The 226,173-nt window shown below is 55.8% G+C and carries 222 protein-coding genes, 5 tRNA genes, 1 other RNA gene and 1 pseudogene (2 of these 229 cut by a window edge); 138 read left to right on the plus strand and 91 right to left on the minus strand.

The window, feature by feature from the left end:
* The 3 genes from ACSPHG_RS02090 to ACSPHG_RS02100 form a co-directional block, all read left to right on the plus strand.
* A protein-coding gene (locus ACSPHG_RS02090) for a co-chaperone GroES (protein ID WP_043081801.1) crosses the window boundary here: on the plus strand, positions 1-272 show its 3' portion. The gene continues 22 nt to the left of window position 1, outside the view; only the last 272 of its 294 coding nucleotides appear in the window; the start codon falls outside the window, past its left edge; the stop codon is at positions 270-272.
* 46 nt (positions 273-318) lie between these two features.
* Positions 319-1,965, plus strand: a complete 1,647-nt coding sequence (gene groL, locus ACSPHG_RS02095) for a chaperonin GroEL (RefSeq protein WP_435951823.1) — start codon at positions 319-321, stop codon at positions 1,963-1,965.
* A 140-nt stretch (positions 1,966-2,105) separates the two neighbouring features.
* Positions 2,106-2,459 carry a DUF4156 domain-containing protein gene (locus ACSPHG_RS02100; protein ID WP_435951824.1) on the plus strand — a complete coding sequence of 118 codons (354 nt, stop codon included), beginning with the start codon at positions 2,106-2,108 and terminating at the stop codon, positions 2,457-2,459.
* Positions 2,460-2,523: 64 nt separating this feature from the next.
* On the opposite strand, the gene epmB is transcribed toward ACSPHG_RS02100, so the two are convergent.
* Complete coding sequence (gene epmB / locus ACSPHG_RS02105) at positions 2,524-3,552, minus strand: EF-P beta-lysylation protein EpmB (protein WP_435951825.1); 1,029 nt, start codon at positions 3,550-3,552, stop codon at positions 2,524-2,526.
* A 41-nt stretch (positions 3,553-3,593) separates the two neighbouring features.
* On the opposite strand from epmB, the gene efp reads away from it, so the two are divergent.
* From efp to ecnB, 3 genes are all read left to right on the plus strand, one after another.
* Complete coding sequence (efp, locus tag ACSPHG_RS02110) at positions 3,594-4,160, plus strand: elongation factor P (RefSeq protein WP_435951826.1); 567 nt, start codon at positions 3,594-3,596, stop codon at positions 4,158-4,160.
* A 59-nt stretch (positions 4,161-4,219) separates the two neighbouring features.
* Complete coding sequence (locus ACSPHG_RS02115; RefSeq protein ID WP_435951827.1) at positions 4,220-4,354, plus strand: entericidin A/B family lipoprotein; 135 nt, start codon at positions 4,220-4,222, stop codon at positions 4,352-4,354.
* 103 nt (positions 4,355-4,457) lie between these two features.
* Complete coding sequence (gene ecnB / locus ACSPHG_RS02120; protein WP_435951828.1) at positions 4,458-4,604, plus strand: lipoprotein toxin entericidin B; 147 nt, start codon at positions 4,458-4,460, stop codon at positions 4,602-4,604.
* Positions 4,605-4,641: 37 nt separating this feature from the next.
* Here ecnB and ACSPHG_RS02125 read toward each other — a convergent pair whose 3' ends face one another.
* Positions 4,642-5,238 (minus strand): LuxR C-terminal-related transcriptional regulator, encoded by a 597-nt coding sequence (locus ACSPHG_RS02125; protein ID WP_494516567.1) that lies wholly within the window; start codon positions 5,236-5,238, stop codon positions 4,642-4,644.
* Positions 5,239-5,529: 291 nt separating this feature from the next.
* Between ACSPHG_RS02125 and sugE the strand changes: the two genes are divergently transcribed.
* Positions 5,530-5,847, plus strand: coding sequence for a quaternary ammonium compound efflux SMR transporter SugE (gene sugE, locus ACSPHG_RS02130; RefSeq protein ID WP_435951830.1), 318 nt, complete (start codon positions 5,530-5,532; stop codon positions 5,845-5,847).
* Here sugE and ACSPHG_RS02135 read toward each other — a convergent pair.
* Together ACSPHG_RS02135 and ampC are read right to left on the minus strand one after the other, a co-directional pair.
* Positions 5,844-6,374, minus strand: coding sequence for a lipocalin family protein (locus tag ACSPHG_RS02135; protein WP_435951832.1), 531 nt, complete (start codon positions 6,372-6,374; stop codon positions 5,844-5,846). The two genes, sugE and ACSPHG_RS02135, sit on opposite strands and share 4 nt — an antisense overlap.
* A gap of 100 nt (positions 6,375-6,474) precedes the next feature.
* Positions 6,475-7,626 (minus strand): CMY2/MIR/ACT/EC family class C beta-lactamase, encoded by a 1,152-nt coding sequence (ampC, locus tag ACSPHG_RS02140; protein WP_435951833.1) that lies wholly within the window; start codon positions 7,624-7,626, stop codon positions 6,475-6,477.
* A gap of 131 nt (positions 7,627-7,757) precedes the next feature.
* On the opposite strand from ampC, the gene ampR reads away from it, so the two are divergent.
* Complete coding sequence (ampR, locus tag ACSPHG_RS02145) at positions 7,758-8,633, plus strand: LysR family transcriptional regulator AmpR (RefSeq protein ID WP_435951835.1); 876 nt, start codon at positions 7,758-7,760, stop codon at positions 8,631-8,633.
* Between the two features lie 129 nt (positions 8,634-8,762).
* Here ampR and frdD read toward each other — a convergent pair whose 3' ends face one another.
* From frdD to frdA, 4 genes are read right to left on the minus strand one after another with little or no spacing between them, the layout of a single operon-like run.
* Positions 8,763-9,122, minus strand: coding sequence for a fumarate reductase subunit FrdD (gene frdD, locus ACSPHG_RS02150; RefSeq protein WP_435951836.1), 360 nt, complete (start codon positions 9,120-9,122; stop codon positions 8,763-8,765).
* A gap of 10 nt (positions 9,123-9,132) precedes the next feature.
* Positions 9,133-9,528 carry a fumarate reductase subunit FrdC gene (gene frdC / locus ACSPHG_RS02155; protein ID WP_435951837.1) on the minus strand — a complete coding sequence of 132 codons (396 nt, stop codon included), beginning with the start codon at positions 9,526-9,528 and terminating at the stop codon, positions 9,133-9,135.
* A gap of 10 nt (positions 9,529-9,538) precedes the next feature.
* Positions 9,539-10,276, minus strand: a complete 738-nt coding sequence (locus ACSPHG_RS02160; protein ID WP_435951838.1) for a succinate dehydrogenase/fumarate reductase iron-sulfur subunit — start codon at positions 10,274-10,276, stop codon at positions 9,539-9,541.
* Entirely contained in the window at positions 10,269-12,059 is a 1,791-nt protein-coding gene (gene frdA, locus ACSPHG_RS02165; protein ID WP_435951839.1) for a fumarate reductase (quinol) flavoprotein subunit, read from the minus strand. The genes ACSPHG_RS02160 and frdA overlap by 8 nt, the downstream gene beginning before the upstream one ends.
* A 329-nt stretch (positions 12,060-12,388) precedes the next feature.
* Here frdA and epmA point away from each other — a divergent pair, with 329 nt between their 5' ends.
* From epmA to ACSPHG_RS02180, 3 genes are all read left to right on the plus strand, one after another.
* Positions 12,389-13,366 (plus strand): elongation factor P--(R)-beta-lysine ligase, encoded by a 978-nt coding sequence (gene epmA, locus ACSPHG_RS02170; RefSeq protein ID WP_435951840.1) that lies wholly within the window; start codon positions 12,389-12,391, stop codon positions 13,364-13,366.
* 407 nt (positions 13,367-13,773) lie between these two features.
* Positions 13,774-14,370, plus strand: a complete 597-nt coding sequence (locus ACSPHG_RS02175) for a hypothetical protein (RefSeq protein ID WP_435951841.1) — start codon at positions 13,774-13,776, stop codon at positions 14,368-14,370.
* Positions 14,371-14,688 carry a YjeO family protein gene (locus tag ACSPHG_RS02180; RefSeq protein WP_435951842.1) on the plus strand — a complete coding sequence of 106 codons (318 nt, stop codon included), beginning with the start codon at positions 14,371-14,373 and terminating at the stop codon, positions 14,686-14,688.
* 53 nt (positions 14,689-14,741) lie between these two features.
* On the opposite strand, the gene mscM is transcribed toward ACSPHG_RS02180, so the two are convergent.
* The 3 genes from mscM to rsgA form a co-directional block, all read right to left on the minus strand.
* Positions 14,742-18,077, minus strand: a complete 3,336-nt coding sequence (mscM, locus tag ACSPHG_RS02185; RefSeq protein ID WP_435951843.1) for a miniconductance mechanosensitive channel MscM — start codon at positions 18,075-18,077, stop codon at positions 14,742-14,744.
* 148 nt (positions 18,078-18,225) lie between these two features.
* Positions 18,226-19,179 carry an archaetidylserine decarboxylase gene (asd, locus tag ACSPHG_RS02190; protein ID WP_435951844.1) on the minus strand — a complete coding sequence of 318 codons (954 nt, stop codon included), beginning with the start codon at positions 19,177-19,179 and terminating at the stop codon, positions 18,226-18,228.
* Positions 19,180-19,384: 205 nt separating this feature from the next.
* Positions 19,385-20,440, minus strand: coding sequence for a small ribosomal subunit biogenesis GTPase RsgA (gene rsgA, locus ACSPHG_RS02195; RefSeq protein ID WP_435951845.1), 1,056 nt, complete (start codon positions 20,438-20,440; stop codon positions 19,385-19,387).
* Positions 20,441-20,554: 114 nt separating this feature from the next.
* On the opposite strand from rsgA, the gene orn reads away from it, so the two are divergent.
* The 4 genes from orn (at position 20,555) to ACSPHG_RS02215 (ending at position 21,610) form a co-directional block, all read left to right on the plus strand.
* Positions 20,555-21,100, plus strand: a complete 546-nt coding sequence (gene orn / locus ACSPHG_RS02200) for an oligoribonuclease (protein WP_435951846.1) — start codon at positions 20,555-20,557, stop codon at positions 21,098-21,100.
* A 209-nt stretch (positions 21,101-21,309) separates the two neighbouring features.
* Positions 21,310-21,385 (plus strand) — tRNA-Gly (locus tag ACSPHG_RS02205).
* A gap of 37 nt (positions 21,386-21,422) precedes the next feature.
* Positions 21,423-21,498: transfer RNA gene (locus ACSPHG_RS02210), tRNA-Gly, on the plus strand.
* 36 nt (positions 21,499-21,534) lie between these two features.
* Positions 21,535-21,610 (plus strand) — tRNA-Gly (locus ACSPHG_RS02215).
* Positions 21,611-21,881: 271 nt separating this feature from the next.
* Here the strand turns inward: ACSPHG_RS02215 and queG are convergent.
* A complete protein-coding gene (queG, locus tag ACSPHG_RS02220) occupies positions 21,882-23,021 on the minus strand; it encodes a tRNA epoxyqueuosine(34) reductase QueG (RefSeq protein ID WP_435951848.1) in 1,140 nt (379 codons plus the stop codon).
* On the opposite strand from queG, the gene nnr reads away from it, so the two are divergent.
* From nnr to ACSPHG_RS02330, 22 genes are all read left to right on the plus strand, one after another.
* Complete coding sequence (nnr, locus tag ACSPHG_RS02225; protein WP_435951850.1) at positions 23,020-24,534, plus strand: bifunctional ADP-dependent NAD(P)H-hydrate dehydratase/NAD(P)H-hydrate epimerase; 1,515 nt, start codon at positions 23,020-23,022, stop codon at positions 24,532-24,534. The two genes, queG and nnr, sit on opposite strands and share 2 nt — an antisense overlap.
* A 4-nt stretch (positions 24,535-24,538) precedes the next feature.
* Positions 24,539-25,000, plus strand: coding sequence for a tRNA (adenosine(37)-N6)-threonylcarbamoyltransferase complex ATPase subunit type 1 TsaE (tsaE, locus tag ACSPHG_RS02230; RefSeq protein ID WP_435951852.1), 462 nt, complete (start codon positions 24,539-24,541; stop codon positions 24,998-25,000).
* A gap of 13 nt (positions 25,001-25,013) precedes the next feature.
* Positions 25,014-26,345: an N-acetylmuramoyl-L-alanine amidase AmiB gene (gene amiB / locus ACSPHG_RS02235; protein ID WP_435951853.1), complete on the plus strand. Its 1,332-nt coding sequence runs from the start codon at positions 25,014-25,016 to the stop codon at positions 26,343-26,345.
* Between the two features lie 9 nt (positions 26,346-26,354).
* Entirely contained in the window at positions 26,355-28,214 is a 1,860-nt protein-coding gene (mutL, locus tag ACSPHG_RS02240) for a DNA mismatch repair endonuclease MutL (RefSeq protein WP_435951854.1), read from the plus strand.
* Positions 28,207-29,154 carry a tRNA (adenosine(37)-N6)-dimethylallyltransferase MiaA gene (miaA, locus tag ACSPHG_RS02245; RefSeq protein WP_435951856.1) on the plus strand — a complete coding sequence of 316 codons (948 nt, stop codon included), beginning with the start codon at positions 28,207-28,209 and terminating at the stop codon, positions 29,152-29,154. Before mutL ends, miaA begins: the two co-directional genes overlap by 8 nt.
* Before the next feature lie 102 nt (positions 29,155-29,256).
* Positions 29,257-29,565, plus strand: a complete 309-nt coding sequence (gene hfq / locus ACSPHG_RS02250) for an RNA chaperone Hfq (RefSeq protein WP_271123781.1) — start codon at positions 29,257-29,259, stop codon at positions 29,563-29,565.
* A gap of 76 nt (positions 29,566-29,641) precedes the next feature.
* On the plus strand, positions 29,642-30,922 hold the full coding sequence (gene hflX / locus ACSPHG_RS02255) for a ribosome rescue GTPase HflX (RefSeq protein WP_435951858.1): 1,281 nt from the start codon (positions 29,642-29,644) through the stop codon (positions 30,920-30,922).
* A gap of 73 nt (positions 30,923-30,995) precedes the next feature.
* Positions 30,996-32,252, plus strand: coding sequence for an FtsH protease activity modulator HflK (gene hflK / locus ACSPHG_RS02260; RefSeq protein WP_435951859.1), 1,257 nt, complete (start codon positions 30,996-30,998; stop codon positions 32,250-32,252).
* Positions 32,253-32,254: 2 nt separating this feature from the next.
* Positions 32,255-33,259, plus strand: coding sequence for a protease modulator HflC (hflC, locus tag ACSPHG_RS02265; protein ID WP_435951860.1), 1,005 nt, complete (start codon positions 32,255-32,257; stop codon positions 33,257-33,259).
* Between the two features lie 65 nt (positions 33,260-33,324).
* Complete coding sequence (locus ACSPHG_RS02270; protein ID WP_435951861.1) at positions 33,325-33,522, plus strand: DUF2065 domain-containing protein; 198 nt, start codon at positions 33,325-33,327, stop codon at positions 33,520-33,522.
* Between the two features lie 102 nt (positions 33,523-33,624).
* Positions 33,625-34,923 (plus strand): adenylosuccinate synthase, encoded by a 1,299-nt coding sequence (locus ACSPHG_RS02275; RefSeq protein ID WP_435951863.1) that lies wholly within the window; start codon positions 33,625-33,627, stop codon positions 34,921-34,923.
* A 201-nt stretch (positions 34,924-35,124) separates the two neighbouring features.
* Entirely contained in the window at positions 35,125-35,550 is a 426-nt protein-coding gene (nsrR, locus tag ACSPHG_RS02280) for a nitric oxide-sensing transcriptional repressor NsrR (protein WP_435951864.1), read from the plus strand.
* 38 nt (positions 35,551-35,588) lie between these two features.
* Positions 35,589-38,054: a ribonuclease R gene (rnr, locus tag ACSPHG_RS02285; protein WP_435951865.1), complete on the plus strand. Its 2,466-nt coding sequence runs from the start codon at positions 35,589-35,591 to the stop codon at positions 38,052-38,054.
* 132 nt (positions 38,055-38,186) lie between these two features.
* The gene (rlmB, locus tag ACSPHG_RS02290) at positions 38,187-38,918 is read left to right on the plus strand and encodes a 23S rRNA (guanosine(2251)-2'-O)-methyltransferase RlmB (RefSeq protein ID WP_435951866.1); all 732 of its coding nucleotides are present in this window, start codon (positions 38,187-38,189) and stop codon (positions 38,916-38,918) included.
* A gap of 152 nt (positions 38,919-39,070) precedes the next feature.
* Positions 39,071-39,463 (plus strand): DUF2170 family protein, encoded by a 393-nt coding sequence (locus ACSPHG_RS02295; RefSeq protein WP_435951867.1) that lies wholly within the window; start codon positions 39,071-39,073, stop codon positions 39,461-39,463.
* Between the two features lie 31 nt (positions 39,464-39,494).
* Positions 39,495-40,193, plus strand: a complete 699-nt coding sequence (locus ACSPHG_RS02300; RefSeq protein WP_435951868.1) for a PspA/IM30 family protein — start codon at positions 39,495-39,497, stop codon at positions 40,191-40,193.
* The gene (locus ACSPHG_RS02305; RefSeq protein WP_435951869.1) at positions 40,193-41,266 is read left to right on the plus strand and encodes a potassium channel family protein; all 1,074 of its coding nucleotides are present in this window, start codon (positions 40,193-40,195) and stop codon (positions 41,264-41,266) included. The genes ACSPHG_RS02300 and ACSPHG_RS02305 overlap by 1 nt, the downstream gene beginning before the upstream one ends.
* The gene (locus ACSPHG_RS02310) at positions 41,263-41,928 is read left to right on the plus strand and encodes a DUF2491 family protein (RefSeq protein WP_435951870.1); all 666 of its coding nucleotides are present in this window, start codon (positions 41,263-41,265) and stop codon (positions 41,926-41,928) included. The genes ACSPHG_RS02305 and ACSPHG_RS02310 overlap by 4 nt, the downstream gene beginning before the upstream one ends.
* 23 nt (positions 41,929-41,951) lie before the next feature.
* A complete protein-coding gene (locus tag ACSPHG_RS02315) occupies positions 41,952-42,350 on the plus strand; it encodes a DUF350 domain-containing protein (RefSeq protein ID WP_435951872.1) in 399 nt (132 codons plus the stop codon).
* Between the two features lie 8 nt (positions 42,351-42,358).
* Positions 42,359-42,976 (plus strand): DUF1190 domain-containing protein, encoded by a 618-nt coding sequence (locus ACSPHG_RS02320; protein ID WP_435951873.1) that lies wholly within the window; start codon positions 42,359-42,361, stop codon positions 42,974-42,976.
* A gap of 2 nt (positions 42,977-42,978) precedes the next feature.
* Positions 42,979-44,166: a glutathionylspermidine synthase family protein gene (locus ACSPHG_RS02325; protein WP_435951874.1), complete on the plus strand. Its 1,188-nt coding sequence runs from the start codon at positions 42,979-42,981 to the stop codon at positions 44,164-44,166.
* Positions 44,167-44,263: 97 nt separating this feature from the next.
* Positions 44,264-45,895: an isovaleryl-CoA dehydrogenase gene (locus ACSPHG_RS02330; protein ID WP_435951875.1), complete on the plus strand. Its 1,632-nt coding sequence runs from the start codon at positions 44,264-44,266 to the stop codon at positions 45,893-45,895.
* Positions 45,896-45,968: 73 nt separating this feature from the next.
* On the opposite strand, the gene ACSPHG_RS02335 is transcribed toward ACSPHG_RS02330, so the two are convergent.
* Together ACSPHG_RS02335 and bsmA are read right to left on the minus strand one after the other, a co-directional pair.
* Positions 45,969-46,244, minus strand: coding sequence for a YdgH/BhsA/McbA family protein (locus ACSPHG_RS02335; RefSeq protein ID WP_435951877.1), 276 nt, complete (start codon positions 46,242-46,244; stop codon positions 45,969-45,971).
* Between the two features lie 159 nt (positions 46,245-46,403).
* Entirely contained in the window at positions 46,404-46,733 is a 330-nt protein-coding gene (bsmA, locus tag ACSPHG_RS02340) for a biofilm peroxide resistance protein BsmA (protein WP_435951879.1), read from the minus strand.
* 193 nt (positions 46,734-46,926) lie between these two features.
* Between bsmA and yjfP the strand changes: the two genes are divergently transcribed.
* A complete protein-coding gene (gene yjfP / locus ACSPHG_RS02345; protein WP_435951881.1) occupies positions 46,927-47,670 on the plus strand; it encodes an esterase in 744 nt (247 codons plus the stop codon).
* On the opposite strand, the gene ulaR is transcribed toward yjfP, so the two are convergent.
* Positions 47,667-48,422 carry an HTH-type transcriptional regulator UlaR gene (ulaR, locus tag ACSPHG_RS02350; protein ID WP_435951882.1) on the minus strand — a complete coding sequence of 252 codons (756 nt, stop codon included), beginning with the start codon at positions 48,420-48,422 and terminating at the stop codon, positions 47,667-47,669. The two genes, yjfP and ulaR, sit on opposite strands and share 4 nt — an antisense overlap.
* A gap of 100 nt (positions 48,423-48,522) precedes the next feature.
* Positions 48,523-49,587, minus strand: a complete 1,065-nt coding sequence (gene ulaG, locus ACSPHG_RS02355) for an L-ascorbate 6-phosphate lactonase (protein WP_435951883.1) — start codon at positions 49,585-49,587, stop codon at positions 48,523-48,525.
* A 376-nt stretch (positions 49,588-49,963) separates the two neighbouring features.
* On the opposite strand from ulaG, the gene ulaA reads away from it, so the two are divergent.
* The 6 genes from ulaA to ACSPHG_RS02385 are packed head-to-tail and all read left to right on the plus strand — an operon-like array spanning position 49,964 to position 54,372.
* Positions 49,964-51,361, plus strand: coding sequence for a PTS ascorbate transporter subunit IIC (gene ulaA / locus ACSPHG_RS02360; RefSeq protein WP_435951884.1), 1,398 nt, complete (start codon positions 49,964-49,966; stop codon positions 51,359-51,361).
* A 12-nt stretch (positions 51,362-51,373) separates the two neighbouring features.
* The gene (gene ulaB, locus ACSPHG_RS02365) at positions 51,374-51,682 is read left to right on the plus strand and encodes a PTS ascorbate transporter subunit IIB (protein WP_435951886.1); all 309 of its coding nucleotides are present in this window, start codon (positions 51,374-51,376) and stop codon (positions 51,680-51,682) included.
* 10 nt (positions 51,683-51,692) lie between these two features.
* Positions 51,693-52,157, plus strand: coding sequence for a PTS ascorbate transporter subunit IIA (gene ulaC, locus ACSPHG_RS02370; RefSeq protein ID WP_435951888.1), 465 nt, complete (start codon positions 51,693-51,695; stop codon positions 52,155-52,157).
* A gap of 9 nt (positions 52,158-52,166) precedes the next feature.
* Complete coding sequence (locus ACSPHG_RS02375) at positions 52,167-52,823, plus strand: 3-keto-L-gulonate-6-phosphate decarboxylase UlaD (RefSeq protein ID WP_435951890.1); 657 nt, start codon at positions 52,167-52,169, stop codon at positions 52,821-52,823.
* Positions 52,824-52,832: 9 nt separating this feature from the next.
* Entirely contained in the window at positions 52,833-53,699 is an 867-nt protein-coding gene (locus tag ACSPHG_RS02380; RefSeq protein ID WP_435951891.1) for an L-ribulose-5-phosphate 3-epimerase, read from the plus strand.
* Complete coding sequence (locus ACSPHG_RS02385; RefSeq protein ID WP_435951893.1) at positions 53,686-54,372, plus strand: L-ribulose-5-phosphate 4-epimerase; 687 nt, start codon at positions 53,686-53,688, stop codon at positions 54,370-54,372. The genes ACSPHG_RS02380 and ACSPHG_RS02385 overlap by 14 nt, the downstream gene beginning before the upstream one ends.
* Positions 54,373-54,492: 120 nt before the next feature.
* Here the strand turns inward: ACSPHG_RS02385 and yjfY are convergent, their stop codons facing one another.
* On the minus strand, positions 54,493-54,768 hold the full coding sequence (yjfY, locus tag ACSPHG_RS02390) for a DUF1471 family protein YjfY (protein WP_435951894.1): 276 nt from the start codon (positions 54,766-54,768) through the stop codon (positions 54,493-54,495).
* 353 nt (positions 54,769-55,121) lie between these two features.
* Here yjfY and rpsF point away from each other — a divergent pair, with 353 nt between their 5' ends.
* Genes rpsF through rplI form a run of 4 tightly spaced genes read left to right on the plus strand, consistent with a single transcriptional unit; the run spans position 55,122 to position 56,567 of the window.
* Positions 55,122-55,517 (plus strand): 30S ribosomal protein S6, encoded by a 396-nt coding sequence (rpsF, locus tag ACSPHG_RS02395; RefSeq protein ID WP_121266840.1) that lies wholly within the window; start codon positions 55,122-55,124, stop codon positions 55,515-55,517.
* 6 nt (positions 55,518-55,523) lie between these two features.
* Positions 55,524-55,841 carry a primosomal replication protein N gene (priB, locus tag ACSPHG_RS02400; RefSeq protein ID WP_435951895.1) on the plus strand — a complete coding sequence of 106 codons (318 nt, stop codon included), beginning with the start codon at positions 55,524-55,526 and terminating at the stop codon, positions 55,839-55,841.
* A 4-nt stretch (positions 55,842-55,845) separates the two neighbouring features.
* Positions 55,846-56,073 (plus strand): 30S ribosomal protein S18, encoded by a 228-nt coding sequence (gene rpsR, locus ACSPHG_RS02405; RefSeq protein WP_000135199.1) that lies wholly within the window; start codon positions 55,846-55,848, stop codon positions 56,071-56,073.
* A gap of 41 nt (positions 56,074-56,114) precedes the next feature.
* Positions 56,115-56,567, plus strand: coding sequence for a 50S ribosomal protein L9 (rplI, locus tag ACSPHG_RS02410; protein ID WP_435951896.1), 453 nt, complete (start codon positions 56,115-56,117; stop codon positions 56,565-56,567).
* A gap of 84 nt (positions 56,568-56,651) precedes the next feature.
* On the opposite strand, the gene ACSPHG_RS02415 is transcribed toward rplI, so the two are convergent.
* The gene (locus tag ACSPHG_RS02415) at positions 56,652-57,251 is read right to left on the minus strand and encodes an OapA family protein (protein ID WP_435951897.1); all 600 of its coding nucleotides are present in this window, start codon (positions 57,249-57,251) and stop codon (positions 56,652-56,654) included.
* Positions 57,252-57,489: 238 nt separating this feature from the next.
* On the opposite strand from ACSPHG_RS02415, the gene bamJ reads away from it, so the two are divergent.
* The gene (bamJ, locus tag ACSPHG_RS02420) at positions 57,490-58,110 is read left to right on the plus strand and encodes a BamJ family beta-barrel-assembly machinery protein (RefSeq protein WP_435951898.1); all 621 of its coding nucleotides are present in this window, start codon (positions 57,490-57,492) and stop codon (positions 58,108-58,110) included.
* A 290-nt stretch (positions 58,111-58,400) separates the two neighbouring features.
* Positions 58,401-59,813 carry a D-serine/D-alanine/glycine transporter gene (gene cycA / locus ACSPHG_RS02425; RefSeq protein ID WP_435951899.1) on the plus strand — a complete coding sequence of 471 codons (1,413 nt, stop codon included), beginning with the start codon at positions 58,401-58,403 and terminating at the stop codon, positions 59,811-59,813.
* Positions 59,814-59,884: 71 nt separating this feature from the next.
* Here cycA and ytfE read toward each other — a convergent pair whose 3' ends face one another.
* The 4 genes from ytfE to ACSPHG_RS02445 form a co-directional block, all read right to left on the minus strand.
* Positions 59,885-60,547, minus strand: coding sequence for an iron-sulfur cluster repair protein YtfE (gene ytfE, locus ACSPHG_RS02430; protein WP_435951900.1), 663 nt, complete (start codon positions 60,545-60,547; stop codon positions 59,885-59,887).
* Between the two features lie 84 nt (positions 60,548-60,631).
* Positions 60,632-61,606 (minus strand): DMT family transporter, encoded by a 975-nt coding sequence (locus ACSPHG_RS02435; RefSeq protein ID WP_435955925.1) that lies wholly within the window; start codon positions 61,604-61,606, stop codon positions 60,632-60,634.
* Positions 61,607-61,683: 77 nt separating this feature from the next.
* Positions 61,684-62,508: an AraC family transcriptional regulator gene (locus ACSPHG_RS02440; protein WP_435951901.1), complete on the minus strand. Its 825-nt coding sequence runs from the start codon at positions 62,506-62,508 to the stop codon at positions 61,684-61,686.
* 65 nt (positions 62,509-62,573) lie between these two features.
* On the minus strand, positions 62,574-63,422 hold the full coding sequence (locus ACSPHG_RS02445) for an SDR family oxidoreductase (protein WP_435951902.1): 849 nt from the start codon (positions 63,420-63,422) through the stop codon (positions 62,574-62,576).
* A gap of 88 nt (positions 63,423-63,510) precedes the next feature.
* Here ACSPHG_RS02445 and ACSPHG_RS02450 point away from each other — a divergent pair, with 88 nt between their 5' ends.
* The gene (locus tag ACSPHG_RS02450) at positions 63,511-63,903 is read left to right on the plus strand and encodes a winged helix-turn-helix transcriptional regulator (protein ID WP_435951903.1); all 393 of its coding nucleotides are present in this window, start codon (positions 63,511-63,513) and stop codon (positions 63,901-63,903) included.
* A gap of 206 nt (positions 63,904-64,109) precedes the next feature.
* On the opposite strand, the gene ACSPHG_RS02455 is transcribed toward ACSPHG_RS02450, so the two are convergent.
* The 4 genes from ACSPHG_RS02455 to ACSPHG_RS02470 all read right to left on the minus strand — a co-directional run bounded on the left by ACSPHG_RS02455 (position 64,110) and on the right by ACSPHG_RS02470 (position 68,079).
* Complete coding sequence (locus tag ACSPHG_RS02455; protein WP_435951904.1) at positions 64,110-64,724, minus strand: FKBP-type peptidyl-prolyl cis-trans isomerase N-terminal domain-containing protein; 615 nt, start codon at positions 64,722-64,724, stop codon at positions 64,110-64,112.
* A gap of 142 nt (positions 64,725-64,866) precedes the next feature.
* Positions 64,867-65,235, minus strand: a complete 369-nt coding sequence (locus ACSPHG_RS02460; protein WP_435951905.1) for a hypothetical protein — start codon at positions 65,233-65,235, stop codon at positions 64,867-64,869.
* Positions 65,232-65,597, minus strand: a complete 366-nt coding sequence (locus ACSPHG_RS02465) for a YuaE family lipoprotein (protein ID WP_435951907.1) — start codon at positions 65,595-65,597, stop codon at positions 65,232-65,234. Before ACSPHG_RS02465 ends, ACSPHG_RS02460 begins: the two co-directional genes overlap by 4 nt.
* A gap of 550 nt (positions 65,598-66,147) precedes the next feature.
* A complete protein-coding gene (locus ACSPHG_RS02470; RefSeq protein ID WP_435951908.1) occupies positions 66,148-68,079 on the minus strand; it encodes a bifunctional 2',3'-cyclic-nucleotide 2'-phosphodiesterase/3'-nucleotidase in 1,932 nt (643 codons plus the stop codon).
* A 203-nt stretch (positions 68,080-68,282) separates the two neighbouring features.
* On the opposite strand from ACSPHG_RS02470, the gene cysQ reads away from it, so the two are divergent.
* Positions 68,283-69,029, plus strand: coding sequence for a 3'(2'),5'-bisphosphate nucleotidase CysQ (cysQ, locus tag ACSPHG_RS02475; RefSeq protein ID WP_435951909.1), 747 nt, complete (start codon positions 68,283-68,285; stop codon positions 69,027-69,029).
* Here cysQ and ACSPHG_RS02480 read toward each other — a convergent pair.
* The gene (locus ACSPHG_RS02480) at positions 69,019-69,576 is read right to left on the minus strand and encodes a YtfJ family protein (protein WP_435951910.1); all 558 of its coding nucleotides are present in this window, start codon (positions 69,574-69,576) and stop codon (positions 69,019-69,021) included. The two genes, cysQ and ACSPHG_RS02480, sit on opposite strands and share 11 nt — an antisense overlap.
* Positions 69,577-69,918: 342 nt before the next feature.
* On the opposite strand from ACSPHG_RS02480, the gene ACSPHG_RS02485 reads away from it, so the two are divergent.
* Entirely contained in the window at positions 69,919-70,125 is a 207-nt protein-coding gene (locus ACSPHG_RS02485; RefSeq protein WP_034461209.1) for a DUF1107 domain-containing protein, read from the plus strand.
* A 64-nt stretch (positions 70,126-70,189) separates the two neighbouring features.
* Here the strand turns inward: ACSPHG_RS02485 and paeA are convergent, their stop codons facing one another.
* Together paeA and msrA are read right to left on the minus strand one after the other, a co-directional pair.
* The gene (paeA, locus tag ACSPHG_RS02490; RefSeq protein ID WP_435951913.1) at positions 70,190-71,527 is read right to left on the minus strand and encodes a polyamine export protein PaeA; all 1,338 of its coding nucleotides are present in this window, start codon (positions 71,525-71,527) and stop codon (positions 70,190-70,192) included.
* 214 nt (positions 71,528-71,741) lie between these two features.
* Positions 71,742-72,380 carry a peptide-methionine (S)-S-oxide reductase MsrA gene (gene msrA, locus ACSPHG_RS02495; protein ID WP_435951914.1) on the minus strand — a complete coding sequence of 213 codons (639 nt, stop codon included), beginning with the start codon at positions 72,378-72,380 and terminating at the stop codon, positions 71,742-71,744.
* Positions 72,381-72,606: 226 nt separating this feature from the next.
* On the opposite strand from msrA, the gene tamA reads away from it, so the two are divergent.
* Genes tamA through ACSPHG_RS02510 form a run of 3 tightly spaced genes read left to right on the plus strand, consistent with a single transcriptional unit; the run spans position 72,607 to position 78,460 of the window.
* Positions 72,607-74,340 (plus strand): autotransporter assembly complex protein TamA, encoded by a 1,734-nt coding sequence (tamA, locus tag ACSPHG_RS02500; protein WP_435951916.1) that lies wholly within the window; start codon positions 72,607-72,609, stop codon positions 74,338-74,340.
* Complete coding sequence (gene tamB, locus ACSPHG_RS02505) at positions 74,337-78,113, plus strand: autotransporter assembly complex protein TamB (RefSeq protein WP_435951918.1); 3,777 nt, start codon at positions 74,337-74,339, stop codon at positions 78,111-78,113. Before tamA ends, tamB begins: the two co-directional genes overlap by 4 nt.
* A 2-nt stretch (positions 78,114-78,115) precedes the next feature.
* A complete protein-coding gene (locus tag ACSPHG_RS02510) occupies positions 78,116-78,460 on the plus strand; it encodes a gamma-glutamylcyclotransferase family protein (RefSeq protein WP_435951920.1) in 345 nt (114 codons plus the stop codon).
* 163 nt (positions 78,461-78,623) lie between these two features.
* Here ACSPHG_RS02510 and ppa read toward each other — a convergent pair whose 3' ends face one another.
* A complete protein-coding gene (ppa, locus tag ACSPHG_RS02515) occupies positions 78,624-79,154 on the minus strand; it encodes an inorganic diphosphatase (RefSeq protein ID WP_202306494.1) in 531 nt (176 codons plus the stop codon).
* Positions 79,155-79,449: 295 nt separating this feature from the next.
* Here ppa and ytfQ point away from each other — a divergent pair, with 295 nt between their 5' ends.
* The 5 genes from ytfQ to ACSPHG_RS02540 all read left to right on the plus strand — a co-directional run bounded on the left by ytfQ (position 79,450) and on the right by ACSPHG_RS02540 (position 85,706).
* Entirely contained in the window at positions 79,450-80,406 is a 957-nt protein-coding gene (gene ytfQ, locus ACSPHG_RS02520; RefSeq protein ID WP_435951921.1) for a galactofuranose ABC transporter, galactofuranose-binding protein YtfQ, read from the plus strand.
* A 119-nt stretch (positions 80,407-80,525) separates the two neighbouring features.
* Positions 80,526-82,025 carry a galactofuranose ABC transporter, ATP-binding protein YtfR gene (gene ytfR, locus ACSPHG_RS02525; RefSeq protein ID WP_435951923.1) on the plus strand — a complete coding sequence of 500 codons (1,500 nt, stop codon included), beginning with the start codon at positions 80,526-80,528 and terminating at the stop codon, positions 82,023-82,025.
* Positions 82,026-82,038: 13 nt separating this feature from the next.
* Positions 82,039-83,061 carry a galactofuranose ABC transporter, ATP-binding protein YtfT gene (gene ytfT, locus ACSPHG_RS02530; protein ID WP_435951924.1) on the plus strand — a complete coding sequence of 341 codons (1,023 nt, stop codon included), beginning with the start codon at positions 82,039-82,041 and terminating at the stop codon, positions 83,059-83,061.
* Positions 83,054-84,055 carry a galactofuranose ABC transporter, permease protein YjfF gene (gene yjfF / locus ACSPHG_RS02535; protein ID WP_435951925.1) on the plus strand — a complete coding sequence of 334 codons (1,002 nt, stop codon included), beginning with the start codon at positions 83,054-83,056 and terminating at the stop codon, positions 84,053-84,055. Before ytfT ends, yjfF begins: the two co-directional genes overlap by 8 nt.
* Positions 84,056-84,152: 97 nt before the next feature.
* Positions 84,153-85,706 carry a methyl-accepting chemotaxis protein gene (locus tag ACSPHG_RS02540; protein WP_435951926.1) on the plus strand — a complete coding sequence of 518 codons (1,554 nt, stop codon included), beginning with the start codon at positions 84,153-84,155 and terminating at the stop codon, positions 85,704-85,706.
* Between the two features lie 89 nt (positions 85,707-85,795).
* Here ACSPHG_RS02540 and fbp read toward each other — a convergent pair whose 3' ends face one another.
* Positions 85,796-86,794, minus strand: coding sequence for a class 1 fructose-bisphosphatase (gene fbp, locus ACSPHG_RS02545; RefSeq protein ID WP_435951927.1), 999 nt, complete (start codon positions 86,792-86,794; stop codon positions 85,796-85,798).
* 177 nt (positions 86,795-86,971) lie between these two features.
* On the opposite strand from fbp, the gene mpl reads away from it, so the two are divergent.
* From mpl to ACSPHG_RS02570, 5 genes are all read left to right on the plus strand, one after another.
* The gene (gene mpl, locus ACSPHG_RS02550) at positions 86,972-88,339 is read left to right on the plus strand and encodes a UDP-N-acetylmuramate:L-alanyl-gamma-D-glutamyl-meso-diaminopimelate ligase (protein ID WP_435951928.1); all 1,368 of its coding nucleotides are present in this window, start codon (positions 86,972-86,974) and stop codon (positions 88,337-88,339) included.
* A gap of 80 nt (positions 88,340-88,419) precedes the next feature.
* Positions 88,420-90,147 carry an amidohydrolase gene (locus ACSPHG_RS02555; protein WP_435951929.1) on the plus strand — a complete coding sequence of 576 codons (1,728 nt, stop codon included), beginning with the start codon at positions 88,420-88,422 and terminating at the stop codon, positions 90,145-90,147.
* 186 nt (positions 90,148-90,333) lie between these two features.
* Entirely contained in the window at positions 90,334-91,677 is a 1,344-nt protein-coding gene (locus tag ACSPHG_RS02560) for an APC family permease (protein WP_435951931.1), read from the plus strand.
* A 1-nt stretch (position 91,678) separates the two neighbouring features.
* Positions 91,679-92,209: a GNAT family N-acetyltransferase gene (locus ACSPHG_RS02565; RefSeq protein ID WP_435951933.1), complete on the plus strand. Its 531-nt coding sequence runs from the start codon at positions 91,679-91,681 to the stop codon at positions 92,207-92,209.
* Positions 92,210-92,236: 27 nt separating this feature from the next.
* Positions 92,237-93,283, plus strand: a complete 1,047-nt coding sequence (locus ACSPHG_RS02570; protein WP_435951935.1) for a hypothetical protein — start codon at positions 92,237-92,239, stop codon at positions 93,281-93,283.
* 50 nt (positions 93,284-93,333) lie between these two features.
* On the opposite strand, the gene yjgA is transcribed toward ACSPHG_RS02570, so the two are convergent.
* A complete protein-coding gene (gene yjgA / locus ACSPHG_RS02575; protein WP_435951936.1) occupies positions 93,334-93,885 on the minus strand; it encodes a ribosome biogenesis factor YjgA in 552 nt (183 codons plus the stop codon).
* Positions 93,886-93,983: 98 nt separating this feature from the next.
* Between yjgA and pmbA the strand changes: the two genes are divergently transcribed.
* Complete coding sequence (gene pmbA / locus ACSPHG_RS02580) at positions 93,984-95,336, plus strand: metalloprotease PmbA (RefSeq protein WP_435951937.1); 1,353 nt, start codon at positions 93,984-93,986, stop codon at positions 95,334-95,336.
* Between the two features lie 182 nt (positions 95,337-95,518).
* The gene (cybC, locus tag ACSPHG_RS02585) at positions 95,519-95,905 is read left to right on the plus strand and encodes a cytochrome b562 (protein WP_435951939.1); all 387 of its coding nucleotides are present in this window, start codon (positions 95,519-95,521) and stop codon (positions 95,903-95,905) included.
* A gap of 42 nt (positions 95,906-95,947) precedes the next feature.
* Here cybC and ACSPHG_RS02590 read toward each other — a convergent pair whose 3' ends face one another.
* Both ACSPHG_RS02590 and ACSPHG_RS02595 read right to left on the minus strand, forming a co-directional pair.
* Complete coding sequence (locus ACSPHG_RS02590) at positions 95,948-96,235, minus strand: type II toxin-antitoxin system RelE family toxin (protein ID WP_435951941.1); 288 nt, start codon at positions 96,233-96,235, stop codon at positions 95,948-95,950.
* A 53-nt stretch (positions 96,236-96,288) separates the two neighbouring features.
* Entirely contained in the window at positions 96,289-96,528 is a 240-nt protein-coding gene (locus ACSPHG_RS02595) for a type II toxin-antitoxin system RelB/DinJ family antitoxin (protein WP_435951943.1), read from the minus strand.
* 250 nt (positions 96,529-96,778) lie between these two features.
* On the opposite strand from ACSPHG_RS02595, the gene mdcA reads away from it, so the two are divergent.
* The 8 genes from mdcA to mdcH all read left to right on the plus strand — a co-directional run bounded on the left by mdcA (position 96,779) and on the right by mdcH (position 104,076).
* Entirely contained in the window at positions 96,779-98,434 is a 1,656-nt protein-coding gene (gene mdcA / locus ACSPHG_RS02600) for a malonate decarboxylase subunit alpha (RefSeq protein ID WP_435951944.1), read from the plus strand.
* A complete protein-coding gene (locus ACSPHG_RS02605; protein WP_435951945.1) occupies positions 98,434-99,318 on the plus strand; it encodes a triphosphoribosyl-dephospho-CoA synthase in 885 nt (294 codons plus the stop codon). Before mdcA ends, ACSPHG_RS02605 begins: the two co-directional genes overlap by 1 nt.
* 9 nt (positions 99,319-99,327) lie before the next feature.
* Complete coding sequence (gene mdcC, locus ACSPHG_RS02610) at positions 99,328-99,627, plus strand: malonate decarboxylase acyl carrier protein (protein WP_435951946.1); 300 nt, start codon at positions 99,328-99,330, stop codon at positions 99,625-99,627.
* Positions 99,620-100,453: a biotin-independent malonate decarboxylase subunit beta gene (locus tag ACSPHG_RS02615; RefSeq protein WP_435951948.1), complete on the plus strand. Its 834-nt coding sequence runs from the start codon at positions 99,620-99,622 to the stop codon at positions 100,451-100,453. Before mdcC ends, ACSPHG_RS02615 begins: the two co-directional genes overlap by 8 nt.
* Positions 100,450-101,250 carry a biotin-independent malonate decarboxylase subunit gamma gene (gene mdcE / locus ACSPHG_RS02620; protein ID WP_435951949.1) on the plus strand — a complete coding sequence of 267 codons (801 nt, stop codon included), beginning with the start codon at positions 100,450-100,452 and terminating at the stop codon, positions 101,248-101,250. The genes ACSPHG_RS02615 and mdcE overlap by 4 nt, the downstream gene beginning before the upstream one ends.
* A 215-nt stretch (positions 101,251-101,465) precedes the next feature.
* Positions 101,466-102,425: an AEC family transporter gene (locus tag ACSPHG_RS02625; RefSeq protein ID WP_435951950.1), complete on the plus strand. Its 960-nt coding sequence runs from the start codon at positions 101,466-101,468 to the stop codon at positions 102,423-102,425.
* 3 nt (positions 102,426-102,428) lie between these two features.
* The gene (locus ACSPHG_RS02630; RefSeq protein ID WP_435951951.1) at positions 102,429-103,046 is read left to right on the plus strand and encodes a malonate decarboxylase holo-ACP synthase; all 618 of its coding nucleotides are present in this window, start codon (positions 102,429-102,431) and stop codon (positions 103,044-103,046) included.
* A gap of 121 nt (positions 103,047-103,167) precedes the next feature.
* Complete coding sequence (gene mdcH, locus ACSPHG_RS02635; protein WP_435951952.1) at positions 103,168-104,076, plus strand: malonate decarboxylase subunit epsilon; 909 nt, start codon at positions 103,168-103,170, stop codon at positions 104,074-104,076.
* Here the strand turns inward: mdcH and ACSPHG_RS02640 are convergent.
* From ACSPHG_RS02640 to ACSPHG_RS02650, 3 genes are read right to left on the minus strand one after another with little or no spacing between them, the layout of a single operon-like run.
* Positions 104,060-104,998 (minus strand): LysR family transcriptional regulator, encoded by a 939-nt coding sequence (locus ACSPHG_RS02640; protein WP_435951953.1) that lies wholly within the window; start codon positions 104,996-104,998, stop codon positions 104,060-104,062. The two genes, mdcH and ACSPHG_RS02640, sit on opposite strands and share 17 nt — an antisense overlap.
* On the minus strand, positions 104,995-105,273 hold the full coding sequence (locus ACSPHG_RS02645) for a helix-turn-helix domain-containing protein (protein WP_435951954.1): 279 nt from the start codon (positions 105,271-105,273) through the stop codon (positions 104,995-104,997). The genes ACSPHG_RS02640 and ACSPHG_RS02645 overlap by 4 nt, the downstream gene beginning before the upstream one ends.
* Positions 105,263-105,583 carry a type II toxin-antitoxin system RelE/ParE family toxin gene (locus ACSPHG_RS02650; RefSeq protein WP_435951956.1) on the minus strand — a complete coding sequence of 107 codons (321 nt, stop codon included), beginning with the start codon at positions 105,581-105,583 and terminating at the stop codon, positions 105,263-105,265. Before ACSPHG_RS02650 ends, ACSPHG_RS02645 begins: the two co-directional genes overlap by 11 nt.
* A gap of 676 nt (positions 105,584-106,259) precedes the next feature.
* On the opposite strand from ACSPHG_RS02650, the gene ACSPHG_RS02655 reads away from it, so the two are divergent.
* The 10 genes and pseudogenes from ACSPHG_RS02655 to ACSPHG_RS02700 all read left to right on the plus strand — a co-directional run bounded on the left by ACSPHG_RS02655 (position 106,260) and on the right by ACSPHG_RS02700 (position 114,868).
* A complete protein-coding gene (locus ACSPHG_RS02655) occupies positions 106,260-106,595 on the plus strand; it encodes a glycine dehydrogenase (RefSeq protein WP_435951957.1) in 336 nt (111 codons plus the stop codon).
* Positions 106,596-106,612: 17 nt separating this feature from the next.
* On the plus strand, positions 106,613-106,975 hold the full coding sequence (locus ACSPHG_RS02660; protein ID WP_121267746.1) for an SFCGS family glycine-rich protein: 363 nt from the start codon (positions 106,613-106,615) through the stop codon (positions 106,973-106,975).
* A gap of 2 nt (positions 106,976-106,977) precedes the next feature.
* Positions 106,978-107,273 (plus strand): annotated as a pseudogene (locus ACSPHG_RS02665) (DUF4312 family protein).
* Between the two features lie 24 nt (positions 107,274-107,297).
* Positions 107,298-108,074, plus strand: coding sequence for a DUF4311 domain-containing protein (locus tag ACSPHG_RS02670; protein WP_435951959.1), 777 nt, complete (start codon positions 107,298-107,300; stop codon positions 108,072-108,074).
* Between the two features lie 11 nt (positions 108,075-108,085).
* Positions 108,086-108,727 (plus strand): DUF4310 family protein, encoded by a 642-nt coding sequence (locus ACSPHG_RS02675; protein WP_435951961.1) that lies wholly within the window; start codon positions 108,086-108,088, stop codon positions 108,725-108,727.
* Between the two features lie 57 nt (positions 108,728-108,784).
* Complete coding sequence (locus ACSPHG_RS02680; protein ID WP_435951963.1) at positions 108,785-109,918, plus strand: amidohydrolase/deacetylase family metallohydrolase; 1,134 nt, start codon at positions 108,785-108,787, stop codon at positions 109,916-109,918.
* On the plus strand, positions 109,902-111,020 hold the full coding sequence (locus ACSPHG_RS02685; protein WP_435951965.1) for a DgaE family pyridoxal phosphate-dependent ammonia lyase: 1,119 nt from the start codon (positions 109,902-109,904) through the stop codon (positions 111,018-111,020). Before ACSPHG_RS02680 ends, ACSPHG_RS02685 begins: the two co-directional genes overlap by 17 nt.
* Complete coding sequence (gene dagF / locus ACSPHG_RS02690) at positions 111,017-111,757, plus strand: 2-dehydro-3-deoxy-phosphogluconate aldolase (protein WP_435951967.1); 741 nt, start codon at positions 111,017-111,019, stop codon at positions 111,755-111,757. The genes ACSPHG_RS02685 and dagF overlap by 4 nt, the downstream gene beginning before the upstream one ends.
* Before the next feature lie 78 nt (positions 111,758-111,835).
* Positions 111,836-112,933 (plus strand): lactonase family protein, encoded by a 1,098-nt coding sequence (locus ACSPHG_RS02695; protein WP_435951969.1) that lies wholly within the window; start codon positions 111,836-111,838, stop codon positions 112,931-112,933.
* Positions 112,934-112,957: 24 nt separating this feature from the next.
* Entirely contained in the window at positions 112,958-114,868 is a 1,911-nt protein-coding gene (locus tag ACSPHG_RS02700) for a BglG family transcription antiterminator (RefSeq protein WP_435951970.1), read from the plus strand.
* A 46-nt stretch (positions 114,869-114,914) separates the two neighbouring features.
* On the opposite strand, the gene dolP is transcribed toward ACSPHG_RS02700, so the two are convergent.
* From dolP to ACSPHG_RS02720, 4 genes are read right to left on the minus strand one after another with little or no spacing between them, the layout of a single operon-like run.
* Positions 114,915-115,490: a division/outer membrane stress-associated lipid-binding lipoprotein gene (gene dolP, locus ACSPHG_RS02705; RefSeq protein WP_435951971.1), complete on the minus strand. Its 576-nt coding sequence runs from the start codon at positions 115,488-115,490 to the stop codon at positions 114,915-114,917.
* Between the two features lie 9 nt (positions 115,491-115,499).
* Positions 115,500-116,090 carry a DnaA initiator-associating protein DiaA gene (diaA, locus tag ACSPHG_RS02710; RefSeq protein WP_034492968.1) on the minus strand — a complete coding sequence of 197 codons (591 nt, stop codon included), beginning with the start codon at positions 116,088-116,090 and terminating at the stop codon, positions 115,500-115,502.
* 19 nt (positions 116,091-116,109) lie between these two features.
* On the minus strand, positions 116,110-116,505 hold the full coding sequence (locus ACSPHG_RS02715; RefSeq protein WP_435951973.1) for a YraN family protein: 396 nt from the start codon (positions 116,503-116,505) through the stop codon (positions 116,110-116,112).
* The gene (locus ACSPHG_RS02720) at positions 116,463-118,520 is read right to left on the minus strand and encodes a penicillin-binding protein activator (protein WP_435951975.1); all 2,058 of its coding nucleotides are present in this window, start codon (positions 118,518-118,520) and stop codon (positions 116,463-116,465) included. The genes ACSPHG_RS02715 and ACSPHG_RS02720 overlap by 43 nt, the downstream gene beginning before the upstream one ends.
* Positions 118,521-118,582: 62 nt before the next feature.
* Here ACSPHG_RS02720 and rsmI point away from each other — a divergent pair, with 62 nt between their 5' ends.
* Both rsmI and ACSPHG_RS02730 read left to right on the plus strand, forming a co-directional pair.
* Positions 118,583-119,449 carry a 16S rRNA (cytidine(1402)-2'-O)-methyltransferase gene (gene rsmI / locus ACSPHG_RS02725; RefSeq protein ID WP_435951977.1) on the plus strand — a complete coding sequence of 289 codons (867 nt, stop codon included), beginning with the start codon at positions 118,583-118,585 and terminating at the stop codon, positions 119,447-119,449.
* 100 nt (positions 119,450-119,549) lie between these two features.
* Positions 119,550-120,197: a hypothetical protein gene (locus ACSPHG_RS02730; RefSeq protein WP_435951978.1), complete on the plus strand. Its 648-nt coding sequence runs from the start codon at positions 119,550-119,552 to the stop codon at positions 120,195-120,197.
* A gap of 40 nt (positions 120,198-120,237) precedes the next feature.
* On the opposite strand, the gene ACSPHG_RS02735 is transcribed toward ACSPHG_RS02730, so the two are convergent.
* The 9 genes from ACSPHG_RS02735 to kbaZ all read right to left on the minus strand — a co-directional run bounded on the left by ACSPHG_RS02735 (position 120,238) and on the right by kbaZ (position 129,627).
* On the minus strand, positions 120,238-122,136 hold the full coding sequence (locus tag ACSPHG_RS02735; protein ID WP_435951979.1) for an alpha-amylase family protein: 1,899 nt from the start codon (positions 122,134-122,136) through the stop codon (positions 120,238-120,240).
* 102 nt (positions 122,137-122,238) lie between these two features.
* Positions 122,239-123,117, minus strand: a complete 879-nt coding sequence (gene kbaY / locus ACSPHG_RS02740; protein ID WP_435951980.1) for a tagatose-bisphosphate aldolase subunit KbaY — start codon at positions 123,115-123,117, stop codon at positions 122,239-122,241.
* A gap of 11 nt (positions 123,118-123,128) precedes the next feature.
* Positions 123,129-124,283 carry an SIS domain-containing protein gene (locus ACSPHG_RS02745; protein ID WP_435951981.1) on the minus strand — a complete coding sequence of 385 codons (1,155 nt, stop codon included), beginning with the start codon at positions 124,281-124,283 and terminating at the stop codon, positions 123,129-123,131.
* A gap of 315 nt (positions 124,284-124,598) precedes the next feature.
* Entirely contained in the window at positions 124,599-125,732 is a 1,134-nt protein-coding gene (nagA, locus tag ACSPHG_RS02750; protein WP_435951983.1) for an N-acetylglucosamine-6-phosphate deacetylase, read from the minus strand.
* A complete protein-coding gene (gene agaF / locus ACSPHG_RS02755; protein ID WP_435951985.1) occupies positions 125,729-126,163 on the minus strand; it encodes a PTS galactosamine/N-acetylgalactosamine transporter subunit IIA in 435 nt (144 codons plus the stop codon). The genes nagA and agaF overlap by 4 nt, the downstream gene beginning before the upstream one ends.
* Positions 126,164-126,178: 15 nt before the next feature.
* Positions 126,179-127,054: a PTS N-acetylgalactosamine transporter subunit IID gene (gene agaE, locus ACSPHG_RS02760; RefSeq protein ID WP_435951987.1), complete on the minus strand. Its 876-nt coding sequence runs from the start codon at positions 127,052-127,054 to the stop codon at positions 126,179-126,181.
* Positions 127,044-127,826, minus strand: coding sequence for a PTS N-acetylgalactosamine transporter subunit IIC (gene agaW, locus ACSPHG_RS02765; protein WP_435951988.1), 783 nt, complete (start codon positions 127,824-127,826; stop codon positions 127,044-127,046). Before agaW ends, agaE begins: the two co-directional genes overlap by 11 nt.
* A 10-nt stretch (positions 127,827-127,836) precedes the next feature.
* Entirely contained in the window at positions 127,837-128,310 is a 474-nt protein-coding gene (gene agaV, locus ACSPHG_RS02770; RefSeq protein ID WP_435951990.1) for a PTS N-acetylgalactosamine transporter subunit IIB, read from the minus strand.
* Positions 128,311-128,349: 39 nt separating this feature from the next.
* Positions 128,350-129,627, minus strand: a complete 1,278-nt coding sequence (gene kbaZ / locus ACSPHG_RS02775) for a tagatose-bisphosphate aldolase subunit KbaZ (RefSeq protein ID WP_435951991.1) — start codon at positions 129,625-129,627, stop codon at positions 128,350-128,352.
* A 251-nt stretch (positions 129,628-129,878) separates the two neighbouring features.
* Between kbaZ and ACSPHG_RS02780 the strand changes: the two genes are divergently transcribed.
* Entirely contained in the window at positions 129,879-130,688 is an 810-nt protein-coding gene (locus tag ACSPHG_RS02780; RefSeq protein WP_435951992.1) for a DeoR family transcriptional regulator, read from the plus strand.
* Positions 130,689-130,742: 54 nt separating this feature from the next.
* On the opposite strand, the gene ACSPHG_RS02785 is transcribed toward ACSPHG_RS02780, so the two are convergent.
* The 4 genes from ACSPHG_RS02785 to ACSPHG_RS02800 are packed head-to-tail and all read right to left on the minus strand — an operon-like array spanning position 130,743 to position 134,778.
* Positions 130,743-131,552 carry an HPr family phosphocarrier protein gene (locus tag ACSPHG_RS02785; RefSeq protein WP_435951994.1) on the minus strand — a complete coding sequence of 270 codons (810 nt, stop codon included), beginning with the start codon at positions 131,550-131,552 and terminating at the stop codon, positions 130,743-130,745.
* Positions 131,539-132,969, minus strand: a complete 1,431-nt coding sequence (locus tag ACSPHG_RS02790) for a PTS fructose transporter subunit IIC (protein WP_435951996.1) — start codon at positions 132,967-132,969, stop codon at positions 131,539-131,541. The genes ACSPHG_RS02785 and ACSPHG_RS02790 overlap by 14 nt, the downstream gene beginning before the upstream one ends.
* 29 nt (positions 132,970-132,998) lie before the next feature.
* Positions 132,999-133,913 carry a 1-phosphofructokinase gene (pfkB, locus tag ACSPHG_RS02795; RefSeq protein ID WP_435951997.1) on the minus strand — a complete coding sequence of 305 codons (915 nt, stop codon included), beginning with the start codon at positions 133,911-133,913 and terminating at the stop codon, positions 132,999-133,001.
* A gap of 10 nt (positions 133,914-133,923) precedes the next feature.
* Positions 133,924-134,778, minus strand: coding sequence for a tagatose bisphosphate family class II aldolase (locus tag ACSPHG_RS02800; RefSeq protein ID WP_435951998.1), 855 nt, complete (start codon positions 134,776-134,778; stop codon positions 133,924-133,926).
* Between the two features lie 338 nt (positions 134,779-135,116).
* Here ACSPHG_RS02800 and ACSPHG_RS02805 point away from each other — a divergent pair, with 338 nt between their 5' ends.
* The gene (locus tag ACSPHG_RS02805) at positions 135,117-135,950 is read left to right on the plus strand and encodes a DeoR/GlpR family DNA-binding transcription regulator (protein WP_435951999.1); all 834 of its coding nucleotides are present in this window, start codon (positions 135,117-135,119) and stop codon (positions 135,948-135,950) included.
* Between the two features lie 11 nt (positions 135,951-135,961).
* Positions 135,962-136,915 (plus strand): sugar kinase, encoded by a 954-nt coding sequence (locus ACSPHG_RS02810; protein ID WP_435952000.1) that lies wholly within the window; start codon positions 135,962-135,964, stop codon positions 136,913-136,915.
* 159 nt (positions 136,916-137,074) lie between these two features.
* On the opposite strand, the gene ACSPHG_RS02815 is transcribed toward ACSPHG_RS02810, so the two are convergent.
* Positions 137,075-138,487 (minus strand): MFS transporter, encoded by a 1,413-nt coding sequence (locus ACSPHG_RS02815; RefSeq protein WP_435952001.1) that lies wholly within the window; start codon positions 138,485-138,487, stop codon positions 137,075-137,077.
* Positions 138,488-138,620: 133 nt separating this feature from the next.
* On the opposite strand from ACSPHG_RS02815, the gene ACSPHG_RS02820 reads away from it, so the two are divergent.
* Positions 138,621-139,550: a LysR family transcriptional regulator gene (locus ACSPHG_RS02820; RefSeq protein ID WP_435952003.1), complete on the plus strand. Its 930-nt coding sequence runs from the start codon at positions 138,621-138,623 to the stop codon at positions 139,548-139,550.
* Positions 139,551-139,583: 33 nt separating this feature from the next.
* Here ACSPHG_RS02820 and iraM read toward each other — a convergent pair whose 3' ends face one another.
* Both iraM and garD read right to left on the minus strand, forming a co-directional pair.
* Positions 139,584-139,940 carry an anti-adapter protein IraM gene (gene iraM / locus ACSPHG_RS02825; RefSeq protein ID WP_435952005.1) on the minus strand — a complete coding sequence of 119 codons (357 nt, stop codon included), beginning with the start codon at positions 139,938-139,940 and terminating at the stop codon, positions 139,584-139,586.
* Positions 139,941-140,556: 616 nt separating this feature from the next.
* Positions 140,557-142,128, minus strand: a complete 1,572-nt coding sequence (gene garD / locus ACSPHG_RS02830) for a galactarate dehydratase (RefSeq protein WP_435952007.1) — start codon at positions 142,126-142,128, stop codon at positions 140,557-140,559.
* Positions 142,129-142,547: 419 nt separating this feature from the next.
* On the opposite strand from garD, the gene ACSPHG_RS02835 reads away from it, so the two are divergent.
* The 5 genes from ACSPHG_RS02835 (at position 142,548) to rnpB (ending at position 147,295) form a co-directional block, all read left to right on the plus strand.
* Positions 142,548-143,897: an MFS transporter gene (locus ACSPHG_RS02835; RefSeq protein WP_435952008.1), complete on the plus strand. Its 1,350-nt coding sequence runs from the start codon at positions 142,548-142,550 to the stop codon at positions 143,895-143,897.
* A 26-nt stretch (positions 143,898-143,923) separates the two neighbouring features.
* Positions 143,924-144,694: a 2-dehydro-3-deoxyglucarate aldolase gene (gene garL / locus ACSPHG_RS02840; protein ID WP_435952009.1), complete on the plus strand. Its 771-nt coding sequence runs from the start codon at positions 143,924-143,926 to the stop codon at positions 144,692-144,694.
* Positions 144,695-144,726: 32 nt separating this feature from the next.
* Positions 144,727-145,617: a 2-hydroxy-3-oxopropionate reductase gene (gene garR, locus ACSPHG_RS02845; protein ID WP_435952010.1), complete on the plus strand. Its 891-nt coding sequence runs from the start codon at positions 144,727-144,729 to the stop codon at positions 145,615-145,617.
* A gap of 109 nt (positions 145,618-145,726) precedes the next feature.
* Entirely contained in the window at positions 145,727-146,872 is a 1,146-nt protein-coding gene (gene garK / locus ACSPHG_RS02850) for a glycerate 2-kinase (RefSeq protein ID WP_435952011.1), read from the plus strand.
* A 42-nt stretch (positions 146,873-146,914) separates the two neighbouring features.
* Positions 146,915-147,295, plus strand: an RNA gene (gene rnpB / locus ACSPHG_RS02855) — RNase P RNA component class A.
* Positions 147,296-147,511: 216 nt separating this feature from the next.
* Here the strand turns inward: rnpB and sfsB are convergent.
* A complete protein-coding gene (gene sfsB / locus ACSPHG_RS02860; RefSeq protein ID WP_435952012.1) occupies positions 147,512-147,799 on the minus strand; it encodes a DNA-binding transcriptional regulator SfsB in 288 nt (95 codons plus the stop codon).
* A gap of 204 nt (positions 147,800-148,003) precedes the next feature.
* On the minus strand, positions 148,004-148,975 hold the full coding sequence (ispB, locus tag ACSPHG_RS02865) for an octaprenyl diphosphate synthase (protein WP_435952014.1): 972 nt from the start codon (positions 148,973-148,975) through the stop codon (positions 148,004-148,006).
* Between the two features lie 260 nt (positions 148,976-149,235).
* Between ispB and rplU the strand changes: the two genes are divergently transcribed.
* The 4 genes from rplU (at position 149,236) to cgtA (ending at position 152,081) form a co-directional block, all read left to right on the plus strand.
* Positions 149,236-149,547 (plus strand): 50S ribosomal protein L21, encoded by a 312-nt coding sequence (rplU, locus tag ACSPHG_RS02870; RefSeq protein ID WP_202304112.1) that lies wholly within the window; start codon positions 149,236-149,238, stop codon positions 149,545-149,547.
* Between the two features lie 18 nt (positions 149,548-149,565).
* The gene (gene rpmA / locus ACSPHG_RS02875; protein ID WP_121267728.1) at positions 149,566-149,823 is read left to right on the plus strand and encodes a 50S ribosomal protein L27; all 258 of its coding nucleotides are present in this window, start codon (positions 149,566-149,568) and stop codon (positions 149,821-149,823) included.
* 100 nt (positions 149,824-149,923) lie between these two features.
* On the plus strand, positions 149,924-150,889 hold the full coding sequence (locus ACSPHG_RS02880; RefSeq protein WP_435952015.1) for a DMT family transporter: 966 nt from the start codon (positions 149,924-149,926) through the stop codon (positions 150,887-150,889).
* A gap of 16 nt (positions 150,890-150,905) precedes the next feature.
* Positions 150,906-152,081, plus strand: coding sequence for an Obg family GTPase CgtA (gene cgtA, locus ACSPHG_RS02885; protein ID WP_435952016.1), 1,176 nt, complete (start codon positions 150,906-150,908; stop codon positions 152,079-152,081).
* Positions 152,082-152,196: 115 nt separating this feature from the next.
* Here the strand turns inward: cgtA and pmrB are convergent, their stop codons facing one another.
* Genes pmrB through dacB form a run of 3 tightly spaced genes read right to left on the minus strand, consistent with a single transcriptional unit; the run spans position 152,197 to position 155,351 of the window.
* On the minus strand, positions 152,197-153,255 hold the full coding sequence (gene pmrB / locus ACSPHG_RS02890) for a two-component system sensor histidine kinase PmrB (RefSeq protein ID WP_435952018.1): 1,059 nt from the start codon (positions 153,253-153,255) through the stop codon (positions 152,197-152,199).
* Entirely contained in the window at positions 153,252-153,914 is a 663-nt protein-coding gene (pmrA, locus tag ACSPHG_RS02895) for a two-component system response regulator PmrA (protein WP_435952019.1), read from the minus strand. Before pmrA ends, pmrB begins: the two co-directional genes overlap by 4 nt.
* Before the next feature lie 3 nt (positions 153,915-153,917).
* The gene (dacB, locus tag ACSPHG_RS02900) at positions 153,918-155,351 is read right to left on the minus strand and encodes a serine-type D-Ala-D-Ala carboxypeptidase (RefSeq protein WP_435952020.1); all 1,434 of its coding nucleotides are present in this window, start codon (positions 155,349-155,351) and stop codon (positions 153,918-153,920) included.
* Between the two features lie 254 nt (positions 155,352-155,605).
* Here dacB and greA point away from each other — a divergent pair, with 254 nt between their 5' ends.
* Positions 155,606-156,082, plus strand: a complete 477-nt coding sequence (gene greA, locus ACSPHG_RS02905) for a transcription elongation factor GreA (protein WP_435952021.1) — start codon at positions 155,606-155,608, stop codon at positions 156,080-156,082.
* 106 nt (positions 156,083-156,188) lie between these two features.
* On the opposite strand, the gene yhbY is transcribed toward greA, so the two are convergent.
* Entirely contained in the window at positions 156,189-156,482 is a 294-nt protein-coding gene (gene yhbY / locus ACSPHG_RS02910; RefSeq protein ID WP_202304119.1) for a ribosome assembly RNA-binding protein YhbY, read from the minus strand.
* Between the two features lie 125 nt (positions 156,483-156,607).
* Here yhbY and rlmE point away from each other — a divergent pair, with 125 nt between their 5' ends.
* The 18 genes from rlmE (at position 156,608) to mtr (ending at position 175,994) form a co-directional block, all read left to right on the plus strand.
* The gene (rlmE, locus tag ACSPHG_RS02915; protein WP_271123860.1) at positions 156,608-157,237 is read left to right on the plus strand and encodes a 23S rRNA (uridine(2552)-2'-O)-methyltransferase RlmE; all 630 of its coding nucleotides are present in this window, start codon (positions 156,608-156,610) and stop codon (positions 157,235-157,237) included.
* A 56-nt stretch (positions 157,238-157,293) separates the two neighbouring features.
* A complete protein-coding gene (ftsH, locus tag ACSPHG_RS02920) occupies positions 157,294-159,234 on the plus strand; it encodes an ATP-dependent zinc metalloprotease FtsH (RefSeq protein ID WP_435952022.1) in 1,941 nt (646 codons plus the stop codon).
* A gap of 100 nt (positions 159,235-159,334) precedes the next feature.
* Positions 159,335-160,183 carry a dihydropteroate synthase gene (gene folP / locus ACSPHG_RS02925; protein WP_435952023.1) on the plus strand — a complete coding sequence of 283 codons (849 nt, stop codon included), beginning with the start codon at positions 159,335-159,337 and terminating at the stop codon, positions 160,181-160,183.
* The gene (glmM, locus tag ACSPHG_RS02930) at positions 160,176-161,513 is read left to right on the plus strand and encodes a phosphoglucosamine mutase (protein ID WP_435952024.1); all 1,338 of its coding nucleotides are present in this window, start codon (positions 160,176-160,178) and stop codon (positions 161,511-161,513) included. Before folP ends, glmM begins: the two co-directional genes overlap by 8 nt.
* A gap of 232 nt (positions 161,514-161,745) precedes the next feature.
* On the plus strand, positions 161,746-162,078 hold the full coding sequence (gene secG, locus ACSPHG_RS02935) for a preprotein translocase subunit SecG (protein ID WP_435952025.1): 333 nt from the start codon (positions 161,746-161,748) through the stop codon (positions 162,076-162,078).
* Positions 162,079-162,126: 48 nt separating this feature from the next.
* Positions 162,127-162,213: transfer RNA gene (locus tag ACSPHG_RS02940), tRNA-Leu, on the plus strand.
* A 59-nt stretch (positions 162,214-162,272) separates the two neighbouring features.
* A tRNA-Met gene (locus ACSPHG_RS02945) sits at positions 162,273-162,349 on the plus strand.
* A 208-nt stretch (positions 162,350-162,557) separates the two neighbouring features.
* Positions 162,558-163,010 (plus strand): ribosome maturation factor RimP, encoded by a 453-nt coding sequence (gene rimP, locus ACSPHG_RS02950; protein WP_435952026.1) that lies wholly within the window; start codon positions 162,558-162,560, stop codon positions 163,008-163,010.
* Between the two features lie 27 nt (positions 163,011-163,037).
* Entirely contained in the window at positions 163,038-164,525 is a 1,488-nt protein-coding gene (gene nusA, locus ACSPHG_RS02955; protein WP_435952028.1) for a transcription termination factor NusA, read from the plus strand.
* Positions 164,526-164,549: 24 nt separating this feature from the next.
* Positions 164,550-167,234, plus strand: a complete 2,685-nt coding sequence (gene infB / locus ACSPHG_RS02960; RefSeq protein WP_435952029.1) for a translation initiation factor IF-2 — start codon at positions 164,550-164,552, stop codon at positions 167,232-167,234.
* A gap of 69 nt (positions 167,235-167,303) precedes the next feature.
* Positions 167,304-167,708, plus strand: a complete 405-nt coding sequence (rbfA, locus tag ACSPHG_RS02965) for a 30S ribosome-binding factor RbfA (RefSeq protein ID WP_435952031.1) — start codon at positions 167,304-167,306, stop codon at positions 167,706-167,708.
* A complete protein-coding gene (gene truB, locus ACSPHG_RS02970; protein WP_435952033.1) occupies positions 167,708-168,652 on the plus strand; it encodes a tRNA pseudouridine(55) synthase TruB in 945 nt (314 codons plus the stop codon). Before rbfA ends, truB begins: the two co-directional genes overlap by 1 nt.
* A 154-nt stretch (positions 168,653-168,806) precedes the next feature.
* Complete coding sequence (gene rpsO, locus ACSPHG_RS02975) at positions 168,807-169,076, plus strand: 30S ribosomal protein S15 (RefSeq protein ID WP_002434239.1); 270 nt, start codon at positions 168,807-168,809, stop codon at positions 169,074-169,076.
* A 247-nt stretch (positions 169,077-169,323) separates the two neighbouring features.
* Entirely contained in the window at positions 169,324-171,456 is a 2,133-nt protein-coding gene (gene pnp, locus ACSPHG_RS02980; RefSeq protein ID WP_435952035.1) for a polyribonucleotide nucleotidyltransferase, read from the plus strand.
* A gap of 119 nt (positions 171,457-171,575) precedes the next feature.
* The gene (nlpI, locus tag ACSPHG_RS02985; RefSeq protein WP_435952036.1) at positions 171,576-172,460 is read left to right on the plus strand and encodes a lipoprotein NlpI; all 885 of its coding nucleotides are present in this window, start codon (positions 171,576-171,578) and stop codon (positions 172,458-172,460) included.
* Between the two features lie 110 nt (positions 172,461-172,570).
* Entirely contained in the window at positions 172,571-172,648 is a 78-nt protein-coding gene (gene yrbN, locus ACSPHG_RS02990; RefSeq protein WP_183270882.1) for a protein YrbN, read from the plus strand.
* Positions 172,641-174,590: a DEAD/DEAH family ATP-dependent RNA helicase gene (locus ACSPHG_RS02995; RefSeq protein ID WP_435955926.1), complete on the plus strand. Its 1,950-nt coding sequence runs from the start codon at positions 172,641-172,643 to the stop codon at positions 174,588-174,590. The genes yrbN and ACSPHG_RS02995 overlap by 8 nt, the downstream gene beginning before the upstream one ends.
* A 159-nt stretch (positions 174,591-174,749) precedes the next feature.
* Entirely contained in the window at positions 174,750-175,994 is a 1,245-nt protein-coding gene (mtr, locus tag ACSPHG_RS03000) for a tryptophan permease (protein ID WP_435952037.1), read from the plus strand.
* Positions 175,995-176,024: 30 nt separating this feature from the next.
* Here the strand turns inward: mtr and ACSPHG_RS03005 are convergent, their stop codons facing one another.
* The 3 genes from ACSPHG_RS03005 to ubiU all read right to left on the minus strand — a co-directional run bounded on the left by ACSPHG_RS03005 (position 176,025) and on the right by ubiU (position 179,027).
* A complete protein-coding gene (locus tag ACSPHG_RS03005) occupies positions 176,025-177,035 on the minus strand; it encodes a luciferase-like monooxygenase (RefSeq protein WP_435952038.1) in 1,011 nt (336 codons plus the stop codon).
* A 103-nt stretch (positions 177,036-177,138) separates the two neighbouring features.
* Complete coding sequence (locus tag ACSPHG_RS03010) at positions 177,139-178,023, minus strand: U32 family peptidase (protein ID WP_435952039.1); 885 nt, start codon at positions 178,021-178,023, stop codon at positions 177,139-177,141.
* 8 nt (positions 178,024-178,031) lie between these two features.
* Positions 178,032-179,027, minus strand: coding sequence for a ubiquinone anaerobic biosynthesis protein UbiU (ubiU, locus tag ACSPHG_RS03015; protein WP_435952041.1), 996 nt, complete (start codon positions 179,025-179,027; stop codon positions 178,032-178,034).
* Positions 179,028-179,271: 244 nt separating this feature from the next.
* On the opposite strand from ubiU, the gene ubiT reads away from it, so the two are divergent.
* Positions 179,272-179,796 carry a ubiquinone anaerobic biosynthesis accessory factor UbiT gene (gene ubiT, locus ACSPHG_RS03020; RefSeq protein ID WP_435952042.1) on the plus strand — a complete coding sequence of 175 codons (525 nt, stop codon included), beginning with the start codon at positions 179,272-179,274 and terminating at the stop codon, positions 179,794-179,796.
* Positions 179,790-180,296, plus strand: coding sequence for a GNAT family N-acetyltransferase (locus ACSPHG_RS03025; protein ID WP_435952043.1), 507 nt, complete (start codon positions 179,790-179,792; stop codon positions 180,294-180,296). Before ubiT ends, ACSPHG_RS03025 begins: the two co-directional genes overlap by 7 nt.
* A 2-nt stretch (positions 180,297-180,298) precedes the next feature.
* Here ACSPHG_RS03025 and ACSPHG_RS03030 read toward each other — a convergent pair whose 3' ends face one another.
* A complete protein-coding gene (locus tag ACSPHG_RS03030) occupies positions 180,299-180,586 on the minus strand; it encodes a GIY-YIG nuclease family protein (protein ID WP_435952044.1) in 288 nt (95 codons plus the stop codon).
* 53 nt (positions 180,587-180,639) lie between these two features.
* Here ACSPHG_RS03030 and ACSPHG_RS03035 point away from each other — a divergent pair, with 53 nt between their 5' ends.
* Complete coding sequence (locus ACSPHG_RS03035; protein ID WP_435952045.1) at positions 180,640-181,098, plus strand: YhbP family protein; 459 nt, start codon at positions 180,640-180,642, stop codon at positions 181,096-181,098.
* Here the strand turns inward: ACSPHG_RS03035 and ACSPHG_RS03040 are convergent.
* A complete protein-coding gene (locus ACSPHG_RS03040) occupies positions 181,064-181,582 on the minus strand; it encodes a type 1 glutamine amidotransferase domain-containing protein (protein ID WP_435952046.1) in 519 nt (172 codons plus the stop codon). The genes ACSPHG_RS03035 and ACSPHG_RS03040 overlap by 35 nt on opposite strands.
* 102 nt (positions 181,583-181,684) lie before the next feature.
* On the opposite strand from ACSPHG_RS03040, the gene ACSPHG_RS03045 reads away from it, so the two are divergent.
* Together ACSPHG_RS03045 and ACSPHG_RS03050 are read left to right on the plus strand one after the other, a co-directional pair.
* Positions 181,685-182,335: an NAD(P)H-binding protein gene (locus tag ACSPHG_RS03045; RefSeq protein ID WP_435952047.1), complete on the plus strand. Its 651-nt coding sequence runs from the start codon at positions 181,685-181,687 to the stop codon at positions 182,333-182,335.
* A gap of 88 nt (positions 182,336-182,423) precedes the next feature.
* Positions 182,424-183,467 (plus strand): permease, encoded by a 1,044-nt coding sequence (locus ACSPHG_RS03050; RefSeq protein ID WP_435952048.1) that lies wholly within the window; start codon positions 182,424-182,426, stop codon positions 183,465-183,467.
* Positions 183,468-183,570: 103 nt separating this feature from the next.
* On the opposite strand, the gene nrdG is transcribed toward ACSPHG_RS03050, so the two are convergent.
* The 5 genes from nrdG to treR all read right to left on the minus strand — a co-directional run bounded on the left by nrdG (position 183,571) and on the right by treR (position 190,856).
* Positions 183,571-184,035 carry an anaerobic ribonucleoside-triphosphate reductase-activating protein gene (gene nrdG, locus ACSPHG_RS03055; protein ID WP_435952049.1) on the minus strand — a complete coding sequence of 155 codons (465 nt, stop codon included), beginning with the start codon at positions 184,033-184,035 and terminating at the stop codon, positions 183,571-183,573.
* Between the two features lie 107 nt (positions 184,036-184,142).
* A complete protein-coding gene (gene nrdD, locus ACSPHG_RS03060) occupies positions 184,143-186,296 on the minus strand; it encodes an anaerobic ribonucleoside-triphosphate reductase (RefSeq protein ID WP_435952050.1) in 2,154 nt (717 codons plus the stop codon).
* Positions 186,297-186,666: 370 nt separating this feature from the next.
* On the minus strand, positions 186,667-188,325 hold the full coding sequence (gene treC, locus ACSPHG_RS03065) for an alpha,alpha-phosphotrehalase (protein ID WP_435952051.1): 1,659 nt from the start codon (positions 188,323-188,325) through the stop codon (positions 186,667-186,669).
* Positions 188,326-188,370: 45 nt separating this feature from the next.
* A complete protein-coding gene (gene treB / locus ACSPHG_RS03070; protein ID WP_435952052.1) occupies positions 188,371-189,789 on the minus strand; it encodes a PTS trehalose transporter subunit IIBC in 1,419 nt (472 codons plus the stop codon).
* A 119-nt stretch (positions 189,790-189,908) separates the two neighbouring features.
* Positions 189,909-190,856 carry a trehalose operon repressor TreR gene (treR, locus tag ACSPHG_RS03075; protein ID WP_435952053.1) on the minus strand — a complete coding sequence of 316 codons (948 nt, stop codon included), beginning with the start codon at positions 190,854-190,856 and terminating at the stop codon, positions 189,909-189,911.
* Positions 190,857-191,247: 391 nt separating this feature from the next.
* Between treR and mgtA the strand changes: the two genes are divergently transcribed.
* Together mgtA and ACSPHG_RS03085 are read left to right on the plus strand one after the other, a co-directional pair.
* The gene (gene mgtA, locus ACSPHG_RS03080) at positions 191,248-193,965 is read left to right on the plus strand and encodes a magnesium-translocating P-type ATPase (RefSeq protein WP_435952055.1); all 2,718 of its coding nucleotides are present in this window, start codon (positions 191,248-191,250) and stop codon (positions 193,963-193,965) included.
* A gap of 136 nt (positions 193,966-194,101) precedes the next feature.
* Positions 194,102-196,492, plus strand: coding sequence for a beta-N-acetylhexosaminidase (locus ACSPHG_RS03085; protein ID WP_435952056.1), 2,391 nt, complete (start codon positions 194,102-194,104; stop codon positions 196,490-196,492).
* 100 nt (positions 196,493-196,592) lie between these two features.
* Here the strand turns inward: ACSPHG_RS03085 and ACSPHG_RS03090 are convergent, their stop codons facing one another.
* The 10 genes from ACSPHG_RS03090 to arcA form a co-directional block, all read right to left on the minus strand.
* The gene (locus ACSPHG_RS03090; protein WP_435955927.1) at positions 196,593-196,781 is read right to left on the minus strand and encodes a Hok/Gef family protein; all 189 of its coding nucleotides are present in this window, start codon (positions 196,779-196,781) and stop codon (positions 196,593-196,595) included.
* Between the two features lie 384 nt (positions 196,782-197,165).
* Positions 197,166-197,552, minus strand: coding sequence for a 2-iminobutanoate/2-iminopropanoate deaminase (gene ridA / locus ACSPHG_RS03095; RefSeq protein WP_435952058.1), 387 nt, complete (start codon positions 197,550-197,552; stop codon positions 197,166-197,168).
* Between the two features lie 165 nt (positions 197,553-197,717).
* On the minus strand, positions 197,718-198,179 hold the full coding sequence (gene pyrI, locus ACSPHG_RS03100) for an aspartate carbamoyltransferase regulatory subunit (RefSeq protein ID WP_435952059.1): 462 nt from the start codon (positions 198,177-198,179) through the stop codon (positions 197,718-197,720).
* 16 nt (positions 198,180-198,195) lie between these two features.
* The gene (gene pyrB / locus ACSPHG_RS03105) at positions 198,196-199,128 is read right to left on the minus strand and encodes an aspartate carbamoyltransferase (protein WP_435952061.1); all 933 of its coding nucleotides are present in this window, start codon (positions 199,126-199,128) and stop codon (positions 198,196-198,198) included.
* A gap of 42 nt (positions 199,129-199,170) precedes the next feature.
* The gene (locus tag ACSPHG_RS03110; RefSeq protein WP_435952062.1) at positions 199,171-199,302 is read right to left on the minus strand and encodes a pyrBI operon leader peptide; all 132 of its coding nucleotides are present in this window, start codon (positions 199,300-199,302) and stop codon (positions 199,171-199,173) included.
* 86 nt (positions 199,303-199,388) lie between these two features.
* Positions 199,389-199,868, minus strand: coding sequence for an arginine repressor (locus ACSPHG_RS03115; protein WP_435952063.1), 480 nt, complete (start codon positions 199,866-199,868; stop codon positions 199,389-199,391).
* A gap of 157 nt (positions 199,869-200,025) precedes the next feature.
* The gene (gene arcD / locus ACSPHG_RS03120; RefSeq protein ID WP_435952064.1) at positions 200,026-201,495 is read right to left on the minus strand and encodes an arginine-ornithine antiporter; all 1,470 of its coding nucleotides are present in this window, start codon (positions 201,493-201,495) and stop codon (positions 200,026-200,028) included.
* 72 nt (positions 201,496-201,567) lie between these two features.
* Positions 201,568-202,572 (minus strand): ornithine carbamoyltransferase, encoded by a 1,005-nt coding sequence (argF, locus tag ACSPHG_RS03125; protein ID WP_435952065.1) that lies wholly within the window; start codon positions 202,570-202,572, stop codon positions 201,568-201,570.
* A gap of 96 nt (positions 202,573-202,668) precedes the next feature.
* Complete coding sequence (locus tag ACSPHG_RS03130) at positions 202,669-203,580, minus strand: carbamate kinase (protein WP_435952066.1); 912 nt, start codon at positions 203,578-203,580, stop codon at positions 202,669-202,671.
* Between the two features lie 15 nt (positions 203,581-203,595).
* A complete protein-coding gene (gene arcA / locus ACSPHG_RS03135) occupies positions 203,596-204,816 on the minus strand; it encodes an arginine deiminase (RefSeq protein ID WP_435952067.1) in 1,221 nt (406 codons plus the stop codon).
* Between the two features lie 676 nt (positions 204,817-205,492).
* On the opposite strand from arcA, the gene ACSPHG_RS03140 reads away from it, so the two are divergent.
* On the plus strand, positions 205,493-205,945 hold the full coding sequence (locus ACSPHG_RS03140; RefSeq protein ID WP_435952068.1) for a NanQ anomerase/TabA/YiaL family protein: 453 nt from the start codon (positions 205,493-205,495) through the stop codon (positions 205,943-205,945).
* Positions 205,946-206,029: 84 nt separating this feature from the next.
* Here ACSPHG_RS03140 and argF (ACSPHG_RS03145) read toward each other — a convergent pair whose 3' ends face one another.
* Entirely contained in the window at positions 206,030-207,037 is a 1,008-nt protein-coding gene (argF, locus tag ACSPHG_RS03145) for an ornithine carbamoyltransferase (RefSeq protein ID WP_435952070.1), read from the minus strand.
* A gap of 165 nt (positions 207,038-207,202) precedes the next feature.
* Here argF (ACSPHG_RS03145) and rraB point away from each other — a divergent pair, with 165 nt between their 5' ends.
* Positions 207,203-207,628, plus strand: coding sequence for a ribonuclease E inhibitor RraB (gene rraB / locus ACSPHG_RS03150; protein ID WP_435952072.1), 426 nt, complete (start codon positions 207,203-207,205; stop codon positions 207,626-207,628).
* A 56-nt stretch (positions 207,629-207,684) separates the two neighbouring features.
* Positions 207,685-208,458: a tRNA isopentenyl-2-thiomethyl-A-37 hydroxylase MiaE gene (miaE, locus tag ACSPHG_RS03155; RefSeq protein WP_435952073.1), complete on the plus strand. Its 774-nt coding sequence runs from the start codon at positions 207,685-207,687 to the stop codon at positions 208,456-208,458.
* Here miaE and ACSPHG_RS03160 read toward each other — a convergent pair.
* The 4 genes from ACSPHG_RS03160 to pepA form a co-directional block, all read right to left on the minus strand.
* A complete protein-coding gene (locus ACSPHG_RS03160; RefSeq protein WP_435952075.1) occupies positions 208,455-208,958 on the minus strand; it encodes a GNAT family N-acetyltransferase in 504 nt (167 codons plus the stop codon). The two genes, miaE and ACSPHG_RS03160, sit on opposite strands and share 4 nt — an antisense overlap.
* Before the next feature lie 240 nt (positions 208,959-209,198).
* Positions 209,199-212,054: a valine--tRNA ligase gene (locus ACSPHG_RS03165; RefSeq protein WP_435952077.1), complete on the minus strand. Its 2,856-nt coding sequence runs from the start codon at positions 212,052-212,054 to the stop codon at positions 209,199-209,201.
* A gap of 6 nt (positions 212,055-212,060) precedes the next feature.
* Positions 212,061-212,519, minus strand: coding sequence for a DNA polymerase III subunit chi (locus ACSPHG_RS03170; protein WP_435952078.1), 459 nt, complete (start codon positions 212,517-212,519; stop codon positions 212,061-212,063).
* 134 nt (positions 212,520-212,653) lie between these two features.
* Complete coding sequence (pepA, locus tag ACSPHG_RS03175; RefSeq protein WP_435952079.1) at positions 212,654-214,165, minus strand: leucyl aminopeptidase; 1,512 nt, start codon at positions 214,163-214,165, stop codon at positions 212,654-212,656.
* Between the two features lie 277 nt (positions 214,166-214,442).
* On the opposite strand from pepA, the gene lptF reads away from it, so the two are divergent.
* Together lptF and lptG are read left to right on the plus strand one after the other, a co-directional pair.
* Positions 214,443-215,543 (plus strand): LPS export ABC transporter permease LptF, encoded by a 1,101-nt coding sequence (gene lptF / locus ACSPHG_RS03180; protein WP_435952080.1) that lies wholly within the window; start codon positions 214,443-214,445, stop codon positions 215,541-215,543.
* Complete coding sequence (gene lptG, locus ACSPHG_RS03185) at positions 215,544-216,623, plus strand: LPS export ABC transporter permease LptG (protein WP_435952081.1); 1,080 nt, start codon at positions 215,544-215,546, stop codon at positions 216,621-216,623.
* A gap of 232 nt (positions 216,624-216,855) precedes the next feature.
* On the opposite strand, the gene lsrK is transcribed toward lptG, so the two are convergent.
* Entirely contained in the window at positions 216,856-218,448 is a 1,593-nt protein-coding gene (lsrK, locus tag ACSPHG_RS03190; RefSeq protein ID WP_435952082.1) for an autoinducer-2 kinase, read from the minus strand.
* Between the two features lie 26 nt (positions 218,449-218,474).
* Entirely contained in the window at positions 218,475-219,443 is a 969-nt protein-coding gene (lsrR, locus tag ACSPHG_RS03195; protein WP_435952084.1) for a transcriptional regulator LsrR, read from the minus strand.
* Positions 219,444-219,656: 213 nt separating this feature from the next.
* On the opposite strand from lsrR, the gene lsrA reads away from it, so the two are divergent.
* The 6 genes from lsrA to lsrG are packed head-to-tail and all read left to right on the plus strand — an operon-like array spanning position 219,657 to position 225,403.
* Positions 219,657-221,156, plus strand: coding sequence for an autoinducer 2 ABC transporter ATP-binding protein LsrA (gene lsrA / locus ACSPHG_RS03200; RefSeq protein WP_435952086.1), 1,500 nt, complete (start codon positions 219,657-219,659; stop codon positions 221,154-221,156).
* Positions 221,153-222,184, plus strand: a complete 1,032-nt coding sequence (gene lsrC / locus ACSPHG_RS03205; RefSeq protein WP_435952087.1) for an autoinducer 2 ABC transporter permease LsrC — start codon at positions 221,153-221,155, stop codon at positions 222,182-222,184. Before lsrA ends, lsrC begins: the two co-directional genes overlap by 4 nt.
* The gene (lsrD, locus tag ACSPHG_RS03210) at positions 222,185-223,189 is read left to right on the plus strand and encodes an autoinducer 2 ABC transporter permease LsrD (protein WP_435952089.1); all 1,005 of its coding nucleotides are present in this window, start codon (positions 222,185-222,187) and stop codon (positions 223,187-223,189) included.
* Positions 223,190-223,191: 2 nt separating this feature from the next.
* Positions 223,192-224,211, plus strand: coding sequence for an autoinducer 2 ABC transporter substrate-binding protein LsrB (gene lsrB, locus ACSPHG_RS03215; protein ID WP_435952091.1), 1,020 nt, complete (start codon positions 223,192-223,194; stop codon positions 224,209-224,211).
* An 11-nt stretch (positions 224,212-224,222) separates the two neighbouring features.
* Entirely contained in the window at positions 224,223-225,113 is an 891-nt protein-coding gene (gene lsrF / locus ACSPHG_RS03220; protein ID WP_435952093.1) for a 3-hydroxy-5-phosphonooxypentane-2,4-dione thiolase, read from the plus strand.
* Positions 225,110-225,403 (plus strand): (4S)-4-hydroxy-5-phosphonooxypentane-2,3-dione isomerase, encoded by a 294-nt coding sequence (gene lsrG, locus ACSPHG_RS03225; protein ID WP_435952095.1) that lies wholly within the window; start codon positions 225,110-225,112, stop codon positions 225,401-225,403. The genes lsrF and lsrG overlap by 4 nt, the downstream gene beginning before the upstream one ends.
* A gap of 213 nt (positions 225,404-225,616) precedes the next feature.
* On the opposite strand, the gene ACSPHG_RS03230 is transcribed toward lsrG, so the two are convergent.
* Positions 225,617-226,173, minus strand: partial view of a WaaS/CpsH family glycosyltransferase gene (locus ACSPHG_RS03230; RefSeq protein WP_435952096.1) — the 3' portion only. 412 nt of this gene lie beyond the right edge of the window; only the last 557 of its 969 coding nucleotides appear in the window; its start codon lies beyond the right edge, outside the window; it ends in the stop codon at positions 225,617-225,619.

Genomic DNA, 226,173 nt, shown 5'->3' on the forward strand with positions numbered 1-226,173 from the left:
ACCGTGTCATCGTCAAGCGTAAAGAAGTTGAGTCCAAATCTGCAGGCGGCATCGTGCTGACCGGTAGTGCAGCAGGTAAATCAACTCGTGGCGAAATCATCGCTGTCGGTAAAGGCCGCATCCTGGAAAACGGTAACGTGCAACCGCTGGACGTGAAAGTCGGCGACATCGTAATTTTCAACGATGGCTACGGTGTGAAGTCCGAGAAGATCGACAATGAAGAAGTGTTGATCATGTCCGAAAGCGACATCCTGGCAATTGTTGAAGCGTAAGTTACGCATACCTCACTGAACGAAACGAATTTAAGGGAAAAGAAGAATGGCAGCTAAAGACGTAAAATTCGGTAATGACGCTCGTGTGAAAATGCTGCGTGGCGTTAACGTACTGGCAGATGCAGTGAAAGTTACCCTCGGTCCTAAAGGCCGTAACGTGGTTCTGGATAAATCTTTCGGTGCACCGACCATCACTAAAGATGGTGTTTCCGTAGCGCGTGAAATCGAACTGGAAGACAAATTCGAAAACATGGGTGCGCAGATGGTGAAAGAAGTTGCCTCTAAAGCGAACGACGCTGCAGGCGACGGCACCACCACCGCAACCGTGCTGGCTCAGGCTATCATCACCGAAGGCCTGAAAGCCGTTGCTGCGGGCATGAACCCAATGGACCTGAAACGCGGTATCGATAAAGCTGTTATCGCCGCTGTTGAAGAGCTGAAAGCGCTGTCCGTACCATGCTCCGACTCTAAAGCCATCGCTCAGGTTGGTACCATCTCTGCTAACTCCGACGAAACCGTGGGTACTCTGATCGCTGAAGCGATGGAGAAAGTGGGCAAAGAAGGCGTTATCACCGTTGAAGAAGGCACCGGCCTGCAGGACGAGCTGGATGTAGTAGAAGGTATGCAGTTCGACCGTGGCTACCTGTCCCCGTACTTCATCAACAAACCAGAAACTGGCTCTATCGAGCTGGACAGCCCGTTCATTCTGCTGGCTGACAAAAAAATCTCCAACATCCGCGAAATGCTGCCAGTGCTGGAAGCCGTTGCGAAAGCCGGTAAACCACTGCTGATCATCGCTGAAGATGTTGAAGGCGAAGCGCTGGCAACTCTGGTTGTGAACACCATGCGCGGTATCGTGAAAGTGGCTGCTGTTAAAGCACCTGGCTTCGGCGACCGTCGTAAAGCAATGCTGCAGGATATCGCTATCCTGACCGGCGGTACCGTTATCTCTGAAGAGATCGGTATGGAGCTGGAAAAAGCGACCCTGGAAGACCTGGGTACCGCTAAGCGTATCGTTATCAACAAAGACACCACTACCATCATCGACGGTACCGGTGAAGAAGCTGCAATCCAGGGCCGCGTGTCCCAGATTCGTCAGCAGATCGAAGAAGCAACTTCCGATTACGACCGTGAAAAACTGCAGGAGCGCGTAGCGAAACTGGCTGGCGGCGTTGCGGTAATCAAAGTCGGTGCGGCTACCGAAGTTGAAATGAAAGAGAAGAAAGCTCGCGTTGAAGATGCCCTGCACGCTACCCGTGCTGCGGTAGAGGAAGGCGTGGTTGCCGGTGGTGGCGTTGCGCTGATTCGCGTAGCTTCTAAACTGGGCGAACTGCGCGGCGTGAACGAAGATCAGAACGTGGGTATCAAAGTTGCACTGCGTGCAATGGAAGCACCACTGCGTCAGATCGTTCTGAACTGCGGCGAAGAGCCATCCGTTGTTGCTAACACCGTGAAAGCGGGCGACGGTAACTACGGTTACAACGCGGCAACCGAAGAATACGGCAACATGATCGACATGGGTATCCTGGACCCAACCAAAGTAACCCGTTCTGCTCTGCAGTACGCGGCATCCGTAGCGGGTCTGATGATCACTACCGAATGCATGGTTACTGACCTGCCAAAAGGCGACGCTCCTGATTTAGGCGCTGCTGGTGGTATGGGCGGCATGGGTGGCATGGGCGGCATGATGTAATTGCCTTAGCACCCTGTGTTAAAGAAACCCTCAGACAGAAATGTCTGAGGGTTTTTTCTTTTGGGCCGCAGTCTGGTATAAGGTCTTACCGGGTGATAGAGGCCCGCTCACTCACTACAGCATTGATTACGGGGAACAACATGCGCATTAAAGTTTCAGCAGGAATGGCTGTGGCAGCGTTGCTGCTGGCGGGTTGCAGTACCAGCAATGAGCTAAGCGCCGGCGGCCAGAGCGTTCGTTTCGTTCAGGATAAGCCTGCGAGCAACTGCCAGCTGTTAGGTACTGCCACCGGTGAACAAAGCAACTGGCTGTCCGGGCAGCATGGTGATGAGGGCGGTTCAATGCGCGGCGCAGCAAACGCCCTGCGTAATAACGCGGCGGCCATGGGCGGCAACGTGATTTACGGCGTCAGCAGCCCAAGCCAGAACCTGCTGTCGAGCTTTGCACCAACGGCCAGCAAAATGACCGGCCAGGTTTATAAGTGCCCGAATTGATTTAGCGGTTGTGGCGGGTGGCGCTCACGCTTACCCGCCCTACGCTTGATGAATGTAATCTTGTTTATGACTGGCGCAGCTGCAAATCCAGCGGCGTTTTGCTCGGCTCACCGCCAATCTCACGGGCGAGTTTCGGCACCATATAGCCCGAAACCAGCGTCAACAGCTCGCGCATAATCTTCCTCGCTTCGTCGTCGCTGACCATGAAATGGGCCGCGCCCTGCACTTTATCCAGCACGTGCAGGTAATACGGCATCACGCCCGCATCAAATAACGCATTGCTGAGGTCAGCAAGAGTTTGCGCACTGTCATTGATATCGCGCAGCAGCACGCTTTGATTTAGCAGCGTGACGCCCGCCTGACGCAGGCCTGCCATCGCCGTTCTGAACTCGTCGCCAATTTCCTGCGCGTGGTTGATATGGTTAACCAGCAGCACCTGTAGGCGCGAGCGGGCAAGGCGTGCGGCCAGCGTGTCGGTAATGCGTGCGGGGATAACAATCGGCAGGCGGCTGTGAATGCGCAGGCGCTTAATATGCGGGATAGCTTCCAGTTCGCCCAGCAGCCAGTCCAGCTCGTGATCTTTTGCCATCAGCGGGTCGCCACCGGAGAAAATTATCTCGTCCAGCTCCGGGTGTTCGCTAATATAGGCGAGCGCGGCCTGCCAGTTACGCTTGTTACCCTGATTGTCGGCATACGGGAAGTGGCGGCGGAAGCAGTAGCGGCAGTTGACGGCGCAGCCGCCCTTGACCAGCAGCAGCGCACGGTTGCGGTATTTATGTAACAGGCCCGGAACGACGCTGTGCTGTTCTTCGAGCGGGTCGGTGCTAAACCCAGGTGCCGCGATAAACTCTTGCCGAGCGGTAAGTACCTGGCGTAAAAGCGGGTCGTGCGGGTTGCCTTTTTCCATGCGGGCGACAAACGCACGCGGCACGCGTAATGCAAAAAGTCGACGTGCATCACGACCCGCCAACAACTCTTCGTCAGCGTCTACATTTAAAATATGCAACAGTTCGTCAGGATCGGTTATAACATCGGCAAGTTGCGTTAACCAATCTTCTCTGCGGGGGGGATTTAGGGTTACAATGTGTGCCATTTTTTTGGCTAAGCTACCAATTAACAATTTCAGAGGGCCTTATGGCGACTTATTCTAGCAACGATTTTCGTTCCGGTCTTAAAATCATGTTCGAAGGCGAGCCTTACGCAGTCGAATCCAGCGAGTTCGTGAAACCAGGTAAAGGCCAGGCCTTTGCTCGCGTTAAAATGCGCCGCCTGCTGACCGGCACCCGCGTTGAGAAAACCTTTAAATCTACCGACTCCGCTGAAGGCGCAGACGTTGTAGATATGAACCTGACTTACCTGTACAACGACGGTGAGTTCTACCACTTCATGAATAACGAAACCTTCGAGCAGCTGGCAGCCGACGAAAAAGCGATTGGCGACAACGCTAAATGGATGCTGGATCAGGCTGAATGTATCGTTACCCTGTGGAACGGTCGTCCAATCGCCGTTCAGCCACCGAACTTCGTGGAACTGGAAATCGTTGAAACCGATCCAGGCCTGAAAGGCGATACCGCAGGTACCGGCGGTAAACCAGCAACGCTTTCTACCGGCGCTGTGGTTAAAGTTCCATTGTTCGTACAGATTGGCGAAGTGATCAAAGTTGACACCCGCTCTGGCGAATACGTTTCTCGCGTTAAGTAAGACGTGATGGCGAGCGGCGTGGGCCTACACCGCGCCGCAGCTTGTTGAAGGCAGGGAAGATGAATCGACTGGCTAAGCTATTCCTCGTTATCGCACTGCTAACGACGTTCCTGAGCGGTTGCAACACGACGCGTGGCTTCGGCGAAGATCTGCAGCATCTCGGCGGCGCAATCGAGCGCGCGACCAACAAGTAACTTCCACAACTCCTAAAAAACGCGCTATCTGTCTCACGTTTCCATTTTTTGGCTATGCTTAAGTGGCTATACACAAACACATGGGCAAAAAAGGAAAAATGTCATGATTAAGAAAACTATTGCAGCGTTCTTTTCACTCGTGGTGCTTTCGTCATTGCTGACGGCTTGTAATACTACGCGTGGTGTTGGTGAAGATATTTCTACCGGCGGTAGCGCGATTTCTGGTGCGGCAACAAAAGCGCAGAACTAGCCTTAGGCACGACGGTACGGTCATCGTTGCCGTACCGTTATTCTGCCATCTCCACAGGATGGGTCAGAAACAGTGAAAATCGATTGTCAGCGCCTAATTTCATGCGAATATTCCGCTTATAGGTATAAACCGTTTTCGTCGTAATCCCCATTATTTTAGCAATCGTCTCGTTACTGGCGGCATCCGTCCAAAGCTTCAGCACGCGTTCTTCCCGTAGGGTTAGCAGCGAGGGAATGTGATGTCTTTTATAACGGAACGGTGGGCGAGCGTTTAGCGTTTGTTCTATAAGAGAATGTAATTCTTCCAGCGGCAGAGATTTATTAAAAATTTCATGCGTACCCTGCTCACGGCAGTACTCTTCAATAAGTGGATAATCACCGCTCTGTAATACCATCAGGCGTGTTGATTTACCGCAGGCCGAATATATTGCCGACAGCTGTTGAATATTATGAAGAATGCTCGAAAAACCAGAAAAATCGACAATTACCATATTAGGTTGCCATTGTATTATTTTTTCTCGGGCAATGAGTAAATTGTCAGTATCAGAAATACAGAATGTATTATTTTTATTGATAAGTTTTCTAAGGCCTTGAAGGCTATAGAAACATCGGTCGACCAATAATATTTTATACATTTTTTGCGTTCACGACATTCATCAGGTACAGCCTTTCCAGGTGCGAAAAACAACGTTTTAATCATATGAATGTTTTAAGTAAATTGAACTGGTGAACTACACCACAATACTGAGCTATTTCCGGCCTTAGGCTTTTCATGCTTACTCTGCACATACCCACGGATATACGCCCTGGCGGTTGGATTGCGCTACGTGCTTTTTAAACGCTAAACTATGCCTCTCAAATCAGCCTCACGGGACGACCCGTAAGCGCTTCTTTTTCAACGGGGACGGCCCCAGCCTGGAGCGACTATGGCGTGGTTTATTCTTGTTATTGCTGGTCTTCTCGAAGTTGTGTGGGCCGTTGGGCTGAAATACACCCACGGTTTTAGCCGCCTGTGGCCAAGCGTCATTACTATCGTGGCGATGGTGGTGAGCATGGCGCTGCTGTCCTGGGCGATGAAAACCCTGCCGACCGGCACCGCTTACGCGGTGTGGACCGGTATTGGTGCCGTTGGCGCGGCGATTACCGGCATTCTGATGCTGGGCGAATCAGCAAACCCGGCCCGCATTGCGAGCCTGGCTTTAATCGTCATCGGCATTATTGGCCTGAAGATCAGCACTCACTAACCTTTCTGTTTCACCCACAGGAGCTTCTCAACCGGGAAGCCCTGTCGGGTCGCGGTTTCCAGCATTTGCTCCTTCACCTCTTTGCTGATGGTCGGCGTGCGCGACAAAATCCACAGGTAGTCACGGTTTGGCCCGCAGACCAGGGCGTGGCGGTAATCTTTATCCAACGCAATTACGTTATAGCCGCCATAGAACGGGCCGAAGAACGATACCTTCAGCGCCGCGCGGTCCGGCGAGCCGGTAAAGTAGGCCTTGCCTATGCTCTGCTGCCACATCTGACGGTCGGGATTAAACCCGCGGTTAATGACCCGCAGCCCGCCGTCGTCCATCAGGCTGTAAGTTGCCGTGACCTGTTCAAGACCTTTTTCAAAGCTATGGTCGAGGCGAGCAATTTCATACCACTGCCCGAGATAACGCTTGGCATCGAAATGCTCGACCACCGTCACGTTGGAAGGCGGGGTGGGGGAACTACAGGCGACGACGAGCAGCGCCACGGATACTGCGGAAACTATTGGCCAGATACGCATAGCAAATTCCTTGTCAGCTTTTTGCTAAGTGTAGATTGCGGAGGGGAAAACGTTGGTTTTGGGCAAAATAAAAAGCCTGCCGCAGGCAGGCTTCTGGAGGCTATTGTAGATCTTCGAGGATGCTAAAGGCCGCTTTTACCCGCTCCGGATTGGGGTAGTTTTTGTTCGCAATAATCACAATGCCGAGCTGCTGCTGCGGAATAAACGCCGCGTAGCTGCCAAACCCACCGGTTGAGCCGGTCTTATGCACCCACGAGTCATTGACCGGCGGGGCAGGCGGCCGTATCGCCACCGCAGGCGTTGCCGCGAGCGCAACCTTGCTTTCGCTGCCGTCGACTACAACCTTAGCTTTTACCGGCCAGTTCAGCATTTCCCAGCCCAGGCCCTGATACATGCTGCCAATGCGCCAGTAGCGCGACTGGGCAAGCTCCATCCCCTGCCGCAGCGTTTTGTCTTTTACCTGCTGCGGGTTCATGTTCGCCTTAATCCAGCTTGCCATATCTGCGATAGACGACTTCACGCCGTAGGATTCAGCATCAAGCATTCCCGGCGAAACGCGCACCGGTCTGCCGCTGCTGTAGCCCCACGCGTAGTGGCTCTCTTCGGAGGCTGGCACTTTTATCCAGGTGTGCGAGAGGCGCAGCGGTGCCAGCACGCGTTGGGTCATCGCCTGTTCAAAGCTTAAGCCTGAAGGTTTGACCGCCAGCGAGCCAAACAGCCCGATGCTGCTGTTAGCGTAGAGGCGTTTTTCGCCGGGCGCCCACTGCGGCTGCCAGGTCTGGTAAAAGTTGAGCAGAGCGGCCTTGTCCGTTACCTCATCAGGCACCTGCAGCGGCAAACCGCCTGCGGTATAGGTCGCCAAATCCAGCATGCTGATATTCTGCCACTGCCTGCCGTTAAGCTCTGGCCAGTATTTGTTGGCCGGGTCGCTCAGCCTGATTTCGCCGCGTGCTACGGCATCGCCGCCCAGCACGCCGGCGAAGGTCTTGCTCAGCGAGCCAAGTTCAAACAGCGTCTGCGTGGTGACCGGCTGATTGTTAGCAATATCCGCCTTGCCGTAGGTGAAGTAGTAAGGTTTGCCCTGGTAAATGACCGCCACGGCCATGCCTGGGATGGCCTGCTCTTTGAGCAGCGGGGCAATGGTTTTATCGACGACATGGCCGATCTGCTTTTCGGTCAGCGTTCCCGGAGCGGCAAACGTTGAGCATGAGGCGGTCAGCAGCAGCGCGCTGCAAAGCGTTTTCTTCATCATTGGTTATCTTCCATAGGGTGAAACGACAGGGTGTCCGGGCCCATCAGACGCGCTCAGTCTGTTGTAATTGACTGGTGATGACAAACGATTAAATTTAGCATCAGCCTTTAGATTTTCTTACAGGTAACCTTATGACTCGCAGCTATATCCCGCTTAACTCACTGCGTGCTTTTGAAGCCGCCGCCCGGCATCTAAGTTTTACTAATGCTGCCGTGGAGCTAAACGTCAGCCATTCGGCGATCAGCCAGCAGGTAAAAGCGCTGGAACAGCATCTCAACTGCCAGCTTTTTGTACGCGTGTCGCGCGGGCTAACGCTGACCACGGAAGGCGAGAATCTGCTACCCGTGCTTAACGATTCCTTCGACCGCATCGCAGGTATGCTCGATCGTTTTTCGAAAACGCTGGCGCGTGAAAAGCTCAAGATTGGCGTGGTCGGCACTTTTGCGACGGGCTTTCTTCTACCGCGTCTGGAGGCGTTTCAGCGGGAATATCCGCATATCGATTTGCACCTCTCAACGCATAACAACCGGGTCGATCCGGCAGCCGAAGGGCTGGACTACACGATTCGCTTCGGCGGCGGCGCGTGGCACGGCACGGACGCAACGTTTCTGTGCGATTCACCGCTGTCCGCTTTGTGCTCGCCCACGCTTGCCCACGAGCTGCACAAGCCCGCCGACGTGCTCAAGTTCACTTTGCTGCGTTCCTATCGGCGCGATGAATGGACGGCGTGGCTGAAAGCGGCGGGTGAAGCTGCACCTTCTCCTACCCACCGGGTCATGGTTTTTGATTCCTCCGTCACCATGCTTGAGGCGGCGCAGGCGGGCGTCGGGATTGCTATAGCACCGGTCGGGATGTTTACCCATCTGATAAATGGTGAACGTATCGTGCAGCCCTTCGGCACGCAGATTAGCCTCGGTGGCTACTGGCTGACGCGGCTACAGTCTCGCCCGGAAACCCCGGCGATGGCGGATTTTGCACGCTGGATTGTGGCGCAGGCTAGCCAATAAAAAGGCCTGCGCGAGGCAGGCCTGATAACTTTATTATGGCGTCAACGCCATCCGACATTTTCGGTAGATGGCACCGCGTTTATCCACCCTACGAGCCTGGTCGTGTAGGTCGGATAAGCGGTAGCGCAATCATACAGTCAACACGCCAATCAGCGTGACGACCGTCAGGATCGCTGCCAGCCCGTAAAATACCCATTTGCCGGACGGCACGTGGATCTTCAGATCGTGCATGGCGTGGTGGATACGGTGCAGGCCGCACCATAGCGGCAGCACGATCATCAGGAAGATGAACAGGCGGCCAATCAGGCTGTGGGCAAAGGCATACACGCGGTCATAGCCCAGCGCATCGCCGGGGAACAGGCCGAGCGGCAGCATAATGCCCACCAGCAGCACGATAACCGGGGCAATAATCGCGCCCCACATGCCGCCTGCGCCGAACAGGCCCCAGAATACCGGCTCGTCGGAGCGCTTCGGATTCGGATCGATCATAACGTCCTCCTTACCAGAATAGTGCAACAAACAAAATAACGACCGTTGCAACCACGGTCACCGCCCAAAGCCCCTTGATAACCGGCTCTGGCCCCATTTTCTCGTCTTTGACGATGATATTGGCGGCCTTTGGTGCCAGCTCAAACCATGTTTTGGTGTGCAGCAGGGCGGCGGCCAGGGTGATGATATTGAGGATCACCACAATCGGGTTTTGCAGGAAGCTTATGAACCCCATCCAGCTTTCCGGGCCGTTTTTCAGCGCGAACAGGCCGTAAATCAGTACGATACTGAACCAGACCGTCGGCACCGAGGTGCCTTCGCGCAGCATATAAAAGCGATAGAAGCCCAGCTTTTGCCACCATGTGGGTGCCATTGTCCGGACGTATGGCTTACGTTTCGTGGTCATTGTGCACTCCTTAGCGTGGTTTCAGGGTGGCAATCAAAAAGTCTTTCGAGCTTTCGACTTTGCCCTGCTGGATGGCGGCGGCCGGATCGACGTGCTTCGGGCAAACTTCCGAGCAGAAGCCGACGAAAGTACAGCTCCATACGCCGTTTTTGCCGTTAAGCTGCGCCATACGCTGCTTCTTGCCGTGGTCGCGGTTGTCCAGGTTGTAGCGGTGGGCGAGCGTGATGGCCGCCGGGCCGATGAACTCTGGGTTAAGCCCAAACTGCGGGCATGCCGCGTAGCACAGGCCGCAGTTGATGCAGCCGGAGAACTGATGGTATTTCGCCATCTGCGCTGGCGTCTGGGTGTTTGGCCCCTGGTCAGGCGTGCGCGTGTTGCCGATGATGTACGGCTTAATCGCCTCAAGGCTTTCGATAAAGTGGGTCATATCGACCACCAGATCGCGCTCGATTGGGAAGTTCGCCAGCGCTTCAACCTTCATGCCCTGGGTGTATTCGCGCAGGAAGGTTTTACAGGCCAGCTTCGGCACGCGGTTGACCATCATGCCGCAGGAGCCGCAAATCGCCATGCGGCACGACCAGCGGTAGCTCAGGTCAGGGGCGAGATTGTCCTTGATGTAACCCAGCGCATCCAGCAGCGAGGTTTGCTCATCGTAAGGGACATCGTAGATTGCGCTGTGCGGCTCGCTGTCCGTTTCCGGGTTGTAGCGCACCACTTCAATCTTCAGGGTTTTCATCACATCAGCCATTCGTCGTCTCCTTCTTGTCGGCTGCTTCTGCTTCCGCACCGTAGACGCGTTTTGCCGGTGGCAACGTGGTGATTTTCACGTCGCTGTAGTCCAGACGCGTGGTGCCATCAGCATCTCGGAAGGCGAGGGTATGTTTCAGGAAGTTGACGTCGTCGCGTTCGGTGCAGCCTTCGTCCAGACGCTGGTGCGCCCCGCGAGACTCTTTACGCGCCATCGCAGAATGCGCCATACATTCCGCAACGTTCAGGCCGTGACCCAGCTCGATGGTGTACAGCAAATCGGTATTGAAGACGCTGGAGGTATCGGTTACGCGCACGCGCTTGAAGCGTTCCTGCAGCTCCGCCAGCTTGTCGATGGTTTTTTGCATCAGCTCCGGCGTGCGGTAAATCCCGCAGCCTTCTTCCATCGACAGGCCCATTTCGTCGCGGATCTTCGACCAGTTTTCGTTGCCTTCCTGGTTGACGAGTTTTTTCAGGCGGCCTTCAACATCGGCGGCCTGTGCGTTAAGCGCCGCGTCGTTTGCAGGCTGCGCGCCGTTAGCGCGAAGCATCGCCTGCTCGCCCGCCAGACGGCCAAATACCACCAGTTCAGCAAGCGAGTTAGAGCCAAGACGGTTCGCGCCGTGCAGGCCCACGGAAGAACATTCGCCGACGGCGAACAGCCCTTTGATACGGGTTTCACACTGGGTATCGGTTTCAATGCCGCCCATGGTGTAGTGCGCGGTTGGGCGCACCGGAATCGGCTCTTTCACCGGGTCGACGCCAACGTAGGCTTTCGCCAGCTCGCAGATAAACGGCAGGCGTTCGAGGAGTTTTTTCTCGCCCAAATGGCGCAGGTCGAGGTAAACCACATCGCCACGCGGAGTAGGTACGGTGCGGCCCGCGCGCCATTCGTGCCAGAAGGCCTGGGACACTTTGTCGCGCGGCCCCAGCTCCATATATTTGTTCTTCGGCTCGCCAAGCGGGGTTTCTGGCCCCATGCCGTAATCCTGCAGATAGCGGTAGCCGTCTTTGTTAACGAGGATACCGCCTTCACCGCGGCAGCCTTCCGTCATCAGAATGCCGGAGCCCGGCAGGCCGGTTGGGTGATACTGCACAAATTCCATATCGCGCAGCGGCACGCCGTGGCTTAACGCCATGCCCATACCATCGCCGGTCACGATGCCGCCGTTGGTGTTGTAGCGATAAACGCGGCCCGCGCCGCCGGTGGCCATTACCACCGCGTTGGCGCGGATTTGCACCAGCGTGCCTTCCATCATGTTCATCGCGACCAGGCCACGCGCCTGGCCGTCATCTACCAGCATGTCGAGGACAAAGTGTTCGTCAAAGCGCTGAATTTGAGGGAATTGCAATGAGGTTTGGAAGAGGGTGTGGAGCATATGGAAGCCGGTTTTATCGGCGGCAAACCAGGTTCGCTCGATTTTCATGCCCCCAAAGCGGCGCACGTTAACCGACCCGTCCGGGCGACGGCTCCACGGGCAGCCCCACTGTTCGAGCTGCGTCATTTCGGTTGGGCAATGATGCACGAAGTAGTCAACCACATCCTGTTCGCACAGCCAGTCGCCACCGGCAACGGTGTCGTGGAAATGGTACTCAAAACTGTCGTGATCCTGCGCGACGGCGGCGGAACCCCCTTCGGCGGCAACCGTATGGCTGCGCATTGGATAGACTTTGGAAATCAGAGCGATTTTAGCCTGTGGATTGGCCTGAGCTGCTGCAATGGCCGCTCGTAAGCCCGCTCCGCCAGCGCCAATTATGGCGAGATCGGCTTGAAAGGTTTGCACGACATTCCTCCAGTTTTTAGTTATTTCGCAATGCTAATGTCACCAAAGGTAGTCCACCAAAACGGTAGGGGCTATTGCGAAAGGGTTTTTCCCTGCTCCTTTGTAGGTAGACGATTATAACCGGAGGGATTTTAAGGAAATTTGATGTGTTCGATTTTTTTGCAGTTATCTTCCGCAATTAATTACCTGTAGTAATGAGTCACGTCACAGATTTAACACCGTTTATCGTGTGGGTATCGGCGTGATTTGCCCTTTCTCCGCGCAAAATTTGTCTCCCTCCGGGGATACGAGTAGACTTCCTCGCCTTGTTAGATTTTGGAGAATTAACCATGAGCGAAACGGCCACCTGGCAGCCGAGCGCGTCCATCCCCAACCTGTTGAAACGCGCCGCCATAATGGCGGAGATTCGGCGTTTTTTTGCCGACCGCGGCGTACTGGAGGTGGAAACCCCCTGCATGAGCCAGGCGACGGTAACGGATATTCATCTGTTCCCGTTTGAAACCCGTTTTGTTGGCCCCGGTCATTCTGAAGGCATGAATCTGTATCTGATGACCAGCCCGGAATATCACATGAAGCGCCTGCTGGCGGCGGGCGTTGGCCCGGTATTCCAGCTGTGCCGCAGTTTCCGCAACGAAGAGATGGGCCGCCACCATAATCCAGAGTTCACCATGCTGGAATGGTATCGCCCGCACTACGATATGTACCGCCTGATGAACGAGGTGGACGATCTGCTCCAGCAGGTTCTGGAATGCGAGGCCGCTGAGTCGCTTTCTTACCAGCAGGCTTTCCAGCGCCATCTGGAAATCGATCCGCTGTCGGCAGACAAAACGCTGCTGCGCGAAGCGGCCGCAAAACTCGATCTGAGCAATATTGCCGACGAAGAAGAAGACCGCGATACCCTGCTGCAGCTGCTGTTCACCATGGGCGTGGAGCCGCACATCGGGAAAGATAAGCCGACCTTTATTTATCACTTCCCGGCAAGCCAGGCGGCGCTCGCGCAGATCAGCACCGAAGACCATCGCGTAGCGGAACGTTTTGAGGTTTACTTCAAAGGTATTGAGCTGGCGAATGGATTCCATGAGTTGACCGACGCTCGCGAACAGCAGCAGCGTTTCGATCAGGACAACCGCAAGCGTGCCGCTCGCGGGTTAATCCAGCAGCCAATCGATGTGAACCTGCTCGAAGCTTTAAAAGCCGGGCTGCCGGACTGCTCCGGCGTAGCGCTGGGCGTGGATCGTTTGATCATGCTGGCGCTGGGCGCGGAAAGCCTGGCCGACGTGCTGGCTTTCCCTGTAGATCGCGCTTAAAAGTGAAGGTTTGATAAGCGCCAGCGCCAACAAACGACCGTGGCGGGTGGCGCTTACGCTTACCCGCCCTACAAAATCAGGTAGTAGGTTTGATAAGCGTTAACGCCATCAAACGACTGTGGCGATTTCGTTTACCGGCCCTACAAATTATCGCCTGACAGACTGGTTATTACCGGAATATTTAATAACTCCAATATATCTTTTATGTAAACAAATAGACTTGAATCACGTTCCTCTGCTTAGTGATGTAATTATGCTTAAAGGCTATTATCACTCGCTGAATATATAAAAAATGAATGAATCCTTACTGTTTTGTAAGATTGATGAATATGGTTTTCCACATTGGAACGGGCTTGATGTTTTTCGTTGGTATACGCTGCCGTCAAATTGGCGATATATGACCGGTGATGCATACTTATGGATTTATAAAACATCATGGCTTACTTTTCACCGTTCCAGTATTAAGCAGTTTGCAAGGGAGGCTCAGATACCTGAGCTTTTATTGGCAGGCGTTGCTGTGGCAGAGGTGGGTGGTACGCCGGAAAAAAATAAAAAGTGTTGGTGTATTACAGGTAAGGCAAGTCATTAAAGAGTTATTGGGGGAAAATAATCGGCGTTCAAATGCAACCTCTGTTGGGTCGATAGCCATTCAGCTCGGCGTCGCTGCTCAAACATTGGGTATGAATCCTCATGCATTAACCCCTTTCCAGCAGTTTCGTCTGTCCCGATGCTTGCTGGATAGTCGGTTCAATATTCGTGTGGTAGCTTTCCACCTGCGCGATCTGATTCTCTTTGATAACCCGGGCATCAACACTCGTATCCTCACTGAGGAACAAATCATTCTTGCAGGCTCCCGGTATAATCGAGGCACTCAACGAAATGCTAGCGACATACTTAAGTCTATCACGGCTCCCAAAGGCACGCTTTCACGTCAATATAGCGAATATGGGAGGCGTATTATGGAAAAGAAACAAACCATCTTACAAATACTGGAAGGTAGGTAGATGAACTGGAAGATTTTTTCGTTAGGAGTGGTTTGGCTCTTTGCCTCTCTTGCGTTAATTATTATTTTTTCCACTCAGAGTAAAGAATGGTGGATAGGTGAGGGCGGAATAAATAATATTTGCGATCTTATGCGTTATATCGAAAATGATGACGTGCGTGACTTCGGAATAATTATAACGCTGCCTGTTTTTTTTCCGGCAATGTATGCATTTTTCAGAAAAGGGAAACGTTACTGGTTTATTTATCTAGTGACGGCGATTATTGCCGGTTTTTGGTTATGGAAATTTCTGGTTCGCTACCAGTTATGCCTCTGGTAAGCAAACGCGCGAAAAAATACCGGCAGCCAGTTACGGCTGCCGGCACTATCAAATTACAAACTTCCCGGCGTTCTCGCCGCTTTCCCTGCTGACTTAATCGTTCTGTTCCGCGTGCCGCCCATATTTTCCAGACGCATCTGGAAAGGTGGGAACGGCAGATCGATATTGTGCTCACGGAAGCCTTGCAGAATCAGCTGGTGAATCTCATGGCGCAGCGGCATGCGGTGCCCCATCTCTGCGGCGTAGATGCGCAGCTCAAAGATCTGAATCCCTGCCTGTAGGTCTACGAGGAACGCTTCCGGCTGCGGGTTATCGATAACCAACGAGCAACGCTCTGCGGCCTGTAGCAGCACCCGGGTAACCTCTTCGCTATCCGCGTCCGACGGGGCAGGCACGGTGAGCACCACGCGCGTTACCGAGTCCGACAGTGACCAGTTGATAAACTGCTCGGTGATGAACGCCTTGTTCGGCACGATAATCTCTTTTCGGTCCCAGTCGCTGATGGTGGTGGCGCGCGTATTAATCTTCGTCACGCTACCGGTCAGGTCGCGGATGGTCACGGTATCGCCGATGCGGATGGGTTTTTCGAACAGGATAATCAGGCCGGAGATAAAGTTGGCGAAAATCTCCTGTAGCCCGAAACCAAGCCCGACGCCCAGCGCCGCCACCAGCCATTGCAGCTTCGACCACTCAATCCCAATCATCGAGAAGCCGACCAGGCCGCCAATCAGCAGCAGCAGGTATTTGGTGATGGTCGTGATCGCATAACCGGTACCCGGCGTTAAATCCAGGTGCTGAAGCAGCGCCAGCTCCAGCAGCGCGGGCAGGTTGCGAACCAACTGCATGGTGATGATCAGCACCAGTATCGCAATCAGAACCGCACCGAGCGTAATCGGCTCCAGGCTTTCGACGCCCTTGACGGTTGATGTCACGTCCCAAAGCGTGATGTTTTCCAGGAAACCAAACGCGGAATGGATCTCTGACCACAGCACGATTACCGACAGCAGTGCGATCAGCATCAGAATCGACCGCACCAGGCGCAGGGATTGGGCGCTGATGGCATCAAGATCGATTTCCGCCTCTTCCACTATTTCAGCCGAGCCTTCGGTGCTGTGGGTGTGGGCCGGTTCTTCTTCACCACGCGCGCGCTGGGCGAGTATTTCCGCACGGCGCTGCTTGGCGCGGTCAAAGGCCAGGCGGCGGCGCTGAATCAGCATCCAGCGGCGGAATACGTGGTAAATCACCAGCAGCAGGAACCAGATGGCGACCGACGTTTCAAGACGCGCAAGCAGCGCCTGTGCGGTCGCCAGATAGCCAACCGCTGCGGCCAGCATGGCCGACAACGGCGCGGCCAGCAGCAGGTTCCAGAGCATCTTGTTGGCGATATTATCGGCGCTGTTTTGCTTATCCAGATACAGCGGGATGCCGCCGCGCTTGAAGCTCAGCGTGACCAGCGCCAGCGCGCCGCAGATCAGCATAAAGCAAAGCCGCCCCAGCGAGCCGGAGAACTCGCGGTCGTTGAGGTTATCGAAAGTGATGAGCGCCATAATCAGCGGCACGATCAGGCCGATGCTCATCAGGTAATAGCGCATGGCCCGGGCGACGCGTTCGCGCGGCCAGCCGAAATGCACGACGAACAGGCCGGTTGGGCGAGCAAAGGTCGCACATATCATTACCGCCCACAGCAGCGGCACCGTAGCCGTAACCCCATCCCCCACGGCGACGGCTATCGGATAAGGCCATGCCTCCTGTAACCCGTAGCCGAGCGTCGCCCACAGTACGGGAAGTGGGGAGGCGACCAGAATCGACCAGAATAGGGTGCGCAGCGTCAGCGTGAAGTGGTCCTGCGTTACCTTGCCGACCTTGGCGCTGGAGCGCTCAAGGAAGGCGGTGAAGTGGCGGCGCGAGCTGATGCTAAAGCCGACAAGAATGAGCGCGGCGAACAGCGGCAACAGCGTGCTACGGCTGGTTAGCATCATGATTGTCGCGCTGCCGAGCTGGCTTACGGTATCCAGCGAAACCAGGCGGCGCAGGTCCTGAACAATTTCCACAGGCCAGGTGATGCCCATCGGGCTGACGTCCGAGGTCCAGAACAGATAGCGGTGGGTTGCTTCGTTCACCTCTTTGAGCGCGTCCTCCAGCTGACTGTTGGCGACCTTGAGCTTGGTCAACTCAAGGATGAGCGTATCGCCGCCCTGCAGCAGGGAATTAAGCAGTTCGCGCTGGGTGCGCAGCTGGGCTTCCAGAATACGATTTTGTTCGGCGGTGAGCTCGTTGCCGTCGGCCTGACGCAGCTGGCGCAGCTGCTGCTGTTTGTTTAGCAAATCCTCGTAGTGCAGGCGCTGCACGCGCAGCTGGGCTAGTTCGGTATCAAGCTGCTGTGGTTTTGGCATTTCGGGCAGGCGAGCGACCTGGGCGCGCAGCGCTTCCCCCAGCACGTTAGAAACGCCGAGCCACTGCGACTGCTCGCGCAGCGTGTTCAGCGCCTGGCGCACCTGCAGTGTCTGGCTGGTGGCCTGACGCTGCTGCGAGGCGACCAAATCCATACGCTGGGCCTGCTGATTAAGCGCCTGCGAAAGTTCACGGTTATTTTTAAACTGCGCGACCAGCGCTGGCGGCAGGTCCGGGCTGTTTTCCGCCAGTAATTCGGTGCTTTCGAGCGCACGTTCTGCTTCACGCTGGCGCTGGTTATTAAGCTGATTACGCAGCCCCTGGAGATAGGCATCCAGCTGGGCGCTTTGCTTCTGCGCCAGTTCGGCACGCAGGCGCGATAGCTCCTGGCGGTTGCTGGCCGAAAGCTGCGCCAGCTCCAGCTCATCTACCAGCGCTTTCAGCCGTGCTGATTCTGCCTGCAAAGAAAGATTCTGTGCCTGTGCCAGCGGCGTGCCGGAGGCCGGATGCGTGCCTACGCGGCGCTCCATTTCGTTGAGCTGACGGCGGGCATCGGTTTGCTGCTGCGGGAGCTGGCTGAGCGAGTCGGCAATTTCCCGCGTGCGCTCCTGCTCCTGCTGGGCCTGGCGGCTTTTATCCAGCAGCTGGCTGCTGACCTGGAGGATTTCCTGGTTTAGCGCATCGGTCGTCATGCCTTCCGGCACTTTCTGCGGCTCTTCACGCAGGTTGTTGAGCTGTTGACGCAGGGTTTGCGACAGCTTCGGGAAATTATCTATGACCTGTTGGTACTGCTTCGCGCGTTCGAGAGAGCCTTTGTGCTCTTCAAGCGCGTTGAGGGCGGCGGTGAGCGTTTCCACGGTTTCAGCCTGATTTGGCTGGTCCTTCGCGGCTTTGGCTTGCTCAAGTTCCTGGGTGATTTGTTTTGCGTCGGGGATCGTTGCTGCATACGCCCCAAGGCTGAGGCACCAGGCCATCAGAAAAGTGATTATCAGGCGCACGTCAGTCTACCTTCATGTCAACCTGCCGCCCTGCGAGAGGCGAAAGCGGCATGGAATTTGTCGGGGGGATGAGCTTAAGCGCCATCCCCCGCTTATGCCGTAGAGTAGGGATACTGGCGGGTGTCGCTACGCTTGCCCGCCCTACGTATTATTGCTCGGAAGTGTTGATATCGCTCTCTTTCGGCGCGATTTCCACTTCAGGAATTTCACTAACCGGCACCTCTGGTTCAACCATCGGTTCAGTGGAGACAGCCAGCGGCTCGCCAATTTTGGTCACCGACAGGCTTTGCAGATGATCGGCCAGGTTAACTTTGCCCGGTGCGAAGAGGTTGATAACGGTTGAGCCCAGCTTGAAGCGGCCCATTTCCTGACCTTTCAGCAGTGCAACGGAACCTTCGCTTTCACCCGCCGGCCACGTCCAGCGTTTGATCACGCCTTCCCGCGGAGGCGTAATGGTGCCCGCCCAGACGGTTTCAATGCTGCCAACGATAGTCGCGCCGACCAGAATTTGCGCCATCGGGCCAAATTCGGTGTCGAACAGGCAAATTACGCGTTCGTTACGCGCAAACAGGTTAGGGACGTTTTGCGCCGTCAGGTGGTTTACGGAGAACAGATCGCCCGGCACGTAGATCATTTCACGCAGGATGCCGTTGCACGGCATGTGTACGCGGTGATAGTCACGCGGGGACAGATAGGTGGTGGCGAAGCTGCCGTTCCGGAACAGGTCGGCCATCAGGTAGTTACCCGCCAGCAGCGCTTCCAGGCTGTAGTTATGCCCTTTGGCCTGCAGGATTTTATCTTCTTCGATGCGGCCAAGCTGGCTGATAACGCCGTCGGCAGGCATTACCAGAATGCTCGGGTCGGTGTTCACCGGGCGAACTTCATCACGCAGCGGGCGCACGAAGAAATCATTGAAGGTGCGGTAGCTGGCGGTGTCCGGCTTCTGCGCTTCCGCCATGTTGACCTTGTAGTATTTTACGAACAGGTCAATGACCAGCTTGGTCAGCCAGCCGCCACGTTTACTTGCGCCCCAGCCCGCGAGGCGGGTCAGCCAGAGTTTCGGCAGAATGTATTGCAGCGAAAGTTTGATATTGTCTAACAAAATAGCCTCCTGGCTAAATGTTCCCAATAAAGGGCTGATACAAAAAAAGGGGGCGATTCTATACCCTTCTTACTTGAATCTGTAGCGGCGTTGGCTGCTCTCACTTGCCTGAATCACTTACCTAAGTAAGCTCATCATGCTGAGTTCCTTTGCCGCCTAGCTACAAATCCAACTAATTTGGCTAATACGACGCCCAGCCTAATTGTCAGTTATCCGTTTCGGAAAAGTTTTTACGCGTTTTTACCTGCGCCATGCTTTCCAAAATGCGGTGATAGTTTTCAAAGCGTGTTTCCGCTATTTCCCCACGTTCGACCGCTTCGCGCAGCGCGCAGCCAGGATCGTTGTCGTGGCGGCAGTCGCGGTATTTACAGCGGCCTAAATAGTCATGGAATTCGACAAACCCGTGGGTGATTTGTTCCGGCTCTAAGTGCCACAGGCCAAATTCACGCACGCCCGGGGAGTCGATAACGTCGCCGCCGCCCGGGAAGTGGTAGAGGCGAGAGGCCGTGGTGGTGTGCTGGCCCAGACCGGAGTTGTCGGAGACATCATTCACCAGAATTTGCTCGTCTTTGAAACCAAGCAGGTTGTTGAGCAGGCTGGATTTACCCACGCCGGACTGCCCTGCGAAGATGCTGACGCGGCCTACAAGCGCGGCTTCCAGCTCTTTTAAGCCTTCGGCTTTATGGCTCGACACCATCAGCACGCGATAGCCAATCTTGCGGTAGATATCCATCTGCTCGTTAACAAAAGCCATGCCTTCTTTGTCCAGCAGGTCGGTTTTGTTAAGCACCAGCAGAGGTTCAACGTCGAGCGTTTCGCACGCGACTAAATAACGGTCAATAATGTTAAGCGAGAGTTCTGGCAAGATCGCCGAAACGACGATGATTTGGTCGATGTTGGCGGCGATGGGCTTCACGCCGTCGTAGAAGTCCGGGCGCGTCAGAACGGAAGTGCGTTCATGCACCGCATCGACAATGCCCTTGATGGTGACGCCTGCCGCGGCCTCTTTGGCCGGGCGCCAGACGACGCGGTCGCCGGTAACCAGCGAGCGAATGGTGCGGCGAATGTTGCAGCGGTGCACTTCGCCTTCAAGGGATTCTATGTCCGCATGCTGGCCAAAACGGCTGATAACGCGGCCATCGCGGGGTTCGCCAAACTGAGAGTCGTCGGGATCGGCTTTCTCCACGGTCTGTTTAAGCCGACGCTGGTGGTTTGCTTTAACCCGGCGTTGCTGTCCTTTGGAGAGTTTATTTTTGCTCAATCGTACTGGCTCCTGGTCGCCCCTGGTGGGCAAAACCTCTATGATACACACTATTTTATACGAGTTAACCCATCGTCACGGGTGGGTGACGAGCGCAGAAGGGTGGAAAATAGCATGAGTGGAAACGAAAACAATCTGATTTGGATTGATTTAGAAATGACCGGTCTGGATCCCGAGCGGGATCGCATAATTGAAATTGCCACTCTGGTGACCGATGCCAATCTGAATATCCTCGCGGAAGGGCCGACCATTGCGGTGCACCAGTCTGACGAGCAGCTCGCGCTGATGGACGACTGGAATGTGCGCACCCATACCGGCAGCGGCCTGGTTGAACGCGTTAAGGCAAGCAACTTTGACGACCGTGCGGCGGAGCTGGCTACCATTGAGTTTCTCAAGCAGTGGGTTCCGGCGGGCATTTCGCCAATCTGCGGTAATAGCATAGGCCAGGATCGCCGCTTCCTGTTTAAGTATATGCCGGAGCTGGAAGCCTACTTCCATTATCGCTATCTCGACGTCAGCACCTTAAAAGAGCTGGCGAAGCGCTGGAAACCTGAAATCCTGGCGAACTTCAAAAAGCAGGGCACCCATCAGGCGATGGACGATATTCGCGAGTCGGTTGCCGAGCTTGCTTTCTATCGTGAGAATTTCATTAAGCTTTAAGTTCTGAGCGAAAGCGGTGGATAACGAGCCTGTTTATCCACCCTGCAAATCGCACGAGGCGTGATTTGATCGCAAAATAAACATATTGCCGTTAAAATCGCCATTCGAACTTAATTTGTGAAAAAAACGGTTTGAGGGGCTTGCGGCAAAAACGATTTCTCGTATAATGCGCCTCCCGTACCGATGCAGAATTTGCAGCGTTACACAGAGCGGGAATAGCTCAGTTGGTAGAGCACGACCTTGCCAAGGTCGGGGTCGCGAGTTCGAGTCTCGTTTCCCGCTCCAAAATTTGATTTGGCTTTTACAGCCACGCACCACCCAAGCGGGAATAGCTCAGTTGGTAGAGCACGACCTTGCCAAGGTCGGGGTCGCGAGTTCGAGTCTCGTTTCCCGCTCCAAAATTTGATTGGCTTTTACAGCCACGCACCACCCAAGCGGGAATAGCTCAGTTGGTAGAGCACGACCTTGCCAAGGTCGGGGTCGCGAGTTCGAGTCTCGTTTCCCGCTCCAAATTCTTCTCTCCAGTATAAATTATCCACAACGCTATACGGCGGCTATGGTGGTTTTTCACGTCCCTGACATACTCTTGTCAACAGAGTTATCCACAGGTAGTTTGCATTTCCCTTTCCTGCTAAAAAAATAATAACTATTACAGCCTCTTTTTAATCGATTGATTAATAAAGAAAATATTTTATCTCAAAATGTCGATTTAACCGCTTGAAGGATTTCTTACGGTTGAATGACAAAGGGTTTTTATTTTTATTCACATCCTGTGGACATTTCAGGCGTCACGCTTTAGCCCCTTTTCTATCACGCGAACCAGCCTTTGTTTTTGCGGCAGCTGTACCTCTACCTGCTCCGCGCTTCGTCTGGCTAATTGTTGCGCAATCGCCCAGTCAATGTGCTCATCCAGAAGTGGGTGCTCACCTTTGCGCTGTTGCAAGGCATTTAGATGAGCTTCATCCCAGGGGGCATTTCCTAGCGCTACGGCGATATTACGCAGCCAGCGCAGATGCCCGATGCGGCGAATGGCCGAGCCTTCCGTTACCTTCAAAAAATGCGCCTCGTTCCAGGCAAACAGTTCGACCAGCGGCGGGGCGTGTAGCGCGTGGCGTGGGCTGAAATCGTCTTCTTCAGTGAGCTGTGAAAAGCGATTCCACGGGCAAATGAGCTGGCAGTCGTCGCATCCGTAGATCCGATTGCCTATCAGCGGGCGGAACTCTTCAGGGATCGCGCCTTCGAGTTCGATGGTCAAATAGGATATGCAGCGGCGCGCATCGACCGTATACGGCTCTACGATTGCACCCGTGGGGCAGATGGTCATGCAGGCCACGCAGCGCCCGCAGTTTTCCTCTACCGGCTTGTCGATGGGCAAAGGGATATCGACCAGCAGTTCGCCGAGGAAAAAGAACGAGCCCGCGTCGCGGCTGAGAATAAGTGAGTGCTTACCTGTCCAGCCAAGCCCGGCCTTTTCCGCCAGCGGGCGTTCGAGAAGCGGCGCGGAATCGACAAAGGGTCTAAAATTCAGCGTGGAGCAGTGGGTCTGAATCATCTCGCCCAGTTTTTTCAGGCGGTTACGCAGCAGCTTGTGGTAGTCGCGCCCGAGGGCGTAGCGGCTGACGTAGCCCAGGCTGGGATTTTTTAGCGTTGAGGCAAAGGCGGCGTTCGCCGGAAGGTAGTTCATCCTCACGCTAATCACGCGCAGCGTGCCGGGGAGCAGTTCGTGAGGCCGCGCGCGCATCATGCCGTGGCGGGCCATCCACTCCATCTCGCCGTGGTATTGTTTATCCAGCCAGGCCTGCAGCTTTGGCTCAGAGGCGCTGAGATCGGTATCGGTAATACCTACCTGCTGGAAGCCGAGTTCATTGCCCCACCGTTTGATATTTTGCGCTAATTGATTGAGATCGAGGGGCTGTGACATGACGGACCATAACGAGACATTAACCGCTAAAAGTATACCACATTCCGTCTGGTCAGCGGGCTGGCTGCGCAATGCCGAGAGACAGGCGGCGGATTGCCTGGGCCTTACGCTCTTTGAGCTGATGCTGCGCGCGGGCGAAGCGGCGTTTAATCTGGCCCGCGAATGCTATCCCGCAAGCCAGCGCTGGCTCGTCTTGTGCGGCCACGGCAACAACGGTGGCGATGGCTACGTTGTTGCACGTCTGGCGCAGGCCGCCGGGATCTCCGTTACGCTGCTCGCCTATGAAAGCGATAAGCCGCTTCCTGAGGAGGCGGCGCAGGCTCGCGATGCGTGGCTTAATGCCGCCGGGGAGATTCATGCGGCGGACATCCCCTGGCCGGAAGACATCGACCTGATTATCGACGGGCTGCTCGGCACGGGGCTTAGCAGCGCTCCCCGCTCGCGTATCGCGCAGCTTATTGAAAAAACAAACCAGCATCCTGCTCCCGTTATTGCGCTGGATATTCCTTCCGGGCTGCTTGCCGAGACGGGGGCAACGCCGGGTGCGGTAGTCAATGCCAGCCATACGCTGACGTTTATCGCTCTCAAGCCGGGACTGCTTACCGGGAAAGCGCGCGATGTGGTGGGCAAGCTGCATTACCACGCTTTGGGGCTGGAAACTTGGCTACAGGGCGAAACTGCGCCAATTTCACGTTTTGACAGCGCCGATTTGCCGCGCTGGCTCAAGCCCCGCAGGCCGACATCGCACAAAGGCAGCAATGGTCGGCTGGTAATTATTGGCGGCGATCGCGGTACGGCTGGAGCGATACGCATGACGGGCGAGGCCGCGCTGCGGGCAGGGGCAGGCCTGGTACGCGTGCTGACGCGTGCTGAAAACATTGCCCCGCTGATTACCGCCCGCCCCGAATTAATGGTTCATGAACTGACGCCAGACTCCCTTGAAGAAAGCCTGGAATGGGCCGATGTCATTGTTATCGGGCCAGGATTGGGGCAACAGGAGTGGGGCAAAAAAGCCCTACAAAAAGTAGAGAACAGCCGTAAACCGATGCTCTGGGACGCAGATGCGCTCAACCTTCTGGCAATCAACCCCGATAAACGTCAGAATCGCGTGATTACGCCGCATCCCGGCGAGGCCGCGCGCCTGTTAAATTGCGCCGTGTCACAAATTGAGAGTGACCGCTTACTTGCAGCCGATCGCCTGGTAAAACGTTATGGCGGTTGTGTGGTCTTAAAAGGTGCGGGTACGGTTGTAGCAAGCCAGGAGCGTGAATGCGCCTTGATTGACGTCGGCAACGCGGGAATGGGCGGCGGCGGTATGGGCGATGTGCTGTCGGGCATCATTGGGGCATTGCTGGCACAGAAGCTAAACCCGTATGATGCAGCCTGCGCAGGCAGCGTTGCGCACGGTGCAGCAGCCGATGTTCTGGCCGCAAAATACGGCACGCGCGGCATGCTGGCTACCGATCTCTTTTCGACGCTGTACCTTTTTGTTAACCCGGATTTGAATACCTGAAACCATGATGAATCGTGTTATCGCATTACCTGATGAAGCCGCAACTCTGGAATTAGGCGCGCGCGTGGCTGCCGCCTGCGAAGGGGCAACAGTTATTTATCTCTATGGCGATCTCGGCGCGGGGAAAACCACGTTTAGCCGTGGATTCATGCAGGCCCTGGGCCACAAGGGCAACGTAAAAAGCCCAACCTATACGCTGGTTGAGCCGTACAATCTCGATAATTTGATGGTGTACCATTTCGATCTTTATCGGCTTGCGGACCCGGAAGAGCTAGAGTTCATGGGGATCCGCGACTATTTTGCCAATGATGCAATCTGCCTTGTAGAGTGGCCGCAGCAGGGGAAAGGCGTGCTGCCTGAACCGGACGTGGAGCTGCATTTAAGCTACGAGGCGCAAGGGCGTGAGGCACGCATAACAGCCGTTTCCTCATCTGGTGATTCGTTACTGGCGCGCTTAGCCAAATAACAAGGATGACGGGATGATTTATCGCGTTAAGGGTTGGTTGATGGCGGCCTGGCTGCTGGTGCTCTGTGCCCAGGCCGGGGCGGCAAGTCTTGCGGATATTCAGGTGTCGAACGGTGATAATCAGGCGCGTATCACCTTTAGCTTTATGGGCGACCCGGAATATGCGTTTTCCCAGGACGGCAAGAAAAGCGTTGCGCTGGATATCAAACAAACCGGCGTGATTCAGGGGCTACCGCTGATGTTTAGCGGCAATAACCTCGTCAAAAGCATTCGTTCCGGCCAGCCGAAAGATGCCGATTCTCTGCGTCTGGTGGTCGATCTTACCCAGCCGGGTAAAACCCGCGCGGTAAAACAGCAAAACGGCGCGAATTACACCGTGGTCTTCACGATCAATGCGGACGTTCCGCCGCCGCCTCCACCGCCTCCGGTTGTGGCGAAGCGTGTGGAACCGGCCCCGGTATCTCGCCCGTCAGAACCTGCCAAAAACCCGTTTAAACCGCAACAGGTGACCGGCGTCATTGGCTCTAATACCGTGACTCGCCCGGCGCGTGCGCAAAAAGCTAACGTGGATTCCGAGACTATCGTGGTCGCTATTGATGCCGGTCACGGCGGGCAGGATCCCGGCGCTATCGGGCCTGGCGGCACCAAAGAGAAAAACGTCACAATTTCCATTGCCCGCAAACTGCGTGCGCTGCTTAACGATGACCCGATGTTTAAGGGCGTGTTGACCCGTGACGGCGACTACTTCATTTCGGTGATGGGCCGCTCCGACGTGGCGCGTAAGCAAAACGCCAATATTCTGGTGTCGATTCATGCGGATGCCGCGCCGAATCGCGATGCGACCGGCGCTTCGGTTTGGGTGTTGTCAAACCGTCGCGCCAACAGTGAAATGGCGGGCTGGCTCGAGCAGCACGAGAAGCAGTCAGAACTGCTCGGCGGGGCGGGCGACGTGCTGGCGAACAGCCAGGCCGATCCGTATCTCAGCCAGGCCGTGCTGGATTTGCAGTTCGGTCATTCCCAGCGCGTCGGGTATGATGTTGCCACTAAGATGCTTGCGCAGCTTGGTCAGATAGGTTCGCTGCACAAGCGCCGCCCGGAACACGCAAGCCTCGGCGTGCTGCGCTCCCCGGATATCCCTTCCGTACTGGTTGAAACCGGGTTTATCAGCAACAACGGCGAAGAGCGCCTGCTGGGCAGCGATGATTATCAACAGCAGATCGCCAAAGCTATTTACGAAGGGCTGCGCAACTACTTCCTGTCGCATCCTTTGCAGTCCGCGCCGGGGGCGGGGCAAACCGCCAAATCCCAAAACGCTGACATAGACAAAGTCGCTATTACTCAATAAGGAAATTTCATGCCGATTCAGGTTCTGCCTCCCCAGCTTGCGAACCAGATTGCCGCGGGCGAAGTGGTTGAACGCCCTGCGTCGGTGGTGAAGGAGCTTATCGAAAACAGCCTTGATGCCGGTGCCACGCGCATCGATATCGATATTGAACGCGGCGGTGCGAAGATGATCCGCATTCGCGACAACGGCTGCGGCATCAACAAGGATGAGCTGGCGCTGGCGCTGGCTCGTCACGCGACGAGCAAAATTACCTCGCTTGACGATCTTGAGGCGATTATCAGCCTCGGGTTTCGCGGCGAGGCGCTGGCGAGTATTAGCTCGGTAGCTCGTCTTACGCTAACTTCACGCACTGCTGACCAAGCCGAAGCGTGGCAGGCCTACGCGGAAGGGCGCGACCAGCAGGTCACGGTGAAACCCGCCGCTCATCCGGTCGGCACCACGCTCGAAGTGCTGGATTTGTTTTACAACACGCCAGCCCGCCGCAAGTTTATGCGCACCGAGAAAACCGAATTTAACCATATCGACGAGATTGTTCGCCGCATCGCGCTGGCGCGTTTTGACGTGACGATCAACCTCAACCACAACGGTAAAATGGTGCGCCAGTACCGCGCCGTGCAGGAAGGGGCACCTCGCGAAAGGCGTCTTGGCTCTATTTGCGGCACGCCGTTTCTGGAGCAGGCGCTGGAAATCGAGTGGCAGCATGGCGACCTGGCCCTGCGCGGCTGGGTTGCTGAACCTTCCGCCACCACGTCGGCGCTAGCGGAAATCCAGTACTGCTACGTGAATGGCCGCATGATGCGCGACCGTCTTATTACCCACGCTATCCGCCAGGCCTGCGAAGACAAGCTGGGGGCCGATCAGCAGCCTGCCTTCGTGCTGTATCTGGAAATCGATCCGCATCAGGTGGACGTTAACGTGCATCCTGCCAAGCATGAGGTTCGCTTCCATCAGTCGCGCCTGGTGCATGATTTTATCTATCAGGGCGTGTTGAGCGTTTTACAGCAGCAAAGCGAAAACCGCCTGCTGCATGAGGAAACCCCGGTCGACGTGGTGCAGGAGCGCTGGCAGCCTGAAAACCGCGTGGCTTCGGGGCGCAACCAGTTTGCTACTCCCGCAGCGGCACCTGCTGCGCCGCGTGAACCAACGCCTCGCTCATCGGGCGGAAGCTCTGGCGCACCGCATCAGCCAACATGGCCGAACGCGACGCCGGGCTACCAGAAGCAGCAGGGCGCGCTTTATCGCCAGCTGCTGGATACGCCAAACGTTCCCGCCGTTGCTAACCGGGCGGAAGAACCCAGCGCGCTGGAAGGCCACACCCAAAGCTTTGGACGCGTGCTGACGATTCTCCCGCCGGACTGCGCGCTACTGGAGCGTGAAGGCAGCATCATGCTGCTTTCCCTTACCGTAGCGGATCGCTGGCTAAAACAGGCCCAGCTTATTCCCGGCAGCGAAGGCGTTTGCGCCCAGCCGCTGCTGATTCCCGTGCGCATGAAGGTGTCGAAAGAGGAGCTGGACGTGCTGCTTCGCAATCAGCCTTTGCTGCTGAGTATGGGGATTGAATTTGCAGCCGATGCCAGGCAGATCACAATTCGCACGGTACCTTTACCTTTGCGTAAACAAAATTTACAAATCTTGATTCATGAACTGCCAGGATACCTGGCGCAACAGGCAGAGGTGAGCGCAACGCAAATTGCCCACTGGTTCGCCCGTCATTTGACGGCCGAACACGAACAGTGGAATCAGGCACAGGCTATAGCTTTGCTTGCAGACGTTGAGCGCCTTTGCCCGCAGCTGGTGAAAAATCCACCTGGCGGTTTGATACAACCTGTTGATTTAACGATGGCGATGAACGCCCTGAAACATGACTGAAGTGAGCAAAAGCCTGCCAAAGGCGATTTTTTTGATGGGGCCGACGGCCTCGGGCAAAACGGCGTTAGCCATTAATTTGCGTCAAACGTTGCCGGTAGAGTTGATAAGCGTTGATTCGGCCCTTATCTATCAAGGGATGGATATCGGAACGGCGAAGCCGACGGCGGAAGAACTCGCTCAGGCTCCGCACCGACTGCTCGATATCCTCGACCCGGCAAAGGCGTATTCAGCTGCGGATTTCCGTCGCGATGCGCTGGCAGAAATGGCGGAGATTACCGCCGCTGGCCGTATCCCCTTGTTAGTTGGGGGAACGATGCTCTACTTCAAGGCATTGTTAGAAGGTCTTTCACCGTTGCCACCGGCCGATCCAGACGTTCGCGCGCGGATTGAACAACAGGCTGCAGAGCAGGGATGGGATGCGCTGCATCGTCAATTGGTCGAAGTCGATCCGGTTGCCGGCGCACGGATTCATCCAAATGATCCTCAAAGGCTTTCCCGGGCACTGGAAGTTTTTTTCATTTCGGGTAAAACTTTAACGGAACTGACGCAAACGTCAGGAGAAGCTCTGCCTTACCAGGTGCATCAGTTCGCCATCGCCCCGGCGAGCCGTGAACTGCTCCATCAGCGCATTGAGCAGCGTTTTCATCAGATGTTAGCTTCAGGTTTTGAAGCAGAAGTGCGGGCACTTTTTGCTCGCGGAGATTTGCATACGGAGATGCCTTCCATTCGTTGTGTGGGTTACCGGCAGATGTGGTCTTATCTGGCGGGAGAAATAACACATGAGGAAATGGTTTATCGAGGTATTTGCGCGACGAGACAATTGGCTAAACGCCAGATGACCTGGTTGCGAGGATGGGATGGGGTTCACTGGTTAGACAGCGAAAACCCAGATCAGGCCCGCAATGAAGTATTACAGGTTGTTGGTGCGAAGCATCAATGAATGTGTACAATTGAATCGACATCGTGCGCAAATTTTTACGCAGTTTTTCAGAGCCTCAGGGTTCTTGAGTTACAAACAACAAACATATAAGGAAAAGATAGAATGGCTAAGGGGCAATCATTACAAGATCCGTTCCTGAACGCATTGCGTCGGGAACGTGTTCCAGTTTCTATTTATTTGGTGAATGGTATTAAGCTGCAAGGTCAGATTGAGTCTTTCGATCAGTTTGTGATCCTGTTGAAAAACACGGTCAGCCAGATGGTCTATAAGCACGCGATTTCAACTGTTGTTCCGTCTCGTCCGGTTTCTCATCATAGCAATAACACCGGTACTAGCGGATCTGGCAGCTACCACCATGGTGGAAGCGCGCAGGGTGCTGCGCCGCAACAAGACAGCGAAGACGCCGAATAAGGCATTTTGTTGTTTTTCCAAGTCGGGGGACCAGGAAAGCTGTGTTCCCCGCTGGTCTTTTTGAGAGGTTATACGCTTGTTTGACCGTTATGACGCTGGTGAGCAGGCGGTGCTGGTACACATCTATTTTTCGCAAGACAAAGATATGGAAGACCTCGCGGAGTTTGAATCGCTGGTCTCTTCAGCTGGTGTCGAAGCGCTGCAGGTGGTTACCGGTAGCCGTAAAGCGCCGCATCCAAAGTATTTTGTTGGTGAAGGCAAAGCCGTAGAAATTGCGGAAGCAGTAAAAGCCACTGGGGCCTCGGTCGTGCTATTTGATCATGCGTTGTCCCCGGCGCAAGAACGTAACCTTGAAGCCCTGTGTGAATGTCGCGTTATCGACAGAACGGGCCTGATTTTAGATATCTTTGCCCAGCGTGCGCGTACCCATGAAGGTAAGCTGCAGGTTGAGCTGGCACAGTTGCGCCATCTGGCAACCCGTCTGGTACGTGGCTGGACTCACCTTGAGCGTCAAAAAGGCGGGATTGGTTTACGTGGCCCGGGTGAAACACAGCTTGAAACGGACCGCCGACTGCTGCGTAACCGCATCATGCAGATCCTCTCACGCTTACAACGAGTTGAAAAACAACGTGAGCAGGGGCGCCGGTCGCGAGCCAAAGCCGATGTGCCAACGGTCTCCCTGGTGGGCTACACCAACGCCGGTAAATCCACCCTCTTTAACCAAATTACCGCAGCTGATGTGTATGCAGCAGATCAGCTGTTCGCCACGCTCGATCCTACCCTGCGTCGTATCGACATCGCAGACGTTGGGGAAACCGTGCTGGCCGATACGGTAGGCTTTATTCGACATCTGCCCCATGACCTTGTGGCAGCGTTTAAAGCAACCCTGCAGGAAACGCGTCAGGCTACACTGCTGCTGCACGTGATTGATGCGTCAGACTTGAGGATTCAGGAAAACATCGCCGCGGTGGATACCGTTCTGGAAGAGATCGAGGCCGATGAAATTCCCGTCCTGCTAGTAATGAACAAAATCGATGCGCTGGATGAGTTTGAGCCGCGTATCGACAGAAACGATGAAAACATGCCGATTCGCGTCTGGCTTTCTGCCCAGACGGGTGCCGGTGTGCCACTGCTTTTCCAGGCTTTGACTGAACGTTTATCTGGTGAAATTGCGCAGCATACGTTGCGCTTACCCCCCCAGGCAGGGCGACTTCGGAGCCGGTTTTATCAGCTTCAGGCAATAGAAAAAGAGTGGATGGAGGATGACGGCAGCGTGGGCTTAGAGATACGTATGCCTATCGTCGACTGGCGTCGCCTCTGTAAACAAGAACCGGCACTCGTGGACTACATTGTTTGACCGGCACGCGTTTGTCCTGAAGACTTTTTCCCCTACGGGGGATATCACCGCACAACAAATATGGAGCATAAACATGGCGTGGAATCAGCCCGGTAATAACGGACAGGACCGCGACCCGTGGGGAAGCAGCAAACCTGGCGGCGACTCTGGGGGTAACAAGGGAGGGCGCGATCAGGGGCCACCCGATCTGGATGATATCTTCCGAAAGTTAAGTAAAAAACTCGGCGGCCTGGGCGGCGGTAAAAGCGGCGGCACCGGCGGCGGTTCTTCCCCAACTCCTCGTCCACAGCTTGGTGGCCGCGTGATTGGCATTGTGGCCGTTGCGGCAGTGATTATCTGGGCTGCAACCGGCTTCTATACCATTAAAGAAGCGGAACGTGGCGTGGTGACTCGCTTCGGTAAATTCAGCCATCTGGTTGAGCCGGGCCTGAACTGGAAACCGACCTTTATCGATAGCGTGCGGGCGGTTAACGTTGAATCCGTGCGTGAGCTCGCGGCATCAGGCGTCATGCTGACTTCTGACGAAAACGTCGTGCGCGTTGAAATGAACGTGCAGTATCGCGTCACCGATCCAGAGCGTTATCTGTTCAGTGTGACCAGCGCGGATGACAGCCTGCGTCAGGCAACTGACAGCGCGCTGCGTGGTGTAATCGGTAAATACACCATGGATAAGATCCTCACCGAGGGTCGTACCATCATTCGTAACGATACCCAGCGCGAACTGGAAGAAACCATTCGCCCGTACAACATGGGTATCACCCTGCTGGACGTCAACTTCCAGGCTGCTCGTCCGCCGGAAGAAGTGAAGGCCGCGTTTGACGATGCGATCTCCGCACGTGAAAACGAACAACAGTACATTCGTGAAGCAGAAGCCTACACCAACGAAGTCCAGCCGCGTGCTAACGGTCAGGCACAGCGTATCCTTGAAGAGGCTCGCGCTTATAAGACTCAGACCGTGTTAGAAGCGCAGGGTGAAGTTGCTCGCTTTGCAAAACTGCTGCCGGAATATAAAGCCGCGCCGGAAATTACCCGCGAGCGTCTGTATATCGAAACGATGGAAAAAGTGCTTAGCCATACCCGTAAAGTGCTGGTTAACGATAAAGGTGGCAACCTGATGGTTCTGCCGCTCGACCAGATGCTCAAAGGTGGGGCACAGCCTGCGGATAAAGGCGACACCAGCGGCGCGAACAATCTGCTGCGTCTGCCACCGGCTTCCAGCTCAAGCAGCGGTAGCGCTAGCACCCCGTCCTCTGCCAGCAGAGGCGATATCATGGATCAGCGTCGTGCCAACGCACAGCGCACTGATAACCAGCGCGTAGGGAGTGAATAACGATGCGTAAGTCAGTCATTGCTTTAATTATCATCGTGCTGGTGGTGCTGTTCACCTCTGTCTTCGTGGTACACGAAGGCGAGCGTGGGATCACCTTACGCTTCGGTAAAGTTCTGCGTGATGATGAGAACAAACCGGTAGTTTACGAGCCGGGCCTGCACTTCAAGGTGCCGTTTATCGAGTCGGTTAAAACGCTTGATGCTCGTATTCAGACCATGGACAACCAGGCCGATCGCTTTGTGACCAAAGAGAAAAAAGACCTGATCGTTGACTCCTATATCAAATGGCGTATCAGCGACTTCAGCCGCTACTACCTGGCAACCGGCGGTGGCGATGTGTCTCAGGCTGAAGTGCTGTTGAAACGTAAGTTCAGCGACCGTCTGCGTTCTGAAATTGGTCGTCTGGATGTGAAAGACATCGTGACCGATTCCCGTGGTCGCCTGACGCTGGACGTGCGTGACGCGCTGAACTCCGGTTCTGCGGGTACCGACGACGAAGTGGCAACCCCGGCAGCGGATGATGCAATCGCTTCTGCGGCAGCGCGCGTAACCAAGGAAACCAATGGTAAAGTGCCGGTGGTTAACCCGAACAGTATGGCGGCGCTGGGTATCGAAGTTGTGGATGTGCGCATCAAGCAGATCAACCTGCCTGCTGAAGTGTCTGAAGCTATCTACAACCGTATGCGCGCCGAGCGTGAAGCGGTAGCCCGTCGTCACCGTTCACAGGGCCAGGAAGAGGCTGAGAAGCTGCGTGCAACCGCCGACTACGAGGTGACTCGTACTCTGGCAGAAGCCGAGCGTCAGGGCCGAATCAGCCGCGGTGAAGGTGATGCCGAAGCGGCCAAACTGTTTGCTGACGCATTCAGCCAGGATCCGGACTTCTATGCCTTTATCCGTAGCCTGCGCGCCTACGAGGCAAGCTTCAAGTCCGGTCAGGACGTGATGGTGCTTAGCCCGGACAGCGATTTCTTCCGCTATATGAAAACGCCTGCGAACAGCGCACGCTAAGTTCGTAAGTGAGCAATCAAGAGCCGGTCTGACCGGCTCTTTTTTTATTCGCAGTAGGGAATGTTATGAATTCAACAATCTGGATAGCACTGGCGCTCGTTTTGGTTCTTGAAGGCCTGGGCCCGATGCTTTATCCGCGCATGTGGCGTCGAATGATCTCCGCGATGACCCAGCTTCCCGACAATACGCTGCGCCGTTTTGGCGGTGGACTAGTGGTTGCCGGGGTCGTTATCTACTACATGTTGAGTCGGTCGGCAGGCTAATAGCACTTCTGGCAGTTGATTGCCATTTTGTATACTAAAAGGGCTGATCATCGGGGAAACCGATGGTAGAATCCTTTTTTAAGCAAACGGTGATTTTGAAAAATGGGTAACAACGTCGTCGTACTGGGCACCCAATGGGGTGACGAAGGTAAAGGAAAGATCGTCGATCTTCTGACTGAACGGGCTAAATATGTTGTACGCTACCAGGGCGGTCACAACGCAGGCCATACTCTCGTAATCAACGGTGAAAAAACCGTCCTCCATCTTATTCCATCAGGCATTCTTCGCGAAAACGTCACCAGCATCATCGGTAACGGCGTTGTGCTGTCTCCTGCGGCTCTGATGAAAGAAATGAAGGGTCTGGAAGACCGCGGTATTCCAGTACGTGAACGCCTGCTGCTGTCTGAAGCATGCCCGCTGATCCTCGATTACCATGTGGCTCTGGATGTTGCTCGCGAAAAAGCGCGTGGCGCCAAAGCAATCGGTACTACCGGTCGTGGTATCGGTCCTGCGTATGAAGACAAAGTGGCCCGTCGCGGCCTGCGCGTTGGCGACCTGTTCGACAAAGCCACCTTTGCAGACAAGCTGAAAGAAGTGATGGAATACCATAACTTCCAGCTGGTTAACTTCTATAAAGTTGAAGCGGTTGACTACCAGAAAGTGCTGGATGATGTGATGGCTATCGCCGACATCCTGACCGGCATGGTAGTGGACGTGTCCGATCTGCTGGATCAGGCGCGCAAACGCGGCGACTTCGTCATGTTCGAAGGTGCACAGGGCACCCTGCTGGACATCGACCACGGTACCTATCCGTACGTGACCTCTTCCAACACTACCGCAGGTGGCGTTGCAACAGGTTCTGGCCTCGGCCCGCGCTACGTTGATTACGTGCTGGGTATCATCAAAGCTTACTCCACCCGCGTAGGCGCAGGTCCATTCCCAACCGAACTGTTTGATGACGTTGGCGAATTCCTTTGCAAACAGGGTAACGAGTTCGGTGCTACCACTGGCCGTCGTCGTCGTACCGGCTGGCTGGACATCGTTGCCGTGCGTCGCGCCGTGCAGATCAACTCCCTCTCAGGCTTCTGCCTGACCAAGCTGGACGTGCTGGACGGCTTGAAAGAGGTGAAACTCTGCGTTGGTTACCGCATGCCGGATGGCCGTGAAGTGACCACCACCCCAATGGCTGCGGACGACTGGGAGGGCATCGAGCCTATCTACGAAACCATGCCGGGCTGGTCTGAAACGACCTTTGGCGTGAAAGAACGTAGCGGTTTACCGCAGGCTGCGCTGGATTACATCAAACGCATTGAAGAACTGACTGAAGTGCCTGTTGATATCATTTCAACCGGTCCAGATCGTTCTGAAACCATGATTCTGCGCGATCCGTTCGACGCATAATTATGATACGGGGTGTGGCCATCACACCCCGTTATAACCAACACCCCTGCAACTCGAATGCTAATGGGTATAAATAAATCTCTCGCCGCTATTTTACCTTCCCTAGTCAAATAAATTAGCCGCCCAACATATGGCTGGTTTATCATCAAACTATCGCCACCGCGGCGATGAGCGTTTTCCCCTCCCACCTAAGAGGCTGATGTGCAGTTAACGAGTTTTACTGATTACGGTTTACGTGCTTTGATTTATATGGCGTCACTGCCAGAAGGCAGAATGACGAGCATTTCTGAGGTGACAGAAGTGTATGGCGTGTCCCGTAATCATATGGTGAAAATCATCAATCAACTCAGTCGCGCGGGCTATGTCACAGCGGTGCGCGGCAAAAACGGCGGCATTCGCCTCGGCAAACCTGCGCACACAATTCGCGTGGGTGATGTGGTACGTGAGCTGGAACCGCTATCTTTGGTGAACTGTAGCAGTGAGTTTTGTCATATTACCCCCGCATGTCGCCTGAAACAGGCACTGGCCCAGGCGGTGCAAAGCTTTCTAACAGAGCTGGATAAGCACACGCTGGCCGATTTGGTGGACCAAAACCAACCGCTCTACAAATTACTGCTGGTGGAATAATTACACTTCCCCCTGCGGATGACTTCGGAGGAACCGCAATGTCAAAAGATCCTTTTCAGGAACGAGAAGCCGAAAAATACGAAAACCCGATCCCAAGCCGGGAGTTTATTCTCGCCCACCTCGCTAAACGTGAAAAACCTGCCAATCGTGACGAACTGGCAGAAGAACTGAATATTACCGGTGAAGAACAGCTTGAGGCGCTCCGCCGCCGCCTGCGCGCCATGGAGCGTGACGGTCAGTTAGTCTTCACTCGCCGCCAGTGCTATGCCTTGCCTGAACGCCTCGATTTGCTCAAAGGTAAAGTTATCGGCCATCGCGATGGCTTCGGCTTCCTGCGCGTAGAAGGCCGCAAAGACGATCTCTATCTTTCATCCGAACAGATGAAAATGTGCATGCATGGCGATATCGTGCTGGCGCAGCCGCTGGGCGCGGACCGTAAAGGCCGTCGCGAAGCGCGCATCGTGCGCGTGCTTGAGCCAAGAACCGGGCAAATCGTCGGCCGCTACTTTACCGATGCCGGCATTGGCTTCGTGGTGCCGGACGACAGCCGTCTGAGCTTCGATATCCTCGTCCCGCCGGAAGAGCTGATGGGCGCTCGCATGGGCTCCGTGGTCGTGGTTGAACTGACCCAGCGTCCAACCCGCCGTACCAAAGCCGTCGGCAAAATCGTTGAAGTGCTTGGCGAAAACATGGGCACCGGCATGGCAGTCGACATGGCGCTGCGTACCCACGAAATCCCATACGTCTGGCCGCCGGAAGTTGAAGCCCAGGTGGCAAAACTGAAAGAAGAAGTGCCGGAAGAGGCCAAAGTGGGCCGCGTTGATTTACGCGATCTGCCGCTGGTCACCATCGATGGCGAAGACGCCCGCGACTTTGATGACGCCGTATTCTGCGAGAAAAAACGCGGCGGCGGCTGGCGCCTGTGGGTAGCCATCGCCGACGTAAGCTACTACGTCCGCCCGCCAACGCCGCTGGACAAAGAGGCGCGCAACCGTGGCACGTCCGTTTACTTCCCGTCGCAGGTTGTTCCGATGCTGCCGGAAGTGCTTTCCAACGGCCTGTGCTCGCTGAACCCGCAGGTAGACCGCCTGTGCATGGTTTGTGAAATGACCATTTCCGCCTCGGGCCGCCTGACCGGTTCGAAGTTCTACGAAGCGGTAATGAGCTCCCATGCGCGCCTGACCTACACCAAAGTGTGGCACATGCTGCAGGGTGACCAGGAGCTGCGCGAGCAGTACGCGCCGCTGGTTAAGCACATTGAAGAGCTGCACAACCTCTACAAGGTGCTGGAAGTTTCCCGTGCACAGCGCGGCGGCATCTCGTTTGAAAGCGAAGAAGCGAAGTTCATCTTCAACGCCGAACGCCGTATCGAACGCGTTGAGCAAACCGTTCGCAACGACGCGCACAAGCTTATCGAAGAGTGCATGATCCTGGCGAACATCTCGGCCGCGCGCTTCGTTGAGAAAAGCAACGAACCGTCGCTGTTCCGCGACCACGACAGACCAACAAATGACGCCATCACCGCCTTCCGTACGGTGCTTGCGGAGCTTGGCCTGGAACTGCCGGGCGGGCAGAAGCCGGAGCCGCGCGACTACGCGCAGCTGTTGAGCTCAATCGCCGATCGTCCCGATCATGAAATGCTGCAAACCATGCTGCTGCGCTCCATGAAGCAGGCGGTTTACGATCCGGAAAACCGTGGGCACTTCGGCCTTGCGCTACAGTCCTACGCGCACTTCACTTCGCCAATTCGCCGTTATCCCGATCTGCTGCTGCACCGCGCCATCAAATATCTGCTGGCGAAAGAGCAGGGGCACAAGGGCAACAGCACCGAATCCGGCGGCTGGCACTACGACATGGAAGAGATGCTGCAGCTTGGCCAGCACTGTTCTATGGCGGAACGCCGCGCCGACGAAGCGACCCGCGACGTTGCCGACTGGCTGAAATGCGACTTTATGCAGGATCAGGTCGGCCAAGTCTTCAAAGGCATCATCGCAAGCGTCACCGGCTTTGGCTTCTTCGTACGACTTGACGATCTGTTTATCGACGGCCTGGTACACGTGTCGTCGCTCGACAATGACTACTACCGCTTCGACCAGGTTGGTCAGCGCCTGATTGGCGAATCCGGTGGCCAGACCTATCGCCTGGGCGACCGCGTGGAAGTTCGCGTTGAGGCTGTTCACATGGACGAACGTAAAATCGATTTCGCCTTAATTTCCAGCACCCGCGCGCCGCGTGGCGAAGGTAAGACGGCGAAAGACAGAGCCAAAAAAGGCGGCAACGGTAACGGGCCAAAACGTCGTCAGGGCGGTAAACGCGTGAACTTCGAGCCGGACAGCGCCTTCCGTAAAGAGAAGGGGTCAGCCAAACCGAAGAAAGCGAAAGCCGACAAGGCGGAAAATACGGAGAAGAAAAAGGAGAAGAAAGCAAAAACTCCTTCTGACAAAACCCGTAAAATAGCGGCGGCTACGAAGGCCAAACGCGCGGCGAAGAAACAGCCGAGCTAGTTTTAAAATGGTGGATGGCACTTCGTTATCCACCCTACAACTGCTTTTCGTAGGTCGGATTAGCGTAAGCGACATCCGACATTGACGAGCAAATCAACACGGGCGCATCAGCGTCTGAAACGAGTAACAGCAATGAGTGAAATGATTTACGGCATTCACGCCGTCCAGGCCCTGCTGGATAACGCCCCGCAGCGTTTTCAGGAAGTCTTTATTCTTAAAGGCCGCGAAGACAAGCGCCTGATGCCTTTGATTCACGCGCTTGAAGCCCAGGGCGTGCCCGTGCAAATGGCAAACCGTCAGTGGCTGGATGAGAAATCCGAAGGCGCTGTGCACCAGGGGATTATCGCGCGCGTGAAGCCGGGCCGTCAGTATCAGGAAAACGACCTGCCGGAACTGATTGCCAGCGTCGAGCAGCCTTTCCTGCTGATTCTTGATGGCGTTACCGATCCGCACAACCTGGGCGCCTGCCTGCGTAGCGCGGATGCGGCTGGCGTGCATGCCGTTATCGTCCCGAAAGACCGTTCAGCGATGTTGAACGCAACGGCTAAAAAAGTTGCCTGTGGTGCCGCAGAAAACGTGCCGCTTATCCGCGTCACCAACCTGGCTCGCACCATGCGTATGCTCCAGGAAGAGAACGTCTGGATTGTCGGCACCGCCGGTGAAGCAGACCATACTCTTTATCAAAGCAAAATGACCGGCCCGATGGCGCTGGTTATGGGCGCGGAAGGCGAAGGCATGCGTCGTCTGACCCGTGAACACTGCGACGAGCTGATCAGCATCCCCATGGCGGGTTCGGTATCCTCGTTAAACGTCTCCGTAGCAACGGGTATTTGCCTGTTCGAAGCGGTGCGTCAGCGCAGCTAAACAGCTTTGTTTATTCTGAAAAATAACCATTCATAATTGAATGGTTATTTTTTTTATGGGTGTTAATATATTTCTTTGCAAGTAATAATATATTCAAAATGTGAATAATTATTTTATGGTTATTTGTTTTATGAATGCAAAGAGGTGTCGTTATGCCATGGAATCTCGATCTGCTTTATGATGTTTTAGTCGGTAAACCTAATTATCATGTCACCAAAATGGAGGGCGCTTTATTAATCAATCTTGAAGATTATGGCGACCTGCAATTGACATTAACACTGACGCAAAAGCAAATGCTAATTGAAACTTGCATTTGTGCTGTCGATATCGTCGCGCGGCCTGCTGAATTTAATTTATTCCTCCTACAACATCAAAAAATATTACCTCTTTCTACCGTAGGCATTACCAGTATCGAACAGCAGGAGTTTTACATTGCTTTCGGTGCCCTGGCGGTGAGCTCTTCTTTAGAAAATATTATGCTCGAAATTGAAACTCTCGCTGAAAATGCGCTTGAATTGGCTGAACTCATTGAAGAGTTCATTTGACCTCACGTTGTGCTGTTAGAAGGTATTTGTTATGGGAATCCTGAAAAAGTTATTTACCTTTGGGAAGTCTGTTGTGGCCGATGCGGAACAAGCTCTGGAAGAAAGCCAAGGTATTCGTTTGCTTGAACAGCATATTCGCGATGCGCGCAGCGAACTGGATAAAGCGGGAAAATCGCGCGTTGATTTGCTTGCACGCGTTCGAATGAGCAAAGACAAATTGGCGGGTCTGCGGGAACGCCAGACTACGCTGGAAGCCAGCGCGATACTGGCCATGGAAAAGGAGGTTAATGAGGCACTTCTTCAAGAGATCGCACAAGAAATCGCGCGCCTTGATGACGCAATCAACACAGAAGAACTGATGCTGGCGAATCTGGAATCATCGCAGCAGGCGGTAGAAAAAGCGGTAACGGCAACGGGGTCTCGGATTGCACAATTCGAGCAACAGTTGGAGATGATCAAGGCTACTGAAGCGACTCAAAAAGCGCAGCAGGCTGTGACGGCTTCTTCCTTAGGTGCAACAACGAATGTTGCTACCGCGGCGGAGTCGCTAAAACGCATCAAAGCACGCCAGGCGGAACGTCAGGCCAAGCTGGATGCAATAGAAGAATTAGAAAAAGTCAGCTCCGGTACAAGCCTGGATGAGAAACTAGCAGAGGCAGGCATTGGTAGTTCGACACGAGTCTCGGCGGATGACGTACTTGCTCGGTTAAGGCAAAAAAGCGGGGCGTAATGCTTTTTACCCATATTGTGAAGCTGTGCCAGCTTCATTTAGTTCGCCTATCGTGGTTTGGTTTACTGGTGATGTTTGTTGCTCATTACATTAGCTGCTATTGGCTACTGTGGTGCTTGGGAGAGCAGCAACTCACCGACCAGCTGGTTAATTTTATTTATTACAGTTCGGTACTCGGCTCCACTATTGGTTTTGGAGATCTCAGTCCGTCGACTCCTGCAGGGCGTCTTTTCACCGCGCTTTGGCAAATCCCCATTGGTGTAGGACTTTTCGGGGCGCTGATGGGTAAAGTTATTGGCATGGTGCAGTTGGTTATAAAAAAGGGACTTAACGGTATGGCTGACTTCAGCAACTTGCGAAAGCATGTGATCGTGGTGGGTTGGCGCGGGCATCAAACGCAGAAGATGATTTCGCTTTTGCTGGTGGATGAACGTCGGCAGTTCAATCGGGTTTTGCTTTGCGATCCAGGTGACCTGCAAACTCATCCATTGCCGGATAATCCTCTGGTCGATTTTGCTAGCGTCTCTAATTTTAACGACTCCGATGAACAACGGCGCATCGCGCTCTCTCGTTGTCACAGCGTCATTATTTTTGCTCAAAGCGATGAGCAAACCTTCACTATCGCGTTGTCTATTGCGAGAGAAATACCGACGAGCAGCCACGTTGTCGTGTATCTCGAAGATGAGCGTTACGCGACTTTGCTTGAAATACACTGCCCCAATATTGAGATCAACCGCAACCTCTCCGCCGAGCAGCTCGCCCGTTCCATGCAGGATCCGGGGTCTTCGCAATCCGTTGCTTCTATGGTTAATCCGTTACTTGGAGATACCGGCTGTGTTTTGGCGATTCCTGAAGAGGTAAAGGCTTTCCCCTATGGCGAGCTGATGCGTTATATGAAGCTACACCATGATGCGACGGTAATAGGTATCAGCCGCCTTAAAAATGGCCGTGATATAGAGCTTAATCCCGTTGTGTCCACCGTTATTCACGGCGGCATGTGGCTGCATATGATTGGTAATGCTCGCATTCTTGCACAGGATATTAGCTGGTCAGAAATAGGACAAAAACAATGACGTTGCTTACCCGTTTGAAAAATCTTTTTGGCGCTGCCAAATCCAGTGAAAAACAACCAGGGCCTCTTGGATTGCATCTGCATGCTGCATTTACTCTGAATATATTGGAGTATCGACTCTATGAAGATCAGCTTTTGATTGAGCTTCCAGGGGAACAGTTCTTGGTGGCGGCTAAAAGCACGATCGATCTCGGTGCCGGATGCGATATATATCGCTACTACACCTCAGGAGATGAATTTATTCAAGTTAACACTTCAGGTGGATACGGACACGATAATATTATCGATATCAAATTTTTTATTTACGACGAGAGCACGGGTATTTCTGGAGTAACAGCATGGGAAAACGCAATTAGCCCTGAAAAAATAGGTCTGCCAAAATTAAACTGGCGCGGAAAATCATGGCAGCGCGTTTTTAATGATACGGAGTCAGGTGCAGTTCCACCCATTTATATGCTGGAGAACGTCAGTAACCAGCAGGGAGAAGAGTGGCAGACTCACAACTTTACGATGCTTTATCAAAGGCCAGTAGATAATTCGCAATATGAATACTTAATGATTAGCGGGGAGGAAACCTTCGATCAGAATAATCAGCCAGAATGGCTAATCTCTTATGCATTAGGCGTCGATTTGACCTTCCTTCAGATCAATGTCATAGGTTAATTCACTTTACAGGATGTTTCAAAATGCACTTTTTAGCCTCACTATTTGCTTTTGCGAACTATTTTTTTATTGGTCTTGCGATGATCTGTTGCTTCATGTTCATTTATACCCGTATCACTCCTCATAATGAATGGCAGCTCATTAAATCAAACAATGTTGCCGCAGCGCTTGCTTTTAGCGGCACATTGATTGGTTACGTCATCCCCTTATCCAGCGCAGCGGTAAACTCAGTCAGCATTCCTGACTACCTGGCTTGGGGGGGAATTGCCCTGATCGTGCAAATGCTGATCTATTTTGCTGTCCGAATCTATATGCCTAAGCTGAGTGAGAAAATTATCAGCCATAACATTGCTGCCGGTATGTTCACGGGCACCGCTTCACTAGCGGGTGGGATCTTCAACGCCGCGTGCATGACCTGGTAGGGCAGAAAATGAGCCGTAAAAAATCAAGCAGAAATAAATCTGTGTCCCCTTTTTTAAGCAAAACTCCGCATGAGCGCAAAGGCCCAAGAGTCCTGACATTAATGATTATGGGCGGCGCGGCACTGTTCATCCTGAAAGGGTGTGATGATGATGAGGCGAGTGAGACAAGTGAGACAATTTACTCCACGCCTTACGAATGTTCAGCGGATAGCCATTTATTTGAAACCTGTAATGCAGCTTTTGAAGAAGCTAAAAAAGACTTTTATAGCAAGGCACCTAAAAATCTAAATCGTACCGATTGTGAGCTTCAGTTCGGGGATGGAAGCTGTCACTACGAAACGGATTATAACGGTTATATTCCTGCATTTGCTGGCTTTATATTAGGACAAGCCTTGGCAAATAGTCAGCGAAGTGACTGTCGACACAATTCCGATTACTGTAGCAACTATACTTCCAGACCCGTCTGGGCTGGTTCATCGGGGCACTATTCGTACTCATCAAGTACCGCAAGTTCCGGTCAGAGCTACAGCAGTAACCGACATTCCACGCGCGTAACAAAAGCGACAACAGTATCACGTGGTGGTTACGGTAAATCATCCAGCGCTCGCGGTAGTTGGGGAGGATAATCATGCTCAGACGTAAACTTCCCGTACGCCCTAATCTGGATGCAATTGCAAAGCTGCATGGCTTTGATTTTCATATTATTGATGACGAAATTTACTGGGATGAAAGTCGTGCCTACTGCTTTACCCTGCGTCAGATAGAAGAACAAATCGAAAAACCTACGGCTGAATTACATCAGATGTGTTTGGATATAGTCGATCGCGCAGTAAGAAGCGAAGCGATGATGGAGCGTTTAGCCATTCCACCACTTTACTGGGATGTGATAGCCGAAAGCTGGCGGCAAAAAGATCCCTCTCTTTATGGCCGGATGGATTTTGTCTGGACCGGCCCTGGCCCTGTAAAACTGCTGGAATATAATGCTGACACCCCGACTTCACTCTACGAGTCAGCTTATTTTCAATGGACTTGGCTGCAGGACGCCAGGCGTTTAGGGATCATTCCGGGTGATGCAGATCAATACAATTCAATCCAGGAAAAACTCATCGCCCGTTTTGGTGAGATAGCGAGCGAAAATCCTTTCTATTTCTGTTGTTGCCAGGAATCAGAAGAAGATCGTGGAACCGTACTTTATCTGGAAGACTGCGCCCGCCAGGCGGGATTGGATACCCGTTTCCTGTACATGGAAGACATTGGGCTAGGCGTCGGTGGAGTGTTAACCGATCTGGAAGATAATGTGGTTCGCCATGCATTCAAGCTCTATCCACTTGAATGGATGATGCGAGATGAAAATGGCCCTTTGCTGCGTCGGCGCCATGAACAATGGGTTGAGCCTTTGTGGAAAAGCATACTGAGTAACAAAGGATTGCTGCCGTTGCTTTGGCAACATTTCCCTAATCATCCTAATTTATTGCCTTCATGGTTTGACCAGGATTTCTCCCGGCATAATAAGGCCATCGTCAGTGACCTAAAAGCCAGCCGTGGTTATGTGAAAAAACCTTTATTTTCAAGGGAGGGTGGTAACGTAACTATCTATGATATGCGCGATGAAATCATGGTTGCAGAAGATGGTGACTATGTAGATGAGCCGGTGATTTACCAGGCGTTTCAGGCACTGCCTCGTTTCGGTAACAGTTATACGTTAGTGGGAAGTTGGTTAGTGGACGATGAGCCTGCGGGAATCGGCATCCGAGAAGATATTTCACTTATTACCAAAGATACCTCGCGTTTTATTCCCCACTATATTTCTGGCTAACGGGTAGCTGGACTGATATTTCTGTGATAACCCTCCAGGGCGGATTGACTACCACCGTCCATACTTAATGGCATTATCCATTGATGGAGGGAACAGGATGCGCTGGCAAACCCATACCGTTTTTAATCAACCGACGCCCCTCAATAACAGTAATCTCTTTCTTTCCGATATCTCGCTGTGTGAAGCGGTCGCCCGCGAAGGCGCGGCTTGGGATACAGAACTTTTAGCGAGTATCGGCCAGCAGCTAGGGTCCGTTGAGTCGCTGGAGCTTGGACGGCTGGCCAATACCAATCCACCAGAACTGCTGCGCTACGATCCTAGCGGGGAGCGTCTTGACGACGTGCGCTTTCATCCGGCCTGGCACCTGCTGATGCAGGGGCTTTGCGCCAATCGCGTTCATAATTTTCCGTGGCAGGAAGATGCACGCCAGGGTTCGTTTGTTGCTCGCGCCGCGCGCTTTGTGCAGCATGCGCAGGTTGAAGCCGGCACGCTATGCCCGGTAACCATGACGTTTGGCGCTATCCCACTGCTGCAAAAATCCCTGCCGAAGGAATTTCACGCCTGGCTAAAACCGCTGCTTAGCGACCGCTACGACGCCCATCTCCTGCCCGGCGGCCAGAAGCGCGGCCTGCTAATCGGGATGGGCATGACGGAAAAACAGGGCGGATCGGACGTGCTGAGCAATACCACGCGAGCCGAAGCCATCAATAAAACAGGGCCGGGCGAAATGTACCGCCTGGTCGGCCACAAATGGTTCTTCTCGGTGCCGCAAAGCGACGCGCATCTGGTGCTGGCCCAGGCGAAAGGCGGGTTGTCCTGCTTCTTTCTGCCGCGTTTCTTACCGGATGGGCAGCGCAACCACGTCAGGCTTGAGCGCCTCAAAGACAAGCTCGGCAATCGCTCCAACGCCAGCAGCGAAGTCGAGTTTTGCGACGCACTCGGCTGGCTGATCGGCGAGGAGGGTGAGGGAGTGCGTTCCATCCTGAAAATGGGCGGCTATACCCGCTTTGACTGCGCCCTTGGCAGCCACGGGCTAATGCGCCGGGCGCTGTCCGTCGCGCTCTATCACGCTCACCAGCGGCAGGCTTTTGGCAAAAATCTCATCGATCAGCCCATCATGCGGCAGGTTCTGGGGCGCATGGCGTTGCAGCTTGAAGGGCAAACCGCATTTCTATTCCGGCTTGCTCGTGCCTGGGAATCGCCTGGAAATCCGCATGAGCTGGCCTACAGCAGGCTGTTCACTCCCGCCGCGAAGTTTAGCGTCTGTAAAGCAGGCATGCCGTTTGTGGCAGAAGCGATGGAAGTGCTTGGCGGCATCGGGTACTGCGAAGAGAGCGAACTGCCGCGCATCTATCGTGAAATACCGGTTAACAGCATCTGGGAAGGGTCGGGCAATATCATGAGCCTGGACGTGCTGCGGGTTATCGCCCGGCAGCCCGGCGTGCTGGAAATGCTGCATGCGGAATTTGACGAAGTGAAAGGGCAGAATCGTCATTTCGACCGCAGCTGGCGGCAGCTTCAGCAGCGCATCCGCAAGCCACAGGAGGAGTGGGGGCGGAATATCACGCGCCAACTGGCAAATCTTGCCGCCGGAGCGCAGCTTCTACCGCATCTTTCTCCACCGCTGGCAGAGGCGTGGTGCCGCATGGTGCTCGACGAGCGTGGCGAGTCGGTGCTACCTGAGCAGGTGGTAGCCGACGTGCTGATGCGTGCTACCGGGCGTAGCTAGGCACAAAAAAGCCACCTTCGCGGTGGCTTTTAAACGTAGGTAGAACAAGCACTAACGCCATCCGACACACAAATCACGCGTACAAAATAGCCTGCGCACGCCAGCTGTCAGCCTGAGGATTTTCCTGCATTTGGATGATGCGGTAATAGGACGCACCTTGTTCATCCGCCTTGAGGGCAATCATTTTTTCAACGTCCTGTACGCTACCGGCAATGCCATTGACGGAAATCAAGCCAATTTCATTCAACCCGGTAACGCGGTCTGCAGCGACATCTTCCGCCGATTGCGCGGCGGTGGTAATCAGCCCCACGGACAACAGTAATGAGGTTAAGGCAAGAGATCGTTTCATTGTCAGCTCCTTTTAAAACCAACCCCGGTCAACAGCAGGGCATTCCTTCGCTTAACTGAACCTCATCCATGCTCCTGAGGCGTGAGGTCCATTGTGCATAAGAAACAATAAAACGCCGAAAAGCTGTGTAAATATCAATAAATAAGCAGCATCAGGATCTCATTTTCGGTACAAAATCGCTTGGGCATACCATTGACCAGCAATCACCGTTTCGTCGTTAAGAACGATGAGATAATAGTCAGCCTTCGCTGCGGCAGCTTTTGCTTTAATCGTGGCCTCCGAATCCATCGGAGAACCGCGTTCCATCGCGCTTACCGTGCCAATCTTTGTCAGCCCCTGCGTTTGCGAGCGCTGAATTTCCTGCGGATGGTCGGCAACCGGCGGTGCAGGTTGCGGCGTTCCGTGCAGGACGCTACAGGCGCTGAGCACCATCGTCAGTAGCAGGGCAGAGAGCAAGCGCATGATGTTTTCTCGTTTCTTAATAGCCATAGTGTAGTTCCGGGTTAATTCTGTGAAGAGGGAAGGTTCCCGTTCTGTTACCTTCGCCGCGCTTTTGAATGACTTTCGAATGAAAATCGTCGGTTAGATCTCACCGTTACAATAATCCATTCGCGTGATTTTCTTGCTCCCTGCGACACCTTGCCTTACAACAGTGAATGACAGCGAATCGGGGGAAAGGGCAATGATCGAAATTTATACCGAACAACTTGCAGGAATCGACGTTTTACATGCTATTCCTGCCGGGCAGAAACACACCGCCTTGCCTACCGTTTTCTTTTACCACGGCTTTACCTCTTCAAAACTGGTTTACAGCTATTTTGCCGTTGCCCTGGCGCAGGCTGGAATGCGGGTTGTGATGCCGGACGCCCTGGGTCACGGCGCTCGTTTCGATGGCGATGAAGAATCACGACTGCGCCAGTTCTGGCCCATCCTAAAAACAAGTATTGATGAATTTCCGCTGCTGCAACAGGCGCTCAGGGATCGTGGTTTAGTCGATGATGGAAAACTTGCCGTGGGCGGGGCGTCAATGGGGGGCATGACGGCGTTGGGCATTATGGCGCGGCACCCGGAAGTGCGCTGCGTTGCCTGTCTGATGGGGTCTGGCTATTTCGCGACGCTTGCCAGGACGCTCTTCCCGCCGGATGAAACGCAGCTTGCAGCTACGCTCGCCATGCTTGCTGAATATGATGTCAGCAATCGGCTTGCACGCCTTGCGGACCGCCCGCTACTGCTGTGGCACGGTGAAGAAGATGATGTGGTTCCCGCCATTGAAACCTGGCGCTTGCAGCAGGCGCTTATCCAGCAGGGGCTGGACAAGCAGCTTACCTGCCTGTGGGAGCACGGTGTAAAGCACCGTATAACCCCGACCGCGCTGGACGCCACCGCGCAGTTCTTCGCGCAGCATCTCCACGTACAAAAGAACTAAACCAAAATGACCTGCACGCCCTGATCCTGAAGTTTTTTCACTACTTCAGGGTCTGCCTGATTACCGGTAATCACCAAATCAATTTGTTCGGCACGGCTGAAAAGCATGCCCGCGCGCTGGCCGACTTTACTGCTATCCACCAGCACGGCCAGCTTGCCGACCACGCCCAGCATCTTCTGCTCCGCCATCGCCGTTAGCATATCCGTTTTGTACAGCCCTTCCGCCGTCAGGCCCTTGCCGCTGGTAAACATCCAGTGGCCCGCGTACAGCGAGGTTTCGTTATCCTGTGGGCCTAAGGTGATGGCGTGGCTCTTGTTGTACTGCCCGCCCATGATCACCACGCTCTCATGTTCCTGATCGATAAGATAATTTGCCAGCGGCAGGTAGTTGGTAATGATCTGCACGGGCTTGCCGCAAATTTGCTGCCCCAACAAAAAGGCGGTTGAGCCGCAGTTAATGACTACGCTTTCCCCCGCGCCAACCAGTTGAGATGCGGCGCTCGCGATGCGGCTTTTCTCATCGTGATTCTGCGCCAGGTGAATATTCATCGGCGTCCAGCGTGGACGCTGCTGGCTGATGGCTTCAGCGCCGTTACGGACCTTCTTCAGCCTGCCGCTTTCATCCAGCTTATTAATGTCGCGCCGTGCGGTGGCAGGTGAGATCGCGAGGCGTTCCATCACCTGCTCGACCGTAACAAACCCCGTTTGCTGCAGCAGTTCGAGCAGGATCTGGTGACGTTGTGCTTCAGTCATGCGTATTCCCGATGAGAGATGATTTTTAAAGATGATATTTGAAAAAGTTTGAAATACCTATGCATAAACGAAAAAAGCCGGGCGTTTGCCCGGCTTAGTATTAAAGGAATGACTTGAACGGCAAATCGGGTTCGATTGTAAAGCAGTCATCGAAACCACGCGGATAATGGTATTCAAACTGGTCTTTATCGAGCGGCCAGGTGAATTTGCCGCCTACCTGCCAGATGAAAGGTTTGAAGCCATATTTCAGACGATCTTTTTTCATCTCCCACAGCACGCGGATCTCCTGCGGATCGGCCTGGAAGTTTGACCAGATATCGTGGTGGAACGGGATCACTACTTTAGTATTCAGGGATTCAGCCATGCGCAGGATATCCGCGCTGGTCATTTTGTCCGTGATACCACGCGGGTTCTCGCCGTAGGAGCCTAGCGCTACATCAATCTGATGCTCGTTGCCGTGTTTAGCGTAGTAGTTGGAGTAATGGGAATCGCCGCTGTGGTAAAGGTTACCGCCAGGCGTTTTAAAGAGGTAGTTCACCGCACGTTCGTCCATGCCGTCTGGCAGCACGCCCGCGGCTTTTTCTTCGGCAGGTAAGGTGATTAAGGCTGTGCGGTCGAATGCGTCAAGCGCATGAATTTCTATGTCTTTTACCTTCACGACGTCACCCGGTTTTACCACGATGCAACGCTCGCGCGGAACGCCCCAACCAACCCAAATATCAACACAGGTTTGTGGCCCGATAAACGGAACGTCAGAAGCGCAGTTTTGCATTACTGCCGCAGCCACATTCACGTCAATGTGATCGTTGTGATCGTGCGTGGCAAGAATCGCATCAACGTTACGAATCGCGAAAGGATCGAGAACAAACGGCGTGGTGCGCAGATTCGGCTGGAGTTTCTTCACGCCCGCCATGCGCTGCATTTGGTGGCCTGCCTTCATGAAGGGGTTGCCATGGCTTTGCTTGCCGGTTCCGCACCAGAAATCGACGCAGATGTTTGCTTCACCTTGAGATTTCAACCAGATACCCGTGCAACCCAGCCACCACATGGCAAAAGTGCCGGGTGCAACAACTTCCTGCTCAATCTCCTCATTCAGCCAACTGCCCCATTCCGGGAAGGTGCTCAGTATCCAGGATTCACGGGTAATGGTTTCTACTTTGCTCATCTGCTATCTCCTCGATATACGTTTTAAATCAAAATAAATCATAATGTGATTTCTTGTGATTGATATTGGCATCAAAAATCAGCGTTGAGAAGCAGTTTTTGTGTGTGCCAAGTCGTCTTTTGAGGATGTAGAGGGAAGTATAACGGAAGGTTTTCATGAGGAATAACTTAATATATGTATGAAATATATCAATTAAATTTCGTTTATTGACCTTTATCTAATTCCACAATGTATACATGGAAAATATTTTGCGGGACATCTCACAAATAATCACATGCAATCTTGTTGTGATTACTTTTGATTAATAGAGTGGGGGCGAACATTACTTCCGCCTGTTCTGACTAGAGCAGGGAGCGACTACCCTACGGAGAGCTTTATGGAGATCCTCTACAACGTCTTTACCATCTTTTTTAATCAGGTAATGACTAACGCCCCGCTGCTGTTGGGGATAGTCACCTGTCTTGGCTACATTTTATTGCGTAAAAGTGTCAGCGTGATTATCAAAGGCACCATTAAAACCATCATTGGCTTTATGTTGCTGCAGGCAGGTTCGGGGATATTAACCAGCACGTTTAAACCCGTTGTGGCGAAAATGTCCGAGGTTTACGGCATTAACGGCGCGATCTCAGATACCTACGCTTCGATGATGGCCACTATCGAAAGAATGGGGGATGCCTATAGCTGGGTGGGGTACGCCGTTCTACTGGCTCTGGCGCTGAATATTACCTATGTGCTGCTAAGAAGAATTACCGGTATTCGCACCATCATGCTAACCGGGCATATCATGTTCCAGCAGGCGGGGCTTATCGCCGTCTTCTTCTACATTCTTGGCTACCCAATGTGGACCACCATTATCTGCACCGCCGTGCTGGTCTCACTGTATTGGGGCATCACCTCGAACATGATGTTCAAGCCGACCCAGGAAGTGACGGAAAATAGCGGTTTCTCCATCGGCCACCAGCAGCAGTTTGCCTCCTGGATTGCCTATAAAGTCGCGCCATACCTCGGTAAAAAAGAAGAGAGCGTCGAAGACCTCAATCTGCCGGGCTGGCTCAATATCTTCCACGACAACATCGTTTCTACCGCCATTGTGATGACCCTGTTCTTTGGCGTCATTCTCTGTTCGTTCGGCATCGACATCATGCAGGCGATGGCTGGGAAAACACACTGGACAATCTACATCCTGCAAACCGGCTTCCAGTTTGCGGTAGCGATTTTCATCATCGTGCAGGGCGTGAGGATGTTCGTCGCGGAACTCTCCGAAGCGTTTAACGGTATTTCGCAGCGTTTGATCCCTGGCGCGGTACTCGCCATCGACTGTGCGGCTATCTATAGCTTTGCACCAAACGCCGTGGTGTGGGGCTTTATCTGGGGCACCATCGGGCAGCTTATCGCGGTGGGCGTTCTTATCGCCATGGGCTCATCCATCATGATCATCCCAGGCTTCATTCCTATGTTCTTCTCTAACGCCACAATCGGCGTGTTTGCCAACCACTTTGGCGGCTGGCGCGCGGCGCTCAAGATCTGCCTGGCGATGGGCATGATTGAAATCTTCGGCTGCGTATGGGCGGTGAAACTCACCGGGCTGAGCGCCTGGATGGGCATGGCCGACTGGTCGATTCTGGCACCGCCGTTAATGCAGGGCCTGACCTTCGGGCTGTGGTTTATGGGCGTCGTTATCGTTATCGCACTGATTTACATGTTCTTCGCCGGGCGTACGTTGCGCCAGGAAGAGGACGCCGAAAAACATCTGACAGAAACCTCCGTCAACTAAAGGAATTGAATTATGACCGTACGCATTCTTGCTGTCTGTGGTTGTGGCCAGGGCAGCTCCATGATTATGAAGATGAAAGTGGATCAATTTCTCACCCAGCAGGGCGTTAAGCACAGCGTTAACAGCTGCGCCGTAGGGGAATACAAAAGCGAGTTGGGCGGTGCCGACATCATTATCGCCTCCATCCACGTCGCCAGCGAAATCACGGTTTCTGGAAACAAATATGTGGTGGGCGTGCGCAACATGCTTTCCGCCGCGGATTTCGGCCCCAAGCTGATGGAAGTTATCCAAGCGCATTTCCCTCAGGACCTGCAGCAGTAAGGAGGAGTAGATGAAATTACGTGACTCGCTGGCGCAAAATCACTCGATTCGCCTGCAGGCTGAAGCGGCGACATGGCAAGAAGCCGTGAAGATTGGCGTCGATCTGCTGGTGGATGCCGATGTTGTCGAGCCTCGCTACTACCAGGCCATTCTTGATGGTGTAGCACAGTTCGGACCCTATTTTGTTATCGCGCCAAGCCTCGCCATGCCTCATGGCCGCCCGGAAGAAGGGGTGAAAAGCACCGGTTTTGCGCTGGTCACACTTAAAACCCCGCTGGTCTTTAACCATGAGGATAACGACCCGGTAGATATCCTCATCACGCTTGCCGCAGTCGATGCCAACACCCATCAGGAAGTGGGCATCATGCAGATCGTCAATCTGTTTGAAGACGAAGCTAATTTCGATCGCTTACGCGCCTGCCGTTCCGAGCAGGAAGTGCTGGATTTAATCGACCGCGCCACGGCTGCGGCTTAAGGAGTATTTATGTCTCATTCATTACCTATGCTTCAAGTTGCCCTGGATAACCAGACGCTTTCCGATGCTTACCACACCACGCGCCTGATCGCGGAAGAGGTCGATATTATCGAAGTTGGCACTATTCTTTGCGTTGGCGAAGGCGTGCGGGCGGTACGCGATCTCAAGGCGCTGTACCCACATAAGATCGTTCTGGCAGATGCCAAAATTGCCGATGCCGGGAAAATCCTTTCACGTATGTGTTTTGAAGCCAACGCTGACTGGGTAACCGTTATCTGCTGCGCTGATATCAACACCGCTAAAGGCGCGCTGGAAGTTGCTCACGAATTCAACGGCGATGTGCAAATCGAACTTACCGGCTTCTGGACATGGGAGCAGGCTGAAGAGTGGCGCGCGGCAGGCATTCAGCAGGTGGTTTATCACCGCAGCCGTGATGCACAGGCGGCGGGCGTTGCCTGGAGCGAAGCGGATATCACCGCCATTAAACGTCTTTCCGACATGGGCTTCAAAGTCACCGTAACCGGTGGCCTGGCCCTGGAAGACCTGCCGCTGTTTAAAGGCATTCCAATTCACGTGTTTATCGCCGGACGCAGCATTCGTGATGCCGCAGACCCCGTCGAGGCGGCTCGCCAGTTTAAACGTTCCATCGCCCAGCTTTGGGGATAAGGAGCGCACATGTTGCATAAACAGGTTCCGCTTGGCATCTATGAAAAGGCGCTCCCTACCGGCGAGTGCTGGCAGGAAAAACTGTCCCTTGCCGCAAAGCTTGAGTTCGATTTCGTCGAAATGTCGGTAGATGAAACGGACACCCGTCTGGCTCGCCTCGACTGGAGCCGCGAACAGCGTCTGACGCTGGTTCAGGCCGTCGCGGAAACAGGCGTACGCGTGCAATCCATGTGTCTGAGCGCGCACCGTCGCTACCCGTTAGGCAGTGAAGACGATGCTGTGCGTAATCAGGGGCTGGAGATTATGCGCAAAGCCATTGAGTTCGCGCAGGATGTGGGCATCCGCGTCATTCAGCTGGCTGGTTATGACGTCTATTACCAGCAGGCCAATGACGAAACACGTCGGCGCTTTCGCGAAGGGTTAACCGAAGCGGTGGAAATGGCAAGCCGTGCGCAGGTTACGCTGGCTATGGAAATCATGGACTATCCGCTGATGAATTCAATCAGCAAGGCGATGGGCTACGCTCACTACCTAAATAACCCATGGTTCCAGCTCTATCCCGATATCGGTAACCTCTCGGCATGGGATAACGACGTGCAGATGGAGCTACAGGCGGGCAGCGGGCATATCGTCGCCGTGCATGTGAAAGATACCCGCCCGGGGGTGTTTAAAAATGTGCCGTTTGGCTCAGGCATCGTCGAATTTGAACGCTGCTTTGCCACGCTGAAGCAAAGCGGCTACCGCGGGCCTTATCTCATTGAGATGTGGAGCGAAACGGCGGAAGACCCGGTTGCTGAAGTGACCAAAGCCCGTGACTGGGTTTTGGCCCGCATGGCAACGGCTGGGCTGCTGGAGGAAAGTTATGCAGAAGCTTAAGCAGCAGGTATTTGAAGCTAATATGGCGCTGCCGCGCCATGGGCTTGTGACCTTCACCTGGGGCAACGTGAGCGCCATTGACAGGGAGCGTGGGTGCGTCGTGATTAAACCAAGCGGCGTGGCTTACGAAGAGATGTCCGCCGAGGATATGGTCGTAGTAAATCTGGAGGGCGAGGTGATTGCGGGGCAATACCGCCCCTCTTCAGACACCGCGACGCATTTAGCGCTGTATAAACGCTATCCGGCGCTCGGCGGCGTTGTTCATACCCACTCCACTCACGCAACGGCTTGGGCGCAGGCAGGGTTAGGCATTCCAGCGCTCGGCACGACGCATGCGGACTATTTTTTTGGCGATATTCCCTGCACGCGCGCGCTGACCAGCGAAGAGGTGCAGGGGGAATATGAGCTAAACACCGGTAAAGTCATTATCGAAACGCTGGGTGAAACCAATCCGCTTCACACGCCGGGTATCGTGGTCTATCAACACGGGCCGTTTGCATGGGGAAAGGACGCTCAGGATGCGGTGCATAATGCGGTCGTCATGGAAGAAGTTGCGCGAATGGCATGGATAGCTCGTGGCATTAACCCACAGCTTAAGCCAATCGACGGCTATTTGATGAATAAGCACTTCCAGCGTAAGCACGGCCCCGACGCGTACTACGGCCAGCGGTGATTAAGAGATGTGACGGGTAAAAAAAGCCCCCTTTCGGGGGCAAGTATAACGTTGGCTTTCTATGTCGTATGACATTGTCGTTGTGGCATTCCTGGTGTTAACGCTTGGACTGTGATGCTACTATCTGTAAATATCTGCACTGACGCGCATGTTGCCGTTACTACCGGGTTCTCTCATTAATATAGTGTGGTAGTACTTTGCTCCATGCTGATCCGCATCTTCGTTTATTGCCAGCTCGGCCTCATGCTCGGTGGCGAAATTATGGTTGATGTAAATAACCCCAAGGCTTTGTACATCATCCATATTTCTGGCGATTTTGCTGTCGATCTTGATCGCTGCCGTCGCATTTGCGCAGAGCAATAATGCAGCGACAAAGACATAAGCGATGGTTTTCATAATGCGCTCCACTACAACGGTGAATCAGTGGTCGTCGCTCCTGTTAATGATTAGTGGCGGCCTATGACATTAAGTGTAAACCGATAGCTTTGAATAAAAAGTGACCATTTCTGATGGTCTTCTTCAAAAATTTTAAGTAACTCACAGTAACTTTATAGATTTCACTGCCTTAGCAGGTTGTATATTTCTCATCCACCCCACAAAAGAATTAATTTGCGCCCAGCCTTGAGTTTATGGGGCCCCGCTTGTATTATGGCGCGTCAAATTTTCGGCCGCACACAAACACGTTCCTTGCCTCCATGGGCCGCGGCTGACCCTATCAGGAGGCTGAATAATCCGTAAGGAGCAATTCGATGCGTCATTACGAAATCGTTTTTATGGTCCATCCTGACCAGAGCGAACAGGTTCCGGGTATGATCGAACGTTACACTGGTGCAATCACTGCAGCAGAAGGTACGATCCACCGTCTGGAAGACTGGGGCCGCCGTCAGCTGGCTTACCCAATCAACAAACTGCACAAAGCTCACTACGTTCTGCTGAACGTTGAAGCTCCGCAGGAAGTGATTGATGAGCTGGAAACTAACTTCCGCTTCAACGACGCCGTTATCCGCAGCATGGTTATGCGCGTTAAGCACGCGGTTACCGAAGCATCTCCAATGGTTAAAGCGAAAGACGAACGCCGTGAGCGTCGTGATGATTTCGCTAGCGAAACCGCTGACGATGCAGATGCTGGGGATTCTGAAGAGTAATTTCTGATGTCGGCAAACCGCCTGGTGTTATTTGGCACAGTGTGCAAGATGCCCCTTCGCAAGGTCAGCCCGTCAGGAATTCCTCACTGCCAGTTCGTGCTTGAGCATCGTTCTGTGCAGGAGGAGGCCGGTTTTAACCGGCAGGCATGGTGCAGAATGCCAGTTATTATTAGCGGGCATGCACATCAGGCCATTACTCACAGTATAACGGTCGGCACGGTACTTACGGTTCAAGGTTTCATCTCTTGCCATCAGGCAAAAAATGGGCTGAACAAAGTGGTATTGCATGCCGAGCAGATTGAATTGATAGATTCTGGAGACTAGCCATATGGCACGTTATTTCCGTCGTCGCAAGTTCTGCCGTTTCACCGCGGAAGGCGTTCAAGAGATTGACTATAAAGACATCGCTACGCTGAAAAACTACATCACCGAAAGCGGTAAGATTGTCCCAAGCCGTATCACCGGTACCCGTGCAAAATACCAGCGTCAGCTGGCTCGCGCTATCAAACGCGCTCGCTACCTGTCCCTGCTGCCGTACACTGATCGTCATCAGTAATCGGGCACGGTCCATTAATACGACTTTGAGAGGATAAGGTAATGCAAGTTATTCTGCTTGATAAAGTAGCAAACCTGGGTAGCCTGGGTGATCAGGTTAACGTTAAAGCGGGTTATGCTCGTAACTTCCTGGTACCACAGGGTAAAGCTGTTCCTGCTACCAAGAAAAACGTTGAATACTTCGAAGCACGCCGTGCAGAACTGGAAGCTAAACTGTCCGACGTTCTGGCTGCTGCTGAAGCTCGCGCTGCGAAGATCAACGCACTGGAAACCGTTACTATCGCGTCTAAAGCAGGCGACGAAGGTAAACTGTTCGGTTCCATCGGTACTCGCGACATCGCTGATGCTGTAACTGCAGCTGGCGTTGACGTGGCTAAGAGCGAAGTTCGTTTACCGAACGGCGTTCTGCGTACCACTGGTGAGCACGAAGTGGACTTCCAGGTTCACAGCGAAGTGTTCGCTAAACTGATTGTAAACGTTGTTGCTGAAGCGTAATTCACGCTAACGTAACCGTTACAGCAGATGTTAAAACGCCGGCCATGTGCCGGCGTTTTGCTTTTCCAACTATCCCATCTTTTTTTAACGAGCGCGCAGGAAGCTGCCATCCGGTTGACGGGTGAAGAGGATCTGCTGGTCGTTGCCGATATCAATCGTAAGTCCCGTCACCACACCATTCGCGTTCTGGCGAATTTGCACCATTTGCCCGGTCTGTAAGTTACTCAGCGGCTTGTTGTCGCCTTCAACCTGCGCCATGGAATAGACGTCGGCGGGCGGAAGATTATTATCGCGGAAGAGTTGCGCCATGGTTTGGCCTGACGCCACGCGGTAAGAGCGCCATTGCCCCTCAATATCGTTATTTTCATGAGGTACCGGAGCCTGGCTTTGCGGCTGCTCTTCAACCTGTGCCGGTTCGACGGGCGCGGTCTGCGCGGTGTTTGTCGGCGGGTTTACCAGTTCGGCATGCATCGGTGACTGTGATTCAATAGAAAGCTGGGCATCGCGCGTGACGGGGCGAGTCGTCGCGTCTTCGGTTGGCCACAGAAACCCCACCACCATGATCAGAGCGGCGATAATAATGCCGCGACGGTGCATCACAGGCAGCGGATCCATCAGCCGGAAATGTTCAGGTGCGTGCCATATCCGCGCAAGCATAGGTTTAACAGCGAATCGCATCGGCAACCCTCCTCATATTCACATAATGTGCAATGTACATTTCCCAACTCCATTATAGAACGCTAACTGTTTGATGCTCTAAGCAATCCCACTTTACGTGATGCCCAGCCGTAATTTAGCGCGCAGTCGTTCCATTGTTCCCGTTTCATTCGCATTTGTCATCATCATGGCTTTTGCATTTTACCCGGCCAGGCGACGCTGATATGCTTCCGGCTGGCTTTTAAACACCTCATAGGAAATATTCATGACAACCCCTTCTTTAGACAGCGTCGAAGCGCAAGCAAGTTACGGTATTGGTTTACAGGTTGGTCAACAGCTGAGTGAATCTGGTTTGCAGGGTCTGCTGCCAGAAGCGCTGGTTGCGGGTCTGCGTGATGCGCTGGAAGGGAATGCTCCGGCAGTTCCGGTTGATGTTGTTCATCGTGCGCTGCGCGAAGTTCATGAACGTGCCGATGCGGTGCGTCAGGCTCGTCAGGCTGAAATGGTGGTAGAAGGCCAGAAATATCTGGAAGAAAACATCAAGAAAGAAGGCGTGAAGAGCACCGAAACCGGCCTGCAGTTCCGCGTTCTGACCCAGGGCACCGGCCCAATTCCTTCCCGTAAGGATCATGTTCGCGTGCACTACACCGGCAAGCTTATCGACGGCAGCGTTTTCGACAGCTCCGTAAAGCGCGGCGAACCGGCCGAGTTCCCGGTCAACGGCGTAATTGCTGGCTGGATTGAAGCACTGACTCTGATGCCGGTAGGCTCTAAGTGGGAACTGACTATCCCTCACAACCTGGCCTACGGCGAGCGCGGCGCTGGCGCGTCCATCCCGCCGCTGAGCACGCTGGTCTTCGAAGTGGAATTGCTGGAAATTCTGTAAGCAGTCAGAAAATCCCCGCTTCGGCGGGGTTTTCGTTTGGTCATTAACAAAAATGCGTGATTTAATCTTGCATATACCCACGTTCCGGGTATTTTTGTGAGGCATGTCGCGTTGATAGAGTGATATCGCACTCAAATTAAACAAAATATTAACAATAACGTTTCTTGCAGGTATTCATCCCACCGATTCTTACCTACTATCGATGTGCTTTGTTCAAGCAGCATCACATCAAACATAACGTTTAAAGGCCAGCAGAGCCTAAACACAACAGACAGTTACAGGAATAAAACATGGTAGATCAGGTCAAAGTCACAGACGAAGCCGAGGCGCCGTCTGAGCAGTCGCTACGGCGTAATTTAACAAACCGGCATATTCAGCTTATTGCCATCGGGGGCGCTATCGGAACCGGCCTGTTTATGGGATCGGGTAAAACGATAAGCCTTGCCGGGCCGTCGATCATCTTCGTGTATATGATCATCGGCTTTATGCTTTTCTTCGTGATGCGCGCCATGGGCGAGCTGCTGCTTTCCAACCTCGAATATAAGTCGTTCAGCGATTTTGCCGCAGACCTCTTAGGCCCGTGGGCGGGATATTTCACCGGCTGGACCTATTGGTTCTGCTGGGTGGTGACCGGCATGGCGGACGTGGTGGCAATAACCGCCTACGCGCAGTTCTGGTTCCCCGGCCTGTCTGACTGGGTCGCATCGCTTGCCGTGATAGTGCTTTTACTGAGTCTGAACCTGGCAACCGTGAAGATGTTCGGCGAAATGGAGTTCTGGTTTGCGATGATCAAAATCGTCGCCATCGTCGGGCTTATCGTCATCGGTCTGGTCATGATACTGACCCACTTCCATTCGCCGACGGGGGTTGAGGCCTCTTTCACCAACCTGTGGAATGACGGCGGCTGGTTCCCGAAAGGGCTGAGCGGTTTCTTTGCGGGCTTCCAGATTGCCGTGTTCGCCTTTGTGGGCGTTGAGCTGGTGGGCACTACCGCCGCAGAAACTAAAGATCCGGAAAAATCGCTGCCGCGTGCGATTAACTCCATTCCTGTGCGCATCATCATGTTCTACGTGTTCGCGCTGATCGTGATTATGTCGGTCACCCCGTGGCGTTCCGTCGTGCCGGACAAGAGCCCGTTCGTTGAGCTGTTCGTGCTGGTCGGCCTGCCTGCCGCAGCGAGCATCATCAACTTCGTGGTGCTGACCTCCGCAGCCTCGTCCGCCAACAGCGGCGTGTTCTCCACCAGCCGCATGCTATTCGGGCTGGCGCAGGACGGCGTTGCGCCAAAAGCCTTTGCCAAACTCTCTAAGCGCGCCGTACCGGCCAAAGGGCTGACGTTCTCCTGCATGTGCCTGCTGGGCGGCGTGGTAATGCTTTACGTCAATCCAAACGTGATTGCGGCCTTCACCATGATCACCACGGTATCGGCGATTCTGTTTATGTTCGTCTGGACGATTATTCTTTGCTCGTACCTGGTGTACCGCAAACAGCGCCCGCAGCTGCATCAGAAGTCGATCTACAAGATGCCGCTTGGCAAGTTCATGTGCTGGGTCTGCATGGCGTTCTTCGTATTTGTGCTGGTATTGCTGACGCTGGAACAAGATACCCGCCAGGCGCTGATCGTCACGCCGCTGTGGTTTATCGTACTGGGTCTGGGCTGGATGTTTATCGGCAAGAAACGCCTGGCTAATACAGGTAAGTAGGGCGGGTAAGCATCGCGCCATCCGCCAGTTTTCTAAGTGGGAAGCCCAGGGCTTCCCACTTTATTGAAGCGTTACTCCCCGGCCAAAGCCCGTGGGAACAGCACGTTGTTTTCCAGGCTAATGTGATTCATCAGATCGTCAATCAGCTCGTTAATCCCGTTATACATCGCCTTCCAGGTGGTGCAGGCTTCCGGCGGCGGCGTCACGTTGTTGGTCGTGTGCTTGATGACCTCCAGCAGTTCCCCCGCATCGTCATGCTCGCTTTCCATCACGCTAATCGGCCCCATCGCCTGTGAGCCCATGCCCTGTTTGATCATCGGGAAGAGGATTTGTTCTTCCTTCATCATGTGGCTGCTCAGCTCCTGATTGAGCATGGTCAGATACTTCGCCAGACCCTTCGGCACGTTCGGTTTGTCCGCGTGCACGCGCTCGACCTTGGTGGCCTGCAGGATAAGCTCCGGCAGTTGCTCCCGGTGGCGGTCGTGGTAGCGCACGATAATATGGTCGATGATTTCGGCAAGCGCCGCCGTGCGCCATTCCTTCTCTACCGGCTCTTCGGCCAACGCCGCCAGCTCGGCCTCAATCGCGTCGAGGTCTAACGCTTTGCGAGTTGCAGCGCGCTCAAGCGTCTGTTTACCCCCGCAGCAGAAATCCAGATCCAGTTTACGGAACAGCGCGGAAGCGCGTGGAATGGTTAAAGCCAGTTCACCTAAAGGTTGGTCGCGGAAGGCCATGGGCTACTACCTCATCGTTAATAATATAAGATGCATATTAAATGCATCTTTAAGGTAAGGCTATGACTCTTTTTAGGTAGCCTGTTATTTATCCAGCGCGACGGCAACCTCGCTAACTTTCGTTTTTTGCGGTTTGGTCAGCACCGCGAGCACCACGCCGATAATCAGACAGAGGATGCCCAGCAGCGTCAAAACCGGCGGCAGGCTTTTGCGCAGCACAAAGGTATAGGCTAGACCCGCCAGGGTTTCGAAGACGATAAGCGGGCCTACGATCACCGTCGGCAGGCGCTGGCAGGCGATGTTCCAGCACAGGTTGCCGAGCCAGGAACAGAACAGGGCGATGGCCAGCATCAGCGTGACGAACACCTCCGGGCGCGGCCCAAACGGCAGGGCGAAATCAGCGCGGCTTTGAGCCATATACAGACACACGGCGATATAGCCGATAAGGGAAAACGGCAGCGTGGAAAGCCCCTGCGCAGTGGCCCACATCATCGGGTTTTTATCAGGATTCTCGCGCAGCCAGCGGGCGTTGCGCAGCGCGTACCAGGCCCAACAGGCAACCGACACAAAGGCCAGAGCGATGCCGCTCCCGTACCGCCACCAGCTGAAATCAGCCTGCCCGCCGCGCAGTTCTGCGGTGTTCACCATCGCCAGCCCGACGCCGATGATAACGAGCGCAGGCGCCAGGCGCCGCCACGGCAGTTTACCGTCGCGCCTGCTGTAAAGCAGGTTGGCGAGCACGGGGATAACTACCGGCAGCGTGCCGATAATCATCGTTGAGATGGGCGCGCCGGTGCGCTGAATGGCGCTGGCGAGGCAAACGTAATAAATGAGGTTGCCGACGGTCGAGAGCTTCAGCGCCGTCAGCCAGTCCCTGCCGCTAAGCTGGCGCATGCGCTGCCGCCCAAGCCACGCCAGGGGAATAGCAATCAGCCCCAGCGCCAGATAGCGCCCGGTGGACTGTAGCGCCGCAGGGTAGTCGGGAACGATAATTGGGCCTACGAAAATCAGCCCCCACATCAGCCCCGCAAGCAGGGCATACATCACGCCAGATAGCATCTTCATCTTCCAGATTAGGTCTTTGCGGGGAGTGTAGGGACAGGCGTGACGGGCGTATTGTACGAGCTTGCGGTTTGCTAGCGGTTAACCTGTTTCTGATAGCGAACGGGCGTAATGCCGTAGCGCTGGGCGAAGGCGCGCGTGAGGTGGGCCTGATCGGTCAGCCCGCTCATGGCCGCGACCTGGGCTGCGGGCACGCCGTTGGTCAGAAACCGTTTGGCGTACCAAAGCCGGATTGCCATCAGCATCTGATGGGGCGTGACGTGGAAATGCGCTTTGAACTGCCGCTGGAAATGCCAGGGGCTGAGCGACGCCACGGCGGCCAGGTCGTCAAGCGTCAGCGGGTGCATATAGTTATCGTGCAGATACTCGCGGATGTGGTCGAAGCGGTGCGCGGCCTCCTGCGGGGTGGAAGGCCGGTGGCGCGCGTAGGGCCGGAAGGTATCGATGAGGTTAAGCAGCAGGCCCTGCTGGGTAAGCGAATCCCCGGCGCTCCACAGGCCGTTGATCAGTTGGGAAATCTGGCGCGACCGCAGCGGGTCGTGGGTCACCGCCTCGTTAAACCACCAGCTGCGTTCGCCGGTGATGGCTTCGAGCATATCCGGTTCGAGATAAATCATACGGTACTGCCAGCCGTCTTCCGTTGCCGCTTCACCGGTATGCAACTCGTCCGGGTTCATCAACACCAGCGAATCCTGGGCGGCGACGTGCTGCACGCCACGATAGCGGAAACGCTCCGCGCCCCAGGTGACGGTGCCGATGCCGAAGGCTTCGTGTGTATGGGGTTCGAAGGCGTAACGTGAAATGTGAGCGTGATAAAGCTCAACGCCGGGAAGCTGCGGCAGGTGCCGAAACTGGGCGTTGTCTTTCTCATCGTTGAACTGTTCAGGGACGCCTTGCACGCTATCTTCTCCGTCAGGACATCCCTTAAGTATAGGGATGTCCAACTTTAACGGATAGATAACAATTACAGCGCGGCGCGAACGCTCTCTTCAAGCGTGGTGGTTGGGCGGCCAATCAGCTTGCTGAGCTGCTTGCCGTCGTCAAACAGGCCGCCCCTGGAGGCGCCGATGTCAGAATTTGCCAGCATGGCAGCCAGGCCTTCCGGCAAACCCGCTCCCAGCAGCGCGGCTTTGAAATCCGCTTCCGACAGGTTCTGATACACCACGGTCTTGCCGCTCTGCCTGCTGACTTCCGCCGCCAGCTCGCCGAGCGTCCAGCCGCGGTCGCCCGCCAGCTCGTAAACTTTGCCGCCCTGGTTATCAAGCGTAAGCACTTTTGCCGCCGCCGCAGCGTAGTCTGCACGTGCCGCTGAGGCGATTTTCCCTTCGGCTGCGCTACCGATAAACACGCCGTGTTGCAGAGCAGGCGGCACGCTGGCGATATAGTTTTCGGTATACCAGCCGTTGCGCAGCAGCACGAACGGAAGGCCGGATTCTTTCAGCATTTTTTCAGTTTCGATGTGCTCGCTAGCAAGGCCTAGCGGGGAAGTGTCGGCGTGCAGCACGCTGGTGTAGGCAATCAGTTTTACGCCCGCGGCTTTCGCCGCTTCAATCACGTTACGGTGCTGCGCGGCGCGCTGTCCGACTTCGCTTGAGGAGATCAGCAGCAGCTTCTCAACGCCCGCCAGCGCCTTTTCAAATGCCGCTTTGTCATTGTAATCGGCGGCGCGAACCTGCACGCCGCGCTCGGCGAGGTCGCTGATTTTGGCCGGGTTACGAACGATGGCGACCACATCTTTAGGCGCAACCTCTTTCAGTAAATCTTCCACAACGTGACGACCCAGCTGGCCGGAAGCAGCGGTAATAGCAATCATGATAAACCCCTTATTGTTTTGGATGACTTATGGCAAAATAGCACCATAACTAACTTTTAGTAAGTACGTACAAAAAGGTAAGTATAAAATGAGTGAATTCCTTCAAGGCGCGCCGTCGCTGACCGAACAGATGCGTAACGGAAACCTCTTCGCTGAAAAATGCCCGTCGCGGGACGTGCTCAAGCACGTCACCAGCCGCTGGGGCGTGCTGATTCTGGTGGCGCTCCAGGGAGGAACGCATCGCTTTAGCGACCTGCGCCGCAAAATGGGCGGCGTGAGCGAAAAAATGCTCGCCCAAACGCTGCAATGGCTGGAAGCAGACGGCTTCGTGAATCGCAAAAGCTACCCGGTGATACCGCCGCACGTTGAATACAGCCTGACGCCATTGGGTGAAGAGGTAGCGGAGAAAGTCGCCGCGCTGGCCGACTGGATAGAGGTGAATTTACCGCGTGTGGTAGCGTCAGGGGACAACGACGCCTAATGTTTAGTCCGCCGCAGCTGGCGTCTGGGTGTTTATTAAAAGAGATGAAAAAACCGCCCTCTCTCCTGAGAGGCGAGGGCATGAAAAGCATTAACTCTCTTTCATGTCATGCACGCTGATTTCTATAATTAAAAGCGAGTTCGGCGGGTTTTAATGCCTTTTTTCCATAGGCTGCTCACGGGGAATGTGGAAGATCGCGCCACCGCCTACGGCAAACTTCTTCTCTCGACCGCCATTGCTGTTGCCTCATTTCTTTTGATGCTTTTATCAAGCCTGTCCAGCGCCACAGTCATATCTTCTTTCGACATGTTAGCGATCCGATTCATACGATCCACGAAGCCTTTGATAACGATCTGGCGATCGACTTGCTCACCAGATGAAACAACCTGGTTTATTTTTGTATCCGCTGCCTGCCCCAGAATATAACCAACGGAATAAGAATTAACGGTTTTATCGCCTTCCTTTGAATGCGCTATTCTGAGCACTTCATCACTTATCAGTTCGCCGTCTTTTTTAGTTATTGCTGCGAGACTCAGGGACATGAGTTCTTTTTTGGTTTTAGTCAATTCCTGAGTGATTTTCTCTTTATCTTCTAATGCTTTTTGTCCGGCAGTTTGAGCGTCTTTGAGCTGGCTTTTCAGCGTCTTGTTATACTCATCAGATTTTTGCAGCGCAGACTTTGTTGCCTGGTTAGTATCCTGAGATTTTCTAAAGGCAGTCTCAGAAGCTGAAAGTTTCTCTGCAGCCTGTTTATTCAAGATTCTTATTTGATCGTTAAATTTCTTATTTTCATCAGCGGACTGCTTTTTTAGCGTATCCAACTGTGCCTGGAGCTGTTTATTTTCTTTCAGCGCAACGGCATAGTTCTTCTGGAGATTCGAATACGCTTTGCGTGCTTTAGCCGCAGCGGATTGTGCACTTTCAAACGCCTTTTTAAACTTTCCCGAAGATTGCTTCTTAACCTCACCCGGTTTTTTTTTTCGCGACGGTAGAGGATGTCACCGTTGATGAGAATGCACCTTTTTTAACGGAGTCGGCCTTGTTAATGCTCGGCGATTTTGGATGCTTTTTTAGCTTAGTTTTTTTTTCCTTAGCGATAACCGGTTTCTTGACGGATACCGCTGGCTCAGTCGCGATCTTTGGTGGGGACGTTAAAGGATATGAAGTCGTTTCTTTTTCCTCGAAAACCGCAGGCTGAGGGGTGGAAATGATATTCTGTTCCTGTAACCGATCCAGAAGATTTAAATTACTCTCATCTGCGTTTGCTGCGTCAGCTCCCTGTACGCTAGCCAGGAGAAGAAGTAAAAAGACAGACTTCACACTCTTCTTCATATGTTGTTTATTTCCTGCGAGCGTTTGTCCATGTTAATGAAGACGGCATTTTTAACGCGTGCACAAATGAGCGTCAGCTTTGCATTGAGTTCAATGTTGAGGATCTCTTTCGAATCTTTATTAATCACTTCTTTATTATTCTTATAAACGTCATAAGTTTTGTTTAATTGATTAAATTGTTGCTGATAAACTTCGTAATCACTTTTAGATAAGTGTTGCAATGCCTTAAACTCATTAAGGCAGATATTTTGCTTGCTAGTGTTAGCTGATGTTTCTTTTTTTGCGGGTAAAGTATTTGGCGCGCTGCAACCAGCCAATAATGAAAAGGCAACTATGGCTGAAGCCAAGAAAGGCTTATTCATGAAAATGATCTCGCGTAATTATTATGATGGAAAAATATAATAGCAGTAAAGTGATGTGTAGAAAATTATCCTTTCTTGAATGATACTTTCGGAAAACCAACAATATAAATAATTGTAATTTATTCAATTGGTTATCTTATGGCAGTGTACGATTGCAGATATTTTTCATCATCGAATTTTAGATTTGTTTTTGATTGCGGTTACAATTTATATATAACTTTATTATTAATTCATTACACGAGATTGTTCAGTTTTTCTTATTAATAGTGCTAGTGTTATTAGCAAGGAGATGAACTGTGGGAGGTATCTTTTAATTATAAGCTATTAAATTAAATATGCTTTGCTAATTTCAACTCTGGATATACCTTCGATACGGCCTATTCAAATGTTTTCTCGATTCACCGAACTAAAAAATTTACGGTAAACTTATAGTAATTTTCGTAGCGATGATGCCCGTCTATGATCAGACCAGAATTTGTAAACGATTTGAATGCGACGCCATGGATATGGATTGCGCGGGTAGCAGCAACGCTACCCGACGTTTTAAATATTACTTATTTAAATCAAGCTGATAAATCGCAAATCCAATATCATCCGTTCCCACGTTCAGCATCGGGTACTGCGCTTTCTCTTTGATGAAGGCGGCGGCTTTTTCGCCCGGTGAAGTTTCAAAGCGGATATCCAGCTTCTGCTGGCTGTGGATCGGGGCCAGCTTCCAATTGTTGTCCGCCGCCGGGTGGATTTCTTTCTGCGCGCTAATCCAGTTCGCCAGCACCGAGCGGTTTTCATCCGGGGAAGCGAAGGCGATATGGCTATCGCCGGTGCCGGCAAACTTGCCGCCGTAGGCGCGATAGTTGTTCGTCGCGACGAGGAAGGTGGCGTTCGGATCGATTGGCCTGCCTTTAAACGTCAGCGCTTTTATACGCTCCGCTTTCGGGTTCACCATCTGGCATTCGCCGTCGTAGCGCGCGGGCTGCGAAACGTCGATCTGGTAATCCACGCCGTCGATAACGTCGAAGTTATAGGTGCGGAAGCCGTCCCAGTTAATCAGCGGCTGCGGCCCGCTGCTGTTCACGTCAATCTGATTAAACTGTCCGGCTGAACACTCCAGCCACTCCTTCACATCTTTGCCGCTCGCCTTCACGACCACCAGCGTGTTCGGATAGAGATACAAATCGGCGGCGTTACGGAAGGTAAGCTGGCCTTTTTCCACTTCGACAAAGCTTGCAGGATCGTTCTTGCGCCCGCCCACTTTGAACGGCGCGGCGGCAGAAAGCACCGGCAGGTTCGCAAGGTCCGGGTCGCCCTGAATGAATTTTTCGACGTAGGCGCGCTGGGCGTTGTTCACCACCTGCACGGTCGGGTCGTCCTGCACCAGCGCCAGATAGCTGTACATGTTGTCGGCGGACTTGCCGATAGGCTTGCTGACAAACTCGCGCGTGGCGTCATGATCGTGCGCCAGCACTTTCACCAGGTTTGCATCCTCCGCCGCGAGGGATTTCTTCGCCACGCTGTCATAGATCGGGCGCGCCTCCGCCCTGCTGCTGGTGACCTTCCACGCGCCGCTGTCGTTATTCAGCACCAGATCCACCACGCCGAGATGGTCGCCCCACATCCCCGGCATCACCGCAGGAATGCCGTTCAGCGTGCCTTTTTCGATATCGGCACCTTTAATATTGGCGAAATCCTTCCCAGGGAAGACGGCGTGCGCGTGACCGAACAGAATTGCGTCTACGCCCGGCACTTCGCTGAGGTAATAGACGGAGTTTTCAGCCATCGCGTGATACGGATCGCTGGAAAGCCCTGAGTGGGCGACGACGACCACTAAATCCGCGCCCTGTTTACGCATCTCCGGCACGTAATGTTTGGCGGTTTCGGTGATGTCGTTGACCGTAACTTTACCGTCCAGATTCGCCTTATCCCACGTCATGATCTGCGGCGGAACAAAGCCGATATAGCCGATGCGCAGGGTCTGCGTTTTGCCGTCTTTATCTTTGACCTGGGTTTCTTTAATCAGGTAGGGCGTAAACAGCGGCTTCTTGGTTTTTGCATCGATAATATTGGCGTTAACGTAGGGGAACTTCGCCCCCGCCAGCGCGTTATGCAGGTAGTCGAGGCCATAGTTAAATTCATGATTGCCCAGGTTACCGACGGCATAATCCAGCGTGTTTAGCGCCTTGTAGACCGGATGGATATCGCCCTTTTTCAGCCCCTTTGCCGCCATGTAATCACCCAGCGGGCTGCCCTGAATCAGATCGCCGTTATCGACCAGCACGCTGTTTTCGGCCTCACCGCGAGCGGCATTAATCAAACTTGCCGTACGTACCAGACCGAACTTCTCCGTCGGCGTATCTTTGTAGTAGTCGAAGTCCATCATATTGCTGTGCAGATCGGTGGTTTCGAGAATACGCAGGTCAACCGTCGCCGCGTTTACGCTGGTCGCGATCAGCGTGGCAAGCAGGGTTACGCTAAACTTGATCATGATTAAGGTCCTTTTTTCGAGGTACGCCACAAAAGGCAATGAATTTACAGGCCGTTGCTTACAAAACTGTGAAGTCTGCCAGAAATTAGGGCGATGAAACCGGAATCGCTTCACAGATAGCGCATCAGGTCGCAATGAGATATAAGTAAAACAACAGGTTATTCGCGCTATGCAGCGTGCGGCGACACAACACGAGGTGGACAATGTTAGAACAAATTTGCCAACTGGCGCGGGAGGCGGGAGCCGCCATCATGCAGGTGTACGAAGGGGAAAAGCCGCTGGAGGCGACCCAAAAATCCGATGACTCGCCGGTCACCGCTGCGGATTTAGCCGCGCACACCATTATTCTTAAAGGATTGCAGTCGTTAACGCCGGACGTGCCGGTGCTTTCAGAAGAAGACCCGCAAACCTGGGCCGTTCGCCAGGGTTGGGATCGCTACTGGCTGGTGGACCCGCTCGACGGCACCAAAGAGTTTCTCAAGCGCAACGGCGAATTCACCGTGAACATCGCGCTGATCGAAAAGGGCAAAGCCGTGCTCGGCGTGGTTTATGCGCCGGTCTTAAAGATTATGTACAGCGCCGCAGAAGGCAAAGCCTGGAAAGAAGAGTGCGGCGTGCGCAACCAAATCCACGTGCGCGACGCGCGGCCGCCGCTGGTTGTGGTGAGCCGCTCACACGCGAATAACGACCCGGAGCTAAAAGAGTATCTCCAGCAGATGGGCGAACACCAGACCACGGCGATTGGTTCATCGCTTAAGTTCTGCCTGGTGGCTGACGGGCAGGCGCAGCTGTATCCGCGCTTTGGGCCGACCAACATCTGGGACACCGCCGCAGGGCACGCGGTAGCGGTAGCCGCCGGGGCGCACGTTCACGACTGGCAGGGCAAGCCGCTGGATTACACCCCGCGCGAGTCTTTCCTCAACCCCGGCTTCCGCGTTTCTATTTATTAAGCAGCTCCTGCAGCAGGTTCATCACCTGCTGCACTTCCGCCTGCGTTAGCGAGCCGTCCTTCGCGTACTGAATACGCCCGTTTTTATCCAGCACCACTACCGCCGAACCGGCGTCTTCCAGCTGCCAGGCCTTCTTCGCCACGCCGTTGCTGTCGACAATAAACTGCGACCACGGATACTGCTTTTTATTACTCTCAATGCTGCTGCGCACAAACATGCCGGTGCCGACGATAGCATCGTCAGTGTTGACGATGGTCGTGGTCTGGTAGCGATCGTGCGGGAACTTCGCGGCTTTAATCGCTTCTATCAGCCCGGCGTTTTTCTCTTTCGCGCTGGAGCGGCCTGCAATGTGTTGCAGCACCCGCACTTTTCCAGCGAGCTGCGCGCTATTCCAGCTTTTATAGCTAAACTTATCGTTATCCAACACCAGCTCGCCCTTATCGGCGATGCCGACCGGCGCCACGCGCTGGTTGGTCTGGAAGTTATGGGCTGAGGCCATCAGCGGCAGCAGCAGGGCGGTGAGGGCAAGCGTTGCTCGCAGGGTCATGGTTGACTCCTTGTTGTTTTAGTTAGGCATGGCATGCAGGTGATCGGACCACTTGATCCGTCGGTTTAAGCATAAGTGCTGAATACGCATCTGTCCCGCAACATGAGTGCCAGTTTGCGGGCGATCGCACATATCCCTGATTTTTGAATGCATAAACTAAGTTTTATTAACATTTGCAGAGATTATTCTGAGAAATTGTAATCAAACGGTAAATAAGAGTATGCAAACTGGGTGTCGGTTTGGATATGGACTATAGTTTCCAGGCACCAAAATTTTGCGCCTCGTTTTGTCGGACCAATTGTGGAACCGCAGGGGCGTTAACACTGCAGGAGAGTAAAAAGAATGAAAATTTTCCAACGTTACAACCCGCTTCAGGTGGCGAAGTACGTGAAGATCCTGTTCCGTGGACGGTTGTACATCAAGGACGTTGGCGCTTTTGAATTTGATAAGGGCAAAATTCTTATCCCAAAAGTGAAAGATAAGCAGCATTTATCTGTTATGTCTGAAGTAAACCGCCAGGTCATTCGTATGCAGGCGGAAATGGCGTAAAGCCAGAGAAGTACAAAGCAAAACGGCCCCGATGGGGCCGTTGATGTTTCTGGTATTTGAAAACTTAGCTGGCGCTATGCCCTTCCGCATCCGGCAGTTTTGGCGTCAGCGTCGAAGGTTTATTGTCGATGCGCGTCACCAGCAGCTGGTCAATGCGGTAGTTGTCGATATCCACCACTTCGAACTTATAGCCGGAGAACTTCACCGAATCGGTACGTTTCGGGATTTTTCGCAGCATAAACATCATAAAGCCGCCGATGGTTTCATAGTTTCCGGACTGCGGGAACTCGTCGATATCCAGCACGCGCATCACGTCGTCAATCGGCGTGCCGCCTTCCACCAGCCATGAGTTTTCGTCACGGGCGACGATTTGCTCTTCCATGCCCTGGCCGACTAAATCGCCCATCAGCGTGGTCATGACGTCGTTCAGCGTGATGATACCCACCACCAGCGCGTACTCGTTCATGATCACCGCGAAGTCTTCACCCGCCGTTTTGAAGCTTTCCAGCGCTTCGGAAAGCGTCAGCGTATCCGGCACAATCAGCGTATTACGCAGATGCACGCCGCTGTTTAGCGCCATGCTTTGATTGCCCAGCACGCGGTTCAGCAGCTCTTTGGAATCGACATAGCCGACGATATGATCGATATCGCCGTTGCACACCAGGAACTTGGAGTGCGGATGCTCGGCGATTTTGTTCTTCAGGCTCTGCTCTTCTTCGTGCAGATCGAACCAGATGATGTTCTCGCGCGAGGTCATGGATGACGGCACGGTGCGAGATTCCAGCTCAAACACGTTTTCAATCAGCTCGTGCTCCTGCTTACGCAGTACGCCCGCCAGCGCCCCGGCTTCAAACACCGCGTATACATCGTCGGAGGTGATGTCGTCGTTACGGACCATCGGCAGTTTGAAAATGCGGAAAATGACGTTTGCCAGGCCGTTGAAGAACCACACCAGCGGACGGAAGACAAACAGGCAGAAGCGCATCGGGTTGATGATTCGCAAAGCAACCGCTTCAGGCGAAATCATGCCGATGCGTTTCGGGGTGAGATCCGCAAACAGGATGAACAGGCTGGTAACGAGGGTGAAGGAGATAATAAAGCTCAGTTGGTCGGACATCTCCGGTGATAAAAAGCGCTCAAGCAGGCTTTTGAATGCGGGGGAAAACGCCGAGTCACCGACGATACCGCCCAAAATCGCGACCGCGTTAAGGCCAATCTGCACCACGGTAAAGAACATGCCGGGCGTTTCCTGCATCTTCAGAACGCGCTGTGCATTCACGTTGCCCTCATCAGCCAGCAGCTTGAGTTTGATTTTGCGGGAGGCGGCCAGCGAGATCTCTGAGATGGAAAAGAACGCACTGATAGCGATAAGAAGAAGTATTACTAAAATACTGTTTAACATAGTTTATCCGGCTGTTGTGGCCAGATCCTCGGAAGGGAAAGTTGAATATCCATGGGGTCATACATAAGAAAAGCCGGCTTTAAGCCTAAGCGAGCCAGCAATTTCAACGGGTAGTATAGCGTAAGGGCGGGAGGGGCTGCTACTGGGCAAAGTTTGGGCCGGGCTGTTTCAACCGGTAGGGCGGATTAGCCTGCGCCATCCGCCGCAAAACAACTTAGCCCTGAGGCGGCAGGCAAACCCCAATTCCACCAATCGCACAGTAGCCGTACGGATTTTTATGCAGATACTGCTGGTGGTCGTCTTCGGCGTAGTAGAACGGCCCGGCGTTGGTGATTTCGGTGGTCACCTGACGTTTGTCGCCCGCAAGCGTCATGGCTTCCTGGAAGCGTTGCAGGCTCGCCCGCGCCGCCGCGTCCTGCTCGGGCGTTAACGGATAGATGCCGGAGCGATACTGCGTGCCCACGTCGCCGCCCTGGCGCATGCCCTGCGCGGGATCGTGGTTTTCCCAGAATATCTGCAACAGCTGCTCGTAGCTCACTTCCTGCGGATCGTAGACCACGCGCACCGCTTCCGTATGGCCGGTTTGCCCGGTGCAGACTTCGCGGTAGGTAGGATTTGGCGTATAACCCGCCATATAGCCCGCCGCCGTGCTATAAACGCCCGGCGTTTGCCAGAATAAACGCTCAACGCCCCAGAAACAGCCCATCGCAAAATAAGCGATTTCCATCCCTTCTGGTACATTGGTCATCGAATGTTCGTTAACGGCATGCAAAGTCGCTACCGGCATCGGGGTATTGCGGCCCGGCAACGCTTCGGACTGCGTGACGGGATGGGTTTTCTCGAATAATTTCATCAGATATTTATCTCCCGATATCGGCAAATTAGGTGACAACCGTTGTGCGGTTGTAACGGGGCGTGTAATTGCAGACAATAACCCCGCGTTATCAGACTACAGTACTTATAAGAATTATTTGGGTGTTTGAGCAGTTTTCAACCCCGTTTGTTGGGGTTTTGTTAAACCGCGGAGCGGTGTAGACGTTACCGATCAGGGGTAGGTACAAGGATATTCAGGAGAAAACGTGCCAAGAATCCGTATTTTATGTCTGGCAAGTTTATGCCTGGCAAGCACGTGGGCGGGCGCTGCCAACGTGCGATTACAAGTGGAAGGATTGACCGGAGAGCTGCAGAAAAACGTTCGTGCGCAGCTCTCAACGATTCAAAGTGACGAAGTGACGCCGGACCGGCGTTTCCAGGCTCGCGTGGATGACGCCATTCGCGGCGGCCTTAAGGCGCTCGGCTACTACGAGCCCACCATCGATTTCGACCTGCTTCCGCCGCCGCCGAAGGGCCGCCAGGTGCTGAAGGTCAAGGTGCAGGCCGGGCCTCCGGTGCTGATTGGCGGCACGGACGTGGTGCTGCGCGGCGGCGCGCGCGAGGACAGCGACTTCCTCGATCTGCTGCACGATCGCCCTAAAATCGGCACGGTGCTTAACCACGGCGATTATGAAAGCTTCAAAAAGAGCCTGACCAACACCTCGGTGCGCAAAGGCTATTTCGACAGTGAATTCCGCAAGAGCCAGCTTGGCGTTTCGCTCGAGCGCCGCCAGGCGTTCTGGGATATCGACTACGACAGCGGCCAGCGTTACCGTTTCGGCGACGTGACTTTCGAAGGTTCGCAGATCCGCGAAGAGTACCTGCAAAACCTCGTGCCCTTCAAAAAAGGCGACTATTACCAGTCGCGTGACCTGGCGGAGCTAAACCGCCGCCTGTCCGCCACCGGCTGGTTTAACTCGGTGGTGGTAGCGCCAGAATTCGACAAAGCCCGCAAAACGAAAATTTTGCCGCTGCACGGGGTGGTTTCGCCGCGTACCGAAAACACCATCGAAACCGGTGTAGGCTACTCCACGGACGTGGGGCCGCGCGTGAAGGCGACGTGGAAAAAGCCCTGGGTTAACTCCTACGGCCACAGCTTCACCACCAGCACCAGCCTTTCCGCGCCGGAGCAGGTTCTTGATTTCAGCTACAAAGTGCCGCTGCTGAAAAGCCCGCTAGAACAGTATTACCTTGTGCAGGGCGGCTTTAAGCGTACCGATCTCAACGATACCGAACAGGATTCCACTACCGTTGCGGTATCGCGCTTCTGGGACATGTCGAGCGGCTGGCAGCGCGCCATCAACCTGCGCTGGAGCCTTGACCACTTTACCCAAGCCAACGTCACCAACACCACCATGCTGCTTTATCCGGGCGTCAGCCTCAGCCGCACCCGTTCGCGCGGCGGCCTGATGCCGACGTGGGGCGACTCGCAGCGCTATTCGATTGACTGGTCCGATACCACCTGGGGTTCTGACGTGGACTTCGGCGTGTTCCAGGCGCAAAACGTCTGGATCCGCAGCCTGTACGACAAACACCGCTTTGTAATGCGCGGCAACCTCGGCTGGATTGAAACCAACAACTTTGAAAAAGTCCCGCCGGACCTGCGCTTCTTCGCCGGTGGCGACCGCAGCATTCGCGGCTACAAGTACAAATCTATCTCGCCGGAAAACAGCGACGGCAAGCTGACGGGGGCGTCCAAACTCGCCACCGGCTCGCTTGAATATCAGTACAACGTCACCGGGAAATGGTGGGGCGCGGCCTTCGTCGATTCCGGCGAGGCGGTGAACGATATTACCCAAAGCAACTTTAAAACCGGCGCCGGTGTCGGCGTGCGCTGGCAGTCGCCGGTCGGGCCAATCAAGCTCGATTTCGCCGTGCCGGTGGGTGATAAAGACGAACACGGATTACAGTTTTACATCGGTCTGGGGCCTGAACTATGAGTCGTTGGAAGAAAATAAGCCTCGCGGTGCTGGTTGTTATTTTACTGCTGATTGGCGCGGTGGGTTTCCTGGTGGGCACCACGACCGGGCTGCATATCGTGTTTAACGCGGCTAACCGCTGGGTGCCGGGGCTGGATATCGGCAGCGTGACCGGCGGCTGGCGCAACCTGACCATCAAGGGCCTGCGCTACGAGCAGCCGGGCGTGAACGTGATGGCCGGTGAGGTAAACCTTGCGCTGAAGCTCGGCTGCCTGCGCGACAGCAGCATCTGCGTGAATAACTTCTCGCTCAAAGACGTCGACGTGGTTATCGATAGCAAAAAGATGCCGCCGTCCGCGCCGGTCGAAGAAGAAGACAGCGGCCCGCTGAACCTCAGCACGCCGTATCCGATTACCCTAAGCCGCGTCGCGCTCAACAACGTCAATATCAAAATCGACGACACCACCGTATCGGTGATGGAATTCACCTCCGGCCTGAACTGGCAGGAACGCAACCTGACGCTGACGCCAACCAACCTCGAAGGCCTGCTGATCGCCCTGCCGAAGGTGGCGAAGGTTGCCCAGGAAGAGGTGGTGGAGCCGAAGATCAACAATCCGCAGCCGGAAGAGCTGCCGCTTGGCGAAACGCTCAAACAGCTGTTCGAGAAGCCGGTGCTGCCGGAAATGACCGACGTGCATCTGCCGCTCAACCTCAACATTCAGGAATTTCGCGGCTCCCAGCTGCGCCTGACCGGCGACACGGATCTGCTGGTGAGCAGCCTGCTGCTCAAAGTCAGCAGTATCGACGGGCACGTTAAGCTGGACGCGCTGGACGTGGACTCTTCGCAGGGGCTGGTGAACGCCACCGGCAGCGCCGAGCTGCGTGATAAATGGCCGGTCGACCTGACGCTGAACACCACGCTGAACATCGATCCGGTGAAGGGCGAAAAGGTAAAAATGAAGGTTGGCGGCGAGCTGCGCGACGTGCTGAAAGTCGGCATTAATCTCTCCGGCCCGGTGGACATGGAGCTTACCGCGCACACCCAGCTTGCCGAAGCGGGCCTGCCGCTTAACCTTGAGGTGGTCAGCAAGCAGCTGTACTGGCCGTTCACCGGCGAGAAAGAGTACCAGGCCGACGATCTCAAGCTGAAGTTCAGCGGCAAAATGACCGACTACGCCCTCTCTTTCCGCACCGCCGTGAAGGGCGCGCAGATACCGCCCGCCACCATCACGCTTGACGGTAAAGGCAACGAGCAGCAGCTCAACCTCGACAAACTGCGTATCGCGGCCCTGCAGGGCAACACCGACCTGAAGGCGGTGCTCGACTGGAGCAAGGCGATCAGCTGGCGCGGCGAGCTGACCCTCGACGGTATCAACACCGCGAAGCAGTTCCCGGACTGGCCCGCGAAGCTCGACGGTTTTGTGAAAACCAGCGGCAGCCTCTACGGCGGCACCTGGCAGGTGGACGTGCCGGAGCTTAAGCTTGCCGGGAACGTCAAACAGAACAAGGTAAGCGTTGCCGGTAAGCTAAGAGGCAACAGCTACATGCAGTGGAACATTCCGGGCCTGCATCTGGAGCTTGGCCGCAACAGCGCCGACGTGAAGGGCGAGCTGGGGCCGAAGGATCTGGCGCTGGATGCGACTATCGATGCGCCAAGCCTCGACAACGCGCTGCCGGGACTCGGCGGCACGGCGAAAGGCACCGTGAAGGTTCGTGGCGACGTCAAAGCGCCGCAGCTATTTGCAGACGTCACCGCCAACAGCCTGCGCTGGCAGGAGTTGTCCATCGCCCGCGTGCTGCTGAAAGGCGACGTGAAGTCTACCGACCAAATCGGCGGTAACCTGAATCTGCGCGTGGAGCGCATCGCGCAGCCGGGGGTGAACATCAGCCTCGTCACGCTCGAAGCGAAGGGCAATGAAAAGCAGCACCAGCTTCAGCTGCGCGTGCAGGGCGACCCGGTTTCCGGGCAGCTGAACCTCAGCGGCGGCTTCGACCGCGCCGAAGAACGCTGGCGCGGCAGCCTGTCCAATACGCGCTTCGAAACGCCGGTTGGCCCGTGGAGCCTGAACCGCGCCATCGCGCTCGACTACCGCAACAAAGAGCAGAAGATCAGCATCGGGCCGCACTGCTGGAACAACCCGAATGCCGAGCTGTGCGTGCCGCAGACCATAGACGCGGGGGCGAAGGGGCGTGCGGTGGTAAATCTCAACCGTTTCGACCTCGCGATGCTCAAACCGTTTATGCCGGACACCACCCAGGCGAGCGGGTCGTTCAGCGGGCGGGCGGATGTGAGCTGGGATGCTGAATCAGAAGGGCTGCCGCAGGGGCAAATCACCCTCAACGGACGCAGCGTGAAGGTGACGCAGGAAGTGAACAACAGCCCGCTGCCCGTCTCGTTCGATACGTTGAACCTTAACGCGGAGCTGAAAAACAATCGCGCGCAGCTCGGCTGGCTGATCCGCGTGGCGAACAACGGGCAGTTCGACGGCCAGGTGCAGATTACCGATCCGCAGGGCCGCCGTAATCTGGCCGGTAACGTCAACCTGCGCGGCTTCGATCTCGCCATCGCGAACGCCATTTTCTCACGCGGGGAAAAGGCTGCCGGTAAAATCAACGCCAACCTGCGCCTGGGCGGCAATCTCGAACGGCCGCAGATGTTCGGGCAGCTACAGGTAAACGGCGTGGATATCGACGGGAACTTTATGCCGTTTGATATGCAGCCAAGCCAGATCGCCATGAATTTCAACGGCATGAACTCCACGCTTGCGGGCGTGGTGCGCACTAAGCAGGGCGAAATCGTGCTGAGCGGCGATGCGGACTGGACGCAAATCGACAACTGGCGTGCGCGCGTGGCGGCGAAAGGGAGTAAGGTACGCATCACCGTGCCGCCGATGGTGCGTCTGGACGTGTCGCCGGATATCGAATTTGTCGCCACGCCAAGCCTGTTCACGCTTAACGGCCGCGTGGATATTCCGTGGGCGCGCATCGTCGTTCAGGAAGTGCCGGAAAGTTCGGTGGGGGTTTCCAGCGACGAAGTGATGCTGGATAAAAACCTGAAGCCGGAAAAACCGCAGACCGCCGGTATCCCGATCAACAGCAACCTGATTATCCACGTCGGCAACAACGTGCGGCTGGACGCCTTCGGCCTGAAGGCTCGCCTGAACGGCGATCTGAAAATGGTGCAGGATCGCCAGGGGCTGGGCCTGAACGGGCAGATTAATATTCCGGAAGGCCGCTTCCACGCCTACGGACAGGATCTGATCGTTCGTAAAGGCGAGCTGCTGTTCTCCGGCCCGCCGGACCAGCCGCTGCTGAATATCGAGGCGATTCGTAACCCGGAAGCGACGGAAAACGACGTTATCGCCGGGGTTCGCGTCACGGGATCGGCGGATGAACCGAAAGCCGAGATATTTTCCGATCCGGCGATGTCGCAGCAGGATGCCTTGTCCTACCTGCTTCGCGGCCAGGGTTTAGACAGTTCCGGCAGCGATGCGGACGCCATGACCTCAATGCTTGTTGGTCTGGGGGTTGCGCAGAGTGGGCAGGTTGTGGGTAAAATCGGCGAGACGTTTGGCGTAAGCAATCTGGCGCTGGATACTGCCGGGGTAGGGGACTCCTCCCAGGTGGTGGTCAGCGGCTACGTGCTGCCGGGTCTCCAGGTGAAATATGGTGTGGGTATTTTTGACTCGTTGGCGACACTGACCTTGCGTTATCGCTTGATGCCTAAGCTATATCTGGAAGCGGTGTCTGGCATAGATCAGGCACTTGATGTGCTCTATCAGTTTGAGTTTTAGCAATGCGAATATTTGTTTACGGCAGTTTACGACGCAAGCAAGGCAACAGCCACTGGATGACCAACGCCCAGTGGTTGGGCGATCACACACAAGAAAATTATGTGCTTTACAGCATAGGTCACTACCCGGGCGCAGTACCGGGCGACGGCGCGATTCTTGGTGAGGTCTACCGTATTGATGCCTCCACGCTCGCCGAGCTGGACGCCCTGCGTTCCAAGGGCGGCGAGTATAAACGCCAGCTCATTCGGACACCGTACGGCAGTGCATGGATGTACGTGTACCAAAGGCCGGTGGATGGACTCACCCGCATTGAAAGCGGAAACTGGTTGGATAAAGACCAGTATTAATCTCTTTGAAAACGTCGTCGGGTGGCGGCTTGCGCCTTACCCGACCTACACGATGTAGGGTGGATAAGCGTAAGCGCCATCCACCGGTTTGCCGGTTGCCTCTACCCACGAAAAAAAACACCGCCATTTGGCGGTGTTTTCACAAGCATGGCAGCAAGAAGAATTACTTCTTAGCAGCGCGCTCGAAGGAGGCAACGATTTCAGCTTTCGCCGCTTCTGCGTTGTCCCAGCCGTCAACTTTCACCCATTTGCCTTTTTCGAGGTCTTTGTAGTGCTCGAAGAAGTGGGTGATCTGCGCTTTCAGCAGTTCTGGCAGGTCGTTCACATCTTTGATGTGATCGTATTCTTTGCTCAGTTTGGTGTGCGGAACCGCAACCAGCTTGGCATCTTCGCCCGCTTCGTCGGTCATTTTCAGCACGCCAACCGGGCGGCAGCGCACGACTGAGCCTGGAGCCAGTGGGTATGGCGTTGGGACCAGCACGTCAACCGGGTCACCGTCTAAAGACAGGGTGTGGTTGATGTAGCCGTAGTTGCACGGATAGAACATCGCGGTAGACATGAAACGGTCAACGAACAGCGCGCCGGTGTCTTTATCAATTTCATATTTGATAGGGTCAGCGTTAGCCGGGATTTCGATAACAACGTAGATGTCTTCTGGCAGATCTTTGCCCGCAGGGACGTTGAGTAAGCTCATGTCTGTTTCCTTTAAACTGGTGTCATTCAAGTGCCCGGTATTATAGCCAACTGGCTTTAAATGTCCTGGACTCTTTTCATCCCTCTTACGCGCTAATCCCCCTTTTCAGAGCACTCCGGCAACGAATATCTCCATAAACACAGCCGTATTTTTAATAAATAAGTGTAAGCGGTTACAGGCTTGCTGAGCAGATGTTCGAATTGTGATGTAACTCATTCTGTTAACCCACGCCTCGACTATGCTTTTTCGAAAAGGTCAGTTTTCACCCAACAATAAACCCTACGAGGATTCACTTATGTGGAAGCGCTTACTTTTGGTCTCAGCAGTCAGTGCAGCAATGTCGTCTATGGCCTTTGCTGCTCCCTTAACGGTTGGATTTTCGCAGGTAGGTTCTGAATCCGGCTGGCGCGCGGCGGAAACCTCGGTGGCGAAGAGCGAGGCCCAGAAGCGTGGCATCACGCTAAAAATCGCCGACGGCCAGCAAAAGCAGGAAAACCAGATTAAAGCCGTACGCTCGTTTATCGCCCAGGGCGTAGACGCCATCTTCATTGCGCCAATCGTCGCTACGGGCTGGGAGCCGGTGCTCCAGGAAGCGAAAGAGGCCAAAATTCCCGTCTTCCTCCTCGACCGTAACATCGACGTTAAAGACAAATCGCTCTACATGACGGTGGTCACCGCCAACAACGTGCTGGAAGGCCAGCTTATCGGCGAGTGGCTGCTTAAAGAGCTGAACGGCAAGCAGTGTAACGTCGTTGAGCTACAGGGTACCGTCGGCGCGAGCGTGGCGATTGACCGTAAGAAAGGCTTTGCCGATGCGATATCCAAAGCGTCGAACGTGAAAATAATTCGTTCGCAGTCCGGCGACTTCACCCGCAGCAAGGGCAAAGAAGTGATGGAAAGCTTCATCAAGGCTGAGAACAACGGCAAAAACATCTGCATGGTTTACGCCCATAACGATGACATGGTTATCGGCGCCATCCAGGCCATTAAAGAAGCGGGCCTGAAACCTGGCAAAGACATCCTGACCGGCTCTATCGACGGCGTGCCGGATATCTATAAAGCGATGATCGACGGCGAGGCGAACGCCAGCGTGGAGCTGACGCCAAACATGGCGGGCCCGGCGTTTGACGCGCTCGAGAAGTTCAAGAAAGACGGCACCCTGCCGGAAAAAGTCACTATCACCAAATCCACCCTCTACCTGCCGGATACGGCTAAAGAAGAGTTAGAGAAGAAAAAATCGATGGGTTATTGATGGGGTTTTCTCCTCACCCTAACCCTCTCCCCAAAGGGGCGAGGGGACTGGATCGAGCGTGGTTTTGATTTTGTTTTCCCCCTCTCCCTCAGGGAGAGGGCCGGGGTGAGGGTGATTTAATGAACATAAACAATCAGGAAATTCTGCGCACGGAAGGTCTGAGCAAGCATTTCCCTGGGGTCAAAGCGCTCGACAACGTGGACTTCAGCCTGCGGCGTGGCGAGATCATGGCGCTGCTGGGGGAAAACGGCGCGGGAAAATCAACGTTAATCAAGGCGCTAACCGGCGTTTACCAGCGCGATAGCGGCAGTATCTATCTCGAAGGCGAGCCGATATCGCCGAAAAATACCGCCCATGCCCAGCAGCTCGGCATCGGCACCGTGTACCAGGAAGTGAACCTGCTGCCCAATATGTCGGTGGCCGACAACCTGTTTATTGGCCGCGAGCCGCGCCGCTTCGGCCTGCTGCGGCGTAAAGAGATGGAAAAACGCGCCGCCGCGCTCATGGAGTCATACGGCTTTTCGCTGGACGTCGCCGAGCCGCTCAACCGCTATTCCGTGGCGATGCAGCAGATCGTCGCGATTTGCCGCGCCATCGATCTTTCGGCCAAAGTGCTGATCCTCGACGAGCCCACCGCCAGCCTCGACGCGAAAGAGGTCGACATGCTTTTTACCCTGATGCGCCAGCTGCGCGATCGGGGCGTCAGCCTGATCTTCGTCACCCACTTCCTCGATCAGGTTTATCAGGTGACCGACAGGATCACCGTGCTGCGCAACGGCGCGTTCGTCGGCACCCGCGAAACCAAAGATCTGCCGCAGATCGATCTGGTGAAAATGATGCTGGGCCGCGAGCTGGAAACCAACGCGCTGCACCGCGCGGGCCGCACGCTGCTGAGCGACAGGCCTATCGCCGCGTTCAAAGACTTCGGCAAAAAAGGCACCATTAATCCGTTCGATCTTGAGGTTCGCCCCGGCGAAATCGTCGGCCTTGCCGGACTGCTGGGATCGGGCCGCACCGAAACCGCCGAGGTGATCTTCGGCATCAAGCCCGCCGACCAGGGCACCGCGACGATCAAAGGCAGGCAGCAAACCCTGGGATCGCCGCACAAGGCATCGAGCCTTGGCATCGGCTTCTGCCCGGAGGATCGCAAAACCGACGGAATAATCGCCGCCGCCTCGGTGCGTGAAAATATTATTCTCGCCCTGCAGGCCCAGCGCGGCTGGCTGCGGCCGATTCCAAAGCGCGAACAGTATGAAATCGCCGAGCGGTTTATCCGCCAGCTCGGTATCCGCACGCCCGGCCCGGATCAGCCGATTGAATTTCTCTCCGGCGGCAACCAGCAAAAAGTTCTGCTTTCGCGCTGGCTGCTGACCCGGCCGCAGTTCCTGATCTTAGATGAGCCAACGCGCGGCATCGACGTGGGCGCGCACGCGGAAATTATCCGCCTGATCGAAACCCTGTGCGCCGACGGCCTGGCGCTGCTGGTTATCTCGTCCGAGCTTGAGGAGCTGGTGGGCTATGCGGATCGCGTGGTGATCATGCGTGACAGGCAGCAGGTGGCGGAGATCCCGCTCGCTGAGCTGTCCGTTTCGGCCATTATGAATGCCATTGCGGCATAAGGAGTAACACGTGATGTCTCGTTCTTTGCCGCAGGCCGACGCGCCGAAGCCGAAGCGCAGCTTCCGCTGGCCGCCCGGCATCCCGCAGCTGATCGCGCTGGTGCTGGTCCTGCTGGTGGACAGCATGGTCGCCAACCATTTCTTCGATATCGTGGTACAAAACGGGCGGCTGTTCGGCAGCCCGATAGACATTCTTAACCGTGCGGCCCCCGTCGCGCTACTGGCGATTGGCATGACGCTGGTGATCGCCACCGGCGGCATCGATTTGTCCGTCGGCGCGGTGATGGCGATTGCCGGGGCGACGGCGGCGACGCTTACGGTCGATGGGCACAGCCTGAGCGTGGTGATCCTCGCCTCGCTCGGCGTTGGCGTGCTGGCAGGGCTGTGGAACGGCATTCTGGTCGCCATCCTCAAAATCCAGCCGTTCGTTGCGACGTTAATCCTGATGGTCGCCGGGCGCGGCGTGGCGCAGCTTATTACCACCGGGCAAATCGTCACCTTCAACTCGCCGAGCCTGTCGTTTCTCGGCAGCGGCTCGCTGTTCTACCTGCCGACGCCGGTGATTATCGCCGTCGCCACGCTTATCGTCTTTTGGCTGTTTACCCGCAAAACCGCGCTCGGCCTGTTTATCGAATCCGTGGGGATTAACATCCGCGCCGCCAAAAACGCCGGGGTGAACACGCGGCTGGTGGTGATGCTGACCTACGTATTAAGCGGCCTGTGTGCCGCTATCGCTGGGATCATCGTCACGGCGGACATTCGCGGGGCCGATGCCAACAACGCCGGGCTGTGGCTGGAGCTGGACGCCATTCTGGCGGTGGTTATCGGCGGCGGCTCGCTGATGGGCGGGCGCTTTAACATCGCGCTGTCCGTGGTGGGTGCGCTGATTATCCAGGGGATGAACACCGGCATTCTGCTCTCCGGCTTCCCGCCGGAGCTTAACCAGGTTGTGAAAGCCGTCGTGGTGATGTGCGTGCTGATCGTGCAGTCGCCGCGTTTTATTGCCCTGCTCAAAGGACTTCGCCGCCATGATTAAACGTAACCTGCCGTTAATGATAACCCTGGCGGTTTTCGTGCTGGGCTACCTCTACTGCCTGACGCAGTTTCCCGGCTTCGCCTCTACCAGGGTGATTTGTAACATCCTGACCGACAACGCGTTCCTGGGGATTATTGCCGTCGGCATGACGTTTGTGATTCTCTCCGGCGGCATCGATCTCTCCGTCGGCTCGGTGATCGCCTTTACCGGCGTGTTCCTCGCCAAGGCGATTGGCTTTTGGGGGCTGTCGCCGCTGGTCGCCTTCCCGCTGGTGCTGCTGATGGGCTGCGCGTTCGGGGCGTTTATGGGCCTGCTCATTGACGCGCTAAAAATCCCGGCGTTTATCATCACCCTCGCCGGGATGTTCTTCCTGCGCGGCCTGAGCTACCTGGTGTCTGAAGAATCTATTCCCATTAACCATCCGATTTACGACACGCTCTCGAACCTCGCCTGGCGCATTCCCGGCGGCGGGCGGCTCAGCGCGATGGGCCTGCTGATGCTGGCGGTGGTGGTTATCGGTATTTTCCTCGCCCACCGCACCCGCTTCGGCAACCAGGTTTACGCCATCGGCGGCAACGCCACCTCCGCCAACCTGATGGGCATCTCGACGCGCAGCACCACGGTGCGCATCTACATGCTGTCCACCGGGCTTGCGACGCTTGCGGGCATCGTCTTTTCCGTTTACACCTCGGCGGGCTACGCGCTGGCGGGCATGGGCGTGGAGCTGGACGCCATCGCCTCGGTGGTGATCGGCGGCACGCTGCTAAGCGGCGGCGTGGGTACCGTGCTCGGCACCCTGTTTGGCGTGGCGATTCAGGGGCTGATCCAGACCTATATCAATTTTGACGGCACGCTTAGCTCGTGGTGGACGAAAATCGCCATCGGCATTTTGTTGTTTATTTTTATAGCGTTACAGCGCGGCCTGACGGTGCTGTGGGAAAATCGCCAAAGCTCGCCCGTCAAGCGCGTTAGCGTGACGGCAACTCGTTCGTAACATATTGAATTAACGAAAATCGTCTAAACTTTCCCCGGTGGCTGCCGATAACTTCCCCACGAGTTATCTAATGATGAAAGCCACCGGGAAGAGAAGCATGCTGAGAAATCTGTCGATTCGTACGGGTCTGCTAACGTTACTGGCAGTGATGACATTTCTGCTGCTGGTCGTCAGCGGCATCGGTATTTTTGCTCTACAACAAAGCTCCAGTTCGCTCGAAAAAATCAACCGCCTGCAGGGCGAACAGATGGTGCGCCTGACCGACGGCTACGTTTCCCTGCTGCGCGCCCGCAACGAGGCGGGGCAGGCGGTTCGCCAGATGGAAATCGGCATGCTGGAGGACGCGGCAAAATCCACCAACACCGTTACCGGCGAGGCGGCCCACGCCCAGCAGCAGATGAAAGCCTTTATCGACAGCGGGGTGGACAGCGAAGAGGGCAATCAGCTGATTAAAAACCTCTCCCAGACCTACGCCGACTATCTCGCTCGTGGCATCACGCCGATGCTGGCGGCGCTTGGCAAACAAAGCCCGGATGACTATTACGATCTGCTGGAAAACGGCCTTATCCCGCTGTCGCAGAAGTTTGACACCGACGTGCAGATCTTCCGCCAGTGGGGCGAACAGCGCGGCAACGACGAAGTGGCCGCCATCCAGAAACAGAAGAAAATTGTGCTGACGCTGATCGTTATCGCCGCGCTGCTGACGGCGGGCATCATCGTGCTGGTGTGGCTGGCCCTGCGCCACCTGCTGCTCAGGCCGCTGGACGAATCCATTGAACAGCTCGAATACGTGGCGGAAGGGGATTTAACCCGTCAGCTGCCTCCGGCGGGCAACAACGAGTTTGGCCGTCTTGCCAGCGCCATCGCCGCGATGCGCAACTCGCTGATGGAGTCGGTGAACCGCGTGCGTGACGCAAGCCTGCAGATTGATACCGGCAGCCGCGAGCTGGCGGCGGGCAACCTGAATCTTTCCCAGCGCACCGAATCCACGGCCACTTCGCTCGAGCAGACGGCCGCCAGCATGGAACAAATCACCGCAACGGTGAAACAGAACGCCGACAACGCCGAGCAGGCGCACAAGCTTGCGAAAGACGTCTCCGACACGGCGGATCGCGGCAGCGAAATGGTCTGCTACGTTATCGAGAAGATGCGCGATATCGCGGGCAGCGCCGACCGTATCGCCGACATTCTTAGCGTTATCGACGGCATTGCCTTCCAGACCAATATCCTGGCGCTGAACGCCTCGGTAGAAGCCGCACGCGCGGGCGAGCAGGGGCGCGGTTTTGCCGTCGTCGCAGGGGAGGTTCGCACGCTGGCAAGCCGCAGCGCCGACGCGGCAAAAGAGATCCGCACCCTCATCTCCGATTCGCAAAGCCACGTCGGCGAAGGGCGCGAGCTGGCGCAGCAGGCGGGCGAAACCATGGACGAAATCGCCGAAGAGGTGACGCGCATGACCAAGCTGATGCGCCAGATTGCCAGCGCCTCGAACGAACAGAGTCACGGTATCGAACAGGTGAATATCGCGGTGAGCCAGATGGACGAGGCGGCGCAGCAGAACGCGGCGCTGGTGCAGGAATCTTCAGCGGCAACCCGCTCGCTGGAAGAGCAGTCCCAGCAGCTGGTCGCGGCGATGGCGACGTTTCGGTGCTAGGCGGCGGATGGCGTTGCACTTATCCGCCCTACGCGATCCACGATCTGTAGGGTGGATAAGCAGCGCGCCATCCACCGAGTTTTTACAACTTAAGCGTCCGGGTACTCGCGGATAAAGCGCTCAACATCATCAACCATATGCTCGTTGCCGACGAAGAACGGACGGCGCTGGTGCAGGGTTTCAGGGATGATATCCATGATCCGCTCTTTACCGTCGCTTGCCTTACCGCCCGCCTGCTCGGCCAGAAACGCCATCGGATTCCCTTCATACAGCAGGCGCAGCTTTCCTTCCGGGTGGCTTGCGGTGCTTGGGTAAAGGTAAATACCACCCTTAAGCAGGTTGCGGTGGAAGTCGGCGACCAGCGAGCCGATGTAGCGCGAGGTGTACGGGCGCTGCGTCGAGCTGTCTTCTTCCTGGCAGAACTTAATGTACTTCTTCACGCCGGTTGGGAAGCGAATGTAGTTCCCTTCGTTGATGGAGTACGTGTTGCCCTTTTCCGGGAAGCGCATGCGCTCCTGGCACAGGCAGAACACGCCCAGCGACGGATCGTAGGTAAAGGCGTGAACGCCGCAGCCGGTGGTATAAACCAGCATGGTAGAAGAGCCGTAAACCACGTAGCCCGCGGCGACCTGCTTGTTACCCGGCTGGAGGAAATCCGCCTCGGTAACCGGCGAGCCAACCGGCGTAATACGGCGATAAATAGAGAAAATGGTGCCAACGGAGACGTTGACATCAATGTTAGATGAGCCGTCGAGCGGGTCCATTAACACAACGTATTTAGCGTGCTCGGCTCCTTCAAAAACGACGATATCGTCTTCTTCTTCGGAAGCGATGCCCGCCACGATCCCTCGGGCCTTCAGTGCTGCTTTGAGTTTTTCATTCGCGAACAGATCGAGCTTTTGCTGCACCTCGCCCTGCACGTTTTCAGCGCCGCTGGCACCCAGGATATCGACTAGTCCGGCCTTGTTGATATCGCGGTGGATGATCTTGGCACCCAGCTTTATTGCCGACAGTAAGGCAGTGAGCTCGCCGGTTGCGTGGGAGAACTCGTGCTGCTTCTCAACAATAAATTCACCTAACGTTTTCATAAACACTTTCCCTGCATGTTTCAGTTGGATAAAGCGGTTGCAACAATCCTAACAAATTTTCAACTAGACGCGCTCAGGTGAATCGCGCCAGCAAAGTAAGGAATATCCCGAAATACACTTCTTACCCGACGACCATGCGGGTAGAATGTGCGCCAAACAGAGAAAGGATAGTTTTGTATGCGCATTCATATTCTAGGAATTTGTGGCACGTTTATGGGCGGTCTGGCTATGCTCGCTCGTGCGTTAGGCCACGAAGTTACCGGCTCGGACGCTAACGTTTATCCACCGATGAGTACCCTGCTTGAAGAGCAAGGCATCTCCCTGATTCAGGGTTACGATGCGGCCCAGCTCGACCCACAGCCTGATTTAGTGATTATCGGCAACGCCATGACGCGCGGTAACCCGTGCGTGGAAGCGGTGCTGGAAAAGAGCATTCCGTACATGTCCGGCCCGCAGTGGCTGCATGATTTCGTTCTGCGCGACCGCTGGGTTATCGCCGTGGCGGGAACGCACGGTAAAACCACCACCGCCGGTATGGCGACCTGGATCCTGGAAGCCTGCGGCTACAAGCCGGGCTTTGTGATCGGCGGCGTGCCGGGCAACTTCGACGTCTCAGCGCGCCTGGGCGACAGCCCGTTCTTCGTGATTGAAGCCGACGAATACGACTGCGCGTTCTTCGACAAGCGTTCCAAATTCGTGCATTACTGCCCGCGCACGCTGATCCTCAACAACCTTGAATTCGATCACGCGGACATCTTCGACGACCTGAAAGCCATTCAGAAGCAGTTCCACCACCTGGTGCGCATCGTGCCGGGGCAGGGCAAAATCATCTGGCCTGAGAACGACGCCAACATCAAACAGACCATGGCGATGGGCTGCTGGAGCGAGCAGGAGCTGGTGGGTGAACAGGGCCACTGGCAGGCGAAGAAACTCACCCCGGACGCATCCCGCTGGGAAGTGTACCTCGACGGCGAGCGCGTGGGCGAAGTGAACTGGCAGCTGGTTGGCGAACACAACATGCACAACGGCCTGATGGCGATTGCCGCCGCGCGCCACGTTGGCGTGACCCCGGCAGACGCCGCGAAGGCGCTGGACACCTTCGTTAACGCCCGCCGCCGCCTTGAGCTGCGCGGTGAAGCCAACGGCGTGACGGTGTATGACGATTTCGCCCATCACCCAACCGCGATTCTGGCCACCTTGTCCGCCCTGCGCAGCAAAGTGGGCGGCACCGCGCGTATCCTCGCCGTGCTTGAGCCGCGTTCCAACACCATGAAAATGGGCCTGAGCAAAGACGACCTCGCGCCGTCGCTGGGCCGCGCCGATGAAGTGTTCCTGCTCCAGCCGCCGCATATTCCGTGGCAGGTTGTGGAAGTGGCGGAAGCCTGCGTGCAGCCCGCACACTGGAGCGCGGACGTCGACACGCTGGCGGACATGGTGGTGAAAACCGCGCAGCCAGGCGACCACATCCTCGTGATGAGCAACGGCGGCTTCGGCGGCATTCATCAGAAGCTGCTGGACGGCCTTGAGAAAAAAGCCGCTCAATAAATATACGACTATGATGTACTCATGCCAGCCAGGGTTGCCGGGCTGGCATTTTTTTTATCTCCATCCAACGGGCTGAAAAAATGACTGCAAACACCCAAACCGTCGATGTGATCTACTACAACGGCATTCTCTATACCGCTGACCAGCATGATTCCTTCTGCCAGGCCATGGCGATAGGCAAGGGTTATATCGTCGCCGTCGGTGACGATGAAGAGGTTCTGCGCCACGCCACGCCGGAAACCGAGCTTATCGACCTGCGCGGCAAAGTCATGCTGCCCGGTATTATCGACAGCCACATGCACCCCTTCTGGGGCGGTAAACAGCTGCGCGGCTGCAACCTGAACTACGCGGCGCTCTCCGTTGAAGAGACGCTGGCCATCATCCAGAAGCACATTGATAACGACCCGTTCAGCGGCGAAAGCGACTGGCTGGTGGTGCGCGCGTGGCAGCGCCAGGCCATGACGCCGGTAGGCGCGGACATGAGCCGTATCGCGCTCGACACGCTGAAAACGCAGCGCCCGGTCGCGCTGTTTGCTAACGACTGCCACACCCTTGCCGCCAACAGCCGGGCGCTGGAAATGCTCGGCATCGACGAAAACACGCCGGTGCCGGCTGACGGTAAAATCGCGCGCGATGAAGCGGGCCGCCTGACCGGGATTCTGGAAGATGCGCCGGCGATGCGCGCCTTCGACAGCATTCCTTCCGGCACGCCGGAGCAGAACGTGCAGATTGCGGCCCACGTCCAGCAGGTGCTCAACGAGCAGGGCGTCACCACCGTAATGGACACCCGCGTATTTGCCGAGCAGCTCGAAGCCTTTGCCGTTCTGCGCGATCGCGGCGAGCTGACCGTGCGCATGCTGGGCGCGAAAGAAGTCACGCCGGACAGCGTAAACGGCCCGCAGGATGCCGCCCGCGCCATCAACGAAATCGCCGAATTTAACCGCAGCTGGAACGACGCCGAGTGGACGCCAGCGCCGGGCTTTGGCCTGACGCACGTGAAGTTCTTCGTCGACGGCGTATTGCAGCCGCCAACCATGACCGCCTCGCTGCTGGAACCCTATCGCGAGAACATCGGCACGCACGATGCCCCGAACTGGCAGCCGAGCGAGCGCTACGGCGACCTCTACTTCACCGCGCCGGTATTAGACGCCCTGATGGTGGAATGCGGCCGCGCCGGTATCCATCCGCATATGCATACCGTGGCGGATGGTGCCATTGAAATGGTGCTGAACGCGGTTGAGAAAATGCGCGCCGAAAACCCGGGCAAAGACGTGCGCCCTGGGCTTGCGCATAACGAGCTGGTTGCGCCACACCAGTACGAACGCTTCGCCACACTCGGCGCGACCGCCGTGCTCTCCTACCAGTGGGGCGGCCTGCCGGGCGTGCTGATTGATGAAGAACGCGAAATGCTGGGCGAAGCGCGCTTTGCGCACATGGAGCCTGCGGCCCGCTTCCTCGACGCCGGGGCGCGCCTTGCCTACGGCAGCGACTGGCCGATTGACCGTCTGGACGAATGGTACAACCTGCAGGTGGGCATGACCCGTCGCGCGTGGGACAGCGAAGGCAACCCGGCGGGGCCGCGCCTCGACACCGACCGCGACCTGACGCTCATCGAAACCCTGCGTTCCGCCACCATCGACGCGGCCTATATGATTGCCCGCGAGCGCTATATCGGCTCGCTGGAAGTTGGCAAGCTGGCAGACGCCATCGTGCTGGAAAACAACCTGTTTGAGCAGCCGGTTGAGACGATTTACCGCACGAAGGTGATTCGTACGCTGGTGGGCGGGAAGGTCGTTTACCAGGCCTGATGTAGCGGGGCGGATGGCGCTGCGCCCGTCCGCCCTGCGCGCCACTTCTCTGGCGTTAATTAACTGGAAAGAATAACCGCTTTTCAAAGCTGCAACTCGTGTGCCAAAATCCGCCGTTTTCTAAATTCCCCTGCCGCGTGCAGGACGACCAATCGGTGCTTTGTTTCACCAGGAGATGATAGGGTAATGCCACAAAATATTCAGTTGCGAAGAGTCCTCAAAACGCCGGCGCTGGTCGCCTTTGGCCTCGCTTATATGGTTCCGCTGGGCGTCTTTACGACCTACGGCCAGGTAACGGTACTCAGCCACGGCCACCTGCCAATCGCCTATCTGCTCACGATCGTCACCATCCTGTTTACTGCCTTGAGCTACTGCCGCATGACCAGCGCTCTACCGCTGGCGGGCTCGGCGTACTCTTACGTGCAGCGCAGCTTTGGCGGCAAAATTGGTTTCCTGGTCGGCTGGGCGCAGATCCTTGATTACCTCTTCCTGCCAATCCTTAACTACCTGGTGTTGGGGATTTTCCTGCATGAAGCTTTCCCGGCTATTCCCGCCCCGGTATTCGTGGTGGCGTCGATTGCCTCGGTAAGCCTGCTGAATATTTTGGGCGTACGCCTGATGACCTCGGTGAACTTTTCTCTGATCGCCGCGCAAATGGTGTTTATCGTGCTGTTTATCGCGCTGTCGTTTAGCCAGGCCGATTTAAGCCCTGAAGCGCTGATGAAGCCGCTGCTGGTGGGGGCGGGCGACTTTGCGGGCCTGCTGTCCGGCGCGGCGGTGCTGTGCCTCGCGTTCCTCGGTTTTGACGCAATCGCCACCATGGCGGAAGAAGCGGACGACGCCAAACGCACCCTGCCGCGCGCCATTTTGATCACCGTGATTGTCGCCGGTGCGATCTTTATGGCCGTCTCCTACGCGGCGCATATCGTTTACCCGGACTGGCAGTCGCTGATCCCGGTGCAGGATACCGCGAGCCTCGTGGTGTCTGAAAAGGTCGGCGGCAAATGGATGTATAACTTCTTTATGGCGGCCTACCTGACGGGCGTTTACGCCTCGGCCATGACCGCGCAGACCGGCGTTTCGCGCATCTTCTACGCCATGGGCCGTGAAGGCGTGCTGCCGCGTAAAATCTTCTTCAATCTGCACAAGAAATTCCACACGCCGTACCGCGCGATTCTGTTCGTCGCGACCATCTCCCTGTCCGCGCTGTTCCTGGACCTCGGGCTGGTAGTGTCGATGATTAGCTTCGGCGCGCTCGGGGCGTTTACCTTCGTGAACCTGAGCGTGGTAAAACACTTCCTGATTAACGAAAAACGCCGCGGCACCGGCGCGATGATAAAATACGGGCTGCTGCCGATTATCGGCTTCGTGATGTCCGTGTGGCTGTGGACCAACCTCGAGCGCGACGCGATGATCGTGGGCCTGGTATGGTTAGCGATTGGCTTTGCTTATCTGCTCTACCTGACCAACTTCCTGCGCAAACAGCCGCCTTCTGTTGACTACGACGATATAGCGCATCTTATTGATTAATATGTTAACGATTAAACGCATTACCGGAACGGACGCCGAATGGTTTGCGGAAGTGGACGCGCTGTACGAAAGCGCGTTTCCCTTTCATGAAAAACGTGAACCCGAGGCAAAAGCCAGCGCGCTGAAAAACGACCGCTACGCCCTGCAGGCGTGGTTCGACGGCGAGCAGTTTATCGGCATGATAGGCGCGTGGCGCTTTGACGGCTTCACCTACATCGAACACCTGGCGGTAAACGGTACGCTGCGCGCGCAGGGATACGGCAAACGGATGCTGAGCCAGTTTTTGCAGATGCATCCGCTGACTATTCTTGAGATCGACCCGCTGACCACCGAAATAGCCCACAAGCGCCTGCGCTTTTATCAAAGCCTGGGCTTTTGTGAAAATGACTATGCGCATTATCACCCGAGCTACCATGTCGGCACGCCGGACCATGACCTTATCGTGCTGAGCTATCCGCAAAAGATTAGCGAGGCGCAGTACGAAAGGTTTAACGAGGCGCTGCGAAGGGTAGTTATGGAAGTGGCGCTGTAAAAGAGTATTGATGGAATTAAGGAAGATATGTTTTCAAAATCAAAGGATGATTTTTTTCTCGTCACGTCTAAAAACCGGCACCTGAGCACGCTTAACGCGGTGGCGAAGGGCCTTAGCCGCGCTCACACTCTTGAGGAGCGCCAGCCGATCCGCCATGACGTGAACTTCAACAGTATCCATAAAACGCTTCAGGATTCCTGGCTCGCGGCGGTTATTCTGCGCAACTCGGACGTGTTCGGCGATATGGTTTACGATCTCGTTGAGCGCTTCTCGTCTATTTATCTTGCTGATTTAAAAGACGAGATATTCATGGATTTTGTCTGTGATATTCGCGCTGACGTCAGCACCGAAGGCCAGTTCGGCAAAATCCCCGCGCACCGCGTGGAAGAAATTATCCGCAGCAAAGAGCGCAGCGCGGAGGTCTTTGCGCAAAAGATTTCCATCCTCCGCGCGATAGGCGCCATCGTGATTAACTACGCCCGCGCGGACGTCGCCGCCTATCACTTTTTATTTAAGCATTACAAAAGGCCGGTTGACGCGCTCGTCGATAAAAATCGGCCATCGGATCTGTTTACCGTGCGCGGGAGAAGCGGGCTAGTCTCGTCGGCGACGCGCAGCGATCTTGGCATCCTCACGGGCGAAACCTATCGGCGTCTGAATGACGAAATGAAAAGGCTGCTCACGGTTAACGGCCTGTCAGGAAAGCGCCCGCTGTTCCGCCCGCGCATCAACGAACGCCTGCCTAACGGCAGGCCGGCATTTGTGGAACGCATGTTTGACCGCGACGAGCCGGTGGTCGCTTCTATATCCGGCAGCACCGCCTGTATTTACGTTGCCGCAGAGATTCTCAATCCGTCCATGACCGCGCACCATTTGCAGCAGCTCACCGCGTCGGCGATTGGCCTGCTGGTGGGCGGCGGCTATCACTCGGTAAGCGAAGTGAAGTACGTCCGGCTGCCGCATTTTGACTGCCAGAATTACGTTGAGGGCGAAATGCGCAAACACGGCAAAGAGCAGGAAATGGGGGAATATAAGCGGGTATTGCAGGAAAGCCTGTCGCGTTTCCCAGGGTGAGGTGATTTCAGGGGGAACTCTCCACCCGCAGCGTGGTGGAGAGATAACGGCTAGTCCTGGCTTTCGGCCAGCTCGCGCAGATAAGAGAAAATCTGGCGATAAGATTTTGGCGGCTTGTTGGCTGCCTTTTCTTTTTGCGCGTTGCGGATCAGCACGCGCAGCTGCTGGCGGTCGGCTTCAGGGTAGAGGCGTAGCACTTCGGTCATCGCCTCGTCGCCTTCTTCCACCAGACGGTCGCGCAGGGCTTCCAGCTTGTGGAACAGCGCAACCTGCTGGTTGTGGCGGTTCTTCAGTTTGTCCAGCGCCTGGCGGATAGGGTCCATGTCGCGCGAACGCATCATTTTACCAATCAGCTGCACCTGGCGGCGGCGGCCTTCTTTTTTGATCTTCTGCGCAAGCTCAATGGCGGCGCGTAAATCATCATCCAGAGGGATTTTGTCGAGCGCGTTTTTGCCCAACTCCATCAGCTCCATACCGAGGCGTTTTAGCTCTTCGGCATCGCGTTTAATTTCGCTTTTACTGACCCAGATAATCTCATCATCATCGTCTTCATTTTCGTTATCGGGTACGTCATCGAGCCAGTCATCGGGCTGCTTAGTCATATTAGGCTCCTTAAAAAAAGTGGCTAATTCTACCAGTAAAGCCTGTTCACTGCGAAATTGTTCTGATCCTGTTAGACTTAATTAACTCACCTTACATTATGGCAGTCGCGATGAAAGTAAACACGCAAGTAGAGCAACAACGTAAGATCCTTGAACAGGCGGTTTCTCAGGCGCTGGAGCTGGCTTCCGCGCAATCCGATGGTGCGGAAGTCGCCGTCAGCAAAACCACGGGTATCGGCGTCAGCACCCGCTACGGTGAGGTAGAGAACGTAGAATTTAATAGCGATGGTGCGCTGGGCATCACCGTTTACAACCAGAATCGCAAGGGCAGCGCCTCCACGACGGATTTAAGCCCGGACGCCGTAGCGCGCACCGTGCAGGCCGCGCTGGATATCGCCCGCTACACCTCTCCAGACCCGTACGCGGGCGTCGCTGAAAAAGAGCTGCTGGCCTTTGAAGCCCCGGATTTAGACCTTTACCACCCGGTAGAAATGGACGCCGACCGCGCCATTGAGCTTGCGGCGCGCGCGGAAAATGCCTCGCTGAACGTCGACAAGCGCATCACCAACACCGAAGGCGGCAGCTTCAACAGCCACTACGGCATTAAAGTTTTCGGCAACAGCCACGGCATGCTGCAAAGCTACTGTTCGACGCGCCACTCCCTTTCTAGCTGCGTTATCGCCGAAGTTAACGGCGAAATGGAGCGCGATTACGCCTACACCATCGGCCGCGCCATTGAAGACCTGGAAAGCCCGGAGTGGGTGGGGGCCGAGTGCGCTCGCCGCACGCTGTCGCGCCTTTCTCCGCGCAAACTGTCCACCATGAAAGCGCCGGTTATCTTCGCCGCCGAAGTGGCGACGGGCCTGTTCGGCCACCTGGTCGGGGCCATCGCAGGCGGCGCGGTTTACCGCAAATCCACCTTCCTGCTGGACTACCTCGGCAAGCAGGTTCTGCCGGAATGGCTGACCATTGAAGAGCATCCACACCTGCTCAAGGGCCTGGCCTCCACGCCGTTCGACAGCGAAGGCGTCGTGACCACTCGTCGCGACATCATCAAAGACGGCATTCTGCAACAGTGGCTGCTGACCAACTACTCCGCGCGCAAGCTCGGCCTGAAAAGCACCGGCCACGCGGGCGGCATCCACAACTGGCGCATTGAAGGGCGCGGCCTGGACTTTGACGGCATGCTCAAAGAGATGGGCACCGGCCTGGTCGTCACCGAATTGATGGGGCAGGGCGTAAGCGGCATTACCGGGGATTACTCGCGCGGCGCGTCCGGTTTCTGGGTTGAAAACGGCGAAATTCAGTACCCGGTGAGCGAAATCACCATCGCCGGGAACTTAAAAGACATGTGGCGGGACATCGTCACAGTAGGCAGTGATATTGAGAAACGCAGTAACATTCAGTGTGGCTCAGTGCTGTTACCGGAGATGAAAATCGCCGGCCAGTAGAGCGATTACGGGCGCGTCCTGCCGCGCCTTTTCTTATTAAAAATATTACTCTAAATAATTCAAGTTGCAGGTAGGCGGCAAGTGAGCTTATCCCCAGGAGCTTACTTCAGTAAGTGACTGGGGTAAGCGAGTGCAGCCAACACCCCTGCAGCTTGAAGTATGACGAGTAAAAAGGTGATGTAATGCGTAAGCAACTGATTGCAATGTTGGCAGTATCGTCCGTGTTATTTACTGGCGCCGTGATGGCGGCAGACGTTGGCGATGATATGGATACCATCGCGGAAAACTACAAAACCGTGTTGAGCACCAAAGACGCGGCGGAGTTAAAAACCTCGCTAAACAACATGCGCACCGCGGCGTTGGACGCGCAAAAAGGCACCCCGCCGAAGCTTGAAAACGAAGCGGCAGACAGCGCAAAACTGAAGGATTATCGCCACGGCCTGGATATTCTGGTCGGCCAAATCGACGGCGCGCTGAAGCTTGCAAACGTTGGTAAAGTGAAAGAAGCGCAGGCGGCAGCCGAAGAGTTTAAAACCACGCGCAACACCTATCACAAGAAGTACCGCTAATCAGCAAGGTGCGGCGGATGGCGCAGGCTTTTTGCCGCACGACTAACGAAGTCTCTTTCCTGCATTCTGATAGGCAACGGAACGTTCGCGCTTACCCACGGCCACCACGAAAACCGTAATCGTCTCGTCTTTTACCTGATAAATCAGGCGGTAACCTGCCTGCTTAAGTTTGATTTTGTAGCAGTCGGGCAGCTCACGCAGCCTGTTGGCCTCTATTCGGGGGTTGATAACAATCTCAGCGAGCTTCTTCTTAAACTGCTCGCGAATAGTAGAGCCAAGCTTTCGCCATTCTTTAAGCGCTGCCGCATCGAAATCAAGAAAGTATTCCACCTGCAAATTCCTTTTTGTTGGCCCGTGATTCCATCCTGAATCGCGTTTAATGCTTACAGATCGTCAAGCGTAACCCTGACCGGCTGAGGATTCTTTAACCGTTCCCGAACGATCTCGACTAGCCGCGCGTCTTCGTCGCTGACAAGAATCTGCTTAAAAGGAAGGCGCTCATTATCAGCAACATATTCAAGCGTCTGGCGCAGCAGCTCAGAAGGCGTGATGCCCAATTTTTCAAGGGCTGCGAATGAGCGCGCTTTAAGATCTTCATCAATGCGAATGTTGAGGTTGCCCATAAAACCACCGTTTTGTCATTGCGTTTGTCATTACATAATGGTGCATTTGATAGCCATATTCAACCGCATTTACGCCGCTAGCCCACAATCCCCCAAACCGCATTCCACGCCGATCGCAAAACTGAATATCCATCATTACTCTAAGGCTAATGATTAGTCCCTGACCTTAATTGATACCCGAAATAGCCAGGCGCACAATTTAACCAGACTAAAGCAAATCAAAATGATGAGCTGAATCAGGAGGTTAATTATGTTGTCTGGGCAAACCCCAGCACGTGTCTGGAACACGCGCCGCACCGAGAAACAGCGGCGTATGGCGTCCACCAACGTGCAGGGCAAGGTGCTTCCAACCGAAGGCCTTGTCGATATGCTGGAAAAGCTGATCGCTCCTGGCGACCGCGTGGTGCTTGAAGGGAACAACCAAAAGCAGGCGGACTTTCTCTCCCGCATGCTGGCGGAAGTCAGCCCGTCTAAGGTTCATGACCTGCATATGATCATGCCGAGCGTGGGCCGTAGCGAACACCTTGATATTTTTGAAAAAGGTATCGCCCGCAAGCTCGATTTTTCTTTCTCCGGCACCCAGAGCCTGCGCATTTCGCAGCTGCTTGAAGACGGTCAGCTCGAGATTGGCGCTATTCACACCTACATTGAACTCTACTCCCGTCTGTACGTTGACCTCGCCCCGAACGTGGCGCTGATTGCCGGTTTTAAAGCCGACCGCAAGGGCAATCTTTATACCGGCGCGAGCACCGAAGACACCCCGGCGCTGGTCGAAGCCGCCGCCTTCCACGACGGCATTGTAATCGCCCAGGTTAACGAACTGGTGGATGACGAATGCGACCTGCCGCGCGTGGATATCCCCGGCTCGTGGGTAGATTACGTGGTGGTGGCCGACAAGCCGTTCTTTATTGAACCGCTGTTCACCCGCGACCCGCGCCTGATCAAACAGGAACACATCCTGATGGCGATGATGGCGATCAAAGGCATCTACGCCGAGCATCAGGTGCAGTCGCTCAACCACGGCATCGGCTTTAATACCGCCGCCATCGAACTGCTGCTGCCGACCTACGGCGAACAGCTCGGCCTGAAGGGCAAAATCTGTAAACACTGGACGCTCAACCCGCACCCGACGCTGATCCCCGCCATCGAAAGCGGCTGGGTTGAAAGCGTGCACTGCTTCGGCGGCGAGCTGGGGATGGAAGAGTACATCCGCGCGCGTCCGGACGTGTTCTTTACCGGTGCCGACGGCTCGATGCGCTCCAACCGCGCGTTCTGCCAGCTGGCGGGCCAGTACGCGGTGGACATGTTCATCGGCTCTACGCTGCAGGTTGACGGCTACGCGAACTCCTCAACGGTGACCCGCGGTCGTCTTTCCGGCTTCGGCGGTGCGCCAAATATGGGACACGACCCGCACGGTCGTCGTCACGCAACGCCTGCCTGGCTTGCCATGCAGAACGAACCGGACCTGATGCAGCGCGGCCGCAAGCTGGTGGTGCAGATGGTCGAAACCTTCCAGGCGGGCGTGAAGCCGACGTTTGTCGAAAAACTCGACGCGGTTGACGTTGCGAAAACCTCCGGTATGCCGCTGGCTCCGGTGATGATTTACGGCGACGACGTCACCCACGTGCTGACCGAAGAAGGTATCGCGTACCTCTATCGCGCCGAAAGCCTTGAGGAACGTCGTGCGATGGTCGCCTCCGTGGCCGGGATCACCGACATCGGCCTGGGCGTGGACGCGAAACGCGTGGCCCAGCTTCGCCAAAGCGGCAAGGTCGTCTTCCCGGAAGATATGGGCATTCGCCGCAGCGACGCGACGCGTTCCCTGCTGGCCGCCAGCAGCGTCGCCGACCTCGTCGAATGGTCCGGCGGACTTTACAACCCACCTGCGAAATTCCGGAGCTGGTAATGAAATTACAGCCACAGACGGGGGCTGAGGGCGGCGCGCATTGGCTTGCACGGGTTGCCACCCACAGCCTGATTGAAGAAGCACGCCTAAGCCCGAAACCCGGTCTTGTGGACAGCCGGGGAAACGGCGCACACCGCGACCTGACGCTAGCCCTGATGGAGCGTTCCGCGCGCAGCCTCTCCCCGACGTTTCATGCTCTGGCATTGCAAAGCTGGAGGCGTCCGGCGGATATCGCCCTGCGCCAGCTCGTGGGCCGCTTAGGCCGCGAAGGCGAAACGCAGATGATGGACGCCACGGGCGGAGTGAACACTCACCGGGGCGCTATCTGGGCGCTGGGCCTGCTGGTTTCTGCCGCCGCCATGTGCGGCATGCAGGGCAGTAGCGAAGAGATTGCGGCAAATGCCGCGCTTCTCGCCAGCCTGCCCGACAGCTCTGCACCAAAGGTTTTCAGTAAGGGGCTTCGCGCCACAAGGCGCTATCGCGTACCCGGCGCTCGCGAAGAGGCGCAGCAGGGCTTCCCGCACGTCATGAATCTGGCGCTGCCGCAGCTCCGCCGCAGCCGCGAGCACGGCGCAACGGAGCAGCAGGCGCGGCTGGATGCGCTGATGGCGATTATGACCTCGCTCAGCGACACCTGCGTGCTGTCTCGCGCCGGACTGGAAGGGCTTGAAGCGATGCAAAACGGCGCGCGCAGCGTGCTGGTTGCCGGCGGCACCGCTCGCGCGGAAGGCCGTGCGGCGCTGGCTCAGCTCGATAAGCACATGCTTGCGCTGAACGCCTCGCCGGGCGGAGCGGCAGACCTGCTTGCCGCCACGCTGCTGCTCGACCGCATCGCCTGCGATGACGCTCGCGTCGCCCCATTACCGCAACATTCACACTTTTAAGAGGGTGTTATGGAACACATTACATTGTCATTTCCGGCAACCCGTACCGTCAGCGGCAAAGCGCTGGCAGGCGTGGTTGGCTCCGGCGATATGGAAGTGCTGTTTACCGCAGCCCAGGGTGAAACCCTGTCCGTCGATATCACCACTTCGGTGGATAACAGCGAGCAGCGCTGGCAGGCGCTGTTTAACCGCCTCGCCACGCTCGGCAGCCTGCCCGCCGGGCAGATGAAAATCCACGATTTTGGCGCGACGCCGGGCGTTGCCCGTATCCGTATCGAACAGGTATTTGAAGAGGTGAGCCATGCGTGATGACCGCAGTTTTATCGAACTCAAAGCGCGTGAACGCGCCCGCTGGCTGCTGGACGACGGCAGCTACCGCGAACTGCTCGACCCGTTCGAAGGCATCGTTTCCCCGTGGCTGGAAGCGCAGGGCATCGTGGTGCAGTCGGACGACGGCATGGTGGTCGCCAAAGGCACGATTAACGGCCAGCCTGCGGTAGTGATTGCTATCGAAGGCTCCTTCCAGGGCGGCAGCATGGGCGAGGTGTCCGGCGCGAAAATGGCGGCGGCCCTTGAGCTGGCGGCAGAAGACAACCGCAACGGCATTCCGACTCAGGCCGTGCTGTGCCTCGAAACCGGCGGCGTGCGCCTGCAGGAAGCGAACCTGGGCCTTGCGGCAATTGCTGATATTCATGCGGCGATCGTTGACCTGCGCCGCTACACCCCGGTCGTGGGCGTGGTTGCCGGTACGGTCGGCTGCTTCGGCGGGATGTCCATTGCCGCCGCGCTGTGCAGCTATCTGATCGTCACCCGCGAAGCGCGCCTCGGCCTGAACGGCCCGCAGGTTATCGAGCAGGAAGCCGGGATCGACGAATACGATTCCCGCGACCGTCCGTTTATCTGGAGCATGACCGGCGGCGAAGTTCGCTACCAAAGCGGCCTGGTTGACGCGCTGGTCGGCGACGGCGTGAACGCGGTAAAAGACGCCGTGAACGAAGCCATCGCCAGGGGCGTTCCGGCAAAACACCGCACCGATAACTACGCCTGGTATCTGGATCGCCTGACCCACTTCGACACCACTAAACAGGCCGATGCCGAACAGATTAAACAGCTTTTTGGGGAGAATCGCTCATGAGCCAGAAACTGAATCGTGCCGCCGTCTGGCTGGACAAACTGACCGCCAGCGCGCCGCGCATGGCCGATTTGTGCGCCTCCGTGCAGGTTGCGGACGGCACCGTTGACGGAAAAGCCGCGCGTTTTATCGCGGTCGTTCCGGATGAAAACAACCATTACCCGCGCGCCGCAGGCGGCGAGGTCGGGCTGCTTGAAGGCTGGACGCTGGCAAAAGTGGTTAGCGAAACCATCGCGGAAGATGCCGATAAAGCGGAGAAACGCGCCATCGTGGCGGTGATCGACGTGCCGAGCCAGGCCTACGGCCGCCGCGAAGAGGCATTCGGCATTCACCAGGCGCTGGCCGGTGCGGCAGGCGCTTACGCCAACGCGCGTCTGGCGGGGCATCCGGTCGTCGGGCTTATCGTCGGCAAGGCGATGTCCGGGGCGTTTTTGGCCCACGGCTACCAGGCCAACCGGCTGGTCGCATTCAACGATTCCGGCGTAATGATCCACGCGATGGGTAAAGAGTCCGCCGCCCGCATCACGCTGCGTACCGTCGAAGCGCTGGAAAAACTGGCCGCGACCATTCCGCCGATGGCCTACGACATCAGCAACTACGAAACCCTGGGGCTGCTGTCCGCGCTGCTGGATATCGCTAATCCCGAAGCGCCGCAGGACGACGATCTGGACAAAGTGAACGCCGCCCTTGTTATCGCCGTGCGGGAAGCACGCACCGATAACACCCTGAAAAACCGGCTGAACGCGAAGAATCGCCATAGCTCAGCCCTTGTTCGTGAACGTATGCGCGCCAGCTGGTAATAAAAAGACAGACCTGCCAGACGAAATATAAGGGCGTCGGCATGTGGGATTTGTAGGGGGGATAAGCGTTAGCGCCATCCACCGTTCAAACTCGGCGGGTGGCACGTTGTTTACCCGCCCTACAAATTTCGCAGTTGAACGCCCAAAACAACACTCGTCTGAAAATAATAATCATCGCACCGGTGCTGGCTCTCTTTTTTAACTAAGGTGAAGTTATGACTTACGTGATTGTTCATGCTCTTGCGCCCATTTTTGTCATCATGCTGCTGGGCTTTTTCGCCGGTAAGGCGAAGATGGTTGATAACAAAAATGTCTCTCTGCTCAATATCTTCGTGATGGATTTTGCTCTGCCCGCCGCGCTGTTTAGCGCCACCGTGCAGACGCCGTGGGCGGGTATCGTCAAACAGTCGCCGCTGATCGTGGTGCTGGTGCTGGCGATGTGGATTACCTACGCCGCCATTTACTTCCTTGCGACCAAAGTCTTTAAAAAATCACCGCAGGACGCGGCCGTGCTGACGCTGACCGTTGCGCTTCCGAACTACGCCGCGCTTGGCCTGCCGATCCTGGGCAGCGTGCTGGGCGAAGGTTCCGCCACCTCGCTTTCCGTGGCGGTATCCATCGCCTGCGGCTCCGTGCTGATGACGCCGTTCTGCCTGCTGATTCTGGAACGTGAAAAAGCGCGTGCGGCTGGCGAAGCTACGGGTTCAACGCTTGCGATGCTGCCGGTGCTAATGTGGCGTTCGGTGAAAAAACCTATCGTCTGGGGGCCGCTGCTCGGCGTGGTGCTGTCCGCGATCGGCATTCGTATGCCGGATCTGCTGCTCGCCGCCATTAAGCCGCTGGGCCTGTCCGCGACCGCCGCCGCGCTGTTCCTGACCGGGGTTATCCTTTCTGCCCGCAAACTGCAAATCAACACGATGGTCTGCACCGCGACCATCACCAAGCTGCTGATCCAGCCGTTTATCGCCTGGGGCATCGTGCTGGCGCTTGGCCTGAGCGGCCCGGTGGCGATCACCGCTATCCTGATGATCGCGCTGGCGGCGGGGTTCTTCGGCGTGGTGTTCGGCAACCGCTTCGGCGTGCAGTCGCCGGATGCCGAAGCCGTGTTGCTGCTTAGCTCCGTGCTCTCTATCCTGTCGTTACCGCTGTTTATCTCTTTGACTTCAGGACTCTAAACCATGAACACATCGCGCCCGCATGACCTGCTCTGGCTTAATGACCGCAATGCGCTGGAAGGCGTGAGCGAAGAGTGGGTGGCAAGCCAGTGGCGGCCCGCGCTGCCGGTGGTAGTGCGGCGCGATGTGCATCATGATGGGCGCATTCCGGTAGGCGTTCGCGGTATGCGCCGCGACCAGCGGGCTGCCGGATGGGCCAACGCCGGGGGCGTTAAGCGCATTCTCAGCCCCGAAGCCCTGGCTTCCCGCGAGGTGCTGGTCAACTCTCCGTTTGTTTCTATGCCGCCGGTTCAGGGGGCAATCCAGCTCGCGCTGCGCGAATGGCCGTGGGTCTGGGGCATTACCGGAAGCGTGGGCTATGCGCTGGCGACCGAAGTGCCGGTGCTGCACGCGGACAGCGATCTCGACCTGCTGATCCGCTGCCCGCAGCCCGTCGCACCCGACGTGCTGGCGCAGTGGCAGCAGGTCATTAGCCAGCTGCTCTGCCGCGCCGATACGCAAATCGAAACGCCAAACGGTGCGTTTGCGCTGGCCGAATGGCTGCGGGACGGTCGCGTGCTGTTGAAAACCAGCGGTGGCCCGTGCCTGGTCACCGATCCGTGGATGTCAGGAACGCAGTAAGGCTCTTCTTTTGTAGGGTGGACAAGCGCGAGCGTCATCCACCGTTTACGCCAGATCTGGCGGGTGACGCATTGCTTACCCGCCCTACAGTATCTATTCGACGAATATTGTTGGTAATCCTATGAAAATTCTCTTTACCTTTCCTGGGCAGGGAACGCAGCGTGCAGGCATGTTGCAGAAGTTACCGCAAGATAGCGACGTAATGGCACGCGTTCGCACCGTTCTGGGTGATGAAGCAGGCTCGCTTGATTCTCCCGAAGCGTTAAAACACACCCGCGCGGTTCAGCTTTGCCTGCTCATCGCAGGCGTTGCCTGGGCGCAGGAGCTGGAACGCAGCGGCGTGCAGCCTGACATGGTTTGCGGCCTGTCTATCGGCGCGTTTCCGGCGGCGGTAGCGGCGGGCGTGCTGGGCTTTGAGGACGCGCTGCGGCTGGTTGCCCTGCGCGGCGACCTGATGGAACAGGCGTACCCTCAGGGTTACGGGCTCACCGCCATCATGGGATTGCAGCTCGCGGAGGTTGAGGCGCTGGTGGAAGGCTCGGGAACCTACATCGCCAATATTAACGCCGAGCAGCAGATCGTGATTGCCGGGCGCGATGAGGATATGGCGAAGGTCGCGGAACGGGCGCGGGCTGCGGGCGCGCAGAAAGCCAGGCGGCTGGCGGTCAGCGTGCCTTCGCACTGCGAGCTGCTTCGCGAACCGGCGCAAAAATTAAAGCAGGCCTTTGACGGCGTAACGCTGCATCGCCCGCGCTGCACCTACCTCAGCGGCAGCACCGCCCGCGTGCTGTGGCAGCCGGAGCACATCGCCGAAGATCTGGCGCTCAACATGTCGCGCACCGTGCGCTGGCGCGACGCGATGGTTGCCGCCAACGAGCGCGACGTGCGGCTGGCTATCGAAATGCCGCCCGGCAGCGTGCTTTCAGGGTTGACCCGACAGGCCTTCCGCGAGGGCATTACCGTATGCCGCGAGCAGAACAGCGTAGCGCTTATCCAGCGTCTGGCCGAACGTACTAAAGCGGCGCGTTAGGCGTATCGGTAAACGAGCGGGCGTACATGCGCCCCTCGGCCGCCAGCGCCAGCAGGTTCGGGTCCAGCTCGCGGTTACGGGCGAAGACAATCGCAATCTGCTGCTTCATCTGATACGGCTCGGCAAGCTCGCAAAGCTGTATGGAATTCTCATACACCTTCTTCATGCGCCCCGGCATTAACGACAGCCCCACGCCCGCCTGCACCAGGCTCAGCATCGAAAAGATATCGTTCACCCGCGTCACAATCTCTGGCTCAAAGCCCGCAATATGAAACGCCTCCTGGAAGCCGTTATAGGTGGCGAAGCCTTCGGCCAGTGAGACAAATTTTTGGCTGTGGAAATCACGAAGATCGGCGAGTTTGCCGGTATCGAGCGGGAAAGAGGTGGGTGCGGCGAGGAAAATGTTGTCCTGGAACAGCGGCAGCACCTCAAGGCTGGTGCGGTCAATCTCACTCTCGGAAACCGAAATCAGAATCGCATCCAGCACGCCGTCTTCAAGCATATTCAACAGCAGCTGGTTAGAGCCCATGGTGAGATCCATTTCCAGCTCCGGGCGGCGCAGCTTCATGCCCATTATCAGGCGCGGCACGGTTTCAAGCGTCAGCGAATAGAGCGTGCCGATGCGCAAACGCCCCTGCCCAACGCCCGCGGCCTGGCGGGTTTCCTCAATGCCGCGCTCCATCAGGGCCACCGCTTCTTTGCTGTGTTCCAGCAGCGTATGCGCCGACGGCAGCGGCACCAGGTTGCGGCCCTTGTGGATAAACAGCGGGCAGCGCACGCCTTCCTCAAGCGTATGCAGCGCGCGATGCACGCTCACACCGCTGATGCCCAGCGCCTCGGCGGTGCGGGCAATGTTTCCCTTCTCCATAAACGCCATAAAGATTTCGAGCTTGCGGAAGGTGATTTCTGCGTCGATTTTCATATTTGCTGTAGCTTGAAGTTTACGCCGCAGGCGCGAGCGTAGCGTAGCAGGGTTTCGTAGCTCATTTTCGTGGCATTCTTTTCCATCCGAGATACGGTGGGCGGTTTAACTCCCATTCTTTCAGCAACTTGTGCAGAGGTAAGTCCCGCCTCAACTCTCCAGCTTTGTAACGTTTCCTGTAATCTTTCAAGCGCTTCTTCTGCTTCATAGGCAGCGCGGTACTCGGGATCTTGCAGGGATTCGTTGTGAATCTGATCGAGCGTTTTATATTTCATTTTTCATTTCCTCCAACCTTCGGAAGGCCAGTTCTATTTCGCCATACGGGGTTTTTTGAGACTTTTTAATGAAAATGCGCAGCAGAAAAATGCGCTCACCAGTCTGATATACCCAGAGGCCGCGGGCTATGCCTGTCCCCATGGTACGGATTTCAAATAAGCCTTCGCCCAAAGGTTTGGTATCGGGCTCCCGCAGCAGGCGGGGATTAATTTCCAGCTTCTTAAGGAGTCGAGTCATTTTAGCCCGAGCTGAAGCAGGTAACGCGAGCAGTTCCGTTTCGGCTTCATTGTGAAAAATCACAGTGAACATAACGTTCCTCCATGAACGATAAATTAGCTCATAAGCTATGTTAGCTCAAGAGCTAATATTGGTGTATTTCTTCCAGGCATCATTGCCATGGCATTGATAAGCTGCCGCCGGTTTTTGATTTGATTGAGAATATTTTCGGTTTAGTAGAGTAAATACCAGGTCATGATTTTATGAATTCCCCCTTAATTCTCTATGACCATCGCTTCTTTCTTCGCGAGACCTCGCAAGAAATATTCAGAGTGTAGTGCGGGTAAGCGAAGCGCCACCCGCCAGAGTTTCTCAAAGAACGGGCTTTCTCATCGGCGTGGGGTTTGTAAGGCGTATTCCAGTTCGTAAAATCATGTCGCTAAAAAGGCTTAAAGCTGGAAAATCACCTTTTTTCGTGCGACAGCGTGGCCTTAAGTTCACCCAACATAAGCCTTTCCGATACCTGCCGTTAAAACCCGTCCCGCGTCACATTTCTGCGCAAAAACTATCACTGCCGAATATGTATTTCGCCTGTTAATCCCGTGAGCTTAATCACTTAAATCCAGCATAAAACCGCTAATCGCCGCGAATATGCGGCACAGATCACTCATGCCGCGCCGATTTCCACTTCGAAGTGGAAAACAACTCGCTACAAACTGATAACCCCGGTGGATACCTTAACGCTATATCGAAAAACGAGGTACGCAGTGTGAATAACGGAGCGGTAAAGGTTAATGAAGCCGGGAGTGCCGGGGCCGCGCAGCTGGCGGACAGGGTGCTGGTGTTTATTCATCAGCTGCTGGAATCCAGAAACATCACCCCGAACGCGGTGCAGGAGCAGATGCTCACCTCCCACGTCCGCGCCATGGCCCATCGGTCGTTGAGCGGCGAGCCGCTGCCGGAAGTGGAAGAGAGCCTGTTTGAGGAAATCTCGGCCGACTCGCTTGCCATGGCGCAGGCGGTGGTGGAGCAGTTTGGCAACCTGCCGGTGGAAGAGGCGTGGCTGCTGTCGGTGCATTTCGAAGTCGCGAAAGACAATCTTTGAACAATCAGGAGACGCAAATGGAACAAATTACCGTAGTCATTGGTGACCGTCTGGGTAAAGGACAGAAGGTTGCGGCAGGGATCGAAAAAGCGGGTGGTCGCGCGGTGGTCATACCTGGCGTCGCCGCCGACATGAAGCTCGGCGACGTGATGAAAGCTGAAAACGCCGCCTTCGGGATTTCCTTCTGCGGCAGCGGCGGGGCGGGGGCCATCACCGCGCAAACCAAACACGGCTACAAAGCCAAATACGGCATGCGTTCCGTGGACGAGGGCGTAACGGCCATCAACGAGGGCAACAACGTTTTAGGCTTCGGCTTTATGGATAAAGAAGAGCTGGGCGAGCGCCTGGTGCAGGCCTGGAACAAGAAGTACGGCAGCTGAGTATGAAAGAACACTTCTCCGACAGGGTGCGAGTGAGCGGGCGCGGCGATAGCAAAGCCAAAGCCTTTGCCGATGCCCTGAGCCACGTTCAGGGCGCGGTGCTCAAGACGTCGCCCACATATTACTGCGTATTGAGCCACAGGATGTGCAGGTTGTTCAGGCGCGGGTGCAGGTGAAGAAAGAAGCCTTTTTGCTCTTCTTTCTGAAGCGCGAACGACGGACGTTTAGCGTCGAGCTGGACGTCACCGTCAACGTAACAGCGATAAATCTCGATAAGGTAGATTTCGCCACGACCTAAAAATCACACAGAAAGGACAGACAGATGTTCTTAATAATACTAATAAAATCACTCATCATCGGGGGGCTCGTCGGCGTAGGTGTTGGCGCTGGGGCAGCACGCATGTTCCACGCGCCAACCTCGCAGGGGATGGGCGCATTTCGTACTCTGGGCGAGCTAAATTCCTGCGAAGGGGATCCGGCATCGCATTTCTCTTTTGGTCTGGGCTTCTTCTTCAACGCCTGGGCTTCCTCCGTTGCGGCGGGCGCTTTCACCCAGGACGTTGACCACCGCATCATCCCCAACTGGGGGGCCGCCGCGCTGATGGTGAAAAACCGCAACGTGGCCGAAACCCTGCACGATCCGAAGAAAATGGCTATCGCCTGCGGCCTTATCGGCATGGTGGTGGTGGCATTCCTCAACAGCACCGCTTCCGCCGTACCCGCCGCTTTGCAGGTCACCGCCGTTAAGGTGCTGGTGCCTGCGGCTAACCTGCTGGTGAACACCGTGATGCCGGTCATCTTTTGGCTTGCAGCCATCGACGCCGGTAAGAAATCCGGCTTCTGGGCGACGATTTTTGGCGGCTGCGCGCAGCTGATTATGGGTAACGCCGTGCCGGGCCTGGTGTTGGGCATCCTGATCGGTAAAGGCGTGGAGGAGAGCGGCTGGAACCGCGTCACTAAGGTGATGATGACCGCGATTGTCGCGCTGTTCGTGCTGAGCGCCTTCTTCCGCGGCTTCGACATGAAGATGATCGAATCCTTCCATCTGACCGTGCCGAACTGGCTGGACATGATCCATAACTCGATGAGCGGAAAATAAGGGAGCCTGCGATGGAAGAGAATAAAGGTTTTTGGTATGCCGACTGGTCGTTCCCAATCTTTGTTGGCCTGCTTTCCTCCGGCGTGTTCGCCGGGACACACATGTACTACCTCTACGGCATCGGCGCGTTTAACGAAGTGGCGTTTGTCTCCATGCTGCGCGCCGGGATTGATACCGGGGTTTACGGCGCGGTAGCGGCCTTTGGCGCGAGCTTCCTTTTTGCGCGCATCATCGAAGGATCGCTGGTCGGGATTCTGGATATCGGCGGTGCGATTCAGACCGGCGTGGGGCTGGGCGTTCCGGCGCTGTTGCTGGGGGCGGGCTTCGTCTTCCCGGTAGCTAACTTTGCCGCTTCGCTGGTTACCGGCCTGGTGATTGGGCTGGCGATTGGCTACCTGATTATCCTTGCGCGTAGGTTCACCATCAACCAGAGCGATTCGACCTACGGCGCGGACGTGATGATGGGCGCGGGTAACGCGTCGGGCCGCTTCCTCGGGCCGCTGATTATCCTGAGCGCGATGACCGCCTCAATCCCCATCGGCATCGGCTCGCTGCTTGGCGCGCTGGCGTTCTACCTGTGGAACAAGCCGATTACCGGCGGCGCGATTCTGGGAGCGATGATTTTAGGGGCGATATTCCCGGTGGCCCTGTAGGTTTTCGTCGGGTAGCGCTGCGCTTACCCGACCTGGTTTTAAAGAAAGGAGAAAACCATGTTCGACCTGATTCTGCGCCAGGCGCGCCTTGTGGACGATACGGTTATCGACATCGCCATCAAGGACGGCAAAATCGCCGCGCTCGGCGAGGTGAGCGGCAAGGCGCACGAGGAGCGGGCGCTGAACGGCGAGTTCTACGTCAGCGCGGGCTGGATTGATTCACACGTCCACTGCTACCCAAAATCGCCGATTTATCACGATGAGCCGGACAGCATCGGCATCGCGACGGGCGTGACCACTGTTATCGACGCGGGGAGCACCGGCGCGGACGATATCGACGATTTTTATCAGATAACCCGAAAAGCGACGACGGACGTATACGCGCTGCTGAACATCTCCCGCGTCGGGCTGATCGCCCAGAACGAGCTGTCGGATATGGCGAATATCGACAGCGCTGCCGCGCGCGATGCGGTGAAGCGCCACGGCGGTTTTATCGTCGGCCTGAAGGCGCGGATGAGCAGCAGCGTGGTGGGGGATAACGGCATCAGGCCGCTGCAACGCGCCAAGGAAATTCAGCGTGAAAACGGTGATTTGCCGCTGATGGTGCACATCGGCAACAACCCGCCGAACCTTGATGAAATCGCCGATTTGCTCTCCAGCGGCGACATCATTACCCACTGCTACAACGGCAAGCCGAACCGCATCCTTTCGCCTGCGGGCAAGCTGCGCGCGTCCATTGCCAGCGCGATTGGGCGCGGCGTGCGCCTGGACGTAGGCCACGGCTCGGCGAGCTTCAGCTTTGAGGTGGCGAAAATCGCCATCGCGCAGGGAATTTTGCCGCAGACCATCAGCTCCGATATCTACTGCCGCAACCGCATTAACGGGCCGGTGCATAGCCTGGGCGCGGTGATGTCGAAATTCCTCTCCATCGGCCTTTCTCTGCCGCAGGTTATTGACCGCGTTACCGCCCACGCGGCGGACGGCCTACGCCTGCGGCACAAGGGGCGTCTGGCGGTCGGCCTTGACGGCGATCTGACAATTTTTGAACTTCGCCGCCAGCCGACGGTGTTTACCGATTCCGAGCAGCAAACGCTTCACGGCGAGCTGCTGCTGGCACCTCTTGCCGCCGTGCGCGCCGGGAAGTGGTTTACGACTGAACAAGGAAATGCAGAACATGTCTTCGATCTATGAAAAATACGATTTAAAACAGGTGATTAACGCCTCGGGCCGCATGACCGCGCTGGGCGTTTCAACGCCGCGCCCGGAGGTGGTGGAAGCCGTCACCAACGGCATGAACCACTACTTTGAAATGAAAGATCTGGTGAACAAAACCGGCGACTACATCGCGAAGCTGCTCGACGTGGAGGCGGCGACGGTTGTCTCCTGCGCCTCTTCCGGCATCGCGCAGTCCGTCGCGGCGGTGCTGGTTAAAGACAACGCCTGGCTGATTGAAAACCTGCACGCCGCCCCGCTTGAGAACAACGAGATCGTGCTGCCGAAAGGGCATAACGTTAACTTCGGCGCGCCGGTTGGCACGATGGTGAACCTCGGCGGCGGCAGGGTCGTTGAGGCGGGCTACGCGAACGAATGTTCAGCCGACCAGCTTGCCGCCGCGATTTCCCCGCGCACCGCCGCGATCCTCTATATCAAGTCCCACCACTCGGTGCAGAAAAGCATGCTCAACGTTGAGCAGGCTGCGGCGGTTGCCCGCAGGCACAGTCTGCCGCTGATCGTGGACGCCGCCGCGGAAGAAGATCTTCAGTGTTACTACCGCGCGGGCGCGAGTCTTGTGATTTACAGCGGCGCGAAGGCGATTGAAGGGCCGACCAGCGGGCTGGTGATCGGCAAGAAACAGTACGTGGAGTGGGTAAAGCTGCAAACCGGCGGCATCGGCCGCGCCATGAAAGTGGGTAAAGAGGGGATCCTCGGCCTGACCTGCGCCATTGAACATTACCTCACGGCGCAAAAAGAGACCGGCGAGCAGATGGTGCAAAAAATGACGCCGTTTATCGACGGCCTGAACGCGCTGAACGGCGTTAGCGCCCGCGTGGTATGGGACGCCGCGGGCCGCGACATCGCCCGTACCGAAATCAAATTCAACGAGGCCGCTATCGGCATGAGCACCGGCGGGCTGGTCGACGCGCTTAAGCAGGGTGAATACGCTGTCTATTTCCGTGGCTACAAGGCCAACGAAGGCATTATTGAGGCCGACGTGCGCAGCGTCAGCCCACAGCAGCTGGAGATTATCGCCCGCTGCATTAAGGCGAACATCAGCAAGGAGAACCAGTCATGAAGCTGACCCCGAACTTTTACCGCGACCGCGTTTGCCTGAACGTGCTGGCGGGTTCGAAAGAGAACGCAAAAGAGATTTATGAGGCAGCGGACGGCCACGTGCTGGTGGGCGTGCTGTCAAAAAACTACCCCGACGTGCAAAGCGCCGTGGCGGATATGCGCGACTATGCGGCGCTAATCGATAACGCGCTTTCCGTGGGGCTGGGCGCGGGCGATCCAAACCAGTCGGCGATGGTCAGCGAAATCTCCCGCCAGGTGCAGCCGCAGCATGTGAACCAGGTGTTTACCGGCGTGGGCACCTCGCGGGCGCTGCTCGGGCAGGCTGAAACGGTGGTTAACGGCCTGGTTTCACCGACCGGCAAGGTGGGCTGGGTGAAAATCTCCACCGGACCGCTAAGCTCAAAAGCGCCCGACGGCATCGTTCCGGTTGAAACCGCCATTAAGTTGCTGAAAGATATGGGCGGCAGTTCAATCAAATATTTACCGATGGGCGGGCTCGCCTGCCGTGACGAGTTTAAGGCGGTCGCCGAAGCCTGCGCGAAGCACGATTTCTGGCTGGAGCCGACCGGCGGTATCGATCTGGACAATTACGAAGATATTCTCCGGATAGCGCTGCAGGCCGGGGTGAGCAAAATCATCCCGCACATTTACAGCTCGATTATCGATAAGGCGAGCGGCAATACGCGCCCGGAAGACGTGCGTGCGCTGCTGGAAATGACCCGGAAGCTGGTAGGGTAAAACCCAACGGCGGATGGCGCTGTGCTTATCCGCCCTACGCGCGCCCATTCAACATTCACCAATAGCGAGGAATCCCCAATGCCTGTAACAACGCGGTTCGCCTGGGTTGGCACCTATAATCCCAACGGTGAGGGGGTGTATCGTTTTCAGGTTGATGCGAAAACGGGCGCGCTGAGCGGCAAAACGTTAGTCAGCACGCTGCCGAACGCGGCCCAGCTTGCGGCATCGCGAGACGGCCAAACCCTGTACGCCGCATGCGAAGAGGAGGAGGGCATTATTGTCGCCCTGCGCGTTGGGCGCGACGGGGGCCTTAAAGCGCTAAATCAGGTTTCATCGGGCGGCGGCGGGCCGGTTTACCTATCGCTTACGCCAAACGAGCGCTATCTGCTGGTGGCGAACTACATCAGTGGTTCCGTTGCCGTGCTGCCGGTAAAAGAAGACGGCAGCCTCGGCGAGGCCAGCGATATTCATACGGATTCCGGGCCTGCGGGCGCGGCGAGGCCGGAAGCGGCCGTAGAGGGCAGTTTTGCGGCGAGCGGGCATAGCCGAGCGCACGCGCACATGATCGAGGCCGATCCGAGCGGGAAATATGTTTTCACGACCGATCTCGGCTTAGACCGCATTTATCAGTACCGCTTTGACGACGCCGCCGGGAAGCTCACGCCGAACGATCCGCCGTTTATCGCCGCCTCGTCGAAGGGCGCGGGCCCACGCCATTTCGTCTTTACCCCGGACGGGAGCGGCCTGTGGTTGATTAACGAAGAGTCCTCTACGCTGACCCATTATTCATTCGATGCGGCAAAAGGCACCCTCACCGAAGGCGAAACCGTCTCCGTGCTGCCGGAAGGCTACCGGGGAACCAGCTATGCGTCGGGCCTTGCGCTGAGCCTTGACGGCAAACAGCTTTATGTCGCCAACCGCCTGCGTAACAGCATCGCGCACTTCAGCGTGGCGGCTGACGGGACGCTGGCGCATCGGGACGATATCTGGACGCGCGGCGACTACCCGCGCACCTTAACGCTCGATAACCACGGTCAATATCTCTACGTCATGAACCAGCGCAGCGACAACATCACGCGCTTTAGCGTGACGCCGCACGACGGCAGCCTGACCTTTATCGAGGATTACACCCCGGTGGGCAGCCCGTCGCAGCTGGTTTTCACTGCTGGGCAGTAGGCTGTTTAATAGAAGGAAAGCGCGGTGAGATTCCCCAATCTTCGTCTGGCCCAGCTTTTTGAGCTGCTGCAAAACGAGACGCTGCCCCAGGACGAGCTGGCGCGACGGCTTGCGGTATCTACCCGTACCGTACGGGCGGATATCACCGCACTGAATGCGTTAATGGCCGGGCACGGCGCGCAGTTTGTGCTCAATCGCGGCGCGGGCTACCAGCTCAAAATTGATGACGCTGCCCGCTATCAGGAGATGGTGCTTCAGCCCTCGCGCCAGCTGCGCATTCCGCGCACCTCGCCGGAGCGCGTGCAGTATCTGCTGGTGCGCTTTCTGACTTCAGCTTTTTCGCTCAAGCTTGAGGATCTGGCTGAAGAGTGGTTTGTCAGCCGCGCCACGCTGCAGGGCGATATGGCGGAGGTGCGCGAGCGGTTTAGCCGCTATAGCCTGACGATTGAGACCCGTCCACGCCACGGCATGAAGCTGTTTGGCAGCGAAACGGCCACCCGCGCCTGCCTGACGGATTTGCTCTGGCAGCTCGCGCAGGATGACAGCGAAAACCCGCTGCTGACCGAAGAGGCGCTCAACGCGGGCGTGCCGGAGCAGCTGGCCGCCGAGCTGCACGACTGTTTCACCCGCTGCCGCATTCGCCTGACGGATGAAGGCGAGCAGTTTATTCGCCTTTACTGCGCCGTCGCGGTACGGCGCATTAGTGAAGGCTATCCGCTGGCCGAATTTAACGCCGCCGAGGTGGATGAAAACGTGCGCGAAGCCGCGCGCCAGATTGCGCGGCTGCTGCAAAGGCTGGCGGGAAAGCCGCTGTCTGAGGCGGAAGAGGAGTGGCTGCAGGTACACATCGCCGCGCGCCAGGTTCAGGAGGTCGCGCCCAGCGCCATCAGCGCCGACGACGACGAGGCGCTGGTGAACTACATCCTGCGCTACATCAACACGCACTATAACTACAATCTGCTGACCGACGAGCAGCTGCACGCAGACCTGCTCACGCATATCAAAACGATGATCACCCGCGTGCGCTACCAGATAAATATTCCTAACCCGCTGCTTTCCAACATTAAACAGCACTATCCGATGGCCTACGACATGACGCTTGCGGCGGTGTCGAGCTGGGGGAAATACACGCCTTACGCCATCAGCGAGAACGAGATCGGCTTTCTGGTGCTGCACATCGGCGTCGGCCTTGAGCGGCACTACAACATTGGCTATCAGCGGCATCCGCGCGTTCTGCTGGTCTGCGATACCGGCAACTCCACGGTGCGGATGATTCAGGCGATGCTGATGCGCAAGTACCCGCAAATTGAGGTGACGCGCATTATCTCGCTGCGCGATTACGAGCAGCTTGCAGGCGTGGAAGAAGATTTTGTGATTTCGACGGCGCGGGTCACCGAAAAAGAAAAGCCGGTGGTGACGATGGCGCCGTTCCCGACGGAGTACCAGCTCGAGCAGCTCGGGAAACTGGTGCTGGTCGACCGAACGCGCCCGTATATGCTGGCGAAGTACTTCGACGAAAGCCACTTCCTGGTCGTCGACGAGCCGATGACCCAGCAGCAGCTGTTCGGCATTTTGTGCGGGCAGCTGGAGCGTGAAGGGTATGTGGGGGAAGATTTTTACCCCTCGGTCGTCGAACGCGAAGCGATTGTCAGCACCATGCTGGGCGACGGCATCGCGCTGCCGCACTCGCTGGGGCTGATGGCCAACAAAACCGTGGTCTATACCGTGCTGGCCCCGCAGGGTATTAGCTGGGGCGACGAAACGGCGTACGTTATCTTCCTGCTGGCGATCAGCAAAAGCGAATACGAAGAGGCGATGGCGATTTACGATTTGTTCGTCACCTTCCTGCGCGAAAGGGCGATGCCCCGGCTGCGGGAGCAAAAGGATTTTGCGGGATTTAAGGCGGTGGCGATGGCGTGTTTGAGCCGGTTTTAAGTTGGGAGTAAAGTCCCCTCTCCCCAAGGAGAGGGGGCAATGCGTTTTACTTAAGAAGCGTAAAAGCGGTGGTGACGTGCTTCACGCCGCTCACCCGGCTGGCGATATCCGCCGCCGCTTTCCCTTCTCTGTCCGTTACCAGACCTAACAGGAAGACTTCACCGTTTTCGGTGGTCACCTTCACGTTTGAGGATTTCACCTGATCGCTTGCCAGCAGCTGCGAGCGCACTTTGGTGGTTATCCAGGTATCCGTTGACGCGGTGCCTAAGCCAACCGGTGCCATGTTACGGATTTCGTTATACACCTCGGTGGCACCGTCGACGCCCAGCGCGATTTGCTTCGCACGCGAGGCCAGCTCGGTATTTTGCGTCTGCCCGGTCAGCAGGACTTTGCCCTGATAGGCGGTGACGTTAATGCGGGCATCTTTTTTGAGCTGCTCGTCTTTGCCAAGCGCGCTATTTACGCGAAGTTCCAGCGTGCCGTCGTCAACCTGGGTGCCAACCGTTCGCGGGTCGGTCGCCGTTTTTGTGGCGACGGCTGCACTTCCTACTACCGCTGCGGCGACACAACCCTGTAGCGCAATTGCGGTTATAAGGACTGCAAGTGGCTTAAATGCCTTCATCTGTACTCCTTAATCATCCTGGTGAGGGAATAACGTGTTATCAATCAAATCACATAGGCAATTGACCGTCAGCATGTGCATTTCCTGAATGCGCGCGCTGCGGTGCGAAGGAATGCGGATCTCCACGTCCTGCGGCCCTAACAGCCCGGCAAGTTCACCGCCGTCGTAGCCGGTGAGCGCAACGATGGTCATGTCGCGCGTTACCGCCGCCTCTACCGCTTTCACGATATCGCGGCTGTTGCCACGGGTTGAGATGGCGAGCAGCACGTCTCCGGCATGGCCCAGCGCACGTACCTGTTTGGCATACACTTCTTCGTGCAAACGGTCATTTGCAATAGCGGTTAAGACCACATTATCGGCATTAAGTGCAATGGCAGGTAAACTTGGCCGCTCCGTTTCGAAGCGATTGATCATGCTGGCAGCAAAATGCTGTGCGTTGGCAGCAGAGGTTCCGTTACCACAACAGAGAATTTTGTTGCCGTTAAGCAGCGACTGAACCAGCGTCATGGCTGCACGGGAGATGGCATCTGGCAGAGCTTCGGCTGCGGCAATCTGGGTTTGAATACTTTCCGTGAAGCAGACTTTGATTCTTTCGAGCACGTTGTTCTACCTGGTTACTTTAGACATCTGCGGTAAACGCGTTGGTTAACCACTCTATTTCATTGCCGGTGAAGGCTATCACATCGAAACGGCAATCCACAGTATCAAAACTCCCTGATTTGCGAGCAAGCCAAATCCGTGCGGCGTGCAGCAGCTTTTGCTGTTTGCTGCGGGTCACGCTTGCCGCCGCGCCGCCAAAACGCGGGCTGCTGCGGTAACGCACCTCGACAAACACAATCACCTGCCGATGTTTCATGATGAGGTCGATTTCGCCGCCGCGCACGCGGACGTTGGCGGCGATAAAGCGCAGTCCGTTGCGCTCAAGATAGCGGCGCGCTTCGGCTTCGAAGCGCGCGCCAGCCTGTTGACGGTTCAGGATACCGGGACGATCTGCCCCTGGGTGAACTTCTGCCAATTTAACTTCCTGTTAATGACGCAGTCCTGGCTTGCCGAGAGCGTGCCGGTGTTGCCGCTTATCTGATAACCCGGAACCTGACGGATTTGCGAGAAATGATTTGCCAGCGACCAGGCGTCAACGCCCATCGCGTACAGGCGGGCCAGGGAATAGTCGTTGCGCACGGCGCTCAGGGCCTGCTGCTGTAATGACGGGTTGCCGCCGGACAGCATCGGGATTTCGCTAAACTGCAGGCCTTCCATTTCCAGACGGAAGTCCGGGCCGTTCACGCCCTGCGAGCTGCGGGAACTGGCGTACAGCTGCGCGCTGCTGCGGCTGCCGGTGCGCATGGCGATCATCGGCTTGATAAGCGCAACTTCGCCCGGCGTTGCCACGATATAAGCGGCATCAACGCCGCCGCTTGCGCCTGCGGTGATTTGCGCGTCGGTTGGCGGTGCCGGGATGGTCAGGCCGCCGATGGTGACCGCTTCCTGCTGCGGCGCGGAAGAGGAGACTGGCGTACCGGTTAAGGCGATGCCGGAGCCGCTGTTAATGCCCTGCTTAAGTTCGCCGACCGAACCAAACTGCTGTTGCAGCACGATACCGCCGCCCAACTTCTGCCATTCGGCGCTAAAGGCTTTGGTTACGCGGTCGCCCAGCGCGCTGCGTGGCACCAGCAGCAGCGGGGCGCGGTGGCCTTCCTGCCAGATATGGTCTGCCGCATCACGCGCTTCGTCTTCCGGGGAGAGCGCGAAGTAGCAGATGTTCGGGCGGTTCTGCACGTTCTCCGGCTGGTTGAGCGCAAGGATATTCAGCGAGGTGGTGCTGGTGGCGAGCTGGTCTACGTTGTTTTTCAGCAGCGGGCCAACCACAAGCGTTGCGCCGTCCTGCTGAGCCTGAGCGAGCACCTGGTCGAGCGGCTGGGAGGAGGTGTCGTAGACTTTCACTTCGGCGGACGGGTTGGCCGCCACGGCCGCCGCGCTTTGCACCGGCTGCTGCGCTGGCTGAGGCGCGGGCTGTGCGGTTTGGTCCGCCGGCTGCTCGTTGGTGAGATCGCTTACCGAGGCGTCGGACGGGCTGGCAACAGCATTGGCATCAGCAGGCTGAGCCGCCGCTGGCTGCGTGCTGGCGTCCGGGGTTTGCGCAGGGGCGCTTACCGGTGCGACGGGTGCGGAACCGTTATTCTTCGCGGCCTCAAACCCTTGCTGAATCGCACGGCTGAATACCGCCGCCTGGCCGTTCAGCGGCAGCAGCAGCGCAATCTTGCCGACGGATGCCTGCTGGTAGTTCTGCATGTTGCTAAGCTGGGTCGGCAGGGTTTTCGCACCTGGGTTATTGGGGTAGCGCGTCTGCCAGTCTTTGATGCCCGCTTTGAGCATATTCGGGTCGCTGCGGTTATCGTTCCATACGCGTTGCAGATCCAACCAGCCTTGCAGCACGTTTTCGTCGGCGTTGATCACCATGCTGTTCATCTGCTCAGGCGTGAGCTGCGACAGGGCCTGCCAGGTGCCGTCGATATTTTTCTGATGTGCTGCGCCCTTGAGCATCGGCTCTTGCTCGATGTAGGCGCGCAGCAGCACCAGCGAAGGGCGATTCTGGCTGGCGTCAATCACCGCCTGGTAATAGCGGGCGAGCTGTTTTTTATTGAATACAGAAAGATCGAGCTTCGCCAGCAGCGCGTTGGCGGCGGCGTAATCTTTCTGCGCAATTTTGATTTCGGGTGCCAGCAGCGACCGTTCGTGACGCTGAGTGTCGTCCATCTGCTGCGGCAACTGGTTATAGAGTTCTACCGCCTGAGGGGTTTTACCTTCGGCAAGCAGCGCATGAATGGCGAGTAATTGCCAGGTGGTCTTGCTATCATCTGCGCTTTGCTGCATCTGTTGCAGATAGTATGCAGAATCCGCAGTGGCTTCGCCCTGCACGTGAGCGGCGGACTGGTCTGGCGCTTTCGTGGTACAGCCTGCAAAGACCAGGGCTGCAAGCACGACAGGCAGACAGCGCCCGGCTTTAGAACGAATAAATTTAGACGGTAGCATTCTGTATCCAGTGAATTTTTCTTCTCAGTGTTCAATATTAAATCGGCAATACGGATGAAACAATGAAACAACTCGAAACGGCGGCGATTTCTGCCAGCACGCTCTACATCGTTCCGACACCCATCGGTAACCTCGGCGATATCACACAGCGGGCGTTATCCGTGTTGCAAAGCGTTGACCTGATTGCTGCCGAAGATACTCGTCATACCGGTTTATTGCTGCAGCATTTTGCCATTAATGCGCGATTGTTCGCATTGCACGATCATAATGAGCAACAAAAATCAGAAACTTTGTTAGCGAAGCTTCAGGAAGGGCAGAGTATCGCGTTGGTTTCCGACGCCGGTACGCCGCTGATTAACGATCCGGGCTATCATCTGGTGCGTACCTGCCGCGAGGCGGGAATCCGCGTGGTGCCGCTGCCCGGCCCGTGCGCCGCCATTGCCGCGTTAAGCGCCGCCGGTCTACCTTCGGATCGATTCTGTTACGAAGGCTTTTTGCCCGCGAAGTCCAAAGGCCGCCGCGACGCGTTAAAAGCCATTGAGCAGGAGCCGCGCACGCTGATCTTCTATGAATCTACCCATCGCCTGATCGACAGTTTAGACGATATTTGCGCCGTACTCGGCGAATCCCGCTACGTGGTGCTGGCGCGCGAGCTGACCAAAACCTGGGAGTCGATTCACGGCGCGCCCATCGGCGAGCTGGTGGCGTGGGTGAAAGAAGATGAGAACCGCCGCAAGGGCGAGATGGTGCTGATAGTCGAAGGCTTTAAGGCCCCGGCCGACGACGCGTTGCCCGCCGATGCGCTGCGCACTCTGGCGCTGTTGCAAACCGAGCTGCCCCTGAAGAAAGCCGCCGCGCTTGCCGCCGAAATCCACGGCGTGAAAAAAAATGCGCTCTATAAATATGCTTTAGAAAACAGCGAGAAGTAGTTTTTTCGAGCCGCCTCGCACGCTTCTATTACGGGTATCGGTATTGTTTGTGTGGTTTAAATAAGCGATGTTAATTTGCTCAAAATTTAGGGATGAATAGGTGAGCAAAGGTATGCCGGTATTGATAAGAGGGGATTCGAATATGATTCTTTACCCCATAAGCTACAGTCCTGCTGCGCTTGAACGCGCATTTGATCGGTTGGGGACTACCGATGTGTTGGGTGTCCCTGCGTTAATCGTTCTCAGAAAAGACAAAACTGCCGCTGCGATTGTTTATGCAGAACCGTCATTGGATGAGAAGGGTGAACTACGCCATTCGGTCGTTGCCAAGCTCGATCTGATTCCGCGTAAAAGTACCGTTCAAAATGAATCAATTCTTGCCGTTAAGCGCTACTGGGAGTCAAAAGCTGTTTGCCAGGTTGAAGGTGTGGTTGTCGATAGCCCCGCGCGTGATACCCGAGTCGCAACCACGCTTTATGAGCATCTGGTTGTTGACCAGGGCATGATCCTGATGAGCGATCGCGAGCAATACGATGGCGGTCAAAACATCTGGAAGCGAATTGCTCGCGTATCAGAAAAAATTCATGTCTTTGTCCTGGACACCGAAAGCGGGCGCTTCTATCCCTATGACGGCGAGCGCATTCGCTATGACTGCGAAAGCATTCCCGAGTCTGAAATTTGGAGTCTGGCCCCCGATGAGTTCCGTCGCGGCATCGTGCTGGTGGCGGAGCGAGCCGTGGAGACATAAAAGAAATGCCTGGTAAAACCCAGGCATTTTTTCTTCGTTATTACTTCACCCCCGCCACAGGCACAGCCTCCACTACCAGCGTTTCCAGCGGTTTTAAGGTCACAATCACCGGATTTTTATAGTCTGCGGCAAGCGTTGTGTTGCTGCCGTAGACCGGCTTGAGCGTGAACTGCGTGGCCTCGCCCTCCGGGATTTCGAAGTTTTTCGCCAGGTCTACGTAGTAGCGTTGTTCTTTGTCGGACGGGTTGCGCAGGCCGAAAATAGCCTTATCTTTGCTCCATGACGCCCAGCCGTAAACCTCAAGCTGCGTTGGGTCGCCGCCGATCCAGTGGGTATCAACCAGCACGTTGGCGTTTTCGCGTGACCATTTCGCCGCGTCGGCCAGCGTATCCCATTTGGCGTCGTTGAGCATCGAAGGCGTGATGTACAGCTCCTGGAGCTGCGTGCCGGTAGCGAAGTAGCTCCATACCTGGTCGGCAAAGTCGCCGTCCGTCTGCACTTTTTCCAGCCCAAAGTAGGCATGTTCCGCACTTACGATTCCGTGATACATCAGTGAGTTCAGCGGGAACAGCGGGCCTTTACGCACGATAGAACGGTAGGTTTCGGCGTCGCGGTAGGTCATCCACCGCTGCGCCGGGGAACCTTTGCCATAGACGTTGATATCGTCGCCCTGACGCCAGATGGAGTCGGCGTAGAATAGCCATGACGGGCTGGCGTCGGTGCCGGTGGTCAGGTTGATAAACAGGTCTTTGTTCGCCTCGCGCATGTTTTTAATCAGCTCGATGGATGCGTCGAAATCTGAGGCAAACGCGCTGCCTGGAATGTACGAGTTGGCGTTGCCCATGCCGTCGAGCTTGAACGAGGTGATATGTTCGTTCTTGATAAGCTTGATTATCTGCTCGTTAAAGTTGCGGAAGTAGTTCGGGCCGGAAAGCGCGAATTTGCCATCGACCGTCTCAAAACCGTTCTCTTTCGCGTGGGAAACCCGGATATCACGCGGTTTATTGTAGCCGCCCCACGGCGAGAGCCACAGCCCGACCGAGGTATGCAGGCTGTCGGCCTTTTCCTTCACGACCCCAAATCCTTTGCTAAATGCCGGGCCGAACAGCCACTTGCCGGTGCGGTCGTCCCAGCCGTCGTCGAGCAGGAAGCCGTCCAGCTTCACGCCGCGCTTTTTGATCAGCTCATTGGCGTAGGTATCCATGCGGTTCAGCACCTCCTGTTCGGTATAGGTGGTGAAGAAGCCAATGTCCATCCAGCTGTTGTAGTGGAGATAGGGCTGGTATGGGCGCGGGCGCATGGCGTTGATAAATTCGTTAAAGCTGCGGCGAAGCTGGTTTGTCGCCTCGAAGGTGCCGAAGTAGGTGGTGAAGGTGACTGGCGTGTCCGTCTTGATGGGGGTTTTTAACTCGACGTTAAGGTTGGTGGTGGTCTCGTAGGCGTAGGTGTTGACGATAGGCTTCTCGGGCAGAATAAAGAAGCTGTCGGCGACGATCGGCGAACTGTTTATCGCGCCGTCAACGTACGGGGCCTGGGACTGTCCTTTCGTCGGGAAGAAGGTGATTTTCGCCACGTCCTGGGCTTTTCCCTTGGCCTGAATGCTGTAGTCAATGCTGGCGTATTTGCCCTTCAGGACGTTAAGCACCACGCTGACGGTAAAATCTTTATGGTCGTAGTCGACGTGTATCGCGTCGCCTTTCTGGCTGACGTTTTTGATTTTGAAATCCGAAGCGTGAATCACTTTTTCATCGGGCAGGGTCAAAAAGAACAGCTCGATGGGCGCGAGCTTGTGTTCTGAAAGCCTGTCCTTTACCAAAACGGCGGAGTTTGCGTCGTCAAAAGAAAGCGAAATATTGTCGTTATTAAGCAGATATTGGGAGGCCAAAGCGCCGTTGCTCACGAACAGAAGCAGTAACGAACTCTTTATGATTCTCTTCATAGGGGTGTCCTTGTTCTTTGAGGTATTGAGGGGTCTTTCACTTCCGGTTTTGCTTCAGGGCAGAGCGTTACGCGGGGCCGGTAACGCTCAGGGGTAAGTCTTTTAGAGCGAAGATTCAGTTTCAGGTAACAGCTTATAGGCCGAGCCGCAGACGGTGACTTTGCTGCGTACCACTTCCTTCATTGCATCCATGCCGACGCGCATGTAGTAGCGCGGATCGTTGCCTTCCGGGTTATCGCCAAACCATTTTTTCACCGCGTCGGCAAAGGCGATTTTCAGCTCGGTAGCGACGTTCACCTTGCAGACGCCCAGTTCGATTGCGCGCCGCACATATTCGTCCGGCACGTCGCTCGCCCCGTGCAGCACCAGCGGGATGTTTACCGTTTCGCGGATTTCGCCAAGGCGCTTAAAGTCGATTTTCGGACGCTGGGTATAAAGGCCGTGCGCCGTACCGATGGCGACGGCGAGGCTGTCCACGCCGGTTTGTTCTACAAAGCGTCTCGCCTCCTGCGGATCGGTTAAGAAGGCGCTCTCTTCATCGACGTCCATATCGTCTTCTACGCCGCCAAGTCGCCCCAGTTCGGCCTCAACGCTACAGTCGTGGCGATGGCAGAAATCCACCACGCTGCGCACCAGCCGCACGTTTTCGGCGAACGGGAAGTGGCTGCCGTCGATCATGGCGCTGCGCACGCCCGCGTTAACCTTGCGGCTGATGTCGGCAAGAGATTCGTGGTGGTCGAGGTGCAGGGCTAAAGGCATGCCGTAGCTTTCGGAATAGGCTTCGCAGAGCGCGAAAATTTCCTCAAACGCGATGTGTTTGAAGGTGCCCGGCGTGCCGGCGAGGATCACCGGGGACTGCATTTCCTTGCACACTTCCAGAATCGCCTGGATGGTTTCCGCGTTATGGATATTAAACGCGGGCACGGCGTAGCCTCTGGCCTGCGCGTCCTGAAGCAGATATTTGGTGGAGATAATGCTCATGGGAAATCCTCTCAGCCTTTCCAGGGATGAATGACCACGCCTTTCACGACGCGATTGACCGTGCCGCTGGCGGAAGGCGTGTCCGGGGTGATGCCCGCCTTGATGGATTCAGCCAGCGCGAAAATCTGTGCGTATATCAGGAAGCAGAATGCCTGCTCCACATCGATAAACTCACGGGCGGCGGGCAGCATGATGTGCGGGCCTGCTTCGATTTCCGGGCTGGTCGTGGCAGAGATTGCCACTACGCGCATCGCCTGCCCATCGCGACGGAGTTCGGCCAGCAGATCGAGGTCGTACAGGCGCGTGTACGGGTGGCTGGAAATGAACTGAACAATCAGCGTTTCGCCGTTCACCAGTGATTTTGGCCCGTGGCGGAAGCCCGTTGCCGAGTCATAAAATGCCGCAAGCTTGCCCGCAGTTAGCTCTAACACCTTCAGCGCCGATTCGCGCGCCACGCTCTGCAGTCCGCCGCTGCCGAGGTAAACGATCCGCTTGTAGGGCAGATCTTCGAAGACGGTCTCGCTGAAGTCGCGGTGGGAATCCAGGATCTGCTGGCAGCGCGTGGCGACGTCCTGGAAGGTCGCCGTATTGATAAGATCCGCAGCAAAGACCGCAAGACAGCTTGCCATCATGGTGGTGATGCTGCTGGTCATGGCGAAGCCGCGATCGTGGGTTTCGGCTGGCATCAGCAGCGGCAGCGCGTTTTCACTCTTCGCCGCGTTTTGGTACAGGCTACCCGCCTCGTTGCAGGTGATCGTCAGATGGTGGCACGACGTGACGATCTGGTTGGCGAGATCCACCGCCGCCACGCTTTCCGGGCTGTTACCGGAGCGGGCAAAAGAGACCAGCAGCGTAGGCTGTTCGGCGTGCAGATAATCAACCGGGTTGGTGACCAGGTCGGTGGTCGGGACGGCAACGAAGTCTTTCCCCGTGTGGCGAGCAAGCCAGGGCGCGATGATATCGCCGATAAATGCCGAGGTGCCTGCTCCGGTCAGAATGATTTTCAGGTCGGAATTTTGCAGCAGGGGCGCGAGGAAGCTGTCGATATCGTGGCGTTTGGCCGCGATATTTTTTAACGATCGCATCCAGCTTTTGGGCTGCTGGCGGATCTCTTCTTCGGTCCAGGTTGATGTGCCGGAGGTGCTGGCAGAAGGCGTTTCGCTCATATCTCATTCCTTAGCGGTGCATATTTCAAGGGGATCGGCACAAAGAAGAAGAGAGAGGTCTTTCGTTTTGTTTCATTTAATCAACTTTATGCTTGATTAAAATTTATAGAAAAGAAAATGAAAGGTCAATAAACAAAAGGAAATAAAACGAAAACTGTGAGCGCTGAAACGATCCTCGATTTATACGTTATTGAACGAAAAGATAAGTGGTGGAAATGATATTCGCGCTAGCTTGATTGACATCGAAAGGAAAAGAAAGGTCCGCAGCGGAGCCAGCCGCAGACCAAAGTCCTGCACAGGAGAAAAAGGAAAGCGCTACAGGGGAACAGCGCTGCCGTTTACCCAAAGGGTCTGCACCCGGAGCGCGCTATCTAGCCCGATCATGCTGGCGCGCTTGCCTGCTGCAAGGGAGCCCAAGGCCTCATCAAGCCCGAGCATTTTTGCAGGGTGTAAGGAGGCCATATGGATCGCTTCTTCGGCGGCGATGCCAACGTCGTTGACGAGGTTTCTGACCGCCGCATCCAGCGAAAGCGTGCTTCCGGCAAGCCCGCCAGAAGCGGTGCGCACGATGCCCTGCTGCATTTTTACCTGCTGCCCGCAAATGGCGTAGTCGCCGTCCGGCATTCCCGCTGCGCTCATTGCATCGGTAATGAGCAGCACGCGGGGGCTGGCGCAGGCGCAGCAAATTTTCATTACCGCCGGGTGAATGTGGTGGCCATCGGCAATAAGCTCAAGCCAGGCGCGTTTGTCCGTAAGCCCTGCGCCCACCATGCCGGGATTGCGATGGTGCAGGCCCGTCATGCCGTTAAAGCAGTGCACCAGCCCGTCGGCCCCCGCGTCGAAGGCGGCAACGGTTTCGTCATAGCCTGCCGCGCTGTGGCCGAGCATGACCTTAATGCCGCGTTTTTTTAGATGCCTGATTGCCGCCAGCGCCCCCGGCTTTTCGGGCGCCAGCGCAACCACGCGCAGGGTGTTCTGTGAGGCGTCGATAAGCCTGTCCAGCTCCGCCTCGTTTAGCTCCCTGAAAAGTTCGGGCGGATGCGCGCCCTTGTTCTGCGGCGTGAAGTACGGGCCTTCGAGATAGCTTCCGAGCACTTCAGCGCCCGGGCCGCCCTGCTGGCAACGCTTCGCGATACGCCGCAGCGCACGGTCGATGGATTCAAACGGCGCGGTGACCGTGGTCGGCAGCCAGGCCCCTACGCCTTCACGGGCTTTGCGCAGCGCCAGCCTGTCCAGCACGCCGTCCTCTTCGTCCATCACGTCCAGACCGTCGCCGCCGTGAACGTGGATGTCGATATAGGCGGGGCACAGCAGTTCGACATCGCGTTCCCGATCCCCGGCCGGTATGGGTTCGATTGCGACAATGGTGTCGCCCGCAAACCGCAGCTGGTGGTCGTCAAGCCAGCCTTGTTCGGTGAGCACGCGCCTCGCCCGAATCACGCCGGTCATATCCCTTCCTCGGCGGTTTCGGTGGCGCGATGCCGTCCCAGCTCGTCCACAAGGCTGGTCAGGCCGCGATGGCCGCATTCCAGCGCCATCAGGCGAAACTCTTTGCTGCTCAGTCCTTCACGCTCCAGCACCATCTCCAGCAGCAGCTGCAAATTGATGCCGGTGATGACTTCGCGCCCCGGCTGCTGCATGGCTAACGTGGAGGCGACGCGGAACGGCGTGCCGCCCAGCAAATCGGTCAGAAAAACCAGCCCTTCGCTTTCGTCCAGCATCGCCAGCGCCTGCTCAAACTGGCTGGTCAGCAGGGCGGTTGACGAGCTTTCTGGGAAGTCGATAGCGACGATCTGCGGCTGTTCGCCGAGGATCTGCTTCATCGCCTGTTCAAGCCCGGAGGCAAACCCGCCGTGGCCGCTCAGAATAATGCTTAACATGTTGTTTCCTCTCGCTTACAGGAAGTGGCAGAACTTGCCGACAACCCCTAAAACTACCGTGATACCAATCAGGCGGAGCGGGCTCCAGCCGCGGCGTACCAGCCAGAACATGGTGAGGGTATAAACCAGCGGCAGAAACGCCGGCATCAGCTTGTCGATGACGTCGGTTTGCAGCTTGACGACGGCGTCGCCCGCGGTGATTTCGAGCGTGGTGGATAGCCGGACGTAGGTCGCAACCAGCGCGCCAATCACCGTCATCCCGACGATGGACGCCGCATGGCCGACCTTACGGGTATTGGCTTTGATAAGCGGTATGGCGGCGACGCCCATGCGGTACGCGTAGTGGGCAAGGCCGAAGCGCAGCCCAAGGTGTACAACGTTAAACAGTACGATGAAGATCACCGCGCCAAGAATGGAGCCTTGGAGCGCGAGGCTCGCGCCAATCCCGCCGCAAATGGGCAGCAGAGTGAGCCAGAACATGGCGTCGCCGATCCCGCCCAGCGGCGCACCTACGGCAATTTTGGTGCTCTGGATGCTGTTGACGTCCTGCTTTGAGCGTTCCATCGCAAGGATGATGCCGATAACAAAGGTGACTAAAAACGGGTGCGTGTTGAAGAAGCCCATGTGGCCTTTCATGGCGCGCGCCAGGTCGCTTTTGTTGGTATGGATTTTCTTCAACGCGGGCAGCAGGCCGTACAGCCAGCCGGACGCCTGCATACGTTCATAGTTAAACGAAGCCTGCAGGAGCATCGAGCGCCAGGCCACGCGGTTGATGTCTTTACGGGTTAAATCCGCGCCGATGGACTGGTCTTCATAGACGTTGTCGTTGCCGTTGGTCAGCGACGGTTCCGTGACGCGGGTTTCCGGCAGGATCTGGGTATTAGATGCCATCTTCAAATTCCTCTTTCTGAGCGCCGGAAGGCTGTTGTGGAGTCGGGTCTTTACGCACGAAATCAATTAACGCCATGGCGAGCGCGGCGGCGGCAATCGCCAGCACCGGCAGCTTGAGCCAGGCGGCGGCCACAAAGCCGAGGATGAAATAGGGGATGTAGACGTTTTTCATCATGATTTTCAGCAGTACGGCAAAGCCGATAGCCGGCATGATGCCGCCCGCGACGCCGAGGCCGTCAATCAGACGGGCAGGCAGCACGTCGATGGCGGTTTTGGCATGCTCCGCACCGAAATAAATGGGCAGGAACGCGCACAGAAAATAGAAGATGCCGAGTGCCAGCAGGGCTAAATAGTTCACGCGTTCGATGCCGTCGGTATCCGCCTGCGCCGCCATTCTGTCGCAGCGGGCCATCACGCCGGACATGATCGAGAACAGGAAGGTAATGCCCATTTGCACCGCAACCGCAAACGGAACGGCCACGCCGACGGCGACTTCAGGCTTCACGCCGGTGGTGATCGCAAACGTTGTGCCGACGATGGTGCCGATAATGACGTTAGGCGGCTGCGCCCCGGCCAGCGGCGCAAGGCCCATCCACACCAGCTCCAGCGTACCGCCCGTCAGGATGCCGGTATGCAGGTCGCCAAGAATCAGGCCAACTAGCGGCCCAAGTACGACCGGACGGTGCATGTGCGTCAGGCCGTTGAACATGTCCAGCCCGGCAATAAAGGCAAGAACCCCCAACGTTAATGCTTGTAACAAGCTAATTTCCATAGCAATTCCCTCAAAGGAGTTTGTAGAGGTCCTGAGCCGTTTCGGTCGGGACGCCCTGCACAAAGCATTCGACGCCCGCGTTTTTTAGCCCCTGGAAGGCGGCGATATCCCCGGCGTCTACGGAGACGGTTTTAGCGATCTGTTTTTTCCCGTCGGCGTAGTGCATGTTGCCGACGTTAAGGCGTTTAATCGGCACCCCCCCCTGCACGAGGGTGTGAAAATCTCCCGGCGTTTTGCAGACCAGCAGGATTTTCTGACGGTCCGCCGCGCGGTGGATGTTGTCGATAACTTTTTGCAGGGTCCAAAAGCGCACGGCGATACCTTCGGGCAGGACCATTTCCATCAGGTTCTGCTGCATCGCATCGTCAGCCACTTCGTCATTGGCGACCAGCACCAGATTTGCCCCCGCAAACCCTACCCACTGGACCCCAACCTGGCCGTGGATCAGACGCTCATCAATACGACTCAATACAATGTTTGGCATGTTTTTTTCCTTATTATCATTGTGTTAATGGAGTGCGGATTATGCCGTGCAGGCCGCGTGGTACTGGCGCAGCACATCCTGGATATGGTCGATAATCAGCGCGTGTGGGGTTGCGGCAACGGTGCCCTCACGGACCTTAACGTACTGCAGCGGCAGATATTGGCTGATCAACGGCAGGGAAATAGATTCATCAGTAAAATTCGCGACCAGCCGTGAATAGGCTTCATCAATGTCTTTGTCAGGCCAGTAGTAGCGCACGCGGTCCGAATAGCTGTAGCCGCGCGCCAGGCGGCGGGCGTCGTTGCTGCCGTGATAGTGATGCTGCCAGTGTTCAGGGTGTTCGAGCATGACGCTTTCAAGCACTTCGCGCAGGCCAGAGCAGCGGTGCGCCGGGAGCAGCTCATGCTCTATTGCCGCGAGGGAGAAGAGCGCTTCACGTAGCGCAAAAGTCAGCGCCGGGCCGACTTTGAGGATGGCAAAATGATGCTCGACGAGCTGCTTCAGGGCCTGCGGCGTTTGGTAATCCGTGGAGTGTGCTTCGTACACCAGGGTGTCGAAGGCTTCGATCATTTTGCTTAGCGGCAGCGATTTTTCCGGCTGATAGTCAATAACGTTGGCGTGGTCGAACTCCACGCCGGGCTGCACGACCAGGCCGATAATGCGCGGCCACAGCTCGCTTAAACCTTGCTGTTCGAAGGCGTGACGATGGGCTTCCAGCGTCGTTTTTGCCGCTTCTGGCGTGGTGACCGCAAGTTCGTCCAGCGTTTCATGCGCTCCGCCGGGAACCGGAACTTCGGTGCCGATGATGTAAACCAGATCGGATTTACCGAAGGTTTCAATGCAGGTTTGCTCGGCGATACGGGCTAGCCGCGCCGCACGCAGGGCGACCGTTTCATCGCTCAGCGGCACCGGGTCGTCCGCGCAGGACATGCTGCAGTCGAGGTGGATTTTCCTGAAGCCCGCCGCCGCATAGTGGCGAATCAGCTCTTCTGCGTGCGACATCGCTTCGGCTGCGGGCAGGTTCTGCCAGCGGTTGGGGCCAAGATGATCGCCGCCAAGAATGAGGTTTTCACGCGGGAAGCCGTGCTCGTCGGCCATTTTTTCGACAAAACTACGGAAAGCCTTTGGCGTCATGCCGGTATAGCCGCCCAGCTGATCGACCTGGTTTGAGGTCGCCTCAATTAATAAGAGGGATTCTGCGTCCGCCGCGTGGCGCAAAGCCGCTTCTAATACCAGCGGGTGAGCGGAACAGACGGCAAAGATGCCACATCCTGAATCCTGTTTATGGTCAGCCACAAACTCGGTTAAATGTTTCACTTTCCTCTCCGTAAGTTATGCATGTCGCATGTTCTTTCGATTCATTTCATTTAATACTGCGTTATCGTGTAATAAAAACAAAACGAAAGATAATAGAATTGAGATCTGTTTCGCAAAAGAAACATAATGAAAGGCTATTTGACAGATTAATTTGCCGGGCAGCCCGTAATGTAAGGGCTTGCTTTCCGCTAAAAGAAAGGTGTTAATAGGCGAAGTGAAATGAAACGAAAGGTTTTGAGAAAGGATCACCTATGAGCAATACCGATTCGGCAACGGATAAGCGTATAACGGGTACAAGTGAAAGGCGCGAGCACATTATTCAGCGTTTGCGTCAGCAGGGAAGCGTACAGGTTAATGATTTATCATCATTTTTTGGTGTTTCGACGGTGACCATCCGCAACGATCTCGCTTTTTTAGAGAAGCAGGGAATAGCGGTGCGCGCCTATGGCGGTGCCCTGGTTTGTGATGCCGGAACGCCTGCGGTGGAACCTACCGTAGAAGACAAAAGCTCGCTGAACACGTCGTTAAAACGCAGCATCGCGCGTGCGGCAGCCGAGCTGATTAAGCCGGGCGATCGCGTCATTCTGGATTCCGGCACCACGACTTATGAGATTGCGCGCCATATGCGTAACCATAAGGAAGTGATCGCCATGACCAACGGCATGAACGTCGCCAACGCGCTGCTGGAAGCCGAAGGGGTGGAGCTGCTGATGACGGGCGGGCATTTGCGCCGTCAGTCCCTTTCGTTTTATGGCGACCAGGCCGACCAGTCTTTGCAAAATTACCACTTTGATATGCTGTTCCTCGGCGTGGATGCCATCGACCTCGAGCGCGGCGTCAGCACCCATAACGAAGATGAGGCGCGCCTTAACCGCCGGATGTGCGAAGTGGCGGAGCGGGTTATCGTTGTCACCGATTCCAGCAAGTTCAACCGTTCCAGCCTGCATAAGATTATCGATACCCAGCGGATTCATATGGTTATCACCGATGCGGGTATTCCGGCCGACAGCCTGAACGGGCTGCGCAAGGGCGGCATCGAAGTGATCGTGGTGGATCAATAGCGCCTGCAAGGTGCCCGACGGCGTTTCGCTGCCGGGCATTGTTCGGCGTATACGTTAGTTAAACAGGCGCGTCAGCCAGCTGCGTTTCGGTTCCGGCGCCTGGCGAGGCGGCGGCGTTGCGGGTAGGGTGGTGATTTCGCCAAGCCCGCCGTCGATTGCCCTGCCGATAGCTTCCAGCGCCTGTTTGGCGTCACGCCCTTTTGCGCTAAAGCAGAGCCGGTGCCCGTTTTTAGCGCCAACCGATACCACGCGCATTAGATTTTTAGCGTCAACGGCTCTGGCGTCCGCGTCCAGGTTTTCTACCGTAATTTCGCTTGCAAACTGCCTGGTGGTTTTTACCAGTACCGCGCTCGGACGGGCGTGCAGCCCGTGTGGATTATGAATCACGAAGACAGCCTGCTCGCCGCCGTCGGTGGAGAGTGCGGGCGTGTCGCTGGCCGCTTTGCCCGTCAGAATTTCAAGAATATCGGCTGGCGTTTCGGCATTTTCTATCTCCGCGGGCACGCTATCATCGCTCAGCGCATGGGTTAGCTGGCGCAGAATATCCAGATGCTCGTTAGAGCGGGCGGCAATCCCCACCACGACCCTCGCAATATTGCCTTCGCCCCATTCCACGCCGTGGCGAAACACCATGACTTTGACGCCCGTTTCCAGCACGGCATCGCGCGTTTCCGGCGTTCCGTGGGGGATGGCTATGCCGTTGCCGAGATAGGTTGAAATTTGCGCCTCACGGGCCAGCATGCCTTTAAGGTAGCCGTCGGTGGTATTCCCCGCCTGCACCAGCTGCCCGGCGACGAGGGTTAACGCCGTTTTTTTGTCGACTAGCTCGTCGCTAATCACGATGTCCTGTTTACAGAGTTGCATTCTGACCTCCTTGTTGGACGTTGACAGTGGCGGGCGCGGCGGGCTGTTTGCGGCTTAGCCACAGTCGCCACGAGCCGAGCATCACCGCGCCGCAGGCTGAACCCGCCAGAATACACAGCACCCAGGCCAGAGGTTTGCTGACCAGAGGCAGGATCAGGAAGCCGCCGTGGGGGGCCGGAACCTGAATGTGCAGGCTGTAGCTCAGCACAGCCGAAACGCTTGAGGCGATCATCATCATCGGGATCACGCGCAGCGGATCTTTCGCCGCAAAGGGAATTGCCCCTTCGGTGATATGCGTGCAGCCGAGGATGTAATTCACCATGCCGGCCGCGCGCTCGTCTTCGCTGAAGCCTTTCGGGAAGAAGGTGGTTGCCAGCGCGATGACCAGCGGCGGCGTGATGCAGGCCGCAGAAACACCGGCCATGAAGAAGTAGTTGCCCTGGCCGAGCAGCAGGGTGCCGGTCACGTAGGCCGCTTTATTCACCGGCCCGCCGAAGTCGAAGGAGCACATCGCGCCGACCACGATCCCCAGCAGGATGGGGTTCGCTTCCTGTAGCGAAGCCAGCCAGCTCATCATGCCGTTGTTGATGGCGGCGACGGGCTGGCCGAGCAGCACCATCAGTATGCCAATCGCCAGCACGCCGATAAGCGGCATAATAAAGATAGATTTCAGCCCCTCATACTGGCGCGGCAGCCCTTCGAGGAGATTTTTTACCCACAGCATTAAATAGCCCGCCGCGAAGCCCGCGATAATTCCGCCGAGGAAGCCCGCTCCGGTGGCGTTGGCAAGCAGGCCGCCTACAAAGCCTGCCACCATGCCCGGCCTGCCCGATATCGAGTAGGCGATGTAGGCGGTGAAGACCGGCACCATGATGGAAAACGCCTGCTGGCCGATTTTCATCAGCATCGCGGCGATGGCGCTGTATTCCGGCGATTTCGGGTCGGCAGAATAAATGCCCCATAAAAACGAAACGGCGATTAATATCCCGCCTGCCACCACGAAGGGCAGCATATTGGAGACGCCGCTCATCAGGTGTTTATAAATCTGGCGGCCAAAGGATTCCGTTTCGCTATTCGCCACGTTTTCACTTTTTTCGCCTTTGCGGATCGGCGCTTCACCGTTAAGGACTTTGTTAATGAGCTCCGTTGGATGATGAATGGCTTCTTTTACCGGTACTTCAATAACCGGAAGTCCATTAAAACGATCGGCATTAATGTCTTTATCCGCCGCGATAATGACGCCGAGAATATCTTTTAAATCCTCCGGCACGATGGCGTTTTCCACGCCGCTTGCGCCGTTGGTTTCGACTTTAATATTAACCGCGAGTTTTTTTGCCGCATGTTTCAGGGCCTCTTCGGCCATAAAAGTATGCGCAATACCGGTAGGGCAGCCGGTAATAGCTACGATCTTTTTCATAAGCAGACCTTTATAAGTTTAGGTGACGTCTACAGTTTTCTGACTTCAATTTTTGGCAGTAAATCTTCTATTCCAGCGAGTCGGCCAAGGCCTGCTGAACCCGCCACATCAGCACCTGTCGCGCTTGCGAGCGCTAACGCACGTTCTACATTTCCGTCGGTTAGCCAAACGCTAAGAAATGCGGCGAGGGAGGCATCACCGGCGCACGCGGAGCTAACCAGCTCAATTTCCGGCGCGTTACAAAACCAGCTTTCGGTGCCGTTGGAGAAGTACATGCCCCGGCCGCCGAGCGTCAGTAAAATATTTTGCGCGCCAAGCGCGTGTAGTTCGCTGAATGCCGCTTTTGCTTGTCGATCGTTGGTGACCGACAGGCCAAAAATAGCCTCCAGTTCCTCATCGTTCGGTTTAATCAGCAGCGGTTTGAATTCCAGCAGCTGGCGTAACGCCGGATGGCTGATATCCAGAATCACCGCAATTTTTCTTTTCTGACAAAGGTGCAGTATTTCCGCATAAAAACTGCTTTCTATACCCTGCGGCAGGCTGCCGCTAATAACCAGGTGTTGCGCATCGGGCAGGTTAGATATTTCATTAATGATTTGCTGTTTGCATTCATCATTAATAAAGCTGCCGGGGTTTACGAGCTTATATTCCTGCGCGCCGTCGTGAATGAAAATATTTATTCTGGTCGGTTCGTCTACCCAGGCGGGCGTTACGTTGAGCTTTTTCTTGCGCAGTTCCTCAACGATATAGCGCCCGGTAAAGCCGCCAAAAATGCCAAGAATGTGCGTTGGCCGGTGAAAATGGTTCAGCACAAGCGCAACGTTGACGCCTTTTCCGTTTGGGCAATATTCCGTGTGGTGAGTGCGGTTCACCACGCCCGGCCTGATAGGATCGCTAAAGATGTTCATGTCGATAGCGGTATTGAGGGTCAGGGTATAAATCACCGCTCGCTCCTTACAGTTGTCCTTCGCAGCCGCAGACGTTTATCACCTTGCGCACCACTTCCTTCATCGCCTGTTTGGCGGGCTGCATATAGTGACGAGGGTCGTTCGCCTTCGGGTTTTGGGTGAAGTACTGCTTGAGGGCATCGGAGAAGGCGATTTTCAACTCGGTCGCTACGTTTACTTTGCATACGCCCAGGCTGATGGCGCGGCGAATATCGCTTTCCGGCAGGCCGGATGCGCCGTGCAGCACCAGCGGGATTTCAACCTGCGCGCGGATTTCGGCGAGGCGGTCAAAATCGAGCTTAGGTTCAGCGGCGTACAGGCCGTGCGCCGTGCCGATGGCGACCGCGAGTGAATCAATACCCGTGCGGGCGACAAAATCGCGAGCCTGCTGCGGATTGGTGTAAAGCGCGTCTTTGCTGTCGACCACCAGGTCATCTTCCACGCCGCCCAGGCGGCCCAGCTCTGCTTCAACGCTCACGTCATAGCGGTGGCAGAAATCCACCACTTCTTTAACCAGCGCGACGTTTTCTTCAAAAGGAAAATGGGAGCCATCGATCATCACCGAGCGGATCCCGGCGTGTACTTTCGTTTCGATATCGGCAAGCGTTTCGTGATGATCGAGATGAATCGCCAGCGGCAGGTTGTAAGCGCGGGCCAGATCGCCTGCGATCGCCACGATATTACCGATGCCCGCATAGCTAAAGGTGCCCGGCGTGCCGGCAACAATCAGCGGTGAACGCATTTCGGCGGCGGTTTCAACGACGACCTGAAGCGTTTCCAGGTTGTGAATATTAAAGGCCGGAACGGCGTAGCCGTTTTGCTGGGCCTTCAGGAGCATATTTTTACTGGAAATGATGAACATGTTTGTCTCCGCTGGATGATAACTTTCAATATTAAAGTTAAATATCAATTTAACCTTCGTTTTGAAAGTAATGTAGCGATCGTTCACGCTTCGCGTTGTGATCGCGGCCGCATAAACGCGATCATTTTTTCTAAATGAAAGTTATTTGTTGACTGTTGATTTTGTTTTGTAAGTTAATGAGAGAAGGGAATGGAAGGTAATCTCTTGAAAGTATTGACTTGTTTTGAATATGTTAGTGAGCGAAGCCGCGGTGCATTTGACTTCACCCGGTGGAAATTTAAAAATGAAAGTTATGAGCCGGGATTTGTACCCGGAGGACAAGCCAATAAGGTCATGCCGTGTCAAAACCTTCTACCAGCCTGCTGAAAAGGCGTCTGGATATCGCTGAGATCGTCCGTAAAAACGGTGAGATAAAAGTAGAGGATCTGGCTGAAATGCTGGCGGTTTCGGGCGTGACGATCCGTAACGATCTTAATTATCTGGAACAGCAGGGTTATTTGAAGCGCTCTTTTGGGGGCGCTATTTATACCGCACAGTCCGTCGGCGTGCCGGTAAGCCAGGAGGCTGTACGCGCGCAGCCTTTAGATAACGCAATTGAGCTCGAGCTGGCCCGGCAGCTTGCTCGCGCGGTGTGTGACGGCGAAACCGTTTTTTTGGGTTCGGGAAGCGTGATGCGTAAGGCGATTCCCTTTTTGGGCGAATGCCGCGATCTTCGCCTGGTGGTGAACGATCTGTCGCATGTGTCACCCGGCCGCGACTATATCGATGGCGAACTGGTGCTGCTGGGCGGCGTAGTGGGGCAAAGTGGACAAACGTTAGAAGGCGAGCTGACGCTTCAGTCGCTGCGGCAATACCGGCCGAGCCGCTGCCTGATTGTTGTCGAGAGCATTAGCGACGACGGTACGCTTAACGTGGCGAATGACGCGACGGCGGAGCTGCTTAAGGAAGCCATGAAGCTGAGCGATCGTCGCGTGGTGGTCGTGGCCCAGCGCCCGGTATATGGCGAAGCGCGGCACGCCGTAGGGAAGTTAAACGAGATAAATGCTGTCATCACGCCGCAAATTGTGGCGGCAGAGTACCATTCCCGGCTTCAAGCCGCGGGTTTATCAAACAGCTACACCAACAGCGAATGCCTGACCTGGATAAATCCTGCCCTGCATCCGACAAGGTGATGGATATAAGCATGAATGTGACTATTGCGACGCTCGGCGAGCTGCTTGTCGAATTTCTGGCGAAAAAAGAGAATCAGGGCTTTTCTACGCCCGGTGAGTTCTGGGGGCCGTATCCCAGCGGTGCACCGGCTATTTTTGCCGACCAGGTGGCGAAGCTGGGGTTTAAATCCCTGCTGTTTAGCTGCGTGGGTGACGACGCCTTTGGCTCGATGAATATTTCGCGTCTGGCGCGTGACGGGGTGAACGTGCGGGGGATTGCGGTTTTGCCTAACGCAACCACCGGTAGCGCGTTCGTCAGCTACCGAAGCCAGGCGCAGCGTGATTTCATCTTTAATATGCCCAACAGCGCCTGCGGCCTGCTGAACGTTAATCATCTCGACGAGTCGCTGCTGAAACAGTGCAATCATTTTCACATTATGGGCTCGTCGCTGTTCTCGTTTCGTCTGATTGATGCGGTGCGTAAGGCCATCGGCATCGTGAAGGCTAACGGCGGCACCGTGTCGTTCGATCCTAATATCCGTAAAGAGATGCTGAATATCCCCGAGATGTCGCAGGCGTTTGAGTACATTCTCGATTACACGGATTTCTTCCTGCCGAGCGACGGCGAGCTGGACTATTTCGGGCTGAGCAAATCACGCGATGAAGAGAAGATCGTCGCAAGCCTTTTTGCCCGGGGAATAAGTCATGTGGTGATAAAACGCGGGCCGCGCGGTGCAAGCTACTACAGCGCAAGCGAGCGGTATCACATGCCGGGATATGCCGTAGACGTGGTTGACCCAACCGGTGCGGGCGACTGCTTCGGCGCGACGTTCGTTAGCCTGTTCCTTGCCGGGTATAGCGTATCGGACGCGCTGGCCCGCGCCAACGCCAGCGGCTCGCTTGCCATTTCCCAGCGCGGCCCGATGGAAGGCACTTCTACGCTCGCGGAGATTGAAGAGTTTATTGCCAGCCAGGAGGCGCGTTAATGGCGGGTTATCAACATTATCTCTGCCAATGGATTGGGCAAGGGATTACCGTTTAAAAATATTCTACCGCCAAAATGGCGGGAGAAATCTCTTTAGAAGAAAGGTGTGGAAAACCACACCTGCGCCAAAAATCTCGTCACGGCTTTGCTCTAATTGATTTTATTCAGTCGTTAACCTTCCCCCCCGCAGTCTACTGACGCTAATCGCGATGGCCAGTACGGTGGCGGCAACGGCAATCCACAGGCTTATCTGTACGGCGTAGGCCTCTTGCTGCGGATTGTTCTGCGCATAAATCGAAAGGATGACGCCGACAGCGGCTGCGCCCAGGCATTGGCCGAAGGTGCGCATTATTGCCAGCATCCCGGAGGCGTAACCGCTGTTCGCCCGCGAGGCATTTGCCAGCATTTCCCTGTTGTTCGGGCTTTGAAAGCAGCCAAACCCTATGCCGCAAAGCAGGCTGCGCAGGCCGATATCCCAAACCTGCGCGTGTTCGGGAAGCCGGGCAAGCAGTATCAGCCCGATGGCAAAGATGGTTAGCCCAATGGTTGAGATCATCGCTGCGGGAACGCGGTCGGCCAGGCGTCCGGCATGCGGGGCGGCCAAAATGATGCCAATCGGCCACGGGGTAAAAAGCAGCGCCGAGACAAGCGCGCTGTAGCCGTAGGCGCTTTGAAACAGGAAGGGCAGCGCCACAAAGGTGATCCCCTGGCTGACAAAAGACGCCAGGGAAGTCAGGGCTGCCAGCGAAAATCGCGATGAAGCGAACATGTCGAGCGGCAGCAAGGGGGCCGCCGCGCGGCGCTGACGCCATATAAAGAGCACCCCCGTCACGACAGCGGTTACCCCATAGGTTAAGGCCGTTGCCAGTTCGCCGCGTCCAGGATGTGAAAAAGCGTCTGCCGCCATAATCAGCGCGCCCAACGATGCCGCAGACAATACCGCTCCCGCGTAATCAAACGGTTTGTGCTTCAGGGCAGGCTCGTGGGGGATTGCCCGTAGCGTTAGCCAAAGGGCAATGAGGCCCAGCGGGATATTAATGGCAAACAGCCATTCCCAGCTCATCGCCGACAGGATTGTGCCACCCAGTACGGGTGCGATAGCGGTTCCGGTGCCAATGAGCAGCGCGTTCAGGCCGAGTATTCTGCCCAGCAGGCGATTTGGGAACACCGAACGTAAAATCGCCGGGCCAATGCTTAGCGTCGCCGCGCCGCCGATGCCCTGTAAAATTCGCATCGCGACGAGCATTTCGAGCGAGGAGGATAACGCGCACCCCGCGGAGGCCAGCGTAAATACGCCGAGGCCGATGGCAAAGAGCCTGCGGAACCCCATGATGCTGGCAACGGAGGCAAATACGGCAAGCGTCATGGCTGCGGCGAGTAAATAACCGTTGGCAACCCAGACGGCAGCGCCTGCGGATACGTTCAGCGTGCGGGCGATTTGCGGCAGGGCAATGTTGACCATGGAGCCGTCGAAAACGGCCATGGTTGTCATCGTCATGACGGCGGCCATGGCTAAGGCGCGTTCGTGGCCCGCTAATCCCTCATCCCCTGGCTGGTCGGAAAAAAGTACCATTGTATTTTCTCTTTCACTGGTTGATGCCGGGAATATAGCTGCGCGTGAGATAAGGCGGAAGACGCAGCACCTGCAACAATAAGCTGCACCAAACGCCTTCTCTTCGTTTTACTGCCGGACTATGATGTGCGCTATGACCGATCCAGACCTGAACTTACTTATCGCGCTTGACGTGCTTCTCGCTGAGGGGAGCGTGGCCGGTGCCGCGCGCCGCTTAGGGCTTAGCACGTCGGCGATGAGCCGCACGCTGGGCCGCCTGCGTGCGACAACTGGCGATGCCCTGCTGGTGCGGGCGGGGCGAAATATGGTGCTAACGCCTTTTGCCGCTGAGATCCGCGCGCGCACGCAAAATGCCGTTCATGAGGCCCGCGCGATACTTCGCCCGCCCGCCAGCGCTCTCGACCTATCGACGCTGGACCGCACTTTTACACTGCGTACCAACGAAGGTTTTATTGAAGTATTTGGCGCTGAGCTGATTGCCGCAGCGGCCGCCATAGCGCCTCTGGTGCAGCTGCGTTTCACCCCAAAACCGGAGAAAAACACTCGCTATCTACGGGAGGGGTTGATCGACCTTGAGGTTGGCGTGTCGGGGGATATGGGGCCAGAAATCAGGCTCCAGGCGCTGTATCGCGATAGGTTTGTGGCGGTGGTAAGAAAAGGCCACCCGCTGGAGCAGAAGGCTTGCGTCCGCGCCGCAGATTACGCCGCCTTCGGGCACGTTGTTGTTTCCCGTCATGAAAGGGTAACCGGGCCGGTGGATGACGCCCTGGCAGCGCTGGGGCTGGTGCGCCACATTGCCGCCGTGGTGCCGAGCTTTCCGGCGGCGATTGCCGTGGCGCAGGCTTCTGCTTTAATCGCGCTGGTGCCGGGGACTTTCCTGCTCCGACAGCCGGGCCTGCACGGCAATCCCGGTGACGCCAGGCTGTTTGCCTTTGCGCTCCCCGTCAACACTCGCGAAATCACCGTGTCGCTGATGTGGCACCCTCGCTCGGAGGCCGATCCGGCCCATCGTTGGCTACGGCAATTGGTGCTGAGCGTTTGTCGTCAGAAAGTGCCTTACTGAATGACTTTTTAATTCAGCGATCCTCCCCATACTCTACGGGAAAAGCGTTGGCAGGGTTTCCTCCAGCCCGAACGGGCACTTCTCCAGATAGCATTTCCCTTTGAAATCACACCTGGTAGGCATAACTGCCGCGTTGCCGGGACATTCGGACTGCGACATCATCGTGCGCCAAAGGGAGGCGTTAAACGGGCTGATATTGCAGATCGTTAACTCTCTTGCCTGGTTATTTACAAATAGCCCTAATTCGCTGGTGATAATTTCATCTCCCGGCAGCATGAGCCGTGAGGATTTATACCAGATCATGAGCTTCAGCTCGCGCCGCGAGATAATGCATGAGAACGCCGTTCCGGTGCTTGGGCTTATTACAGAGTCGATCACAGTCCATTTCATTTACTTCTCCTTTGGCTACTAAACGGCGGGTTATGACGCAGAAGATATCGCAAGAAATACCATCTTGTTGTAGAGCAGTTTAATAAGACGAAACATCTTTACTCTTAGGCGTTAACAAACCCTTTCCGGACTTTTCCATTATAGCAATAAGCTACGTCCTATAGCCTAGATCAATGTATTGATATAAACCATTGAATTTGATCGAATTTTTAAATATTTATAATAATAATCTTAAAATTCAAAAGGATATTTAAGAATATATTTTAGAAAGGGAGCGTTTTTGATCAAAAATAAAGCAGGTTGTGTTTGTGAAGCAGCCAGGTTGATCTGTAACAATATATCGGCGGTTCTTATCCGGTTTATGGTTGGGGGATTTATTAGTATCGGCAAAAGATGGAGCAGTTTGCAATAGTGCTTTCACTTTACGGGATAAGTATTACGGAGGGTATTTTAAAGCGTTGAGTTATCGTTGAGGAAGCGGGTTCTAATATACTTAATTCTTTTTCCTGCGAATTAATACTGCGGGATTGTTAGCTATTACGGAAACGTATTCATGATAACCGTCGACTCAAGGCGGGTAACCAAGGCTACCCGCCGGGTTGGCGACTGACCGAAATCAGGTTACCGGAGCCGGGTTGAATACCGCCAGCGCGTTGTGTAAGCCCCACTGGTCGGAGAAGGTTTGTTTCGTACCGCTGGCGACGTCGAGGATGAATTTAAACAGCTTCCAGCCCACGTCTTCTATGGTTTCTTCCCCGGTGGCGATGGTGCCAGCGTTGATGTCCATTAGGTCATACCAGCGGTTTGCCAGCGCGGTACGTGTCGCCATTTTAATAACCGGTACCGCCAGCAAACCATATGGCGTGCCGCGCCCGGTGGTAAAGACCTGTACGGTGATCCCGGAGGCGACCTGTTGCGTACCGCAGACGAAATCGCTGGCCGGCGTTGCTGCGTAAATCAGGCCGCGTTTGGTTGGGCGTTGACCCGGGGAAAGCACTTCCACGATCGCGCTCTGCCCTGATTTAGCGATGGAGCCAAGGGCTTTTTCCACCACGTTCGCCAGGCCGCCCTTTTTGTTGCCGGGGGACGGGTTGGCGCTGCGGTCGGTTTTACCCATGTCCAAATAGTTGTCGTACCATTCCATTTCTTCCAGCAGGCGCTTGCCCACCTCTTCGTTGATCGCGCGTGGCGTTAACAGGTGGATGGCATCGCGTACTTCCGTCACTTCTGAGAACATCACCGTTGCGCCGCAGCGTACCAGCAGGTCAGACGCAAAGCCTACGGCCGGGTTAGCCGTTACGCCGGAGAATGCGTCGCTGCCGCCGCACTGCATGCCGACCACCAGTTCGGATGCGGGGCAGGTTTCACGCTGGCGCTGGTTAAGTTTTGCAAGGTGGCGTTCCGCCACGCTGAGAATGTCTTCAACCATCGACTTAAAGCCGACGTGGTGTTCGTCCTGCAGCCGGACGATGCTGGCTTCGCCGACGGAGATAGCCTGCACGTCTTCGGTGCCTTCCAGCAGGCGTTCCGGCTGGAGCTTTTCGCAGCCCAGGCCGATGACCATCACTTCACCGCCGAAGTTCGGGTTAAGCGCGATGTTGTGGATGGTGCGAATAGGGATAACCGCCGCCGGGGCGTTGATCGCCACGCCGCAGCCGTAGAGGTGATTCAGGCCAACCACGCCGTCCACGTTCGGGTAGCGCGGCAGCAGGTCGCGTTCAATAATTTTGATGACGTAATCCACCACGCCCGCCACGCAGTGTACGCTGGTGGTGATGCCGAGCAGGTTTTTGGTACCGACGCTGCCGTCGGCGTTGCGGTAGCCTTCAAAGGTGTATCCTTCGAGCGGGGGCAGCGGCTCGGGGACTTTGGTTGCCAGAGGCAGCGTGTGCAGCGGCGGCGCTTTTGGCAGCTCAACCAGGGATTCATCAATCCACGACCCCTGCGGGATGGCGCGTACCGCATAGCCGATGACTTCGCCGTAGCGGATAATTTCACCGTGGGCGGGGATATCGACCAGCGCGGCTTTGTGCCCCTGCGGTATATGTTCGATTAATGTCAGCCCATCCGGAAACTGAGTGCCCGCTTTCAGACCGTTGTCGTTAACAATAATTGCAACGTTGTCGGTTTCATGAACTTTAATATAAAAGGCCGTCGGCGACTGCTGTCTAATTTCGATGTCTGCCATTGTTCACGCTTCTCCAAAAACGCAGTTACTTATTTGTAAAGTAATTGCAAAGTAAAGAACTTAAATTAATCGAGCGCTGTTGGCTCGGTAGCTAATTAAAGAATGTCAGTTCAGGAATAATAAGAATGTGATGCAGATCACTTAATTCTCTGACGCCAGCATTGATAAGGGTAGCAATATAGAAATCTGTGCAATACGCCCCACAATCATGTGCCAATGAACATAAAAATTGCGTTATGGTATTTCTCTATTGGGCATATGCCTAATGCCTGCTTAAGGCGAGCTGACTATACTGTGTTGCGTATTATCAACACTAGGCTAATTACAGTTCGCGACAGAAAGCCAAATATATATTGGTAAATGTTGCTTCTTATAAATAAAAATCCTTGTCAGCAGTGCCCGTTACAGAGGATATAAAAATGATTTTGGATACTTCCACCGATTCAAAGGTAAGTGTTGAATCGAAAAAAGGTCATCACACCCGTTATTTAATATTATTAATTATTTTCATCGTTACGACCATTAACTACGCGGATCGTGCGACCTTATCTATTGCCGGTACCGAAGTCGCTAAAGAATTGCAGCTGAGCGCGGTTTCTATGGGGTATATCTTTTCCGCGTTCGGCTGGGCCTATTTGCTGATGCAGATCCCCGGCGGCTGGCTGCTTGACCGCTACGGCTCGAAGAAGGTGTACACCTACAGCCTGTTCTTCTGGTCGCTGTTTACCTTTACTCAAGGTTTTGTGGACATGATACCGCTGGCGTATGCCGGTATCTCAATGTTCTTTATGCGTTTTATGCTCGGTTTTTCGGAAGCGCCGTCGTTCCCGGCTAACGCCCGTATCGTAGCCGCATGGTTCCCGACTAAAGAGCGCGGCACCGCTTCGGCGATTTTCAACTCCGCGCAGTATTTCTCGCTGGCGCTCTTCTCCCCGCTGCTCGGCTGGCTGACCTTCGCCTGGGGCTGGGAGCACGTCTTCACGGTGATGGGCGGTATTGGTTTCGTGCTGACCTTCCTGTGGGCGAAGTTCATTCACAACCCAACCGACCACCCGCGCATGTCGAAGCAGGAGCTGGATTTCATCTCCAAAGGCGGCGCGGTGGTGGACATGGACCACAAAAAAGCTGCCAACGCGGATAACGGCCCTAAGCTGCATTACATCAAGCAACTGCTCAGCAGCCGCATGATGCTCGGCGTGTTCTTCGGGCAGTACTTCATTAATACCATCACCTGGTTCTTCCTTACCTGGTTCCCGATTTATCTGGTGCAGGAGAAGGGGATGTCGATTCTGAAGGTTGGGCTGGTGGCGTCTATTCCTGCACTTTGCGGTTTTGCCGGTGGCGTGCTGGGCGGGGTGTTTTCGGACTATCTGATCAAGCGCGGCTGCACGCTGACGCTTGCCCGCAAGCTGCCGATTGTGCTGGGTATGCTATTGGCATCGACCATCATTCTGTGTAACTACACCGATAACACCGCGCTGGTGGTGACGCTGATGGCGCTGGCGTTCTTCGGCAAAGGCTTTGGTGCGCTGGGCTGGCCGGTGATTTCCGATACCGCCCCGAAAGAGATTGTCGGGCTGTGCGGCGGGCTGTTCAATGTGTTTGGTAACGTCGCTTCTATCGTGACGCCGCTGGTGATTGGCTATCTGGTCAGCGAGCTGCACTCGTTTAATGCGGCGCTGGTATTCGTGGGATGTTCCGCCCTGATGGCGATGGTCTGCTACCTGTTCGTAGTGGGTGACATCAAACGTATGGAATTGCAGAAGTAAGCAACGAAAAACATAAGGTAAAGCTGATGAACAACAACGTATTCCCGAATAAATTCAAGGCCGCGCTGGCGGCCCACCAGACGCAAATCGGCTGCTGGTCGGCGCTTGCTAATCCTATCAGCACCGAAGTGCTGGGCCTTGCCGGGTTCGACTGGATTGTGCTGGACGGCGAGCATGCGCCGAACGATATCACGACTTTTGTTCCGCAGCTGATGGCGCTGACCGGCAGTCACAGCGCGCCGGTAGTACGTGCGCCTACGAACGATCCGGTGATTATCAAGCGTCTGCTGGATATCGGCTTCTACAACTTCCTGATCCCGTTTGTTGAAACCCAGGAAGAGGCCGCGCAGGCCGTGTCGTCTACCCGCTATCCGCCGGAAGGCATTCGCGGCGTGTCGGTTTCACACCGCAGCAACGGCTACGGCACCGTGGTGGATTACTTCAAACAGGTGAATCAGAACATCACTATTCTGGTGCAGATCGAAAGCCAGCAGGGCGTAGATAACCTGGATGCGATTGCGGCAACCGACGGCGTGGACGGGATTTTTGTAGGGCCAGGCGACCTGTCCGCAGCCCTGGGCCACCTCGGTAATCCGTCCCATCCCGAAGTGCAAAGCGCCATTCAGCATATTTTTGCGCGTGCCAAAGCACACGGCAAACCTGCCGGTATCCTGGCTCCGGCTGAAGCAGACGCGCGCCGCTACCTGGAATGGGGCGCAACTTTTGTCGCCGTGGGCAGCGATTTGGGCATTTTCCGCTCCGCCACCCAGAAGCTGTGCGACCAGTTTAAAAAATAACATCCACCCGTAAATAACGAGAGAGTAAAGCTATGACACTGAAAGTTGGGTTTATCGGCCTGGGCATTATGGGCAAACCAATGAGTAAAAACCTCATCAAAGCCGGTTATTCGCTGGTGGTGGCCGACCGTAACGCAGAGGTGATTGCTGAAGTGATTGCCGCTGGCGCTGAAACTGCGGCTACGCCAAAAGATATCGCCGAGCGATGCGATGTGATCATCACCATGCTGCCAAACTCCCCGCACGTGAAAGAAGTCGCGCTGGGTGAGAACGGCATTATCGAAGGCGCGAAGCCGGGCACGGTGGTTATCGATATGAGTTCTATCGCACCGCTGGCAAGCCGTGAAATCAGCGAAGCGCTCAAAGCGAAGGGCATCGATATGCTGGACGCGCCGGTCAGCGGCGGCGAGCCAAAAGCTATCGACGGCACGCTGTCCGTGATGGTCGGCGGTGACAAAGCCATTTTCGACAAATATTACGATCTGCTGAAAGCCATGGCCGGGTCCGTGGTGCATACCGGTGATATCGGCGCGGGCAACGTTACCAAGCTGGCAAACCAGGTCATTGTGGCGCTGAACATCGCGGCTATGTCCGAAGCGTTAGTGCTGGCAACCAAAGCGGGCGTGAACCCGGATTTAGTTTTCCAGGCCATTCGCGGCGGCCTTGCGGGCAGCACCGTGCTGGAAGCGAAGGCGCCGATGGTGCTGGATCGCAACTTTAAGCCGGGCTTCCGCATCGATCTGCACATTAAAGATCTGGCGAACGCGCTGGATACCTCCCATGGTGTTGGCGCGCAGCTGCCGTTAACGGCCGCGGTGATGGAAATGATGCAGGCGCTGCGTGCAGACGGCCACGGCAACGATGACCACAGCGGAATCGCGTGTTACTACGAAAAGCTGGCGAAGGTTGAAGTCGCTAAGTAAGCCGTCGTAGGGCGGGCATGCTTCGCGCTCCCGCCAATTTTACCGGTGGATGGCGAGCCGCTTATCCACCCTATAAACCTGTCAGCAAGCTAGAACAGGCATGGACACTATGAAAATCGTTATCGCACCCGACTCATATAAAGAAAGCCTCTCCGCTGTTGAAGTGGCGCAGGCGATTGAAAAAGGATTTCGCGAGATATTTCCTGATGCGGAATATATATCGGTTCCGGTTGCAGATGGCGGGGAAGGGACGGTCGATGCCATGATCGGCGCCACTCAGGGCTCGAAAATGACCGCCACGGTCACCGGGCCGCTCGGCGAGCCGGTAACGGCCTGCTGGGGGATGTCCGGCGATGGCAAAACCGCATTTATCGAAATGGCCGAGGCCAGCGGCCTGGCGCTCGTTCCCGTGGAAAAACGTAATCCGCTGGTGACGACTTCCCGCGGTACGGGCGAGCTGATTTTATGTGCCCTGGACAACGGTGCGCGCAATATCATTATCGGCATCGGCGGCAGCGCCACCAACGACGGCGGAGCGGGCATGGTGCAGGCGTTGGGCGCAAAGCTTGTTGACGCTACGGGGAAAGAAATTAGCCCTGGCGGCGGCAGCTTATTGAGCCTGAACAGCATTGATATTTCCGGGATGGACAAGCGCCTGGAAAGCTGCGTGATTAACGTGGCCTGCGATGTGACTAATCCGCTGATTGGCGATAACGGCGCGTCGCGTATTTTTGGGCCGCAGAAAGGGGCCGACGAGGCAACGATAGTCGAGCTGGATCGCAATCTGGCGCACTTCGCCGACGTGATTAAAAAGCACCTGCGCATCGATGTGAAGAACGCACCTGGCGCGGGGGCCGCAGGCGGGATGGGCGCGGCGCTAATGGCTTTCCTTGGGGCCGATTTGCGCAGCGGTATTGAGATTGTGACCGAGGCATTGAATCTTGAAGAGCATATCCATGATTGTTCGCTGGTGGTGACGGGCGAAGGGCGCATGGACAGTCAGAGTATTCGCGGCAAGGTTCCCGTTGGCGTAGCGGCGGTGGCGAAGAAATACCGTAAGCCGGTGATTGGTATTGCCGGGGCGCTGACCAGCGACGTTGCCGTTGTGCATCAGTATGGGATCGACGCGGTGTTTAGTGTGCTCAACAGCATTGGTACGCTGGAAGATGCTTTTAAGAACGCCTTCGAGAATATTTACCGCGCCTCGCGTGATATCGCCGCGACGGTGGCTATTGGGATGCGAATTACCGGCTAAGTCGGCGTGACATGGGCGCGCAAACCCTCTATACTTCGCGCCGAAGCTGACCAGGCAGTCGCCGCTTCGTCGTCGTCCTCTTTCGGGGGGAGACGGGCGGAGGGGAGGAAAGTCCGGGCTCCATAGGGCAGGGTGCCAGGTAACGCCTGGGAGGCGCAAGCCTACGACCAGTGCAACAGAGAGCAAACCGCCGATGGCCCACGCAAGTGGGATCAGGTAAGGGTGAAAGGGTGCGGTAAGAGCGCACCGCGCGTCTGGCAACAGTTCGCGGCACGGTAAACTCCACCCGGAGCAAGGCCAAATAGGGGTTCACAAGGTACGGCCCGTACTGAACCCGGGTAGGCTGCTTGAGCCAGTGAGTGATTGCTGGCCTAGATGAATGACTGTCCACGACAGAACCCGGCTTAACGGTCAGCTTCAACCATTCAGAAAAACCCCGCTTCGGCGGGGTTTTTTGCATCTGGAGAGTAGATAAGCGTCGGCGTCATCAATCGAATTTGCGATGTCCTGATGGCGAATGGCTCGTTGTTATCCGCTCTACGAATGATGTTCAGTCGCTGGTTTTGTAGGGTGGATAAGCGTCAGCACCATCCACCATACAGAGTACTTTTGGGCTACGAATAGCTGCCCGATTTCACATCATCTTTTACGCATCAGCCGGGACCGATCGATAAATTCATGCGTTTCGGGATGGTAATAGCGTGAAGGCCAGATTAACCAGGGTTTTGTGCCTAATGCTTCGGCAATTATTAGCTCCCCCTTTGGCCACGGGCGTGATAATGCATTGGCTAAAGTCGATGAGTTCAACCCTGCCTTGCGTGATTCTGCCGCTAAAGACGTTCCCTTTTTTCGCAGGCTGGCGATGATATCCGCCGGATGCCAGTCGGTCTGTTTTGTGCTCAAGTTTCCTCCCTGTAACAACGTCATTTCCCGGAGTGATATCTTTCCGTTTAGAAGTTATAGCATGAAATTATCCAAATAATTCCAATAAATGACGTGAAAGATAAGATCTGTGTTTTATTACACAAAACAGTATGCAAGATGATGAAAAAGCGTTTCAAAAGGAAGCGTTGAAGGATTGGTGCGGAATTTATTGGAAACTCTGCGCGCCTTGTTAGGCGCGCAAAGGGGTTAACGGTCGCGTTGAACGGACATGTGTGCCAGAGCAACCAGCGCTGCTTTGTGATCGCTTTCTGGCAGCAGCGCAAGGGCATCAATCGCTTTATCCGCTTCTTGCTCTGCACGCAGGCGAGTCCATTCCAGGGAGCCGCAGGCCGCCATGGTATCCAGCACTGGCTGAAGTAAATGACGTCCGTTACCCTGTTCAATGGCTTCACGAATCATCTGCGCCTGTTCAGGCGTGCCATTGCGCATGGCGTGCAGCAGAGGCAGGGTAGGTTTACCTTCATTGAGGTCATCGCCGACGTTTTTACCCAGCGTTTGGCCGTCTGCGCTGTAATCCAGCAGGTCATCGATCAGCTGGAAAGCCGTGCCTAAATAGCGGCCATAATCCTGAAGCGCCTGCTCCTGTTCCGGCGTGGCATCGGCCAAAATTCCCGAGCACTGCGAGGCCGCTTCGAACAAGCGCGCGGTTTTGCTGTAGATCACCCGCATATAGCTTTCTTCGGTGATATCCGGGTCGTTGCAGTTCATAAGCTGGAGGACTTCGCCCTCAGCAATGACGTTTACCGCCTCGGACATGACTTCGAGAACCTTCAGCGAGCCTAGCTGGGTCATCATCTGGAAGGCGCGTGTATAAATAAAGTCACCGACAAGCACGCTAGCCGCATTGCCAAACGCCGCGTTGGCCGTGGCTTTACCGCGGCGCATATCAGATTCGTCCACGACGTCATCATGCAGCAGCGTCGCGGTGTGAATGAACTCGATTAGGGCAGCGATATTGATGTGCGCATTGCCTTTATAGCCGAGCGCGCGTGCGGCAAGAACCGCGATCATCGGGCGTATGCGTTTCCCGCCACCGCTTACGATGTAATAGCCTAACTGGTTGATCAGTTGGACATCCGAATTCAGTTGCTCAAGGATGACCGCGTTGACACCCGCCATATCTTGCGCGGTTAACTCATTAATTTTTTCTAAATTCATCGCAAAAGTCTGGCTTACAGTCCTGTTTACCACGTGTTGTTATGGAATAACGTGGAGGTAGAGGAGGTTAATGTAGTACAGATTGTACTGAAAAAACGAGGCAGATAAACGTTGTCTGTGATGTTGCGTTTTTTTTCTACGTGTATGCACAAACAGGCTTGTCAAATGCTCTCTGTTTGCGTAATATTCGCGCCCTATTGTGAATATTTATAGCGCCACCTGAAACCAATGTAAGGTGTGTGCGGAAAGCGGAGTTTTATATGTACGCGGTTTTCCAAAGTGGTGGTAAACAACACCGAGTAAGCGAAGGTCAGACCGTTCGCCTGGAAAAGCTGGACATCGCAACCGGCGAAGCTGTTGAGTTCGCTGAAGTTCTGATGATCGCTAACGGTGAAGATGTCAAAATCGGCGTTCCTTTCGTTGATGGCGGCGTAATCAAAGCTGAAGTTGTTGCTCACGGTCGTGGCGAGAAAATTAAGATTGTTAAGTTTCGTCGTCGTAAACACTATCGTAAGCAGCAAGGCCATCGTCAGTGGTTCACTGATGTTAAAATCACTGGCATCAGCGCTTAATACAGAGGAGCAGATTAAATGGCACATAAAAAGGCTGGCGGCTCAACTCGTAACGGTCGCGATTCCGAAGCTAAACGTCTGGGCGTAAAACGTTTCGGCGGTGAAGCAGTTCTGGCTGGCAGCATTATCGTTCGTCAACGTGGTACTAAATTCCACGCTGGTAGCAACGTAGGTTGCGGCAAAGATCACACTCTGTTCGCTTTGACTGACGGTAAAGTTAAGTTCGAAGTTAAAGGCCCGAAAAACCGTAAATTCATCAGCATCGTTGCTGAATAAGTTTTTCGCGTCCCGGTAACGGATTGAAGCCCCGCAACACGTTGCGGGGCTTTTTACATTCTGAGTCCGGCAAATTAATGAAGTACCTGAGAACTTCAGCATGAAACAGCAGGCGGGAATTGGCATTCTTTTGGCACTGACCACGGCCGTTTGCTGGGGCGCTCTGCCAATAGCAATGAAGCAGGTGCTGACGGTCATGGAACCGCCAACGGTAGTGTTTTACCGCTTCCTGATGGCAAGTATTGGCCTGGGTTCGATCCTCGCTATTCGCGGTAAATTGCCGCCGATGCGACTCTTCCGCAAGCCGCGCTGGCTGGTTTTGCTGGCGATTGCTACCGGTGGATTGTTCGGTAACTTCCTGCTGTTTAGTTCATCACTGCAATACCTGAGCCCAACGGCTTCTCAGGTTATCGGCCAGCTCTCTCCGGTGGGGATGATGGTGGCAAGCGTGGTGGTGCTGAAAGAAAAAATGCGCGGCACGCAGGTCGTTGGGGCCATTATGCTGCTTTGTGGCCTGGTGATGTTCTTCAACACCAGCCTGATTGAGATTTTTACCCGTCTGACGGATTACACCCTTGGGGTGATTTTCGGCGTTCTGGCGGCGACCGTGTGGGTCAGCTATGGCGTGGCGCAGAAGGTGTTATTACGCCGTCTGGCCTCGCAACAGATCCTCTTTTTGCTGTACACTTTGTGTACTATCGCTTTGTTGCCTCTGGCGCAGTTGAATATGATTTTTCAACTGAGCGGCTGGCAGCTGGCATGTTTGATTTTCTGCGGCCTGAATACGCTGGTTGGGTATGGAGCGCTGGCAGAAGCGATGGCACGGTGGCAGGCGGCGCAGGTTAGCGCAATCATTACGCTGACTCCGCTGTTCACCCTGCTGTTTTCTGATTTATTAGCGTTAGCCTGGCCCGATTTCTTCGCCATGCCGTTGCTTAACCTTGTGGGTTATACCGGCGCGTTTGTCGTGGTTGCGGGCGCAATGTATTCCGCCATTGGTCACCGTCTTTGGGGACGCTGGCACAAAACCGAAGCTGTCATTCCAGTACAACGTTCGGGCGAATGATTTACGGAGAAGTGAAATGAAGTTTGTTGATGAAGCAACGATCCTGGTCGTAGCAGGTGATGGCGGTAACGGCTGCGTTAGCTTCCGTCGTGAAAAATATATCCCAAGGGGCGGCCCGGACGGTGGTGACGGTGGTGACGGCGGTGACGTTTGGCTGGAAGCTGATGAGAACCTCAACACCCTTATCGATTACCGCTTCGAAAAGTCTTTCCGCGCAGAGCGTGGCCAGAATGGCCAGAGCCGTGACTGTACCGGTAAACGTGGCAAAGACGTCACGGTGAAAGTGCCTGTAGGTACTCGCGTCATTGACGGCGGCACCGGCGAAACCATGGGCGACATGACGCAGCACGGTCAGAAGCTGATGGTCGCAAAAGGCGGCTGGCACGGCCTGGGTAACACGCGTTTTAAATCCTCTGTAAACCGTACACCGCGCCAGAAAACGATGGGTACGCCTGGTGAAAAACGCGATCTTCAGCTTGAGCTGATGCTGCTGGCGGACGTAGGTATGCTGGGGCTGCCGAACGCGGGTAAATCTACCTTTATTCGTTCCGTCTCTGCCGCAAAACCAAAAGTTGCCGATTATCCATTTACCACCCTGGTGCCGAGCCTTGGCGTGGTGCGTATGGATAACGAGAAGAGCTTTGTCGTTGCCGATATCCCTGGTCTGATTGAAGGCGCTGCGGAAGGTGCTGGCCTGGGTATTCGCTTCCTGAAGCACCTTGAGCGCTGTCGCGTACTGCTTCACCTCATCGACATTGCGCCAATCGACGAATCGGATCCGGTTGAAAACGCCCGTATTATTATTGGCGAGCTTGAGAAATACAGCGCTAAGCTGGCAGAGAAGCCGCGGTGGCTAGTGTTCAACAAAGTCGATTTGATGAGCCAGGAAGAAGCCGAAGCTCGCGCTAAAGAAATTGCCGAAGCGATGGGCTGGGAAGATAAGTATTACCTTATCTCGGCGGTCAATCGTGAAGGCGTCAACGCGCTGTGCTGGGACGTGATGGACTTCATTATCGCTAACCCGAAAGTCAGCGAAATTGTACCGGTCGCGCCTGAGAAAGTTGAGTTCATGTGGGATGACTACCATCAGCAGCAGCTCGATGCGGCAGCCGAAGCGGAAGAAGACGACGACTGGGATGATGACTGGGATGAAGATGACGACGAAGGCGTCGAAATCATTTATCAGAAGTAATTAGCCAGTTGCGGCGGGTGGCGCGAATGCTTATGCCCGCCCCACGTAGGTCAGATAAGCGTTAGCGCTATTCAACAACATATAAGGGCCGGAATTTCCGGCCCTTTTTTATGGGTTACTGAATCGTTGTTGGCAGCCAGCTGCAGGCGTTCAGGCCGCTGCATTCGCTGCGGTTATCGAGCGAAAGCCTGCCGTGGTGCAGTTGCACGATGCGCAGAACGATATTCAGCCCCAGACCGCTGCCGCCATATCGCTGGTCCATACGGCGGAAGGGTTCGGTAAGCGTTTGTCGGTGCTGCTCGTCGATCCCCGGCCCCTGATCGGATACGGTCAGTACGGTGCCCTCATCCTTTGGCGAGATGGAGACGGTAATCACGCTCCGCTCCGGGCTGTAGCGCGAGGCATTCTCCAGCAGGTTGCGCAGCATCAGGCGTAACAACACCGCGTCCCCCTGCACCGTGAGTGCGCTTTGCTGCGGCCAGTCGATGGTTTGGCTGCGAAGCGCCATCATTTCTTCCATCTCCATTTTCAGCGGCGCGATGATATCGCTCGTCCAGCTAAGCGTATTGTAATGCCCGCTTGCCAGCGCCTGTCCGGCTCGGGAAAGCATCAGCAGCTGTTCGATGGTGTGCATAAGCTGATCGATACGGTCGAGCAGCATCGGGGCCTGTGGGTTGCCTGAGTTTGCCATCAGTTCGAGATGCAGCCTGAGTCCGGCAAGCGGCGTGCGCAGCTCGTGAGCCGCATCGGCGGTAAAGAGACGCTCCTGCTGAATGGTATGGTCAAGACGGCCGAGAAGCTGGTTCAAGGACGTGGTGACGGCCACCATCTCTTCCATGTCCGAATACATCGGCAGGGGAGTGAGGTTGTCCGCAGAACGGTTGGCGAGGCTTGATCGCAGGCGGTTTAAGGGGCGGGTTATCCAGGTTATTGCCCAAAACGAGAAAAATAGCGTGAAGCCAATCATCACCAAAGAGGGGACCAGCAGCGACGCGATTGCCTCGCGGATCTCTTTTTCGACGTGCTGGTTGCGGGCTTTGGCAGAGAGCGTTTCGCTGACCAGGAAACCGATTTGCTCCCGGCTTTCATGCCACAGCCACAGCACGCTGACTAATTGAAAAAACAGCAGGATTAACGCAAGTAGGATCATCAACCGCCGACGCATGCTGTTCATGTTCGGCTCTCCAGGCGATAGCCAACGCCGCGCACGGTTTTGATACGATCTTTGCCTAACTTGCGGCGAAGATTGTGGATGTGAACCTCAAGCGTGTTTGAACCGGGATCGTCCTGCCAGCTATAAATGTCCTGCTGTAGCGTTTCGCGATGGACTGTCTGCCCGATACGCATCATTAATCGCGTAAGCAGAGCGAATTCTTTTGGCGTGATTTCGAGCGGCAGGCCCTGTAGCAAAACCTGCTGGGTTTGCAGATTCAGCGTGAGGTCGTCCTGCTCCAATAGGTTGTCGCTGTGCCCTTGGTAGCGTCGGATTAATGCCCGCGCTCGCGCCTGGAGTTCGGCCAGGGCAAAGGGCTTGACCAGATAATCATCGGCCCCGGAGTCCAGGCCTTTCACCCGGTCTTCCAGCGCGTCGCGCGCGGTGAGAATCAATACGGGATTCGTCACGCCGCGGCGGCGCCACTGGCTGAGCAGCGTGGCACCGTCTTTATCCGGCAGGCCGAGATCCAGAATAACCAGGCTGTACTGGCCGCTTTGTATCAACGCGTCGGCTTCGGCGGCGGTTCCGGCGCAGTCCAGCGCGTATCCTTCATTGCCTAATGCCTGTGCTAAACCTTCCTGTAACAGTAAATCGTCTTCAACAATCAGCAGTTTCATGGCTTAGTTATTCTGGTAGATATCCTTATAGAGTCGACTTTCGAAGCGCACTAATGGGATACGACGGTTACGTTGATCGGCAGGCTCTACGGCATAGCCGGATAAATACTGCACAAAGGCCATCCGCTGCCCGCTGGCGGTAGTAATGAAGCCGGCCAGGTTATAAACCCCCTGTAGGGATCCCGTCTTCGCGGAGACTTTGCCATCGACGCCCGCCTGATGGAGGCCTGCGCGGTACTGCAAGGAGCCGTCATAGCCTGCAAGCGGCAGCATCGATATAAAGTTTAGCTGGCTATCGTTCTGCGCGATGTATTGCAGAACCTGCATCATGGTGGCAGGGGAGATCAGGTTATGGCGCGATAGGCCAGAGCCGTCCACCACGATTGTGTTACCTAAGTTTACACCGGCCTTCTGGCTGAGGATTTGACGCACGGCGTCTGCCCCCGCGCGCCATGTGCCCGGCACGCCAAAGCGATTATGGCCAATGGTACGGAAGACCGTGTCGGCAATCATGTTGTCTGATTTCTTGAGCATGATTTTCAGCAGGTCGTGCAGCGGCGCAGACTCTTTGCTGGCGATAACGGTGCCCGGTGTAGTCACCTGGGTCTGGCGTAACAGCGTGCCGCTATAGGTAATGCCTGCTTCTTTAAGCTCGGCTTTTAAAATAGCGCCTGCATAACTTGCGCCGTCCTGAATAGCGAAGGCTAAGGGCAACGGGTCCGCACGCTGAGTCATACAGCCTGTGAGAGTGAAACGGTTAAGGTCGCCGGGCACAACGTCAAGCTCGCAGTACTGTGCATCAGGCGATCCTTTGGCGAGTGTTCTGACCTGGCTGTTCATCAGCACTGGGTAATAGGAGGCGATACGTATAAACGCGAGATCGTCGGGTTTTGGCGCGCTGTATAACAAAATGGAGAAACAGTTTCGATCGACAATCGCTGCAGCAGGCGGCGCGCTAAAGCATTGGGTCATGTCGTTCCACGGCCAGCCCGGTGCTTTGTCGTGGCTTGCAAATACGGAAGTATCAATCAGCACATTGCCCTGGATTTGCTGTACGCCGGATTTTTTCAATACCGCAACCATATTGCGGATATCCTGACGTTTTAGCGTCGGATCGCCACCAAATCTTGCAACCAGGTCGCCATTCAAGACGCCATTGCTGACCTGCGCGTGACTTTCAAGCGTTGTGGTGAAGCGAAAATCCGGGCCAAGCTGTAGCAAAGCTGCAAGCGCCGTAATCACTTTTTGAGTACTAGCGGGCAGCGCCATTTGCTGACTGTGGTAGTCAATTGATGGCGTTTGAGCACCAACCTTTTGCACCATCAGTGCCAGATTAGCTCCCGCGGGTAATTGGGAGGTGTACTCTTCAACGTTGGCAGCCTGAACGTTTAATACCACTGCACTGGTCAATCCAATGACAAATCTAAGAAATCGCATAATCTCGCGGTAACAACCTGGAAACGTGCAGCCATACTACGGTGCAACGCGGTGGAAAGTAAACGATGACCCTCGGGGAACTCCAGGGTAAAATGCGTATCAAATTGAAAACCGTTCCTGACCTGGGGCTTTGCTCCGGGTCAGTTTTCTTTTATTTGTTGTCAGGGAAACGCACTGCGCGCCCTGGCCAGGCTCTTAAGTCAGACTCGTCGAAAAGGCGGTGCTGAACAGGACAGTTTTAAGAGGTATAACAAATGCAACCTATTCCGATGACCCTACGTGGCGCTGAAAGATTACGTGAAGAACTGGACTTCCTGAAGTCAGTTCGTCGCCCAGAAATTATTGCAGCTATCGCTGATGCACGTGAGCACGGCGATCTGAAAGAAAACGCCGAATACCATGCCGCTCGCGAACAGCAGGGTTTCTGCGAAGGCCGTATTCAGGATATCGAAGCCAAGCTTTCTAACGCTCAGGTTATTGATGTGACCAAAATGCCGAACACTGGCCGTGTTATTTTTGGTGCCACCGTTACCGTCCTGAACCTGGAAAGCGACGAAGAGCAGTCTTATCGCATTGTTGGCGATGATGAAGCTGATTTTAAACAGAATCTGATTTCAGTTAACTCACCTATCGCGCGCGGTCTGGTGGGCAAAGAGCAGGATGATGTGGTCGTGATCCGCACGCCTGGCGGCGATGTCGAATTCGAAATCGTAAAAGTGGAATATTTATAATTTCTGCTACGCTGAAAGCAGGCGTTGCGTATTGTAAAGAAAGGAAAAAGGCCGCATAGCGGCCTTTTATCAACTAACAGAGCGTGGCATTTTGCACACTCTCTGCTTATTTTGGCAGAGAAATCTTACGCTCTTTAGATGGGCGATATAGCACCAGCGTTTTTCCGATGACCTGTACATTACAGGCGCCGGTTTCCCGCACGATAGCATCCACTATCAAGGTTTTCGTCTCGCGATCTTCTGTTGCGACTTTGACCTTGATTAACTCATGGTGCTCAAGTGCTTGTTCAATCTCGGCCAGTACCCCTTCGGTCAAACCATTATTGCCAAGCATAACTACTGGCTTGAGTGGATGAGCAAGACCTTTCAGGTGCTGTTTTTGTTTAGTACTCAGATTCATCGTATTATTTGCTTACGTTGGGATTGAAAACGGTTCATTCTACCGCCATCTCCAGTGTATCGCCAAATCGGCTGTGCTGATTTTTAACAGTCTGCCACTCACGATGAACAAAGTTGGAATTTGAGATGACAGGTAAAAAGCGTTCTGCCAGCTCCAGTCGCTGGCTGCAGGAACACTTTAGCGATAAATATGTACTTCAGGCACAGAAAAAGGGGTTGCGTTCCCGTGCCTGGTTTAAACTTGATGAAATACAGCAAAGTGACAAACTTTTTAAGCCAGGAATGACGGTAGTCGATCTTGGTGCTGCGCCCGGAGGCTGGTCACAATACGTTGTGACAGAAATCGGGAATCAGGGGCGAATCATTGCTTGCGATCTTTTACCAATGGATCCTATCGTTGGTGTTGATTTCCTTCAGGGCGATTTTCGTGATGAATTAGTCGTCAAAGCCCTGCTGGATCGTGTTGGTGACAGTAAAGTTCAGGTTGTCATGTCAGATATGGCACCAAACATGAGCGGGACACCGGCAGTAGATATTCCTCGCGCCATGTATTTGGTAGAACTGGCACTGGAAATGTGCCGCGATGTTCTGGCGCCGGGCGGAAGTTTTGTAGTGAAAGTGTTCCAGGGCGAAGGTTTCGATGAATACCTGCGAGAAATTCGCTCCCTGTTTACGAAGGTTAAAGTTCGTAAACCGGACTCTTCTCGTGCCCGCTCACGTGAAGTGTACATTGTAGCGACCGGGCGCAAAGTATAGTACCCTGACGCTGTTTGTTAACACAGTTGTAATATGAGGTTAATCCCTTGAGTGACATGGCGAAAAACCTAATACTCTGGCTGGTCATCGCGGTTGTGCTGATGTCTGTGTTCCAGAGCTTTGGGCCCAGCGAGTCAAACGGCCGTAGGGTGGATTACTCCACTTTCCTGTCTGAAGTAAATCAGGACCAGGTTCGTGAAGCGAGTATCAATGGACGTGAAATCAAAGTTACCAAGAAAGATAGTAACCGATACACGACTTACATCCCCGTTAACGATCCCAAGCTGCTTGATAATCTGCTGACCAAGAACGTTAAAGTTGTAGGCGAACCGCCTGAAGAGCCAAGCTTGCTGGCTTCTATCTTTATTTCCTGGTTCCCAATGCTGTTGTTGATTGGGGTCTGGATCTTCTTTATGCGCCAAATGCAGGGCGGCGGTGGCAAAGGTGCCATGTCGTTCGGTAAGAGCAAGGCGCGTATGCTCACCGAAGACCAAATCAAAACCACTTTTGCGGACGTTGCAGGCTGTGACGAAGCAAAAGAAGAGGTTGCTGAGCTGGTTGAGTACCTTCGTGAGCCGAGCCGTTTCCAGAAACTGGGCGGTAAAATCCCGAAAGGCGTGCTGATGGTTGGCCCTCCGGGTACCGGTAAAACCCTGTTGGCTAAAGCCATTGCGGGTGAAGCGAAAGTACCATTCTTTACCATTTCCGGTTCTGACTTCGTAGAAATGTTCGTTGGTGTGGGCGCATCCCGTGTGCGTGACATGTTCGAACAGGCGAAGAAAGCTGCACCGTGCATCATCTTTATCGATGAAATCGATGCCGTAGGCCGCCAGCGTGGCGCAGGCTTGGGCGGTGGTCACGATGAACGTGAGCAGACGCTGAACCAGATGCTGGTTGAGATGGATGGCTTCGAAGGTAACGAAGGTATCATTGTTATCGCTGCAACTAACCGTCCAGACGTACTTGACCCAGCGCTGCTGCGTCCAGGCCGTTTCGACCGTCAGGTTGTAGTTGGCTTGCCAGATGTGCGTGGCCGTGAGCAAATCCTGAAGGTGCATATGCGCCGTGTGCCTCTGGCACCCGATATCGACGCGGCAATCATTGCCCGCGGTACGCCAGGCTTCTCCGGTGCGGACCTTGCGAACCTCGTGAACGAAGCTGCGCTGTTTGCGGCTCGTGGCAACAAACGCGTTGTGTCGATGGTTGAGTTCGAAAAAGCGAAAGACAAAATCATGATGGGTGCGGAGCGTCGCTCCATGGTGATGACGGAAGCGCAGAAAGAATCTACCGCGTATCACGAAGCTGGGCATGCGATTATTGGCCGTCTGGTACCTGAGCACGATCCGGTACATAAAGTCACCATTATTCCGCGTGGCCGAGCTCTGGGCGTAACGTTCTTCCTGCCGGAAGGCGATGCAATCAGCGCAAGCCGTCAGAAACTCGAAAGCCAGATTTCCACGCTGTACGGCGGTCGTCTTGCCGAAGAGATCATTTACGGGGCAGAACACGTTTCTACCGGTGCGTCTAACGACATTAAAGTCGCGACTTCCATCGCTCGTAACATGGTTACCCAGTGGGGCTTCTCTGAGAAACTCGGTCCGCTATTGTACGCGGAAGAAGAAGGCGAAGTGTTCCTGGGCCGTAGCGTTGCGAAAGCGAAGCATATGTCCGATGAAACCGCACGTATCATCGATCAGGAAGTGAAGCTGCTGATTGAGCGTAACTACGCTCGTGCTCGCCAGCTCCTGAACGAGAACATGGACATTCTTCACACCATGAAAGACGCGCTGATGAAGTATGAAACCATCGATGCACCTCAGATCGACGATCTGATGGCTCGCCGCGATGTGCGTCCGCCAGCTGGTTGGGAAGATTCAAACAACGGCAGCAGCAACAATTCTGACAACAACGGTACACCACGTGCACCGCGTCCGGTCGATGAACCGCGTACGCCGAATCCTGGTAACACCATGTCAGAACAGCTGGGCGATAAATAAGCCGAGTCTGACCTATGTTTTTGCAGTAAGTTATTCAAACCCCGGGCTGGTCCCGGGGTTTTTGTTTTTGTCTCAACCGAAGTTTAACCAAGGAACTTTGATGAAACTGACCGCTCAGGGCACCACGCTCGATCTCTCCCATCCCCACGTTATGGGCATCTTAAATGTGACTCCGGATTCGTTTTCCGATGGTGGAAAACACAACTCGCTGGTTGAGGCGGTAAAACACGCCAACGCCATGATTAATGCCGGAGCGACCATAATTGATATCGGTGGAGAATCTACGCGTCCAGGTGCGGCTGAAGTCAGCGTGGAGGACGAGCTGGCCCGCGTCATCCCCGTAGTGGAAGCCATTGCCCAGCGCTTTGAAGTGTGGATTTCGGTGGATACGTCCAAGCCTGAAGTGATTCGCGAAGCCGCCCGTGTAGGCGCGCATATCATCAACGATATTCGCTCGCTGACCGAACCTGGAGCTTTGGAAGCTGCGGCGCAAACGGGGTTGCCGGTTTGCCTGATGCACATGCAGGGCAATCCAAAAAATATGCAGCAGGCTCCGCATTATTCCGACGTTTATGCTGAGGTGGATAGCTTCTTTGTTGAGCATATAGCTCGCTGCGAGGCGGCAGGCATCGCAAAAGAAAAATTGTTGCTCGACCCCGGCTTCGGTTTCGGTAAAAATCTCAGCCATAATTACCAGCTTCTTGCCCGACTTTCAGAATTCCATCATTTTGGCTTACCGCTTTTAGTTGGAATGTCGCGTAAATCTATGGTTGGCCAACTGCTTAACGTCGGGCCCGATCAGCGCCTGAGCGGCAGTCTTGCGTGTGCCGTTGTGGCGGCCATGCAGGGGGCACATATCATTCGGGTCCACGACGTGAAAGAAACCGTAGAGGCCATGCGCGTGGTTGAGGCCACACTTTCAGCGAAGGAAAACAAACGCTATGAGTAATCGTAAATATTTTGGTACCGATGGCATTCGTGGACGCGTCGGCGACAGTCCAATCACTCCTGATTTTGTGCTGAAGCTGGGCTGGGCAGCGGGCAAGGTGTTGGCTCGCCATGGCTCACGTAAAATCATCATCGGTAAAGACACGCGTATCTCTGGCTACATGCTTGAGTCTGCTCTTGAAGCGGGTCTTGCTGCTGCGGGCCTCTCTGCCTCTTTCACAGGCCCAATGCCAACCCCAGCAGTGGCTTATCTGACTCGTGCGTTCCGTGCCGAGGCTGGGATCGTAATTTCTGCTTCCCACAATCCTTATTACGATAACGGGATTAAATTCTTCTCCATCGATGGCACCAAGCTGCCTGACGAAGTGGAAGAAGCTATCGAAGCGGAAATGGAAAAAGAAATTACCTGTGTGGATTCCGCTGAACTGGGTAAAGCCAGTCGTATCGTCGACGCAGCGGGCCGCTATATCGAGTTCTGCAAAGGCACCTTCCCGAACGAGCTTAGCCTGAGCGGGCTGAAAATCGTTGTGGACTGCGCCAACGGGGCGACCTACCACATCGCACCAAATGTATTACGTGAACTGGGCGCAAAAGTCATTGCGGTGGGCTGCGAGCCGGACGGCGTAAACATCAACGAAAAATGCGGTGCTACGGACGTTCACATGCTCCAGGAGCGTGTGCTGGCAGAAAAAGCTGACCTGGGTATCGCATTCGATGGCGATGGCGACCGCGTTATTATGGTCGATAACCAGGGTCTTAAGGTCGATGGCGACCAGATCCTGTATATCATCGCTCGTGAGGGTCTGCGTCAGGGGCAGCTACGTGGCGGAGCAGTGGGCACGCTGATGAGCAACATGGGCCTAGAGCTTGCGCTTAAGCAGCTCGGCATTCCGTTCGCACGTGCCAAAGTAGGTGACCGCTACGTGCTGGAAAAACTACAGGAAAAAGGCTGGAGAATTGGTGCGGAAAACTCCGGACACATTATCCTGCTAGATAAAACCACTACAGGCGACGGCATCGTTGCAGGTTTGCAAGTGCTCACCGCTATGGTTCGTAACCATATGAGCCTGCACGATCTGTGCAGCGGCATGAAGCTGTTCCCGCAAATTCTGGTAAACGTTCGCTTTAAAGCGGGCAGCGGCGATCCGCTTGAACACGACAGCGTGAAAAAAGTGACCGCTGAAGTAGAGGAAGCACTTGGCAGCCGAGGCCGCGTACTGCTGCGTAAATCGGGTACCGAGCCATTAATTCGCGTGATGGTTGAGGGTGAAGACGACGCGCTGGTAACCGAGTATGCAAACCGCATTGCTGACGCCGTAAAAGCCGTATAATAAATTGCTGTAAAATCGAACGAAAAGGCGGCTTTTGCCGCCTGATATGTAAGCGAAAACGGGTGTATTGATGCTTTTTTCCGCAGTCGGTGAAATGTGACAAAATTGCCCTTGCGCACCTTGGCTGCTTTGGTTAGTATTCTCACCCGCTTCAGTGGGTAAACGAAATATTGCCCGCTACACTGGTTTGAAGCAATTGGTATGCGGTAATCCCGCAAGGAACAGGTTGATTATGTACGAAGCTCTTTTGGTAGTTTTCCTTATTGTAGCCTTGGGCCTTGTAGGTCTGATCATGCTGCAACAAGGTAAAGGCGCTGATATGGGAGCCTCCTTCGGAGCAGGCGCTTCCGCAACATTATTCGGCTCAGGTGGTTCTGGTAACTTCATGACCCGCATGACTGCTGTGTTGGCAACGCTGTTCTTCATCATCAGTCTGGTGCTGGGCAATATCAACAGCAACAAAACCAGTAAAGGAAGTGAGTGGGAAAATCTGAGTCAGCCAGCGAAATCTGAGCAGACTACTGCCCCGGCAACTACCAAGCCAAGCAGTGATATCCCGCAGTAATAAGCAGTAAGCTTCTGTACGGTAAGAACTGATTACCGTGCGCAAAGTGCCGAGGTGGTGGAATTGGTAGACACGCTACCTTGAGGTGGTAGTGCCCGATTGGGCTTACGGGTTCAAGTCCCGTCCTCGGTACCAAATCCCAGCAATTCTTGCATTTATTGCAATTCTGGCGTAGTATTTGCCACGTTTTCGGACGCGGGGTGGAGCAGCCTGGTAGCTCGTCGGGCTCATAACCCGAAGGTCGTCGGTTCAAATCCGGCCCCCGCAACCACTTTCCCTGAGAGTTCTTTTTCAAATATACTGTGAGCCATTTGGTGCCTCGCGAAGAATTTAGAAAAAAATTCTCCTGGACGGTGTCCGGGCCGCAATTGCGGCATACAGGGTTCAGTTATATAAAGCCCCGATTTATCGGGGTTTTTTGTTATCTGACTTCAGAATAACTGGGCTATATGCCCTTTTTTTATGTCTTGGGGGTGGGCTTGTCCACATTAGAGCAAAAATTAACAGAGATGATTACAGCACCCGTGGAAGCACTGGGTTACGAATTGGTGGGTATCGAATTCGTTCGAGGTCGCCAGTCTACGCTGCGCATCTATATTGATAGTGAAGATGGCATCAATGTTGATGATTGCGCTGATGTCAGTCACCAGGTCAGTGCAGTGTTAGACGTCGAAGACCCTATCACCGTGGCCTATAACCTTGAAGTTTCCTCACCTGGTCTCGATCGCCCAATGTTCACGGCAGAACATTACGTTCGCTATACTGGCGAAGAAGTGAGCATTGTGTTGCGTATGGCCGTGCAAAACCGTCGCAAATGGCAGGGTATTATCAAAGCCGTTGAGGGTGAGATGATCACGGTCACGGTCGAAGGCAAAGATGAAGTGTTCGCACTGAGCAACATCCAGAAAGCGAACCTGGTACCCCACTTTTAATAGTTTGGATTGAGGTGAAAACCCAGGATGAACAAAGAAATTTTGGCTGTTGTAGAAGCAGTTTCCAACGAGAAATCTCTCCCACGTGAGAAGATTTTTGAAGCGCTGGAAAGTGCGCTGGCAACAGCGACAAAGAAAAAATACGAGCAAGAGATTGATGTCCGTGTAAGCATCGATCGTAAAAGTGGTGACTTTGACACTTTCCGCCGCTGGGTCATTGTAGAAGAAGTGACGCAGCCGACGCGTGAAATCACCCTTGATGCCGCTCGCTTCGAAGATCCTGAACTGAACGTAGGCGAATACGTTGAAGATCAGATCGAATCCGTTACCTTTGACCGCATCACGACTCAAACGGCTAAACAGGTTATCGTACAGAAAGTACGTGAAGCTGAACGTGCGATGGTTGTGGATCAATTCCGTGAGCACGAAGGTGAAATCATCACCGGCGTGGTCAAAAAAGTTAACCGCGACAACATCTCTCTGGATCTGGGTAGCAACGCTGAAGCCGTCATCATTCGTGAAGACATGCTGCCACGCGAAAACTTCCGTCCAGGCGACCGTATTCGCGGCGTACTTTATGCCGTACGCCCTGAAGCTCGTGGCGCACAGCTGTTCGTTAGCCGTTCCAAACCGGAAATGCTGATCGAACTTTTCCGCATCGAAGTGCCAGAAATCGGCGAAGAAGTCATTGAAATCAAGGCCGCAGCTCGCGACCCTGGTTCACGCGCAAAAATCGCCGTGAAAACTAATGACAAACGTATCGATCCAGTTGGCGCTTGCGTCGGTATGCGCGGCGCGCGCGTACAGGCAGTTTCCACTGAACTGGGTGGCGAGCGTATTGATATCGTGCTGTGGGATGACAACCCGGCGCAGTTTGTTATCAACGCGATGGCCCCGGCTGATGTGGCTTCCATTGTGGTTGACGAAGACAAACACACGATGGATATCGCGGTAGAGGCAGGCAACCTGGCGCAGGCGATTGGCCGTAATGGTCAAAACGTGCGTCTGGCAGCACAGCTAAGCGGCTGGGAACTCAACGTTATGACCGTTGATGACCTGCAGGCTAAGCATCAGGCTGAAGCACATGCAGCCATTGATACCTTTACCAAGTACCTCGACATTGACGAGGATTTCGCCACCGTGTTGGTTGAAGAAGGTTTCTCAACGCTCGAAGAACTGGCTTACGTGCCGATGAAAGAGCTGTTAGAAGTTGATGGCCTTGATGAAGACACAGTGGAAGCATTACGTGAACGCGCTAAAAACGCCCTCACCACCTTGGCTCTTGCTCAGGAAGAAAGCCTTGGCGATAACAAACCTCAGGATGATCTGCTGAATCTTGAAGGTATGGATCGCACGCTGGCCTTTAAACTGGCATCGCGTGGTGTGAGCTCGCTGGAAGACCTGGCTGAGCAAGGCGTTGATGACCTGTCAGATATTGAAGGTTTAACCAATGAGAAAGCCGGTGAATTAATCATGGCTGCTCGTAATATCTGTTGGTTTGGCGGCGAAGCGTAATAAACTGTAGCAGGAAGGAACAGCATGACAGATGTAACCGTAAAAGCGCTGGCCGCAGAGATTCAGACCTCCGTGGACCGCCTGGTACAGCAATTTGCTGATGCAGGGATCCCGAAGTCTGCTGATGATTCTGTTTCCGCGAACGAGAAACAAACGCTGCTGGCGCACCTGAACCGTGAACATGGTTCAGCACCAGACAAGTTGACATTACAGCGCAAAACGCGCAGTACTTTAAACATTCCAGGTACCGGTGGGAAAAGTAAATCGGTACAAATCGAAGTCCGCAAGAAGCGCACCTTTGTGAAACGTGATCCGCAAGAGGCTGAACGCCTTGCAGCGGAAGAACAGGCGCAGCGTGAAGCGGAAGAGCAAGCCCAACGTGAGGCACAGGAAGCTGCCAACCGTCAGGCGCAAGAAAAAGCTAAGCGTGAAGCTGAAGAAAAAGCTAAGCGTGAAGCCGCTGATAAAGCGAAACGTGAAGCTGCGGAAAAAGACAAAGTGAGCAATCAACAAGACGATATGACGAAAACCGCCCAGGCCGACAAAGCCCGCCGCGAAGCTGAGGCTGCCGAGCTTAAGCGTAAAGCGGAAGAAGAAGCCCGTCGCAAACTCGAAGAAGACGCACGTCGTGTAGCTGAAGAAGCCCGTAAAATGGCTGAAGCTAACGCAGGCGTCTGGACGGAAGAAGAGAAAGTGGAAGACGACAAAACTGATTACCATGTAACCACTTCTCAGCATGCCCGCCAGGCAGAAGACGAAAACGATCGCCAGGTAGAAGCTGGGCGTACTCGTGCTCGTACTACTGCAACTAAAGCACCACGCCAGAAGAAAGGCGGCAAGCACGGCGAATCTAAAGCTGACCGTGAAGAAGCGCGTGCAGCAGTTCGCGGTGGCAAAGGCAAACGTAAGCCTAGCTCCCTGCAACAGGGCTTTAACAAGCCTGCGCAGGCGGTTAACCGTGACGTCGTGATCGGCGAAACCGTCACTGTTGCTGAACTGGCTAACAAAATGGCTGTTAAAGGCTCTCAGGTCATCAAAGCGATGATGAAGCTGGGCGCTATGGCAACCATTAACCAGGTCATCGATCAGGAAACCGCTCAACTGGTTGCTGAAGAGATGGGCCACAAAGTTATCCTGCGTCGTGAAAACGAGCTGGAAGAAGCGCTGATGAGCGACCGTGACACCGATGCAGTGGCAGAAGCCCGCGCGCCGGTTGTGACCATCATGGGTCACGTTGACCACGGTAAAACCTCTCTGCTTGACTACATTCGTTCTACTAAAGTTGCGTCCGGCGAAGCGGGTGGTATTACCCAGCATATCGGTGCATACCACGTAGAAACTGACAACGGCATGATCACCTTCCTGGATACCCCGGGCCACGCAGCCTTTACTTCAATGCGTGCTCGTGGTGCTCAGGCAACGGACATCGTTGTACTGGTTGTTGCAGCTGACGATGGCGTGATGCCGCAAACTATTGAAGCAATCCAGCACGCGAAAGCGGCGCAGGTGCCGGTAGTTGTTGCAGTAAACAAAATCGATAAGCCAGAAGCCGATCCAGACCGCGTTAAGCAAGAGCTGTCTCAGTACGGCATCATGCCGGAAGAGTGGGGCGGTGAAAGCCAGTTCGTACACGTATCTGCGAAAGCGGGTACAGGCATCGACGATCTGCTGGATGCTATCCTTCTGCAGGCTGAAGTTCTCGAACTGAAAGCGATGCGTGAAGGTATGGCAAGCGGCGTTGTTATCGAATCCTTCCTAGATAAAGGTCGTGGTCCGGTTGCAACCGTTCTGGTTCGCGAAGGCTCCCTGAACAAAGGCGACATCGTGCTGTGTGGCTTCGAATATGGCCGTGTTCGTGCAATGCGTGACGAACTGGGCCGCGAAGTGACTGAAGCAGGTCCTTCTATCCCTGTTGAGATCCTCGGCCTGTCCGGTGTTCCAGCTGCGGGTGATGAAGTGACCGTTGTTCGTGACGAGAAAAAAGCGCGTGAAGTTGCTCTCTATCGTCAGGGCAAATTCCGTGAAGTGAAACTGGCTCGCCAGCAGAAATCCAAACTGGAAAACATGTTCGCCAACATGACCGAAGGCGAAGTGTCCGAAGTGAACGTTGTGCTCAAAGCAGACGTTCAGGGTTCTGTGGAAGCGATCAGCGATTCCCTGCTGAAGCTGTCTACTGATGAAGTTAAAGTTAAAATCATCGGTTCCGGCGTGGGCGGTATCACTGAAACTGACGCAACGCTTGCTGCAGCTTCCAACGCAATCCTCGTTGGCTTCAACGTTCGTGCTGATGCATCTGCTCGTCGCGTCATCGAAGCGGAAAGCCTGGATCTGCGTTACTACTCCGTCATCTACCATCTGATCGACGAAGTGAAAGCGGCGATGAGCGGCATGCTCTCTCCAGAATTGAAACAACAGATCCTCGGCCTGGCCGAAGTTCGCGATGTGTTCAAATCACCGAAGTTTGGTGCCATCGCAGGTTGTATGGTTACCGAGGGCGTGGTCAAACGTCACAACCCAATCCGCGTACTGCGCGACAACGTTGTTATCTATGAAGGCGAGCTGGAATCCCTGCGCCGCTTCAAAGATGATGCCAACGAAGTCCGTAACGGCATGGAATGTGGTATCGGCGTTAAGAACTACAACGACGTGCGTGTTGGCGATGTTATCGAAGTCTTCGAAATCATCGAAATCCAGCGTACGATCGCCTGATAGAAGCCGAGTTATCGGTCATATCTTAAGGGGGGCCACGCGCCCCCCGATTTGTATGGAGAATTTAATATGGCGAAAGAATTCGGTCGTCCTCAGCGCGTCTCTCAGGAATTGCAGAAAGAAATCGCAATCATCCTGCAGCGCGAAATTAAAGACCCGCGTCTGGGCATGATGACCACCGTCTCCGGTGTGGAAGTGTCGCGCGATCTGGCTTATGCCAAAGTCTTTGTTACCTTCCTTAACGACAAAGACGAAGCCGCAGTGAAAGAAGGCATCAAAGTATTACAGGACGCCTCCGGTTATATCCGCAGCCTGCTGGGCAAAGCGATGCGTCTGCGTATCGTGCCTGAACTGACCTTCTTCTACGACAACTCACTGGTTGAAGGGATGCGTATGTCTAACCTGGTTTCTAACGTCATCCGCAACGATGACGAGCGCCGCGTAAACGATTCGGATGACAGCAAGGAGGATTGATGAGTCGTCCTCGTCGTCGTGGTCGTGATATCCATGGCGTGTTGTTGTTAGATAAGCCGCAGGGCCTGTCTTCCAACGACGCGCTGCAAAAGGTTAAGCGAATCTATAACGCCAACCGTGCCGGCCACACCGGCGCGCTGGATCCGCTGGCTACCGGTATGCTGCCGATCTGCCTGGGTGAAGCGACAAAGTTTTCGCGATATTTGCTGGATTCCGACAAGCGTTACCGCGTGATTGCCCGTCTGGGACAGCGTACCGATACCTCAGACGCCGATGGTTCCGTCGTGCAGGAACGTCCGGTTACCTTTAGCGAGCAGGAGCTTGCGGCTGCGCTTGAAAGCTTCCGCGGTGAAACCATGCAGGTGCCATCGATGTATTCGGCGCTTAAGCATCAGGGAAAACCGCTATACGAATATGCGCGTGCAGGCATTGAAGTTGAACGCGAAGCGCGTCCAATCACCGTTTATGAACTGCTGTTTATTCGTCATGAAGGCGATGAACTTGAGCTTGAGATCCACTGCTCAAAAGGCACTTATATTCGTACCATTACGGACGATCTGGGTGAAAAACTGGGCTGCGGCGCGCACGTGACTTTCCTGCGTCGTCTGGCCGTGAGTAAGTATCCCGTTGAACGTATGGTAACGCTTGAGCATTTGAACGAACTGCTTGAGCAGGCGCAGCAGCAGGGCATTGAGCCTGGCGTTCTGTTAGATCCTTTATTAATGCCAATGGACAGTCCGGCATCGGACTTCCCGGTAGTGAATTTACTACCTGCGGTGGCGGGCTATTTCAAAAATGGTCAGCCGGTTCAGGTTGCGGGCGCACCAGCTGAAGGGTTGGTACGCGTCACCGAAGGTGAAGAAGCTAAATTCATTGGCATGGCAGAAATCGATGATGACGGACGCGTTGCGCCTCGTCGTCTGGTCGTAGAGTATCCCGCCTGACTTCTGTAGTTACCTTGCGATAACAGGTTGCTACAGGTAAAATAGCGCGGCTTAGCATTCGAACCTTGTCTTACAAGGTATCGGGTGTGCACTGGGGGTTGCTGAATTAGAGATCGGCACCCTGTCTTTTTATCTAAAAATGTTGGAGTTGAAAATGTCTCTAAGCGTTGAAGCTAAAGCTAAAATCGTTTCTGAGTTTGGTCGTGGTACTAACGACAGCGGTTCTACCGAAGTTCAGGTTGCACTGCTGACTGCACAGATTAACCACCTGCAGGGTCACTTTGCAGAGCACAAAAAAGATCACCACAGCCGTCGTGGTCTGCTGCGTATGGTTTCTCAGCGTCGTAAACTGCTCGACTACCTGAAGCGTAAAGATGTTGCACGTTACACCAGCCTGATCGAGCGTCTGGGTCTGCGTCGCTAAGTCTTGCGAGTTTCAGAAAAAGGGGCCTGATAGGGCCCCTTTTTTCAACCTGACGGCAGCAATTCTAATGAAACTAATGTATTGTTGCTGTGTGTGATCTTTGTTGCAGAGGTTCGCGCGGCTAATGAGAGGCTTTATCCGCAGGGGCGGGTTAGGGTTGTCATTAGTCGCGAGGATGCGATAAAGGTCGGGTCATAACGGCACCGCGTGAAGTCACCGGAAGCCTAAGAATCTTAAGGATATTATCTTGCTTAATCCGATCGTTCGTAAATTTCAGTACGGTCAGCATACGGTCACAATAGAGACCGGTATGATGGCACGCCAGGCTACCGCAGCAGTAATGGTAAGCATGGACGACACCGCAGTATTCGTGACCGTAGTTGGTCAGAAAAAAGCTAAAGCCGGTCAGGACTTCTTCCCACTGACCGTTAACTACCAGGAGCGTACCTACGCTGCTGGCCGTATCCCAGGCAGCTTCTTCCGTCGTGAAGGCCGCCCAAGCGAAGGCGAAACCCTGATTGCGCGTCTGATTGACCGCCCGGTTCGTCCGCTGTTCCCAGAAGGCTTCGTTAACGAAGTTCAGGTTATTGCAACCGTCGTTTCCGTAAACCCACAGGTTCACCCTGACATCGTGGCAATGATCGGTGCATCTGCCGCTCTGAGCCTGTCTGGTATTCCATTCAACGGCCCAATTGGTGCTGCTCGCGTGGGCTACATCAACGATCAGTACGTGCTGAACCCAACCGCAGATGAGCTCAAAGAGAGCAAGCTGGACCTGGTTGTTGCTGGTACCGCTGGTGCTGTATTGATGGTTGAATCCGAAGCAGAACTGCTGAGCGAAGATCAGATGCTGGGCGCGGTTGTGTTCGGTCACGATCAGCAGCAGGTTGTTATCGAAAACATCAACTCCCTGGTTGCTGAAGCTGGCAAACCACGTTGGGACTGGAAACCAGAAGCCGTTAACGCTGAGCTGAATGCCCGCGTTGCAGCGCTTGCTGAATCCCGTCTGAGCGATGCTTACCGCATCACCGACAAGCAAGAGCGTTACGCGCAAATCGACGTTATCAAATCTGACGTTATCGCGGCTCTGCTGGCGGAAGACGAATCTCTGGACGACGCCGAGCTGAGCGACATCCTGCACGCTATCGAGAAAAACGTTGTTCGTAGCCGCATCCTGGCTGGTGAACTGCGTATCGATGGCCGTGAAAAAGACATGATCCGTGGTCTGGACGTGCGTACTGGCGTTCTGCCACGTACTCACGGCTCTGCTCTGTTCACCCGTGGTGAGACTCAGGCGCTGGTTACAGCAACTCTGGGCACCGCTCGTGATGCGCAGAACCTGGATGAGTTGATGGGCGAACGTACCGACAATTTCCTGTTCCACTACAACTTCCCTCCGTACTCCGTAGGCGAAACCGGCATGGTCGGTTCACCGAAGCGACGTGAGATTGGTCACGGTCGTCTGGCTAAGCGTGGCGTGCTGGCAGTTATGCCAGAAGCAGACCGCTTCCCGTACACCGTGCGTGTTGTGTCTGAAATCACTGAATCCAACGGTTCTTCTTCCATGGCTTCCGTTTGTGGTGCTTCTCTGGCACTGATGGACGCAGGCGTGCCAATCAAAGCCGCAGTAGCCGGTATTGCGATGGGCCTCGTGAAAGAAGGCGACAACTTTGTTGTTCTGTCTGACATTCTGGGTGACGAAGATCACCTGGGCGATATGGACTTTAAAGTTGCCGGTAGCCGTGAAGGTATCTCTGCACTGCAGATGGATATCAAAATCGAAGGTATCACCCGCGAAATCATGCAGGTGGCTCTGAACCAGGCTAAAGGTGCGCGTCTGCATATCCTTGGCGTGATGGAACAGGCTATCAACGCTCCGCGTGGCGACATCTCTGAATTTGCTCCACGTATTCACACCATCAAAATCAACCCAGACAAGATCAAAGATGTGATCGGTAAGGGTGGTTCTGTGATTCGTGCGCTGACTGAAGAAACCGGCACTACCATCGAAATCGAAGATGACGGTACCGTTAAAATCGCTGCGACCGATGGTGACAAAGCGAAACACGCGATCCGCCGTATCGAAGAGATCACTGCTGAAATCGAAGTAGGCCGTATCTACAACGGTAAAGTTACTCGTATCGTTGATTTCGGTGCGTTCGTGGCGATCGGTGGCGGTAAAGAAGGTCTGGTACACATTTCTCAAATCGCTGATAAGCGTGTAGAGAAAGTGACTGACTACCTGCAGATGGGTCAGGAAGTGCCGGTCAAGGTACTGGAAGTTGACCGTCAGGGCCGTGTTCGTCTGAGCATCAAAGAAGCAACCGAACAGTCTCCGGCTGAAGGTGCGGCAGCGCCAGCTGCGCCAGAAGCTGAGTAAGCTATACCTATTAAGCTCTCCATGGTGACATGGAGAGCTGTTTATTACGGAGCAGGATGCTCCGTTTTAGCAGCCGGCGGACAGGATGTTCATTCAATTGTTGTCTTCGGGAGTGGGAAATGAAGCCTTTTTTGCGCTGGTGTTTCGTTGCGACAGCTCTCGCGCTGGCAGGATGCAGCAACTCTGCCTGGCGTAAGAACGAAGTCCTGGCGGTACCACTGCAACCGACTTTGCAGCAGGAAGTGATTCTTGCACGCATGGAGCAGATACTTGCCAGTCGGGCTTTGACCGATGATGAACGCGCACAGCTTTTATATGAGCGCGGAGTGTTGTATGATAGCCTCGGCTTGCGGGCTCTAGCGCGAAATGATTTTTCACAAGCGCTGGCAATCCGCCCCGATATGCCTGAAGTATTCAATTACTTAGGTATATATTTAACGCAGGCAGGCAATTTTGATGCTGCCTATGAAGCGTTTGATTCTGTACTTGAGCTTGATCCAACTTACAACTATGCGCATTTAAATCGCGGTATCGCCCTCTACTACGGTGGTCGTTATCGTTTAGCGCAAGATGATCTGCTAGCGTTTTATCAAGACGATCCCAATGATCCGTTCCGCAGTCTGTGGCTCTATATTGCCGAAAGCAATATCGACGCCAAACAGGCCAAAGTGGCGTTACAACAGCGCCTCGATAAATCGGATAAAGAGCAATGGGGATGGAACATTGTCGAGTTCTACCTGGGGAACATTAACGAGAAAACGTTAATGGAACGCCTCGAGGCGGACGCAACGGATAACACCTCGCTCGCTGAGCATCTCAGTGAAACCAACTTCTATTTAGGTAAGTTCTACCTAAGTCTGGGGGAAAAGGACAGCGCCACGGCACTGTTCAAGTTAGCGGTCGCTAACAACGTACACAACTACGTTGAGCATCGTTATGCATTGTTGGAATTAGCGCTCTTGGGCCAGGAGCAAGACGACCTGGCAGAATCGGACCAGCAATAGCTGACGAACAACGATCAGCCCATACACTTTTTTATTAAAGTCATCACCTTAACGGGTGAGGGCGTTTTTGTTCGTTTATCAACCAAATTTGAGCCGGTTCACACTTTTCAATGAAAATTGCAGGTCAATTTCACGATGAGTTACGTAGACTGGCCGCCATCAACGAGGCACATGTACTACATGACTGATATCATCGAGACTACTACTATCGAAACTACTTTTTCCGATCTGGGGCTGAATGCCTCCATCCTTAAAGCCCTGAACGATCTGGGTTACGAAAAACCTTCTCCAATCCAGGCAGAGTGTATCCCACAACTGCTGGCTGGCCGCGATGTACTGGGTATGGCTCAGACAGGTAGCGGCAAAACTGCAGCCTTCTCTTTACCGCTGCTGCACAATCTTGATCCAGAGCTGAAAGCACCACAAATTCTGGTGCTGGCACCGACCCGCGAACTGGCGGTTCAGGTAGCTGAAGCCATGACGGATTTCTCTAAACATATGCACGGTGTAAACGTTGTTGCCCTTTATGGTGGCCAGCGTTATGACGTGCAGCTGCGCGCCCTGCGTCAGGGTCCACAAATTGTTGTGGGTACCCCTGGTCGCCTGCTTGACCACTTAAAACGCGGCACGCTGAACCTGTCCAACCTGAAAGGTCTGGTACTGGACGAAGCCGATGAAATGCTGCGTATGGGCTTCATCGAAGACGTTGAAACCATCATGGCGCAGATCCCGGCTGAACATCAGACCGCGCTGTTCTCCGCGACCATGCCAGAAGCGATTCGTCGTATTACTCGTCGCTTCATGAAAGATCCTCAGGAAGTGCGCATTCAGTCAAGCGTGACGACCCGCCCGGACATCAGCCAGAGCTACTGGACCGTCCACGGCATGCGTAAAAACGAAGCGCTGGTGCGTTTCCTGGAAGCAGAAGATTTTGATGCGGCGATCATCTTCGTTCGTACCAAAAACGCGACCCTGGAAGTGGCTGAAGCGCTGGAGCAAAGCGGCTACAGCAGCGCGGCTCTGAACGGCGACATGAACCAGGCGCTGCGTGAGCAGACTCTGGAGCGTCTGAAAGATGGTCGTCTGGACATCCTGATTGCAACCGACGTTGCGGCCCGTGGCCTGGACGTTGAGCGTATCAGCCTGGTTGTTAACTACGACATCCCGATGGATTCCGAATCTTACGTTCACCGTATCGGCCGTACCGGTCGTGCGGGTCGTGCTGGCCGTGCGCTGCTGTTCGTTGAGAACCGCGAGCGTCGTCTGCTGCGCAACATCGAACGCACCATGAAGCTGACTATTCCAGAAGTTGAACTGCCAAACCGTGAACTGCTGAGCGAGCGTCGCCTGGCTAAATTCGCGGCTAAAGTTCAGCAGCAGCTGGAAAGCAGCGATCTGGATCTGTACCGTGGCCTGCTGGCGAAAATCCAGCCTTCTGCTGAAGCAGAAGAAGCCCTGGATATGGAAACGCTGGCTGCTGCGCTGCTGAAAATGGCACAGGGCGAACGTCCTCTGATCCTGCCACCAGATGCACCAATGCGTCCACGTCGTGAGTTCAAAGAGCGCGATGAGCGTTTCGAACGTTCCGATCGTGCTCCACGCGGCGACCGTGCACCACGCGGTGACCGTCCACAACGTGAAGGTGACGCCCCGCGTCGCGAACGTCGTGACGTTGGCGATATGGAACTGTACCGCATTGAAGTGGGCCGTGATGACGGCGTTGAAGTTCGTCACATCGTTGGCGCTATCGCTAACGAAGGCGACATCAGCAGCCGTTACATCGGTAACATCAAGCTGTTTGGTACTCACTCAACTATCGAACTGCCAAAAGGCATGCCGGGCGAAATCCTGCAGCACTTTACCCGCACTCGTATTCTGAACAAGCCGATGAATATGCAGCTGATGGGTGACGCGCAGCCACGTACTGACCGTGGTGGCGAACGCCGTGGCGGCGGTGCGGGTCGTGGTTTCGGCGGCGGCGAGCGTCGTGAAGGCGGTCGTGGTCCACGTCGTGACGGCGCGGCACCGGCTGGCGGTCGTAGCTTCAGCGGCGAACGTCGTGAAGGCGCCCGTGGCCCACGTCGTGATGATGGCGCAGCACCTGCTCGTCGTCGTTCAACCGAAGCTTAATTGACCGAAGTTTATGCCTGTTGATGTTTAACAGGCAGTCATAAAAATCCCAGTGATGAATACTGGGATTTTTTTTATCCAAAGCGTACTCATGTACTGGTACAATACTCCGCAGTAAACCTGTCACCTCGACAGCCGTTCTCGTATTCAGGAATTTGTATGGCAACCTTATCGACCACCAAAGCCTCGCCCTCTATTCTCGGCGGCGTGATGATAATTGGTGGCACAATTATTGGCGCTGGCATGTTTTCGCTCCCGGTCGTGATGGCGGGCAGTTGGTTCTTCTGGTCGCTAGCCGCGCTGGTCTTCACCTGGTTTTGTATGCTGCATTCCGGGCTGATGATCCTGGAGGCGAACCTTAACTACCGCGTTGGCTCAAGTTTTGACACGGTCACCAAAGACCTGCTCGGCAAAGGCTGGAATCTGGTCAACGGGCTTTCCATCGCCTTCGTGCTTTATATCCTCACCTATGCCTATATTTCGGCGAGCGGCTCGGTTATCCACCACACGCTTAAAGAGATGTCGATTGCGTTCCCGGCGCGGTTCGCGGGCCTGATCTTCGCACTGGTGGTGGCATTTATTGTCTGGCTCAGCACGCAGGCGGTAAGCCGCATGACCACGATTGTGCTGGGTGCAAAAATCCTCACCTTCTTTATGACGTTTGGCGGCCTGATGTGGCACGTCGAGCCGAAAACCCTGCTCGACACGCAGGCGGTCAACCCGAGCTATCTGCCGTATCTGTTTATGACGCTGCCGTTCTGCCTGGCATCATTTGGCTACCACGGCAACGTGCCGAGCCTGATGAAATACTATGGCAAGGACCCACAAACCATTAAACGCTGCCTGATTTGGGGCACCGTGATGGCGCTGGTGCTGTATGCCATCTGGCTGGTTGGCAGCATGGGCAATATCCCGCGTGGCGATTTCATTGCCATCGCGGAGAAGGGCGGCAATATCGACGTGCTGGTGCAGGCGTTAAGCGGCGTGCTGAACAGCCGCGCGCTGGATATGCTGCTGATTATCTTCTCAAACTTCGCGGTTGCCAGCTCGTTCCTCGGCGTTACGCTTGGACTGTTCGATTACCTGGCCGACCTGTTCAAGTTTGACGACAGCCCGGTAGGCCGTTTGAAAACCGCGCTGGTGACCTTCATTCCGCCAATCCTGGGCGGCGTGATTTGGCCCGACGGTTTTATCTACGCGATTGGCTATGCTGGGCTTGCCGCGACTATTTGGGCTGCCATCGTTCCCGCGCTGTTGGCCAGAGCCTCACGCCGCAAGTTTGGCAGCCCGACATATCGCGTCTGGGGTGGGGATAAAATGATCGTGCTGATTCTGCTCTTCGGGGTGGGTAACGCGGTGATTCATCTTCTTTCGAGCTTTAACCTGCTGCCGGTTTACCATTAATGATTCGCCCCCTTTTCGGGGGCGAAAATATTAACCCGCCAGGCTCTCGTGGACCTCCATCGCCAGGTCGAAAGAATGCAGCCGCGCCTGGTCGTCAAAAATCTGTCCATTAACCATGATTTCATCCGCCTGCGTTTCGCGCAGCAGTGAAATCAGCCCGTGACGCACCTTCGCTTTATCTCCCACCAAAGACATGCTCAGCGCCTGCTGCACGCCGTATTTTTCGGCCGGGCTCCAGAAGTTATCCATACTTTCAATCGGCGGCGGCAGCTGGCCCGCTTCCCCACGGCGCAGCTTAACGAACGCCTGCTGTGCGGAGGTAAACAGGAATTCCGCATCGCGATTGCTGTCAGCGGCGATGATATTAATGCACACCATGGCGTAAGGTTTTTCCAGACGCGCGGAAGGTTTGAACTGGGAACGATAAAGCTGCAACGCCTGGAAAAGCATATCCGGCGCGAAGTGCGAGGCGAAGGCAAACGGCAGGCCCATCTGTGCCGCCAGCTGTGCGCTGTAAAGGCTGGAACCCAGCAGCCAGACCGGCACCTTGCTGTTGTAGCCCGGCACCGGGCGCACGGCAGGGTTTGGGTCGGTGGCATCAAACCACGACACCAGCTCGTTCACATCACGCGGAAAGTTGTCGATATCGCCGCTCATGTGGCGGCGCAGCGCCATCATGGTGCGCTGGTCGCTGCCCGGCGCGCGGCCCAGGCCCAGATCGATACGCCCAGGATAAAGCGCGTCCAGCGTGCCGAACTGCTCGGCGATCACCAGCGTGGAATGGTTCGGCAGCATCACGCCGCCGGAGCCAAGGCGCAGCGTTTTGGTATTGGCCGCCAGATAGCCAATCAGCACCGATGTCGCCGCGCTGGCGATGCCGGTCATATTATGGTGTTCCGCCAGCCAGTAGCGGTGATAGCCGCGCTTTTCGGCCAGGCGGGCGAGATCGAGCGAACGGTGAAACGCGTCTGCAGCCTGTGAACCCTGTGGGATCGGGGACAGGTCCAGCAGCGAGAAAGGCACTTGGGTAATGTCAGACATAACGGCTCACTTTGTTAGACGAAGTGGGTAACTTCGTTTGCTGATAGTTAGCCTCAGTATTGCGCAAAACCATCAACAATTAAGTAACAAAGTGAGCTTTTTATCAGGCGTGGTTAATCAGCTCCAGGCCCGCGACGCGACGCCAGTAGCCGTTGCAGTCGCTTTGCGAAGTGAGCTGTAGAGGCGCTGAACCCTGTTCATTTGCCCGGAACGTTTCCAGCACGCGCAGGGTTTCCATGCCCATCGGCGACAGGCGTACCATGTCCACCAGCCCCTGCATCGACGTCAGCTCGTTGCCGAGGTTATAGACGTAGCCGCTCATCGTCTGGATGCCGTTAAGCACGAAAACCTGCTGATTTTCCTGCGAAAGCATATTGCGCCCGGTTGGATACTTGATGCAGCAGGTTTCACATTCGTCTTTTGGACGGTCTTCAGAACGCGCGGTAAAGCAGCGGGCAGAATAGGCCAGCGGCAGGTGGCCGTAGCTCAGCACCTCCACTTCAAACTTATTGCGGATGCCCAGCTCGTCGCACTGGTTTAACAGGTTCGCCAGCCAGTCGCGGGAAAGCTCAACCGGCATGCACCAGCGTATCATCCCTTGCTTAAGCAGCAGACGCAGCGTGACGGCGTTATAGCAGTTGAGCGCGTGTCCCGCAACAAACGGCAGCCTGCGCTCAGCCGCCATGTTTACCGCGCCAATGTCGTTCGCTTCGATGAGAAAATCGCCGTTCTCAACGTAGCGCTTAAGCTCGTTAAGCTCGGAAGGGGCCTGCACCAGCGCAAGCGTTGAAAGCACGACCTGTTTGCCCTGGCCCGCCAGCGTTTTCGCCATCTCCAGCCAGTCGCTAACTTTGGTCGCCCGGCGTTTGCTGCACACCGCCTCGCCGAGATAAATCACGTCGGCGCTGCTTTTCGCCGCCGCTTCGTAGAAGCTTTCCAGCGTCTCTTTTGGCCAGTAGTACAGCACCGGCCCTAATGAATATTTCATCTGATTTCCTACTGCCATTTGCGGTGGTATGCGCCGAGGGTCGTTTGCGTGCCTTCTGCCATCGCGCCGAGGGCGTCCATCCAGGCGGGTTGAGCGAGGTAGTTTTCCGGGTCGGCCATGCAGCGGTCGATGGCCTGACGCCAGACTTTCGCCACCTGGCTGACGTACGCCGGGCTACGCTGGCGGCCTTCAATTTTCACCGACGCGATGTTTGCGGCATACAGCTCCGGCAGCAGCTCAAGGGTGTTCAAACTGGTCGGTTCTTCCAACGCGTGATACTTCTGGTCATCGACCAGATAGCGGCCCTTGCACAGCGTCGGATAGCCCGCGTTTTCACCATCCTGATACCTGTCGATCAGCACGTCGTTAAGGCGCGATTCCAGCCCCTGCGGCGTTTGCTGCCAGCGTACAAAACGCGCCGGGGAGCAGGCACCCACGGTATTTGGCGACTCGCCCGTCAGGTAGGAAGAGAGATAGCAGCGCCCTTCGGCCATAATGCACAGGCTGCCGAAGGCGAAGACTTCCAGCGGAACCGGCGTCACGCGGGCAAGCTGTTTGACCTGATGAATAGACAGGACGCGCGGCAGCACGACGCGGGCCACGTCAAAGTTGCGGTGATAAAAGCGGACGGCCTCTTCGTTAGTTGCCGACGCCTGGACTGAGACATGGCGCTCAATATGCGGATAACGCTCTGCGGCATACTCAAGCATGGCGAGGTCCGCAAGAATCAGGGCGTCTGCGCCAAGCTGGGCTGCCATGTCTACGGCGCGTTGCCAGCGCACGTAGCCATCCGGGTGCGCGAAGGTGTTAATAGCGATATGCAGCTTACGGCCACGCTGGTGCACGTAGCTCACCGCTTCCTGCAGTTTCTTTTCCGTGAAATTCAGGCCAGCAAAATGGCGCGCGTTGGTGTCATCTTTCAGACCGATATAGACCGCGTCGGCACCATTATCGATGGCCGCTTTCAGCGCCGGTAAGTTTCCGGCAGGGCAAAGCAACTCCATAATTTATCCTGAATCATCGGGGACCGTGACCGCTGTCCCGTGCAGCCGGGTAAAGCCGGCAAATTGTTAACGAGCTGGGATTTTAATTAACCTGCCAGCGACAAATTTTGATTTGAGCCAGCTAATGGCGTATTGATCGCATCTATATGGCGAAGGTGAAACCTTCGTAATTGTTGATTTGCCCCGCTATCGCGTTTGCCGGGTATGGCAAAATAACGGAAATTTTTCTCAAGGAGTAAAGCTCGTGTTGGATAAACTGCGTTCTCGCCTGGTACAGATTGGCCCATCTTTGTTGCGGACCCCAGTCAAACTGACGCCCTTTGCTCTGAAGCGCCAGGTGCTGCAACAGGTTCTGGGCTGGCAGTTCCGCCAGGCGCTTGAAGACGGCGAACTTGAATTCCTGGAAGACCGCTGGCTGAGTATTGAAGTGCGCGATCTGGGCCTCAAATGGTTTACATCGGTGCAGGATAATAAGCTGGTGGTGTGCGAAGATGCTCCGGCGGACGTCAGCTTCAGTGCCGAGGCCAATGACCTGCTGATGATTGCCGCGCGCAAACAGGACCCGGACACGCTATTCTTCCAGCGTCGCCTCGTCATTGAAGGCGATACTGAACTCGGTTTGTACGTAAAAAACCTGATGGATGCCATTGAGCTGGACGCGATGCCTAAACCTTTACGCGTTGGGCTGATGCAGCTGGCTAATTTCGTCGAAGCAGGTATGCAGCACAAACCTGCACCAGAAAGTAACTCGGTAGGTGAGCCATGTTAATTCGTGTAGAAATCCCCATTGATGCCCCCGGTATCGATGCCCTGCTGCGCCGCGCCTTTAACGGCAACGGTGAGGCGGATCTGGTAAAAGATTTGCGAGAAGACGGCCTGTTAACGCTGGGCGTGGTAGCGACGGACGATGAAGGCCAGGTTGTTGGCTATGTTGCCTTTAGCCCGGTTGCGGTCGAAGGTGAAGAGCTACAGTGGGTAGGGCTTGCTCCGCTGGCGGTAGACGAAGCGTACCGCGGCCAGGGCATTGCGAAACAGCTGGTTTACGAAGGGTTAGACTCGCTCAACGAGTTCGGCTATGCCGCCGTGGTCACCCTTGGCGATCCTGAACTCTATCGCCGTTTTGGCTTTGTACCAGGCGCCCAGCACGGCCTGCGCTGCGCGTGGCCGGACACCGAAGCCGCTTTCCAAATTCATCCCCTCGCGGACGATGCGCTAAACGGCGTCACCGGCCTTGTGGAATACCACGATCATTTTAACCGCCAATTTTGATCTCAGGTCTTTTGAAGATCTGCCAGCAGGTCTTCAAAAGGCATACCGCCGCTTACCAACCGTTCTTTTTGCGCTTTCGTCAGCCGTTTAATGCGGTATTCAACGCGTAGTGCGGCCGAACGATCGCCCACCTGATGGCTAAAGGCCAGCGTTAACTCGCCCTTGCCGCGCAGCGCTTTTGCCCCTTTTCCAGCCTGATGCTGGCCAAAGCGGCGTGCTACATCCGTCGTGATGCCGGTGTATAAACGGTTATCGAGGGTGCGGATTAAATAGAGATACCAGGGTGACATAGGGCAGGCGCATAATTGAAATTATTTGCAGAATATCACCGTTCAGGTTGCCCATGGAAACACTTGATGCCATCAGCCGCTGGCTGAACAAACAGCACGTATTAACCTACTGCGTTGGCGGTAACGAAGATTTATGGTGCTCTAACGCCTTTTATTACTACGACGCTAAGCGCGTAGCCTTCTATCTGCTTACCGAGGCGCATTCCCGCCACGGGCAGTTAATCGGCACAGGATCGTTTGCGGCAGGGACGGTGAACGGCCAGCCCAAAACCGTCGCGCTGATACGCGGCGTTCAGTTTCGTGGCACAATCCGGATGCTGGAAGACAGCGAGGCGCAAAACGTTCGCCAGCTTTACTGCAAACGCTTTCCGGTCGCGAGAGTGATGTCGGCACCCGCCTGGGAAATTCAGCTCGACGAGCTAAAAATGACCGACAACACCCTCGGCTTTGGCAAAAAACTACACTGGCTGCGGGAGCCTAGCGCCCCAGCAGACGAAGCGCCTCACGGTTAAACGCCGGAAGATCGTCCGGGGTGCGGCTGGTAACCAGCTGGTCTTTATCGACCACCACTTCTTTATCGTAGAAGTCAGCGCCCGCGTTCTTCACGTCAATCACGATAGGCTTCACGGCGGTTAGCTTGCGCCCGCGAATCACATCTGCGCTGATTAACAGCTGCGGGCCGTGGCAAATGGCGAATACGGGCTTGCCGCTGTTAACGAATTCACGCGTGAAATCCACGAAGCGATCGTCGCCGCGCAGGCTGTCCGGTGAGTGCCCGCCGGGCAGAAGCAGGGCATCGAATTCGTCTGGGCTGACGTCATCAATGGCTTTATCAATGGTGACTTTTGCCTCGCCCTGCTTGCCGGTCACGGTTTTCCCGGCCTGCTTCTCGATGGTAATCACCTCATGGCCCGCTTTACGGTACGCCTCCGCCGGTGATGTAAATTCAGAATCCTCAAATTCGTCGGTGATCAGGACCGCAATCTTCTTGCTCATGGTGCCTCCGTTTTTTATGGTTCCAGTTATTAAGCCTGGTCCACGAGGCTGACATTGCAAGCGAAAGGACTAGACTTAGAATCATCTGATAAGGAGCAATTTATGAGCCGGGTACTGATAACAGGGGCGACGGGCCTCGTTGGCGGGCACTTACTCCGCATGCTGAACGACGAGCCGCGCGTGACCAACATCGTGGCGGCAACGCGTCGTCCGCTGCCCGCCATGCGCAAAATGTTCAATCCTCATGACCCGCAGCTCAGCGATGCTCTCGCCCAGATCACCGAGCCGGTCGATATCGTATTCTGCTGCCTTGGCACGACGATGCGCGAGGCGGGCAGCAAAGAAGCCTTCGTGCTGGCGGACTACACGCTGGTGGTGGACACGGCCATCACGGGCCAGCGGCTGGGCGCCAAACATATGCTTGTGGTCAGCGCTATCGGGGCCAACAGCAAATCGCCGTTCTTCTACAATCGCGTCAAAGGGGAAATGGAAGAGGCGCTGATAGAGCAGAACTGGCCTCGGTTGACCATCGCGCGCCCGTCGATGCTGCTTGGGCACCGCGAATCGCAGCGTTTTAACGAATCGCTGTTTGCGCCCCTGTTTAAAATTATGCCGGGGAAATGGAAGTCTATCGAAGCCCGCGACGTGGCCCGAGCCATGCTGCATGAAGCATTTTCTCCCAGCCCTAACGACGTGGCGATCCTGGATTCCCGCGAGCTAAGGGAAATCGCCGCACAAACGGCGGTTTACTAGCCCCAACTTTCCAATAGCCCGGCGAGAAGCGTAGTATTGGCGGCCATCAATCTGTCCATCACGCTTATTACTCGCAGGGTAACTCTTCATGCATACACAAACTTCGCGCCGGGCGGGCCAAACCCCGTTCGCCTGGTGGAAACCCGTTCTCTTTTTTGCGGTGGTGATTGTCGGGCTGTGGATCGTTAAATGGCAGCCGTATTACGGCAAAGCGTTTACCGCCGCCGAAACGCACAGCATCGGCAAATCCATTATTGCTCAACAGGAAGTGAACCCGTTCCAGGCTGCCTGGGATTACGCGCTGGTCTATTTCATGGCCGTCTGGAAAGCGGCGGTGCTGGGGGTGATCCTGGGATCGCTGATTCAGGTACTCATCCCGCGTGACTGGCTGATGCGCACGCTGGGTCAGCCGCGCCTAAGCGGCACGCTGTTCGGCACGCTTTTTTCACTGCCGGGCATGATGTGCACCTGCTGCGCGGCGCCGGTTGCCGCAGGTATGCGTCGTCAGTCCGTTTCGATGGGCGGCGCGCTGGCGTTCTGGCTGGGCAATCCGCTGCTTAATCCCGCCACGCTGGTGTTTATGGGCTTCGTGCTGGGCTGGCATTTTGCGCTGATTCGACTGGTCGCAGGTATCGTTACGGTGCTGGGCGTGGCTACGCTTGTGCAGCGCTGGGTCAAAGACCAGCCGCAGGCCGTGGATATCCCGCAGCCCGCCGCAGAGCCGCAGATTCAGGGCAGCTTCCTGCAACGCTGGCTGAAGGCGCTGTGGAGCCTTTTCTGGAGCACCATCCCGGTTTACATCATCGCGGTTCTGGCGCTGGGCGCGGCCCGCGTCTGGCTGTTCCCGCATGCGGACGGCGCGGTTGATAACACGCTGTTCTGGGTGATAGCGATGGCGATTGCCGGCTGCCTGTTTGTGATCCCAACCGCAGCCGAGATTCCGATTATTCAGACCATGATGCTGGCGGGAATGGGCACGGCGCCCGCGCTGGCGCTGCTCATCACGCTGCCAGCCGTCAGCCTTCCTTCGCTTATCATGCTGCATAAGGCGTTCCCGGCTAAAGCGTTGTGGCTTACCGGCGGGCTGGTGATGCTAAGCGGAGTTATTGTGGGTAGCCTGGCGCTGCTATAAAAACGATCCGATTTGAAGGGCGGATAAACGAAGTGTCATCCGCCGCAAGATTTAACGCCGGGCGGTGGATGGCGCTCGCGCTTGTCCACCCTGTTAAGAGGTTTTAACGCAGGTGATGTACGACCTGGTTGCTGCTGCCGCGCCAGATAAGCGCCGGGTCTTTTAAATCCTGCACAAACTTGCCGTCCACCAGCACGTTAATCAGATCGATCACCTCGCGCTGGGCCGGGGTGAGTTCCTCCAGCCTGTAACCCGTCCACATCCAGATATCTTTGCCCGGGCACTCGGCCCGCACGCGCCGTACCAGCTTCAGCACGTCCGGCACGTTTTGCGGATGCAGAGGATCGCCGCCGGAAAGCGACAGCCCCTGACGGCGAATCCGCGTATCGTTCAGATCGGCAATGATCCGGTCTTCCATTTCCTGCGTGAATGCCACGCCTGAATTAACCCGCCAGGTGCTTTTGTTATAGCAGCCCGGGCATTCGTGCACGCAGCCGGAAACGAACAGCGTGCAGCGGGTACCCGGCCCGTTAACGATGTCGACCGGGTAATACTGATGGATATTCATTTTCGCTTCTCACCTGCCATCATAGCTGCGTTAGCTGCTCTCAATCACCCTGGGCACTGACTTTAGTCAGCTCCCAGGGATTCTTCGTTTGCCGCCTCGCTCTGACGTCAATTGCTTTGCGAAAGGCCAATCTGCCCGTTACCTAAATGCTTCACGCGGCGTTTCACCTCTTCCTGCTTGCCGGCGTTAAACGGACGCGCATCCGGGCTGCCGAGGTAGCCGCAAACGCGGCGAGTCACCGAAACGCGCGCGGCGTCATGGTTGCCGCATTTCGGGCAGGTGAAGCCTTTGCTGGTGCATTCGAACTCGCCGGTAAAGCCGCATTCATAGCATTCGTCGATTGGCGTGTTGGTGCCGTAATACGGCACGTGCTGGTAGCTGTAGTCCCAAACGTCCTCCAGCGCCCGCAGGTTGTGCTGAATGTTTGGATACTCGCCGTAGCAGATGAACCCGCCGTTGGCGATCGGTGGATAAGGCGCTTCAAAGTCGATCTTGTCGTACGGATTGACCTTCTTCTCGACGTCGAGGTGGAAGCTGTTGGTGTAATAGCCTTTGTCGGTAACGCCCGGCACCACGCCAAATTCGGCGGTATCGAGGCGGCAGAAGCGGTCGCACAGGTTTTCGCTAGGCGTGCTGTACAGGCTGAAGCCGTAGCCGGTTTCTTCTTTCCAGCTGTCCGTGGCTTCACGCAGGCGGTTAACAATCGCCACGGCCTTCTCGCGCAGCGCTTCGCTGTCGTAAACGTGCTGGTTGCCGAACAGCGCGTTGACCGTTTCGTGAATACCGATGTAGCCCAGGGAAATCGACGCGCGGCCGTTTTTGAAAATCTCGGACACGTCGTCGTCCGCATTCAGGCGCACGCCGCAGGCACCTTCCATATAAAGAATTGGCGCGACGCGAGCTTTCACCCCTTCAAGGCGTGCGATACGGGTCATCAGCGCTTTACGGGCCAGCTCCAGACGGCTGTCGAGCAGCTTCCAGAAGCTCGCCTCGTCGCCTTTCGCTTCCAGCGCGATGCGCGGCAGGTTGAGGCTGATAACGCCGAGGTTGTTGCGGCCGTCGTGAACCTGCTCGCCGTTTTCGTTTTCCCACACGCCGAGGAAGCTGCGGCAGCCCATCGGCGTTTTGAACGAGCCGGTGACCTTCACAACCTGGTCGTAGTTCAGGATATCCGGGTACATGCGCTTGCTGGCGCATTCCAGCGCGAGCTGTTTGATGTCGTAGTTAGCGTCGCCAAACTTGTGGTTCAGGCCGTCTTTAATGGCGAAAACCAGTTTCGGGAAGACGGCGGTTTTGCGGTTTTTGCCGAGGCCCGCGATGCGATTACGCAGAATCGACGTCTGAATCAGGCGCGATTCCCAACTGGTGCCAAGCCCGAAGCCAAAGGTCACGAACGGCGTCTGGCCGTTGGCGGTGTGCAGCGTGTTTACCTCATATTCCAGCGACTGGAAGGCGTCGTAGCACTCTTTCTCGGTGCGGGAATGCGCATAGCTGTCGGCGTCCGGGATCTGCCACTCTTGCGCGGTTTTGCGGTGCTTTTCGAAGCTTGCCGTCACGAACGGGGCCAGCACTTCATCGATACGGTTAATGGTGGTGCCGCCATAAATATGGCTGGCAACCTGCGCGATGATCTGCGCGGTGACGGCGGTCGCGGTAGAAATAGACTTCGGCGGTTCGATCTCCGCGTTGCCCATCTTGAAGCCGTGGGTCAGCATGCCTTTCAGATCGATAAGCATGCAGTTAAACATTGGGAAGAACGGAGAGTAATCCAGATCGTGGTAGTGAATATCGCCGCGCTCGTGCGCCAGCACCACGTCGCGCGGCAGCAGATGCTGCTTGGCGTAGTGTTTCGCCACGATGCCCGCAAGCAGGTCGCGCTGGGTTGGGATCACTTTACTATCTTTGTTGGCGTTTTCATTCAGCAGCGCAGAGTTGGTTTGCTCAACCAGACCACGGATTTCCTGGTTCAGACGACCGCGCTTTTCGCGTTCGATATCGCGGTCGTGGCGATATTCGATATAGGCGCGAGCCAGCTGTTTGTAGTTACCCGCCATCAGCTGGTTTTCAACGGCGGTTTGAATCTCACCGATATCAACCTGGCTGCGGCCCGCCATCTGGGCACTTACGACGTCTGCGACGGTGGCGCAATAGTCCGCGTCATCGACTCCCGCTGCTTTAGCTGCACGAAGAATAGCTTCTTTAATGCGCTCTGAAGTGAAAGGTACTTTGCACCCGTCTCTTTTCATCACATGCGGTGTCATGATCTCTCCATTTTAAAAAGGTTATCCACAAAGGGATGGATGATTCCGGGTCTGGTTTTACGCTTTCTGCGCCATAGACTTCCGGATTCTGGCCCGTTTTATCCACAGATAATCCCCAGAGTTATGCTGAGGACGCTGTTGCTATAATAGTCAAAAAATACAACATATGGGGCCGGGGCGCATTTTAAGGTCTATATGTAGTGCTTGCACCAAAGATGTTTGCGCTTTTATTGATTCAGAACAAAGTTTCTTAGGCGTCGCAGAGAGGATGGGGGGTGTGGGAGGGGAACTAATTCACGCGGTGAATCTTTCGGGTAAATCATCGACAAACGAGCGGGTAGGCGTAAGCGCCACCCGCTCTTTATTCAGCTTAGTTTTGCAGCCAATAAACCGCCTCAAAAGGCCGCAGGCTGATTTCGCCCGGTTTGCCCGCCGCTTCGGCGTAGTTGCTCATCAGCACCTCCCAGACGCCCTCAAACGCGTCCGGTTTCCACCACTGGTTGTGGCGGCTGAGGTTGGCTGCGACCACCAGCGTCTGGCCCTGCCATTCGCGGCGGTAGCACCACAGATACGGATGTTCCGGCAGCAGATCCTGATAGTTACCCCAGGTGAAGATGGGCTGCGCCTTGCGCAGCTGGATCAGGCGCTGATAGGCGTAAAACACCGAATCCGGGTCATCGACCGCGGCTCGCGCGTTGATGGTCTGGTAGTTATCACACAGGCCGATCCACGGCGTGCCCGTGGTAAAACCGGCGTTTTCACCGTCATCCCACTGCATCGGCGTGCGGCTGTTATCGCGGGATTTGCTGGCGAGGATCGCGAGCAGATTGTCGCTGTCGCGGCCCTGCGCGCGCAGTTCGGCGTACATGTTATGGCTTTCCACGTCGCGGTAATCGATGATGCGCGTGAAGTGCGGGTTGGTCATGCCAAGCTCTTCGCCCTGATAGATATAGGGCGTGCCCTGCATGCCGTGCAGCACCATGGCGAGCATCTTCGCCGCCGGAATCCGCAGCTCGCCTTCATCCCCAAAGCGGGACACGATGCGCGGCTGATCGTGGTTACACCAGAACAGCGCGTTCCAGGCGACGTTGTGCATGCCCTGCTGCCAGTGGCTGAAAATAGACTTCAGCGCGACAAAATCCGGCTCCGCCAGCGTCCATTTCTGCCCGCCGGGGTAGTCCACCTTCAGGTGATGAAAGTTGAACGTCATCGACAGCTCGCCGCCGTTTAGCGCGGCGTACTGCTGGCAGTTGTCGAGGGTGGTGGAGGACATTTCGCCCACCGTCATCAGCCCGCGCGGGGTAAACACATCGCGGCTGAACTCCTGCAAATATTCGTGGATGCGCGGCCCATCGGTGTAGAAACGGCGGCCATCGCCTCCTTCAATATCGTTCGGGAAATCCTGATCCTTAGAAATGAGGTTGATCACGTCCAGGCGCAGGCCGTCCACGCCGCGGTCGGCCCAGAACTCGCACACCTTTTTCAGCTCGGCGCGCACCTGCGGATTCTCCCAGTTGAGATCCGCCTGCTCGGGGGCAAACAGGTGCAGGTAATACTGGCCGCTTTCCGCATGCCAGCGCCAGGCGTTGCCGCCAAACTTCGAGCGCCAGTTGTTCGGCAGCTCGTCCGGCGTGCCGTCGCGCCAGATGTAGAACTCGCGGAAGGAGCTTTCAGGGTTCAGCGACTCATGGAACCAGGCGTGCTGCGTCGAGGTATGGTTAAACACCATGTCGAGGATAACGCGGATGCCGCGCTCGTGCGCCCCGGCGACCAGCAGGTCGAAGTCATCCAGCGTGCCGTAGTTGTGGTCGATGGCGCAGTAGTTCGCCACGTCATAGCCGTTATCCACCTGCGGGGAGACATAGAACGGCGTCAGCCAGATAGCGTCCACGCCCAGCAGCTTGAGGTAGTCGAGGCGTTTAATTACGCCAATAAGATCGCCAGTTCCGTTGCCGGTCGTATCCTGGAAACTCTTCGGGTAGATCTGGTAGATGACACCATGCTGCCACCATGGAGGAGTTGTATTCATAGCGCTTTCCTAAAGCTAAGGGGCCAATACTGGCCCCGTTAAAAACTAAACCACTAACAAAGTACCCTGGCGGAATTTGCGTTTATACACCGCGGTTGTCAGCACGATCGGTATCACTACCGCAATCAGAATGGCAACGGAGTAAACCTCCCAGTAGCGCGGCTGAATGGACAGGATGCCCGGCAAACCGCCGACGCCAATACCGTTTGCCATCACGCCGTTCAGGCCGCACAGCAGCCCTGCGATACCGGAACCGACCATCGCGCAGAGCATCGGGAAGCGGTACTTCAGGTTAATGCCGTACATCGCCGGTTCGGTCACGCCGAGGTAGGCCGAAATCGCCGCCGGGACGGAAATCTCACGTTCGTTATGCTTGCGGCTGCAAATAATGACCCCCACAACCGCCGACGCCTGAGCGATGTTAGACAGCGCAATCAGCGGCCAGACCGGCGTGCCGCCCATGCTCTGAATCATCTGCATGTCGATGGCGAGCGTCGTCTGGTGCACGCCGGTGATGACCAGCGGCGCGTACAGGAAGCCAAACAGCGCGGCGCCTACCGGTGCAAAACTGCCGGTCATCAGGTGGCGCACCGCGAAGGCTACGCCGTCGCCAATCCAGCGTCCGAACGGCCCGATAAACGCGTGGGCGAGGAACACGGCCAGGATCAGCGAACACACGGGCACTATTACAAGATAGAGGTAATCCGGCACTATGCGTTTCAGACGCGTCTCAATAAAGCCGAGTGCCAGGCCCGCCAGCAGCGCGGGAATCACCTGCGCCTGGTAGCCCACCTTCGCGATGGTGAACAGGCCGAAGTTCCACACGTCGGGGATTTTGGTCCCTAAATCGTAGGCGTTCATCAGCTGTGGCGAGACAAGCGTTACGCCGAGCACGATACCAAGGATAGGCGTCCCGCCCATTTTCCGCACGGCGGACCAGCAAATCCCTACCGGCAGATAGAAGAAGATCGCCTCGCCAATCAGCCACAGGAAGTCATAAATGCTTTGTAGCGACGGGTACATCTGCGCGAGCGTGTGGCCGTTGCTCATCGGCAGATCGCCAATCACGTTGCGGAAGCCGAGGATCAAACCACCGCTGATCAACGCGGGCAGCAGCGGGAAGAAGATCTCCGCGAAGTGCGAAATCAGCTGTTCATGCCATTTCATGTTCTGGCGCGCAGCCTGCTTGGCCTGCTCTTTATTGGCGGTGTTATGCCCGCTGGTGGCGATCAGCGCCTGATAGTAGTCGCCGACGTCCGTGCCGATAACCACCTGAAACTGCCCGGCGTTGGTAAAGCAGCCTTTGACCATCGGCAGCTCTTCAATTTCCTTCGGACGTGCGATCGCCGGGTTGTTGAGTACAAAACGCAGGCGGGTAATGCAGTGGCTGACGGTGGCGATGTTCTCGCGCCCGCCCACCAGCTCGATCAGCCTGTCGATATCCTGTTGTTTTACTTTGCTCATGGTGTGGCCCCGAATAAGGAGTAATGACCTGCCGACAAGGTTACCGATTAATCATCTGGTCGAAAATGGGAACGTTCCCGAAATCGGGCGACGATCACAATAAACCCATTTTCGGGCGTTTACTGGAGGGTGCTTGGGATAACGATCTGGCGCAGTTCGCGGGACTGGGTGACCTGCCCGATGAGCTGTAAAACCGCCTGGCGTCCGGCTTCCGCGTAGCCCGGATCGACGGTGATGATCTCTGGATGCAGGAACTTCATCAGCGGCGTATTGCCCACGCTTGCGAGCTGCAGGGCGGCGCGCTGGTGCTCCTGAAGGTATTTGCTCGCACCCAGCGCAAGCGTATCGGTGGCGCACAGCAGGGCGGTGGTTTCCGGCAGCAGTACTTCGGCGACGTGCTCATAGCCCTGCTTCATGGCGAGGCCCGGCAGCGCGACGTTAGCCGTCAGTCTGTGCTTTTTGCAGAAGGCGAGATAGGCTTCGTGGCGGCGTAAGCCGGTGGTTACGTCGCTGTGGGGAACGCCAAGGAAGCTGATGTGGCGGTGCCCCTGCTCGTAAAGCGCGGCCATCAAAATGGCGATAGCCCCTTCGTCGTCGTAGCACACGGAGGCAAAGCCTTTCGCATCGCGCGCCATCAGCACCATCGTGGACTGCCAGGGCTGGAGCATTTTTTCGGTAATGCCGGTGAAGCCAAACAGGATCACGCCGTCGATATTGCGGCGCTTGAGCATGCCGAGATGCTCTTCTACAAGCCTGGGATCGAACTGGCTTTCCATCATGATCGGATCGTAGCCCTGCTCGTACAGGCTTGGCAGCATGGTTTGCACGGCCAGGTTTTCAGACAGGGAGTCCAGACGCGTGACGATAATCGCCACCACCTTATCGCTCTGACCGCGCATCGCGCGCGCCGAGCGGGAAGGGGAGAAGCCGTGCTGCTGCATCACCGCTTCCACCTTTACACGCGTGCGATCGCTGACGCCGCTTTCATTATTCAGCACGCGCGAGACGGTGGATTTGCCCACGCCGCTCAGGCGGGCAATGTCTTTGATGGTAAGGCGATTCTGCATGGCTATGGTCATTCCCTGAAATAATTCGCGTAGGTTTTATACATTAAAGTGCTACTGCCCAACAAACGACAATGGGTAAAATCCGGTTTACGTTAGGTTTAGTTTCGCGGGTGTATTATATCCGCGCTTTAATAGCGCCGTGAGGCGTAAAGAAGCATTCCCTTTTCTTTAACCGGAGGCGACATGGAACCCGATCCCAGTCCACGCCCTGTGAAAACAGGAACCATCCGGTAAGACGCACCTCTTTCGAGCGACTGCCTTACCGGAACATGTAAGGTAGCGATTCACACTTTGTCGATCCCTGCTGAATAAAAATATGACCTGCGTGGTCGGCTTTGCCTTGCCCGCAGAACAGCCAGGTGCCGCCGCTGCGGTGCCAGGGGACACTATTATGCAGTTTAAAAACCTGACCCGGCAGTTGTTTTCACAACTCAGCCGCCATCTGCCACGTCGCCTGATCCAGCGCGACCCGATGCCGGATGGCAAAACCGTAACCCAGGCGACGGACATTCCAGCGACGCTGACCGAAGCCTGCCTGAAATACGCTTACGCCAGCGAAGAGCAGCTCTATCGCGATTTCTCCAGCCATCCTGAAGGCCTGAACGAGCGGGAAGTGGAAGACGCGCTCGAAGAGCACGGCCTGAACCAAATCCCGGCGCAGGCACCGACGCCGTGGTGGAAACACCTGTGGAGCTGCTACAGCAACCCGTTCAACCTGCTGCTGACGGCGTTGGGAATTTTCTCCTACGCCACCGAAGATGACCTGTTCGGCGCAAGCGTCATCGCGCTGATGGTGGTCATCTCTACGCTGCTGAACTTCATTCAGGAAGCGCGCTCAACCAAGGCGGCGGACGCGCTGAAAGCGATGGTCAGCAACACGGCCACGGTGATGCGCGTCATCAACGATAAGGGCGAAAGCGGCTACGTTGAAATCCCCCTCGACCAGCTGGTGCCCGGCGATATCGTCAAGCTTTCCGCGGGCGACATGATCCCGGCAGATTTGCGCGTGCTGCACGCCCGTGACCTCTTCGTCGCTCAGGCCTCGCTGACCGGCGAATCGCTGCCGGTAGAGAAAGCGGCGGTCAGCCTCCAGCCGCAGAACACCAACCCGCTTGAGTGCGACACGCTGTGCTTTATGGGCACCAACGTGGTGAGCGGAACCGCGCTGGCAATGGTTGTGGCAACCGGCGGCAACACCTGGTTTGGCCAGCTTGCAGGGCGCGTCACCCAGCAGGAAACCGAGCAAAACGCCTTCCAGAAAGGCATCAGCCGCGTGAGCTGGCTGCTGATCCGCTTCATGCTGGTAATGGTGCCGGTGGTGCTGCTGATTAACGGCTTCACCAAGGGCGACTGGTGGGAAGCGGCGCTGTTCTCGCTCTCCGTGGCGGTTGGCCTGACGCCGGAAATGCTGCCGATGATCGTCACCTCCACGCTCGCTCGCGGCGCGGTGAAGCTGTCAAAACAGAAGGTTATCGTCAAACACCTCGACGCCATCCAGAACTTCGGCGCAATGGACATCCTTTGCACCGACAAAACCGGCACCCTGACCCAGGACCGCATCATTCTGGAAACGCACACCGATATTCTCGGCAACGTCAGCGACAGTGTGCTGCACGCGGCCTGGCTGAATAGCCACTATCAAACCGGCTTGAAAAACCTGCTCGACGTGGCGGTGCTGGAAGGCGTCGATACCGATCACGTTCGCAAGGCGATTGCCCGCTGGCAGAAAGTGGATGAAATCCCGTTCGACTTCGAACGCCGCCGCATGTCGGTGGTGGTTTCCGAGGAGCCGGAGGTGCACCAGCTGATCTGTAAAGGCGCGCTGCAGGAAATCCTCAACGTCTGCACGCTCGCTCGCCACGGCAATGAAATCGTGCCGCTAAACGACGCGATGCTCAAACGTATCCGCCGCGTGACGGACGACCTGAACCGGCAGGGGCTGCGCGTGGTGGCGGTTGCCACTAAGTTCCTGCCCGCGCGGGAAGGCGACTACAGCCGCGTTGATGAATCCGATCTGATCCTCGAAGGCTATATCGCTTTCCTCGATCCGCCGAAGGAAACGACCGCGCCTGCGTTGAAAGCGCTGAAAAAAAGCGGCATCACCGTCAAAATCCTTACCGGCGACAGCGAGCTGGTGGCGGCGAAGGTGTGCCGTGAGGTCGGGCTGGACGTTGGCAAGCTGGTGGTCGGCAGCGATATCGAAAAGCTCAGCGACGAAGAGCTGGCGCAGCTTGCGCTACGCACCACGCTGTTTGCGCGCCTCACGCCGATGCATAAAGAGCGCATCGTGCGCCTGCTGCGCGGTGAGGGCCACGTGGTGGGCTTTATGGGCGACGGCATCAACGACGCGCCCGCGCTGCGTGCGGCGGACATTGGTATTTCCGTTGACGGCGCGGTGGATATCGCCCGCGAGGCGGCGGATATCATCCTGCTTGAAAAGAGCCTGATGGTGCTGGAAGAGGGCGTCATCGAAGGGCGTCGCACCTTCGCCAACATGCTCAAATACATCAAAATGACCGCCAGCTCTAACTTCGGCAACGTGTTCAGCGTGCTGGTAGCGAGCGCCTTCCTGCCGTTCCTGCCGATGCTGCCGATTCACCTGTTGATTCAGAACCTGCTCTACGATGTCTCGCAGGTAGCGATCCCGTTTGATAACGTCGACGACGAGCAAATCGCCAGGCCGCAGCGCTGGAATCCGGCGGATTTAGGGCGCTTTATGGTGTTCTTCGGGCCGATCAGTTCCATCTTCGACATCATGACGTTCTGCGTCATGTGGTGGGTATTCGATGCCAACACGCCGGAACACCAGACGCTGTTCCAGTCCGGCTGGTTTGTGGTGGGCCTGCTGTCGCAAACATTGATTGTGCATATGATTCGCACCCGTCGCGTCCCGTTCTTCCAGAGCCGCGCCGCCTGGCCGCTGATGGTCATGACGCTGGTGGTGATGGTGGTTGGCATCGCGCTGCCGTTCTCACCTTTAGCGAGCTATTTGCATCTCGAGGCGCTGCCGCTCAGCTACTTCCCGTGGCTGGTGCTGATCCTCGGCGGTTACATGACCGTCACTCAAGGCGTTAAAGGCATCTATAGCCGTCGCTACGGCTGGCAGTAATCTTAAAAATTACAAAACCCTGGCGAGATGTGATCTGCATCTCGCCATAGCCTTGATGAATATTTCTGCACGTGTTACCAGAGTGGTTTGCCTTTTTTGGCCCGTCAGCTGGTATGCCACTTAGAAAGGAATATTCATGATGAAATCAATACGTTTGAGCCTGCTCGCCGCCTGTGTTGCTAGCGTGTGTCAGGCCCACGCGGCCCCGGCAGGCGATCTACCGCTCATGCCCTGGCCGCAGCAGGTCACCCGCCCGACGGCGGAAGGCAGCCTGACGCTGGATAACGCGGTATCGATAAAAATCAGCGGCGACAGCCTCGACGGCGCGACGGAACGCTGGCGTCAGCGCATCGCCCAGCAGACCGGCTGGCAGCTACAGCCGATGCAGGCAAATCCTGCCAAACCAACCATCGATATTCACATCAACAAGGTCGTCGATCCGTTACCCCGGCTTGGCAGCGATGAAAGCTACGCGCTGAGCGTAACGGAAAACGGCGTCAAGCTAACCGCCAATACCCGCTTTGGCGCGATGCGCGGCATGGAAACCCTGCTGCAGCTCATCCAGAACGGGACGCAAAATACCTCGATTCCTTTCGTGGCGATCAAAGACGTACCGCGCTTTCCGTGGCGCGGCCTGCTGCTGGATTCCGCCCGCCACTTCGTGCCGGTAAAAGACATTCTTCGCCAGCTGGACGGTATGGCGAGCGCCAAGCTCAACGTCTTCCACTGGCATCTGACCGACGACCAGGGTTGGCGCTTTGCCTCGACGAAATATCCGAAGCTGACGCAGCTCGCCAGCGACGGGCAGTTTTACACCCAGGCGCAGATGAAAGAGGTGGTGCGCTACGCGACCAGGCTTGGGATCCGCGTGGTACCCGAAATGGATTTACCGGGCCACGCCTCGGCGATCGCCGTGGCCTATCCTGAACTGATGAGCGCGCCCGGCCCTTACCAGATGGAGCGCCACTGGGGCGTGCTCAAACCGCTGCTTAACCCGACTAACGACGCTGCCTACCAGTTTGTCGATGCGCTGATCGGCGAGCTGACGGCCATTTTCCCGGACGCTTATCTGCATATCGGCGGTGACGAGGTGGACGACACGCAGTGGCAGGAATCCGCGTCCATTCAGACGTTTATGAAGCAGCACGGCATTGCCGATACACACGCGCTGCAGACTTATTTCAACCAGCGGCTGGAGAAGATCCTCGAAAAGCATCATCGCCAGATGATGGGCTGGGATGAGATCTCCCATCCGGATCTGCCGAAAAGCATTTTGATCCAGTCATGGCAGGGCCAGGATTCGCTGGGGGCGATAGCCGCGCACGGCTACAAAGGCATTCTCTCGACGGGCTTCTACCTCGACCAGCCGCAGTCCACCGCCTACCACTACCGCAATGAAATACTGCCGCAGGGGCTGAATGGCATCGACCAGATTACGCCCGCCGACAGCGCGCAAAGCTGGTTCTTCAGCATGCCGCGCCTCAAGGGAAGCCCGGTTGAAGGCAGCTTTACGCTTATAAATAACAAAAGCGGCTGGCGCGGATTCATTGATTTCAAAGGGAAGTCGCGGCGTGCGGTGCGCGACGTTGAGTGGTTGACGCCGCATCAGGTCACCTTCACGGTGGATACCTGGATGGGCGAAACCCGTCCGGTGCTGAACATCGACCAGGATAAGCTGACGGGCTACATGCTTGTGGGCAACGTCCGCTATCCGGCCACGGGGCAGAAGCTGGACAGCGTGCCGGACGGCGTGCAGCCGGTGGTGCCGACGCCCGAACAGATGAACAATATTCTCGGCGGAGAAGCCGCGCTGTGGGCGGAAAACGTTATCTCCCCGCTGCTCGATATCAAGCTGTGGCCGCGCACCTATGCGGTGGCGGAGCGCCTGTGGTCAACGGAAGACGTGAAGGACGTCGATAACATGTATCAGCGCCTGCAGGCGATGGACGCCTGGTCGACGGTTTCGGTGGGCATGCAGCAGCACGCTGCTTCCGTGCAGCAGATGACACGCCTTGCGGGCACGCCGGACGTTATGCCATTACAGATCCTGGCCCAGGCCGTAGAGCCCGCCCAGTACTACACGCGCCAGCATCTTAAGTTCCAGGCGGGGAATTACCATCACTTCGAGCCGCTCAACCGTTTTGCCGATGCGTTAGGGCCGGAAAGCAGCCAGGTTCGCGCCGTCGACGGCTGGGTGGACAAGCTTGTTGCCGACCCGGAAGACAACAATAGCGCGGAGTCGCTGCGTCATACCTTCGCGCGCTGGCAGAGCAACACCCCGGACGTGCTGGCGTTGATTGACGGCAACTACCAGCTTAAAGACATAAAACCGGTGGCGGAAGGCGTCGACAAGCTGGCCGGTATCGGGCTGCGGCTGACCGATCTTGTTGCAAGGCAGGGCACGCTAAGCGGCGATGAACGCGAAGGCATTCAGAAGCAGCTCGACGAGGCGGCGAAAACCCAGGATGAGGTTATTATTGCCGCCGTCTATCCGTTGCAAAAGTTATTACGAGCAAGCGTTAAATAAACGTGTAATAAATAAGGCCGCAGGCGCGGCCATATTTAAAAGGGTGCGTTCACCATTCCACTCCATCAAAGCAGGGGGAGCGAGCTCCCCCGATGGATTATTACCTGCTTACCCAGGAAAGCTTGCCTGATATCATTACGTCCTTATTGATAAAGAAAAACTCGCACAGCGAGTCCTGAATCAAAAAGATAATAGTGATTAACGTTAAGCAAACTATTAATAAGCCATAAAGCTTTAATGCTTTTTTCATAGCTCCTCTATTGAAGTTACGCTTCAGAAGAACTACCATCGCACTTGTGTGGAGTGTTTTGGTAGTTCCCCATCCGCTGTTAATGGGATGGGGCCCCGACCAGTAAACCTGCAACACAATCCACCACGAATGAGTGACGTTATGCTGAAGGTTAATGGCTTCAGCACCCGCAGCAATACTATTTTAAATTCTTGTCGATGACTAATTTTTATTTATTATGCATGTACTGCTTACATTCTTTAAATAATTAATAATGGTTCATGCAATAGCATTAGCTAGAGGAAATAATGATTGCTACGTTTAATTTTCTGGTGGTAGGATGTTTAACAGAAGGTAATCATGGTTTACTTTTATAATGCTTTTAATGTTTTCTCTGAAGTTAAAAAAGCCGGTTCTTCATTGAACCGGCATTTTTTTTAGAAATTAGCGGCGAATAGCGATCGCTTCAATTTCAATTTTTACATCTTTCGGCAGACGGGCCACTTCCACGCAGGAACGCGCAGGGAAGGTGGCTTTGTGCTCGTTGAAGAAAGCTTCGTAGGTGGCGTTCACGGTCGCGAAGTCGTTAAGGTCTTTTACGAATACCGTGGTTTTCACGATATCGCCAACCTTCAGGCCCGCGGCTTCAACGATGGCCTGCACGTTTTCCAGCGACTGGCGCGCCTGAGCGGCAACGTCTTCCGGCACGCTGCCGGTTTTTGGGTCAACCGGGATCTGGCCGGAAGTGATGATCATGCTGCCGAGATCCACGCCCTGCACGTATGGGCCGATGGCCGCAGGGGCGTTTTCAGTACTAATAGTACGAGACATTATTTCTTCCTTATGTAAGTTCGTAGGGCGGGTAAGCTGTGCGCCACCCGCCAAATCGGAGTGGTGGATTATGCTGACGCACATCCACCCTACAAACAAAAAAGCTCCCGCCCATTATAGGGAAGGGAGCCTGCTTGTCATTAGCGGCGGCGTCAAACTGCCGGGCTAGTCCGCAAGAACCACATGATGCGCGAACTCTTTCTCGCAGTATTTACATTTCAGGCTGATGTCCTCACCGCGCTTTTTCACCGCAAATGACGAATACACCGGCTCGCTGCGGCTAATGCAGTTGGTATTCGGGCAGATCAGCACCTTCTCGATGCGCTCCGGCAGGTTAGGGCGGCTTTTGCCCACCACTTCATATTCATCGATACGGTTCACCGTCGCGTGCGGCGCGTACAGCGCCAGCTGGTTCACCTGCTCGTCGGTCAGGAAGGTGTTTTCGATTTTGATCAAATCTTTGCGGCCCTGCTCGCGGGACGGCAGGTTCAGGCCGATGGTGATGCGCTGCTCGGTTTCGGTCAGTTGAAACAGCGTCAGCAGCTTAAAGCCTACCTGCGCCGGGATATGGTCGATAACCGTGCCGCGTTTAATGGCTTCTACCTGTAATTTGTTATCGTGCGTCATCTCTCTTTCCTCTCACTTAAGCCAGTTCGCGATTCAAAACCAGTGCCAGCAGCGCCTGGCGAGCAAAAATGCCGTTACCGGCCTGCTGGAAGTACCAGGCGTAAGGCGTTTTATCCACGTCGGTGGTGATTTCATCCACGCGTGGCAGCGGGTGCAGAACCTTCATGTTTTCGCGTGCGCCGTTAAGATCCGCCGCGCGCAGCACAAACTGCGCCTTCACGTTGGCGTATTCGGACGGGTCGAGGCGCTCTTTCTGCACGCGGGTCATGTAGAGAATATCCAGCTCGGTAACCACATCGTCGATGGCCTCGTGGCAGCTCCACTCGATGCCTTTTTCGTCCAGCATATCGAGGATGTACTTCGGCATCGCCAGCGCGTTCGGCGCGATAAAGTAGAAGCGGTTGCCGCTGAATTTCGCCAGCGCCTGGGCAAGAGAATGCACCGTGCGGCCATACTTCAGGTCGCCGACCATCGCGATATGCAGGTTTTCCAGACGCCCCTGGGTCTCCTGAATGGTGAACAGATCGAGCAGCGTTTGGGTCGGATGCTGGTTTGCGCCGTCGCCCGCGTTCAAAATCGGCACGCTGCCGGAAAACTCGGTAGCCAGACGCGCCGCGCCTTCCTGCGGGTGGCGCATCACTATCGCATCAACGTAGGTGCTGATGACCGAGATAGTGTCCGCCAGCGTCTCGCCCTTTTTGCCCAGCGACGTATTGCTGCTGTCGGAGAAGCCCACCACGGACGCGCCCAGGCGGTGAATGGCGGTTTCAAACGACAGGCGGGTACGCGTCGACGCTTCAAAGAAACAGCTGGCGATAACCTTGTGCTTTAACAGTTCTGGCTGCGGATTGGCTTTCAGCTTCGCGGCGGTAGACAGCACCAGCTCAAGCTCTTCACGACTGAGATCGTTGATGGAAATGATATGTTTTTGATACAGCGGGTTAGCCATGGTTATCTCCTGTTCTCGGGCGTCGGGCAAAAAAAAAGCCCCTCAATGAGGGGCCTTTAGAATTGATTGGAGCAACGGAAAGAAAAACGGGGTCGCGCCGTCTTTCAGACGACGAGGTGTGACAATTTTTTGAACACACTGGACCATGCTTCCTCCCGGCAAATTGTGGCGCATTATACGCGGGTGGTTTCTCCTTGCAAGGGGGAATCTCACACTTTTTTATACGCAGGCAAACGGTTGCTGTGAATACTCATGCAACGCTAATGTAATCCCAGCGTCTGCATGATGCGCCGATGCACCTGCGGGGTCTTCTGCACTTCACGCGGTGCGATCCACACCACGCTGCTGCCCGCGACCACGCCTAAAATCTCTGGCAAAGCGCGGTAATCAAGGATTTTCGCCACGGCGCGCCCGTATCCGGCAACGGCGTGAATCATAATAAACTCGGCGTTGTGCTCGACGCTTATCACCATTTCGGCGACGGAGCGTGCGGCATCGGGTTCAGGCTGCTCCTGCGGGTTAAGCGCATAGATTTTCTGGCCCTTGGCGTTGCGCATTTTGATGACGCCAAGGATCTTGAGCAGGCGGGAAACCGTTGACTGGCTGATGGCTTCAAAGCCGTGGCGCTGCATGTCGCGGCGCAGCTCTTCCTGGGAGTGATAGCTTTTATGGACGATGAGTCGTTGGCAAAGCGTCAGCAGGCTTTGCTCCTTTTCGGACGATGCTCGGGAAACCCTCATTTTGTTCACCATGCCTTGATATCTATAGGGAATTAATTTACGCCACTTATAGATTTAAACTGTTCGATAGATCCGACTTTGCAACAGTAAGCGATAAAAAATAGTGTAAATCATATTTATTCCAGCATTAAACGCCCCGTTTGGGGCGTTTGGCGGATCAGGCAATCTGAATTGCCCCGGTCATGACCAGTTTTAGCGTCCATGCGGCCAGCAGCAGCAGCGCCACCACAATCGCCCACTCGTAGCTTTTCAACAGCTGTTGCCCCTGCTGCTTTTTCTGCCACAGGAAGACCGCAAGCCCCGGAGTGAACAGCAGCGAGCTAAGCAGCATAGAATCGCCCGCGGCATAGCAAAGCCAGAAGCCGTATACCGTGGCTATCACGCCGAGCACGATGCCGCCGGTGCGGGACTCGCCTTTCGCATAGCGTTCACCGGTCCAGGCAAGCTTCAGGCCGTAGGCGGCGCTGAACAGATACGGTGGCAGGATTGCCGCAGTAGCGATGGAAAACAGCGCCTGATAGCCCGCCTGGTAGAACAGCGTGAGGATGAGGAATAGCTGGATTAAACCGTTAGTGATCCACAGCGAGAACGACGGAGAGTGCCTGGCGTTTTCTTTCGCGAAGACTTTCGGGAAGATGCCGTCATTGGCCGCCACGCGCGGCAGCTCGGCGGCAAACAGCGTCCAGGCCAGCAGGGCACCGGCGACCGACAAAATGACCCCGCCTGCGACAAATTTCGCACCCCATGCGCCCACCACATTTTCCAGCACGCCCGCCATTGAAGGATTTTTCAGCCCCGACAGCGTGGCCTGATCCAGAATCCCCATCGACAGGACGCTGACCAGCACGTAAATCGCCAGCGCGCCGAGCAGCCCGATAACCGTCGCCTTGCCAATATCGCTACGGTTGGCCGCACGGGCCGAAACCACCGTCGCCCCTTCGATGCCGATGAACACCCAGGTGGTGACCAGCATGGTGTTTTTCACCTGATCGAACAGCGCCGGCTCCTGGCCGTTGACGATCATCATGCGGCCCCAGAAGTCGGCGGTAAACACGCCGATCTTAAACGCGATCAGCACCGCGACGATAAACACCAGCAGGATCACCACCTTCACCACCGTGAGGATCGTGTTGATGTAGGCCGCTTCACGCACGCCGCGCAGCACCAGCGCATGCACTAGCCACAGCACCACCGACGCGCCGACTATCGACGGCAGGTTGTTCCCGTCGCCGAAGACCGGAATGAAAAAGCTCATCGCGCTAAACAGCAGCACCGCATAGGAAACGTTGCCGAGCCAGGCGGAGAACCAGTAGCCCCAGGCGGACTGGAAGCCAATAAAATCGCCGAACCCGGCGCGGGCGTAGCTGTAAACGCCGCCCTCAAGCTCCGGGCAGCGAGAGCTAAGATTTTGATAGATAAAAGCCAGGCAAAGCATGCCGACGCCGGTAATCACCCAGCCGATTAATAACGCGCCGGGTGAGGCGACGGAGCCAAAGTTTTGCGGCAGGCTAAAGACGCCGCCGCCAATCATTGAACCAATGACCAGCGCTACCAGCGCGCTGAGCCCTAATTTTTTTTCTGTTGTTGCGGATGCCGCACTGACATCCCCTTGGGTTACATCGGCCATTTTCCTTTCCTCCTGCGGCGCGGGGCCGCACGCGTGCATCCGGCGGCGAGGCTATCCCCGCCGCCTCAGGGATTACTCGCCAAGCGTTGCAACCATGACGGCTTTGATGGTGTGCATGCGGTTTTCGGCTTCGTCGAAGACGATGGAGTGTTTGGATTCAAACACTTCTTCCGTTACCTCCAGCCCCTTGAGGCCGTATTCCGCTTCAATTTCTTTCCCGACCTTGGTGTGCTCGTTGTGGAACGCGGGCAGGCAGTGCATAAACTTCACGTCAGGGTTGCCGGTCGCGTTGATAACGTTCTGATTAACCTGATACGGCGTCATGATGCTGACGCGTTCGGCCCAGGCTTCTTTCGGCTCGCCCATGGAAACCCAGACGTCGGTGTAGAGGAAATCAACCCCTGCCACGCCTTCTTCAACGCTGTCGGTGAGCATGATGCGGCCGCCGGTTTCTTTGGCGATGGCGCGGCATTGTTCCACCAGTTCAGGTTCCGGCCAGAAGGCCTTCGGTGCGACGAGGCGGATATCCATGCCCATTTTCGCCGCGCCAACCATCAGGGAATTGCCCATGTTGTTGCGCGCGTCGCCGAGATAGGCGAAGGAAATATCCTGCAGCTTTTTGCCCGGCGCATGTTCCAGCATTGTCATCAGGTCGGCGAGAATTTGCGTTGGGTGGAACTCGTTGGTCAGGCCGTTCCACACCGGCACGCCCGCGAATTCACCCAGCTCTTCAACGATATCCTGGCCGTAGCCGCGGTATTCAATGCCGTCATACATGCGGCCCAGCACGCGGGCGGTATCCTTCATGGATTCTTTATGGCCAATTTGCGAGCCGCTTGGGCCGAGGTAGGTGACCAGCGCGCCCTGGTCAAAAGCGCCCACTTCAAAGGCGCAGCGCGTGCGGGTGGAGGTCTTTTCAAAAATCAGCGCGATGTTTTTACCCACCAGGGTTTTCTTCTCGGTGCCCGCCTTTTTGGCCGCTTTCAGCTCCACGGCGAGATCGATCAGGTGCTGGATTTCAGCGGGGGTAAAGTCCAGCAGTTTCAGAAAGTTGCGGTTTTTAAGGTTGATGGTCATTTTTATTATCCTTTTGAAAAATAATATATTTATTACCCTCACCCCGGCCCTCTCTCTGAAGGGGGAGGGTTAGGGTTAGGGCGGTATTCAAAACGGCTATTCCCGAATCAGCGTGCCTTTCTCGCCCGCCAAAATAGCCGGGCCGTCAGCCAGCGCGCCTATTCCGGCAATGCCGTGGCATTCGGCAACGAACCTGCTGCAGGCGGCGACCTTCGGCCCCATCGACCCGGCGTCAAACGCCATGCCGTCCAGCTCCTGCGGCGTGATGTGGGTAATCGGACGCTGGGTTGGCGTGCCCCAGTCGAGGTACACCGCGTCGGCATCGGTCAGGATCAGCAGGGCATCGGCCTCGATCTGGCGGGCCAACAGCGCTGCGGAAAGATCCTTGTCGATAACCGCTTCGATACCGTGGTAGCCATCGGCGCGTTCCACCACCGGCACGCCGCCGCCGCCGTTACAGATAACCAGGTGATCGCGCTGGATAAGCGCGGTGATGGCATCGTTTTCCACGATCCGCTTCGGCTGCGGCGACGGCACCACGCGGCGGAAATACTGGCCGTCCGCTTTCACCGTCCAGCCTTTCTCGGCCACCAGACCGTCGGCCTGCGCCTTGTCATACACCGGGCCGATGTATTTAGTGGGGTTCTTGAACGCCGGGTCGTTGGCATCCACCTCAACCTGGGTCAGCAGCACGCTGATTTCCCTGTCGGGCAGCTGATTTTTAAGCGATTGCTGCAGCATGTAGCCGATCATCCCCTGGCTTTCCGCGCCAAGAATATCGAGCGGATACGGCGTCACTTTTTGATAGGCGCTGTTCTGTAACGCCAGCAGGCCTACCTGCGGGCCGTTGCCATGTACCAGCACCACGCGCCAGGTGGCGGTAAGCTGAGCGATAGTTCTCGCGGCAAGATCGATGTTTTTACGCTGGATTTCAGCTTCCAGCGGCTCGCCCCGTTTCAGCAGCGCATTCCCGCCCAGGGCGACGACAAGCGTCGGTTTATGTTCCATTTCGTCTTCCTCGCCTTAGATGCCGTCACGTTCAAGCGGGCAGCTCATGCAGCGCGCGCCGCCGCGGCCGCGTCCCAGTTCGTCACCCGGAATCGGCAGAACGGTGATGCCCGCCTTGTCGTATTTCTCGTTCGTCCAGATGTTGCGTTCATAGCCGATCACCACGCCTGGACGGATGGTCAGCACGTTGTTGGCGTCGTTCCACTGCTCGCGTTCGGCTTCGAAAGCGTCGCCGCCGGTGGTGATAAGACGAACCTGATCGATGCCCAGCGCCTGCTCAATGGCGTGTACCAGGCTCGGTTCCTGGTGGCGCTTAATGCCGCCGCGTCCGTCCGGGGTGAGCGTCCAGCACTGCACGTCCTTGCGCACCACTTCTGGGTAAACCGAGAAGGTATCGACATCGATATGCGTCATCACGGTGTCGAGGTGCATACAGGAGCGGTGTTTCGGTAATTCAACGGCAATAACGCGGGTGGCCTGCTGGTGTTTAAATAAAGCTTCCGCAAGGAATTCCACACCCTGAGGCGTCGTGCGTTCTGACATACCAATTAATACCGCACCGCGGCCGATAACTAATACGTCGCCGCCTTCTAGCGTCGCATGGTCATAATTAATATTGTCGTCGCCGTAATATTTAATAAAGTTGCCGTCGGTGAAGGTTGGATGCCAGCGGTAAATAGCGCGCAGGTTATTTGTTTCACGCTGGCGGGCCGCTTTAGCCATCGGATTAATTGACACGCCGTTATAAATCCAGCATGAGGTATCGCGGGTAAATAAATGGTTTGGCAGCGGCTTCATAATAAAGTCGGTAGCCTGGTGAGTGTCTACCACCATATTCTGAATATGGGTTGGGATTTCACCGTAGGTTAGCCCGCCGCTCAGCCGACGCGCGAGCTCGCGGTGCGGCATATCGGCCAGCCAGCCGCGAATATCCGAGGCAAACGCTGGCCCCAGGCGGTAATCAGAAATCTGCGTATCCAGCAGCCACGACTTGGCTTCGCTGACGTCGAGGGTTTGCGTTAATAAATCCGTTAATAATAAAACCTCAACTCCTTCACGGCGCAGCGTATTCGCGAAAATATCGTGCTCTTCACCGGCACGCTCTACCGATAACACATCGTCAAATAAAAGCTCCTGGCAATTGGAAGGGGTCAGTCTTTTCAGGCTGAGATTGGGGCGATGCAGCATTACGCTGCGCAGTTGTCCAATTTCGGAACCGACATAATGTTTGTCCATGACTATTCCTTTACATTAATCCGGAGATGAAAGTGCCCGTGGTGCAATAGGATTTGCACCGGAGTTGAAATAGGTTTGTTTGCTGTCTTCGAGAAATATCTTAATTTCTTACTGACTATTTAATGTGAGGTTTATCACGCGCTCAAGTGACTTTTAAGTTGTTTATTGATTAATTGATAGCGGTCAGAGAATAGTAAATAAGGTCAGCGTAGGGGGTGCATAACCAGGCGGTAAGGCATTCTTTCTATTTTGATGTTGTTAACTATTTGTTATTTTATGCAGAATGATGAGTAGTTTAATTTCTTGAAAATTAAGGGTTTTTAAAACATGACTGCATAATTATTCGCAACGCTATGGCTTTCATCTTTTTGAGTAAAAAATAGCGCGGATAGTTATGGATGAATTTGCATTAATTTACCTGGTTTAAAATGTGAAGGGTGATTCATTTTTTATAAATGAGTCGATAAAACAGTAGGTTGTGAGTGCAGGCGCAGCGGCAAAAATTCGCCTTATGCTCTTTTACTGCATAAAAACTTTTTTGCTGAATCAGATCTGTAACATCTTTTGCGATAAACATGCGTTAGCACAGGTTTTGGTGAAAAACCCGTAGCGGGAGAAAAAGAAGTCTCGTATAAAAGCCTTTATAAAACATCGTTTCAAAATAGGGCTACACATCATGATCGTTGGTAACATCCACGCTTTGCAAAGCTGGCTGCCTGAAGAGCTGCGCCAGGCTATCGAACACGTCAAACAGCACATCACCCCCGAAACGCCGCTGGGTAAACATGATATCGACGGCAACCGCCTGTTTATGCTGGTTTCCGAAGACAGCACCCAGCCTATCGCCGAGCGCCCGGCGGAGTTCCACGCACGTTATCTTGATATTCAGATAGTTATGCGCGGGCAGGAAGGCATGACTTTCAGCACGCAGCCCGCCGGTGAGCCGGAAACGAACTGGCTGGCAGATAAGGACATCGCGTTTTTGCCGGAAGGGGTGGAGGAGAAAACCCTGACGTTGAGTGAAGGGGATTTTGTGGTGTTCTATCCGGGGGAAGTGCATAAGCCGCTGTGCGCGGTGGGCAAGCCCGAGAAAGTACGCAAAGTGGTGGTGAAGCTTTTGATGGCGTAGGTTGCGCCTGGTAATGTCGGGTGGCGCTGCGCTTACCCGACCTACTTAGCTGGTAGGGCGGGAAGGCACAACCGCCGCTCCCGGTTAACTCTTCGCAAGCGTAGCCACCATCACCGCTTTAATGGTGTGCATGCGGTTTTCTGCCTGGTCGAACACGACGCTCGCGGCGGATTCAAACACCTCGTCCGTGACTTCCATTCCGCCCTGCAGGCCGTACTGCTCCGCCATTTGTTTACCCAGCGTAGTCTGGTCGTCGTGGAACGCCGGGAGGCAGTGCAGGAACTTGACCTGCGGATTGCCGGTTTGCGCAAGCATCGCCTTGTTCACCTGATAGGGGCGTAGCAGCGCAATGCGCTCGGCCCACTTCTCTTTGGCCTCGCCCATCGACACCCACACGTCGGTATAAACGAAATCCGCGCCCTTCACGCCTGCGGCAACGTCTTCCGTCAGCGTAATCTTGCCACCGTTAAGCGCCGCCAGCGCCCGGCATTCGGCTACCAGCTTTTCATCCGGCCAGCAGGCTTTCGGGGCGACAAGGCGCAGATCCAGCCCGGTTAGCGCGGCGGCTTCCAGCATTGAGTTGCCCATGTTGTTACGCGCATCGCCCGTATAGACCAGCGTCATTTCATTTAATGCTTTGCCCGGCAGATGCTCCTGCATGGTCAGCAGGTCGGCAAGCAGCTGGGTTGGGTGAAACTCGTTGGTCAGGCCGTTCCACACCGGCACGCCGGCAAATTCCGCCAGGGTTTCAACAATCTCCTGGCCGTAGCCGCGATACTGAATGCCGTCGTACATTCTGCCCAGCACGCGCGCGGTATCTTTAATTGATTCTTTATGCCCGATTTGGCTGCCGCTTGGGCCAAGATAAGTGACGCGCGCACCCTGGTCATAAGCGGCAACTTCGAAAGAGCATCGCGTGCGGGTTGAGTCTTTTTCGAAGATGAGCGCAATATTTTTACCGGTAAGATGCTGAGTTTCAGTGCCTTTTTTCTTATCGTGTTTAAGCTTAGCGGCAAGGGTTAGCAGTTCGTGGAGTTGTGCAGGGGTGAAATCCAGAAGTTTGAGAAAGTGCTTTTGATAAAAGTGACTCATCTTTTCCTCACATGGCTTGTGCCACTTATTGAATTAAAATTCAATTTATATGTATTAATATTCACATGCAACCCCTGACCTGGAAATCTTTCTGGGGGAAAGGTGGAGGCAAACCGATGCGTGTGTGAAAATAGAAGTATCTGCCGACAAATTGAGGAAAGGGCCATGGCAAATCCAGAACTGCTGGAAGAGCAGCGCGAAGAGACGCGTTTGATTATTGAAGAATTATTGGAAGATGGCAGCGATCCGGACGCGCTGTACACCATCGAACATCACCTTTCTGCAGACGACTTTGAAACCCTGGAAAAAGCAGCGGTTGAAGCGTTCAAAATGGGTTATGAAGTTACCGACCCGGAAGAGCTGGAAGTGGAAGAGGGCGAAACCGTCATCTGCTGCGACGTGCTGAGCGAAAGCGCGCTGAAGGCCGAATTGCTCGACGAGCAGGTTGAACAGCTGCTGAACCTCGCCGAGAAATTTGGCGTGGAATACGACGGCTGGGGCACCTACTTCGAAGATCCGAACGGCGAAGAAGGTGAAGAAGGCGACGAAGACGATTTCGTGGACGAAGACGACGACGGCGTACGCCATTAATCCCCCGTGCAGCGGCTCCCCGCCGCTGCATTTCATAAAGCTACGAACACGCCATCATGAACTACCCCGAGCTGCTTTCCCCCGTTTTACGTTTCCTGCACTGCCCGACGCCCGAGGCGTGGATTGCCGAGGCCCGTAAGCCAGAACATCTTCCCCTGCTGCTGACCGACCATATGGTGTGCGAGCTGAAGGCCGCGCAAACGGCGATGCTGCTTATCCGTAAATACGTGGCGGACAGATCCAGCGCCCAGGCGCTGCTGGACTGGCTGAAGCCTTACGAGGATTTCACCTTTCGCGAAGGTGCCGAGCCGGACTTTATCGCGCTGTACAAAGGGCTGAGTAAAAGCGTGCTGCCAAAGACCAGCACGCCCTGGGGCCAGGCGCTTATCGACAGCATGGTGTTGCTTATTAAGGAAGAGCTGCATCATTTTTGGCAGGTGCGCGAAATCATGATTGCCCGTGGCATTCCCTACGTGAAAATTACCGCCAGCCGCTATGCCAAAGGCCTGCTTAGCGAAACGCGAACCCATGAGCCGCTGATGCTGGTGGATAAACTCATCTGCGGAGCCTACATCGAAGCGCGTTCCTGCGAGCGTTTTGCCGCGCTGGCCCCGCATCTGGATAGCGAGCTGCAAAAGTTTTACCTGTCACTGCTGCGTTCGGAAGCGCGGCACTATCAGGACTATCTGGCCCTTGCCGAACAGATTGCCGGGGGCAACATCAGCGAGCGCGTGCGCTTCTTTGGGGAAGTGGAGGCGGCGTTAATCACCGCTCCTGATGGCGAACTGCGTTTTCACAGCGGCGTGCCCGTTGACGCGGCGTCTGCCTAAAGCGATTTCAGCATCCTGACTTCGCAGTCCACGTGTCCGGTACAGCCAAGCGGCTCGGAAATATGCTCGAAGCCCAGGCGCTCATACAGCGCGATGGCTTCGGTCAGAAAGGCGGTCGTTTCCAGATAGCAGCGCGCAAAGCCCTGCTCGCGGGCAAAATCCATCGCCTGTAGCGCCAGGCGCTTTGCCAGCCCCTTTCCGCGCACCACCGGCAGAAAGTACATTTTCTGCAGCTCGCAGATATCAGGTTCGCTACAGGAGAGCGGTGCCACGCCGCCGCCGCCCACCACGCGCCCGTCCATTTCCACCACCCAATACGCATGGCCCGGCTGGCTGTAGAGCTGGTAAAGCTCGTCGAGATTTGGGTCGGCAACGGTATAGCCTTTATCGGCGGTAAGACCGTATTCAGCGGAGACTTCACGGATTACCCGCGCAATGGCCGGATTGTCCTGTGGGGCAATGCGGCGCAGAGCGAGCTCAACCGGAGCTGCAATGTTCATAATTTAGCTCGTGAATTTTTGGCGAATATTGCGAGTTAATAGCACTCTTGGCCCGATCGTGCAAGAAGTGAAGCCCGTGGGTTGCTTTATAGGGGATGGTGAAGTATTCGCGCCACCCGGTACGGCCATTTTAAATTATGTGGCGGATGGCACTTCGTTTATCTGCCCTACAAATTTCAGCGTGACAAATAAAAAAGGCCGGGAAATCACCCGGCCTTTTACGCTTAAGCAGTCAATTGATTACAGCGCGGCGATAACGCCCTGCTGCTCAATCAGCTTGGCTTTCGCATCGGCGAAGCCCTCCAGACGCTCGCGCTCTTTGGCGACCACGTCCGCTGGCGCACGCGCCACAAAGCCTTCGTTGGACAGCTTGCCTTCGATTTTGCCAATCTCGATGTCGATTTTGGCAACTTCTTTAGCCAGACGCTCAATTTCCGCTTCTTTGTCTACCAGGCCCGCCATTGGGATTAGCAGCTCTGCGCCGTCGATAATTTTGGTCACGGAAACCGGACCTTTATCGTCGCCTGCCAGCAGGGTGATGCTTTCGAGGCGCGCCAGGTTTTGCAGGAAGGTGCGGTTTTCGCTGACGCGTCGTACCGCTTCTTCGGTACAGCCGCGCAGCAGCACGTCCAGGCGTTTGCTCGGCGCGATGTTCATTTCAGCACGAATGTTACGCACGGCTGTAATCACATCTTTTAGCCACTCGGTGTCGGCAAACGCCGCTTCATCAACCTGAGACGCATCATAAGCCGGGAATTCCTGCAGCATGATGGTATCGGCGGTAATGCCTTTGAAGACCTTCACGCGCTGCCAGATGGTTTCGGTGATGAATGGAATGATTGGGTGCGCGAGGCGCAGCAAACCTTCCAGCACGTTGATAAGCGTATTGCGCGTGCCGCGCAGTTCCGCCTCGGAGCCGCTGTTCATCACCGGCTTGGTCAGCTCAAGATACCAGTCGCAGAACTGGTTCCAGGTGAATTCATACAGAATGTTGGCAGCGATATCAAAGCGATAGCTGTCCAGCGCTTCACGGTACGCCTTCACGGTGCGGTTGAATTCCGCCAGAATCCAGCGGTCAGCCAGCGACAGAACCTTCTCGCCGCCGTCAAAGCCGCAGTCCTGATCTTCGGTATTCATCAGCACGAAACGACTGGCGTTCCACAGCTTGTTACAGAAGTTGCGATAGCCTTCCAGGCGCTTCATATCCCAGTTGATATCGCGACCGGTTGAAGCCAACGCGGCAAGGGTAAAGCGCAGCGCATCGGTGCCGTGCGGCTCAATGCCGTTCGGGAACTGCTTCTCGGTGCGCTTGCGGATTTTCTCGGCCAGCTGCGGCTGCATCATGTTGCCGGTGCGCTTCTCGAGCAGATCTTCCAGGGAAATGCCGTCGACCATATCCAGCGGATCGATAACGTTGCCCTTGGACTTGGACATCTTCTGCCCTTCGTCGTCGCGGATAAGGCCGGTCATGTAGACGGTCTTAAACGGAACCTGCGGCTTGCCGTCTTCGTCCTTGATGAAATGCATGGTCAGCATGATCATGCGCGCAATCCAGAAGAAGATGATGTCGAAGCCGCTGACCATTACGCTTGTCGGGTGGAAGGTGCGCAGCGCTTCGGTGTTCTCAGGCCAGCCTAAAGTGGAGAACGTCCACAGGCCGGAGGAGAACCAGGTGTCGAGCACGTCTTCGTCCTGGTTCAGCGCAACGTCTGCACCCAGGTTGTTTTCAGCGCGGACTTCCGCTTCATTGCGGCCAACGTAAACGTTGCCTTCGGCATCGTACCAGGCCGGGATGCGGTGACCCCACCACAGCTGACGGGAGATACACCAGTCCTGAATATCGCGCATCCAGGAGAAGTACATGTTTTCGTACTGCTTCGGCACGAACTGGATTTCGCCTTGCTCAACCGCTTCAACGGCAACTTTCGCCAGCGGGGCGGTGCGCACGTACCACTGGTCGGTCAGCATCGGTTCGATAACTACGCCGCCACGGTCGCCGTAAGGAACGGTCAGATCGTGGGGTTTGATTTCGTCGAGCAGGCCCAGTTCGTCGAACTTAGCGACAACGGCTTTACGCGCGGCAAAGCGTTCCAGCTTCTGGAACTCGGCCGGGATATCGCTGCTGTAAACGGTAGATTCTTCGCCGTTGGTATCAAATACTTCTGCGCTCTCGCGGATATCGCCGTCGAAGGTCAGAATGTTGATCATTGGCAGAGCGTGACGGCGGCCAACTTCATAGTCGTTGAAGTCGTGCGCCGGGGTGATTTTCACGCAGCCGGTGCCTTTTTCCATGTCGGCGTGTTCATCGCCAACGATCGGAATGCGGCGGTTAACCAGCGGCAGCACCACGAATTTGCCGATCAAATCCTTGTAACGCGGATCTTCAGGGTTAACGGCCACGCCGGTATCACCGAGTACGGTTTCTGGACGGGTAGTTGCGACAACCAGGTAATCCAGGCCATCGGCAGTTTTCGCGCCGTCGGCCAGCGGATAGCGCAGGTGCCACATGGAGCCTTTAGACTCGCGGTTTTCTACTTCCAGGTCGGAAATAGCGGTGCGCAGTTTCGGGTCCCAGTTTACCAGGCGCTTGCCGCGATAAATCAGGTCTTCTTTGTACAGGCGGACGAACACTTCTTTCACCGCGTTGGACAGGCCTTCGTCCATGGTGAAACGTTCGCGCTCCCAGTCTACCGAGTTGCCGAGACGACGCATCTGACGGGTGATGGTGCCACCAGACTCCGCCTTCCACTGCCAGATTTTGTCGATAAAGGCATCACGGCCGTAGTCGTGGCGTGTTTTACCTTCTTCGGCGGCAATTTTGCGCTCGACGACCATCTGGGTCGCGATGCCGGCGTGGTCAGTCCCCGCCTGCCACAGGGTATTTTTACCCTGCATGCGCTGGTAGCGAATCATGGTGTCCATGATCGTCTGCTGGAAGGCGTGACCCATATGCAAGCTGCCGGTGACGTTCGGCGGTGGGATCATGATGCAGAAGCTTTCCTGGCTGGTGTCGCCATTTGGCTTAAAGTAGCCCTGCTGTTCCCAGTGCTCGTAAAGCGGCTGTTCGATATCTTGCGGGTTATATGTCTTTTCCATTGTCTGCTATGTCGTTCCCGGCGGGGTATGAGTCGCCGTAGTCAAGTGGAAACCAGCAACGCGGTACGCTTTGTAGCGCTCGCGGGCCAGTTGTTTTTGAGTGTCTTCGTAAGGTACGAAGTCTATCACTTCATGGAAAGCGGTGGCAAAATCTGCGAAGTGCGGCAGCAGGCTTATCAGCACGTCGCGCGGCGAGCTGCCGCGACGCTGAGGCCAGGCCAGTTCGACAGGGGCACCGTAACGCGGCCCTTCACCGGCGAGATTGTGCGGCACAAAGGCGTGGGCATCTCGCTGCCACAGCGCTTCATCCAGACGGATGGCCTGTTGTTCATCAACACAAGCAATGAGCAGGCGCTTGCCCGCCCGAAAACTTTCTGCCGCCAGTTCACAGACCAACGCTTCAACGGCATTCAGCTCGCCCGCGGGCGTGTCGTTGTCGAGAAGGTAGAACGTCGCGTTTTTCATTTTACTCGCATCTTCTGAATCATTGAGGGGCGTTTGTCGGGTGGCGCGATGCTTACCCGACCTACGGAACCCAGCGATTTGTAGGGCGGATAAACGACGTGCCATCCGCCGGATACGGGGCAGATGGCACAGGTTTATTCTTCGCCATTAAACCCGGAACGGTTCAACAGGAACTGCGACAGCAGCGCCACAGGGCGGCCGGTCGCGCCTTTTGCTTTACCTGAACGCCAGGCGGTACCTGCGATGTCCAGGTGCGCCCAGTTGTACTTACGGGTAAAGCGTGACAGGAAGCAGGCTGCGGTAATCGCGCCGCCTGGGCGGCCACCGATGTTTGCCATATCGGCAAAGTTGGAGTCCAGCTGATCCTGATACTCGTCGCCCATCGGCAGACGCCACGCGCGGTCGCCCGCCTGTTCAGACGCGCCGATAAGCTCGTGCGCCAGCGGATTGTGGTTGGACATCAGGCCGGTGATGTGATGGCCCAGGGCAATCACGCACGCACCGGTCAGCGTCGCCACGTCGATAACCACTTCCGGCTCGAAGCGCTCAACGTAGGTCAGCACGTCGCACAGCACCAGGCGGCCTTCCGCATCGGTATTCAGCACTTCTACGGTCTGCCCGGACATGGTGGTCAGTACGTCGCCTGGACGATAGGCGCGGCCACCCGGCATGTTCTCACAGCCCGCCAGCACGCCGATAACGTTAATCGGCAGGTTGAGTTCGGCAACCATGCGCATCACGCCGTAAACGGACGCCGCGCCGCACATGTCGTACTTCATCTCGTCCATGCCTTCGGCAGGCTTGATGGAGATACCGCCGGAGTCGAAGGTCAGGCCTTTGCCGACCAGCACGATGGGGCGTGCGTCCGGCGCATCGTTGCCTTTGTATTCGATAACGGACATCAGCGATTCGTTCTGGGAGCCGTCGCCTACCGCGAGGTAAGAATGCATGCCCAGCTCTTTCATCTGCTGTTCGCCGATCACGCGGGTCACCACGTTTTTGCTGTAGGAATCAGCCAGCTGGCGCGCCTGAGAAGCCAGATAGGCGGCGTTACAGATGTTAGGCGGCATGTTGCCAAGGTCTTTTGCCGCTTTGATACCGGCGGCAATGGCCAGCCCGTGCTGGATGGCGCGTTCGCCGCTGGTGAGCTCGCGACGCGTTGGTACATTGAAGACCATTTTACGCAGCGGGCGGCGCGGCTCGCTTTTGTTGGTTTTCAACTGGTCGAAGCAGTAAAGCGACTCTTTTGCGGTTTCCACCGCCTGGCGCACTTTCCAGTAGGTATTGCGACCTTTTACGTGCAGTTCGGTTAGAAAACAAACGGCTTCCATTGAGCCAGTATCATTCAGGGTATTAATGGTTTTCTGAATAACTTGTTTATACTGACGCTCATCCAGCTCGCGCTCTTTGCCACACCCAATCAGCAGAATACGCTCGGAAAGCACATTCGGAACGTGGTGAAGCAATAAAGTCTGACCTGGTTTCCCCTCAAGCTCACCGCGGCGCAGAAGCGCGCTGATGTAGCCATCGCTGATTTTATCGAGTTGTTCGGCGACCGGGGACAGGCGACGCGGTTCAAAGACTCCCACAACGATGCAGGCACTACGCTGTTTCTCGGGGCTACCGCTTTTTACACTGAACTCCATGCACTACGCTCCTGAATCTTAAAGACAACGGCGGTGGCTACAGCTAGAATTGCAAGCTCTCGTAACTCAGGTCCGCGGTTGCGATGACTTCGTGTTAATCTTAACGAATGTATTGTTACGGTTTCGGCAACGTCAGTTAAAACATCCTGGGGCATCACTTCGCCGGGTAAGTTTAATCTTAGCGATGTTTTCGACGACTCAAGAGAATAAATGACGTATAAGCGATGAAACAAGCGATTTTCCTGCAAAAAGACTCGTTTTCACAGGCGTACTTAATGTGATTATCATAAGATATCTGGTTCGGGAGACGCTCAAAAGCCAACTTGCGATCCTCTTCATCCTCCTTCTGATCTTCTTTTGTCAGAAGCTGGTCAGGATTCTTGGTGCGGCGGTTGACGGCGACATCCCAACAAATCTCGTACTTTCTCTTTTAGGATTGGGTGTGCCGGAAATGGCCCAGCTGATTCTGCCACTCAGCCTGTTTTTAGGGCTTTTGATGACGCTTGGTCGGCTTTACACCGAAAGCGAAATCACGGTAATGCATGCCTGTGGTCTGAGTAAAGCCGTGCTGGTCAAAGCCGCGATGATCCTCGCACTCTTTACCGGCGTGGTGGCGATGGTCAACGTAATGTGGATGGGGCCGTGGTCCTCGCGCCACCAGGATGAAGTGCTTGCTGACGCCAAAGCGAACCCCGGCATGGCTGCACTCGCGCAGGGCCAGTTCCAGCAGGCGACCGACGGCAATTCCGTGCTCTTTATTGAAAGCGTGAATGGCTCGAACTTCAAAGATGTCTTCCTCGCGCAGATACGTCCGAAAGGCAACGCGCGTCCTTCCGTGGTGGTTGCCGATTCCGGCCACCTTTCCCAGCGCGCCGACGGCTCGCAGGTTGTGACGCTCAATACCGGCACCCGTTTTGAAGGCACCGCGCTGCTGCGCGACTTCCGCATCACCGATTTCCAGGACTATCAGGCGATTGTCGGCCACCAGACGATAGCCCTCGACCCGGACGATGCCAGCCAGATGGATATGCGTACCCTGTGGAACAACGACAAGCCGAACGCTCGCGCCGAACTGCACTGGCGCATCACGCTGGTGCTCACGGTGTTTATCATGGCGCTGATGGTCGTGCCGCTGAGCGTGGTGAACCCGCGTCAGGGCCGCGTGCTGTCGATGCTACCGGCCATGCTGCTCTACCTGGTCTTCTTCCTGCTTCAGACATCGCTTAAGTCGAACGGGGCAAAAGGCAAAATCGATCCGATGATTTGGATGTGGCTGGTGAACCTGATTTACCTCGGTATCGCGCTGCTGCTCAACGTCTGGGATACGGTTCCGATGCGCCATTTCCGCGCGCGCTTCAGCAAAAAAGGAGCGGCATAAATGTTTGGCGTTCTCGACCGTTATATCGGTAAAACCATATTCACCACCATCATGATGACGCTGTTCATGCTGGTGTCGCTGTCGGGCATTATAAAATTTGTCGATCAGCTAAAAAAGGCCGGCCAGGGCGATTACTCCGCCATGGGCGCAGGCATCTACACCATTCTGAGCGTGCCGAAAGACATCCAGATCTTCTTCCCGATGGCGGCGCTGCTGGGCGCACTGCTTGGTTTGGGGATGCTGGCGCAGCGCAGCGAGCTGGTGGTGATGCAGGCTTCCGGGTTTACCCGCATGCAAATCGCGCTTTCCGTTATGAAAACGGCGATTCCTCTGGTGCTGCTGACCATGGCGATCGGCGAGTGGGTTGCCCCGCAGGGCGAGCAGATGGCGCGTAACTACCGTGCGCAGATGATGCTTGGCGGCTCGCTGCTCTCCACGCAGAACGGCCTGTGGGCCAAAGACGGCCACGATTTTATCTATATCGAACGCGTGAAGGGCGATACGGAGCTGGCTGGCGTCAGCATCTATACCTTCAATAACGAACGCCGCCTGCAGTCCGTGCGTTCCGCAACTGCGGCTACCTACGATGTCGATCACAAGCTGTGGCGGCTGTCGCAGGTTGATGAATCCAACCTGACCGACCCGAAACAAATTACCGGCTCGCAGACCGTCAGCGGCGAATGGAAAACCAACCTCACGCCGGATAAGCTCGGCGTAGTCGCGCTGGACCCGGACGCGCTGTCGATTAGCGGTCTGCACAACTACGTGAAGTACCTAAAGGCGAGCGGCCAGGATGCGGGGCGTTACCAGCTCAACATGTGGAGCAAAATCTTTGCGCCGCTGTCCGTGGCGGTCATGATGCTGATGGCGCTGTCGTTTATCTTCGGCCCGCTGCGCAGCGTGCCGATGGGCGTGCGCGTGGTTACCGGCATCAGCTTCGGCTTTGTGTTCTACGTGCTCGACCAGATCTTTGGCCCGCTAAGCCTGGTGTACAACATCCCGCCGATCGTCGGCGCGCTGTTGCCAAGCGCCAGCTTCTTCCTGATAAGCCTCTGGCTGATGATGAAGCGTTCGGGCTAATTTGCGATAAAGAGTCGGGTGGCGCGATGCTTACCCGACCGACAATTTCCAGCTCGTACGTAGGTCGGGTAAGGCGTAAGCCGCCACCCGACTTTCCCCACCCGACATACTGCTCACTACGTAGGTCGGGTAAGGCGTAAGCCACCACCCGACGTTCCCCACCTGACAATGCGGTGGATGGCGCTATCGCTTATCCACCCTACATCCACTCATTTTTAGTTCCCCCTCTCCCTCAGGGAGTTGGCCCGGTCGAGGGTTGTTTTACCAACCCCGGCGCCTGCCACATCGACGTCGTTAACCCGCTGTCGACCAGCGTCAGCTGATCCGCATACACCTTCATCCACTTGCGCTTCATCTCGTCATACAGCTCGCGGTGCGCCAGGTTTGGCGTGAACTCCCGCTGCCATTTCACCAGCCTTTCGCCGGTATCCGCCATATCGTTAAACAGCCCCGCGCCGACGCCTGCGGCAATCGCGCAGCCCAGCGCCGTCGCTTCTTTCACCACCGGCACGCGCACCGGCAGGCCGGTCACGTCGCTTAAAATTTGGCTCCACAGCGCGCCCTTCGAGCCGCCGCCCGCAAAGACCAGCGACTCAAACTCCACGCCGGAGAAGCCGGAAATCTGCTCTAAATTGCACGCCGAAACGATAGCCGCATTCTCCTCGAGCGCGCGGAACAGCGTCGGCTTGTTGCACTTTTCAGGGTCGATTGACAGGTTAATAAACGACGGCGCGGCGTGGTACCACTGCTTAAAGTGCATCGCGTCGGAGAAGATGGGCATCACGCCGTGGGAGCCGGCCGGCACTCGCGCCGCCATCTCTTCGAGCAGCGCGTAGGTGTCCACGCCCAGCCGCTCGGCGAGCAGCTTTTCCTCGGCGCAGAAGGCGTCGCGGAACCAGCGCATCGTCAGGCCGGTAAAGAAGCTGATCGACTCCGCCTGCACCATATTGCCGATAACGTGCGGGTTAATGCGGATGTTCATGTCCGGGTCGGTTTTGATGGCGGGGAGATTCACCACCTGCTGCCAGAAGGTGCCGCCGAGCACCGCCGTTTGCCCGGCGCGCACCACGCCAAGCCCCAGGCAGCCCAGCTGCACGTCGCCGCCGCCCATCACAACCGGCGTTCCCGGCAGCAGCCCGCTCTGCGCGGCCGCCGCCTGCGTTACGCCGCCGAGCACCGTACCGGTTTCTTTTACCGGCGAGAGGATATCCGCCCGTAGCCCCGCCATATCCAGCAGCGCGGGCCGCCAGTCGCGGGTGGCGAGATCCAGCATGCCGGTCGTGCCCGCGTTTGACGGGTCGACCGCCAGCTCGCCGCTGAGCTTCGCCGCCAGCCAGTCGCTGATCATGGTGATGGTCGCCGCCTGGCGATAAATATCCGGGCGATGGTGCGCAAGCCATAGCAGGCGCGGCATGGCGCTCAGCGCCAGCGTCTGCCCGGAAACGTGGTACACCTCGGATTCGAACTGAAAATCGTGGATCTCTTTAAGTTCGCTCACCTCGCGGCTGGCGCGGGCGTCGACGTTGGCGCACGCCCAGATGGGGTCGCCGTTGCGGTCGTAAAGCACGATGCCTTCACGCATCGAACAGCAGGAAATCGCGCTGATTGCGCCGGGGGGAAGGTGCGCCTTTTGCAGCGCTTCGCGAATGCACCGGCAGGCGAGCTGCCAGTTGGTATCAAGGTCAAACTCCATCGAACCGGGCACGTCCGCCACGCTCAGGTGCTTCCATTCGGCCTGGCCGACGGCAATCTGGTGGCCCGAAGTATCGAAGATAACGGCGCGGATACTGCCGGTTCCGGCATCCAAAGCTAACAGGTAACTCATAATTAACCCCTGCACAGGCGCAGGGGTTAATCAGCCAAAGCCAACACCGCCCGCGCAGTTTCTTCTTCCGTCACCAGGCCATTGATGCGGCGGCCTTTCAGTGCGGCATAAATTGCGTCCGCTTTATCCTCACCGCCCGCCACGCCGACAATCGTCGGCAGCTGCGAAAGGTCATCAAGCGTCACGCCCAGCAACTCGCGGTGGATTTCCATCCCGTCCACCAGTTCACCATTGGCCTGCAGGAAATAGCCGAGGATATCGCCGACCGCCCCTTTGCGGGCGTACATCAGCTGTTCCCCCTCGCTGATATAGCCGGAGCGCAGAATCGTGGCGTCGCGCTTCTGGTTTATCGCGCCGATGCCGACAACGGCGACGTCCGCCGCCGAAGCGGCAAGAATCACATCCCGCACGCTCGACTCCATTCGTAAAATCTCCGCCACCTGCGGTGACGAAACGCGCAGCGGGGCGGGGATAATGCTGACGCTACAGGCCGCGTCGAGCTGGCCGATGCCGGTCATATACGGCCCTACGCCGCCGGACAGCGTCACCAGGCGAATCTGCTGCGAACCGATAAAGCCGCTCAAATGTTGTAAGCAGCTCATGGTGGTTTCACCGAAGCCGATCGCCAGCAGCTGCCCCGGTTCGAGGACGCCCATCAGCGACTGCGCCGCACCGATGCCCAGGCGCGTGCTCATCGACGGCGTATTTTGCGCGGGCAGCACGCGGGCAATCTTCAGGTTAAAGCGTTGGGCAAGCTCGGTTTCCAGCGCCAGGCAGCCTTCGAAACGCGAGTTAATCTGCACGCGGATCACGCCGGACTGGCGACCTTTTTCCAGCAGCCGGGATATCTTGAGGCGCGGCAAACCGAGGCGCTCGCCGATATCGTTCTGCGTTAATCCATCGTGGTAGTAAGACCACGCCACCCGCGCCAGCAGCTCTTCCTCCGCCATCGGCAGGCTGCCGAACCGTCCTTCTTCCGCTCGTTTATCGCTCATAGATGAACTCTTATTCAAATTTAGATCATATGTTCGAGGTTGCCGGATGAGAAAATGTGAAGCGCCCGGCAAAAAGATCATTTAGTGATGCACAGGGTTTAGCCGATCTATTTAAAAAAATTGTGATCCGCGCCCGGTTGTAAATATATATCGGCGTCTACGCTTTTGAACATTATTAATGCAATTTCTCTTTTGTTCAATTGTGGAGTGAAGATGCCCAAACCTAACGCCGTACTTGAAGCCTGCCGCATCAGCAAAGGGTTCGCGGGCGTGAGCGTCCTCAAAGACATTGATTTTGCTCTCTATCCCGGGCAGGTACACGCATTGCTCGGCGGTAACGGGGCGGGGAAGTCGACGTTAATGAAGATCATTGCCGGGGTTGAAACCCCGGACGCCGGTGAACTCAAGGTGCACGGCAAATCGTTTGGGCGGCTGACGCCGGGCCAGGCGCACGAACAGGGCATCTATCTTGTGCCGCAGGAACCGATGTTATTCCCCAACCTCACCGTGCGCGAAAATATCCTTTTCCGGCTGCCGCGCGCGGCGGACGCCGATTCCCGCCTTGCAGAGAAAATGCGCCAGCTTGAATGTCAGATCCCGCTTTCGGCGGCGGCCAGCACGCTGGAAGTTGCCGATCAGCAAATGGTGGAAATCCTGCGCGGGTTAATGCGCGAGGCGAGGATCCTGATCCTCGACGAGCCTACCGCATCCCTGACGCCGGGCGAAACCGAACGCCTTTTTCGCCAGATCCGCGCCCTCCAGGATCTCGGCGTCGGCATCGTTTTTATCTCCCACAAGCTGCCGGAGATCCGCAGGCTCGCCAGCCATATTTCGGTGATGCGCGACGGTGCGGTGGTGCTGCACGGCGAAACCGCGCGGCTGCTGGACGAACGGCTGATCGATGCCATGACGCCGATTAACCGCCAGCACAGGCTCAGCGACACGCAGAAGCTATGGCTGGCGCTGCCGGGCAACCGCCGCACCGAGCCGCAGGATTTCCCGGTGCTGCGCGTGGCGGAGCTGACCGGCGAAGGCTTTCTCGATCTGAGCTTCGAGGTGTACGCCGGGGAAATCGTCGGCCTGGCGGGCCTGGTGGGTTCGGGCCGCACCGAGCTTGCCGAAACGCTATACGGCCTGCGCCCGGTGCGCGGCGGGCAGATCTTCCTTGAAAATCGGGAAATCAGCGGCGATCGCACAAAGTCCCGGCTAGATCGCGGGCTTATTTACCTGCCGGAAGACAGGCAGGTATCGGGGCTTTTTCTGGATGCGCCGATCCGCTGGAACACAGTGGCGCTGAACGAGCCGAGCCTGTGGCAGCAGGGCAAGCGCGAAGCGGCGGTGGTGGAACGCTATCACCGGGCGCTGGGCATCAGGCTCAATAGCGCCGAGCAAACGGTCAGAACGCTTTCCGGCGGCAACCAGCAGAAGGTGCTGCTGGCGCGCTGCCTGGAGGCCAATCCGCTGTTGCTTATCGTCGATGAACCGACGCGCGGCGTGGACGTGGCCGCGCGGGCGGATATCTACCAGCTGATAAAAAGCGTCGCCGCGCAGAACGTGGCGGTGCTGATGATCTCCTCCGATCTGGACGAGTTTGTCGGCCTTGCGGATCGCGTGCTGGTGATGCATCAGGGCGCGATGAACGGTGAGCTGCGCAGGCCGTCTATCAGCGTCGATCGCATGATGAGCATGGCGTTTGGCGGAGGCAAAGTATGAGAAAGCTGCTTAAAAACCGCGAGCTGAGCGCGCTGCTTGCCATTCTTGCCCTGTTCGCCGTGCTGGTGGCGCTCAACCACGGCTCCTTCAGCCTGCAAACGCTGGGCATGATCTTTACCAGCGCGCAGATCCCGATCCTGCTCGCGGTCGGGGCTACCCTGGTGATGCTGACGCGCAACATCGACGTGTCGGTCGGATCGACCGTTGGCCTGTGCGCCATTGCCGTCGGCGTGGCGCTGAACGGCGGCTACAGCCTGCCGGTGGCGATGCTTTTCGCGCTGGCGATCGGCGCGGCGGCGGGGTTTTTCAACGGCGTGCTGGTCGTCTGGCTGCGCATACCGGCGATTGTCGCCACTTTGGGCACGCTCGGGCTGTATCGCGGCGGCATGCTGCTGTGGACCGGCGGAAAGTGGATTGAAGGGCTGCCCGCCAGCCTGAAAGCCCTCTCCGAACCCGTCGCGCTGGGGGTTTCGCCGCTCGGCTTCCTGGTGCTCGCGCTGGTTGCCGTTGCCGCGTGGCTGCTGGCAAGAACGGCATTCGGGCGGGATTTTTACGCCGTCGGGGATAACCTCGCCGCCGCCCGCCAGCTCGGCGTCGCCGTTAACCGTACCCGGCTGCTGGCCTTCACCTTCAACGGCCTGCTGGCGGCGCTCGCCGGTATCGTCTTCGCATCACAAATCGGCTTCGTGCCCAACCAGACCGGCAGCGGGCTGGAGATGAAGGCCATCGCCGCCTGCGTGCTCGGCGGCATCTCCCTGCTCGGCGGCACGGGCACGGTGATTGGCGCCTTCCTCGGCGCGTTCTTCCTCACGCAGATTGACACCGTGCTGGTGCTGTTCAAGCTCCCGGCCTGGTGGAATGACTTTATTGCCGGGATGGTTTTGCTGGGCGTGCTGGTGCTCGACGGGCGGCTGCGCCAGGCGCTGGACCGCCACCAGCGGGCGCAGAAATATAGCCGTTTTGTTCCCCCTCTGCCGGGCGCGAAAAACGTCCGCGCCTTTCCCCGCAAGAAGAAGGACGTGGCATAGATGAAAAGGCTAAAGCTTAACTGGGAAGGGGCGCTGCTGCTGATACTGGTGGCGGAGATCCTGCTGTTTGGCGCCGTGAACCCGCGCATGCTGGACGTCAACATGCTGCTGTTTAGCACCAGCGATTTTATCTGCATCGGCATCGTGGCCCTGCCGCTTACGCTGGTGATTATCAGCGGCGGCATCGACATATCGCTGGGGTCAACCATCGGCCTGTGCGCCATCGCGCTGGGCGTGATGCTTAACGCCGGGCTGCCCGTTGCGCTTGCGGTTGTCCTCACGCTCGCGGTCGGCCTGCTGTGCGGCCTGTTCAACGCGGCGCTGATTCACTACACCGGCATCAGCCCGCTGGTCATCACGCTCGGCACGCTTTACCTGTTTGGCGGCGCGGCACTGCTGCTTTCCGGCTTGGCGGGTGCGACCGGCTACGAAGGCATCGGCGGCTTCCCGGACGCCTTCACAGGCTTTGCCAACCTGACCGTGTTCGGCCTGCCGATCCCGCTGGTGATGTTCGCGGTTATCACGCTGCTGTTCTGGCTGCTGACGCACCGCGCCCGCTTTGGCCGCCACGTCTTTTTGATTGGGCAAAACCCGCGCGCGGCGCGCTATGCGGCGCTGCCGGTAAACGGCTCGCTGTATGGCGTCTACGGCCTGGTCGGGCTTGCCTCGGCGATTGCCGCCATCGTGCTGGTTTCCTACTTCGGCTCGGCGCGTTCGGATTTAGGGCGCGACCTGCTGATGCCCGCGCTCACCGCCGCCGTGCTGGGCGGAGCCAATATCTACGGCGGCTCGGGGTCGATTTTAGGCACCGCGCTGGCGGCGCTGTTGGTGGGGTATCTGCAACAGGGTTTACAGATGGTTGGCGTGCCAAATCAGGTGTCGAGCGCGCTTTCCGGCGCGCTATTGATTGTGGTGGTCATTGGTCGTTCGGTGAGCCTGCATCGCGAAACGCTGATGGCGGCCTGGCGTCGCCTGCGCGGTCACAAAAAACTAACGGGAGTTTGATTATGAAGCAGACAGCAAAACGCGCGCTGCAGCTCAGCGCGCTCGCCCTGGCCTTTGGCGTCGTCAGCGCCCAGGCCGCCGACCGTATCGCCTTTATTCCCAAGCTGGTCGGCGTGGGCTTCTTTACCAGCGGCGGCAACGGCGCGATGCAGGCGGGGAAAGACCTCGGCGTGCCGGTAACCTACGACGGGCCAACCGAGCCGAGCGTTTCCGGCCAGGTGCAGCTCATCAATAACTTTGTGAATCAGGGCTACAACGCGATTATCGTTTCGGCGGTGTCGCCTGACGGCCTGTGTCCGGCCCTGAAGCGCGCCATGCAGCGCGGGGTAAAAGTGCTGACGTGGGATTCCGATACCAAACCGGAATGCCGCAGCATCTACATCAACCAGGGCACGCCGCAGCAGCTCGGCGGCATGCTGGTCGATATGGCGGCTAAACAGGTCACCAAACCCGCCGCTAAAGTTGCCTTCTTCTATTCCAGCCCTACGGTCACCGACCAGAATCAGTGGGTGAAAGAGGCGAAGGCCAAAATCGAAAAGGATCATCCGCAGTGGCAGGTGGTCACCACGCAGTTTGGCTATAACGACGCGACGAAATCGCTGCAAACCGCAGAAGGGATCTTAAAAGCCTACCCGGATCTGGACGCGATAATCGCCCCGGACGCCAACGCGCTGCCCGCTGCCGCACAGGCCGCCGAAAACCTCAAGCGTACCAACGTTGCTATCGTCGGTTTCAGCACTCCGAACGTGATGCGCCCCTACGTTGAACGCGGCACCGTGAAGGCCTTCGGGCTGTGGGACGTGGTGCAGCAGGGGGAAATTGCGGTGAACGTCGCAAATACGATGCTGAAAAAGGGCGATCTTAACGTCGGCGACAGCGTAGAGGTGGCGAAAATCGGCACGCTGAAGGTCGAGCCTAACAGCGTGCAGGGCTACCAGTACGAGGCGAAGGGCAACGGCATCGTGCTGCTGCCGGAGCGCGTGGTGTTCACGAAAGAAAACATCGGTAAATACGACTTCTGAGGGAGGAGCAAATGGCAGATCTCGACGATATCAGAGAAGGAAAAGACTACGGCATAGGCCGCCCGCAGGAGAACAAAGCGTTTTACCTGAAGGGCAGCGGGGCGCTGGACTGGGGGATGCAGTCGCGGCTGGCGCGCATCTTCAACCCGGACACCGGGCGCACCGTAATGCTGGCTTTCGACCACGGCTATTTTCAGGGGCCAACCACCGGGCTTGAGCGCATCGATTTGTCCATCGCGCCGCTGTTCGAAGAAACCGATGTGTTGATGTGTACCCGAGGCATTCTGCGCAGCGTGGTGCCGCCTGCGACCAATAAACCCGTGGTGCTGCGCGCTTCGGGCGGTAACTCGATACTCAGCGAGCTGTCGCGGGAAAGCGTGGCGGTGACGATGGAGGATGCGCTACGGCTCAACGCCTGCGCGGTGGCGGCGCAGATTTACATCGGCAGCGAGTACGAGCACCAGTCGATCAACAACATCATCAGGCTGGTGGACGAAGGGACGCGCTACGGCATTCCAACGCTTGCCGTGACCGGCGTTGGCAAAGAGATGGCCCGCGATGCCCGCTACTTCTCGCTTGCCAGCCGCATCGCCGCAGAAATCGGCGCGCAGTTTGTGAAAACCTATTTCGTGGAGGAGGGCTTCGAGAAGGTGGCGGCGAGCTGCCCGGTGCCGATTGTTATCGCCGGGGGCAAAAAGCTGCCCGAGCAGGAGGCGCTTGAGATGTGCTTCCGGGCTATCGACCAGGGCGCGTCCGGCGTCGACATGGGGCGCAACATCTTCCAGTCCGAAGCGCCGCTGGCGATGCTCAAAGCGGTAAAAAAAGTGGTGCATGAGAAGGCTTCCGCCCGCGAGGCGTACCAGTTCTGGCTGGATGAAAAACATCAGGGAGGCAAGGCATGAACGTCACGCTTGTGGAAATCAACATCAGGCCGGAAAGGGTGGACGAGTTTCTGGACGTGTTTCGCGCCAACCACGAAGGCTCGATAAAAGAGCCGGGCAACCTGCGTTTTGACGTGCTGCAGGACCCGGAAATCCCGACGAGGTTCTTTATCTACGAGGCGTATCAAAACGACGAGGCGGTGCTGGCGCACAAGAAAACCCCGCACTACCTGGCCTGCGTGGAGAAGCTCGACGAGATGATGTCCGAGCCGCGTAAGAAGCGGAGTTTCGTGGGGTTGTTGCCGGGTTAGTGGACTCTTTGTAGGTTGGATAAGGCGCACGCCGCCATCCAACGAATTGGCGGGTGGCGCTGCGCTTACCCGCCCTACGATAGAGTTGTAGGTTGGACAAGGCGCACGCCGCCATCCAACGAATTGGCGGGTGGCGCTGCGCTTACCCGCCCTACGATAGAGTTGTAGGTTGGATAAGGCGCACGCCGCCATCCAACATTCAAACTCACATCATCAAACGTGTTTTTTCAGGGTATCCAACATGCCGTCCGCGCTGTATTCCCGCCCCAGCTCAGAAACCTGCGGGGTCGGCATGTGCTGGAGGAATTGAGCCAGCTCCCGCTCGTTGCTGCCGTCATAAACGAAAAATTGGGTCGGGTGATAAAACTCATGCTCTTTGATCGCGGCATTATTGGTTATCAGCTGTTTATTAAAAACCAGCGCTTCTACCGCCCGTAGTGTTAGCCCGGCCTGATTAGGTTTATTGACCTCTAATACCAGCCGCGATGCCGTGAGTTTTTGAATATTTTCAGCATAGCTAAGCTTCTTATTTTTACAGTTTACGGGGTAATTTTGCTGATTATTATCTTTATCCACAAGATAAAAATCCGTTGCAATGCCGTTCTCGGTTAATAGCGGGGATAGGGCGTTGATGATATTGACGCGATGTTCATCGTAGCCGCCGACATAAAAACAGCTATTGTCCGCTTTCCGATGCTTATTATTGATATCGTTAATTTGCTGCCACGTAAAGGGTACAAACTGCTTTATATATTGCAGATTATATTTTT

The organism is Dryocola baronae, from assembly GCF_051297175.1.
Classification (GTDB): domain Bacteria; phylum Pseudomonadota; class Gammaproteobacteria; order Enterobacterales; family Enterobacteriaceae; genus Dryocola.

Excerpts from the sequence above, each read along its gene's own strand:
- groL (WP_435951823.1), top strand. The coding sequence starts at position 319 with ATGGCAGCTAAAGACGTAAAATTCGGTAATGACGCTCGTGTGAAAATG.
- ACSPHG_RS02100 (WP_435951824.1), top strand. The coding sequence starts at position 2,106 with ATGCGCATTAAAGTTTCAGCAGGAATGGCTGTGGCAGCGTTGCTGCTG.
- epmB (WP_435951825.1), bottom strand. The coding sequence starts at position 3,552 with ATGGCACACATTGTAACCCTAAATCCCCCCCGCAGAGAAGATTGGTTA.
- efp (WP_435951826.1), top strand. The coding sequence starts at position 3,594 with ATGGCGACTTATTCTAGCAACGATTTTCGTTCCGGTCTTAAAATCATG.
- ACSPHG_RS02115 (WP_435951827.1), top strand. The coding sequence starts at position 4,220 with ATGAATCGACTGGCTAAGCTATTCCTCGTTATCGCACTGCTAACGACG.
- ecnB (WP_435951828.1), top strand. The coding sequence starts at position 4,458 with ATGATTAAGAAAACTATTGCAGCGTTCTTTTCACTCGTGGTGCTTTCG.
- ACSPHG_RS02125 (WP_494516567.1), bottom strand. The coding sequence starts at position 5,238 with ATGTATAAAATATTATTGGTCGACCGATGTTTCTATAGCCTTCAAGGC.
- sugE (WP_435951830.1), top strand. The coding sequence starts at position 5,530 with ATGGCGTGGTTTATTCTTGTTATTGCTGGTCTTCTCGAAGTTGTGTGG.
- ACSPHG_RS02135 (WP_435951832.1), bottom strand. The coding sequence starts at position 6,374 with ATGCGTATCTGGCCAATAGTTTCCGCAGTATCCGTGGCGCTGCTCGTC.
- ampC (WP_435951833.1), bottom strand. The coding sequence starts at position 7,626 with ATGATGAAGAAAACGCTTTGCAGCGCGCTGCTGCTGACCGCCTCATGC.
- ampR (WP_435951835.1), top strand. The coding sequence starts at position 7,758 with ATGACTCGCAGCTATATCCCGCTTAACTCACTGCGTGCTTTTGAAGCC.
- frdD (WP_435951836.1), bottom strand. The coding sequence starts at position 9,122 with ATGATCGATCCGAATCCGAAGCGCTCCGACGAGCCGGTATTCTGGGGC.
- frdC (WP_435951837.1), bottom strand. The coding sequence starts at position 9,528 with ATGACCACGAAACGTAAGCCATACGTCCGGACAATGGCACCCACATGG.
- ACSPHG_RS02160 (WP_435951838.1), bottom strand. The coding sequence starts at position 10,276 with ATGGCTGATGTGATGAAAACCCTGAAGATTGAAGTGGTGCGCTACAAC.
- epmA (WP_435951840.1), top strand. The coding sequence starts at position 12,389 with ATGAGCGAAACGGCCACCTGGCAGCCGAGCGCGTCCATCCCCAACCTG.
- ACSPHG_RS02175 (WP_435951841.1), top strand. The coding sequence starts at position 13,774 with ATGCATACTTATGGATTTATAAAACATCATGGCTTACTTTTCACCGTT.
- ACSPHG_RS02180 (WP_435951842.1), top strand. The coding sequence starts at position 14,371 with ATGAACTGGAAGATTTTTTCGTTAGGAGTGGTTTGGCTCTTTGCCTCT.
- orn (WP_435951846.1), top strand. The coding sequence starts at position 20,555 with ATGAGTGGAAACGAAAACAATCTGATTTGGATTGATTTAGAAATGACC.
- nnr (WP_435951850.1), top strand. The coding sequence starts at position 23,020 with ATGACGGACCATAACGAGACATTAACCGCTAAAAGTATACCACATTCC.
- queG (WP_435951848.1), bottom strand. The coding sequence starts at position 23,021 with ATGTCACAGCCCCTCGATCTCAATCAATTAGCGCAAAATATCAAACGG.
- tsaE (WP_435951852.1), top strand. The coding sequence starts at position 24,539 with ATGATGAATCGTGTTATCGCATTACCTGATGAAGCCGCAACTCTGGAA.
- amiB (WP_435951853.1), top strand. The coding sequence starts at position 25,014 with ATGATTTATCGCGTTAAGGGTTGGTTGATGGCGGCCTGGCTGCTGGTG.
- mutL (WP_435951854.1), top strand. The coding sequence starts at position 26,355 with ATGCCGATTCAGGTTCTGCCTCCCCAGCTTGCGAACCAGATTGCCGCG.
- miaA (WP_435951856.1), top strand. The coding sequence starts at position 28,207 with ATGACTGAAGTGAGCAAAAGCCTGCCAAAGGCGATTTTTTTGATGGGG.
- hfq (WP_271123781.1), top strand. The coding sequence starts at position 29,257 with ATGGCTAAGGGGCAATCATTACAAGATCCGTTCCTGAACGCATTGCGT.
- hflK (WP_435951859.1), top strand. The coding sequence starts at position 30,996 with ATGGCGTGGAATCAGCCCGGTAATAACGGACAGGACCGCGACCCGTGG.
- hflC (WP_435951860.1), top strand. The coding sequence starts at position 32,255 with ATGCGTAAGTCAGTCATTGCTTTAATTATCATCGTGCTGGTGGTGCTG.
- ACSPHG_RS02270 (WP_435951861.1), top strand. The coding sequence starts at position 33,325 with ATGAATTCAACAATCTGGATAGCACTGGCGCTCGTTTTGGTTCTTGAA.
- ACSPHG_RS02275 (WP_435951863.1), top strand. The coding sequence starts at position 33,625 with ATGGGTAACAACGTCGTCGTACTGGGCACCCAATGGGGTGACGAAGGT.
- rnr (WP_435951865.1), top strand. The coding sequence starts at position 35,589 with ATGTCAAAAGATCCTTTTCAGGAACGAGAAGCCGAAAAATACGAAAAC.
- rlmB (WP_435951866.1), top strand. The coding sequence starts at position 38,187 with ATGAGTGAAATGATTTACGGCATTCACGCCGTCCAGGCCCTGCTGGAT.
- ACSPHG_RS02295 (WP_435951867.1), top strand. The coding sequence starts at position 39,071 with ATGCCATGGAATCTCGATCTGCTTTATGATGTTTTAGTCGGTAAACCT.
- ACSPHG_RS02300 (WP_435951868.1), top strand. The coding sequence starts at position 39,495 with ATGGGAATCCTGAAAAAGTTATTTACCTTTGGGAAGTCTGTTGTGGCC.
- ACSPHG_RS02305 (WP_435951869.1), top strand. The coding sequence starts at position 40,193 with ATGCTTTTTACCCATATTGTGAAGCTGTGCCAGCTTCATTTAGTTCGC.
- ACSPHG_RS02310 (WP_435951870.1), top strand. The coding sequence starts at position 41,263 with ATGACGTTGCTTACCCGTTTGAAAAATCTTTTTGGCGCTGCCAAATCC.
- ACSPHG_RS02315 (WP_435951872.1), top strand. The coding sequence starts at position 41,952 with ATGCACTTTTTAGCCTCACTATTTGCTTTTGCGAACTATTTTTTTATT.
- ACSPHG_RS02320 (WP_435951873.1), top strand. The coding sequence starts at position 42,359 with ATGAGCCGTAAAAAATCAAGCAGAAATAAATCTGTGTCCCCTTTTTTA.
- ACSPHG_RS02325 (WP_435951874.1), top strand. The coding sequence starts at position 42,979 with ATGCTCAGACGTAAACTTCCCGTACGCCCTAATCTGGATGCAATTGCA.
- ACSPHG_RS02330 (WP_435951875.1), top strand. The coding sequence starts at position 44,264 with ATGCGCTGGCAAACCCATACCGTTTTTAATCAACCGACGCCCCTCAAT.
- ACSPHG_RS02335 (WP_435951877.1), bottom strand. The coding sequence starts at position 46,244 with ATGAAACGATCTCTTGCCTTAACCTCATTACTGTTGTCCGTGGGGCTG.
- bsmA (WP_435951879.1), bottom strand. The coding sequence starts at position 46,733 with ATGGCTATTAAGAAACGAGAAAACATCATGCGCTTGCTCTCTGCCCTG.
- yjfP (WP_435951881.1), top strand. The coding sequence starts at position 46,927 with ATGATCGAAATTTATACCGAACAACTTGCAGGAATCGACGTTTTACAT.
- ulaR (WP_435951882.1), bottom strand. The coding sequence starts at position 48,422 with ATGACTGAAGCACAACGTCACCAGATCCTGCTCGAACTGCTGCAGCAA.
- ulaG (WP_435951883.1), bottom strand. The coding sequence starts at position 49,587 with ATGAGCAAAGTAGAAACCATTACCCGTGAATCCTGGATACTGAGCACC.
- ulaA (WP_435951884.1), top strand. The coding sequence starts at position 49,964 with ATGGAGATCCTCTACAACGTCTTTACCATCTTTTTTAATCAGGTAATG.
- ulaB (WP_435951886.1), top strand. The coding sequence starts at position 51,374 with ATGACCGTACGCATTCTTGCTGTCTGTGGTTGTGGCCAGGGCAGCTCC.
- ulaC (WP_435951888.1), top strand. The coding sequence starts at position 51,693 with ATGAAATTACGTGACTCGCTGGCGCAAAATCACTCGATTCGCCTGCAG.
- ACSPHG_RS02375 (WP_435951890.1), top strand. The coding sequence starts at position 52,167 with ATGTCTCATTCATTACCTATGCTTCAAGTTGCCCTGGATAACCAGACG.
- ACSPHG_RS02380 (WP_435951891.1), top strand. The coding sequence starts at position 52,833 with ATGTTGCATAAACAGGTTCCGCTTGGCATCTATGAAAAGGCGCTCCCT.
- ACSPHG_RS02385 (WP_435951893.1), top strand. The coding sequence starts at position 53,686 with ATGCAGAAGCTTAAGCAGCAGGTATTTGAAGCTAATATGGCGCTGCCG.
- yjfY (WP_435951894.1), bottom strand. The coding sequence starts at position 54,768 with ATGAAAACCATCGCTTATGTCTTTGTCGCTGCATTATTGCTCTGCGCA.
- rpsF (WP_121266840.1), top strand. The coding sequence starts at position 55,122 with ATGCGTCATTACGAAATCGTTTTTATGGTCCATCCTGACCAGAGCGAA.
- priB (WP_435951895.1), top strand. The coding sequence starts at position 55,524 with ATGTCGGCAAACCGCCTGGTGTTATTTGGCACAGTGTGCAAGATGCCC.
- rpsR (WP_000135199.1), top strand. The coding sequence starts at position 55,846 with ATGGCACGTTATTTCCGTCGTCGCAAGTTCTGCCGTTTCACCGCGGAA.
- rplI (WP_435951896.1), top strand. The coding sequence starts at position 56,115 with ATGCAAGTTATTCTGCTTGATAAAGTAGCAAACCTGGGTAGCCTGGGT.
- bamJ (WP_435951898.1), top strand. The coding sequence starts at position 57,490 with ATGACAACCCCTTCTTTAGACAGCGTCGAAGCGCAAGCAAGTTACGGT.
- cycA (WP_435951899.1), top strand. The coding sequence starts at position 58,401 with ATGGTAGATCAGGTCAAAGTCACAGACGAAGCCGAGGCGCCGTCTGAG.
- ytfE (WP_435951900.1), bottom strand. The coding sequence starts at position 60,547 with ATGGCCTTCCGCGACCAACCTTTAGGTGAACTGGCTTTAACCATTCCA.
- ACSPHG_RS02435 (WP_435955925.1), bottom strand. The coding sequence starts at position 61,606 with ATGCTATCTGGCGTGATGTATGCCCTGCTTGCGGGGCTGATGTGGGGG.
- ACSPHG_RS02445 (WP_435951902.1), bottom strand. The coding sequence starts at position 63,422 with ATGATTGCTATTACCGCTGCTTCCGGCCAGCTGGGTCGTCACGTTGTG.
- ACSPHG_RS02450 (WP_435951903.1), top strand. The coding sequence starts at position 63,511 with ATGAGTGAATTCCTTCAAGGCGCGCCGTCGCTGACCGAACAGATGCGT.
- ACSPHG_RS02460 (WP_435951905.1), bottom strand. The coding sequence starts at position 65,235 with ATGAAGAAGAGTGTGAAGTCTGTCTTTTTACTTCTTCTCCTGGCTAGC.
- ACSPHG_RS02465 (WP_435951907.1), bottom strand. The coding sequence starts at position 65,597 with ATGAATAAGCCTTTCTTGGCTTCAGCCATAGTTGCCTTTTCATTATTG.
- ACSPHG_RS02470 (WP_435951908.1), bottom strand. The coding sequence starts at position 68,079 with ATGATCAAGTTTAGCGTAACCCTGCTTGCCACGCTGATCGCGACCAGC.
- cysQ (WP_435951909.1), top strand. The coding sequence starts at position 68,283 with ATGTTAGAACAAATTTGCCAACTGGCGCGGGAGGCGGGAGCCGCCATC.
- ACSPHG_RS02480 (WP_435951910.1), bottom strand. The coding sequence starts at position 69,576 with ATGACCCTGCGAGCAACGCTTGCCCTCACCGCCCTGCTGCTGCCGCTG.
- ACSPHG_RS02485 (WP_034461209.1), top strand. The coding sequence starts at position 69,919 with ATGAAAATTTTCCAACGTTACAACCCGCTTCAGGTGGCGAAGTACGTG.
- paeA (WP_435951913.1), bottom strand. The coding sequence starts at position 71,527 with ATGTTAAACAGTATTTTAGTAATACTTCTTCTTATCGCTATCAGTGCG.
- msrA (WP_435951914.1), bottom strand. The coding sequence starts at position 72,380 with ATGAAATTATTCGAGAAAACCCATCCCGTCACGCAGTCCGAAGCGTTG.
- tamB (WP_435951918.1), top strand. The coding sequence starts at position 74,337 with ATGAGTCGTTGGAAGAAAATAAGCCTCGCGGTGCTGGTTGTTATTTTA.
- ACSPHG_RS02510 (WP_435951920.1), top strand. The coding sequence starts at position 78,116 with ATGCGAATATTTGTTTACGGCAGTTTACGACGCAAGCAAGGCAACAGC.
- ppa (WP_202306494.1), bottom strand. The coding sequence starts at position 79,154 with ATGAGCTTACTCAACGTCCCTGCGGGCAAAGATCTGCCAGAAGACATC.
- ytfQ (WP_435951921.1), top strand. The coding sequence starts at position 79,450 with ATGTGGAAGCGCTTACTTTTGGTCTCAGCAGTCAGTGCAGCAATGTCG.
- ytfR (WP_435951923.1), top strand. The coding sequence starts at position 80,526 with ATGAACATAAACAATCAGGAAATTCTGCGCACGGAAGGTCTGAGCAAG.
- ytfT (WP_435951924.1), top strand. The coding sequence starts at position 82,039 with ATGTCTCGTTCTTTGCCGCAGGCCGACGCGCCGAAGCCGAAGCGCAGC.
- yjfF (WP_435951925.1), top strand. The coding sequence starts at position 83,054 with ATGATTAAACGTAACCTGCCGTTAATGATAACCCTGGCGGTTTTCGTG.
- ACSPHG_RS02540 (WP_435951926.1), top strand. The coding sequence starts at position 84,153 with ATGCTGAGAAATCTGTCGATTCGTACGGGTCTGCTAACGTTACTGGCA.
- fbp (WP_435951927.1), bottom strand. The coding sequence starts at position 86,794 with ATGAAAACGTTAGGTGAATTTATTGTTGAGAAGCAGCACGAGTTCTCC.
- mpl (WP_435951928.1), top strand. The coding sequence starts at position 86,972 with ATGCGCATTCATATTCTAGGAATTTGTGGCACGTTTATGGGCGGTCTG.
- ACSPHG_RS02555 (WP_435951929.1), top strand. The coding sequence starts at position 88,420 with ATGACTGCAAACACCCAAACCGTCGATGTGATCTACTACAACGGCATT.
- ACSPHG_RS02560 (WP_435951931.1), top strand. The coding sequence starts at position 90,334 with ATGCCACAAAATATTCAGTTGCGAAGAGTCCTCAAAACGCCGGCGCTG.
- ACSPHG_RS02565 (WP_435951933.1), top strand. The coding sequence starts at position 91,679 with ATGTTAACGATTAAACGCATTACCGGAACGGACGCCGAATGGTTTGCG.
- ACSPHG_RS02570 (WP_435951935.1), top strand. The coding sequence starts at position 92,237 with ATGTTTTCAAAATCAAAGGATGATTTTTTTCTCGTCACGTCTAAAAAC.
- yjgA (WP_435951936.1), bottom strand. The coding sequence starts at position 93,885 with ATGACTAAGCAGCCCGATGACTGGCTCGATGACGTACCCGATAACGAA.
- pmbA (WP_435951937.1), top strand. The coding sequence starts at position 93,984 with ATGGCAGTCGCGATGAAAGTAAACACGCAAGTAGAGCAACAACGTAAG.
- cybC (WP_435951939.1), top strand. The coding sequence starts at position 95,519 with ATGCGTAAGCAACTGATTGCAATGTTGGCAGTATCGTCCGTGTTATTT.
- ACSPHG_RS02595 (WP_435951943.1), bottom strand. The coding sequence starts at position 96,528 with ATGGGCAACCTCAACATTCGCATTGATGAAGATCTTAAAGCGCGCTCA.
- mdcA (WP_435951944.1), top strand. The coding sequence starts at position 96,779 with ATGTTGTCTGGGCAAACCCCAGCACGTGTCTGGAACACGCGCCGCACC.
- ACSPHG_RS02605 (WP_435951945.1), top strand. The coding sequence starts at position 98,434 with ATGAAATTACAGCCACAGACGGGGGCTGAGGGCGGCGCGCATTGGCTT.
- mdcC (WP_435951946.1), top strand. The coding sequence starts at position 99,328 with ATGGAACACATTACATTGTCATTTCCGGCAACCCGTACCGTCAGCGGC.
- ACSPHG_RS02615 (WP_435951948.1), top strand. The coding sequence starts at position 99,620 with ATGCGTGATGACCGCAGTTTTATCGAACTCAAAGCGCGTGAACGCGCC.
- mdcE (WP_435951949.1), top strand. The coding sequence starts at position 100,450 with ATGAGCCAGAAACTGAATCGTGCCGCCGTCTGGCTGGACAAACTGACC.
- ACSPHG_RS02625 (WP_435951950.1), top strand. The coding sequence starts at position 101,466 with ATGACTTACGTGATTGTTCATGCTCTTGCGCCCATTTTTGTCATCATG.
- ACSPHG_RS02630 (WP_435951951.1), top strand. The coding sequence starts at position 102,429 with ATGAACACATCGCGCCCGCATGACCTGCTCTGGCTTAATGACCGCAAT.
- mdcH (WP_435951952.1), top strand. The coding sequence starts at position 103,168 with ATGAAAATTCTCTTTACCTTTCCTGGGCAGGGAACGCAGCGTGCAGGC.
- ACSPHG_RS02640 (WP_435951953.1), bottom strand. The coding sequence starts at position 104,998 with ATGAAAATCGACGCAGAAATCACCTTCCGCAAGCTCGAAATCTTTATG.
- ACSPHG_RS02645 (WP_435951954.1), bottom strand. The coding sequence starts at position 105,273 with ATGAAATATAAAACGCTCGATCAGATTCACAACGAATCCCTGCAAGAT.
- ACSPHG_RS02650 (WP_435951956.1), bottom strand. The coding sequence starts at position 105,583 with ATGTTCACTGTGATTTTTCACAATGAAGCCGAAACGGAACTGCTCGCG.
- ACSPHG_RS02660 (WP_121267746.1), top strand. The coding sequence starts at position 106,613 with ATGGAACAAATTACCGTAGTCATTGGTGACCGTCTGGGTAAAGGACAG.
- ACSPHG_RS02670 (WP_435951959.1), top strand. The coding sequence starts at position 107,298 with ATGTTCTTAATAATACTAATAAAATCACTCATCATCGGGGGGCTCGTC.
- ACSPHG_RS02675 (WP_435951961.1), top strand. The coding sequence starts at position 108,086 with ATGGAAGAGAATAAAGGTTTTTGGTATGCCGACTGGTCGTTCCCAATC.
- ACSPHG_RS02680 (WP_435951963.1), top strand. The coding sequence starts at position 108,785 with ATGTTCGACCTGATTCTGCGCCAGGCGCGCCTTGTGGACGATACGGTT.
- ACSPHG_RS02685 (WP_435951965.1), top strand. The coding sequence starts at position 109,902 with ATGTCTTCGATCTATGAAAAATACGATTTAAAACAGGTGATTAACGCC.
- dagF (WP_435951967.1), top strand. The coding sequence starts at position 111,017 with ATGAAGCTGACCCCGAACTTTTACCGCGACCGCGTTTGCCTGAACGTG.
- ACSPHG_RS02695 (WP_435951969.1), top strand. The coding sequence starts at position 111,836 with ATGCCTGTAACAACGCGGTTCGCCTGGGTTGGCACCTATAATCCCAAC.
- dolP (WP_435951971.1), bottom strand. The coding sequence starts at position 115,490 with ATGAAGGCATTTAAGCCACTTGCAGTCCTTATAACCGCAATTGCGCTA.
- ACSPHG_RS02720 (WP_435951975.1), bottom strand. The coding sequence starts at position 118,520 with ATGCTACCGTCTAAATTTATTCGTTCTAAAGCCGGGCGCTGTCTGCCT.
- rsmI (WP_435951977.1), top strand. The coding sequence starts at position 118,583 with ATGAAACAACTCGAAACGGCGGCGATTTCTGCCAGCACGCTCTACATC.
- ACSPHG_RS02735 (WP_435951979.1), bottom strand. The coding sequence starts at position 122,136 with ATGAAGAGAATCATAAAGAGTTCGTTACTGCTTCTGTTCGTGAGCAAC.
- kbaY (WP_435951980.1), bottom strand. The coding sequence starts at position 123,117 with ATGAGCATTATCTCCACCAAATATCTGCTTCAGGACGCGCAGGCCAGA.
- ACSPHG_RS02745 (WP_435951981.1), bottom strand. The coding sequence starts at position 124,283 with ATGAGCGAAACGCCTTCTGCCAGCACCTCCGGCACATCAACCTGGACC.
- nagA (WP_435951983.1), bottom strand. The coding sequence starts at position 125,732 with ATGACCGGCGTGATTCGGGCGAGGCGCGTGCTCACCGAACAAGGCTGG.
- agaF (WP_435951985.1), bottom strand. The coding sequence starts at position 126,163 with ATGTTAAGCATTATTCTGAGCGGCCACGGCGGGTTTGCCTCCGGGCTT.
- agaE (WP_435951987.1), bottom strand. The coding sequence starts at position 127,054 with ATGGCATCTAATACCCAGATCCTGCCGGAAACCCGCGTCACGGAACCG.
- agaW (WP_435951988.1), bottom strand. The coding sequence starts at position 127,826 with ATGGAAATTAGCTTGTTACAAGCATTAACGTTGGGGGTTCTTGCCTTT.
- agaV (WP_435951990.1), bottom strand. The coding sequence starts at position 128,310 with ATGCCAAACATTGTATTGAGTCGTATTGATGAGCGTCTGATCCACGGC.
- ACSPHG_RS02780 (WP_435951992.1), top strand. The coding sequence starts at position 129,879 with ATGAGCAATACCGATTCGGCAACGGATAAGCGTATAACGGGTACAAGT.
- ACSPHG_RS02785 (WP_435951994.1), bottom strand. The coding sequence starts at position 131,552 with ATGCAACTCTGTAAACAGGACATCGTGATTAGCGACGAGCTAGTCGAC.
- ACSPHG_RS02790 (WP_435951996.1), bottom strand. The coding sequence starts at position 132,969 with ATGAAAAAGATCGTAGCTATTACCGGCTGCCCTACCGGTATTGCGCAT.
- ACSPHG_RS02800 (WP_435951998.1), bottom strand. The coding sequence starts at position 134,778 with ATGTTCATCATTTCCAGTAAAAATATGCTCCTGAAGGCCCAGCAAAAC.
- ACSPHG_RS02810 (WP_435952000.1), top strand. The coding sequence starts at position 135,962 with ATGAATGTGACTATTGCGACGCTCGGCGAGCTGCTTGTCGAATTTCTG.
- ACSPHG_RS02815 (WP_435952001.1), bottom strand. The coding sequence starts at position 138,487 with ATGGTACTTTTTTCCGACCAGCCAGGGGATGAGGGATTAGCGGGCCAC.
- ACSPHG_RS02820 (WP_435952003.1), top strand. The coding sequence starts at position 138,621 with ATGACCGATCCAGACCTGAACTTACTTATCGCGCTTGACGTGCTTCTC.
- iraM (WP_435952005.1), bottom strand. The coding sequence starts at position 139,940 with ATGAAATGGACTGTGATCGACTCTGTAATAAGCCCAAGCACCGGAACG.
- garD (WP_435952007.1), bottom strand. The coding sequence starts at position 142,128 with ATGGCAGACATCGAAATTAGACAGCAGTCGCCGACGGCCTTTTATATT.
- ACSPHG_RS02835 (WP_435952008.1), top strand. The coding sequence starts at position 142,548 with ATGATTTTGGATACTTCCACCGATTCAAAGGTAAGTGTTGAATCGAAA.
- garL (WP_435952009.1), top strand. The coding sequence starts at position 143,924 with ATGAACAACAACGTATTCCCGAATAAATTCAAGGCCGCGCTGGCGGCC.
- garR (WP_435952010.1), top strand. The coding sequence starts at position 144,727 with ATGACACTGAAAGTTGGGTTTATCGGCCTGGGCATTATGGGCAAACCA.
- garK (WP_435952011.1), top strand. The coding sequence starts at position 145,727 with ATGAAAATCGTTATCGCACCCGACTCATATAAAGAAAGCCTCTCCGCT.
- sfsB (WP_435952012.1), bottom strand. The coding sequence starts at position 147,799 with ATGACGTTGTTACAGGGAGGAAACTTGAGCACAAAACAGACCGACTGG.
- ispB (WP_435952014.1), bottom strand. The coding sequence starts at position 148,975 with ATGAATTTAGAAAAAATTAATGAGTTAACCGCGCAAGATATGGCGGGT.
- rplU (WP_202304112.1), top strand. The coding sequence starts at position 149,236 with ATGTACGCGGTTTTCCAAAGTGGTGGTAAACAACACCGAGTAAGCGAA.
- rpmA (WP_121267728.1), top strand. The coding sequence starts at position 149,566 with ATGGCACATAAAAAGGCTGGCGGCTCAACTCGTAACGGTCGCGATTCC.
- ACSPHG_RS02880 (WP_435952015.1), top strand. The coding sequence starts at position 149,924 with ATGAAACAGCAGGCGGGAATTGGCATTCTTTTGGCACTGACCACGGCC.
- cgtA (WP_435952016.1), top strand. The coding sequence starts at position 150,906 with ATGAAGTTTGTTGATGAAGCAACGATCCTGGTCGTAGCAGGTGATGGC.
- pmrB (WP_435952018.1), bottom strand. The coding sequence starts at position 153,255 with ATGAACAGCATGCGTCGGCGGTTGATGATCCTACTTGCGTTAATCCTG.
- pmrA (WP_435952019.1), bottom strand. The coding sequence starts at position 153,914 with ATGAAACTGCTGATTGTTGAAGACGATTTACTGTTACAGGAAGGTTTA.
- dacB (WP_435952020.1), bottom strand. The coding sequence starts at position 155,351 with ATGCGATTTCTTAGATTTGTCATTGGATTGACCAGTGCAGTGGTATTA.
- greA (WP_435952021.1), top strand. The coding sequence starts at position 155,606 with ATGCAACCTATTCCGATGACCCTACGTGGCGCTGAAAGATTACGTGAA.
- yhbY (WP_202304119.1), bottom strand. The coding sequence starts at position 156,482 with ATGAATCTGAGTACTAAACAAAAACAGCACCTGAAAGGTCTTGCTCAT.
- rlmE (WP_271123860.1), top strand. The coding sequence starts at position 156,608 with ATGACAGGTAAAAAGCGTTCTGCCAGCTCCAGTCGCTGGCTGCAGGAA.
- ftsH (WP_435952022.1), top strand. The coding sequence starts at position 157,294 with ATGGCGAAAAACCTAATACTCTGGCTGGTCATCGCGGTTGTGCTGATG.
- folP (WP_435952023.1), top strand. The coding sequence starts at position 159,335 with ATGAAACTGACCGCTCAGGGCACCACGCTCGATCTCTCCCATCCCCAC.
- glmM (WP_435952024.1), top strand. The coding sequence starts at position 160,176 with ATGAGTAATCGTAAATATTTTGGTACCGATGGCATTCGTGGACGCGTC.
- secG (WP_435952025.1), top strand. The coding sequence starts at position 161,746 with ATGTACGAAGCTCTTTTGGTAGTTTTCCTTATTGTAGCCTTGGGCCTT.
- nusA (WP_435952028.1), top strand. The coding sequence starts at position 163,038 with ATGAACAAAGAAATTTTGGCTGTTGTAGAAGCAGTTTCCAACGAGAAA.
- infB (WP_435952029.1), top strand. The coding sequence starts at position 164,550 with ATGACAGATGTAACCGTAAAAGCGCTGGCCGCAGAGATTCAGACCTCC.
- rbfA (WP_435952031.1), top strand. The coding sequence starts at position 167,304 with ATGGCGAAAGAATTCGGTCGTCCTCAGCGCGTCTCTCAGGAATTGCAG.
- truB (WP_435952033.1), top strand. The coding sequence starts at position 167,708 with ATGAGTCGTCCTCGTCGTCGTGGTCGTGATATCCATGGCGTGTTGTTG.
- rpsO (WP_002434239.1), top strand. The coding sequence starts at position 168,807 with ATGTCTCTAAGCGTTGAAGCTAAAGCTAAAATCGTTTCTGAGTTTGGT.
- nlpI (WP_435952036.1), top strand. The coding sequence starts at position 171,576 with ATGAAGCCTTTTTTGCGCTGGTGTTTCGTTGCGACAGCTCTCGCGCTG.
- yrbN (WP_183270882.1), top strand. The coding sequence starts at position 172,571 with ATGAAAATTGCAGGTCAATTTCACGATGAGTTACGTAGACTGGCCGCC.
- ACSPHG_RS02995 (WP_435955926.1), top strand. The coding sequence starts at position 172,641 with ATGACTGATATCATCGAGACTACTACTATCGAAACTACTTTTTCCGAT.
- mtr (WP_435952037.1), top strand. The coding sequence starts at position 174,750 with ATGGCAACCTTATCGACCACCAAAGCCTCGCCCTCTATTCTCGGCGGC.
- ACSPHG_RS03005 (WP_435952038.1), bottom strand. The coding sequence starts at position 177,035 with ATGTCTGACATTACCCAAGTGCCTTTCTCGCTGCTGGACCTGTCCCCG.
- ACSPHG_RS03010 (WP_435952039.1), bottom strand. The coding sequence starts at position 178,023 with ATGAAATATTCATTAGGGCCGGTGCTGTACTACTGGCCAAAAGAGACG.
- ubiU (WP_435952041.1), bottom strand. The coding sequence starts at position 179,027 with ATGGAGTTGCTTTGCCCTGCCGGAAACTTACCGGCGCTGAAAGCGGCC.
- ACSPHG_RS03025 (WP_435952043.1), top strand. The coding sequence starts at position 179,790 with ATGTTAATTCGTGTAGAAATCCCCATTGATGCCCCCGGTATCGATGCC.
- ACSPHG_RS03030 (WP_435952044.1), bottom strand. The coding sequence starts at position 180,586 with ATGTCACCCTGGTATCTCTATTTAATCCGCACCCTCGATAACCGTTTA.
- ACSPHG_RS03035 (WP_435952045.1), top strand. The coding sequence starts at position 180,640 with ATGGAAACACTTGATGCCATCAGCCGCTGGCTGAACAAACAGCACGTA.
- ACSPHG_RS03040 (WP_435952046.1), bottom strand. The coding sequence starts at position 181,582 with ATGAGCAAGAAGATTGCGGTCCTGATCACCGACGAATTTGAGGATTCT.
- ACSPHG_RS03045 (WP_435952047.1), top strand. The coding sequence starts at position 181,685 with ATGAGCCGGGTACTGATAACAGGGGCGACGGGCCTCGTTGGCGGGCAC.
- ACSPHG_RS03050 (WP_435952048.1), top strand. The coding sequence starts at position 182,424 with ATGCATACACAAACTTCGCGCCGGGCGGGCCAAACCCCGTTCGCCTGG.
- nrdG (WP_435952049.1), bottom strand. The coding sequence starts at position 184,035 with ATGAATATCCATCAGTATTACCCGGTCGACATCGTTAACGGGCCGGGT.
- nrdD (WP_435952050.1), bottom strand. The coding sequence starts at position 186,296 with ATGACACCGCATGTGATGAAAAGAGACGGGTGCAAAGTACCTTTCACT.
- treC (WP_435952051.1), bottom strand. The coding sequence starts at position 188,325 with ATGAATACAACTCCTCCATGGTGGCAGCATGGTGTCATCTACCAGATC.
- treB (WP_435952052.1), bottom strand. The coding sequence starts at position 189,789 with ATGAGCAAAGTAAAACAACAGGATATCGACAGGCTGATCGAGCTGGTG.
- treR (WP_435952053.1), bottom strand. The coding sequence starts at position 190,856 with ATGCAGAATCGCCTTACCATCAAAGACATTGCCCGCCTGAGCGGCGTG.
- mgtA (WP_435952055.1), top strand. The coding sequence starts at position 191,248 with ATGCAGTTTAAAAACCTGACCCGGCAGTTGTTTTCACAACTCAGCCGC.
- ACSPHG_RS03085 (WP_435952056.1), top strand. The coding sequence starts at position 194,102 with ATGATGAAATCAATACGTTTGAGCCTGCTCGCCGCCTGTGTTGCTAGC.
- ACSPHG_RS03090 (WP_435955927.1), bottom strand. The coding sequence starts at position 196,781 with ATGGTAGTTCTTCTGAAGCGTAACTTCAATAGAGGAGCTATGAAAAAA.
- ridA (WP_435952058.1), bottom strand. The coding sequence starts at position 197,552 with ATGTCTCGTACTATTAGTACTGAAAACGCCCCTGCGGCCATCGGCCCA.
- pyrI (WP_435952059.1), bottom strand. The coding sequence starts at position 198,179 with ATGACGCACGATAACAAATTACAGGTAGAAGCCATTAAACGCGGCACG.
- pyrB (WP_435952061.1), bottom strand. The coding sequence starts at position 199,128 with ATGGCTAACCCGCTGTATCAAAAACATATCATTTCCATCAACGATCTC.
- ACSPHG_RS03110 (WP_435952062.1), bottom strand. The coding sequence starts at position 199,302 with ATGCGCCACAATTTGCCGGGAGGAAGCATGGTCCAGTGTGTTCAAAAA.
- ACSPHG_RS03115 (WP_435952063.1), bottom strand. The coding sequence starts at position 199,868 with ATGAGGGTTTCCCGAGCATCGTCCGAAAAGGAGCAAAGCCTGCTGACG.
- arcD (WP_435952064.1), bottom strand. The coding sequence starts at position 201,495 with ATGGCCGATGTAACCCAAGGGGATGTCAGTGCGGCATCCGCAACAACA.
- argF (WP_435952065.1), bottom strand. The coding sequence starts at position 202,572 with ATGACCATCAACCTTAAAAACCGCAACTTTCTGAAACTGCTGGACTTT.
- ACSPHG_RS03130 (WP_435952066.1), bottom strand. The coding sequence starts at position 203,580 with ATGGAACATAAACCGACGCTTGTCGTCGCCCTGGGCGGGAATGCGCTG.
- arcA (WP_435952067.1), bottom strand. The coding sequence starts at position 204,816 with ATGGACAAACATTATGTCGGTTCCGAAATTGGACAACTGCGCAGCGTA.
- ACSPHG_RS03140 (WP_435952068.1), top strand. The coding sequence starts at position 205,493 with ATGATCGTTGGTAACATCCACGCTTTGCAAAGCTGGCTGCCTGAAGAG.
- argF (WP_435952070.1), bottom strand. The coding sequence starts at position 207,037 with ATGAGTCACTTTTATCAAAAGCACTTTCTCAAACTTCTGGATTTCACC.
- rraB (WP_435952072.1), top strand. The coding sequence starts at position 207,203 with ATGGCAAATCCAGAACTGCTGGAAGAGCAGCGCGAAGAGACGCGTTTG.
- miaE (WP_435952073.1), top strand. The coding sequence starts at position 207,685 with ATGAACTACCCCGAGCTGCTTTCCCCCGTTTTACGTTTCCTGCACTGC.
- ACSPHG_RS03160 (WP_435952075.1), bottom strand. The coding sequence starts at position 208,958 with ATGAACATTGCAGCTCCGGTTGAGCTCGCTCTGCGCCGCATTGCCCCA.
- ACSPHG_RS03165 (WP_435952077.1), bottom strand. The coding sequence starts at position 212,054 with ATGGAAAAGACATATAACCCGCAAGATATCGAACAGCCGCTTTACGAG.
- ACSPHG_RS03170 (WP_435952078.1), bottom strand. The coding sequence starts at position 212,519 with ATGAAAAACGCGACGTTCTACCTTCTCGACAACGACACGCCCGCGGGC.
- pepA (WP_435952079.1), bottom strand. The coding sequence starts at position 214,165 with ATGGAGTTCAGTGTAAAAAGCGGTAGCCCCGAGAAACAGCGTAGTGCC.
- lptG (WP_435952081.1), top strand. The coding sequence starts at position 215,544 with ATGTTTGGCGTTCTCGACCGTTATATCGGTAAAACCATATTCACCACC.
- lsrK (WP_435952082.1), bottom strand. The coding sequence starts at position 218,448 with ATGAGTTACCTGTTAGCTTTGGATGCCGGAACCGGCAGTATCCGCGCC.
- lsrR (WP_435952084.1), bottom strand. The coding sequence starts at position 219,443 with ATGAGCGATAAACGAGCGGAAGAAGGACGGTTCGGCAGCCTGCCGATG.
- lsrA (WP_435952086.1), top strand. The coding sequence starts at position 219,657 with ATGCCCAAACCTAACGCCGTACTTGAAGCCTGCCGCATCAGCAAAGGG.
- lsrC (WP_435952087.1), top strand. The coding sequence starts at position 221,153 with ATGAGAAAGCTGCTTAAAAACCGCGAGCTGAGCGCGCTGCTTGCCATT.
- lsrD (WP_435952089.1), top strand. The coding sequence starts at position 222,185 with ATGAAAAGGCTAAAGCTTAACTGGGAAGGGGCGCTGCTGCTGATACTG.
- lsrB (WP_435952091.1), top strand. The coding sequence starts at position 223,192 with ATGAAGCAGACAGCAAAACGCGCGCTGCAGCTCAGCGCGCTCGCCCTG.
- lsrF (WP_435952093.1), top strand. The coding sequence starts at position 224,223 with ATGGCAGATCTCGACGATATCAGAGAAGGAAAAGACTACGGCATAGGC.
- lsrG (WP_435952095.1), top strand. The coding sequence starts at position 225,110 with ATGAACGTCACGCTTGTGGAAATCAACATCAGGCCGGAAAGGGTGGAC.